The organism is Castellaniella ginsengisoli (genome assembly GCF_040955415.1).
Lineage (GTDB): Bacteria > Pseudomonadota > Gammaproteobacteria > Burkholderiales > Burkholderiaceae_B > Castellaniella > Castellaniella ginsengisoli.
In genome coordinates this window covers 2,186,693-2,414,804 of sequence record NZ_CP158257.1, presented here as the reverse complement: position 1 = coordinate 2,414,804, position 228,112 = coordinate 2,186,693, and the positions used below count along the sequence as shown (strand labels likewise).

Genomic DNA, 228,112 nt, shown 5'->3' with positions numbered 1-228,112 from the left:
GGCCAGGACGCGGGCAATGCCGGCCGTTTCCGCCGGCTCGTTGCGTACGGGCCGGTGCCGGCCATCGGAACCACGCCCCAGCCAGGCGGGCGGAATGTCGGGCGCATCGGTTTCCAGCACCAGGGCCGTGGCCGGCAATCGCGTCGCCAGACGGCGGATCTGCAGGGCGCGCTCGAAGGTCATGGCCCCGCCCATGCCCAGCGCGAAGCCCTGCGCGATGAACTGCTCCGCCTGCTGGAAGCTACCGTTGAAGGCATGGGCGATGCCGCCGACGGGCGCACGGCGGCGCAGGTGCTTGAGCAGCGTGTCCTGGGACCGGCGCACGTGCAGCAGCACCGGCAGGCCATGGCGCTGCGCCAGGTCGAGCTGGCGGGCGTAGAACCATTCCTGGCGGGCGCGCAATTCCGGCGTACTCGCGTCGGGCACGAAAAAATCCAGGCCGATCTCGCCGATCGCCACCAGCCTGGAATCGCCCTTTGCCGCCGTCAGCGCGGCATCCAGCGCGTCCAGATCCGCATCGTCGGACCGGCCGACGTACAACGGATGGATGCCCAGGGCATAGCAGGCGCCCGGTGTGGCATGCGCCAGATCCCGCACGACGGCGAAATTGGCGCGCATCACGGCCGGGATCACGAGACCCCGCACGCCCGCCCGGCGCGCCCGCTCAATCACGGCCGGCCGGTCGGCGTCGAATTCGGGAGCGTCCAGGTGGCAGTGGGTGTCGATCAGCATGGGTCCTCCGTTCGGACGTCCGCCAGGCGGTCGCTCGGCCGGGAAGCCGCCGCACGGCCGCAAGCGGCTGGATACGGCGCGTCAGCCCGCCTCTTGCGTGTCCTCGGCCAGCAATCCCGCCTGCATGTGAAAACGCCGGTGCGCCAGGGCGGCCAGGGCCGGATCATGGGTGACGATGACGAAGGCCGTGCCCAGATCCTGATTGATGCGCGTCAGCAGCGCAAACATGGCGTCGGCCGTATGGCGGTCCAGATTGCCGGTAGGCTCGTCGGCCAGCACGCAGACCGGGCGAGTGACCAGCGCCCGCGCCAGGGCCACCCGCTGGCGTTCGCCGCCCGACAACTGGCCTGGAAAATGTGCGGCGCGCGCCGCCAGGCCGACCTGGTCCAGCATCGCGGCCGCCCGCTCCCGTGCCTGCGCGCGGGCCATGCGGCGCACGATCAGCGGCATGGCCACATTGTCCAGCGCGGAGAATTCCGGCAGCAGATGATGAAACTGGTAGACGAAACCCAAAGTCTGGTTGCGCAAGCGGCTGCGGCGCCGCTCATCCAGGCCGGTGGCGGCCTGGCCGGCGATCCACAGCCGGCCCTCGTCCGGTTCCTCCAGCAGGCCCAGCAGGTGCAGCAGCGTGCTTTTGCCCGACCCCGAGGCCCCGACCACGGCGATCATCTCGTGGGGATAGACCGCCAGGTTGACGTCCCGCAGGACTTCGACCCGCCCGGCCCCCTCGTCGTAGGTCTTGGCCAGGTGTTCGGCGCGCAATACGGCTTCGGCGGCGGGATCAATCATGGCGCAGCACTCGGGCAGGTTGCAGGCGGGCCGCCCGCCAACTGGGATACAGCGTGGCCAGTAGAGACAAGACCAGAGATGTGGCGCCGATCACGGCGATATCGTCCAGCTCGGGATTGGACGGCAGCTCGCTGATGAAATAGATCTGCTGGGGCAGGAACTGGATGCCCAGCAGGTGCTCGATCCAGGGCACGATGACGTCGATGTTGTAGGCCACCAGCGTACCCAGCGCAACGCCTCCCAGCGTGCCCACCACGCCGATCAGTGCGCCCTGGATGAGAAAGATGCGCGCAATCTCGGCCGGCGTGGCGCCCAAAGTGCGCAAAATGGCGATATCCGAGCGCTTGTCCTTGACCGCCATCACCAGCGAGGACAGCAGATTGAACGCCGCCACCGCGACGATCAGGGTCAGGATCAGGAACATCATGCGCTTTTCCGTCTGCACGGCGGCGAACCAGGTGCGGTTGTTCTGGGTCCAGTCCATGGCCCGCACGCCCGCCGGCATCCGGTCCAGCAGGGAATGGGCCACCTGGGGCGCACGCTGCATGTCGGCGATGCGCAGACGCACACCGCTCACCCCGCTGTCGCGGAATACCCGGGCGGCGTCCTGCACGTCGATGAACACCAGCGAAGCGTCGTACTCGTAATAACCCGAGGAAAAAATCCCCGTGACCGTGAACTGCCGCATGCGCGGCGTGAAACCGGCCGGCGAGATCGAACCCTGGGGCGCCAGCAGCAACACCGTATCGCCTGCCATCAGCCCCAGGGATTGGGCGATCTGGCTGCCGATCACCATATGGAATGCGCCCGGCGTCAGGCTGTCGAGCGTGCCGGAGGCCATCTGATCCGCCAGGTCGGAGACCTCCGGCTCGATGGTCGGATCGATGCCTCTGACCTGGACGCCGCTCAAGCCCTGGCCGCGCGCCAGCATGCCCTGGGCCGCGACGAACGGCGCCGCCCCCCGGACCGCCGGATCCTGCCGGGCGGCATCGGCAAGATCGCGCCAATGCTCCAGCACCCGCTCGTGACCCGACCCCGGCACATAGAGTTCGATGTGCGGCAGCACCGACAACATGCGGTCGCGCACCTGAGTCTGAAAACCATTCATGACCGACAGGACAATGATCAGGGCGGCCACGCCCAGACCGATGCCCGCCATGGAACTGGCCGCCACGAAGGACACGAAGCGGTCGCCCCGGCGTCCGCCCCGCCCCGTCCGGGCCAGGCCCGCGTAGCGCGCCCCTATCCACCATTCATACGCCATGCGTATTGCCATCCTCGTCCGATTGATACCCTACAATTCCGCCATGCATATCGTGATTCCCGGGGCTTTGCCCGAACCCGAGGTGGCGGCCGAACTGGCGCCCCATGTCGCGCAACGCGCCCCCACCCTGGCCCGCTGGCTGAGTTTCGGCCCGCCCTTGCCGACCGATTGCCCCGCTGCGGACACCTGGTGCACGCCGCTGGAACACTGGCTGCTCAGCGCACGCGGATTCACGCCGGGGCAAGACGAGCATATTAGCGCAGGTCTGGGGCCGCTGCGCCTGCCCGTCGCGGACGACGAGCCCGTGTGGCTGGCCGAACTGATCCACATGGCCCCCTCGCGCGACGGCGCCGCCCTGCTGCCGGCCGACACTCTGGCAATCACCGCCGCGCAATCCGCCGCCCTGCTGGAGGCTGCCCGCGACCTGATCGAAGACAGCGGCATCACGTTGACGCCGGAAACCCCGAACACCTGCCGAGTACGCTGGCCCGAGCCCATCCGTTTGGCCTGCGCCAGCCCGGCGCTGGTCGCTGTCAGCGCCGTCAACGACTGGTGGCCACAAGCCCCGGCGGCGCGGCCCTGGCGGCGCCTGGTCAACGGGCTGCAAATGGCCTGGCACGAGCATCCGGTCAATCTGCAGCGCCAGCGCGATGGCCTGGCGCCGATCAACAGCCTGTGGCTGTACGGCGGTGCGCGCCGCAGCCAGTTGGGCCGTCCCCTGCCGGACGACCTGCGCATTGAAACCGCGCTCGCACCCTATGCCACTGCCCAGGATTGGGGCGGCTGGATCGAAGCGCTGACGGGCCTGGAACAGCGCTGTTTCGCGCCCCTGGCCAGCGCGGCGCCCACGCTGGTGTTGACCGGACGCGAACGCACCGTGGAACTGGCCGCGCGCGCCGGCTGGTTGCGGCGCCTGCGGCCGCTGGATTGGAGGCGCTGGTGGTGCGGCCGCTGATCCTGGCACGCACCGCCGATCCGGAACGGACCCGGGCCCTGGCGGCGGCCGGCGTGCATCCCCTGCTGGCCCGTCTGTGGGCCGCCCGCGGGCTCGAATGCCCCGCACCGACCGAATGGGCCGCACTGATTCCGCCGGACCGCCTCAGCCGCGTCGATCAGGCCGGCGCCCTGCTGGCCGACGCCATCCAGGCAGGAAAACGCCTGCTGATCGTGGCAGATTACGACTGCGACGGCGCCACGGCCTGCGCCGTGGCCGTGCGCGCCCTGAGGGCGATGGGCGCTCAGGTCGATTTCCTGGTCCCCAACCGATTCGAGACCGGCTACGGCTTGTCTCCGGCCGTGGTCGAACTTGCCTGCCGCCACCCCGCCGGCAAGCCGGACCTGCTGATCACCGTGGACAATGGCATCGCCAGCCTCGAAGGCGTCGCGGCGGCGCGCGCCGCCGGAATCGAAGTCATCGTCACCGATCACCACCTGCCCGGACCCGCCCTGCCCGAGGCCCTGGCCATCGTCAACCCGAATCAGGCCGGCTGCGGCTTTCCCTCCAAGCATCTGGCCGGCGTGGGCGTGATCTTCTACGTCATGCTGGCCCTGCGCGCCGCTTTGCGCTCGCGCGGCGCCTTGCCGCCCAAAGGCGGGCCTAAGCTCGAAACCTGCGCCGACCTGGTGGCCCTGGGCACGGTAGCCGACGTGGTGCGTCTGGATGCCAACAACCGGCTGCTGGTCGGCCAGGGGCTGCGGCGTATCCGCCAAGGCCGGATGCAGGCCGGGCTGGCCGCTCTGTTCGAGGTCGCGGGCCGCGATCCGGCGCGGGCCGGCACGAACGATCTGGGTTTTGCCCTGGGGCCGCGCATCAACGCCGCCGGCCGCATGGCCGACATGAGCCTGGGCATCCATTGCCTGCTGGAAGACGATCCGGACCGCGCTCTGGAATTGGCCCGGGCGCTGGATGAAATCAACCGCGAGCGCCGTGCGCGAGAAACCGTCATGCGCGACGAAGCCCTGACGCACCTGGACACGCATGCCCAGGCGGCCCGCGCCGCCAGCGTCTGCGTCTGGCAGCCTGGCTGGCACCCGGGGGTGATCGGCCTGGTGGCCTCGCGCCTCAAAGAAACCTACTGGCGTCCCGCCTTGGCTTTTGCGCCGGACGACGGTGACACCCTGCGCGGCTCGGGCCGTTCGATCCCGGAAATCCATCTGCGCGATGCGCTGGATCTGGTCAGCAAGCGGCTGCCAGGCGCCATCCTGCAATTCGGCGGCCACGCCATGGCCGCCGGCCTCACGCTCAAAACAGCCGCCTTCGACGATTTTTCCCGGCAGTTCGACGCCGCCGTACGCACTCTGGGCGGGCGCGAGTCTTTCGAGCCGCGCCTGGACACCGACGGCTCTCTGGAGACGGACTACTTGACCGTGGAGACCGCCAACCTGCTGGCCGGCCAGATCTGGGGGGCGGGGTTCCCGCCGCCGCTGTTCCAGGACCGTTTCCGCGTTCTGCATCAGCGCCCGCTGAAAGACAAGCACCTGAAGCTCTTCCTGGAACGCGACGGCCTGCGCCTGGACGCCATCTGGTTCAATCACGCAGACCCGCTGCCGGAGACCATCGAGGCCGTCTACCGGCTGGACTGCAACACCTGGGGCGGCCGCAGCAGCGTGCAGCTCTTGATCGAAGACGCCCGGGACGCGGCCTGAGCGCGGCCCCGCCAAAGCGTCCCTTCGTCCCGGCCACTCCGCCGGCGGGCGCTCAGCCCGGTGAAGGCGCCGGCCAGGCGGCCAACAGCAGGCCCGCCAGGGCCAGGCCGAAGGCCAATGCCTGCAGCGGACCGAAGGGCTCGCCCAGCATCCAGACCCCGACACAGGCCGATCCGACGGGCAGCAGCACGGTGAACACCCCCGCGCGCGAAGCCGGCACCCGGCGCAGGCCCGTCATCCACAACCAGATGGTCCAGCTCGATGCCAGCCCATAGAACAGCAGCACCCCCCATACGGCCCAGGACACCGCGCCAAAATCGAAGCGCCAGGCGGCCCACGCACCCGCAGGGAGCATCAGCACGAAACCCCACAGATTCATCAGGGCGCTGATGCGCCGCGACGACAGGACGGCCGTCAGACGCTTGCCGATCACGGCGTAGCAGGCTTCGCACAAGACCGCGCCGCCCAGCAGCGCATAACCCAGCGCATGATGCTCCGCGCCCGCCGCCGGGCCGCTTTCCGGCTCCGGATGCGTCCATGCCAGCAGAGCGACGCCGGCGATGGCGCAACCGATGGCGACCATGATCCTGGGGCGAATGGCCTCGCGCAGCACGAAGCGGCTGAGCACCGCGATCGCGGCTGGAATGGCGGACATCACCACCCCGGCGGCCACGGCGCCGCTGTAGCTCACACCCAACACCATGAAAACCGTGAACAGGAAGCTGCCAATAAAGGCCTCCAGGAACACCAGCCCGCGTACGCGCAAAGTGGGTGCGGGCTCGGCGGCCGGACGGCGCAACCAATGCAGCATGCCCGCGCCGCCGATGCCAAAGCGCAACCAACCCAGCAGAAAAACGGGGAACACGGCCGCCAGCGGCTTGCTCAAAGCCACACAGGCGCCGACGATGAACATGCTGGCCGCCAGGCTGCCGTAGGACGGCAGCAGCGATCCGCTTTCGCCGCGCGCAGTCATGGCCGCGGCTGCCGGGAAGACAGGACGATGCCGCCGATGATCAAGGCGAAGGCCAGCGCATGGAAAAGCCGGGGGCTTTCCCCCAGCAGCCCGAGCGACAACAGGGCGGCGATCAGCGGCGTCAGATTGTTGAAGAAGCCCGCCAGCGTCGGCCCGACGCGCTGCACTCCGGCGCCCCAGCAGCGGAAGGCAATGACCGCCGGGCCGACGGCGACGAAAACCACGGTCAGCGCCAAGGGCCAGCCCCAATCGATCCGCCAGTCCGTCAGGCGCCATTCGAGGGTGGCGAACACCCCCGACCAGATCACGCCATAGAGCACCTGCCCCAGCAGGAATCCGGCCCAATGCGAGCGCACCGGCGCATCGGCCGGCACCCGGGTCAGTTGCCAGCTATAGAAGGCCCAGATGATGGTGGCCAACACCATCAGCAGGTCTCCGGCCACGAAGCGCAACGCCAGCAACTGATCCCATCCGCCTTGGGACAGCACCACGGCCACCCCGGCAAGCGACAGCACGGAGCCCGCCACCTGGGCCGGCCGGATCGCCACGCCATGGAAGATCCGGCCCACGATCAGCATCCAGACAGGCATGCTGGCCGCCACCAGCGTGACGTTCACCGGCGTCGAAGTATGCAGGGCCAGGTATTGCAGCGAGTTGTACAGCCCCACCCCCAGCAAGCCCAGCACGGCATAGCGCCGCCACTCGCGCCAGACGGCGCTGCCGGCGCCCAGCACCCGGTAGCCCAGAGGCAAAAGCAGCAGCAACGCCAGTGTCCAGCGAAGGAAGTTGAGGGTCAGGGGCGGCACCATCTGGGCCACTGCCCGGCCCACGACGGCATTGCCTGCCCACAACATGGGCGGAATTAGCAGCAGGGCCACCGTGCCCGGGCTCAGACGTTCGTTCATGGATGCATTGGAAAGGGGGGTTCAGTGCAGATTCTAACCGCAGGAAACCGGCCCCCCGGCCCGGCGACAATGATTCAGCACTCAGATCGTTGACATCAAACACTTCAGGCACTATCATATAAGTGCTTGATAATCAGCGGTTTTCAATTCTGGCCCCTTTTTTGCCAGTCTACGCGGGTTCATCCCGCCGTCCCTTCGGGGGTCTTGCGCCCCTGCCTGGATTCTGATCGCCCCTGCGACCCCGCCCGCATGCCGCGCCACCAGGCGCATCGCACGCCCGCTGATCTTTTGTCCTACTCACCGGAGCACACCACAATGGCCAAAGAAGAACTGCTCGAAATGCACGGATCCGTGACGGAAGTCCTGCCGGATTCGCGCTTCCGCGTGACTCTGGACAACGGACACCCGGTCATCGCCTATACCGGCGGCAAGATGCGCAAGCACCACATCCGCATCCTGGCGGGCGACCAGGTCACCCTGGAAATGTCGCCCTATGACCTGACCAAGGGCCGCATTACCTTCCGCCACCTGAACCGCGGCCCCGGCGGCGGCGCCGCCCCGACCCCTCGTCGCCGCCACTGACCTTCCCTCATACGCCCGGCGCTCCGGCCGCCGCACCGCCCGCGGCGCCACGGATGCTCAGTGGCAATCCGGCACCGTCTGATCCAGATAGACCTCGAAGGCGATATCCCTGGCCTGCTGACGAGCCAGCTCGCGCAGCCGTTCCTGCGATGTGGCCCGGCGCACGGCGGCCTTGAGGGACGCAGGCAGATCGTCACGCAACAGGCGCGTCAGCTTCTGTGTCCGATAAGGCGCCAGTTGCGCCGAGAATTTCTTCCACTCGGGAAACGTCAGCAACTGCCTCAGGAAATCCTCGTCTTGCACAGCGGCGTCGCATTGACCGATCCTCAGCGCCAGCAGCGCGTCGGTCGCCGAGGCATAGATTTGCTCGATCGCGCCGAAGCGCGCGGCGAGTTCGCCCCCCGAGCGGCCGTCCGCACTCAGGCACACCGTCCGGCCGCTCAGGTCGGACCAGGCATGGATATCGGTATCGGTCCGCATGATCGCCATGGGAGCGGCCGACCAGCCCAGCGCGACGGCGCGCACGCCTGCCGGCAGCGAAGCGCTTTCCTCCGGCCAGACACCCACCCAGGCGTCCAGCGCATCTTCGGCAAGCTGTTGCGCGGCCTGCCCGGCCGCCACGGCCTGCAGCGGCGCGCCGCCCTCCCCCAGTTGTCCCGCCAGGACCTCGATACGGACCGGAGTGCGCACCTTGGCGCCCGGCGCCTGCGGCGCCGGCACCTCGGCCACGCCCAGGCGCCAGCCGTCGCCTGAAGCGGACGCCGGCGGACTTCCGGCGGACGCCCCCATGCCCGCGGCGGGGAACAGCGCCAGCGCGCCGGCCGCCAGCCCGGCCAGCACGCGGATCCTGAGAAATGAATGCGAAGAGTCCTTCATGGCTTTGCACGCCCCGACCGTCCGCCGGGCCTCACACGTATTGATAGCGCAGCACCTTGCGCTTGATGTTTTCCAGGAAAACCTGGTCGATCAATGTGGCCAGGATGGCGATGGTCAGAATATTGGCCATCACGCCCACCATGTCCGCCGTCTCGCCCGCGTAAGCCAGCGAACGGCCGAGCCCCTGTCCAAAACCGATCAGCATTTCGGCCGAAATCAAGGCGCGCCAGGCATTGCCGAAGGCCAGTTGGGCGCCGGTGATGAGCTCCGGCATGACGGCGGGCAGGTAGACGCGCCGCAGCATGTCCCAGGGATTGGCGCCCATGACGCGGGCCGCCGACACATGGGTCTGCAACACGCTTTCGGTCGCATTCATGACCGACAAGGCAGCCGGGAAGAACGCCGCCAGCGCAATCACCACAATGATGGGCACGTTGCCAAAGCCCATCAGGATCAGGAACAACGGCACCCAGGCGATCGAGGGAATCGATTGCAGCACGATGATCGCGGACTTCAGAACCTCGCGGAAAAACACCAGCAAGCCCCCGGCCAGCCCGAAGCCGATCCCGAACAGCAGAGCGAAGCCGTAGCCCACTCCCAGCCGCCCCATGCTGCCGGCCAGGATGGCGCGAAACTCGGCGGTCTGGACATCGTGCCATATGCGTTCCAGCACCTTGGGCACGCCCGGCATCAGGAAGTCGGGCAGCGTCCAGGCGGCCATCTGCCAGAACAGCAGAATGGCGGCAATGGCGATCAGCATGGCCAGCTTGCGGGCGGCGGGGGAAAGACGTCGTTTTTTGCTCATGGATTCCAGACACGGCATGGCCGGGCGCAAGCCCGGCCATCAGGATGATTTCAGGTCCGTTCACGCAATGCGGCGACCGCGATTCCACGTGAATAGGAACGGGGGGACGGGGCGACATTATCGCGCACCCGGCCGCCCGGCGCATCAGAGCTTGCGGGCCCGCTGCCAATCCAGATCGACGATCGACTTCACCTCGTAGGGCTTGCCATCCTCGGTTTTCAGCGCGCCGCGGGCCTGCATGATATCCGCGACTTCCTGCATGCGCGACAAATCCTCTGGCGTCAGCGCAGCATTGAAGGTCTGGGTCTTGATCGCCTGGCTGATGACCTGTTCGCGCGGCACTTCGCCGTGCTTCAAAGTCTTCAGGGTAGGCTCGGAGATGAAATAGCCCGCAATCAATTTGGCGGCCTCGTCAGGCTTGTTCTGGAGCAATTCGATGGCTTCCAACTGAGCATCCAGCGATTTCCAGACCAGTTCCTTCTTGTTTTTCAGGGTCTCGCCCGAAGTGATGGTCACCATGCAGGGGAACGGCCAGACCGCGCCGATCTCATAGATCTGCTTGACCGGCGCAATCAACTGGGCAATGCTGGCCTGGGGCTCGAACAGAAAAGCCGCATCCACGCGCTTACCGACCAGAGACTGCACGGCCACCTGGGGGCTCACACCCATGATCGTGACGTCCTCGGGCGCCAGGCCAGCGTCCTTCAGCACCACGCCGCGCAGCACCGTATCGGCCGTGCTGCCCTCTTTCTGCGAGGCGAGGGTATGGCCCTTCAAGTCAGCCACGTTCTCGATTCCCGTGTCTTCGCGCACCACCAGGGCATGGTAGCCACGCTGTGCGCCGCCGACGACTTTCAGGTCCGCGCCTCGTGAAGACCAGGACGCTGCGTTCGTGAAGCCCAGCACTCCGGTATCGAGCTGGCCGCCGACGATGGCCTTGATCAGGTCGGTGCCCGACTTGAATTCGACCAGTTGCACGTCCAGCCCCTGCTTCTCATAGAACTTGCCCTCGTAGGCGGCGATGGCCTGGGCGTCGTCCATGACGCGGATGTAGCCGACCTTGAAGGGTTCGGCGGCCTGCACCTGGGAGGCCAGCGTCAGCGCGGCGACCAGGGGAATCAGGAACCGGAAGCCTCCGCGCCGCGCCTGCGGCTTGCTGCCTCCCCGGGGGCCGGTTATTGCCTTGAAGCGATCGGGCGTCAAAAAATGGCTGAGTTTCATGCTGCGAGTTCCTCGGGAATGGACGATGAGTGTTCGGAGTCGCCGACGATGCCCAGCAAGGCCAGGATTTCCCGGCGCATCTCGGCGAAATTCGACAGATCGTGGGTCTTGCCGGTGTCGGACAAGTGGAATTCCTTCAGCACGCGCGAAGGCCGGGCGCTGAAGACCAGGATGCGGTCTGCCAGGAACAGCGCTTCGTCGACATCGTGGGTCACCAACAGGACCGTAGGCCGGGTTTCACGGATCAACGTGCGCAAGGCGTCCTGCAAGGTCATGCGGGTCAGCGCATCCAGCGCGCCGAAGGGTTCGTCGAGCAGCAGCACCTCGGGATGCGTGATGAAGGCGCGCGCCAAGGCGCAGCGCTGGCGCATGCCGCCCGAGACTTGGTGCGGAAAATAATCCTCGAAGCCCTTGAGCTGAACCTTGTCGAGCCACAGGCGCGCCTGGCGCTGGGCTTCGGGCCGGCCGATCTTTTGCAGCTCCAGGGCCATGGCCACGTTCTGGACCAGCGTCAGCCACGGATACAGCGCGTTTTCCTGGAACATCAGCATGCGGCTGGGATCGGGCTTGCGCACGGGCCTGCCATCGGCCAGCACCTGGCCGGACGTGGGCTTCTCCAGGCCCGCCGCCATGTGCAACAGGGTGGATTTGCCACAACCCGACGGCCCGACCAACGCCACCAGCTCGCCCGGCGCGATGTCGCGCTCGAAGCTTTCGACCACCCGCAGGTCACCGAAATGCTTTTCAACCTGCTTGAAGGAGAGATTCATAGACGAAAAACAACCAGAAAGAAAACGGCTTAATCATGTTCCGTACTTTAATGACCCCGCTTAATAAGGAACAACAATTTATTATCCATTTCTTTATTCTTTATTGGAATAAAGAAATGCTCTCGCAAGTGGATCGCGGACCAACCGCGGCGCTACGATAGGACATCGCATTCCAGAGGCCTCCATGACGCTTTCTTCCTTCCCGTCCCCGATCGCCCGGCTGCTGGCCGCCCATGCCGAAACCCGCCGGCATCTCGACGCGCTTGCCGACGCAGGCGCAGACGCATCGCCCGGCGCCGCGGCCTGGTTCGAAGGTCCGGCGCGCACCGCGTACGAGATCCTGGAAACCCGCTTGTTTCCCGCACTCATCGAATCCATGGCGGGTTCGGATGCGGTGTGCCTGAAAGGCCTGACGGGCGGCCTGGCTCGGGATCGCGCCGATCTGGAGCGGCGCTGGCGCCAGGCGGTGCGCCCTGCCGCGGCCGACCCGGCCGCCCGCGAGGCGCTGGCTGTCTGGATCGAGGACTACCGGGGCTGGCTGGCCTGCGCCGATGAAGAACTGCTGCCGATGGCGGCGCGGCTGCTGGATGATGCCGCCCTGGATGCTCTGGCGCCCGACTGCGCCCGCCTCGAAACCAGCGGATGAAGACGCCCCGGAAAGTCCGGAGCCGACACACGGGTGTCATAATCGATCGCGATAATCCCTGCGCAAGCCCGGGCCGCCTGGACCCGGCGTGCCAACCAAGGGGATTGCCTACATGCGGTTTGCGCCCACGCTGAAAACCCGATTCATTCTTTTCATGGCCGTGCTGGCGATATGCGCCGGCCTCGTCATGGGGGCCGTCGCCCACCTGCAACGAACCACCGATAGCCTGCGCGACGCGCAGGCCGCCCGCTACCAGGCCAGCCAGCTTGCCGGCTGGTACCGCACACAGGCCGCCGCCCTATCCCGGGACGCGGCCGCCTTCGTCGCCAGCGAACAGCCGGAATTCGAGCAGCGCTACCTGGGGCATCTGGCCGTGCTGGATGGCCGGGCGTCCGATGGCCAGGGCATCCAGGCCGATACCCTCGCCCGCTTCAGGCAGGCCGGTCTCGACAAGACCGAACTGGCCTTGTTCGAGGATGCCCACGCCCGGCTGCGGGCACTGGCCGCCACCCAACGCGAAGCCATCGGCACCGCCAAGGGCGAACTGGAAGATGGCCAGGGAGGCGTGCGCATCGCCCTTCCCAATGCCCTGCTCGCCAAGGCATTGATCTTCAACCAGCAATACAGCCAGGCGGAAGCGGACATCATTGCCTTGATCGACGCCTTCGACAGCCACCAGGCGCAACGCATGGCGGCGCGCGTCGGTCAGGCTTCAACCGACGGGCAACTGGCCGGGCGAATCGCCATCGGCGCGGTACTGGCGTTGCTGCTATGCAGCATGCTGGCGCTTCGCAGCCTGTACCGTTCAGTCAAGCGGCCCCTGGACCAGAGCGTCGCCCTGGCCGGCCATCTGGCGAACGGCGATCTCTCCATCCCCATCGAAGAAGGAGGCCGCGACGAGATGGGCCGCCTGATGCAGGCCTTGGAGGGCATACGCCAAGGGCTGAACCGCACGCTCAGCCGGGTCGCCGATCACTTCGCGCACGTCAACGCCGGCATGGATGTCCTGTCCTCGGGCCAGGAGATGGCGCTGGGCGACAGCCACGATCAATGCGCCATGGCCGGACAGATGTCTTCGGCCATGGACAGCCTGGACGACCTCGTCCGTTTGAATCACGAACGGGCGGCGGAAGCCCGGCGGCTGAGCGAACAGAGCGACGGCGAAGCCCGGAGCGGCGCCGAGACGGTGGACCGGCTGGCCCAAGCCATGGGGGATCTCGCGCGCGGCGGCGAACGCGTCGAGGAAGCCGCCCGGCAGATCGGCGAAATCGCCTTCCAGACCAACATCCTGGCCCTGAACGCCGCTGTCGAGGCCGCCCATGCGGGCGCGCACGGGCGCGGCTTTGCCATTGTCGCGGCCGAGGTCCGATCGCTTGCCTTGCGCTGCGATCAGGCCGCCGGACTGATCCAATCCACGATTGAGGCGTCCATCCGCTCCAGCCGCCAGGGGGCGGCTCTGGCCGCCGAGGCGCGTTCAGCCATGGACCGGGTGGTCCAGGCGACCGGGCGGAGCCGGCGGATCATGGACGAAGTCGCCGCCGCGACCGAGTCCCAGGCCCGGGCCATCCATGAAACCGCGCAGGCCGCGCGCCGCCTGGACACCATCGGCACGCGCGGGGTCCGCCAAGCGCAGGCGGCGGCGCGCGTGGTCGCCGAGCAGCGTGATCGCGTCGCCGATCTGCACCGGACCTTGACGCAATTCCGCCTGGGCTCCGTCGAGCGCCTGACAGCGGCGCATGATCACACCGCCCGGGAGGCGGCCGCCTGGCCGGACAGACACCGCATCGCCCCCCTGCCCCTGGGCCAGGGGACGCCGTCGAGCCTGGCCGCCTGAGCGCGGCAAGGGCCGGGCGCCTGCCGTGCCGGCGGCCTCAGGCAGCGCTTGCCCGCCCTCGCGCCAGGCGCCACAAGCGGCGCGCCATCGCCGCGAAAGTCAGCAGCCAGCCCAACAGAGCGGCATACAGGAACACCGGCGGCAGGAACCCAAGGAAATCGAAACCCATGGCATGGTTCATCTGCCAGGTGCAGGCCGCGTACATGCCCAACGGGAAGATCGCCCCCCAGTACAACGGATCGTAGCTGAACGGAAACCGCTGGAAGGCGTAGCGCCACACCCCCAGCAACAGCAGCATCGGAATCCACCAGGTCCCGGTGGCCCAATAGAATACGGTGAAGCCCTTCAGAAAGGGCAGCAGCGACACCAGGTACGGCGCCTGAGGCGCGTTCAAGATCAACAGGGAGCCGGCCAGCGTGGAGATCGCCATGGCGCCCATATTGATCCAGTACGGCGGGGACAGATCCCCTGGAGAAAAGGGAAAGAAGCTGTAGCGGTAAAAAATCAGCGACATCATCCAGATGTACAGCATCCCGCCCCAAAGCCACATCGAGAGCGCCACCAGATTGAGTTCCAGCCGGAAGGGCTGCCCGATGCGGGCCGCCAGCAGCGCGCTGGACACGGCCAGCGCCTGGGTCGCCACCACCGCCAGCAGCCAGGCGCCGCTGATGCTGCGGTCCAGCGGCGGCTTCGTCCTCTTGACCGTGAAGGCCGTGAAGATCGTGTAGGTCAGCCCGATCCACAGCACCACGGCCAGCATCCACAGCGCAAACCCCAGGGTCAGGTCGTCGCGCAGCAGAATGAACTGGCTCGACAGGATGCCGGTGGCCGCCACCAGCGTGAAATAGCCCGGTCCCCGGGCATGATCGATCATGTCGCCGAAGAAACGGCGGGGAAACCGCCAGGCGCGCATCAGATAGGCCAGCCACAGCACCGCGTACTGGACGATGTTCAAGGCGAACAGCCCGTGCGCCAGCAGCGGATGGCCCATCATGTCCGAGGCCAGCGACACGATGCCGGTCGCCATGACTAGGCCGAAATACGCCGGCGACAACCCGTGCAGGGCCGCATGCCACCAGGGCGGCATGGCATGCGCGGGCCGCAGATCCCGCGTGCCTGCGGGCGCGGGTACGCGGCGGTCCGGTTCCGGTGCTTGCATGGCGAGATTCTCCTTTCGATGAAGCGCCGCGCTTCGGCGCCCCTGCCCGGAGCGCGCTAAAATGGCGGATTGACCCGCATTTTAATGCGCGCGGCTTGCTGCGCGCTCGACACAGGACATCTCCATGGAAGCCGAACGCCAGAACCAGATCATTGCCCGCATCGACGACTACGCCGAGCGCCAGGATCTGCTTCGGAGGTATCTTTGACTACGATACCAAAGCCGAACGCCTGCTCGTTGTCAACGCCGAACTGGAAAACCCGGACGTCTGGAACGATCCGGCGCACGCCCAGGAGCTTGGCCGCGAAAAAAAATCCCTGGAAACCGTCGTCCACACCCTGGCCGACCTGAAACGAGGCCTGAACGACGCACGCGATCTGTTCGAGCTGGCCAGCGCCGACGATGACGACGCCACCCTGAGCGCCATCGAGGAAGACTGCGCCGCCCTGGGCGAACGCCTGGAGGCGCTCGAATTCCGCCGCATGTTCAACAATCCGGCCGATCCCTTGAACTGCTTCATCGACATCCAGGCCGGCGCCGGCGGTACCGAAGCCCAGGACTGGGCTTCCATGCTGCTGCGCCAATACCTGCACTATGCCGAGCGCAAGGATTTCAAGGCCGAAGTCCTCGAGGAATCCGAGGGCGAGGTCGCCGGCATCAAGTCGGCCACCATCAAGCTCGAGGGCGACTACGCCTACGGCCTGCTGCGCACCGAAACCGGCGTGCACCGCCTGGTGCGCAAGAGCCCATTCGACTCATCCAACGGCCGCCACACGTCCTTTGCCAGCGTTTTCGTCTACCCGGAAATCGACGACTCCTTCGAGGTCGACATCAATCCGGCCGACCTGCGCATCGACACCTACCGCGCCAGCGGCGCCGGCGGCCAGCACATCAACAAGACAGACTCCGCCGTGCGCATCACGCACCAGCCCACCGGCATCGTCGTGCAATGCCAGAACGACCGCTCTCAGCACCGCAACCGCGCCGAAGCCATGCAGATGCTGAAATCGCGCCTTTATGAACTGGAAATGCGCAATCGCATGGCCGAGCAGCAGAAACTGGAAGACGCCAAGAGCGACGTGGGCTGGGGCCACCAGATCCGTTCCTATGTGCTGGACCAAAGCCGCATCAAAGACCTGCGCACGGGTGTGGAAATCTCCAACACCCAGAAAGTCCTGGACGGCGACCTGGACCCTTTCATCACGGCCAGCCTCAAGCAGGGCGTCTAGGCTGCTTCGCGGGCGGGCCGGCTCCGGCCAGCCCGCAGCATGGCCCGGACGCCCTCGCCTTCCTTTCACCGATTGCACGACATGACTTCGCAGACAGACACCCAAGCCCCCGACGAGAACCGCCTGATCGCCGAGCGCCGCGCCAAACTCGAGGCGCTGCGCCAGGCGGGCCCTGCTTTTCCCAACGATTTCCGCCCCGACACGCATGCCGCCGATCTGCACCGCGACTGCGGCGCCCTGGACGAAGAGGCCCTGCAGTCCCTGGGCCGGCATGCGCGCGTGGCCGGGCGCATGATGCTCAAGCGCATCATGGGCAAGGCCAGCTTCGCCACGCTGCAAGACGCCAGCGGCCGCCTGCAGCTATACCTGGACCGCGGCGTGCTGGGCGACGAAGCCTATGCCGCCTTCAAGTCCTGGGATATCGGCGACATCGTCGGCGCTGAAGGCGAGGTCTTCAAGACACGCAAGGGCGAACTGTCCCTGCGCGTGCAATCCCTGCGCCTGCTGTCGAAATCCCTGCGTCCCCTGCCCGACAAGTTCCACGGCCTGGCCGACCAGGAACTGCGCTACCGCCAGCGCTACGTCGACCTGATCATGACCGAGGGCACGCGTGAAACGTTCCTGGCGCGCAGCCGCATCGTCACCGCAATCCGCCAGATCATGTCGGACGCCGACTTCCTCGAAGTCGAGACTCCGATGCTGCACCCCATTCCCGGCGGCGCGGCGGCCAAGCCCTTCATCACCCACCACAATGCGCTGGACATGGACATGTACCTGCGCATCGCGCCCGAACTCTACCTGAAGCGCCTGATCGTGGGCGGCTTCGAGCGGGTCTTCGAGATCAACCGCAATTTCCGCAACGAGGGCGTCAGCCCGCGCCACAACCCGGAATTCACGATGATGGAATTCTACGCGGCGTACACGGATTACCGCTGGCTGATGGACTACACCGAGACCTTGATCCGCGAGACCGCGCAACGCGTGTGCGGAACCGCCCACCTGAGCTACCAGGGCCAGGCCTTGAACCTCGATCAGGCGTTTGACCGCCTGACCATCACCGAGGCCATCCTCAAGTACGCCCCGGGCTACGCGCCCGCCCAGCTTCTGGACGCGGCCTGGCTGCGCGGCGAACTGCGCCGTCTGGGCGCGGACGTGGACGGCCCCCTCCTGGCTCACGCCGGACTGGGCGCGCTGCAATTGGCGCTCTTCGAGGAAACCGCCGAAGCCGAACTCTGGCATCCCACCTTCATCGTCGACTACCCCGTGGAAGTGTCGCCGCTGGCGAGAGCCTCGGACACCGAGGCCGGCATCACGGAACGCTTCGAGCTGTTCGCCTGCGGCCGCGAGATTGCGAACGGTTTTTCCGAACTGAACGATCCCGAAGACCAGGCCGCGCGCTTCCAGGCGCAGGTTGCCGCCAAAGACGCCGGCGACGAAGAGGCCATGTACTACGATGCGGACTACGTGCGCGCCCTGGAGTACGGCATGCCCCCCACGGGCGGCTGCGGCATCGGCATCGACCGCCTGGTCATGATGCTGACGGACAGCCCCAATATCCGCGACGTGATCCTGTTTCCCCACCTGCGGCGCGAGGACTGAGCCACAAACGGACGCTTCAGGCGAAACCCAGGGGCAGGTTGGGCGATCCCAGCACCCGGCTCCCGACGATCCGGCCGTCCGCGAACGCCAGGGCGGCCGCGACCGTCTCCGGATCGTCCAGCAGCCGGCGGTGCCCCAATCCCTGCGTCGTCAGCAGCCGGGCGCCAGGCCAGCAATGCGCGTAGTGCTCCCCCTCGCTCCAGGGGATCTCTTTGTCGTCCAGATCGTGCACGATCAGTGCGGGCTGTCCCAGTGCGGGCAAGCGGCGATGGATGTCCAGGGCCTCGATTTTCTGGCCCGTGCGGCGCAGCAGCCCATCGTAAAAGGCCGGGCGCAAGGATTCCCCCAGCCACAAGCGGCGCAGATGCCGGCCGACGGCCCCCGGCAGGTCCGCGGCAGGCGCGACCAGCACCATGCGGCGCGCCTGCCAGTGTTCATCCTGGGCCAAGACCAGCGCCGCACCGCCCAGGGAATGCCCGACCGCCAGGGCCGCCTGCCCATAGGCGGCGCCCACAGCGCGGATCGTCGCCACGAACTCAGGCAACGAGCAGTACACACCGGTGCTGCGGCCATGGCCCGGCTGGTCGAACGTCACCACGGCATATCCCCGCGCACACAAGGCGTCCACCCACGGGCGAAAACACAAACCATGGCTGGACCAGCCATGCGCCAGCAGCACGTAGGGTTGTGCGCCGGGATCCCCCCAGACGTAAGTGGCGACAGTTTCGCCCAGGACCTCCAGCCGACCCTGCCGCGCGGTGCCGTCCTCGGGCATGGTCCGCGCGCTGGGCGAAGGCGTGGCAAACAAGCGTGCGGCCCAATCGGCCGTGTACCTGGGCGCCAGCCTGGCGCCCAGCACCAGGCCTGTACGCAGCACTCCCAGGCGCAGCCGGGCAGAAACGGGATAGAAAGACATGGAATCGCCTCTTGTTCAGGGTCGGAATTCAGGGCTGCCAACTGCGCCAGAGGCGCTCGAACGCCTCTGCAGCATGGCGACGGGCTTCGTCATGGCCGAACAGGCCGCCGTCATGGTGCAAGGCCAACATCAGCGCATGGATTTCGAAAGCCAACTGGGATGCGTCCGTGTCGGCGCGCAGATCTCCGGCCCGCACCGCTTGCGCAATCGCTTTTTCCAGTTCACCGCGCCAGCCCGCCTGCTGGGCCTGCACGGCCTCGCGCAACGCGCCCTCGCGGCCATCGTATTCACTGGACGCGGACAACAGCACGCAGCCGCTCCGATAGCGCCGGACCCAGTCGAACCAGTTGGCCACGATGGCGCGCAGCCTCGGCAGGCCGCCGGGCTGCTCCAGCGCGGGCAGCAGCACCTTGGCGATGAAGCGTTTCCCGCCGGTTTTCAACACGGCCAGTTGCAGTTCCTCGCGTGAACCGAAATGCGCGAACACTCCGCTCTTGGACATGCCGACGCTGGCGGCCAACGTCCCGATGGACAAGGCTTCCAGCCCCCCGACGCAGGCAAGGGCATATGCGCTGTCGAGAATGTGTTCGCGCGTGGTGGCGCGTTTTCCAGGAAGGTGTGAAGAAGTCATGCCTCTAGAATAGCACGATCGTTCGTTCTATTCAAAGGACATTAAAAAACGCACGGGGACGGCATCGCGTCTCCGTGCGCCGGAGGAAAAGAAGGCTCAGACGGTAAACGATTCACCGCAACCGCAGGCGGCCTTCTCGTTGGGATTGTTGAAGCGGAAGCCCTCGTTCAGGCCTTCGCGCGCATAGTCGAGCTCCATGCCCTGCAAGTACGGCAGGCTGTCGGACGCCACGTAGACGCGTGCGCCGAACTGCTCGAAAACCTGGTCCTCGGCCACTGGATCGTCCACATACTCCAGGTGATAGGACATGCCCGAGCAACCCGAAGGCTTGACTCCCAGACGCAGGCCCAGTCCCTTGCCGCGTTTGGCCAGATGGCGCTGGATATGTTCAGCAGCCTGTTGTGTCAGCGTGATTCCCATGATGTGCCTCAGGAATGATGTTCGTCGGTGAAATTGGAGGTTTGCTTGGTCGCGTAATCGGCCACGGCCGCGCGGATGGCGTCCTGGGCCAGCAGCGCGCAGTGCAATTTGTCGGGCGCCAGATCCAGGGCCTGGACAATATCCTGGCTGTCGATGGCCATGGCCTGATCCAGGTCGCGTCCTTGCAGCCATTGAGTGGCCAGCGAGCCGGCTGCAATCGCCTCGCCGCTGCCGAAAGCCCGGAAGCAGGCAGCTTCTATGGTAGCGCCATTCAGCCGGATTTGCAGTTTCAGGATCTGACCGAGTTCGGGCGAGCCCACCAGCGCAGTCCCCACGCAGGGGTCGGCTGCGTCGAAAGAGCCGACGTTGCGCGGATGCAGGTAATGATCGAGGACCTGCGGCCCATACAGCGGCCCCGCCATCAGCAATGCTCCGCCCAGGCGCCCAGGGTGCCCTGCCGGCGCATTTCCCACAAAGGCGACAGCTCGCGCAGGCGCCCGATCTGGGCTCGCAGCAATCGCACGGCGCGATCCACCTGGTCCTGCGTCGTCATGCGCCCCAGCGTCAGGCGCAGCGAGCCGTGCGCCAGAGTATCGCTGCGCCCCAGGGCGCGCAGCACGTGGGAAGGCTCCAGGCTGGCCGAGGTGCAGGCCGAGCCTGAAGACACGGCCAGCTCCGGCACGGACATCAGCAGCGCTTCGCCTTCGACATGGGCCACGCTGAAATTCAAGGAATGCGCGACGCGCCGTTCCGGGTCGCCGTTGAGATAAAGGTCGGGCAGGTCGCGCAAGCCGTCCCAGAGACGGTCGCGCAGCGCCCGAATGCGCGGAATTTCGGTGCTCATCAATTCGCCCGCCAACGCAAAAGCCGCGCCCATGCCGACGATCTGGTGGGTCGGCAACGTGCCCGAGCGCAGGCCGCGCTCGTGGCCGCCGCCGTGAATCTGGGCCTCGAGGCGCACGCGCGGCTTGCGGCGCACGTACAGCGCGCCGACCCCCTTGGGGCCATAGGTCTTGTGCGCCGACAGGGACATCAGATCCACACCCAGTGCCTGGACGTCGATCGGCAGCTTGCCGGACGCCTGGGCCGCATCGGTATGAAACAGAATACCGCGCTCACGGCACAGCGCCGCCAGCGCCGCGATATCCTGGATGACCCCGATCTCGTTGTTGACCAGCATGATCGATACGAGAATGGTGTCGGGGCGCAGCACGGCGGCCAGCGCGTCGGGGCTGACCAGGCCGCGGGCATCCACGTCCAGCCAGGTGACTTCGAAGCCCTGGCGTTCGAGCTCCAGGCACGGATCCAGCACGGCCTTGTGCTCGGTGCGGACCGTGACGATATGCCGGCCCCGGCCGGCATGGAAATGCGCCACACCCTTGATGGCCAGGTTGTCGGATTCCGTCGCGCCGGAAGTCCAGATGAGTTCGCGCGGATCGGCATGGATCAATTCTGCCACCTGGGCCCGCGCATGCTCCACCGCCTCTTCGGCGTCCCAGCCCCAGGCATGGCTGCGCGAGGCGGGATTGCCGAAACGCTCGCTCAGCCAGGGCAACATGGCCTGGAGGACGCGTTCGTCAACCGGCGTGGTGGCGGAATAATCCAGGTAGATGGGGCGATGATCCGGTGACAGATCCTGTGGCATTGAAACTCCGGTAACTCAGGCCGATACGGGCTCCTGGACCGGGGTGCCGGCCGCGACCGGCGTGATCGGGATCGTCGGGCGGCCGTTGCGCATATGGCCGGATTCCTGCCATTCGCGCAAACGCTGCTGATCGACCAGATCCTGCAGCGAGACCGAGTCCAGGTATTCCAGCATTTTACGACTCAACGTCGCCCACAGGTCGTGGGTCATGCATTTGCCGCTGTGGCCGTTGCGGCCGATATCGCAATTTTCCTTGCCGCCACAGCTGGTGGCGTCCAGTGGCTCGTCCACGGCGAAGATCATGTCGGCCACGGAAATATCGCGGGCATGCCGGGCCAGCATGTAACCGCCTCCCGGCCCCCGCACGCTGTCGACCAGTTCGTGCCGGCGCAGCTTGCCGAACAACTGCTCCAGGTAGGACAGGGAAATGTTCTGGCGCGAGCTGATCGCGGCCAGCGTGACCGGGCCGCTATGGTGGCGCATGGCCAGGTCGATCATTGCTGTGACGGCGAAACGTCCCTTGGTCGTCAAACGCATGGTGAAGTCCTCTGTGGGTGCGGAGAATTTCCGGGTACGTCGGATACCCGACTATTTGAGTCAAGTGTACCCTTTTACCTGAGTAAAATACTCGGTTTTAGCCCGGGAACATTGGCAAAACTTGATGCTTGTCAATTCCGACTGTGGTCCAGGGGCATCCCCCCTGGATCCACCCCATGCGCGGGCGAAAAACCGAGGGCGCCCGCAGGCGCCCTCGGCAGGAAACGGCAAAGAATCGGTCAGGCCGCCTGGTACTGCAATGCGCGCTTGCGCACCAGTTCGAGGACGCCCTGGCAGGAGTCTTCGATGTAATCCAGAACCTTGTTGAAGCCTTCAGGGCCGCCGTAATACGGATCGGGCACCGTGGCTTCCTCGAATTCATTGGAAAACCGCATCAGCAGCATGAGCTTGTGCTGATAGACCTTGGGGCATTGCTGCTGCAATGCGGACAGGTTTTCCCAATCCATGGCCAGGATCAGGTCGGCGTCGCGGAAATCGTCGGCGCGAATCTGCCGGGCCACCAGCGCCGACAGATCGTAGCCGCGCTTGCGCGCGGCGGTCTGGGCGCGCGCGTCCGGGGCTTCCCCCACATGGAAATGATGGGTCGCGGCGGAATCAACGAGGATCGCGTCGGACAGGCCGGCCTCGTCGACAAGATGCTGGAATACACCCTGGGCGGTGGGAGAGCGGCAGATATTGCCCGTACAGACGAAAAGTACCTTATGCATGATAGGTGAAAGTGTGCGGGAAAACCCGGAAATTGGCAAGTATTTTCTGTGGAAAACCACAAAAAAACCTGACTTATGAAGCACTTCCAACGGCGCGCCGCAACAGATCCGGCGCCGCCCCGGATTTACCCCAGCAAGACGCGGGCCTTCAGGTCGCGCAGGGCATCCCGCACGGAGGCCGCCTGCTCGAATTCGAGGTTGCGGGCATGCTCGTTCATGCGCTGTTCCAGGCGGCGGATTTCCTTGGCCAGGGACTTTTCGTCGTGCAGGGCGGATTCGTCGTAGCCGGCATCGGCCGGCGCCGCCGTGGCCGGCAGGGCCACCCCGTCGATCAGGTCGCGGACCGCCTTGCTGACTCCCCGGGCGGTGATGCCGTGCTCGATATTGAAAGCCTGCTGCTTTTCCCGGCGGCGGGCGGTTTCATCCATGGCGCGGCGCATGGAATCCGTCACCCGGTCGGCGTACAGGATGGCGCGTCCGTTGAGATTGCGCGCCGCCCGCCCGATGGTCTGGATCAGGCTGCGCTCGGAACGCAGAAAGCCTTCCTTGTCGGCATCCAGGATTGCCACCAGGGAGACCTCGGGGATGTCCAGGCCTTCGCGCAGCAGGTTGATCCCGACCAGCACGTCGAAGGCCCCCAGGCGCAGATCGCGGATGATCTCGACCCGCTCCACCGTATCGATGTCGGAATGCAGGTAGCGCACCTTGAGGCCGTTTTCCCCCAAATACTCGGTCAGATCCTCGGCCATGCGCTTGGTCAGCGTGGTGACCAGCACCCGTTCGTGACGCGCGATGCGCTGCTTGGCCTCGCCCAGCAGATCATCGACCTGCGTGATGGCCGGCCTGAGTTCGACTTCGGGATCCACCAGCCCGGTGGGGCGCACCACCTGTTCGACCACCTGGTCGGCATGCTGCGCCTCGTAGGGCCCCGGCGTGGCCGACACGAACACGCACTGCGGCATGCGCGCCTCGAACTCCTCCAGGCGCAGGGGCCGGTTGTCCAGCGCCGAAGGCAGCCGGAAACCGAACTGGACCAGCGTATCCTTGCGGGACCGGTCTCCCCGGTACATGCCGCCCAACTGGCCGATCGTGACGTGGCTTTCATCGATGAACATCAGCGCGTTGGCCGGCAGGTAATCGATCAGCGTCGGGGGCGGCTCGCCCGGCAGCGCACCCGACAAGTGCCGGGAATAATTCTCGATGCCCTTGCAAAACCCCAGTTCCTGCAGCATTTCCAGGTCGAAGCGAGTGCGCTGCTCGAGCCGCTGCGCCTCGACAAGCCGGCCGGCAGCGGTCAATTCGGCCAGGCGCTCGCGCAATTCTTCCTTGATGGTTTCGATGGCGCGCAGCACGGTTTCGCGAGGCGTCACGTAGTGCGAACTGGGAAAGATCGTGAAGCGCACCAGGCTCTGAACCGGCTTGCCCGTCAGGGGATCGAACAGATCGAGGGATTCGATCTCGTCGTCGAACAATGTGATGCGCAGGGCGTGCTCCGCATGCTCGGCCGGGAAGACGTCGATGACCTCGCCGCGCGCCCGGAAAGCCCCCCGGGAGAATTCCATGTCGTTGCGCTCATATTGCATGGCGACCAGCCGCGCCAGGATTTCCTGGCGGCCGATCCGGTCGCCCGTGCGCAGCGTGAGCACCATGGCGTGATAATCGCCCGGATTGCCGATGCCGTAAATGCAGGACACCGTGCCCACGATGATGGTGTCGGGGCGCTCCAGCAGGCTCTTGGTCGCCGACAGGCGCATTTGTTCGATATGTTCATTGATGGACGAATCCTTCTCGATGAACAGATCGCGGGAGGGCACGTAGGCCTCGGGCTGGTAGTAATCGTAGTAGGACACGAAGTACTCCACCGCATTGCGGGGGAAGAACTCGCGCATTTCGGCATAGAGCTGGGCCGCCAGGGTCTTGTTGGGCGCCAGCACGATGGCCGGGCGCCCGGTGCGGGCGATCAGGTTGGCCATCGTGTACGTCTTGCCCGAGCCGGTCACCCCCAGCAACGTCTGGCACATCAGCCCGTCGTGCACGCCTTCTTCCAACGCCTCGATCGCGGCCGGCTGGTCTCCGGCGGGCGGATACGGCTGGTAAAGCTGGAACGGACTGTTTGAAAAATGCACGAAACCCGGTGAGTCCTCCACCAGGTCAGGGGTATTTGCGCCACTCGCCATGGTTCGCCTAGACACTATTCGGGTAAACCCCTTATTATCTCATCGTTGGCCTTCGCGACCAAGGGATCTCTAAAACCAAGTCCCCACGTCCGACGCGCCCCTTGCCGGGACGGCCGGCGGGACGGGCGGACCGGTTTACGGGATCTCCTCCCCCTTTTCCCTGTCCCTACGGTATCTCATGTCCTCCATCTTCGCTTCCGTCGAACTCGCTCCCCGCGATCCCATCCTGGGCTTGAACGAACAATTCAAGGCTGATTCCCGGTCCACCAAGGTCAACCTCGGCGTCGGTGTCTACTACGACGACGCCGGCCGCATTCCCCTGCTGAAAGCCGTCCGTCAGGCCGAAGCCCGTCTATTCGAAGAAGCCGCGCCGCGCAACTACCTGCCGATCGACGGCATCCCGGGCTACAACGACGGCGCGCGCACCCTGCTGTTGGGCGCCGGCTCGCCGCTGATCTCCGAACACCGCTCCCTCACGGTGCAGACCCTGGGCGGCACCGGCGCACTGAAGGTCGGCGCCGATTTCCTCAAGCAAATCCTGCCCGGCGCCCAGGTCGCCATCAGCAATCCGAGCTGGGCCAACCACCAGGCCTTGTTTTCCGCCGCCGGCTTCCCGGTCGTCGGCTACGACTACTACGACGCCGCCACGCACGGCCTGAATTTCGACGGCATGCTGGCCTCGCTGCGCGCCTTGCCCGCCGGCACCATCGTGGTGCTGCACGCCTGCTGCCATAATCCCACCGGCGTGGACCCCTCTTTTGAGCAATGGCAGGAAATCGCCCGCACGCTGCAGGCGGGGCGACTGGTGCCCTTCCTGGACATCGCCTACCAGGGCTTTGGCGATGGCATCGAAGAGGACGCCGCCGTGGTGCGCCTGTTCGCCGAACTGGGCGTGACCATGTTCATCAGCTCTTCGTTCTCCAAATCCTTCTCGCTGTACGGCGAACGCGTCGGCGCCCTGACGCTGGTGACCGGCGGCGACGAAGAAAGCACCCGTGTGCTCAGCCAGCTCAAGCGCGTCATCCGCACCAACTATTCCAATCCGCCCACCCATGGCGGCGCGCTGGTCTCGACCGTGCTCAACACACCCGAGCTGTATGCCCAATGGGCCGAAGAACTGGCCGACATGCGCGACCGCATTCGCACCATGCGCCATCAACTGGTCGAGAAAATCCAGGCCCAGGGCGTGGACCAGGACTTCAGCTTCGTCAAGGCCCAGCGCGGCATGTTCTCGTACTCGGGGCTGACCAAGGCCCAGGTCGATCGCCTGCGCGAAGACTTCGGCATCTACGCCGTTGGCAGCGGGCGCATCTGCGTGGCCGCGCTGAACAGCGGCAACATCGATTACGTCGCCCAATCCGTGGCCAGCGTGATCAAGGCCTGACCATCCCCTGCCCCGCGGCCGGGCTGATCGGCACACGACGGAGCCTCCAAAAGGCTCCGTCGGCCTTTCCGCCAGCGGCTCACGCTTGCGCCGTGCGCGCCCTTCCGTCACAATACAGGCTGTGTTTCCATCCAGTAGCGCGACATGGCCCTGAAACTCACCGCCCGACAGTCCCAGATCCTGGATATCATCCGGCTGGCCATCCAGCAGACGGGCCGTCCGCCCACCCGGGCCGAAATCGCCCGCGAACTGGGCTTTCGCTCGGCCAATGCCGCCGAAGACCACCTCCGCGCCCTCGAGCGCAAAGGCTACATCCGCCTGTCGGCCGCCACCTCGCGCGGCATCCAGCTCACCGGGCAGGCCCAGGCGACGGACACCGGCTCCGCCAGCCTGCCCACAGCCTCCGCACCCGCCGGCAGCCCACCGGCCCACACGCCCGGCCCCCTGCCCGGCGCCCCATCCTGGCTGACGCCGGCCGATAGCCACCTGGTGCCCCTGGTGGGGCGCGTCGCCGCCGGCAGCCCGGTCCTGGCGGCCGAGCACGTCGAGCGTGAAATCCCCCTGGCCGCGCACCTGTTCGAGTCCGCTCCGGATTACCTGCTGCGCGTACGCGGCAGCAGCATGCGCGACGCCGGCATCCTGGACGGCGATTTGCTGGCCGTGCGCAGCACGCCCCAGGCCAGGCACGGCCAGATCGTCGTCGCCCGGCTGGGCGACGACGTCACGGTCAAACGTCTGGATCATCAGGGCCGCCGTATCCGCCTGCTGCCCGAAAACCCCGATTTCCAGCCCATCGACGTCGGGCCGGGCGATGATTTCGCCATCGAAGGCATCGCCGTCGGCCTGATCCGCGCCACCGCGCTGCATTGATCCCGGGCCGGATGCAAAGCACCGCGTAGGCAAGCGCTTCCCCCTTTGCTCCCCGCCGGGGCGCGGCAGCGCCTTTCCGCCAAAAAAAACAGGGGCCCGCGTTCTCGCGAACACAGGTCCCCGCCGGAAAGGCCGGTGAAAGGTCAGTGCTTCATCACCCCGCCGCTGCCCGCCTCCGCAGGCTTGGCGGAAGCCACGGCCTCAGCCGCCAGCCGGGCGACTTCCTCGTCGGACAGCGGCACCGGCATGCTCTGCAAAGCGACTTCCAGCACCCGGTCGATCCAGCGCACCGGAATGATTTCCAGGTGGTTCTTCACGTTGTCCGGAATTTCGGCCAGATCCTTGACGTTGTCCTCCGGAATCATCACGGTCTTGATGCCGCCGCGATGCGCCGCCAGCAGCTTTTCCTTGAGGCCGCCAATTTCCAGGATCTCGCCGCGCAGCGTGATCTCGCCTGTCATGGCGACGTCCGCCCGCACCGGAATCCCGGTCAGCGCCGATACCATGGCGATGGCGATCGCAGCCCCGGCCGAAGGGCCGTCCTTGGGCGTGGCGCCTTCCGGGAAGTGGACGTGCAGATCACGTTTTTCGAAGGCCTGGTCGGCGATCCCCCATTTGCGGGCACGCGCGCGCACCACGGTCCGGGCGGCCTCGACCGATTCTTTCATCACATCACCCAGCGAACCGGTGCGCAGCACCACCCCCTTGCCCGGCATGTCGGCCGCCTCGATGGTCAGCAGGTCGCCGCCGACTTCCGTCCAGGCCAGGCCGGTCACCTGGCCGACCTTGTCCTCTTTCTCGGCCACGCCGAAATTGAAGCGGCGCACACCCAGGAAATCGCTCAGATTGCCGGCATCCACCGTGATCGATTCCCGGACACTGATCTTTTTCTGGCCTTGTTCAGGGGCATTGGTGCTGAGCAGGCGTTTGACGGCCTTGCGGCAGATCTTGGAGATTTCACGCTCCAGCGCGCGCACCCCGGCCTCGCGCGTGTAATACCGCACGATATCGCGGATGGCGTCTTCGGCAATGCTCAGCTCGCCTTCCTGCACCCCGTTGTTCTTCATCAGCTTGGGCAGCAGGTGGTCAAAGGCGATATGGACCTTTTCGTCTTCGGTGTAGCCCGACAGGCGGATCACCTCCATCCGATCCAGCAGGGCCGGCGGGATGTTCAGGGTATTGCTGGTCGCCACGAACATCACATCGGACAGGTCGAAGTCGACCTCGATGTAGTGGTCCTGGAAGGTGTGGTTCTGCTCGGGATCGAGCACCTCCAGCAGCGCCGAGGACGGGTCGCCCCGGAAATCCGCGCCCAGCTTGTCGATCTCGTCGAGCAGGAACAGCGGATTGCGCACACCGACCTTGGCCATGTTCTGTAGAATCTTGCCTGGCATGGAACCGATGTACGTGCGCCGGTGGCCGCGAATCTCGGCCTCGTCGCGCACACCGCCCAACGCCATGCGCACGAACTTGCGGTTGGTGGCGCGCGCCACGGACTGCCCCAGCGAAGTCTTGCCCACGCCCGGAGGCCCGACCAGGCACAGGATCGGCGCCTTGAGCTTGTCCACGCGCTGCTGCACGGCCAGGTACTCGACGATACGCTCTTTGACCTTTTCCAGGCCGTAGTGATCGGCGTCGAGGACTTCCTCGGCATTCTTCAGGGCGTTGTTGACGCGGCTCTTCTTGCGCCAGGGCAGGCTGAGCAGCGTGTCGATGTAGTTGCGCACCACCGTGGCCTCAGCCGACATGGGCGACATCAGCTTGAGCTTCTTGAGCTCGGCGTCGGCCTTCTTGCGGGCGTCCTTGGGCAAGTGGGCGGACGCGATCCGGCGCTCGAGCTCTTCGATGTCCGCGCCTTCCTCGCCCTCGCCCAGCTCTTTCTGGATGGCCTTGACCTGCTCGTTGAGATAGTAGTCGCGCTGGCTTTTTTCCATCTGCTTCTTGACGCGGCCGCGAATGCGCTTTTCGACCTGCAGGATCTCGATTTCGGATTCCAACTGGGCCAGCAGGGATTCGAGGCGGCGAGCGGCGCCGGGCATGTCGAGCAGCGATTGCTTTTGCTCGATTTTCAAGGGCAGGTGGGCCGCGATGGTGTCGGCCAGGCGGCCGGCATCCTCGATGCCGGACAGCGAGGTCAGGATCTCCTGCGGAATCTTCTTGTTCAGTTTGACGTATTGCTCGAACTGGGCCACGACGGCGCGGCGCAGGGCCTCGGCCTCGGCCAGATCGGACCGGTCTTCGTCGATGCCCGATACTTGCGCCGAGAAATGCGACTCGGCGTCGGACACCTCGTGGATGCGGGCACGCTGCAAGCCCTCGACCAGCACCTTGACGGTGCCATCGGGCAGCTTCAGCATTTGCAGGATATTGGCCGCGCAGCCGATCTCGTACAGATCTTCGGGCGTGGGCTCGTCTTTGCCGGCGGATTTCTGCGCCACCAGCATGACGCTGCTGCCGGCCTCCATGGCCAGTTCGAGCGCCTTGATGGAACGCGGCCGTCCCACGAACAGGGGGATGACCATGTGCGGAAAGACCACGACGTCGCGCAGCGGCAGCAGCGGCAATTCCACAGGTTCCTGGGTCAGAATCTGGCTAGCAGACATGGTTGATTCCTCAAACTATTGAATCTGAAAGAAAAAGGAAGCGCGGGCTTCCTTTTTCGTATAGTGCCTGCTGATGAATATGGTGCCGGACAGACGCTTTTCAAGAGCCGGCGGCACACCCCAAGTATACGGGAACCGGAAGGCCAGGGAACCCTTGGTATTCCCGTCCGCTGGACGGGGCGGCGCGGGATGCGCGCGTTCAGGCGGCCGCGGAGCGCAGGGGCTTTTCTTCGGCCTGGCGGTCGGGCCGGGGCCCCTTGACCAGCGTCGGCGTATCCCGCCCTTCGACCGCGTCCTTTTCGAGGATCACACGGTTGATGTCCCGGCGCGAAGGCAGTTCGTACATGGTTCCCAGCAGCGCCTGTTCCATGATGGAACGCAGGCCGCGGGCGCCGGTGCGGCGCTTGATCGCCCTGCGGGCGATCGCCGTGAGCGCTTCGGGCGTGACGTCGAGTTCGACGTCTTCCATCTCGAAGAGTTTCTGGAACTGCTTGACCACAGCGTTGCGCGGCTCGGTGAGGATACGCACCAGCGTATCCTCGGTGAGCTCTTCGAGCGTGGCGACTACCGGCAGGCGACCGACCAGCTCGGGAATCAGACCGAACTTGATCAGATCCTCGGGCTCGACTTCGGCGAACAGTTCGCCCACGCCCCGCTCGGAGCGCGCGCGCACCGTGGCGGCAAAACCGATGCCGGAGCGCTCGCTGCGATCGCGGATGATCTTCTCCAGCCCGTCGAAGGCGCCGCCCACGATGAACAGGATGTTGGTGGTGTCGACCTGGACGAAATCCTGGTTGGGATGCTTGCGCCCGCCTTGCGGCGGCACCGAGGCGACCGTGCCTTCGATGAGCTTGAGCAAGGCCTGCTGCACGCCCTCTCCCGAGACGTCGCGCGTAATGGACGGGTTGTCGGACTTGCGCGAAATCTTGTCGATCTCGTCGATGTAGACAATGGCGCGCTGGGCCTTGTCGACCTCGTAGTTGCAGTTCTGCAGCAGCTTCTGGATGATGTTCTCGACATCTTCGCCGACATAGCCGGCTTCCGTCAGGGTGGTGGCGTCAGCCATCACGAAGGGCACGTCCAGCATGCGCGCCAAAGTCTGCGCCAACAGGGTCTTGCCCGAGCCGGTCGGTCCGATCAGCAGGATATTGCTCTTGGACAGCTCGACGTCACCGTCCTTGGCGTCCTGGTAGCGGATGCGCTTGTAGTGGTTGTAGACCGCCACCGCCAGGTTGCGCTTGGGCGTTTCCTGGCCAATGACATAGCCGTCCAGAAAGGACTTGATTTCCTCCGGCGTGGGCAGCTCTTTGCGCACGGCGGCCCGCGCCGCGTCCTGGGACTCTTCGCGGATGATGTCGTTGCACAGGCCGATGCATTCATCGCAGATGAAGACGGAAGGCCCGGCGATGAGCTTGTGGACTTCGTGCTGACTTTTGTTGCAGAAGGAGCAATGCAACGCCTTGTCCTCGCTGGAACCCTTTTTCTCGGTCATGGCTATCCAATCACTTGGCTTCGTCGATACGCGAAACCAATACCTTGTCGATCAGTCCGTATTCGCGCGCATCGTCGGCGGACATGAAGTTGTCGCGTTCGGTATCCACGGCGATGCGTTCGATGTCCTGGCCGGTGCGTTCGGCCAGGATGTTGTTCAGGCGCTCGCGCAGGCTGAGGATTTCCTTGGCCTGGATCTGGATGTCCGAAGCCTGACCCTGGGCGCCGCCCGAGGGCTGGTGGATCATGATGCGCGAATTGGGCAATGCATAGCGCTTGCCCTTGGCGCCGGCGGCCAGCAGGAACGCGCCCATGCTGGCAGCCAGGCCGGTGCATAGCGTGGAGACCTCGGGCTTGACGAACTGCATGGTGTCGAAGATCGCCATCCCGGCGTATACCGAACCGCCCGGGGAATTGATGTACAGCGAGATATCCTTGTCAGGGTTCTCCGATTCCAGGAACAGCAATTGCGCCACGACCAGATTGGCGGACTGATCGTTGACGGGCCCCACGAAGAAGATCACCCGCTCGCGCAGCAGGCGCGAATAGATGTCGTAGGACCGCTCGCCGCGGCCGGACTGCTCGATCACGATGGGCACGTAGCCCAAACCGGTGGGGACGACCGAGTCCCCGCCGTACATCGACGCGTAGAAATCGGTGAACCTGGACATTTAGCGGGCACCCATCAAAGTATCGAAATCCACAGCTTCGTCGGTGACCTGAGCGCTGGCCAGGACATGCTCGACGAGGTTGTCTTCCAGGACCAGCGATTCGATCTCGGCGCGGCGCTGGCGGTCGGACAGATAATAGGCCACCACCTGGGCGGGCTGCTCGTAGCTCTTGGCGAATTCCTCGATGCGGGCACGGACCTGCTCGGGCTTGGCCTTGAGGTCGGCGGACTTGATGAGCTCGGCCACCAGCAAGCCCAGGCGCACGCGGCGTTCGGCCTCGGCGCGGAAAGTATCCTCGGGGATGGGGATGCTGTCCGCATTGGGCAGGCCGCGCTGTTTCAGTTCTTCGCGCGCAGCCGCCGTGCGGTTGGCGATTTCGTTGTCCACCAGCGCCTTGGGCAGGTCGAAGGTGCAGGCGCCCGCCAGAGCGTCCATCACGCTGGCCTTGGTGCGATTCTTGGCACGGGCCTGCGCCTCGCGCTCGACATTGGCGCGCACATCGGCCAGCAGGGCAGCGACGTCGCCTTCGGCCTGGCCCAGGGCGCGGGCAAAGTCGGCATCGACCTCGGGCAACTCGGGCTCGGCGACTTCCTTCACGGTAATCGTGAACTCAGCCTGCTTGCCGGCCACGGCGGGGCTGCCGTAGTCTTCGGGGAATGCCAGCGGGAAGACCTTGGTCTCACCGGCCTTCAAGCCGGTGGCGGCGGCCTCGAACTCGGGCAACATGCGGCCCTGGCCCAGCACGAAGGGGAAGTCCTGGGCGGTGCCGCCCTCGAAGGCCACGCCGTCGATGGTGCCGGCGAAATCCAGAGTGACGCGGTCGCCGCTCTGGGCGGCGCGCTCGGCGGCCGGCTTGAAGATCGTACGCTGGCGGCGCAGGATATCGATGGTCTGCTGCACCTCGGCCTCGCCCACTTCGATGGTGTTGCGGGTGATCTTCAAGGAGGACAGGTCCGGAAGTTCAATCTCGGGATAGACTTCGAACGTCGCGGAAAACGCCATTACGCCTTCCTCGCCGTCCTCGACCTTGGGCTCCAGGCTGGGAGAGCCGGCCACGCGCAGGTTGGCGTCCTCGATCACCTTGTCCAGGGACTTGCCGATCTGGGTGTTGATCACGTCATAGCGGACCGACGGGCCATGGCTGCGTTCGATGACAGACAGGGGCGCCTTGCCGGGACGAAAGCCCTGCACCTTCGCCGTGCGGGCGATGCGCTTGAGCTGTGCCTGGACTTCCTTTTCGATGTCGGCGACCGAGACGGTCAGATCAACGCGGCGCTCCAGGCCGGACAATTTTTCAACCACGGGCTGCATTCGGGACCTATTGAATGATTGACAGTAAACGGGGTATTTTAGCGGAAACTGGAATGCCCCGTGGCCGCCCGGGGATCCTGGATGAATCACGCTATAATGATCGGCTTGCCTGGCGAACGTGGCGGAATTGGTAGACGCACCAGATTTAGGTTCTGGCGCCGCAAGGCATGAGAGTTCAAGTCTCTCCGTTCGCACCACAGCGCCAAAACCTTCATTGTCCCCATCCCACGTTCCGTGGCTCATCCCGCCCCGCGCGCCCGCCGGATGGCTTGCAGGCGATCGCGCCAGGGTTTCGTCGAACACGCCGGCACCGCATCCACCGGCATGCGGCGGCGCCAATTCGGAAACTCCTGCACCGTACCGGGCAGGGAGATCGTGCGTGGTCGCCATGGCCGCCGCATGCTGCGGCCACTCCCGCGAGGGCAGGAACGACGCCGGGGATTCATCCGAAGCCGCGGCCCGATCCACCTCGGAGCGTTTCATGAACCAGAGCACATTCATGCCCAGGATGCCGTTGCGGCGCAGAGCCGCATCCAGGCCGGGCGGGATGGTGCCCAGGTTTTCGCCAACGATCAGGGCCTGCCGGCGCCAGGCCTCCAGTGCCGTCAGCGCCAGCAAATCGCGCGCCGGCATCCTCAGATAGGCTCCATCCGCAGCTTCCGCACCCTCGGGAATGACCCATATCCGCTCGAATCCCGCGACGTGATCGATCCGGAGGCCGCCGACGCGATCGAGGCCGGCACGCAACACGGCCAGGAACGGCTCCTGGGCGCCGGCCTGCAATGCATGCGGGGAGAATGCCGTCAAATGCCAGTTCTGGCCCAGCGGATTGTGCCTGTCCGGCGGCGCGCCGATCGACGCTCCCTTCAAAAAAAGCCCGGCCTGGCTCCATGCCTGGCTCCCGGCCGGACTGGCCCCCACGGCAAGATCCGCCATCAAGCCGATGCGCATGCCGGCGCGGCGCGCCGCACCATGGGCCAGGCCCAGGCTGGTTGCGGCCAGCCACTGGAGGAAACAATGCAAATCGACCTCGCGGGCATGCTTTGAGGCATAGGCCCGTACGTCGGACGAGCGGGCGTCCCGCCAGCGCGACTCCCACCGCGGCCAAGGCAACAGGCGCCCCCGGCGGTCCACAGCCACCGCTGCATCGGCCTGCAGGCACTCGAACACCGCATGCGCCTTCAGCGGCTCGCCTTGTTCGCCCAGGAAGCGCCGGTAATCATCCCGGATGCGGGCGTCCAGACGATGCAGCCCGTTGTGCAACTGGCGCACAAGCCGCATCCGCGCGGCGGACACCCGGGGCCAGTCGATCCGCCCCGGGGCCTCCAACGCGGCCCAGTCAATCGAAGGCAGGTTCCGCATGGCTGCGCGAACCGCCGTTTCACCCAACACATCGACAGGGGCCGCATACGCGGCATTCAGGAACAGGCGGTTCGAGGGACAGTAGGGACTGCACGCCGCCGGATCGGCGCTGAACATCGCATGGGCGGGACTGAGCATCAGGGCATCCGCACCCTCCTCGGCGAGCCGTTGCGCCAACCGCCGGACGGCGCCAAAGTCGCCGTGCCCCCAGGTGGACGTCAAGGGGTCTTTGCCGGCAGTGCGCAGACTGTAGATCTGGGCCATCGCACCCCACAACCGCTCGCCCGCCGCCCCCCATCGTCCGGCCAGGGAATCGGCTCCGTGCGGAGCGATGGCCAGCCGGATCAGCCTGCCGCGCTGCGGACGCAAGCAATAATATCCCGGGGGAAGCGGCACTCTCAGCCAGCCGTCAGAGTCACCGCAGGCCAGATGGAAATTCTGCGGGGGTACGCAACCCTCTTCGTGCTCCAGCAGGCAGGGGCCCGGCGGCAGGCCCGACAGGCGCAAGGGCTCGCCGGCGCGGCCGATCAGCAGTTTCGGCATACCCGGCCCCGCGCGACATTTCATCGCGGCGAGACTTGCGCGGATATTGGCCGCAGTCCCGCAGGGAAACCCCATCGAATCCAGCAGCACACGCAAGGTGTCCGGCGACACGCGGTGCGAAGCACCGTGAACATCGACCCAGCGTTCCTGCAGGCCCGCCCGCTCCGCCAAGAGGAACAGCTCCTCTCCGCCACCGGCGCCCCTCCGGCCGGCGGGCCGGGTCATCGCTGTCTTCCGATGCCGGCCGTCCAGCCTACCGGCCACGCCCTCATGCCGGGCCCCTCCGCGAGCCCCGCGCCGACAGCAACACCATGGAATGCGGCCGCACTTCGATCTGGCCCGCCACGGAGGTGGCCGGTTGATCTTCCGCACTGGTATCCAGTTCGCACGTCCAGTTCAGCACGGGTCCAGGGATGACGAAAGACTGGGGCTCGACGCAGGGATTCAGCAGCAGCAGCGTCATGTCCGCCGTCCCGTCTCCTGGCGACGCGCGGCGCAGGGCGAATGCGCGGCGCTCGCCTTCGCCCCAGCTTGCGGGTGAAATTGCCTGTCCGTCCGGTTCGAAAAAGCTCGCGCGCGCGATGTCCGGCAGGACCTCTTCCGCCAGGTCCAGATAGCGATTGGCGCGCAGGCTGGGATGAAGCCATCGCAATTCGACAAGCCGGCCGATGAAACGCACCAACGCCGCGTTTCGGGGGCGGCTCGCGCAGCCCCAGTCCAGCCACGACAACGGATTGTCCTGGCAATAGGCGTTATTGTTGCCCGACTGGCTATGGCCGAGTTCATCGCCTGCCCGCAGCATCGGCGTACCATCCGCAAAAAACAGACTGGCAAGCAGCGCGCGGCGGACCCGGTCGCGCAAGCGGACGATCGCCTCGTTGGCGGCGGGCCCCTCCTCGCCCCAGTTGGCGCTGAAATTCTCGGCGGCACCGTCCTGCCCGGCTTCTCCATTGGCATCGTTGTGGCGCTCGGCATAGCTCACCAGGTCAGTGAGCGTGAAGCCGTCGTGGGCCGTAATGAAATTGATGCTGCTCCAGGGGCGCCGGTGACGATGATCGAACAGGCCACGGGAACCGCACAGCGCATCCGCCATCCCCGGCCGCTGGCCCGCATCGCTGCGCCAGTAGCGCCGCACATTGTCCCGGAACACGCCGTTCCACTCCGAGAAACCGGGCGGATGCTGGCCCAGCCGATAACCGTCGGCCCCCAGATCCCAGGGTTCGGCGATCAGCTTGAGGGGCGCAAGGACCGGATCTTGCAGAATGGCATCGAAGAACCCCGCGCCCGGATCGAAGCCCGTGCCTTCGCGCCCCAACGTCGTGCACAAATCGAAGCGGAAGCCATCCACGCGGTACGAACCCGCCCATTCGCGCAAGGAATCGAGCACCATGCGCAGCACGGCCGGATGGGAAAGATTGACCGTGTTGCCGCAACCCGTCTCGTCGATATAGTGGCGCTCGTCGCCCGGCACGAGGCGGTAATAGCTGGCATTGTCGACCCCCCGCCACGAGAGCGTCGGCCCCCACTCATTGCCTTCGCAGGTGTGGTTGTAGACGACATCCAGCACGACTTGAATGCCCGCCGCATGCAGGCGCCGGATGGCCTGCCGCAGTTCATTGGGACCGTTCGGAACATATCTCGGCTCAGGCGCGAAATACGACAATGTGTCATAGCCCCAGTAATTGCTCAGGCCCCGCTCTTGCAGCGTCCGGTTTTGCAAAAATGCGTGAATGGGCAGCAGTTCGACCGCCGACACGCCAAGCCGATGCAAATGCTCCACGAAGCGGGGGTCGCCCAGCGCTGCCGCTGTCCCGCGCATGGGGGCGGGAAGATCTTCTCGCATCATGGAGACGCCACGCAGATGGACCTCATAGAGGATCGTGTCTGCCCAGGGCACGTCCGGCGATGTCGAATCACCCCAGGCATAGGGCTGCTGAGGGGATACGATGCATTTCGGCATCAAAGAAGCACTGTCGCGGCGATCCATGCTCAAATCGCCGCGCGCATGGCCGACACGATATCCAAACAGCGCGTCTCCCCAACGGACCGCGCCGTGCAACCGGCGCGCATAGGGATCGAGCAGCAACTTGTACGGGTTGAAACGATGGCCATGGACCGGGTCGTAGGGGCCATGCACTCGATAACCATACAACAGGCCAGGTTCCGCATCGGGCAGATAACCATGCCAGACTTCATCGGTGCATTCGGGCAATTGGACACGCCTCAGTTCCTTTCGTCCGCTGCCATCGAACAGGCATAGGTCGACACGGGCGGCATTGGCCGCAAAAAGAGCGAAGTTGACCCCGAGCCCGCCATAGTTCGCGCCCAGCGGATAGGGCCTCCCCGCCGACAGCGGAGCATGCATGGCGTCATTCATCGTCGAGACTCCCAGGCGCAAGCAGAAGCGTGGAGGCGCCCGGCAGATCCAGCGTGAGCGAGAAGGGCCGCCCGTGCGCAGGCTCCTGTCGCGCGGGAATGTTCCGCGGCGCCGCGGGGGTTCCGCCAGGGCCACCCGAATCCAGCAGCAGCCGCCACAATACGCCGCAGCTTGCCCCCACGACATAGCCAGGGTGCGGCACCGGCGTGAAATTGCAAACGGCCAGCACCGGCGCATGGCCCGGTGCGCAACGCTCAAAAGCGAACACGCTGTTTTCAGCGTCGTCGCCGACAGTCCATGAAAAGCCTGAGGCATCTGCATCGCTCGCATGCAAAGAGGCGCGCTCGCGATACAACTGATTCAGTCGGCCGACCAATCGCTGCACCCCCCGATGCGCCGGATGATCAAGAAGATCCCAATGCACGACGGCATCATGATTCCATTCCCGCCATTGAGCGATCTCGCCGCCCATGAACAAAAGTTTCTTCCCGGGATGGACCCACATGAAGGCCAGATAAGCGCGTAGCGCATCCAGTCTGCGATCCGGTTCGCCGCCCATTTTCGACGCCAGCGAACCCTTGCCGTGGACGACTTCATCATGCGAGAGCGGCAGGACGAAGCGCTCCGAGAATGCGTACTGCAGTCCGAATGCGAGATCGCCATGGTGGTAGCGGCGGTGGACAGGATCGCGGCGCATGTATTGCAAGGTGTCGTGCATCCATCCCATATTCCATTTGTAATCAAAGCCAAGCCCCCCCTCGCCCGCCGGCTTCGTGACGCCGGGCCAGGCCGTGGATTCTTCCGCAACCGTCATGGCGCCGTCGCCGCGGGCGCGCACGCTGCCGGTCAGTTCGCGCAGAAAGTCGATCGATTCCAGGTTTTCCCGCCCGCCGTAACGGTTGGGAATCCATTGACCCGGGGCACGGCTGTAGTCGCGATACAGCATCGAGGCGACGGCGTCCACGCGCAAACCGTCGACGTGGTATTCGTCGAGCCAATAATGGGCGCTTGCCAGCAGCATCGCCTTGACCTCGTTGCGTCCAAGGTTGTAGATGGCGCTATGCCAGTCGGGATGATGCCCTTCGCGGGGATCCGCATGCTCATAGAGCGGGGTTCCATCGAAATGCTCCAGGCCGTGCGCGTCTTCGGGAAAGTGCGAAGGCACCCAGTCCAGGATCACGCCGACTCCCGCCGCATGGCAACGTCCGACGAAATGCGCAAAGCCGCGTGGGGTGCCGTAGCGCGCGGCCGGCGCAAAAAGGCCGAGCGGCTGATAGCCCCATGAGCCGCCGAACGGGTGCTCCATGATCGGCAACAGTTCCACATGCGTGAAGCCAAGCGCCTGCGCATAGGCGGGCAAGCGCTCGCCCAACTGCTCCCACGGTTCTCCGTCTCCCTCCTGAAAGGCCCAGGATCCCGCATGGACCTCGTAAATGCTGATTGGCTGGCCGGGATGCTGGCGCGCCGCCCGGCCCGCGCACCAGTCCCGGTCCGACCACGCCAGAAGTGAAGCATCGTGAACCACCGAAGCTGTGCCGGGGGGACTCTCGGTGCGCCGGGCGAGCGGATCGGCCTTCCAGCGAAGCACGCCATCGGCGCCGAGAACGGCGAACTTATAGCGATCCCCCCCGCGGACGCCAGGCAAAAAGAATTCCCACACCCCCGCCATGTGGCGCAAGCGCATCGGATGACGCCGCGGATCCCAGGCATTGAAATCGCCCACCAGGGCGACGCTGCGCGCATTGGGCGCCCAGACGGCGCAGCGCAATCCTTGCACGCCATCGATTTCAGTCAGCGAAGGCGCGAGCGCAGCGACGGCCCGCCAGTCGCCATCGCCGTGCCGGGCAAGCAGGTCCTCCCCGATCAAGGGGCCGAATTCATGGAAACCCCCGTTCATGCTCCCCCCGAGGGCGAGGAGTGCGGCTCCAGCAGCGCCTTGGCAATGCGCACGAGCGCATTCAAGGGAATTGGCAGCCATTCTGGGCGGTGGGCAGCTTCGTAGCGCACTTCGTAGGCTGCTTTTTCCAATTGCGCGACCGCCAGCAGCATGGATTCCGTTTCATCGGCCAGCGCCAAAACGGAGGGGCGCGCATCACGATAGCCGGCCAGGAACGCCTCGCCGGCGCGCAAGCGGAAGGCCGACAACAGTGCTTCCGGTGACGCGGCCGCCGCTTCAGGCGAGTCCGGCCCGGGCGGCGTCCCCGCCGGCGCTTCGGACACCTTCGGAACCGCGCTGTCCCGCCGAGCGACCGCCGCAACATAATCGAAAGAACGCAGCATCCCGGCCAGATCCTTGTAGATCGTGGCGGCCTGTCGCCGCTGGTCGACGCCGTTGAGCGGTTCGCCTTCAAAATCGATCAGATAGGCATCGGCCTGCGACACCAGGATCTGCCCCAGATGCAGGTCGCCGTGCCCCCTCAATCGCATCACGCCTTGCGCGCGATGGGCGGCTTCGCGCACGCGGGATGCCAGCGCCGTTTCATGCTCGCGCAGGAATGCCATGGCCTCGCGCGAGGCCGCCCGGATAGGGCCGGTCAATCCCGAGCAGGCCTCCAGCGCGGCCGACAACTCTCACAGCGCGCGCTCGCCATCGGCCGCGATGTCGGCCGGGCTGCTTGCCGACGCCGGCGGCGGGCCGCCGTCTGCCGTCTCCAAAGGATCGACGAAGACCGCGTGCAGTTCGGCCAGCCTTCGCCCCATGCGTTGTGCGAGCGCCAGATAGCCCGACAGACTTTCTTCAAACGCACCCACGGGGTTCCCGGCCAACAACGCAGCGGCCAGATTGCGATGCAGGAACTCCACGGGCATGGGCGATGCCCATTGCCACAGGGCGCAGGCGGCCGGGGCCAACTTGTCGACCGGAGCTCGCAGCGCCGCAGGCACGTCGGCACCGCTGCATGGGCCTCCCGGCAGCAGGCCAGCCCAGTCGGACATCTCCACCGCCGCGCCGGGATCGCCTTCGGCGGACAATGCCAGCATGACCCCCCCTTTCCCCGGTTGGGCACGCACCATGGCGGTCATCCGGCCCGCGCAGCCGCCCATCGCCATGCAGGAGACCGGCGGCAGTCTGGTTTTGCTTCTCCACTCGGCAATGGGGCCCAGCATGTCATTCGCACCCAGCGGGGCATCCAGAATGATTCCGTCGCCGCTCACTGCGGCGGCGGCCAGCCAGCGGGTTTCCCCTCGTCGCCCCGCATACGCCAGAACCGGTGCGACCTCGCTCAACCGCGCACACTCCTGCGCGAGCCAATCCGACCGACCGTCCCACCATGCGAGGGATGAAACAGTCCAGTCGAAGCGCGCTTCGAGGCAACAGGCCAAATCCTGGGGCGCGAGGCCGGGCGTCCAGACGATGAGGGTCACGCCCGGAACCATCTCACGCAACGCGAAAACCAGATCCCTCCAGGTTTCAGCAGCCAAGTGCTGGGGCGCCTGAAAACAATAGCCGGCCACCCCGCATCTGCTCCAATCGCCCAGCCTCCGCGCCCATGCCTGCGTGAAGGAGCCGGGCGGAGCCCGCACGATCCGGCGGGTGAAGAGATCCACGCGCGGCGTCCGGGGATCGGTGTGGAGATCATGAGGATCGGCCCGCAACCAGGAAGAGGCTGCCGTATCCGGCGCCGCTCCTCTCGCCACACGGTCCAGCGACAACTCAAGATGACAGTCCAGGCCGCTGCCGGCCAGACGGCGGCATGCCGCGGCGATCTCGTCGCGCACCGGCGCCCCGGACCGGGCGCTCTGATCGGCATTCAGAGGCGCTGCGCTCTGGGACCCATCCCCGGTGAGCCACGGCGCCGGCGCCAGAACGCCGGTGGCGCCGGCGGCTTTCCATTGAGCGGCTTGGGCCACGGCATCCATCAGCGAACCGGCTCTGACCAGGCACGGCCAGCCCGCGCCGGGACCGCGCCGCATCGCGTTCTGCCGCACTCGACCTACCACGTATAGCGGTTGTCGGTTTCCCACGACGCGATTTCCTTGTCGGCCTCATCCCGGGCCATGCCATAGCGCTCCTGAATCCGCCCAACCAGTTGATCGCGCTTGCCGGCAACGACATCCAGGTCATCATCCGTCAGCTTGCCCCACTGCTCTTTGACCTTGCCCTTGTACTGGAGCCAGTTGCCCTTGATCGTATCGTTGTTCATGTGATTCTCCTTGAGCAGCGAACGCTGCAACATCCGGAGCAGAAAGGCCGCAAGTTCCGTGCCCGGCAACCGCGCACGGGAAGATTCATGTTCCATTCGCAACGCGGCAGAGGCATTGCTCTTTCCGTGCGGTCCGCGCGGCGGCATTCCGATCGAAAAATTCAACGCTCCCGATATTCCCGATATTCATGCAACCCCTGAAAACAGCAAGCGGCATGCCCATATTTCCGAGTGGATTTTTATTTGCATCCAAATGTACAAGGCGAATAATCACGACCTATGAAGACACCCCTTGAAAACAAATCCAAAATCAACCGACAGACTATTTCTTTGTTACCACAGATAATATTGGCAAGAAAACCGCGCATTAATTGATTTCAATATCGTGTTAGGGTGAAGGCGATTATCAACGGCACGGAGGCAGGATCATGGATACATTGAGATTGATCACCAGCCGCATGGCGCTCGCCGGGCTGCTGCTCAGCCTGGGCGCTTGCGGCGGGATGTCCCAGCAAGGCAAGAACACGGCGGCTGGAGCGGGGATTGGCGCGGTAGGCGGTGCCGTCCTGACCGGCGGCAGCGCCGCAGGCACCATCGGCGGGGCGGCCGTAGGCGGCATCGTGGGCCATGAGGCAAGCGAATAGGCGACACGGCCCGGCAATATGAGGCCATCACATGGAAACCCATAGCATTCAATCCTTCATTGATTCTGGAGATCGCCCATGCTTTATTACGCCATCGTTTTTCTGATCATTGCCCTGGTTGCGGGCGTCCTGGGATTTTTCGGTATTGCGGGGGCTGCGGCAAGCATCGCCAAGGTTCTGTTTTTTATTTTCCTCGTTCTTTTCGTGGCATCCCTCATATTCGGTCGCAGGCGGCCATGAAAGAGGATTCCGTTCCGGAACCTTTCTTGAATCTTCGGCCGTGAGATTCTGATGCAAGCACTCCGGTCCATCCCGGCAGGCGCTGCCGTTTTGTTTTCCGGCGCGGTCGCCGGGAGCCTGATCGCGCTGTATGGATACCTGGTTCCATTGACCGGGGTAACCGGCACTAAAGGCGCTCTTCTGGCCGTGATCGTGAGCGTGGTCATCGCCCTCATGGCAATCGCGTTGCCGCGATTGCGGCCCGGGGCGCTTCGTACCAGTTGGCTTGCCGTGCTGGTCTGCCTGCTGGCGGGCAATGCCTTTGCCGGCGTGCTGCTGCATGAGCCGTGGCTGGGAATCGCCATGACCGGGGGACTCCTCGGCCTGATATTCGACCGCGGGCGACCGGCCCGCACCGCGAGGCATTCTCCTCATGACGCATGAACGCTCGATCGCACCCTGGATGAATCCCCTTCTTTGCACGGCCGCCCTGGCAGCATGCGTCCTGGCCGTCCACGCCGCCAGCGCACAAACCCCGGGCGGCGCCAAGGCGACGGTTGCCGCGCCGGCGTCTTTGACCGCTGAAGCGCCAAACCGTGCCGGAGCCGAGTGGAACTCATTCCATGGCCAACTGGGCGCCCAAAAATACAGTCCCCTGGATCAGATCAACGTCGGCAACGTGGACAAACTGGAGAAAGCCTGGCAATTCCACACAGGCGACGTGTCCGATGGCTCGGGCGGCCTGCCGCCGACCGTCTGGTCCGCCACGCCCATATTCGCCAACAACACGCTCTACATCGGCACCCCCTTTTATCGGGTCTTCGCGCTGGACCCGGCCAGCGGCGAGGTGCGCTGGGAGTTCGACACGCATTCCACGCTCGAGGCCATGACGCAGCCGGCCTTGAAGACGCGCGGCGTCGCCTATTGGGAGGCGGAAGATCCGCAAGCAGGGCAGCCTTGCCAGAAAATCGTCTACATCGGCACCATGGATGCGCAGTTGTTCGCGCTGGACGCCGATACCGGCAGGAAATGCGAGGCTTTCGGCCGGCATGGCGTGGTGAATATCAACGAGCAGAACACCCTTCACGCCAAATATCCGTTGTCCCTGCTCCAACCGCCCACGGTGGCGGGCGACCACCTGATCCTGGGCTGGGCGGGCAGAGACTGGGCATACGCGCAAGCGCCGCCCGGCACCCTGTTTTCCCTCAACGCGCGCACCGGCGACCTGGAATGGACCTTCCATGCGCTGGACGCAGAGATGCGCAAGGTCAGCGGCACCGCGAACGTCTGGACCGCGGTCTCGGTCGATCCAAAGCTGGGGCTCGTCTACGTTCCCGTTTCGTCGCCCTCGCCGAATTACTGGGGAGGCTACTGGCCCGACGCAGTGCCTCTGGCGACCTCGACAACCGCCCTGGACCTGGAGACCGGCGAGGTCGTCTGGTCCCGCCAATGGGTCCATCACGATGTCTGGGACTACGACATCAACGCCGCGCCAACGCTGATGGACATCACCGTCGGCGGCAAAAAGATTCCGGCGCTGATGCAGTCCACCAAGCAGGGCTTCCTGTTCGTCGTCAACCGCAAAACCGGTGAAGACGTCTGGCCGATCGAAGAACGGCCGGTGCCGCAAGGCGACGGTTCGGTCAAGGGCGAGCACCTGTCTCCAACACAGCCGTTTCCGACCAGGCCCGCGCCCCTGCTCGAGCAGGCCCGCAAGCCCGAGGTCTGGCGGCTCGCCGATATCGCGGGCGCAGGCGAATGCACCCGCCTGTGGGAGCAGCTCGAATACCACGGCATGTATACGCCGCCCACCACCCGAGGCGAAGGCGCCCTGGCCTACCCCGACAGCGCAGGCGGCGTGCAGTGGGGAGGCGTGGCGTTCGACCCCGCCGGGCAGACGGCGGTCGTGAACGTCTCGCACATCGTGCAATACATCAAGCTCTTCGAACGCCAGGCCTACGACGAGGCAGACTCGGGCGCCGGCAACGAATCCGGCTTCGCCCCACAGCAAGGCGCCCCCTACGGCATGCGCCTGGAAGTCGCCACGAACTGGCTGGGCATGCCTTGCTGGCGGCCGCCCTACGGCGAACTGGTGGCATTGGACATGCATACGGGCAGCGTGAAATGGCGCCGCCCCGTCGGCGTTTCGCAGAAATATGGCTTTTTCATGCCGGAAAGCTGGGGCTCGCCCACCATCGGCGGGCCCGCCGTCACCGCTGGCGGTCTGGTGTTCATCGGAGCCTCGATGGACGCCAAGGTCCGCGCTTATTCACTGGAGACCGGAGAAGAGCTCTGGTCGGATCAGGCGCAGGCTCCCGTGGTGGCGAACCCCGCCGTCTACTCCTACAAAGGCCGCGAGTACGTCGCGTTCGTAGCCGGCGGCAACTCCATCATCAAGGAACAGGTCGGCGATCAGCTCGTGGTGTACGCGTTGCCGCGGGAATAGGCGTGTGGCATTGGGCTCCGCCCGTCAGAATGAGTTTTCCAGCAGACTCTGCCGTTCAAGGAGTTCCCGCAACCCATTGCGGCCCAAGGCGGTGCCGGCAAACTGGCAGGCTTCATCCAGGGGATAATCGCCCAGGCATTTTTCCATGAGCGGGCAATGGCGGAAGATGTCGGTAATCCAGTCGACGAACACGCGGACCTTGGGAGACAGGTGGCGGCTTTGCTGGTAGACGACTGAAATCGGCATGGGCGGCGGCGACCACGCCTCGAGGATCTCGACCAGTTTTCCGGCCTGCAAGTGCGGCTCCACCATGTACCGGGGCGGCTGAATCATGCCGAATCCCGCCAGGCCGGCCATGACGTAGGCATCGCTATCGTTTATCGACAGGACACCTTCGACGGCAATGTCCACGACCTCGTTGCCGACCTTGAAGCTCCAATCGATGTTGCGCCCCGTACGCGAAGAAAAATAATTGACCGCGCGGTGATTGCCCAGTTCTTCCAAAGTGTTCGGCTTTCCGTATCTCGCGATGTAGGAAGGCGCCGCGCAAGACACGCTTTTGAACACCCCGATCCGTTTGGCGATCAAGGAAGAGTCTTGCAACTCGCCGATCCGCAGTACGCAATCCACGGCTTCCTGAACCATGTCGACCGGCCGGTCGCTCAAACCGACGACCAGTTCGATGTCCGGATACCGCTCGTGGAAGTCGCACAGTTTCGGGATGAGCAGCAAGCGGCCCAGGGACGGGGGCGCGTCGATGCGCAGACGGCCGCGCGGCCCCCTGGAGCGATCCTGGAACAACGCCTCCGTCTCCTCGACTTCCGCAAGAATGCCGACACAGCGCTCATAGTAGGACGCTCCATCGGGCGTCAGGCTCAATCTGCGCGTGCTGCGATTCAGCAGCTTCACGCCCAGGTGCTCTTCCAGCTTCCGGATGGTCGTGCTGACCGTGGCCCTGGGCATGTTGAGGCTATCGGCCGCCTGAGTGAAGCTGTTGGCATCCACGACACGGGTAAAGACCTGCATGGCTTGAAGGCGGTCCATCTCGATTCTCCTGTGCGAGTCTGGATCAGACCGGCACGATTGTTCCCTGATAACGAACAGTGATGGCAAAAACTAGGTATTTATCCGTTTTTGCAAAGAAAGAATAATAGCGCACTGTTCAGAAGGAAATCCCACCATGTATATTTTTCGCAGACGGCACGCGGTCGTCATCGCCGCTTTGGTGCTCCTCGCATCCGGCTTTCTGCTGGTGCGCAAAAGCGCCGGCGGCCCGGCATCTTCCGCCTCCGCCAGCCAGCCGGCCACGCCGGTCGACATCGCAACCATCGAGCTGCGGCAGATCACGGACTGGCACGAATACTCGGGACGCCTCGAAGCCGTGGACCGCGTCGAGATCCGGCCGCTGGTATCCGGCACCTTGATCAAGGTGCATTTCGAGGACGGCGCGCTGGTGGATCGCGGCGACCCGCTCTTCACCATCGACCCTCGCCCCTACCAGGCCGCCGTGGACGAAGCGCAGGCAGGGCTGATCGCCGCCAAGGCAAAAGCCGCCTATACCAGCGCCGACCTGGCCCGCGGGCAGAAGCTGCTTGCCGGCAATGCCATCGCCCGCCGCGATTTCGAGGAAAAACGCAATGCCGCGCGAGAGGCCGCGGCCCATGTCGAGGCTGCGCGCGCGGCGTTGAAGACCGCACAACTGGATCTGGAGCATACCCGCATCGTCTCGCCGATATCCGGGCGCGTATCGCGCGCGGAGATCACCGAAGGCAACGTCGTCACCGCCAACGGCCCGCAACCCTTGACGACCGTCGTTTCCGTCGCGCAGATCTACGCGACCTTCGAAATGGACGAAGCCGCCTTCCTGCTGACAGCGGCCCAAGGAGAGGCAAACGCCTTTCAATCTGTCCAGGTTTCCATGGGGCTTGCCAATGAACAAGGCTACCCTCACCGGGGCCGCCTGGCCTCGCTGGACAATCAGCTCGACCCCCTGAGCGGAACCATGCGGGTCCGGGCCCTGTTCGACAACCCCGAGCGGCTGCTGCGGCCAGGCCTTTACGCCCGGATCCGGCTGGGTGCGGGCCGGCCTTACGGCGCCGTTCTGCTGGAAGAAAAGGCGATCGGCACCGATCAGGCCAAGCGCTTCGTCCTGCGTGTCGACCCGGCCAATAAGGTGCACTACCAGGAGGTCACGCTGGGCGCCAGCCGGAACGGATTGCGGGTCGTGGAAACCGGCTTGAAGGCCGGCGACAAGGTCGTGATCGGAGGCATCCAGCGCGTCCGGCCGGGCGACACCGTGACGCCGGTGGCTACCGGCGGCGATGCGGGCAGGCTGGCGGCTGGCGAAGCCGGCGCAAGCGCTGGATCGGCCTCCTCGACGCCTCACCAATCCTGAGCGAACTGATGAACATTTCCAAATTCTTCATTGATCGGCCGATCTTCGCGGGCGTACTGTCCGTGCTGATCCTGCTGGCGGGCCTGCTGTCCGTCTTCCGCCTGCCCATTTCCGAGTACCCGGAGGTGGTCCCGCCCTCCGTGGTCGTGCGCGCCCAATTTCCCGGCGCCAACCCCAAGGTGATCGCAGAAACCGTCGCCGCGCCCCTGGAAGAAGCGATCAACGGCGTCGAAAACATGCTGTACATGCAGTCTCAAGCCAACAGCGACGGCAATCTGGCCGTGACCGTCCACTTCCATCTCGGCACCGATCCCGACAAGGCGCAGCAACTGGTGCAAAACCGCGTCGCGCAGGCCTTGCCCCGACTGCCCGAAGACGTCCAGCGGCTGGGCATCACCACGATCAAGGCCTCTTCCGCGCTGACCATGGTCGTGCACCTGGTTTCCCCGGACGACCGCTACGACCTGACCTATCTGCGCAACTATGCCGTTCTCAACGTCAAGGATCGCCTGGCCCGCATCCCCGGCGTGGGCGAGGTCCAGATCTGGGGATCGGGCAACTACGCCATGCGCGTTTGGCTGAACCCGCAGCGCGCCGCCGAGCGCGGGCTGACCGCAGGCGATGTCGTCTCGGCGATCCGAGAACAGAACGTGCAGGTGGCCGCCGGCGTGATCGGAGCCGCGCCCAGCAGCCCCGATGCGGCCATGCAATTTTCAGTCAATGCGCAAGGCCGCCTGCAAACTGCGGAGGAATTCGGGGACATCGTTCTAAAGACTTCGGCCGACGGAGGCGTCACCCGGCTGCGCGATGTGGCCCGTATCGAACTGGGCGCCTCCGAATACGCGCTCAGGTCTCTGCTGGACAACAAGCCGGCCGTCGCCATGGCCATCATGCAGGCTCCAGGCGCCAACGCTCTTGAGGTGTCCGAGGCCGTGCGCCAGACCATGCAGGCGCTTTCCACGGATTTTCCCGCCTCGCTGGAAAGCCGCATTGTGTATGACCCCACGCAATTCGTCCGCGCCAGCATCCGGGCGGTCGTCATGACGCTGCTGGAGGCCATCGCCCTGGTGGTGATCGTCGTCATCGCCTTTCTGCAGACCTGGCGCGCCTCCATCATCCCGCTGCTCGCCGTGCCCGTCTCCATCGTCGGCACGTTCTCGCTGATGCTGGCCTTCGGCTATTCCATCAATGCCTTGTCGCTGTTCGGCCTGGTGCTGGCGATCGGCATCGTCGTGGACGATGCGATCGTCGTCGTGGAGAACGTCGAGCGCGGCATCGAAGACGGGCTGAGTCCGCGCCACGCCACCTATCGCGCCATGCGCGAGGTCAGCGGACCGATCATCGCGATCGCTCTGACGCTGGTCGCGGTCTTCGTTCCCCTGGCATTCATGACCGGGCTGAGCGGACAGTTCTTCAAGCAGTTCGCCATGACGATCGCCATTTCGACGGTGATCTCCGCCTTCAATTCCCTGACACTGTCTCCGGCTTTGGCCGCCCTGCTGCTCAAGCCTCACGGTGCAAAGCCGGACGCGCTCACCCGCGGCATGGAGCGGATCCTGGGCGGTTTCTTCCGTGCATTCAACCGCGCCTTCGGACGCGCCTCCGACGGCTATGCCCGGGGAGTGGGCGGCGTGCTGCGGCGCAAGGGCTCGACCCTGGGCGTCTATCTGGCCCTGCTGGCATTGACGGCGGGCATCGCCTATGTCGTTCCGGGCGGCTTCGTGCCAGGACAGGATAAACAGTATCTCGTCAGCTTCGCCCAGTTGCCCAGCGGCGCCTCGCTGGACCGCACGGACGAAGTCGTGCGCCGGATGACCGATCTGGCCCTGGCTCAGCCCGGCGTCGAAAGCGCCATCGCGTTCCCCGGTCTGTCGATCAACGGATTCACCAACAGCTCAAGCGCGGCCGTGGTGTTCATCAAGCTCGACGAATTCGCGCAGCGCCGGGACGAGGCGACTTCCGCCCACGCGATCGCTGCCGCCTTGAGCCAGCAATATTCCAGCATCCGGGATGCCTATATCGCCGTCTTTCCACCGCCTCCCGTGATGGGCCTGGGGACGGTCGGTGGTTTCAAACTGCAGATCGAAGACACGGCCGGCCTGGGCTACGACAAGCTCAACGAAGCAACCCGCGCCTTCCTCGCGGAAGCGGCGAAAGCGCCTGAACTGGGCCCCGCGTTCTCCAGCTACCAGATCAACGTCCCGCAACTGGATGTCGATCTGGACCGGGTCAAGGCCAAGCAACTGGGCGTGTCCGTCACGGATGTCTTCGAGACCATGCAAATCTATCTGGGCTCGCTCTATATCAACGACTTCAACCGCTTCGGGCGCGTCTATCAGGTCAAGGCGCAGGCCGATGCGTCCTTCCGGTCGAATCCCGACGATATCCTGCGGCTGAAGACGCGCAGCGACTCGGGCGCCATGGTGCCCCTGGGTTCCCTCGTGTCGCTCACCCCGACGTATGGCCCTGAAATGGTCGTGCGCTACAACGGCCATACGGCCGCCGACATCAACAGCGGGCCGGCGCCCGGCTATTCCTCGGACCAGGCTCAGGCGGCCGCCGAACGCATCGCCGCATCGACGCTGCCCAAAGGCATCAAGTTCGAATGGACGGATCTGACCTATCAGCAGATTCTGGCCGGCAATGCGGGCATCTGGGTCTTTCCGATCAGTGTCCTGCTGGTCTTCCTGGTGCTTGCCGCGCTCTATGAAAGCCTGACGCTGCCCCTGGCGGTGATCCTGATCGTGCCCATGAGCGTGCTGGCGGCGCTGGCGGGCGTCTGGCTGACGCGGGGAGACAACAACCTGTTCACCCAGATCGGCCTCATGGTGCTGGTGGGGCTGGCCTGCAAGAACGCGATCCTGATCGTCGAGTTCGCGCGCGATCTGGAAAAAGACGGCCTGTCTCCCGTCGCCGCCGCGCGGGAAGCCAGCCGCCTGCGGCTGCGCCCCATCCTGATGACCTCGATCGCATTCATCATGGGCATCGTGCCTCTGATCCTTTCTTCCGGCGCGGGCGCGGAAATGCGCCATGCCATGGGCATCGCGGTTTTCTTCGGCATGCTGGGCGTCACTCTGTTCGGTCTGTACCTGACCCCGGTCTTCTACGTACTGCTGCGCGGGTCCGGCCGGCGTCCCTCTTCCGTGCACGACGAGCCGGTGCATGCCCCCACCGGTCAACCGGCCACGACTCTCTCTCTGGAATCCCCGAAATGATTCAACGCCTTCCCCTCGCCGGCGCAGCCGGCCTGCTGGCGGTCCTGTTGAGCGGCTGCGCCGTCGGCCCCGAATACCAGCGGCCCGCCGTCGAGATCCCCGCGGCGTTCAAAGAAGCCCGACTGTCCACCGGCGAAACGCTCCAATGGAAAAAAGCCCAACCCGCGGACAGCCTTGCACGGGGACGCTGGTGGGCGGTCTTCCAGGATCCCATGCTGGATTCCCTGGAAGACCAGGCCATGCGCGCCAATCAGGACCTGAAGGCCGCGGCCGCCAGGGTCGAGCAGGCGCGCGCGCTGAAGAAAACCGCGCGCTCCGGACTGTATCCGGAACTGACCGCCGGCACCGGGCCCACCCGCCAGCGCACTTCGGACGCCAGCCCGGCGGGCGGCGCCACCGCCACGCTCTGGCGCGCGCAGACGGGCATTTCGTATGAAGCCGATCTGTTCGGGCGGGTCGCCTCTCATCTGGATGCGGCCAGCGCCGATGCCGAACGCGCCCAGGCCCTGTATCAATCGGTCATGCTCGCCTTGCAGGCGGATGTTGCCCAAGCCTATTTCACCCTCCGGCAATTGGATGCCGAATCGATGCTGTACCGCGATACGGTGTCGTTGCGACGCATGAGCCTGAACCTGCTTGAAACACGTTTTCAAATAGGCGATATCGACGAACTCGATGTGGCGCGGGCACGCGCCGAACTGGCCGCCGCCCGGTCACAGGCGCTGGACATCGCGCGGCAACGGGCGGTGGCTGAACACGGGCTGGCCCTGCTGCTGGGGCGCGCCCCTTCGGACTTCGCCCTGCCGGTCCAGGCGCTGCACACGATTTCGATCGACATTCCCGCCGGTCTGCCCTCCTCTTTGCTGGAGCGCAGGCCCGACATCGCCGCCGCGGAACGGGCCGTTGCGGCCGCAAACGCCCGGATCGGCGCGGCGAAGGCGGCTTTCTTTCCGCAGCTTGCCCTGACCGGCACATTCGGTTTCGAGTCCTCCGACCTGAGCGATCTGGTGCACTGGTCAAGCCGCAGCTTCATCCTGGGGCCGTTGGCGGGAACCATGCTCAGCCTGCCTTTGTTCGATGGCGGCCGGCGCCAGTCCAGGATGGATCAGGCGCAAGCGCGTTACGACGAAGACGTGGCGCTGTACCGCCAGAGCGTGCTGAACGCCTTCCGGGAAGTCGAGGACGGCCTCTCCACTTTGCGCCTGCTGGGCGAACAGACGAACGTCCAGGATACCGCCGTCGCTTCGGCGACCCGCGCAGCCGAACTTTCGAAGACCCAATACGACGCTGGCTCCATCAGCTACCTGGAAGTCATCGATGCCGACCGGGAAGTGCTGCGGCACCGGCACACTGCGGTGCAGTTGAACGGCCTGCGCGCCCATGCGGCCGTGCGGCTCATCCGGGCGATCGGCGGCGGCTGGGAGCTTTCCTGACCCCGCCGCGGCCCGCACCCGGCCGGGCGGTCGCACACGCTTCGCAACGGACGAGCGGCACGCTGTTAAAATTTCCGGCTCAATTTTTTCGAGCCGCTCATCATGCAGACCTCCCTCCAGAATCTGATCGAATCCGCCTGGGAAGACCGGGCCTCGCTGCGCCCCGGCCAGTTTCCCTCCGACCTGGCCGACGCGGTCGAGCAGACGATCCAGGGGCTGGATGACGGCACTTTGCGCGTGGCGGAAAAGATCGATGGCCAATGGCAGGTTCACCAGTGGGTCAAGAAAGCCGTGCTGCTGTCCTTCCGGCGGGCCGACAACCGCGTCATGGGCCAGGCGCCCCAGTTGTACTACGACAAAGTGCCATTGAAGTTTCAGGACTACAGCTCCGAGGATTTCCAGCGTGGCGGCTTTCGCGTGGTCCCGACCGCCACGGTGCGGCGCGGCGCCTACATCGCGCCCGACGCGGTGCTGATGCCCTCTTACGTCAACATCGGCGCGCGCGTGGGTGAAGGCTCGATGGTGGACACCTGGGCCACGGTAGGCTCGTGCGCGCAGATCGGCAGCCATGTCCACCTGTCGGGCGGCGTGGGCATCGGCGGCGTGCTGGAGCCCCTGCAGGCCGGCCCCACCATCATCGAAGACAACTGCTTCATCGGCGCGCGCTCCGAGATCGTCGAAGGCGTCGTCATCGAAGAAAATTCCGTACTGGCGATGGGGGTCTTCATCTCTCAGAGCACGCGCATCTATGACCGCGCCACCGGCGAGATTCATTACGGCCGCGTGCCGGCCGGATCCGTCGTCGTGCCGGGCTCATTGCCCGCCGCCGACGGCAGCCACAGCCTGGCCTGCGCCGTGATCGTCAAGCGCGTGGACGCCCGGACCCGCGCCAAGACCAGCATCAACGACCTGCTCCGGGCCTAGGGCCTGTCCACACGACTCAAGGAAACTCGAAGCATGGCAGATACCGACGTCCGCGCCCTGGCCCACGCACTGATCGCCCGCCCCTCCGTCACGCCAGACGACGCGGGCTGCCAGCACTTGATTGCCGAACGTCTGCGGCCGCTGGGATTTGCCTGCGAATCGCTGCCCAGCGGCCCGGTCAGCAATCTCTGGGCACGGCGCGGTACAGCGGCGCCCCTGCTGGTGTTTGCGGGTCACACGGACGTCGTCCCCACCGGGCCGGAAATCGAATGGCCCAGCCCCCCCTTCGTGCCCACGGAAACCGGCGGCATGCTGGTGGGCCGAGGCGCCGCCGACATGAAGACATCGATTGCCGCCTTCGTGGTCGCGGCCGAGGAATTCATCGCGGCCCATCCCGGCCATGCGGGCTCCATCGCTTTGCTGATCACCTCCGACGAGGAAGGCCCGGCGACCGACGGCACGGTTCACGTCTGCCGCACCCTGGAAGCGCGCGGCGAAACGCTCGATTACTGCATCGTCGGCGAGCCGACCTCGATGCACGCCCTGGGCGACACGATCAAGAACGGCCGCCGGGGTTCCATGTCGGCCCGGATCACGGTGCGCGGCATCCAGGGCCACGTCGCCTATCCCCACTTGGCGCGCAACCCGATCCACGAGCTGGCGCCCGCCCTGGCCGAATTGACTGCGATTCGCTGGGACGAGGGCAACGAATATTTCCCGCCCACCACCTTCCAGGTGTCGAACCTGCACGCGGGCACCGGCGCGGGAAACGTCATCCCCGGCGTCGCCGTGATCGACTGCAATTTCCGTTTCTCGACCGCCAGCACGCCGGAAGCGCTGCAGGTCCGGACAGCCGCCCTGCTCGACCGTCACGGTCTGAACTATGACATTGCCTGGACTCTCAGCGGCCTGCCTTTCCTGACCCCCCGGGGTACACTGTGCGGGGCCCTGCAGGCCGCCATCGCCGAGGAAACCGGCGTCCATGCGGAACTCTCCACGACAGGCGGCACCTCCGACGGGCGCTTCATTGCCCGGATCTGTCCGCAAGTCGTCGAGTTCGGCCCCTTGAACCAGACGATCCACCAGACGGGCGAGCACATCCCCCTGGACAGCCTGGCGCCCCTGAAGAACATCTACCGCCGCACGCTGGAAAAGCTGCTGGCCTGACCCGCCCCGGCCGCCGGCCACGCGCATGCGAGCAGCCGACCCTCTCTTTCTACGCACATCATGCCTTCACCCCACACCGAACTCCTGACCTTGCGCGATCTGTTGCGCTGGTCCATCAGCCGCTTTCACGCCGCCGGCCTGGTCTTCGGCCATGGCAGCGACAACGCCTGGGACGAGGCCGCCTACCTGCTGCTGCACGGCTTGCATCTGCCGCCCGACACGCTCGACCCCTTCCTGGATGCGCGCCTGCTGGAGCGCGAACGCCAGCGCTGCATGGATCTGATCCACGAGCGCATCAATACCCGCAAACCCGCCGCCTATCTCACGGGCGAGGCCTGGCTGCAAGGCGAACGCTTCCTGGTGGACGAGCGCGTCATCGTACCGCGCTCGCCGATTTCCGAACTGCTGGCCGAGGGCCTGGCGCCCTGGATCGACGATCCGGACGCGATCGGACACGTGCTGGACTTGTGCACCGGCTCGGGCTGCCTGGCGATCCTGGCGGCTCAGGCCTTCGCCCAGGCCGCGGTGGATGCCGTGGATGTTTCCGCCGATGCCCTGGCGGTGGCCCGCGCGAACATCGAACTGCACGGCCTGCAGGCACGTGTCCAGACGCTGCGCAGCGACCTGCTGGCCCAGGTGCCGCAAGAGCGCCGCTACGACTTGATCATCTGCAATCCTCCCTACGTCAACGAGCGCTCCATGCAGGCGCTGCCGCCCGAATACCGGCATGAGCCCCGGCTGGCGCTGGCCGGCGGCGCCGACGGCATGGACCTGGTGCGCCGCATCCTGACCGAAGCCCCCGGACTCATGGCGCCCGAAGGCCTGCTGGTGCTGGAAATCGGCCACGAACGCGCGCATTTCGAAGCCGCCTTCCCCGGTCTCGAACCCATCTGGCTGGATACGGCCGCGACCACCGACCAGATCCTGCTGCTGCGCCGCGCGCAGCTCGCCTCGTGATCCGCGCCGCCGGCCTGACCCTGCGGCGCGGCGTCAAGGTCCTGCTGGAAAACGCCGAATTCGTCGTCCACCCCGGCGAGCGCGTCGGCATCGTCGGCAAGAACGGCGCCGGCAAGTCTTCGCTGTTTTCCCTGCTGCAGGGGCAGATCGACCCGGATTCGGGCACGCTGGACATCCCGGCATCCTGGCGGTTGGCCAGCGTCGAGCAGATTCTGCATGACACCGACCGCCCCGCGCGCGAGTTCGTCATCGATGGCGACCGCTCTCTGCGTGCGCTGCAGGCCCGCCGCGCCGCCCTGAACCCCGACCAAGGCCAGGCCATCGCCGAATTGGAGGCCGCCCTGGTCGAGGCCGAGGCCTGGAGCGCTCCTTCGCGCGCCGAACAATTGCTGGCCGGCCTGGGCTTTGCTCCCGACGAGTGGGTCCGCCCGGTTGCCAGCTTTTCGGGCGGCTGGCAGATGCGCATCGCCCTGGCGCGCGCATTGATGGCTCCGTCCGACCTGCTGCTGCTCGACGAACCGACCAACCACCTGGACCTGGATGCCATGCTGTGGCTGGAACGCTGGCTGGGCGGCTATCCGGGCACGGTGCTGCTGATTTCCCACGACACTGAATTCCTGGACGCGGTCGCGCGCGCGATCCTCCATTTCGAACAGCAGTCCCTGGTGCGCTACAAAGGCGGCTACGAGTCCTTCCTGGAGCAGCGCGCCGAACGCCTGCGCCAGAACCGTCTGGCCATTCAACGCCAGACGCGCGAAGCGGCCCACCTGCAGTCCTTCATCGACCGGTTCAAGGCCAAGGCCACCAAGGCCAAGCAGGCCCAAAGCCGGGTCAAGGCCCTGGCGCGCATGCAGACTCTGGCGCCGCTGACCGTGGAATCGGGCATCGACATCCGCCTGCCCGAACCCGTGCAGACGCCCGATGTGCTGTTGACGCTGGAGAGCGCCGTCCTGGGTTACCCGGCGGACGGCGCCGGCGCGGCGCGCACGATCCTGGAAGACGTCGACTTGATGGTGCGCGGCGGCAGCCGCATCGGCATCCTGGGCGTCAACGGCGCCGGCAAGAGCACCCTGGTCAAGACCCTGGCGCGAGAATTGCTACCGCTGGCGGGCGGCTACCGGCCGGCCAAGGGCCTGGAGATCGGCTATTTCGCCCAGCAACAATTGGACGTGCTGGACCCCGGGCTGAGCCCGTTGCAGCACTTCGTCCGTATCGCACCAGACACGCGCGAGCAGGAACTGCGCAACATGCTGGGCCGCTTCGGCTTCGGCGGCGACATGGTCAGCCAGCCGGTGGCCCCCTTCTCTGGCGGCGAGAAGGCGCGTCTGGCCCTGGCCCTGATCGTCTGGCGCAAGCCCAACCTGCTGCTGCTCGACGAGCCCAGCAATCACCTGGACGTGGATACACGCGAAGCGCTGGCGCGCGCGCTGGCGGAATTCCCCGGCAGCGTCCTGCTGGTCTCGCACGACCGACACCTGCTGCGCACGACCGTGGACAGTTTCTGGATTGTCGCCGACGGCCGGATCGAACCATTCGACGGCGATCTGGAAGACTACCGCGACTGGCTGCAACAACGCCAGACGCAGCGCAACCAGTCCGCACGCGCGGCATCCGGCTGCGCGCCAGAAAAAGACCGCAAGACTCAACGCCGCGAACAAGCCCAGGCCCGGCAAGAACTGGCCGCCCGCCGCAAACCGCTGGAAGCGCGCCTGAAACGAGTCGAAGAAGCCATGGCCAAAGTGCAGGCCCGGCTGGCCGAACTCGATGCGCTGATGGCCAACCCGGATTTCTACACCGACGCCCACAAGGACGCCCGCCCCGGCCTCATGGCCGAACACGGGGAATTGAGCAAGGCCCTGCAGGGCCACGAGGAGGACTGGCTGGAGATCCAGTCCGGGATCGAAGCGCTGGAAGCGCCCTGAAGCGCCCCGCTTTTCGTCAAGCCGGCGCACGCCCCGTTTTGGGACAGGCTTCGAGCACTCCCGAAACGGGGCGCCCGCCGGGCGAGGCTCTTGCGCCGAGCCCTCCATATTCCAGGGCTGAATAATTTAATACTCTTATATTCGTTCGGCATGAGGACGCCGATCCTTAGAATGGACAGGTCTTATAACTTTCCGTTCAAAAGATCCGCCGCCATGAGCCGCCTTCCCATCCAATCCATTGAATCCGCTCCTGCCGAAGCCCAGGAACGTCTGCGCGCCGCCGCCCAGGCCAATGGCTTTCTGCCCAATCTGCTGGGCGTCCTGGCCAATGCGCCCACCGCCCTGGAAACCTATCAGGTCGTCGGCGCCATCAACGGCCGCAACAGCCTCACGCCCACCGAGCGGGAAGTCGTGCAAATCACGGCCGCCACCTACAACGGCTGCGGATTCTGCGTGGCCGGTCATACCAAGCTCGCCTACAAAAAACTTCAACTACCTCAGGAACTGGTCGAAGCCTTGCGCAGCACCCAGGCCCTGTCTGATCCCAAATTGAATGCGCTGGCCCAGTTCACCCTGCAGGTTCTGGAACATCGCGGCCAAGTGCCCGACCAGGCCCTGGCCGAACTGCGCGCGGCCGGCTACAACGACGCGCAAGCGCTGGATGTGGTGCTGGGCGTGAGCCTGGCCACGCTGTGCAACTACGCCAACAACCTCGCCCGCACTCCGATCAACCCGGAACTGCAGGCCTACGCCTGACCCTGGAGGCCCGCATGTCCACAGACCTGCTGCCTGCCGCCTATGGCGACGGGATCGATGCCCTGATCCAGGAGACCCTGGCGCCCCAGGCGGACGCCATCGACAAAGGTCTGTATCCGGGTGATTTCATGCGCGCGCTGGGCCGCCAGGGCGGCTTCGGCGCCGCCCTGGCGGCGGCTTCGGGCGGCCTGGGCCTGGATCTCGCGGCCCAGATCGACGTCATCGCCCGGGTCGGGCGCGCGTGCGGCTCCACCGCCTTCCTGACCTGGTGCCAGGCCGCCTGCGCCTGGTACCTGCGCCAGACCGGCAACGCCGCCGCGCGCGACCGCTATCTCGCCCCCATCGTCCGGGGCGAAATCCTGGCCGGCACCGGCATGTCCAACGCCGTCAAGCACCTCGCCGGCATCGAACGGATCAACTTGCGCGGCCGACGCGAAAACGACGGCTACCGGGTGAGCGGCGCCCTGCCCTGGGTCTCGAACCTGGGCCCGGACCATCTGGTCATCGTCGCCGCCGCCCTCGAAGAGGGCGGCTACGTCATGTTCGCGGTGCCGCCGGGCTCGCCCGCGCTGACATTGCGCGCCTGCCCCGCCTTCTCCGGCATGGAGGGCACCGGCACCTACAACGTGCGCCTGAAGGACGCCTGGGTGCCCCCCGAAGACGTGCTTGCCGCGCCCGATGAGTTCGAAGACTATATCTGCCGCATCAAGCCCGGCTTCCTGCTGATGCAGATCGGCATGGGCCTGGGCCTGGTCCAGGCCAGCCTGGAAACCATCCGTGCGACCAATCACCGCCTGAGCCACGTCAACACTTTCCTGGACGATCAGGAAGAGACGCTCGCCCGGGATCTCGAAGCCTTGCAGGCGGAAACCGTCCGCCTGGCCCGCCTGGACCGGAATGCACTGCCCCTGGACATCCTGAGGGCTCGCGCCCGGGCCTCCGAGCTCAGCCTGCGGGCCACGCAATCGGCCGCGCTGCATGCCGGGGCCGCCGGCTACCTGATGAGCCATCCCGCCCAGCGGCGCCTGCGCGAAGCCCTGTTCGTCGCCATCGTGACGCCGGCCCTGAAGCACCTGCGCAAGGAAATTCATGCGCTTGAGCAGCAGGCGGCCTGAGCGATGAGCCTTGCCACGGTGCTGGCCGACCCGGCCACCGAGTCCGCCGCCGAATCGGGCATCCTCAGTGCTGCGGGCGTGGCCCTGGGCTACGCCCAGCCGGGCGCCGTCCCCCACCGCATCCTGCAGGATTTTTCCTTGGAGCTGCAGGCCGGCGAAATCGTCGCCCTGCTGGGCCCCAGCGGCGTCGGCAAGTCTTCGCTGTTGCGGGTGCTGGCGGGCCTGCAGCAACCGCTGGACGGCCAGATCCGCCTGCGCGGCCGTCCCCTGAACGGGCCGGCGCCCGACGTCGGTTTCGTTTTCCAGGACCCCTGCCTGCTGCCCTGGCTGACCCTGGAGGAAAATGTGGCCTTCGGCCTGGATTTCCGTCATCAGCCCCGGCTGGAGGATGCCCTGCGCCGCCAGCGCGTACGCCAGGCCATCGCCGAGGTCGGCCTGACGCACGCGTTGACGCGCTACCCGGACGAGCTGTCGGGCGGCATGGCCCAGCGGGCCGCCCTGGCGCGCAGCCTGGCGCGCGCTCCTGAAATCCTGCTGCTCGACGAACCTTTCAGCGCCCTGGACGAAGTCACGCGCAGCGAGATGCAGACCTTGCTTCTGGAAATCAGCGCACGCCACCACGCCGCCGCAATCCTGGTCACCCACGACATCGACGAGGCCCTGCTGCTGGCCGACCGCATCCTGTTGCTGGGCGGCCAGCCGGGCCGCGTGATCGGCCAATGGCTGCCCGATCGCTCGCATCCGCGCGATGAAACCGATCCCCACCTGACCGCCCTGCGCGTCGATATCCTGCACGCCTTGCGCGCCGCCCGCCCTCCTAAATCCAATCTCGCAACATGACCCTGAAACTCATCGACTCCTGCTGCGGCCCCGCCGCCGGCACCTTGGCCGGCCGCCGGCAATTCCTGAAACTGTCCTCGCTGTTCACGATGGCCGGCGCCCTGCCTCTGCTGCAGGCGGGCCGCGCGGCGCGCGCCGCCGAACCCGACGCACCGGTGCGCATCGGCTACCTGCCGATCACCGATGCCACGCCGCTGCTGATCGCCCATCACAACGGCCTCTTCGAAAAACGCGGCCTGCGCGTCGAAAAACCGCGGCGCTTTCGCAGTTGGTCGCAGATCGTCGAGGCCTTTCTGAGCGGTCAGGTGAATGTCGTCCACCTGCTCATGCCCATGACCATCTGGTCGCGCTACGGCAGCCAGTCTCCGGCCAAGGTGGTCGCCTGGAACCACATGGAAGGCTCCTGCCTGACCGTGCAGCCCGACGTCGCCAGCCTGGCCGACCTGGGCGGCACCACAGTCGCCATTCCCTTCTGGTACTCGGTGCACAACATTGTTCTGCAAGCGCTGCTGCGCGAAGGCGGGCTGGAATCCATCAGCGAAGGCGAACCGACGAAGCAGCAGGTCAAGCTGGTGGTCATGTCCCCCGGCGACATGCTGCCGGCGCTGGGGACGAAGCGGATTTCCGGCTACATCGTGGCCGAGCCGTTCAACGCCAAGGCCGAGGAGCTGGGCGTGGGCAAAGTCTGGCGCTTTACCGGCGACGTCTGGCGCAACCACGCCTGCTGCGTCGTCACCATGCACGAACGGGATTTGCAGGAGCGCCCGGAATGGTCACAAAAGACCGTCGACGCCATCGTCGAGGCCCAGGCCTGGGTGCGCGGCCACCGCGAAGAAACCGTGAAGATCCTGGCGCGCGGCAACCCGGCCGACTATACCCCGCACGAATCCTCGACTCTGGCGCGGGTGCTGCTGGCCTCGCCCGAGCGGGATGCCGAATACGCCCGCAGCGGCGCGATCCTCCACACCGGCTGGAACGAGCAGCGCATCGACTTCCAGCCCTACCCATTCCCCAGCTACACGGAAAAACTGGTGGAGCTGCTCAAGGAAACCTTCGTGTTGGGCGAGAACGCCTTCCTGAAGGAACTGGACCCCGCCTTTGTCGCCCGCGACCTGGTCGACGACCGCTACGTGCGCAAAGCCATCGAAGCCCAGGGCGGCCTGGAAACCTTCGGCGTGACGGGCGGCTACACGCGCACGGAAACCTTCTCGGTCGCTTAGAACGGACCCCACGCCCATGAAGACACGCACCGCACCGCTACCCGCCCACAGACGCCTGGCCCTGAGCCTGGGCGGCCTGCTGGCCCTGCTGCTGCTCTGGGCCGCCGGCATCGGCATGATGGGCGAGGAAACGGCCATGGCCGCCCTGTTTTCGCCGCTGAAAGCCTTGCCCAGCCTGGCTCACCTGGTGCTGGACAACCAATTGACGGTACACACTCTGGTCAGTCTACGGCGCGTTGCCGTGGGCCTGTTCTGGGCGCTGGTGTTCGGCATCCCGCTGGGGCTGGCCATCGGGGCCTCGCAGAAGCTGGAACTCGCCACCAGCGGCGCCTTCCAGTTCCTGCGCATGGTGTCGCCCTTGTCCTGGATGCCGGTCGCCGTCATGCTGTTCGGCATTGGCGACGCGCCCATCTACTTCCTGCTCAGCTTCGCCGCCGTCTGGCCCATCATCCTCAACACCAGCGCCGGCGTGCGGCAGCTCGATCCGCGCTGGCTGATGCTGGCGCGCAGCCTGAGCGCCACGCGCCGGGAAATCCTCTGGAAAATCGTCATCCCCGGTTCCCTGGGCCACATGCTGACCGGTCTGCGCCTGGCCATCGGCATCGTCTGGATCATCCTGGTGCCCTGCGAGATGTTGGGCGTGAGTTCCGGCCTGGGTTACTTCATTCTGGACACCCGCGACCGGCTGGCCTATTCCGAACTGATGGCCGTGATCGTGCTCATCGGCGCCCTGGGTTTCCTGCTGGACGCCACCGCGCAGCGGCTGCACCGGCGCTGGGGACGGGGGCGATAGCCGCGCAGGCGCGGCTCAGTCCAGGACTTCCAGCTTCGCCACCCCCAGGGCCAGCGTCTTGGTGCCCGCATCGCGGAACTCGATTCGCGCCTGGGCCTCGGCGCCGCTGCCGCTGAGCGCCACGACGGTGCCTTCTCCGAAGCGCCCGTGGCGCACCCCCGAACCGATCCGGAAACACTGATCGCCCACCGTGACGCCGGAGGACTGCGTGCGCGCCGCGCGCGGCGCGAAACTGCTGCCGGCCTCGCCCTGCCAGCCGCCCAGGCCGCGCCGGAAGGCGCCGCTCCAGGGAGGCTGGGCGGCGGCCGGACGCTGGCGCGGCGTGATCCACTTGAGATGCTCTTCCGGGATTTCATCCAGGAAGCGGGAACGCATGCCGTAGCGCGTCTGGCCGTGCAGCATGCGGCTTTGCGCCAAGGTCAGGGTCAAGCGTTCGCGCGCGCGCGTGAGAGCGACGTACATGAGACGGCGCTCTTCTTCCAGGCCGCCCGCGTCCAGCAGGCTGTTTTCATGGGGAAACAAGCCTTCTTCGAGCCCGGTGATGAACACCGCGTCGAACTCCAGGCCCTTGGCCGCGTGCACGGTCATGAGCTGCACGGCATCCTCGCCGGCCTGCGCCTGGTTATCGCCGGCCTCCAGCGAGGCGTGGCTGAGGAAAGCGCCCAGGGGCGACATGACGGCGGGCGACGGCTCCGCCCCCATGTCAAAGGCCGCATCCGGGCCGGACGCCGCCTCGGCCGCCGCCGCGGCGGCAGGGACGCGGCCGGCGGGCAGGCCCTGGAAGCCTTCCTCGGCCACGAAGGCAGCGGCGGCATTGACCAGTTCCTGCAGGTTCTCAAGACGGTCCTGTCCTTCGCGGTCGGCCCGGTAGTGGGCTTCGAGGCCGCTGTGGTGCACGACGTGGCCGATCAGCTCGGGCAGATCCAGCGTACGGGCCGCCTCGGCCAGTTCGCGGATCAAGGTGGCAAAACGGGCCAGCACGGCGCCCGCCTTGCCCGGCACGAAGGCGACAGCGCCGGCCAGGCTGGAGTTCTGCTGCGCGGCGATGTCGGCCTGCTGCTCCAGGGTGCGCGCGCCGATCCCGCGCGTGGGAAAGTTCACCACCCGCATCCAGGACGTGTCGTCGTCCGGGTTGTCGATCAGGCGCAGATAGGCCAACACATGCTTGATCTCCTGGCGCTCGAAGAATCGCTGGCCGCCGTAGACCCGGTACGGCACCCGGGCGGAGAACAGGGCGTGCTCGATCGGGCGCGACTGGGCGTTGCTGCGGTACAGGATGGCGATCTCGCGGGCCGGGCGGCCCTCGCGAATCAGAGCGCGAATCTCGTCCACCAGCCACTGGGCCTCCAGCGCGTCGGACGCCTGCTCGACCACGCGCAGGGGTTCGCCCTCGCCCGCGTCGGTCCACAGGTTCTTGCCCAGGCGGCGCGTATTGTGCGCGATCAGCGCGTTGGCCGAATCCAGGATATGGCCGTGCGAACGGTAGTTCTGTTCCAGCCGGATGACGCGGCCCTGGGCGTGGCGCTGTTCGAAGTCGGCCATGTTGCCGACATTCGCTCCGCGAAAGGCATAGATGGACTGATCGTCGTCGCCCACTGCGAACACCGGCGTGTGCGCGCCCGCCAGCAGCATCAGCCAGCGGTACTGCAGGACATTGGTATCCTGGAATTCATCGACCAGGATCTGCTGGAACCGGCGCTGGTAGTGTTCGCGGATCGGCGCCTCGCGCTGCAGCAGCTCGTAGGCGCGCAGCAGCAGTTCGCCGAAATCGACCACGCCTTCTCGTTCGCATTGATCCTGATAGCGCTGGTACAGATCGGCCAGCCGCCGAGCATGGGCGTCGCGCGCATCCAGGTCGCCCGGGCGCAGGCCATCTTCCTTGGCGCCGTTGATCATGCGCTGCACATCGCGCGCGGGGAAGCGTTCGTCGTCGATGCCGGCGGCCTTCAGCATGCGCTTGATGGCTGACAACTGATCGGCGCTGTCCAGGATCTGGAAGGCCTGGGGCAACTGCGCCTCGCGGTGATGCGCGCGCAGCAACCTGTTGCACAAGCCATGGAACGTCCCGACCCACATGCCCCGGGTATTGATGGGCAGCAGCGCCGACAGCCGCGTCAGCATCTCGCGCGCGGCCTTGTTGGTGAACGTGACGGCCAGCAGCCCATGGGGACCGACTTGCCCCGTCTGGATCAGCCAGGCCATGCGCGTGGTCAGGACGCGGGTCTTGCCGCTGCCCGCGCCGGCCAGCACCAGGGCGTGCTCGGCCGGCAAAGTGACCGCGTCCCGCTGCTGCGGGTTCAATCCTTCGAGCATCCCGGCCCTCATGCGGCGTAGCGGCCCAGGCGCAAAGCGAATTGTTCAAGGCCATCGATGCCGCTGGCCTGGGCGCGCGCGCACCAGGCGCGCAGGTCGGCCAGCAACTGCTCGCTGCTGGCGCTGGAAGATTCCCACAGCGCCGTCAATTCCCGGCGCATCTGCACCAGGGTCGACAACGCGGGCGCCAGCGAGAGGGCGCGGTCCACCTGCGCCTGTTCGCGGGGCGCCAGTTGGGCGTCGTCGCGCACCAGCCATTTTCGGCAGCGTCGGAGCAGCAGGCGCTCGCCACGCCGATGGCGCAGCTTGAGGGCCTTCAGTTCGTGCGCCACGGCGGCCTTGACCACCCCCGAATAGCGGGCCAGAACCTCGTAGCGGTGCGCAATGATGCCCTGGAGCTGGTCCTGCCCCAGCACGTCAACGGACTCCGGCGCCCGGAGCCGCAGCCGGGGCGCAACCCTGCGCACCTTGGCCAGGCCCAGGAACTGCAGAATGCGGATATAGGCCCAGCCCAGGTCGAACTCATACCAGCGCGAGGAAAACTTCGCCGACGTGCCGTAGGCATGGTGGTTGTTGTGCAGTTCTTCTCCGCCGATCAGCAATCCCCAGGGCGCGACATTGGTGCTGTCGTCCGGGCAGGCGAAATTGCGGTAGCCCCAGGCATGGCCCAGCCCATTGACCACCCCGGCCGCCCAGAAAGGAATCCAGGCCATCTGCACCGCCCACACCGTCAGGCCCAGCACGCCGAACAGTGCCAGGTCGAGGATCAGCATCAGGCTCACGCCCAGCAGGTTGTAGCGGCCGTACAGGCGGCGTTCGATCCAGTCGTCGGGCGTGCCGTGACCATAACGCGCCAGGGTTTCGGCGTTGCGGGCCTCGTCGCGGTAGAGCTCCGCCCCGCGGAAAAAGACCTGGGCCAGGCCGAACACGGCGGGCGAATGGGGATCGCCTTCCCGTTCGCATTTGGCGTGATGCTTGCGATGAATGGCGACCCACTCGCGAGTCACCATGCCGGTAGTCAGCCACAGCCAGAAGCGGAAGAAATGCGCCACGGCAGGGTGCAGATCCACGCCACGGTGCGCCTGGCTGCGATGCAGGTACAGGGTCACCGCCGCGATGGTCACGTGGGTGAGCGCCAGCGTCACGCCGACCAGCGCCCAAGGGCCCAGATCCAGCACGCCGCCCTGAAGAAAGGAAAGCCAGGTGTTCATTGTGTCCGGGCCGCGCCCGCATGGTACTGAAAGGTGTTTTCAGTGTAGCCCACGCGGTTTCCCATGTCAGGAGGCAGGCGCCTGCGCGGCTTGTCCGGTTGCCGCCTGAACGGCTTTGGCGCGCTGCATCACGGCGGCAAAGAAACCGTCGGTGCCGTGCAGGTCGGGCCTCAGCCGCAAAAAAGGGCCATCCAGGGTCACCTCGATCCCCCGGTCGGCCAGCACCGCCCCCGCATCCAGCAGGCTGAACTCGGGGTGCGCCTCCAGGAAGGCCTGTACCTGCAGTTCGTTTTCTTCCGGCAGGATGCTGCAACTGGCATACACCAGCCGCCCGCCCGGCATCACGCAGGCCGCCGCATCGCGCAAGATCGCCGCCTGGGTTTCGCACAACTGGACCAGCGATTCCGGATGCTGGCGCCATTTCAGATCCGGATTGCGGCGCAGCGTGCCCAGGCCGCTGCACGGCGCATCCACCAGAACGCGATGGGCCTTGCCCCGCAGCCGCTTGACGCGCTGGTCGTTGCTTGGCGCAATGGCGACCGGCACGATGTTGGACAAACCGCTGCGGGCGAATCGCGGTTTGGCGCGCGCCAGGCGGGCCGCCGACACGTCGAAGGCATACAGGCGGCCGGTGGAGCGCATCAACGCCCCCAGCAGCAAGGTCTTGCCCCCCGCCCCAGCGCAATAATCAATGACCATCTCGCCGCGCCGAGGCGCCACCAGCGCCGCCAGCAACTGGCTGCCTTCATCCTGAACTTCGATCTCACCGCGTTCGAAAGCCCCCCAGCGATTGATGGGCGGACGCCCCTGGATCCGGATGCCCCAGGGGGAATACGGCGTCGCCTGCGCCGCCCAACGGGCCTCGGGGCCGGACGCCCAGGCGGCCAGCAGCGCATCGCGTTCCATTTTGAGCGGATTGATCCGCAGGTCCAGCGGAGCCGGCGCATTCAGCGCCCGCAGCAGGGACTCCGCATCCGGCAGGGCCGCCAGGCGCTCGTCCAGCCAATCCGGCACGCTGTGACGCACCGCCCGGGACAGGCCGTCGGTGGACAAGGACAAGACGTGATCCAGCCAGGCCCGCTCCTGCTCGTCCAGGCCGGTGTCCAGGGTCTCGCGCGGCCAGACGGACGTCAGGCCCAATACCGCGAGGCGGCGCGTGCCCGATCCCGCGCCGATTTCCGCAAACTGGCGGTAGCGTCTCAGATGGCGCAGCACATCGAACACCGCCTCGGCGATTTCCCCCCGGTCGCGCAGCCCGGCGTTGGTGTGGGCGCGAAACCAGTGCGACAGCACGGCATCGGCCGGATACTTCCATTGCAGGACTTCGCCCAGCACTTGCCGCACCTGCTCGATGCGCGCAGCCGCCATGACGTAGGGCCGCGCCGGCGGGTCGTTTCGCGCGGCCTGCGGGCGCCCCCCCGCACCCGCGCGGCGACCGCCCTCGGCCGCCGCGCGGTTGCGGGCTCGGCTGCGGTCTTTGTCCCGCGTGTCATTCCTGCTCATGGTGATCCTTTTGGAAAAGTACCGGGCCGGCCCAGGCGCGGTGGGAGACTTGCGCGACCTCGACGCGGCCGTCCGCCAGCAGCCGCACGCGGCCCTGCGCCAACCAGCGCAGCACCTGGGCGTAGATTTGATGTTCGACCGGCAGCAGCCGGGCCGCCAGGGTATCGGGCGTATCGTCGGCCAGGACGGGAATGGCGCCCTGGGCGATGATCGGCCCGTGGTCCAGAACCGGCGTGACGAAATGAACGGTGCAGCCGTGCCATTGCACGCCTTGGGCCAGCGCTTGCGCGTGGGTATGCAGGCCGGGAAAGGCGGGCAGCAGCGACGGATGGATATTGACGATGCGGCCGTCGAAATGGCGGACCAGGTCGGCGCCCAGCACCCGCATGAAGCCGGCCAGCAGAATGTAATCGGGCGCCAGGGCATCCAGCCGCTCGCGCAAGGCGGCGTCAAAGGCCTCGCGGCTGTCGAAGCCGCGGTGGGGCAGGACTTCGGCAGGCAGGCCGCGTGCCCGCGCCCAGTCCAGCCCCGCCGCGTCGGCGCGATTGGACAGCACGCTGCAGAGGTCGACAGGCAGTTTTTCGGCCGCGATGGTCTCGGCCAGCACCTGCATGTTCGAGCCGCGGCCCGAAATCAGGATGGCCACCCGGATCGGCCGGTCGGGGGAATGCGGCATGCGCAGGGTCTCCAGCAGGAAAAGCACGAGGATTGCTCAGCAATGATTCTGAGCACAAACGTAAAATTGTAAACTCTCGCCTGTGAATACCGAACTCCGCCTCTACCGCCACCTGCCCCGGCATGATTCGACGGCGCCCAGCGCCGTGACCATCGGCAATTTCGATGGGGTGCACCGGGGCCACCAGGCCATCCTCGCCCAGGTCCGGGACGCGGCAGCCGCGCTTGGGCTCGTCCCCACCGTGATGACCTTCACGCCCCATCCGCGCGCCTTTTTCGCACGCCGGGGCCAGCGCCCGGAACTGATCCCCACGCAGATCAGCAGCCTGCGGGACAAGGTCGCCCTGCTGGCCGAACACGGCATGCGCCAGATCGCGGTCCAGCGTTTCGACCAACACCTGGCCGACATGGGCGCCGAGGACTTCATCCGCCACTTGCTGGTGCGGGGCCTGAACACCCGCTGGCTGCTGGTCGGCGAGGATTTCCGCTATGGCCACAAGCGCAGCGGCGACATCGACCTGCTGCGCCGCATGGGCCACGCGCACGGCTTCGAAGTCCGGACGCTGGCCGACGTCGCCGATCACCAGGGCCAGCGGATTTCCAGCTCCGCGCTGCGCACCGCGCTGGCGGTGGGCAACCTGGCGCGCAGCAGCGAACTGCTGGGCGCCCCCTACCGCATCAGCGGCCACGTCATCCACGGCCGCAAACTGGGTCGCGACCTGGGTTTCCCGACCCTGAACCTGCGTGTGCCCGAGCCCTGCGCGGCCCGCTCCGGCATCTACGTGGTGCGAGTGCACGGCCTGGACGCGCAACCGCTGCCGGGCGTGGCCAGCCTGGGCGTGCGGCCCACCGTCACCCGAGACGGCACGCTGTTGCTGGAGACGCACATCCTGGATCGGCAGGTGGATGCCTACGGTAAACTGGTGTGCGTCGAATTCCTCGAGTTTCTGCGCGACGAGGAATACTTTCCCGACCTGACCACCCTGACCGCCGCCATCCGCCAGGATGCGCAAGGCGCTCGTGACTATTTTGCCTCCCATGGACTATAGAAACACCCTCAACCTGCCCGACTCACCCTTCCCCATGCGGGGCGACCTGCCCAAGCGCGAGCCGGGCTGGATTCAGGAATGGGAGGAAAAAGGTCTGTACAAGAGGCTGCGCGACGCCCGCCAGGGCGCGCCCCTGTTCATCCTGCACGATGGCCCGCCCTACGCCAACGGCAAGATCCACATCGGCCATGCGGTCAACAAGATCCTCAAGGACATGATCGTCAAAAGCCGCCAGCTCGAAGGGTTCGATGCGGTCTACGTGCCGGGCTGGGATTGCCACGGCCTGCCGATCGAGAACGCCATTGAAAAGCAGCACGGCCGCAACCTGCCGCGCGCCGAGATGCAGGCCAGGAGCCGCGCTTTCGCCACCGAGCAGATCGCGCAGCAGATGGTGGACTTCAAGCGCCTGGGCGTGCTGGGCGACTGGGACCATCCCTACAAGACCATGAACCACGCCAACGAGGCGCTGGAACTGCGCGCCCTGAAGAAGGTCATGGAGCGCGGCTTCGTCTACCGCGGCCTCAAGCCCGTGTACTGGTGCTTCGACTGCGCCTCGTCGCTGGCCGAATTCGAAATCGAGTACGCCGACAAGAAAAGCCAGACGCTGGACGTGATGTTCCCGGCCGCCGACCCCGGCAGGCTGGCTGCCGCCTTCGGCCTGGACGCGCTCGACAAGGAAGCCTTCATCGTCATCTGGACGACCACGGCCTGGACCATTCCCGCCAATCAGGCGCTCAACGTCAACCCGGAACTCGAATACAGCCTGGTCGATACCGGACGCGGCTTGCTCATCGTCGCCTCGGCGCTGGTCGAAAAGTGCCTCGACCGCTGGAAACTGCCCGGACGGGTCGTCGCCACGGCCCAGGGCAAAAAACTCGAACACATGCCCTTCAGGCACCCGTTGGCGCATGTGGACAAAGGCTACGACCGTCTCTCGCCCGTGTACCTGGCCGATTACGCCACCGCCGAGGACGGCACGGGGATCGTGCACTCGTCGCCCGCCTATGGCATGGACGACTTCAGCTCCTGCACCTCCAACGGCATGGCGTACGAGGACATCCTCAATCCCGTGCAGGGCCACGGCGTGTACGCGGACGATCTGCCCTTGTTCGGCGGCCAGCACATCTGGAAGGCCGTGCCCGCCATTCTCGATGCCTTGAAGGCTGCGGACCGCCTGGTGGACACCACCACCATCACTCACAGCTATCCCCATTGCTGGCGCCACAAGACGCCGGTGATCTACCGCGCCGCCGCCCAATGGTTCATCCGCATGGACGAAGGCGAAGGCGTGTTCACCGACCCGGCCCAGAAGCCCGGGAAGACGCTGCGCCAGATCGCGCTCGAAGCCATCGAGCAGACGCGCTTCTACCCCGAAAACGGCAAAGTCCGCCTGCGCGACATGATCGCGGGACGGCCCGACTGGTGCATTTCTCGCCAGCGCAGTTGGGGCGTGCCGATCCCGTTCTTCCTGCACGTGGATACGGGCGAACTGCACCCGCGCACGATGGAGATCATCGACCAGGCGGCCGACATGATCGAACAAGGGGGCGTGGAAGCCTGGAGCCGCGTCACGGCCGAGGATATCCTGGGCGCCGAGGACGCCCGGCGCTACACCAAGAGCACCGACATCCTGGAGGTCTGGTTCGACTCGGGATCCACCTTCTGGCACGTGATGCGCGGTTCGCATCCGGCCATGCACCACGACAGTGGCCCGGAGGCCGACCTCTACCTTGAGGGCCACGACCAACACCGCGGCTGGTTCCACAGCTCGCTGCTGCTGGCCTCCGCCATCTTCGGCCGCGCGCCCTACCGCGGGCTGCTCACCCACGGTTTCACCGTGGACGGCCAGGGCAAGAAGATGAGCAAGTCGCTGGGCAACACCGTCGCGCCGCAGGATGTGAGCAGCAAGATGGGCGCCGAGATCATCCGCCTGTGGGTGGCCTCGACCGACTATTCGGGCGACCTGGGCATCGACGACAAGATCCTGGCCCGCGTGGTGGACAGCTACCGCCGCATCCGCAACACCCTGCGCTTCCTGCTGGCCAACACCAGTGATTTCGATGCGGCGGCGGACGTCGTGGCCTACGAGGATCTGCTGGAGATCGACCGCTACGCCCTGGCGCGGGCGGCCCAGTTGCAAAAGGAAATCCTCGGCCATTACCAGGTCTATGAATTCCATCCCGTGGTCGCCAAGCTGCAGTTGTTCTGCTCCGAGGACCTGGGCGGCTTCTACCTCGACGTACTGAAAGACCGCCTCTACACCACGGCGCCCAAAAGCCTGGCGCGCCGCAGCGCCCAGACCGCGCTGCACCAGATCACGCACGCGTTGCTGCGCTGGATGGCCCCGTTCCTGTCGTTCACGGCCGAGGAAGCCTGGAAGATCATCGGCAATGGCGACAGCATCTTCCTCGAAACGTTCAGCAGCCTGCCCGAGGGCGACGAAGCGCTGCGGGCCAAATGGGCCCGCATCCGAGAAATCCGCGATCAGGTCAACAAGGACATCGAGACCGTGCGCACCGAAGGCAAGGTCGGCGCCTCCCTGCAGGCCGAAGTCACCGTCGCCGCCCAGGCGGAAGACCTGGCCCTGCTGCACTCGCTGGAGGATGACCTGAAGTTCGTTTTCATCACCTCGGCGGCCCAGGCCGTGGCAGGCGACGGCGCGCTGCAAATCACCGTACAGGCCACGCAGCACCCGAAATGCGGGCGCTGCTGGCACCACCGCGCCGACGTCGGCCGCGACCCGGCCCATCCGGAACTATGCGGCCGCTGCGTAGACAATCTACATGGCGATGGCGAGACCCGTGCCCATGCCTGACCCGGGCGCCGGGCCGGCCGGATCGTCCCTGCCACGCGCGGTGCGCCTGCGGGTGCTGGCAGGCTGGCTGGGCTGGGCTCTGGTCCTGATCCTGCTGGATCAAGCCACCAAGGTCTGGGTCATGGGCGCGCTGGGCTACGGCCAGCGCGTGCCCGTGCTGCCGGTCTTCGACCTCACGCTGCTGTACAACACCGGTGCGGCCTTCAGCTTCCTGGCCGATGGCGGCGGCGCCCAGCGCTGGGTGTTCACCGGCATCGCGGGGGTCGCCGCCCTCCTGATCCTGCGCTGGCTGTATACCCATGCCGCCGAACGCCTGCTGTGCGCGGCCCTGGCGTGCATCCTGGGCGGCGCTCTGGGCAATGCCCTCGATCGTCTGCTGCATGGCCACGTCGTGGATTTTCTGTTGTTCTACTGGCGCGGCTGGTATTTCCCCGCTTTCAATCTGGCCGACGTGGCCATCACGTGCGGGGCCGCGCTGCTGATTCTGGACGAAATCCTGCGCGCGCGCCGCGCGCGCTCTTCCTGAGGAGGCTCCCATGGATCTGTCGGGCAAACACATCATCCTGGGGCTGACAGGCGGCATCGCCTGCTATAAGTCGGCCGAGTTGCTGCGCCGCATGCAGGACGAAGGCGCCACGGTCGACGTGGTGATGACCGAGGCCGCCACCCGCTTCATCACGCCGGCCACGATGCAGGCCCTGTCCGGCCGCCCCGTCTGGGTGGACGCCTGGGATGCGCGCATGGACAACCGCATGGCGCACATCAATCTGACGCGCGGCGCCGACGCGGTCCTGGTGGCGCCGGCCAGCACCGATTTCCTGGCCCGCGCCGCCCTCGGCCTGGCCGACGATCTGTTGACCACGCTGTGCGTGGCGCGCGGCGCCGTGCCGCTGCTGGCCGCGCCAGCCATGAATCACGAAATGTGGACCCACCCGGCCACGCAACGCCACGCGGCCCAACTGCGCGCCGACGGCGTGACGCTGATCGGCCCCGATGCCGGCCCCCAAGCCTGCGGCGAAACCGGCTCGGGCCGCATGATGGAGCCCGACCGCATCCTGCGCGCCCTGATCGCCTTCTTCCAGCCCAAGACGCTGGCGGGCCGCCGCGTGCTGCTCACCGCCGGCCCCACCAGCGAAGTCATCGACCCCGTGCGCGTACTGACGAACCGCTCTTCCGGCCGCATGGGCTATGCCCTGGCCCGCGCCGCCGCGGAAGCCGGGGCCGACGTCACCCTGGTGTCCGGCCCCGTGGCGCTGCCCTGCCCGGACGGCGTCGAACGCATCGCCGTGCGCAACGCCGCCGACATGCGCGCCGCCGTGATGGCGCGGGCCGGCCAGGCCGACCTTTTCATCGCCGTGGCGGCTGTGGCCGATTGGGGCATCGCGAATCCTTCAAGCACCAAGCTCAAGAAACAGCCGGACGGCCAGCCGCCGCACCTGGACTTCGTCCAGAATCCCGATATCCTGGCCGAAGTGGCCGCCCTGCCCGGCGGCCCCTGGTGCGTGGGCTTCGCGGCCGAAACAGACCATCTCGCCGAACATGCCCAGGCCAAGCGCGCACGCAAAGGCATTCCCGCCATCGTCGGCAACCTGGCCCAGGACGCCATGGACGCCGAGGACACCGAGCTGGTGATCTTTGACGATACCGGGCACCACCCCCTGGCCCGGCAATCCAAGTTGCAGGCCGCGCGCCAACTGGTCGGCTGGATCGCCGCACGCCTTCCCCGCTGAAACACGCGGTGCGATCCGCCTTGAATCCGCACGGCGGGGCGCAGCCCGCCAGCGCCGCAACTCGACTTTGACCCCACGGAAACCGCTCACCATGCAACGACGTCTCATCCAGGCCCGCATCGTCAACCCCCTGCTGGGCAGCGAGGCCATTCCCCTGCCCGACTACGCGACCGGCGGCTCCGCCGCCCTGGACTTGCGTGCCTGCCTGGAAACCCCCCAGACCTTGGCGCCGGGGGCACGCGTGCCGGTGCCCACCGGCCTTGCGCTGAACATGATGGATCCCGGCCTGGTGGCCATCGTGGCCTCGCGTTCCGGCCTGTCGCTGAAGCACGGCATCCGCGTCGCCCAGGGTATCGGTGTGATCGACGCCGACTACCACGGAGAAATCAAAGTCCTGCTGACCAACGACAGCGAGACGCCGTACGACATTCAGCCAGGCGAGCGCATCGCGCAGTTGCTGTTCCAGCCCGTCGTGCAGATCGGCCTGCACATGGTCGATACCTTCGACACGACCACCGAACGTGGCGAAGGCGGCTTCGGCAGCACCGGCAGGCACTGATCTCTCGCCAGTCCGTCGCGCAGCGCCGGCGCCGCCGGTCGAATATCCGGCATCCTTTTCCATGGATCGCGGATCAATCGCCTGAATCAGGGTTTATACCAATCCCGGAACGGAAAGGGCCCGTTTTCTTTTTCATGCTTTCACAGAAGCAAAAAAGCCTCGGCCCAGCCGCTCCGCTGCCTGGCTTTTTCCCTTCAAACCCGGATGGATATATATCCATATATATCAACAACTTACAAAATTCACCCCACATCCTGGAGCGAGGGACCATTCAGGGTTTATCCTAGTTTCTGCAAAAAATATTATTAATATATTATGTTCCCAGTCCAAAATGACTGAATAAACCTCGAATTCCATGGATTCCATCTAGGCGATATCCCTGGTTGCACTCACGGAATTCAGATAGTTATACTTCGCCCGTCATTCAGGTTGCTCCTTTTCTTGGCCGAAAAGGTTTCACCTGCCTGGCAAGGTTAACCAAACTCCTCGCAGGGTCTTGCCGGCTTCTTCAGCGGCACGGCCCCAGAGGCCTCAAGCCCTCTTCCGCCGAGACAAGGGAATCCCCCAGGAAGAAGGCCGATTGCATCGCACACGCCACACGACCCATCACGCGATTGGATCCGTCACAAAGGAGAATCCAGACATGAGCAGGCTGACCAAACTTTCCACTCTCACCGCAGCGATCCTGTTGGCGACGGGCGCCGGCACGGCAATCGCCGCCGATCCGATCAAGATCGGCGTGCAGGCGCCCATCACCGGCGAATACGCCGCTGAAGGCCAAGGCATCGAAAATGGCGTCCGGCTGCTGGTCAAGCAGCAGAACGCGGCGGGCGGCCTGCTGGGCCGCCAGATCGAGGTGATCGTGTGCGACGACGAAGGCAAGGCCTCGCAGGCCGCCATCTGCGGCCGCAAGCTGGTCAACGACGGTGTGATCGCGGTGATCGGCACCTACACCAGCGGCGCCGCCCTGGCCGCCGCCCCGATCTATGCCGCCGCCAACGTCATCCAGACCTCCGACGGCACCAGCGACGAACTCACCCAGCGCGGCTGGAAGACCTTCTTCCGCAACGCGCCGCCCAACAGCGACGAGGCCGAATTCGTCGCCAACTACTTCGTCAAGGTCAAGAAATACCAGCGCATCGCGGTGTTGAGCGACCACTCCAGCTACGCAACCGGCCTGGCCAAGGCCACGGTGGACGCCATCAAGAAGGAAGGCGGCAACATCGTCGGCGAAGACTTCATCAACGCCGGCACGCAGGACTACAGCGCCGTGCTGACGAAACTGAAGTCCAAGAACCCCGACGTGCTGTTCTTCTCGGGCTACTACACCGATGGCGGCCTGATCCGCGCCCAGATGAAGCAGTTGGGCATGGATACCGTGTTCGTGGGCGGCGACGCCAACCAGAACGAGAACTTCGCCAAGATCGCCGGCGATGCCGCCGCGGGCGCCGTGATCGTCAACGTGCCGGCTCCGGAAAACCTGCCTTATCCGGCCGCCAAGAAGTTCCTGGCCGACTACACCAAGGAATTCGGCGCTCCCCCGCCCAGCATCTACACCCTGACCAACGCCGATGGCTTGCGGGCCGTCATGGCCGCCATCCAGGACACCCAATCCACGGATACCGCCAAGCTCATTCCCTGGCTGCACAACCTGAAGCAACCCTTCGGCGGCCTCACCGGCCCGTTTACCTGGGATGAAAAGGGCGAACGCATCGGCAGCCTGATGTCGGCCTTCGAGGTTCAGGCCAACGGCAGCTACAAGACCATCTACCCGCGCCAGCTCGACCCTCGTCAATAAGCCACGCCGGTATCCGGGGGGCGAATCGCCATGCGATCCCTCTCCCGGAGCGCCGGGAATGCTTTGCCTTTCAGCACTGAAGGCACGCCCTGAGCGTCCCGGCGCGACGCCCGCCATATGCCCGACCACCGCTGCGGGTCACGGCATCCAAGAACCACCACGGAAACCGATCGATGGACTTTATCCTCCAGCAATTCATCAACGGGGTCACGGTCGGCGGCATCTATGCCCTGATTGCCCTGGGCTACACGATGGTCTACGGGGTGCTCAAGCTGATCAACTTCGCCCATGGCGACCTCTGCATCCTGGGCGCCTTCATCGGCCTGACCACCCTGACCTCCGGCGCCTTCGGCGGCCTGTCCACGCCGGTCTTGCTGATCCTGGCATTCCTGATCACCATGATCGTGATCGCCGTGGCCGGAACCCTGCTCGACCAGTTCGCCTACAAACCCCTGCGCAAGGCGCCGCGCCTGTCGGCCGTGGTGTCGGCCCTGGGCGCCTCGATGCTGATCCAGAACGGCATCATGCTGGTCTGGGGCCCCAACGTCCAGGTCTTCCCCAACAACCTCCTGCCCAACATCACCTGGCAGATCGGCGGCGCCTATCTCAGTTTCGTCCAGTTGCTGATCATCGTCGGCGCCTTCGTGCTGATGGCGGCCCTGTATTTCTTCGTGCACCACACCCGCGTGGGCACCGCCATCCGCGCCACCGCCATCGATCAGGACGCCGCGCGCCTGATGGGGGTCAACGTCAACCGCGTGATCGCCATGGTCTTCATCATCGGGCCGGTCCTGGGCGCGGTGGGCGGCCTGTTCATCGGCCTGTACTACCGCCAGACCTATTTCACCATGGGCTGGTCCTACGGCCTGAGCGCCTTCATCGCGGCCATCATCGGCGGCATCGGCAATATTCCCGGCGCCATGCTGGGCGGCCTGGTGCTGGGTCTGTTCAATGCCTTCGCCGCCGGCTACATCTCCAGTTCCTGGCAGGACGCCATCACCTTCGCCCTGCTGATCGCCATCCTGCTGGTACGTCCCACGGGCCTGCTGGGCGAACGCGTCGCGGAAAAGGTGTAACCCATGGACAAACACATGAATCAAGCCACTCCGGCCGCCCAGGCCGGCCGGACCCGCGCCCTGCGCCTGGCCGGGATCGCACTCTGGCTCCTGGGCCTGCTGATCCCGCAGTTGCTGTCGCCCGCCTGGATCACCATCGGCGGCATCTTCGCCATCTATTCGATCGTTGCCCTGTCGCAAGACATCGTACTGGGCCGCGCCGGGATGTACGACATGGGCCATGCGGTCTACTTCGGCATCGGCGCCTACGTCAGCGCGATCCTGTCGCTGTCCTTCAACTGGCCCATCCTCTGGACCATCCCGGTGGCGATCGTGCTGGCGGCCGCGCTGGGCGCCATCCTGTCGGCGCCCATCGTCAAGCTGCGCGGCGACTATCTGCTGGTGGTCACCATCGGCTTCAACGCCATCTTCGTGCTGGCCATGCAGAACAATCTGTTCGGCCTGACCGGAGGCGCCGACGGGCTGTTCGGCATCAGCGGCCCCTCGCTCTTCGGCCACATGTTCGGCACGCAAAGCGATCTGTTCTATCTGAACTGGGTCGTACTGGCGGTGGTCCTGTGGCTGATGAACAATCTGGACCGCTCCTCGCTGGGGCGCACCTTCCGCTACATCAAGCACGATGAACTGGCGGCCACCACGCTGGGGGTCAACGCCCGCAACTACAAGGTCGCCGCTTTCGCGCTGTCGGCCGGGCTGGCCGGGCTGGCCGGCACCCTGTTTGCCATGCAGCTCTCCGCCGTCAGCCCGGGGTCGTTCCGCTTCACCGATTCGGTGGTGCTGTTCGCCATCGTGCTGGTCGGCGGCCAGGCCTCCGTGCCCGGCGTGCTGCTGGGTACCGCCATGATGTTCGTGGTGCCGCAGATCTTCACTGAATTCGCCCAATACCGCTATCTGGCCTTCGGCGTGGCGATGATCCTCGTCATGATCCTGCGTCCGCAAGGCATCTGGCCGGCTCGCAAGGGGGTCATATGAACACCGCAGTTTCCCAGCAACCCGACGCCGGCGTCCTGCTCGAACTCGACGGCATCGGCATCAGCTTCGGCGGCCTGCGCGCCGTCGACGATCTCAGCTTCAAGATCCGGCGCGGCGAAATCGTCGGCCTGATCGGCCCCAACGGCGCCGGCAAGACCACGGTGTTCAACATGATCACCGGGGTCTACCGGCCCACCGACGGCCGCATCCGCTGGCACGGCCGCGACATCACGGGCCTCGCGCCGCACCGCATTGCCGAGGCCGGGATCCGCCGTACGTTCCAGACCATCCGCCTGTTCCAGGACATGACGGTGCTGGAAAACGTCATCGCCGGCCAGCACCTGAAGATGCGCCAGTCCTGGTGGCAGGGCCTGTTGAACACGCCCGCCCAGCGCCGCGAAGAGCGCGAACTGGTCGAGCATGCCATGGAAGTGCTGCAAAAACTCGACCTGGCCGACGTCGCCCACGAGATCGCCACCTCCCTGCCCTATGGCGCCCAGCGCCGCGTCGAGATGGCGCGCACGCTGGTGGCCAAACCCGAGCTCATCATCCTGGACGAACCGGCCGCCGGCCTGAACGAACAGGAATCGGCCGGCCTGAACGACACCATCCGCGCCATCCGCGACGCAGGCATCACCGTGATCCTGGTGGAGCACGACATGAGCGTGGTGATGAACGTCACCGACAACATCGTCGTGATCAATTTCGGCAAGAAGATCGCCGAAGGCAAACCCGCCGAAATCCGCAGCAATCCGCTCGTCATCGAGGCCTACCTGGGCCAGGATGACGAAGAGGAAGACGACCCGCTGCTGAACGCCGTACATGACCAGGTGAACGCATGACCGCTCCACTGCTCCAGATCGAAGACCTGCACGTCAGCTATGGCCACATCCAGGCCCTCAAGGGCATTTCCCTGAGCGTCCGGGAAAAGGAAGTCGTGGCCATCCTGGGCGCCAACGGAGCCGGCAAGACGACGCTGATGCGCACTCTCAGCGGGCTGCTCACGCCCAAGTCGGGCAAGATCACCTTTGCCGGGCACGACACCACCCGCATGGGCGCCGACCGCATTGTGCGCCTGGGCATCGGCCAATCCCCCGAGGGCCGGCGCGTGTTCGGCACGCTTTCGGTGGCCGAGAACTTGCGCATGGGCGGCTTCACGCGCCCCATCGCCGAAATCGATGCCAGTTGCGAGCACGTCTACAAGATATTCCCGCGCCTGTACGAGCGCCGTGCGCAACTGGCCGGCACACTGTCAGGCGGCGAGCAGCAGATGCTGGCCATCGGCCGCGCCCTGGTGACCAAGCCGCGCCTGCTGCTGCTGGACGAACCCAGCCTGGGCCTGGCCCCGATCATCGTGCGCAACATCTTCCAAGTGCTGCGCGACGTGCGCGAAACCGGCGTCACCATTCTGATCGTGGAACAGAACGCCCGCATGGCGCTGAAGCTGGCCGACCGGGGCTACGTGCTGGAAGTCGGCAAACTGTCGCACGAAGGTTCCTCGCGCGAACTGCTGTCCTCGCCGGAAATCCAGGCGGCGTACCTGGGGCACTGAGCCGCCCGCTCTCGAATACCGCTTCACAGGTCGGCCCTTTTCAGGGCCGTTCTTCCCGGCCCTGCCGGACTGCGCGCCTGCCCAGGCGGCCGGGCCGGTGTTCGGGTTAAGCTATCGGACTTGTCCCGCACAAGCCTCTCCGTCCAACCACACAGGAAAATCCCATGACCCAAGCCTCCGCCCGCCACATTCTGGTCGATACCGAGGAGCAGTGCCTGAAGCTGAAGGCCGACATCGAAAGCGGTACCGATTTCGCCGCCGTCGCGCGCGAACACTCCAGTTGCCCGTCCAGCCGCGATGGCGGCAACCTGGGCACGTTCGGCCGCGGCCAGATGGTGCGCGAATTCGACGAGGTCGTCTTCAGCGCGCCGGTGGGTGTGGTCCAAGGGCCGGTCCGCACTCAGTTCGGCTACCATCTGGTGGAAGTCACGGATCGCCAGGACTAGACCGGCATCCATGGAAAAAGGGCTTCGATCAGAAGCCCTTTTTCTTTTCTGCCGCTTGTGGCGGCGTCTGCTCTATCTCGCGGCTTGCATGCCGCCGGAATCATCCGACCATCATCAGGCTGGCGTTACCGCCTGCGGCTGCGGTGTTGACGCACACCGAGACCTCGCGGACCAGCATTTCCAGGGGATAAGACTTGCCGGCGGCCAGTTCGTCGACACGGCGGGCCAGGATCGGCACGATCGGGCCCGGGCGGGCGGCCACAGCGCGGGCCAGCGCATACAGGCCATCGCTGTCGCCTTCATAGAGCACGGCCTGGAAGTCGGCCCCGGCGGCGGCATCCGCCGCGACCCAGCGCGCGGCCGCGGATGCCGGGCGCGCGGCGTGGAAAGCCCGGACCTCGGGATGGTCCACCCACAGTATTTCATTGCCCGTACGCTGGCAGGCGTCCAGTTGCGCCTGCGCGCCGGCGGCGCTGGCCGCGTGGCAAAGCACCGTGCCGCGCGGTTTCAGGTGGTACTGGTTGGTTTCTCCGGTGGGGCCGGGCAGCGTCAACGGGCGCGCACCCTTGCCCACCACGCCTTCAACCGGCAAGCCTCCCGGCGCATCCATCAGCAGGCGCTGCAGGTACAGGGGGCCGCCCGCTTTGGGGCCTGTGCCCGACAACCCCTCGCCGCCGAAAGGCTGCACGCCCACGGTCGCACCGACGATATTGCGATTGACGTAGATATTGCCCACGTGGATGCGTTCGGTGACATGACGCACCGTCTCGTCCAGGCGGGTATGAACGCCGAAAGTCAGGCCATAGCCCCGGCCGTTGATGGCGTCGATCACCGCATCGAGGTCCTGGCGCCGATAGCGCAACACGTGCAGGACGGGACCGAACACTTCGCGCTCCAGTTCGGCGAGGTCGGAGATCTCGATCAGCGTCGGCGCGACGAAGGTGCCATGGCGCGTCAGTTCCTCGTCCATCGGGTGCCGGTCGACGGGATGCCCCGCATCCCGCATGGCCTTGACGTGGCGTTCGATCACGGCCTGGGCCTCGGCATCGATCACCGGACCGATATCGGTGGACAAGAGCTCGGGACGCCCCACCCGCAATTCATTCATGGCGCCGCGCAGCATCGACAGCGTGCGGTCGGCGCAGTCTTCCTGAACGCACAGCACGCGCAACGCGGAGCAGCGCTGGCCCGCCGAATCGAAGGCCGAACTGAGCACATCGTAGACGACCTGCTCGGTCAGCGCCGAGGAATCCACGATCAGGGCGTTCTGCCCGCCGGTTTCCGCGATCAGCGGAACCGGATGGCCGGCACCGTCCAGACGGTCGGCCAGGGCGGCGGCGATCAGCCGCGCAACCTCGGTCGAACCGGTGAACATGACGCCACGCACCGCCGGGCTGGCGACCAGTGCGGCGCCCACGGTCTCGCCCCGGCCCGGCAACAGTTGCACCGCATCGGCCGGCACGCCGGCCCGGTGCAGCACGGAAACGCCATAGGCGGCGATCAGCGAGGTCTGCTCGGCCGGTTTGGCCAGCACGACATTGCCCGACGCCAGTGCCGCGGCGACCTGCCCGGTGAAGATGGCCAGGGGAAAATTCCAGGGACTGATGCACAGCACCGGCCCCAGCGGACGATGGCTGTCGTTGGAAAAGGATTCCTCGATGCGCACTGCGTAGTAGCGCAGGAAGTCCACGGCCTCGCGGACTTCGGCGATGGCGTTGGGAAAGGACTTGCCCGCCTCGCGCACGATCAGGCCGATGGCCAACTGCATTTCGTCTTCCATCAACTGCGCGGCATGCCGCAGGCACTGCGCCCGCTCGGCTGCAGGCGTGGCCTGCCAGATCGGCGCGGCGTATTCGGCCCGTCCCAGGGCGGCCTGGACGTCGGCCTCATCGGCCTCGACCACCTGGCCGACCACGTCACGGCGATCCGCCGGATTGCACACGGGCCGGGCCCGTTCGTCGCGCCATTCGCCCGGCGGCGCCGCGCGCCAAGTCTGGGTCGCCCCGTTCAACAGCGCAGCGGCCAGCGAGCCCAGCCGGTGTTCATTGCTGAGATCCAGGCCTGCCGAATTGGCGCGGTCTTCGTGGCCCCGGTACAAATCGCGCGGCAAGGGAATGCGGTCGTGCGGCGCCCCCAAGGGTTGGACGGCGCGGGCCTTGCGGACCGGATCGGCCACCAGGGCGTCGATGGGCAGGTCGCGGTCGCCGATCTGGTTCACGAAAGAGGTATTTGCGCCGTTCTCGAGCAACCGGCGCACCAGGTAGGCCAGCAGGGTTTCATGCGTGCCCACGGGAGCATAGACCCGGCAAGGCCGGTTGAGGCGGCCCTTGGCGACCGGGCCGACGACTTCTTCGTAGAGAGGCTCGCCCATGCCGTGCAGGCACTGGAATTCATATTGCCCGGGGTAGTAGTTCTCGCCCGCCATGTAGTAGATGGAGGCCAGCGTCTGGGCGTTGTGCGTGGCAAATTGGGGAAAGACGGCTTCGGGGGCGGACAGCAGCTTGCGCGCGCAGGCCAGATAGGAAACATCCGTGTGGATCTTGCGCGTGTAGACCGGGTAGCCTTCCAGGCCGTCGACCTGTGCGCGCTTGATCTCGGAATCCCAGTATGCTCCCTTGACCAGGCGAACCATCAGGCGATGCTTGCTGCGGCGGGCCAGGTCGATCACGAAATCGATCACGAAAGGCGCGCGCTTCTGATAGGCCTGAATGACGAAGCCGATGCCGTTCCAGCCTCGCAGGCGCTCGTCGAAGCACAAGGCCTCCAGCAGATCCAGGGACAGCTCCAGGCGATCGGCTTCTTCGGCGTCGATGTTCAGGCCGATGTCGTAGCGGCGCGCCAGCGCGGCAAGCGCGGCCATGCGCGGCAGCAGTTCGTCCATGACCCGGTCGCGCTGGGCGCGGGAATAGCGCGGGTGCAGGGCGGAAAGCTTGATGGAAATACCCGGGCCTTCATAGATGCCGCGCCCCTGGGACGCCTTGCCGATGGCGTGGATGGCCTGCTCGTAGGATTGGTAGTAGCGCTCGGCGTCCTCCGCCGTGGTGGCGGCCTCGCCCAGCATATCGTAAGAGTAGCGGAAGCCGATATCCTCGAATTTGCGGCTGTTGGCCAACGCGGAGGAAATCGTCTGGCCGGTGACGAATTGCTCGCCCATCAGGCGCATGGCCATATTGACGCCGCGCCTGATGAGCGGCTCGCCGCCCTTGCCGATCAGGCGCGTCAAGGCTTGAGACAGATTCTGCTCGCTGTTGACGCTGACGAGCTTGCCGGTGACCAGCAGGCCCCAGGTAGCGGCATTGACGAAAAGCGAGCGGGATTCACCCACATGCGCCCGCCAGTCGCCGCGGCTGATCTTGTCGCGGATCAGGGCATCGCGCGTGGCTTGATCGGGAATCCGCAACAGCGCCTCGGCCAGGCACATCAGGGCGACGCCTTCCTGGCTGGACAGCGAGAACTCCTGGATCAAGCCCTCCACCCCACCCCCCTTGCGCTTGTCGCGCAGGGTCTGGACCAGCCGCCGGGCCAAGGTTTCGACCTGCTCGGGCTGCTGCGACTCGGCCTGATCCACCAGCATGGCGACGCATTCCGGCTCCGGGCGCCGATAGGCCGCCGTGATGGCGGCGCGCAGCACGGACTGCGGCAGGACTTCCTGGGCGAATTCATGGAAGGGCGCCAGCGGCTCGGTATCGGCCGGCGCATCGGCGGCGGATTCGGTCTCGGAGCGCCGGTCGAGCTCAGCGGGCAACTGGCCGCGTTCGATGGCCTCGATGTAACTCAGCAGCGCCTGTTTGTGCAGCCAGTGCGGCGTGCAGCCCAGAGAATCCGCCAAGGCCCGCAAGCGCTCGCGCAGCGCTTCATCGACCTTCACACCCAAGGTTACCGTTGCCATGTTCGAGGTTTTCCACGTTGGTATCGCCAGCCGGAGGAGCCGACCTTGCATCAGGCGCCATACTAAAAGGTTGCACCTGAATTCGCCATTATGGTTAACCCGAAAAAGGTCAGGTGCAACCCGATTCTGCCACGCGGGGTTGCCCTTGTAAACCGTCCGGGGCGCTTGCAATGATCGCCGCCAGATGATCCAGCGCCAGGCGCTGGGCATCCACCAGCGCGGCCACGCCTTCGGCGGCGGGCAGCCGTACCGAGGCCCGGCACAGGCGAGTCCGGTCCGCTCCCGGCAGGCGATCCGTCCAATCCGCATCCAAGGCGACGAAGCGTCCCCACACCATGTCGAAACGCTCAATCCGCACTTCGATGCGGCGCACGGGCCGCTCTCCGGCATCCGTCAGGCGCCGCAGATCCGCCATGCCCAGCCGGCGGGCGACTCCGGAGGCCAACGCATCGCGGATCTGCCCGCCCAGGGGCGCGGCCCAGAGCGAATCATTGAGCACCTGCACCGCCGGATCGCGTGCCGGATCATGCACCACCAACTGGGGGCGCTCGGCCTCGGCCGGAATTCTCGTCACTGACAGCAGCAGCCCGCCCGCCGCCGCCACGCGCGCCACACCAGCCACCGGTTGCTGCGCAGCGGGCGCCGCCAGACTGTAATGCCGCGTCGGGGCCGGCGCCGCACACCCGGCCAGCAAGCCGGCCAGGCCCAGCAGGGGTATCCAGATAGAAATCGTCCGTTTCATGGCACCGCTCCGTTTCATGTCAGTGCAGTTCATCGGGTGCACGGCCGCGGATCAGGGCGTCGGGGCGTACCTGCAGCGTATCGGACAACAGGCGCAAGGCGCGCGCCGCACGATCCAGTTCGCTCAAAGTCTCCCGCACGCCGTCCAGCAAGGGGGAATCGGGCGCCAGAACCGTGCTGATGCGGTCCAGCGACTCGCTCACCGAGGACAAGGCCCGGGTCGCCTGGGGCGCCACCTGGCTGTCCAGCCGACGCAACAAGCGGTTCAAGGCCTCCAGGCTGCCGCCCAGATCGCGGCCGATCGCCTCGATCGGCACCTTGTCCAGCTTGGTGACGATACTGCCGATCTGCCCCTGCAGCCGGTCGAAATCCCCCTGGACCGTGGGAACCAGGAAACCTGCGTGACTGGAGAGATCGCCGGGGATCTCCAGCTTCTTCCCGGCTTCTCCTGGGAAGAAGTCCAGGGCCACGTATTGTTGGCCGGTCAACAGGCTCGCAGTCCGCAACTGGGCCCGCAGGCCGCGCTGGATCAAGGGCTGCAGCAGGGCCTCGCCCAAAGCGCCGCCCGATGCGCTGGCCAGTTGCCGGTAGGCTTCATTGAAGCGCATCGGATACAGTTGCGCACGCACCCGGGAATAGAAGCGCCGCCGCTCGCGGTCGAACTCGAGATCGATATCGACCACCTTGCCGATCGACATGCCGCGGAAATCAACATCGGCCCCCACGCGCAGGCCACGGACCGACTGATCGAAACGCAACTCGATCGGCACCGGATCGCCGTCCGGGTCGGCCAAGGCCGCATCGCGCGTGTCGAACAGGCGATACAGGCTGCCGGCGGCGGCCGGCGTGCGGTCCGCGACGCCGTCATAGGATGTGGATTCATCCGCCTGGGCAAACGCGATGCCGCCGTTCAGGATCGCCGCCAGGCCGCTGGTGCGCACCTGGAGGCCATCCGGCGACACCGAGACATCCACGCCGCTGTCGCTCCAGAAGCGCGTGTCCGGCGTTACGTAACGGTCGTAGGGGGATTCAACGAAGATGTGCAACAGGACGGACCGGCCATCAGGCGCCATGTCGTAGCTGACGACGCGGCCGACTTCGATGCGCCGGTAATGAATGCGCGAACCGACCCGCAGCGAGCCCAGCGAATCCGCCTGCAGTTCGAAACGAGTGCCCATCTGGCCACTGAGGATCTCCGGCGGATTGTCCAGGCCTTTAAAAACGCGCACCGGGCCGCCCTCGGGCGGTGTGGTCGGCGCATCCACGGTCAGATAGACGCCCGACAACAACGTGTCCAGCCCCGAAATCCCCGCGACACTGACCTGGGGGCTGACGATCCAGAATTTGGAATTCTCCTGGGTGATGTATTCCGAACCTTCGCGACGAAGCTGCACGTCCACCAGCACATGCCGGCGGTCCTCGGCCACGCGCACGTCCAGGACATCCCCCACTACGACGTCGCGATAGCGCAGTTTGGTCTGGCCGGCCTCGACGCCGGCCGCCGACGAAAAACTGATCGTGATGACCGGGCCGCTGCGGACCCAGACCGAAACCAGCAGGGACAGCCCCACCGCCAGGGCCAGCAAGGGCACCAGCCAGACCCAGGACCAGCGCAGAGAGCGGCCAGGACGGATGACGGGCGTCTCGGCGCCCCCGGTCGGAACGGGTGCTTGACGGGAAGAGGTGTCCTCAGGACTCATGAATCTCCTTTTGCGGCTGGGCGCTGCGCAATGCATCCCAGCCTCGTCGCGGATCATAGCGCATGGCCGCCAGCATCGTGAGCGCGACCACGGCGCCGAAGTTCAGCGCGGCCGGCCCGACGCTGATCTGCGACAGCCCCGGGAAATTGGCCATGGCCGCCATCAGGACGACGACGAAGACATCCAGCATGGACCACTGCCCGATGAATTCGACGGCGATGTACAGCCGCGTGCGCTGCCGCTGGACGCGAACGCCCATGGGCTGGTCGCGCAGTAGCAGGAAAGCCAGAGCCAGCAGTTTGGTCACAGGCACCAGGACGCTGGCGACGAAGACGATGACGGCCAGATCCCAGGAGCCATAGTTCCAGAGTTCGATCACGCCGCCCAGGATGGTGTGTTCGCTGCGGCCGAATACCGTACGCACTTCCATGATCGGCAAAGTATTGGCGGGAATATAGAAAAGGGCCGCCGCCAGCAGCAAGGCCCAGACTTGCGCCGCATCGCCATGACGCTCGGGGCCCAGCCCCGCGCCGCAGCGCAGGCAACGCCCGGAAGGCTGGGGCGCCTGGACGCAACCGCACGCATCGCACACCCGGCCCTGGCCGCTGGCGCCGGATACCGGCACCAGGCCGACGTCTTCCGCTCGCCGCCAGAGCGCGCGCGCATCCCAGCGCCCCAACCCGGTCAGCAGGTAGCACAAGGCAAAAAAACCGAACAGGCCGGGTTCGATCTGCAAGCGCGCCAAACCCGCGGTCTTGACGACCGACACCAGGATGGCCAGGATCAGCACCGTCGCCATGGACCAGGGCGCCAGCCGGCCCAGCAGGCGCAGCGCATGCCCCAGGTCGGGCGGCAGGCGCCGCGCCGAAATCGTCTGCATGACCCATAGCGTCAGGCAGATCTGCAGCAGCGGGAACCAGAAACCGGCCAGCCCGGCCATGACCGACACCCCATAGTAGCCGCGATCCCAGCACAGGCGCAGCGCCTCCCAGTAGGTCAGGCTCAGGCTCTGTCCCTGGATCGACAGGCTGACGATGGGAAACCATTGGGCAATGGCGAAGACGGCCAGGCACGCCCAGGCCAGCGCCACCCACTGGTCCGGGGTCAGCCAGCCCCGCCGGTACAGGATCGTGCCGCAGCAGCGGCATTCGGCCCGACCGCGCACGCCCGGATCAAGCCGGACGTGCAGCGTGTCGCAATGCGGGCAGGCGATCAGCGCCCTCAATCCACTAGCTCGGGCTCGGGTCGGGAAGGCTCCGGCACGGCCCCCGCATTCTCGTCGCCGTCCGGGAAGTTCAGCACGACCTGATCGCCGGCAAGCAGATCAACTTCGACCCGCCCGCCATGCACCAGGCGGCCGAACAGCAGCTCATCGGCCAGCGCCCTGCGGATGGTGTCCTGGATCAGGCGCTGCATGGGCCGCGCGCCCATGGCCGGATCGAAGCCGGCGCGCGCCAGGTAGTCGCGCAGCGCCTGGGTGAAGACCACATCGACGCGCTTGTCGTGGAGCTGGTCTTCCAACTGCATGAGGAACTTGTCGACGACCTGGAGGATGACTTCGCGCGGCAGCGGCGAAAAACCGATGATCGCATCCAGCCGGTTGCGGAATTCGGGCGTGAACTGGCGCTTGATCTCGGCCATCTCGTCACCCGAGCGCTGCGGTGCGGCAAAACCGATCGCATTGCGGTTCAGCGTGTCGGCGCCCGCATTGGTGGTCATCACAAGAATCACGTTGCGGAAATCGGCCTTGCGTCCGTTATTGTCCGTCAGCGTGCCGTGGTCCATGACCTGCAGCAGGATGTTGTAGACGTCCGGATGCGCTTTCTCGATCTCGTCGAGCAGCAGCACGCAATGCGGCTGCTTGGTGACGGCTTCGGTCAGCAGGCCGCCCTGATCGAAACCGACATAGCCCGGCGGCGCACCGATCAGGCGCGACACCGTGTGGCGTTCCATGTACTCGGACATATCGAAGCGCAACAGCTCGATCCCCAGGACAAAGGCCAACTGGCGGGCGACCTCGGTCTTGCCCACGCCCGTCGGCCCGGAAAACAGGAAGCAGCCGATCGGTTTGTCGGGGCGGCCCAGCCCCGAGCGCGCCATCTTGATCGAGGCGGCCAGCGCGGAAATCGCCTGGTCCTGACCGAACACCACGGCCTTCAGGTCGCGCTCCAGGGTGGCGAGCTTGTTGCGGTCATCCGTGGAGACGTTCTGCGGCGGAATGCGGGCAATGCGCGCGACGGTGGACTGGATCTCGGCCCGGCCGATGAGCTTCTTCTGGCGCGACTTGGGCAGCAGGCGCTGGGCGGCGCCGGCCTCGTCGATCACGTCGATGGCCTTGTCGGGCAGGAAGCGGTCGCTGATGTGGCGCGCGGCCAGCTCCGCCGCCGCCGTGATTGCCGCCCCCGAATAGCGCACCTGGTGGTGAGCCTCGAAGCGCGCCTTGAGGCCGCGCAGGATCTGGATGGTCTGCGCCACCGAAGGCTCGGGAATATCGATCTTCTGGAAGCGCCTCGCCAGGGCGTGATCTTTCTCGAAGACCCCCCGATATTCGGTGTAGGTGGTTGCCCCGATGCACTTCAGGTAGCCCGAAGACAGCGCGGGCTTGAGCAGGTTGGAGGCATCCAGCGTGCCGCCCGACGCGGAGCCCGCGCCGATCAGCGTGTGGATCTCGTCGATGAACAGCACCGCGTGGCGGTTGTCTTTCAGGGCCTTGAGCACCAGCTTCAGGCGCTGCTCGAAATCGCCCCGGTACTTGGTGCCGGCCAGCAACGCGCCCATGTCCAACGCGTACACCTGGGTTTCATGCAGGACCTCGGGCACGTCGCCCTGGGTGATGCGCCAGGCCAGGCCTTCAGCGATGGCCGTCTTGCCGACGCCGGCTTCGCCCACCAGCAGGGGGTTGTTCTTGCGCCGGCGGCACAGCACCTGGATGACCCGCTCGACTTCATCCTCGCGGCCGATCAGCGGATCGATGCGGCCCTTGAGCGCCTCGGCGTTGAGGTCGGTCGCGTAGGTTTCCAGAGGGGATTTCTGCTGCTCCGCCTTGGGATCGGCCGCTGGCGGCTCCAGGCGCGGATTGTCCGCCACGGGCGGCTCTTCGGAAACCTTGGTGATGCCGTGGGACAAATAATTGACCACGTCCAGCCGGGACACGCCCTGCTGCACCAGAAAATACACCGCATGTGAATCTTTTTCGCCATACATGGCGACCAGCACGTTGGCGCCAGTCACTGCGTTCTTGCTGGATCCGTTGGAGGACACGTGCATGATGGCGCGCTGGATAACGCGCTGGAAACCCAGCGTGGGCTGAGTATCGACATCGCCCTCGCCGGGAAAGACCGGCGTGTTCTCGACGATGAATTTGCGCAAATCCTGGCGCAGCAGCTCGATGTCCGCCGCGCACGCGCGCAGGACTTCGACGGCCGAGGCATTGTCCAGCAAGGACAGCAGCAGGTGCTCCACGGTGATGAATTCGTGTCGGGCGGCGCGGGCCTCGACGAACGCCATGTGCAGGCTGACTTCGAGCTCTTCGGAAATCACGCTTCCTCCATTGCATATCGGAGCGGATCAAGCAATCCGTTATGCCTATTCTATGACTAAAACCGTCCGCCGTTTGGCGCCCGGGGACTCGGGATCGTCCCTAGGGGCCCTGCGGGCGCGGAATCGGGTAGAGTGCTGGCTGACGCGTCAGAAAAATGGCACGGGTTCCATCAGGCATTGCAGCGGATGCTGGTCGGCGTGAGCCAGATGCAACACGGCATCGACCCGGGTGGCCGCCACGTCGCGCGTATAGATGCCGCAAATGCCACGGCCTTCGTGATGGACCTGCAGCATGATGCGCTCGGCCTCCTCGATGCTCTTGTGAAAGATCTGCTGCAGCACGAGCACCACGAAATCCATCGGCGTGTAGTCATCATTCAGCAGCACGACCTGATACATCGGCGGCGGCGCAAGACGCACCGGTACGGCCTCGCGCACCACCTGCTGCTGATTTCGAATCTCGGTCGACATGCTAATCAGAACCTAGTGGTTTCCATAGTTGACTGAATGATGAGGAATTCAGCATGATCGTCGTGTCCCGCAGGCCGCCCTCATGGATGGCCGGGTCCGTTCAAACCCCACACTATAGTCGAGAGGCAGTTTGCATGTCGGAATCCATCGAAAACACCGGAGAGTCACAAAAGTTGACAGGAACGGTCAAGTGGTTCAATGACGCCAAGGGCTTTGGCTTCATTACCCCCGACAATGGGGGCGAAGACCTTTTCGCACATTTTTCATCCATCCAGATGAACGGCTTCAAAACCCTGAAAGAGGGGCAAAAGGTCGTTTTCGATATCGCGCAAGGTCCGAAAGGCAAACAAGCCTTGAACATCACTGCCGCCTGAAATACGGGGGCTGGATGCTCTTTTCCATTTTAACGCGATGCGGGGCCCCGGGCGGGCTCCGTTTTTTTATCCTTGTGCTCGCGGCAGGCCTGCTGCTCGCGGGCCGCCCCGCCCCGGCCCAGCCTCCGCTGCCGATCGTCACGCTGAACGTCGGCGGCCATGTCGTGCGGGCCGAATACGCTGCAGAGCCCCGGACGCTGAGCGAAGGGTTGATGCACCGGACCGCGCTGGCGGCCGACGCCGGCATGCTGTTCGAACTGGGCGAGCCGGATATTCATTGCTTCTGGATGAAGAACACTCTCATTGCCCTGTCGATCGCATTCATCGACCGGGACGGGCGTATCGTCGGCATTCAAGACATGCAGCCGCGCAGCCTGGCCCCGCATTGCCCGGCGGCGCCCATCACCCAGGCTCTGGAAATGAACCAGGGCTGGTTCGCCCGGGCCGGCGTGCGCCCGGGCGACCGCGTGACGCGCTGAAAAAAAACGGCGGGCGCATCGCTGCGCATCCGCCGTTGGCGCGGGCGCAAGCCCGCCTCGACCAGGGTCAGGCCAGATTGGCCGCCGCAAAGTCCCAGTTCACCAGGTTCCAGAAATTTTCCAGATACTTGGGACGGGCATTGCGATAGTCGATGTAGTAGGCGTGTTCCCACACATCACAGGTCAGCAGCGCCTTGTCGTCGGTATTGACGGTGGTGCCGGCGTTGCTGGTGTTGACGATGTCCAGGCTGCCGTCGGGTTTCTTGACCAACCAAGTCCAGCCGGAGCCGAAGTTGCCGGCGGCGGACTGGGTGAAGGCGGCCTTGAAGGCATCGACACTGCCCCACTTGGCCTCGATGGCCTGGCGCAGCGCGCCGGCGGGCTCGCCGCCGCCCTTGGGCGACAGGCTGTTCCAGTAAAAGGTGTGGTTCCAGACCTGAGCCGCGTTGTTGAACACGCCGCCGCTGGATTTGCGGATCACGTCTTCCAGACTCAGGGAGGCCAGCTCGGTGCCTTCGATCGCCTTGTTGAGGTTCGTCACGTAAGCCTGATGGTGCTTGCCGTAGTGATATTCCAGCGTTTCCTGGGAAATATGAGGGGCCAGTGCATCCATCGCATAGGGCAGCGGCGGCAGGGTAAAAGCCATGACAGTTCCTTCAAAAAAAATCGGTTCGGGTCACCTCGGCCTGGGCGCGGCCCTGGCCGAACTCGATCTCGATGGGCTCATGAATCTTCAAGTCTAACGCATTTTTGACGATCATCCCGTCGCCCCGGCGGACCAGTGCATAGCCCCGCCCCAGCACCCGGTGAGGGTCCAGCGCGCCCATGGCCGCCAGGACCGTATCCAGCCGCCGGTGGCGGCGCTGCAGCAAGACGTTCATGCCTGCGGACAGGCGCCCCAGCGCGTCCGAAGAGCGCCGGCCCCGCTCCAGAAAAAGAGGCCCCAGACCCGCCTGCAGCCGCCGCGTGGCAAACTCCAGGCGCTGGCGCCGCATCTGCAGACGCTGAGTCGGGGACACGAGCTGGGCGCGGGCCCGGTCCAGCCGGATGTTTGCGTGCTCCAGGCGCCGCCGCTGGCCTCGCACCAGCAGGGTGCGCGCGGCCAGCAAGCGGCCCAAGACCTGGCTGCGGTCCTCGCAGCACAGCTCCGCCGCCGCCGTCGGCGTGGGGGCGCGCAGATCAGCCACGAAATCGGCAATGGTGAAATCGGTCTCGTGCCCCACCCCGCTGATGACCGGCACAGGACAGGCGGCAATCCGGCGCGCCAATGCCTCATCATTGAAACACCACAGATCCTCCAGGCTGCCGCCGCCGCGCACCAGCAGCAGCGTATCGACCTCGGCCCGCCCGGCGGCGCGGTCCAGCGCGGCGCACAACTGCGGCACGGCATCGCGCCCCTGCACCTGGGACGGATAGAGGACGACCCGCACATGCGGCGCCCGCCGCGCCATGACGGACAATACATCGCGCAAGGCTGCCGCCGACAACGAGGTCACGACCCCTACCACCCGGGGCAGCGCCGGGAGCGGACGCCGCCGGGCCGGATCGATCAGGCCCTCGGCCGTGAGCTGGTCGCGCAGGCGTAAAAAGGCCTCATGCAGGTCTCCCCGGCCCGCCCGGCGCAGGGACTCGACCTGCACCTGGTAGTCGCCCCGAGGCTCGTACAAGGAGACCTGGACGCGAAACTCATACCGGCCGCCGACCTCGGGGACGAATCCCACTGCCTGGGCACGGCCCCGGAACATGACGGCGCGCACGGCGGCGGCCTCGTCCTTGATGGAAAAGTACCAGTGCCCGGAAGCGGCCCGGGTGAAATTGGAGATCTCGCCGGCCACCCACAGGCGCGGCACGCCCTCTTCCAGCAGTTGCGCCACCCGCCGATTGAGCTGCGTGACGGTCAGGACCGCGTCGCCGCCCGAAAAACCGCCCTCGGCGGGTCTTGGAACAGAAAAATTCATCGAAACCTATCCACAGAAGGCCCTGTTTTGTCAAACCCGCCTATTTTCGGGCTCATCAGAAGGGCTCATCAAAGTTCACTTCAAAAAATTCACGCAAGTCTTTGATTTTTAATAGATTGGAAATTTTTTGGGTGGTGTGCAAAAAATAACCAATCTAGTATGAAGGGCCATGAAACATGCGCATCCGGACTCTTGTGCACAGAATTATCCACAGAAATTGTGGATACAGTCCGGAAAGCCGCGCCCTGATTCAAATTCAGGCCTTAGAATACGCATTTGCGCCGACTACCGGCCCCGCACCCAAGGATCAGGACTGTGCTGGACATCATTCACGCGGCCGGCTGGCCGATCTGGCTGCTCATCGCCACCTCGGTCATCACGCTGGCGATCATCATAGAACGATTCGTTGCCCTGCGCGCGCGCCAGGTCATGCCCTCGGGCCTGCCCGAGCAAGTGCTCGAGCTCATCCGCCGCCAGCAGGACGAGCCCGACACCATTCTGCGCCTGGCCCGCGGCAGTCCCATGGGCCGCATCCTCGCCGAGATCGCCGCCCACCGCCACCAGGACGACGCCTGGCGGCTGGCCGCCGTCGAAGCCGTCGGCCGCGACGTATCCTGGCGCCTGAACCGCTATCTGCCCGCCTTGGCCACGATCTCCGTGATCGCGCCGCTGCTGGGGCTGTTCGGCACGGTGGTCGGCATGATCGAAATCTTCGGCGCCTACGATCCCGCCGGCGGCGATCCGGCGCAACTGGCGCACGGGATCTCGATCGCTCTGTACAACACGGGCTTCGGCATTCTGATCGCCATCCCCGCGCTGGCCTTCCACCGCTACTTCCGCTCCCGCGTCGAGTATTTCCTGCACACGATGGAGCGCGAGGCCGAAATCCTGAACCGCGTGATCAGCCGCCGCGCCACGACATGAACTTCCAACACCGCCGCGCCCACGACGAACCCGAGATCAACCTGATCCCGCTGATCGACGTGCTGCTGGTGATCCTGATCTTCCTGGCGGCCTCGACCTCCTTCACCCGTCACCGCCAGTTGCAGGTCGCCCTGCCCCAGGCACAGGCCGAGGCGCCGGACGCCTCGCCCTTCCTGGAATTGGCCATCAGCCGCGACGGCCTGTACGCGCTCGATGGGCACTACATCGACGCGGCGGACGACACCGCTCTGGCCAGCAGCCTGCGCCAGGCGGCCGCGGGCAAGCCGGACATCGCCCTGCGCATCGACGCCGACGGCCAGGCCGCGCACGCGGCCGTGGTTCGCGCCCTGGAAGCCGCCCGCCTGGCGCAGATCGGCCGGGTCCACTTCCTGACTCAGGCCCGTCCGTGAGCGCACGCACCCAGGCGCACCGCCCGGAGAGAGTCTCGTGAACCGCCGGCTGGAAGACTGCATGCTGGCGGCCTGGAGCGGGCGCGGGGGCCTCAGCACGCTGTTGCTGCCCCTGTCCTGGCTCTACGGCAGGCTGTCGGCGCGGCGCCTGCGCGCCCAGGCCCGCGGCGCCTGGAAGGCTCCTGTGCCGGTCGTGATCATCGGCAACATCCTGGTCGGCGGCACCGGCAAGACCCCCGTGACGATCGCCATTTGCCAGGCGCTCAAGGCCCGCGGCTGGCGCCCCGGCATCGTCAGCCGAGGCTACGGCGTCGCCATCGGGCCGCAAGCGCGCCTGAGCGACGGCGGCGGCGATGCCTCGCGCCTGGGCGACGAACCCGCACTGATCCATGCCGCAACCGGCGCACCGCTCGCCGTGCACCCCCGGCGCGCCCTGGCGGCGGCGGCCCTGCTGGCGAGCCATCCGGAGGTGGACGTGCTGATCGCCGACGACGGCCTGCAGCACACCGCCCTGGCCCGTGATCTGGAAATCATCGTCCAGGACGGACGCGGCGTCGGCAACGGCCGGCTGCTGCCGGCGGGCCCCCTGCGCGAACCGCCCGCACGCCTGGCGCAGGCCGACTGGCTGCTGACGCACCTGGCGCACGGCGAAACAAGCCCTACGCCCCCGCCAGGCTGCGCGCCGGACGCGCGGCGGATGATCGTCATGCGCCTGCAACCTGAAAGCGCCACGCATCTGGCCAGCGGACGCACCTTGCCTTGGGCCGACTGGCGGGCCGAACAAGGCGCGGCATCCTGCAGCGCGGCGGCCGGCATCGGCCGTCCCGAACGTTTCTTCGCCATGCTGCGCGCGACGGGCGTCGTCCTGTCGCAAACCCTGCGCATCCCCGACCATCAGGCCATCCCGGCCGACGCCCTTCGAGCCCTGCCGCCGGGGCCGGTACTGATCACGCCCAAGGACGCCGTGAAATGCGTCCGGCCCCACGACCCCCGGCTGTGGGTCGTGCGGGCGACCCCGGTGTTCTCCAAACCCGGCTGGCTGGATGACCTCGACCGGGCGTTGCGCGCCGCCGCATCCGGCCGCACGGCCCCTCCGCCTCCCGGCCACCCGCCGGCGCCGGGAAACCGGCGCAATCAACCGGCATGAACCGCCCAGCCGCACAAGCGCGGCAACAGGCATTACACTCTACGTTTAATCCCCCTCCCGAATCCACGCCCGCCCTATGGAAACCCGCCTGCTGCAGATCCTCGTCTGCCCCGTGTGCAAGAGCGCGCTGCGCCATGACCGCGAACGCCAGGAACTGGTCTGCTCCGCCGACCGCCTGGCTTATCCTATCCGCGACGGCGTGCCCATCATGCTGTCCGCCGAGGCCCGCCCGCTGGACGCGGCATCCACGCCTGCGGCGTAACTCGCCGGGCCGCCCCACATGAGCTTCACCGTCGTCATCCCGGCGCGCGCCGCATCCACCCGCCTCCCGGGCAAGCCGCTGCTCGACCTGGGCGGTTTGCCGATGGTGGTGCGCACCGCGCGGCAAGCCGCCCGCTCGGCGGCCGACCGGGTTCTGATCGCCACCGACCATGCGGATATCGCCCGCGTCGCGGCCGGGCACGGCATCGAAGTCCTGATGACGCGTCCAGACCACCCCACCGGCACCGACCGCCTGGCCGAGGTCGCCGCGATGCTGGCGCTGGAAGACGACGCCGTCGTGGTCAACGTCCAGGGCGACGAGCCGCTGATCGACCCTGGCCTGATCGACGCCGTGGCGGTGCTGCTGGCGCAACATCCCGATGCCGCCATCGCCACCTGCGCGGCCCCCATCCGCGACGTCGATACGCTGTTCGATCCGAACGCCGTCAAGGTCGTGCTCGGCGCCAACCATCGCGCCCTGTATTTTTCCCGCGCCCCGATTCCCTGGGCCCGCGACGCCCTGGCCGACGGCGGCCGGCGCCTGGCTCCCGGCCTGCCCGCCTGGCTTCATATCGGCCTGTACGCCTACCGCGCCGGCTTTCTGCGGCAATTCCCCGAACTGCCGCCCGGCCGGCTCGAACGGGTGGAATCCCTGGAACAGCTACGCGCCCTGGAGCAGGGCTTTCCCATCCTGGTCCACGTCACCGAAGCCGTCCCGGCGCGCGGGGTGGACACGCCTGAAGATCTGGCCCGGGTGCGCACCTTGTTCGACGGAGACAGCCCGCCCCCTGTCCCGGCCTGACCCCTGCAGGACTTGCTGCATTGCGGCATAATCGGAAAAATTTCAAAAATAGTGATTGATCGGAGGACATCATGCGTTTGATTCTGCTCGGCCCCCCGGGGGCAGGAAAAGGCACCCAGGCGGCCTACATCACCGAAGCGTTCGGCATCCCGCAGATCTCGACCGGCGACATGCTGCGCGCGGCGGTCAAGGCACAGACTCCGCTTGGCCTGGAAGCCAAGAAAATCATGGACAGCGGCGGCCTGGTCTCCGACGACATCATCATCGGGCTGGTGCAAGACCGCCTCCAGCAACCCGATTGCAAGGCAGGCTATCTGTTCGACGGCTTCCCGCGCACCATTCCCCAGGCCGATGCCCTGAAACACGCCCACGTGCCGCTGGACTACGTGATCGAGATCGCGGTGCCCGAGGAGCACATCATCGAGCGCATGAGCGGCCGGCGCGTGCACGTGGCCAGCGGCCGCACCTATCACGTCAAGTTCAATCCGCCCAGGCGCGAGGGCCTCGACGACGAGACCGGCGAACCCCTGATCCTGCGCGACGACGACCGCGAGGAAACCGTCCGGCACCGCCTGTCGGTCTATCGCGATCAGACCCGCCCGCTGGTGGACTACTACTCCGGCTGGGCCGCCACCGGCGACATCGAGGCGCCACGCTACGCCCAGATTTCGGGCGTGGGCTCGGTCGACGAAATCCGCGATCGGATTCTAGGCATCCTGCGCGCGCACCACGCCGCCTGACCCCCCACCAGACACCGCCCCATCATGGATATCCACAAGCAAGTCATCCTCATCACCGGCGGCGCCTCGGGCCTGGGGGCGGGCACGGCCCGCGCCATGGCCGCCCAGGGCGCGCGGGTGGTCCTGGCCGATGTCCAGGACGAAGCCGGACAGTCCCTGGCCGCCGAGCTCGGCCAGACCTACGTCCACTGCGACGTCACCTCCGAGGCCGACGCCCAGGCAGCCGTCGATGCCGCTGTCGCGCAAGGCACGCTGCGGGGCCTGGTCAACTGCGCCGGCATCGCGCCGGCAGCGCGCATCGTCGGCAAGTCCGGCCCGCACGAATTGGCCCTTTTCCGCCGCGTGATCGACATCAATCTGGTGGGCTCCTTCAACATGGCCCGGCTGGCCGCCCAAGCCATGTCGGCCAACGAACCGCAGGCGACCGGCGAGCGCGGCGTGCTCATCAACACCGCCTCGGTCGCCGCTTACGACGGCCAGATCGGCCAGTCCGCCTACGCCGCGTCCAAGGCCGGGATCGTGGGCATGACGCTGGCGATCGCGCGCGACCTGTCGCGCCTGGGCATCCGCTGCATGACCATCGCTCCGGGCATCTTCGGCACGCCCATGCTGTTCGGCATGCCCCAGGAAGTCCAGGACGCGCTGGCCGCCAGCGTGCCCTTCCCTTCACGCTTGGGCCGACCCGAGGATTACGCCCGGCTGGTCCTCTCGATCTTCGAGAACGACATGCTCAACGGCGAAACGATCCGGCTGGACGGCGCCATCCGCATGGCGCCGAAATGATTCCCGCCTTGCGGCCTGCATACTTCCCCCCCAGGAACGGCCTCTCAACCGCATGAGTCTGCTGCGTTCGGCCGCCACCATCAGCGGCCTGACCCTGTTTTCCCGCGTCACCGGCATGCTGCGCGACGTGCTCATCGCGTCGGTCTATGGCGCCGGGCCGCTGACGGACGCGTTCTGGGTCGCTTTCCGCATCCCCAATCTGCTGCGCCGACTGTTTGCCGAAGGCGCTTTTTCCCAGGCTTTCGTTCCCATTCTGGGCGAAGTCCGCCAACGCGGCGACCATGAAACCCTGCGCCGGCTGCTGGACCGGGTGGCACTGCTCCTGTTCGCCGTCCTGTGCGGCGTGACGCTCGCCGGCATGCTGGGGGCCGCCTGGGTCGTCACCGCCATGGCCAGCGGCATGCGCCATGCCGCCCGCGCTCACGAATTCGGCGAAGCCGTGTGGATGACGCGGATCATGTTTCCCTACATCATCTGCATGTCGCTGGTGGCGTTCGCCTCGGGCGTGCTCAACACCTTCAGCCGTTTCACGGTGCCTGCTTTCACACCGGTCTTGCTGAATCTGTCCATGATCGGCGCCAGCCTGCTGCTGTCGGACCGCATGGCCGAGCCCATCCACGCCCTGGCGGTGGGCGTCATGATCGGCGGCCTCCTGCAACTGGCCGTGCAATGGATCGCCCTGGGCCGCCTGGGCCTGCTGCCGCGCTGGGGGCAAGGTCTTCGGGCCGCATGGCGGGATCCGATGGTGCGGCGCATCCTGCGGCAGATGCTGCCCGCCACACTGGGGGTGTCGGTCGCCCAGTTGTCCCTGCTCATCAACACCAACATTGCCACCTGGCTTGCGCCGGGCAGCGTCACCTGGCTGTCCTTTGCCGACCGGCTGATGGAGTTTCCCACCGCACTGCTGGGCGTGGCCCTGGGCACAGTGCTGCTGCCCAGCCTGTCGGCCGCCCACGCCCGCCAGGATCACTCCGCCTACAACGCCCTGCTGGACTGGGGGCTGCGCCTGGTGCTGTTGCTGGGCCTGCCGGCGGCGCTGGGCATGGCCCTGTTGTCCGACGGGCTGGTTGCCGTCCTGTTCAACTACGGCGCCTTTTCTCCCGCCGACGTGGCGCAGACACGGCTGGCGGTGATGGCCTACGCCGTCGGCCTGCTCGGCCTGCTGGCCATCAAGATCCTGGCGCCCGGCTTCTACGCCAAGCAGGACATTCGCACCCCCGTGCGCATCGCCATCGCGGTGCTGATGTTCACCCAATTGATGAATCTGGTCCTGGTGCCCTGGCTGGCCCATGCCGGGCTGGCCCTGTCCATCGGCCTGGGCGCCAGCGTCAACGCGCTGACCCTGGTCACCCTGCTGCGCCGCCGGGGGCTGTATACGCCCCGTCCCGGCTGGCCCCGATTCTGCCTGCGCCTGCTGCCGGCCCTGGCCGCCCTGGCCGCCGTACTGTCTGCAGCCAGCCATCACCTGGACTGGATCGCCCTCGGCGCCCATCCAGGCCTGCGCGCCGCCTGGCTGGCCGCCGTGCTGACCGCAGCCGTTCTGGCATATTTCAGCGCCTTGTTTTTATTCGGTTTTCGCCCGAAAGACTTTACACGCCGTCACGCATAGGCTAGAATCGCTGTCTTTGACGCAACCCCGCATACAAATACTTTTATGGCCAATTCCGCTCAAGCCCGCAAGCGCGCCCGCCAGGCTGTCGCTCTCAACAAACACAATGCCAGCATGCGTTCGATGCTGCGCACCGCCATCAAGCGCGTGCGCCAGGCCATCGAAGCGGGCGACCAGACCGCCGCCAACGAAGTCTTCCGCAAGGCCACCGCTGTCATCGACCGCGTCGCCGACAAGCAAATCATCCACAAGAACAAGGCTGCCCGCCACAAGAGCCGCCTGTCGGCCGCGATCAAGGCCCTCGCCTGATCCAGGCCCGGGGGCTTGCGTAAATAAAAAGGACGCTTCGGCGTCCTTTTTATTTTGTCTTCATCTTGGGACTGCCGCACCTCCCCCACCTCGCGGCCTGCATGCCGCTCGGATTCGCCAGGCACAGGGCAGTCCATTAGGACTGCCCTGTGTCCTGGCTCATCCCAGCCGGCCTAGCAGGAGGAATTCCATCAGCGCCTTCTGTACATGCAAACGGTTCTCGGCTTCGTCCCAGACCACGCTTTGCGCCCCGTCGATGACTTCGCCGGTGACTTCTTCGCCCCGGTGGGCCGGCAGGCAATGCATGAACAAGGCATCGGTGTTGGCCGCCGCCATCATGCGGGCATCCACGCACCAGTCGGCGAAGGCCAGGCGGCGGGCCTCGTTTTCGGATTCGTAGCCCATGCTGGTCCAGACGTCCGTCGTGACCAGGTCCGCCCCCTTGCAGGCCTCCAGAGGGTCTTCGAATTCGCGCAGGACGGCGGCGGGCTGGCTGCCCACGCGCAGGGGATCCAGGCGATAGCCGGCCGGCGCCGAGACATGCAAGGTAAAGCCCAGCAAATCGGCCGCCTGCAGCCAGGTATAGGACATATTATTGGCATCGCCGATCCAGGCGACCGTCTTGCCCCGGATCGGGCCGCGATGTTCGATGAAGGTCAGGATGTCAGCCAGGATCTGGCAGGGATGGAATTCGTTGGTCAGGCCGTTGATGACCGGCACCCGGGAATGGGCCGCGAAGCGCTCGATCCGTGTCTGCTCGAACGTACGGATCATCACCAGGTCGACCATGCGCGAGATCACGCGCGCAGTATCCTCGATGGGTTCGGCGCGGCCCAGTTGGGAGCCTTCGGTGGTCAGGTAGATGACCGAACCGCCCAACTGATACATGCCGGCCTCGAACGACACCCGAGTGCGGGTACTGGCTTTTTCAAACACCATGGCCAGGTTGCGGTCGTGCAGCGTGTGATGCGGCAGATAGCGTTTGAACTTGTCCTTGATGAGGCGCGCCCGGTCGATGACATAGAGGATCTCGTCCTCTGAAAAATCACGCAGTTGCAAAAAGTGACGCAAAGGCCCGGTCGGATAGGCGGCAGACATGTCAAACCCTGAGTAAAACAACCATATTACCGTGCGCCCGGGACGCGCGCAAAACGCCTCGCCACCCCTGATCGGATACAATGCGCGGCGAGGGGGATGTCACCCGTCCTTGATTCCGCACACTGCCCTGCCCGCTGCACGAACGTACCGCACGGCTCATCAGGACGCGTCCCGGCTTTGGAACCACCACATGAGCGATCCTGTCCAGCATTTGATCATCCATGGCAAGACCCTGGAAGGCGAGCGGTTTCGGCCCAGCGACTGGGCCGAGCGCCTGGCGGGGGTCCTGTCCCAGTTCAGGCCGACCGGCTCCCTTGCCAACCCCCTGTCGTACTCTCCTTACGCCATGCCGCGCAGACTCGATGGCCTGCCCTGCGTCATGATCGACCACCGCCTGCGCGTGCTCGAGCCTTTGGCGTGGAAATTCGCCTGCGACTTCGCGGAAAGCAACCGGCTGCAGACCACGGACACCGCCGAACGCACCGACGATACCCCGGCTGGCTCTTCGGCCGCCTGAGCCGCCTTCGATCCGGCGGGCCGCCGCGCGGCGCTGGCCGGGCCACTCCACGGCGCCGCTGCGTGCCGGCGCAACCCGTGCCAGAATGTGCGCATGACAACCCTCGACCTGTTCGGCGACCTCGACCCCGGACGGCGTACCCGCCTGGGGCCGCAGGCCTGGGTGTTGCGCGGCTTCGCCTTGCCCCACCTCGACGCACTGCTGCCGGCCCTGGCCGGCATCGAAGCCGTTTCGCCCTTCCGCCACATGCAGACGCCAGGCGGCTTCACCATGTCCGCCGCCTTGAGCAATTGCGGCGCGCTCGGTTGGACAAGCGACCGGCATGGCTACCGCTACAGCCCCGTGGATCCTGGCAGCGGCAGGGCCTGGCCGCCCATGCCCGAAGTATTTCTACGCTTGGCAAGCGAGGCGGCCAGGGCGGCGGGATTCGAGCACTACACGCCTGACGCCTGCCTCATCAACCGCTACCTGCCCGGCGCCCGGATGTCTCTGCACCAGGACAAGAATGAACGCGATTTCAATGCGCCCATCGTCTCCGTATCGCTGGGCATGAGCGCCATTTTCCTGTTCGGCGGCCACGCGCGCACCGACAAGGCCGCCCGGGTGCCGCTGCACCATGGGGACATCGCCGTCTGGGGCGGAGAGGACCGGCTGCGCTACCATGGCATCCTGCCGTTGAGCGGACCACCCCACCCGCAGCAAGGCTGCCAGCGCACCAACCTCACGTTCCGCAAGGCGGGCTGAAGGCGCGCGGCATGCTCCTCGGTTCCGAATGCGCATGCATCCGCATGCCGATCCTCTTTCATCGCAAGAAACGGAGTGCCGGCCACGACGATTCCGCCTAAGCTGACAGGCATCGCAACACCTCAGGACGACGCCATGAACGCCTTTCCTCCCGCCCCGGACACGCCTGAAACCGCTTCAAGCGCCCGCGATGCGGATCGGCAGTCCGTACGCGCCAGGGCGCCCCGTGCCGCTGCGGCACAAGCCCGCCACGCCGCCGTGACGGCGCAGGCCTGCCGCCTCATCGAAGCTTCCGACACCCCGCCGGCGCTGGGGACACTGGCCGCGCACGCCGGCATGAGCCCCTACCACTTTCACCGCGTTTTCAAAGCAGAAACAGGGTTGACGCCGAAAGCCTATGCCGCCGCCTTTCGCGCGCGCCGCCTGCGCGAAGCGCTGGCCACCGCCACCGGATCCGTCACGGACGCGATCTACCGCGCGGGTTTCAACGCCAGCAGCCGCTACTACGAAACCGCCGGGCAAGTGCTCGGCATGCGCGCCCGGGAGTATCGCGCCGGAGGCGCGGGCGCCGAAATTCGTTTTGCCGTCGGGCAATGCACGCTGGGCGCCATCCTGGTCGCGCAAAGCAGGATCGGCCTGTGCGCGATCCTGCTGGGCAACGATCCGGACCGCTTGGTCAGGGATCTGCAAGATCAATTCCCGCGGGCCGATCTGATCGGCGGCGACCCCGATTTCGAACGGCTGGTCGCGCGGGTGGTGGGTTTCGTCGAGGCGCCCGCCATCGGCCTGGACTTGCCGCTGGATGTGCGCGGCACCGCCTTTCAGCAACGTGTCTGGCAGGCGCTGCGCGGCATCCCGCCGGGCGAGACCGCCAGCTATGCCGAGATCGCCGCGCGCATCGGCGCACCCAAGGCGGCCCGCGCCGTGGCGCGGGCTTGCGCCACCAATCCCCTGGCCGTCGCCATCCCCTGCCACCGCGTCGTGCGGCGCGACGGCGGCCTATCGGGTTATCGCTGGGGCGTGGCGCGCAAACACGAACTCTTGCGACGCGAAGCGGCCGCAATATGAACAGGGCTCCGAAAGGAGCCCTGTTGCGCACCGCCATCCGGAAGCCTCCCGGCGGATCACTTCACCGGCGGGTCCTGCTTCAACTGGGGAATGTCCGATTGGCCGGTCTTGGTCAGCAGGCCCGTCTGGGTATAGGTGAACAGCTTGGCGCGCGTGTCCACGATGTCCAGGTTGCGCATCGTCAACTGGCCGATGCGGTCCAGCGGCGAGAACATGGACTCGCCCTTTTCCATCGTCAGGCGGTCGGGGTGGTAAGTGAGGTTGGGCGAGCGCGTATCCAGGATGGAATAATCGTTGCCCCGCCGCAGTTCCAGGGCGACCTCGCCGGTGATGGCGCGCGCCACCCAGCGCTGGGCGGTTTCGCGCAGCATGATGGCCTGGGGGTCGAACCAGCGGCCCTGGTACAGCAGGCGGCCCAGGCGCAGGCCGTTGATGCGGTACTGTTCGATCGTATCCTCGTTGTGGATGCCGGTCACCAGGCGTTCATAGGCGGCATGCAGCAGCGCCATGCCCGGGGCCTCGTAGATGCCGCGGCTCTTGGCTTCGATGATGCGGTTCTCGATCTGATCGCTCATGCCCAGGCCATGGCGCCCGCCGATGCGATTGGCCTCCAGCAACAGTTCGACCGGATCGGCGTATTCCACGCCGTTCAGGGCCACCGGCTGGCCCTGCTCGAAGCGCACCGTGACTTCCTCGGCCTTGACCTCGACCTCGGGTTTCCAGAACGCCACGCCCATGATGGGCTGGACGATGCGGATGCCGGAGTCCAGGTGCTCCAGATCCTTGGCCTCGTGCGTGGCCCCCAGCATGTTGGAGTCCGTGGAATAGGCTTTTTCCGCCGACATCTTGTAGTCGAAGCCGTTTTCCCGCATGTACTGGGACATCTCGGCGCGGCCGCCCAGTTCGTCGATGAACTGCTGATCCAGCCAGGGCTTGTAGATTTTCAGGTCAGGATTGGTCAGCAGGCCATAGCGGTAGAAGCGCTCGATATCATTGCCCTTGAAGGTGCTGCCGTCGCCCCAGATATGGACGTCGTCCTCGCGCATGGCCGACACCAGCATCGTGCCCGTCACGGCGCGGCCGATGGGCGTGGTGTTGAAGTACGTGACTCCGCCGGTGGCAATATGGAAAGCATTGCATTGCAGCGCGGCGATGCCCTCGGCCACCAATTGCGCCCTGCAATCCACCAGACGCGCGCCTTGGGCGCCGTAGCGCAAGGCCTTGCGGGGGATCTCGTCGTAGTCCGGCTCGTCGGGCTGCCCCAGATTGGCCGTATAGGCGAAGGGCAGCGCGCCCTTGTTCTTCATCCACAACAGCGCGGCGCTGGTGTCCAGCCCGCCCGAGAAGGCGATGCCGACCTTCTGCCCGATCGGCAGATTTTCAAGAATGGTTGTGCTCATGGGGGTCCGGAGAAGCCTGAAGAAGAAATCAATCCGGCATTATATCGTCCGCGGCGGCGCTTCCCGGCCCCCGCGCCCGGCGCACGCCGGGTGCCGCGCCCTCTTCTGCATGCGCCACCCGCACGGCGTCACCCCAAGGTCTCGTCGAGCCAGTCCAGGGCCACCGCCGCGGAATAGGCCAGATTGCCCACCTGGCAATGCGCATCGGCGCCTTCCACCGCGGTGAACAAGCGGGGCGTGCAAGCCCCTCCGACGGCATCCTGGAAGGCCTGCCATTGCCGCAAGGGCTCGGCACCCTCCCCATCGCCCACCAGGGCCAGCGACGGGCAACGGATGGCGGCCAGCGCCTGCGGCTCCAGCCTGAAATCCCGGATCCGGCTGTAGGTCTCGACGAACGTCGGCCGGCCGAAACGCAGCATCAGGTTGCGCGACATTGCGCGTTGCTGGGCGCTCATCACCGTATCGGGAATGTGCTCTAGATCGGCCACGCTGAAATCATCCGAGGCGGGCAGCGCGGCCGGATCCAGCCCGATGAAGGACGTCATGTAGGCGTGCAGGTCGATGATCGGTGAATTCGGGATGAGCGCCCGGATTCGCGGTTCGTACGCGGCGATGCGGGATGCAAAATAGCCGCCGAAACTGATTCCCATCAGCGCCACGCGGCGTGGATCCACGCCCGGTTGCGCCAGGATGTAGTCGACCGCCTGGCGCCCGGCCTGCTCGAAATCCGGCGCGAAGTGGCTGGAGGCATTGAAGCGCCAAGTATCCATCTGGCCCGGACCGGTGAACAGCATCAGGTCGTAGCCGCGCTCCAGTGCCGGGCGGCCATAGGCCAGGTAGGATTCCTCAAGCGTGCCGTCAAAGCCGCTGACGATCATCAGCACGCGGTCGCCCGCACCCCGCGCGCCGCGGATGTGGTAGGCGGGCAAACGCAAGCCCGCTTGCGAGAACCAAAGCTCCGCGCAGGGCGCCCGATCCCATTGCATGGCCTGCAGAAAAGCCTGGCGGCTCGCCAGGCCGTACTCCCGGTGGCGGGGGTCGTCCACGGGGCAATAGTATTCCGCCGCGCGATAACTGTTGCAGGCCACCAGATACTGATCCCGGGCACTGACCGCATGCCCTTTGGCGGCTCGCGCCGCGGCGTCTTCGCATTGGCGCCGGCCTGTTTCGGCAAAATCCTGGATCCATGCGGCCGGGTCGGCATCGCGGATCCGCGCCGCGGCCGCCAGGCATTCCCCGATCGAGGCGCCGCCGTAACGCGCCGAGCCCAGATGGCGCATGAGCTGGTGATCCATCTCAGGGTCGCCGAATCCCCGCACCCGCGTCTGCCCGCGCTCCAGCGCTTCGCCCATCGCCCCTCCCTTGCCGCACTGCCGGCCTGCCGTTCATTGGTCTTTTTGCCCGGGCCGCTTCCACGACGCCGGCGCCGGGCACCTCCATGCTACTGGAGCGCAATCCCGATGCCTACCCTCGCCCCAGAAGCAGCTTGGGTAAATGGACGGCTTTCGCTTGTGCCTGATTTTCTGTGCTAGAATGCACGTCTTTCGGGGACGTAGCTCAGCTGGGAGAGCGTCGCGTTCGCAATGCGAAGGTCGGGAGTTCGATCCTCCTCGTCTCCACCAAACACCACGCCTGACAGTTCTCTGTCGGGCGTTTTGTTTTGGTGGATCCCCGCGTGGCGTGGCGCTCTCGCGGTTGTGCGTATGCCATGGGCACCTGGTCACCACACCCATTTCTGACGGTTCGCCCCTCTTTCTCTCTCAGTTTCTCAGAAAAATATCGCGAACCTGTTGCCGGTAGCACAGGCAGAAGGCCCGCTGGATCAACAAGATAGGCGTGACAGAAATATCGCAGTTCATCTTATCCGGTGCATGAGCAAGCGATAAGATCAAGAACAACACGCCATCGGGAGGGGACCTGCCACGAATCTTCTTGTTGCTCCTGACGAGTACAATGCCGCGCTCCGTACTATCGCTGCTCATGCGGAGATCAGACTATAAGACCCATCAAGTTAGACGGCAGCACTACAGATTATTTTGAGTCTGTGCCACAAAGCCGATGAGTCCGTGGCCGACACAATGACCTATGCCATTGGTCAACTGGCAGACATTCTGGGCTCTACTGTCGCCTTACCTTGACAATTACAACAGTTACCCCCTCGGCAGCGGGGAATGACGAACAGCCACAGATGGTTGCCGAGAGTCCTCGACAAACCTATCCAGGTCATCACACAGCCGGAGTTGCTCATCAAGGGCTGCTTCGTAACATCTCACTTTAGATAAGGCCCGCTCGCCATTTGGTTTACCAAACGACCGCAGCAGCACTCTATATCTGTGAAGATTCACTCTGATCGCAGCATTCGCTGCGAGCAAGCCTTCTTGGCTGAAACCACCCGCATTCAACAACTTAAACGGGAAAATAGCGGCTCCCTCGGGGATTCTTCGAACCATTCGGTTGAACATTTCTGATACACATCGATCTGACTGGCTATCAAAGTACTCCAAGACTACGGGTGCAATTTCAACAAATGGCGTTGACCACTCCTCGTCCGCCTCATCGGAAAATATCGAAACTTTCCCTTCCCTGCTATACGCCTCTTGATATGCAGGCCCGATGACCTGTCGCTCCGTGTGATAAACCTCACCCCGAGTGATATATCCCCTGCACAGAACTCCCTTAGCCAAGAGCCTAAGGACGGATCCCCAACAGTAGTGAGTCAAATTTATCAGTCCTGCTGAAGATATCTCACTAGAAATGATCACGCAGTCGGATATCTGGGTCACCTGAAAATCCAAATCCTCACGAACTCGTGGGGCCGCAGGACAGCACGTTGGTCCGTAGCTGCCACGCATATACTGATCTACTGGTGGCCCAAGCTTCCCAGTCAAACGCAAGATATCGTCTAAGGACACGCCATCCCGGCACGAGGCTCTGTTGACCAAACTTTTAAAGCCAAGAATGTCAACGAACGCCACAAACTTATCCGAGAACTCTGACACTTCTCTCTCCTATGCCGTACTGACGTTTCGTGCACACGGCAGAGCGTACAACCCTTCCCTGTTGTTGACTTCCACCAGAACGTCGAACGCCCGACGAGCCAAAGCATGGTTCGGGTGTTTAAACAGATCGCCGGGTTTCGTGCTTGTGCTCCCTGCCGCCTGCATCACACGCTGACCCGGTACCGATTTCCCCTTCAATTGCCACAGCGCCTTGAAAATTGCCGCCTGCATCGGTGTCAGCCGGATCGGGGATCCCTGAATTTCAGGCGTAGTAACCCATCGAAAATCTTCCGAGAATGGCCCATAGACCGGCAAGGTGGGATCTACTGATGCCGCCAGATCCACAGAAAGAGACGTTGATGAACATTCGGGCTGGCCAATAGCCGATATCCCATCTCCATACAGAATAAAGCGCTCCTGTAATCGGAGCCACTGAACGCTGGCACCAAACGGGACTCCCTGGACGTCAGATGCAGTCGGCGTAATCAACTGCGTCGTGCCACACGCCACACGCACACGATCCAGCAGGCCTGGGACCTTCAAAATACGCATGATGTCTCTGGCCAGCACGACTGGGGCCTTGCGTATATCTCCGATGCGCCAGACCCCATCGGCCAACTGATCGATCCCGTCATGGCTCTGAATCTCGAGCGCCCGCCGCAACGAGCGCTGCATCCAGTCATCGTCGATCTGCCAGGCTTCGAAATCATCGGCCCCAACCTCCACTGGCCCACACTCTGGGCAGCGACCGATTCGACCATCGCCCATGCTCAGCACTTGGACGCGATGATTGCTGCAGTAGGGGCACAGCACCGTTCCGTCACCGGCAGCGACGCGTTTGACCGCCTTGCCCAGGGATTTGAGGGCCGCCCGATCTGCCTGCGACAACAGTCCAGATCGGACGGGAACTCCGCTCTCAAATAACCGGCAGGCGAGAAGCCACGCGGCATGAACCGACATTGCCGCGCCTTCAGTTCAGATCGTCACCTACGTCGTCATCCCCGTCCTGCCTGAATCACACCGGGTTTTCAGGAGGCTTCGATTCTTGAGAGAATGGAGCCATGAGCAAGAACAACAAGTTTTCCCCCGAAGTTCGTGAGCGCGCCGTACGGCTGGTCCAGGAGCATCGTGGCGAGTATCCATCGCAGTGGGTAGCAGTGCAGTCCATTGCGCCCAAGATCGGCTGCTCGGCATACACCCTGTTGAAGTGGGTTCAGATCCAGGAAGTGGAGGCCGGTACGCGGGCCGGCGTGCCGCAGGCAGAGCAAGAGCGCATCAAGGCTCTGGAACGTGAAGTCAAGGAATTGCGCCGGGCCAATGAAATTCTCAAGTCGGCCAGCGCTTTTTTCGCTCAGGCGGCGCTCGACCGCGAACTGAAGAAATAAACGCCTACATCGACCAGCATCGGGGCCTGTATGGGGTCGAGCCGATCTGCAAGGTGTTGCAGGTCGCCCCGTCAGCCTACCGGCGATATGCCGCCCGATGCCGGAATCCGGAACTGCGAAGCCTGCGAGCCAAGAGGGATGAACAACTCATGGTGAATATCCAGCGTGTGTGGGAACAGAACTTTCGGGTCTATGGAGCCCGCAAGGTCTGGAAGCAGTTGAATCGAGAAGGGGTGATGGTGGCGCGGTGCACCGTGGAGCGTCTGATGCGACACCTTGGCATCGAGGGGATCAGGCGCGGCAAACGGGTTCGCACCACGATCCCTGATAGCGCAGCTGCCTGTCCACGAGATCTGGTGAAGCGGCGCTTCGAGGCCGACCGGCCCAATCGACTGTGGGTCGCAGATTTCACCTACGTCTCAACCTGGCAGGGATGGTTATACGTGGCCTTTGTCATTGACGCCTATGCCAAGCGTATCGTCGGCTGGCGAGCCTCCAGCAGCATGACGACAGACTTTGTCTTGGATGCCCTGGAGCAGGCTGTCTATGACCGAAGACCGACGCAGTCCGATAGGCTCGTCCATCATTCCGATAGGGGATCCCAATACGTGTCCATCCGCTACTCCGACCGATTGAGCGAGGCCGGAATCAATCCATCAGTCGGCAGCACCGGAAGCGCCTATGACAATGCGCTGGCCGAAACGATCAACGGCCTCTACAAAACGGAAGTGATTCATCGGCGCGCGCCCTGGAAAACCAAGGCTGCCGTGGAATTGGCGACCCTGGAATGGGTCTCGTGGTTCAACCACCAACGCCTGCTCGAATCCATCGGCGACATTCCGCCCGCTGAGGCCGAAGCGCGATACTATCGGCAACTTGCAGCGCCGACTGTGGAACCTGTTTTACTTTAACCAAACAGCCTCCGCGATCCCCGGTGTGATTCACATCGCCGCCTTCTACTGGGGATAGCGCAGTACGAATTTCTCGGGAACTTGCTCTGAATTGACGTTACGATTCGACACGTCGCTTGTCGATCAAGTCCTCTCTTGACAAGTCCATCTTGCGAATACGCCTGACGCGAACCGGGGTGATTTGCACCAACCAGGAGTCGTTACGGCGGCTGCGTGATCGCTGGCGAGGCCAGATACGGTACAATCCTGGAGGAAGGCGGCACACGTCCATCTTGACCGGACCCATCACCACACCGCTGCTTTGCTGTGGAGGAGCTTCAACGGCTTCATACCCTTCCGGAATCGAACGTTGTCGTCGATTATGCCAATAATCAGGATTGCGTCGCGCCCATGCCTGTTGGGCTGCACGTTGATTTTCCCTATAATCAGTGTCGAACTGCAACTTGGCCCGCTGCCACAAGCGTTTGCGCGTTCGTTGGCACTCAGGGGCTGAACAATAAGCCTGGCCAGGGGCTTGGGGGCGGGGAGTGAAAATCCGGTTGCAGCCAGCACAATGCTTTGATATCACAGACTACGCTCCGCAAAAAATTCTGTAGAAGCCACATCATGCACCACGCTTACATTAAGAATATGCGGAGTCCGTATTGCGTTATGCAGAATTAGCGTTAGCAGCATTCTTCGGTGGCACCCTGCACTGGTGGTGGGGAGAGCGTCCCGAAGCTCTATGGGGAACGTCAATATCTACCGTCATAGATATGCTGGGATCGATTGCCACAACTGTTGGGGTCTTGCTGGCACTGTATCAGGCTAATAAAGCAAGGCAAGAACACCAGATTTCCAAATTATTACTAGAATGGGGTTATGCATCAGCCATTCAGTCATTAGTCCTTCAATCTAGGAAAATTGCAGAGGAGGTGCTCAAAAGGAAGCACTTTTTACCCGTTGTGGAAATCGAGCAGATAGACAGGGATTTCAAAAACCTTAGTGAGGTGGTTGCAGGACAGCCTGGTATAGCTATTCTCATCAACACTCGAGAAGTGTCTTGGATTTTCCAGGAGGCAATGAATAACGAGGCAGATGGTCCAGCTAAGTATATGGAAGCTGTCCTTGATGTTATCGAAACACATCAACCCGCATTAAGAGCTTGGCAGAAGAATATTAGGGATAAACTGGAGCAGTTAGGAGAGCCAGTGCCGGGAATAAACCGCTAGCCCCCTAGTCTCCGTTGATTCCAATTATTATGAAATAGCAAAGTTCGAGCGGCATAGATCCTGCACCACCACAGTATCCAAATCCGCCTGATTTTTCAGGCGGTTTTTTTTTCGTCCATCTTTTTTGACTGGTAGCAGATTTGGTAGCAAATCGTGCTTACCTTGCCGGCTTTCTTCGTGATGGCGAAGCCCACCGGCGCCTTTCACCAGAAGCCATCGCGCATCGGCATCCTGCGCCGAGCGCAGCCGTAGACCCAGGGTCGGCCGCTCATGTCCGGGACCTCCGGCGCAAGCCCTCTCCTGCGCCGCTCGGCAATGAACCAGCCGCGCGGCAGGCCCATGTCTTCCAGCAAATAATCATCCAGTTCGAGCAGATGCCACAGTTCCCGGCGGCTGATCGACCGGCTTCGCATGAGACGCCATGGCCGCAAGGCTGCCAACAGCCGGAACAACAGGCCGGAGCCGGCCGCCATGCGCCACTCATCTCTGAAATTGCTTTCCATCATCCGCATCCATAGATCCCATTGGCCAGGGCAAGCAACAGGTCGATGTCCAGCCAGGCCTTGAACACCCAGGCCAGCCCCCACACGCCCGCCGCCGCCGGCAGAAGACGTCCCCATGCGCGATATCCGGACGCCACCCTCATGACCGCACCACGCGCAAGTCCGGCGCATCCGATGCCGCCCAAGGGGCGTCGTCGATCAGGCAGTGCGCCACGGTGGCCACGACGCCGATGGCGATCGCCCCGACCCAGAGCAGTTCATAGGATTGCGTCCGGTCATAGACCCACGCGCCGAGCCACACGCCAAAGAAGCCGCCGACCTGATGACCGAGAAAAACAATGCCGAACAAGGTCGCGATATAACGCAGACCGAATAGCCGCAGCACCAGCTCATTGGTCATCGGTGCGGTTCCCAGCCACAGAAACCCCATCACGAGGGCAAAGGCATAGGTTCCGGCCGCCGTGACCGGCATCGACAGGAACAGCGCCATGGCCGCGACCCGGATCGCATACAGGCCCGCCAGCAGATGCTTGATGCGCCACAGCCCCACGGACCGGCTGCAGGCGTAGGTGCCAAAAATATTGGCCAGCGCGATCAGCGCCAGTGCCGTACCGGCCTGCTCCAGACTCAACCCCCGATCCAGCAGATAGGCCGGAAGATAAGCAGCAATGAAGGCCAGTTGGAAGCCACAGGCAAGAAATCCCAGATTCAACAGCCAGAAACCCCGATGACGCGCGGCATCCCGGATGGAGGCGCCCACCGGCCTGTTGTCCGGGATGCCCGCCGCCTTTTCCCGAGGGCGCGCACGCAGCAGCGCCGACAAAGGCAGGCTGGCCACGATCAGCAGGCCCAGGACCATCGCGGCATCCTGCCAGCCCACACGGACCAACAGATGCTGGACGAAAGGCACCAGGCAGAACTGGCCCAGGCCGCCGATGGCGCCCGCGACCGCCAACGCCCAACTGCGCCGCTGCGGCTCAAAAATGCGCGATAGCGCGCCATAGACGGTGCCAAAGGCGGTGCCCGACAAAGCGATGCCGATCAGCACGCCGTTGCCGGCCACAAACCCCGCAGGCCCCTGGGCCTGAGCCATCAGATACAGGCCCAGGCCATAGGCCAGGGTGCCGAACAGCAACACCCGGCCGGAGCCGAAGCGGTCGGCCACCAGGCCGGTGACGGGTTGCGCCAGCCCCCAAACGAGATTCTGCAAGGCCAGCGCCAGCCCGAATGTCTCCAAGGGCCAGCCATGGCTGGACGAGACCGGCTGCATGAACAACCCCTGCGTGTGCCTGACGCCCAGCGACAGCCCCATCAGGATGCCGCCCGCCATCACGATCAGCCAGCGGGAGAAAGGGGCCGGAAACAAATCGGTTTTCATCTATCGCTCCAGGAATCGAGTGTCCGCGCACACATCCGGCAGCCTTCAAGCCCGGGCCAGCATCGGATACAAGGAAACGAGCAACAACACGGCCATCACCCTGTTGAATCCGCGTTGCCGCGCCGGATCGTCGAGAAGCCGGCGGATCAGGCTGCCGCAGCCGGCCCACAAGCCGACGCAGGGCAGGTTGATGAGAGCGAACAGGGCGGAAATGACGAATATGCCCGGGAGATAACCCTGCTGCGGCGCATAAGCGCCGACAGCGGCGACGGCCATGGTCCAGGCCTTCGGGTTGATCCACTGGAAGGCGGCCGCCCCGAAAAAACCCAGCGGCCGACCCGCGTCGCAGCCGCCGTCGCCCCTCATGCCAGGCGATGCACCGGCGATCCTCCAGGCGAGGTAGATCAGATAGGCCGCCCCCAGGTAGCGCAGCCACTCGTACAGCTCTGGGAAGGCCCTGAACAAGGCGCCGAATCCCATGCCGATGCACAGCACCATCAGGAAAAAACCGCCCGTCACGCCCAGCATGTGCGGGACGGTCCGGCGGAATCCGAATGCCGCGCCGGAAGCCAGCAGCATGGTGTTGTTTGGCCCGGGCGTGATGGAAGAAATCAGCGCGAACAGCGAAAAGGCAAGCAGCAGGTCGGTGGGCGGCATGGGCGTTCCGGTCTGACAGGCAGTTCGGCCCCCCTGGGCCGTCCACACCATCTTCACGGATCGCGCTTGTGTATTGAATACACAGTCATTACTCATTTTTTGGATACACATTGGATAATGAAAGCGCTGAATTTGAATAAATCCACGAATCTGTATCTTTTTGCCCTGCCGGACTCGCCCTACAGTAATAGGCGATCCCTGGGACTTCATCGCTGGAACCACGCCCGACATGAGCCGTTACCTCACGCTTGCCGATACCTTGGGCAGCCGGATCGAACAAGGCTTGTACGCGGCCGGCAGCCGCCTGCCCTCGGTCCGGGCGCTCAGTACTGAACACGGCGTCAGCCTGACGACCGTCCAGCAGGCCTACCGCTGGCTGGAAATGGCCGGTCTGGCAGAGGCGCGCCCCCGCTCCGGGTGGTACGTGCCCGGCACCCGGCCCGCGCCGTCCCTGCCCAGGATGGGCAAGCCCACCCTGCGGCCGATCGACGTGTCGGACTGGGGGCAGGTCCAGGATCTGCTGGATCTGGAACGCGAAGGCAAAACCATCCAGTTGGGCCGGGGGATGCCGGACGTCGAAAGCCCCAGCCTGCGGCCCCTGCAGGCGGCCCTTGCCCGGGAGGGCCGCCGCGCTGGCATCGACAGCCTGCAGTACAACGACATGCAAGGCGTTCCCGCCCTGCGCGTGCAGTTGTCCCGGCTGGCCGTGGACGCGGGCTATCAGGTCGCCCCCGAGGCGCTGATCGTCACCTCCGGGTGCCAGGAAGCGCTGTCGTGCGCAGTCCGGGCCCTGTGCGAACCGGGCGATATCGTGGCCATCGCATCACCCAGCTATCACGGCATGATGCAGATCCTCAAGGAAGCCGGCGTCCAGGTCTTCGAGATTCCCTCGGACCCCGTCCAGGGCATCAGCCTGGAGGCCCTGGAACTCGCGCTGGAACGCTGGCCCGTCAAGGCCATCCAGGTGATTCCCAATGCCAGCAACCCCCTGGGCTACACCATGCCGGAACACCGCAGGCTGGGCCTGATCCGGCTGGCACGCCGCTACGACGTGCCCATCATCGAAGACGACATCTATGGCGATCTGGTCTATGGCTGGCCCAGGCCCCATGCCCTGAAGGCGCTCGACGAGGATGGCCAGGTCCTGCTGTGCAGTTCTTTTTCCAAGACGCTGGCGCCCGGACTGCGGGTGGGCTGGATCGCGCCGGGCCGCTACTTCGACAAAGTGCTGCGCATGAAATACACCAGTTCGGGGCCGACCGCGCCCTTGCCGCAGATTGCCGTCGCGGAGTTCCTGCGCAAGGGGCATTACCCGGCGCACTTGCGCAGGATGCGGCGCCAATACCAACGCCAGCGCGATGTCATGACCGAGTGGGTGCGGCGCTACTTTCCCGAAGGAACCCGCATCAGCCACCCGCAGGGCGGCTTCACGCTCTGGGTCGAACTGCCCGAATCCTTTGATTCCCATGCGCTCGATGCCATGCTGCGGGACAACGGCATCGTGATTGCGCATGGGAACATTTTCTCCGCCACGGGAAAATACAGGAATTGCATGCGCTTGAGCCATGCCTCGGTCTTCACTGCGCGTACGGAATGGGCGGTGCGCAAAATCGGCGAGGCCATCGGCGCGATGCTCGACACCCCTCGATGAAACGCGATATGCCTGAAGCCCTCTCTATCCCCGCCACCGACGGTTACCCGCTGGGAGGCTTCCTATGGCGCCGTCCGCAAGCCGCGGGCGCCCCCGCGCCCGTCGCCATCATCAACCCCGCCACCTCGGTGCGCTGCCGGTATTACGCGCGGTTCGCAGAGTACCTGCACGGCCATGGCTGGGATGTCCTGTCTTACGATTATCGCGGCATCGGCGAATCGCGCCGGGGCTCTCTGCGCCGCTTCCAGGCCGATTGGATCGACTGGGGAGAGCACGACTTCGAGGGCGTTCTAAGGTATGCGATGCAGCGCTTCCCGGGCCAGGACATCGATGTCGTCGGGCACTCCGTCGGCGGCTTCGTCATCGGGCTTGCGCCATCGGCGCATCGCGTGCGCAGGATTTTCACCATGGGCGCCCAGTACGCCTACTGGCGGGACTACCAGGCAGAGAAACGGCGCGGCATGTTCTTGAAATGGCACATCCTGATGCCGCTCCTGGCCCGGCTGCTGGGCCATGTGCCCGCCAAACGGCTGGGATGGATGGAAGATACGCCCAAGGGGGTGGCCCTGGACTGGGCGCGCATGACGCCGCGCTTCGAGGATTCCGTGCGCCGAGGCCGCTGCACGGAGACCGGCCAGCCGCAAGCGCCCCAACTGGCCCTCAATTTCCGAACGATCAGCGCCCCGATACTTGCGCTGGGAGCCGAGGACGACCCTTATGGGACCGAGGCGGCGCTGGACCGCCTGCTGCGCTACTACACCGCCAGCCGCCGCAGCCACCTGCGGCTTGCCCCGCAGGATGTCGGGCTGGACGCAATCGGCCACTTCGCATTCTTTCACGAACGCTTCCGCGACATTCTATGGCCCTATGCCCTGGAATGGCTGCGACACGCGGCCTTGCCCGAAAAACCCGCCGGGCGGTTGAAGATCATGCCGGCCGGCGATTGAATCGCGCAGGCCCCCCACCCGATTGCTGCGAACGCATGCCTCAAAAGGAACCAGACCATGAATGACCGACATCCCGGCGCCCCGCGGGCCAACACCTTGCTCATCACCGGCGCCGGGCGCGGCATTGGCGCGGCGACGGTCCTGGCCGCCGCGCGCCTGGGCCGCGACGTCGTCCTGAACTACGTCCGCGACGAACACGCGGCACAGTCCGTAGCGGCATCGGTCCGCGCCCTCGGACGCCGGGCCTTCATCATCCAGGCCGACGTCGGCCGCAGCGAAGACATCCGGCGGATGTTCGACTGGATCGACGCGGAGGTCGGGCCGCTTGATGGCCTGATCAACAATGCCGGCATCACGGGGCCGATCGGCTCCTTTACGGACACGACCGACAGCACCATCGAACACGTGTTCCGGGTCAACGTGCTGGGCGCGCTGCAATGCGCGCGTGAAGCCTTGGCGAATTTCCGACGCCATGGCGTGCCGGGCGTGATCGTCAATGTGTCTTCGGTCGCGGCCCGGACGGGAAGTCCTGGAGAATACGTGCATTACGCGGCGAGCAAGGCCGCGCTGGAGGCCTTCACCCTTGGCCTGGCCAAGGAAGTGGCCGCCGAGGGCATCCGGGTCTGCGGACTGGCTCCAGGCAGCACCCTGACGGAAATCCATGCCACCGCGGGCGAACCGGGCCGGCCCGCCCGCATCGCGCCCAAAATCCCCATGGGCCGCCTGGCGGAGCCGGCCGAAATCGCCGAAGCCATCGTCTGGTTGGCCTCCCCGGCGGCTTCGTACGTGACGGGGACGACGCTGGCCTGCGCTGGAGGCCTTTAATCGCCCCCGATCCGGTCACTGCGCTTTGAGAGGCCTGCACCATTCCCCGTCAGGCCCACTTTCCGGGGGCGTCTCGCCCCCGGATCGGGAAAGCGGCATCCAGAATCATTGATCCAGATTAAAAACCATTCAATCTTCCTGGTTATCACCGGGAAAATCCGCCTTCTTCCGCAGGGCCGACTTTACAATCGCTGACGCACTGAGCCATCGTCGGCGCCGCTCCCCGGCTGCCGGATTGACCGGAAGGCCTCCATGAAACAAAGCTCGCTCGATACCCTCCTGAACAGGCTTCGCCTCTGGCAAAAATTCGCCGTGCTGGCGCTGTTCGGCGTCGTACTGGTCGCCATCCCCTTCAGCCTGTACGTCAACGAATCCGGCAAGACCATCCGGGCAACCGAGCTGGAATCCAGCGGCCTGGAGCCCATGCGTCTCCTGATGAAAACCCTGCAACTGACGCAGCAGCATCGCGGCCTGTCCATGATCACACTCAACGGCGAAACATCCGCCGAAGTCCGGCGCTCGGCCCTGCAGGCCGAAACGGACCGCGCCTTCGAGGCGCTGGACACAGCGCTGACCAAGAGCGTCGAAACGCCCGCGCTGCTGGCCGCCTGGCAAGAAGTCCGTCAAGGCTGGAGCGCCCTCGCCGCCCAGGTCGCCCGAAAAAGCCTTGCGCCCGCCGACAGCTTCCAGGCCCACGTCGAACTGATCGCCCGCCTGCTTCGGGTGAAATCCCTGCTGCTGCAACACTACGGCTTGAGTTTCGACCCGCAGGCTCAAGGCTACTACCTGATCGATACGGCGCTGAACCAGGTGCCCATGCTGACGGAATTGTTCGGCCAGGCCCGCGGCTTCGGATCGGGCCTATTGACCCGCCATGAGGCGTCCGATGCCGAACGGCTGCGAATCACGGTACTGATCAATCGCGCCGAAGAGCACTACATCAGCCTGAACGACGCTCTGGAAAGTGCCATCCGGCAGTTCCCGGAGCTGGCCGCCAGCCTGGCCGAACCCGGCAAGAAAGCGCTCCGGGAAGCCCGCACGGCCATCGAACTGGCCCAGAAGGAAATCCTCCAGGCTGAAGCACTGCGATTCCCGAGCACTGATTTCTTTGCCCGCTACACGCAGGCGATCGACGCCCAGTACCAGCTTAATCAGGTCGCGCTGGCGCAGCTTGAATCCGTGCTGGACAACCGCGCCCGCAGTCTGTCGCGCACCCGCGTTCTGCTGGCCGGGGGCATCGTGCTGCTCAGCCTGCTGGCGGGCCTGGCGAATTACTTCATCACACGGGCGCTGCTGCGCCAGTTGGGCGGTGAGCCGGCCTACGCCACGGCGCTCCTGAACCGGATCGCCACGGGCGATCTGGCCGTGCCCATCGAACTGAAAGCCCAGGATCGTACCAGCCTGCTGTTCGCCCTGCGGGACATGCGCGACCGCCTGGCCGATATCGTCAGCCAGGTCCGTGCCGGCTCAAACGCCATCGCCTCGGCCTCGGCGCAGATCACCGCCGGCAACCTGGACCTGTCCTCGCGCACCGAGCAGCAGGCCAGCTCCCTGGCCGAGACCGCCGCCACCACCGAGCAGATCACCGCCACCGTACGCCAGAACGCCGACAACGCCCAGCAGGCCAACACCCTGGCCGCCTCGGCCGGCGGAACCGCCACCGACGGCGGCGCCATCGTCGCAGAACTGGTCTCCACCATGAGCGAGATCAACGCCAAGTCCCAGCAGGTCGCCGACATCATCGGCGTGATCGACAGCATCGCCTTCCAGACCAACATCCTGGCGCTGAACGCCGCCGTCGAGGCCGCCCGCGCAGGCGAACAGGGCCGCGGCTTCGCCGTGGTGGCCGCCGAAGTCCGGGCGCTGGCCCAGCGCTCGGCGGGCGCCGCCAAAGAGATCAAGGGCCTCATCGACGCCTCGGTGGAATCGACCGCCAAGGGCAACGAGCAGGCCGCGCGCGCCGGGGCCACGATGCAGGACATCGTTGACGGCATCCACCGCGTCACCGACATCATGGGCGAGATCAGCGCGGCCAGCCGCGAGCAAACCACCGGCATCGAGGAAATCAACATCGCCATCACGCAGATGGACGACGTCACCCGCCAGAACGCCAGCCTGGTCGAGGAATCGGCCGCCGCGGCCGGCAGCCTGCAGGAGCAGGCCGACACCCTGGTCGATCTGGTCGCTTTCTTCCGGCTCGACACGCCCGCCACGCCCGACACGCAGCGGCAGCCGGATTCTCCGCGAACGCCTCAGCCGCGCTTCCAGGCGCCCCGCCTGCTGACCGCCCGTTCCTGAGCCCCGCCGGCCCGCGCGTGCGCCGCCGTCCCTGTGTCCGGCTTGCGACACACGGGCGGCGGTATTCGCCGTCCGCCCGACTGAAGTCTTAACTTTCAGGCGCTTGTTTCGTAAAATTTCTTGTCAGTCTGCGGCTGCCACCGCAGGCGCTTCTTCCGCCCCCGGATCCACTCCGATCCGCGCACCGGTTGCGCCCATCCGCTCATGTTTCAAGCAGAACGCCTTTTCCGGCCTGTCCGGCCGGCGCCGTACGGCCCTCCCGGCGATCGCGCCGCGACGCCCCTTCCCCCGAGGACTGCGTCCGCCTTCCGCGCGAATCCGATCTCCCGGCACGATGCCCGGTTTTTCGCACCGGCCGATCCGCGCCCATGACCCCGGCCTCCGCACCCTTTTCCCTGCCTCGCCACCTGGCGGTCGGCATTCTCATCCTCGTCAGCGCGATCTTCGCCTCCAACCACATCGCCGCGCGCATCGCCTTCGATGACGGCGCAGGCGTCCTGCTGGGCATCCTCTGCCGGGCAGGCGCCAGCCTGCTGGCATTGTCGGGCATCGTGCTGTGGCGCCGGCAGAGCCTGGGCCTGCCGATGCGGCTGAGCGCCTGGCAGGCCCTGCTCGGCCTGTTGATCGCCCTGCAGAGCTTCTGCCTGTACTCCGCCGTGGCCCGCATTCCGGTCGCCCTGGCGCTGCTCATCAACAGCTTGTTCCCCCTGTTGTTCGCCCTGCTGACCTGGGCGCTCGGCGGCCCTCGTCCGAGCCGCCGGGCCAGTCTGCTGATGGGGTTGATTCTGGCGGGGCTGGCGCTGGTCCTGGATCTGCCCGGCCTGCTGGGCGGCGGCGTTTCCTTGAGCGCCCGCTGGGCAGCCGGTGTTCTGCTGGCCTTCGGCAGCGCCAGCTTCTTCGCCTGCGCCTTGTGGATCACCGAGCACCGGCTCGCCTCGCTGGCGGGCCCGGTGCGCAGCTTGTACACGATCTTGATCGTTTTTTGCGCCATGCTTGCCGCAGGCATGGCCGATGTCATGCCGGGCGGCATGCGCGTTCCGGACGGCTGGGCCGGCTGGGCCGCCCTGGCGGCCCTGTCGCTGTGCTACGCCACAGGATTCTGCACCCTGTTCATCCTCATGCCCCGGCTCGACATGCCGCGCAACGCCCCGGTCATGAACGCCGAACCCGTCGCCAGCCTGATCCTGGGCTGGCTGCTCCTGGACCAGGCCTTCAACGGCCGCCAATTGCTGGGCGGGCTGATCGTGCTGGCCTGCATTGTCATCCTGGCCTATTCGCGGCGCCGCTGACGCCCTCCTCTTTCACCCAGTCCCTCACATGCCCGCCCTTTCTTCAGCGCCCGGTTTTCCGCTCCCGCGCACGCGCCGCTGTCTGCTTGCGCCGATCCTGTGCCTGTTGGCACTGGCCCCGTCTTCAGCCGCCCGCGCCACCCTGCCGGCAGAGCCGCAGGCCGCGCCGAAAGCCACGCTACAACCCGCCACGCCCGCCCGCGCGGATTGCCCGGCAGGCAAGATTCTGAGCTTCGTGGCCCATCCCGATGACGACCTGCTGTTCATGAATCCCGACCAGGACGACGCCATCCGCGCGGGACGCTGCGTGCATACGGTCTATCTGACAGCCGGCGACCGGGGCGAGGGCCTGGGCTACACCTTGGCGCGCGAGCGCGGCATCATGGCCGCCTATGCCGATATGGCCGGCACGGCGGATGCCTGGAACACCGATGGACTGACCGTCGGGCGGCACACCCTGGTGCGCCACACCTTGCGCGCCCACCCGCGCGTGCGGCTCATCATGTTGCGCTTGCCCGATCCCTGGCTGGGCGACGGCTGGGGCAGCCTCACGCCCATGAGCCGGGTGGAATCCGTGCCCCACGCCCGCGTGCGATCCTATGCGCCTCATCCCAGCACCTATACGCGCGACGAACTGGTTCGCTTGCTGGCCGGACTGATCCGCCAGGAACGCCCCCAAGCCATCCGCCTGATGGATCCCTCGATCACCATTCCCTACCGGTCGCTGTGCTGGCGCTGTGCGGGGCATGACCATCCCGACCATATTGCGGGCGCCCGATTGGTCGAGGACGCCATGGCGCTCGCGCCGGGCGACTATTCCCGCACGCGTTATCTGAACTATCCCACCCAAGAGCGGCAAGCCAACCTGGACGCCGTCCAGACGGCTCGCAAAACAATGATATTCCTGCGCTACATGCGGGACGACACCCGGCTCTGCCCGCCCGGGGCCGATTGTTCGGCCCCGGGCGGGCCGGAAGCGCTCTGGGTAGGACGGCAGTATTATGCGCAACCCGCCGGGCAGGCGCTCCAGGCCCAGGCCGACCCCGGCGCCTCAAGCGGGCAACGCTAGCTGCCGCCGTCGGCGGGTTTCTCCATCCGTGCAGCCTGCTCCAGGACACGCTCATCGCGAGCGTCCAGGAGACCGGCGGCGCGCGCGCGCGCGATCAGATCCGGCCGCCGGGCCGCGGTCAACGCCAGGGATTGCTCCCGCCGCCAGATGGCGATTCGGGCATGGTGTCCGGACAATAGGGGTTCGGGCACCGCGTCGCCTCGCCAAGCCTCGGGGCGCGTATAGTGCGGACTGTCCAGCAGGCCGCTCAGGGCGGGATTGAAAGAGTCCTGCACGGCGGATTCGGCATCGTGCAGCACCCCGGGCAGCAGACGCACCACGCTGTCCATCAAGACCATGGCCCCCAGTTCGCCGCCCGACAAGACAAAATCCCCCAGTGACACCTCCTCGTCCACATAGCGGTCGATGAAGCGCTGGTCGATGCCCTCGTAGCGGCCGCAGATCAAAATGGCGCCCCGCTCCTGCGCCCAGCGCTGGGCGCGCGCCTGATCATGCGGACAACCCGCCGGCGACAACAGCACGACAGGCGCCGGCGCGCCCACCGCATCCGCCCCCGCCTTCAGGCGGGCGGCGCGGGCGGCCTCGACCGCCAAGGCCAGGGGTTCGGCCAGCATCACCATGCCCGGACCGCCTCCATAAGGACGATCATCCACCGTGCGATGCACATCAGACGTGAAATCGCGCGGGTTCCAGGTCTCCAGGGACCAGATCCCCCGGGCATGCGCCCGGCCGCTCACGCCCTGATCGCGCACGGCGGCGAACATCTCGGGAAACAGCGTGATCAGATCAAAGCGCATGGCACGACTCGGAAAAGAAGGACCGGAAGCAGCGCACGGCACGCAAGCGCGCTGCTGGATGCGCCGTGTCAGAAATCGGCGGGCCAGTCGCTGTCGATCCGGCGAGCCTCGAGATCGACATGCTGCACATGCGCCGCGACAAAGGGCACCAGGATGTGGCGCGGACGGTTGCGGGCGTCGACCAGCGCATGAAAAACGCCATCGGCGTCCGGCGCGCCCAGTGCAACCTGCAGCACGGCGTGGGCGCCGTTGTCCAGCACCTGGTCGACCCGCCCGAGGCACTGAGGACCGTCATCCCCGATGCCATGGAAATCACAGCCGATCAGGTCGATCCAATAATATTCGCCATCGCCCGCTGTGGGAAACGCCGCGCGTGGCACCCAGACGGTATGGCCCTGCAAGGATTCAGCCGCATTGCGGTCGTTCATCCCGTCGACCTGGGCGACCAGGAACCGCCCCGCCTGACGGCGGCAGGCACGAATCTTCAGGTTGCGCGGACGCACTGAAGCGCCTGTTCCCAGAACGGGCTCAGGCGCCTTGAACCACCAGACCGGCGCCCCCTTCAGCGCGTCCGCCTGGGGCGAATAAGGCTGTATTTTCAGCCAACCGCGCACGCCATGGGCCGAGACCACCCGGCCGACCTCGACCAGGTCGTCCGGCGGTACAGCATCCACGCACACGGCATCGGCCATCGTCGGCACGACGATCCGCGATCAGGCGGCGGAGGCGACCTTGGCGGAATAATCCTTTACCAGGCGGGCCACGGTGTCGGACAACTGGGCACCGTTGTCCACCCAATGCTGGACGCGATCCAGGGCCAGGCGCAGATTTTCCTGACCTTCACCGGCGACGGGATTGTAAAAACCCACGCGTTCGATGAAACGGCCATCGCGGCGATTACGCGAATCGGCAGCAACGACATTGTAGAAGGGACGCTTCTTCGAGCCGCCGCGGGCCAGACGAATCACAACCATTGATAATCCTTTGAAAATGCTGTGAAAAACGCAAAATTTTAGCATCAGTCAGGCCGTCTTCGCAATGGATGCGAATGAACAGCCTGCGAAAACCGTGAAAAACAACACATCAACGACGCCGGACGTAATGCACCCGAACATCATCGCCGCGCGTCTGCTGCGCCAGCAAAGCATTGCCGGTCTGCTGGCAGAACGCCTGAAAATCCCGATCCGCATGCGGGTCGGTGGTCAGCACGGCCAGCACCTGGCCGCTCTCCAATCCAGCCAAGGCTTTCTTGGTGCGCAGGATAGGCAAAGGGCAATTCAAGCCCCGGGCATCGATTTCCTGATCCGTACGCGGAATGTCTTCGCTCATATCGATTCCTGGCTCTGTGCCCGGGTTCATGCACCCAGCCGCTCGGCCAGCCAGGCCCGCACACCGGCCAGGGCGCCGTCCAGCGCAGCCACGTCGGAGCCTCCCCCCATGGCCATGTCCGGCCGGCCACCGCCCTTGCCGCCCACCTGAACGGCGACGGAGCCCACCAGGTCGCCGGCCTTGACGCGCGCCGTCAACTCGGGGCTGACACCCGCCACCAGGCTGATCTTATCATCGGCCACGGCGGCCAACAGGATGACCGCGCCCGGAAGCTTCGACTTGAGCTGATCGACCATGCCGCGCAAGGCCTTGGGATCCACACCCGCCAGCCGCGCGGCCAGCAGCTTCACGCCGGCGACGTCCACTGCCTGGCCGGCCAGGTCGGAGCCCGCGGCGGCGGCCAGTTTGTCTTGCAGGCGCCCGAGCTCACGCTCGATCTGGCGCGTTTGCTGCTGCAGCGCATGAATGCGGTCGGGCACCTCGGCGGGCTGGGTCTTGAGCAGCCCGGCCGCCTGGTCCAGCGTCTCGCGCGTCTGCTGCACCCAAGCCAAGGCGTTGCGCCCGGTCACCGCTTCGACGCGGCGGATGCCGGCGGCCACGCCGCCTTCGGAAACGATCTTGAACAAGCCGATATCGCCAGTGCGCGCCACATGCGTGCCGCCGCACAGTTCACGCGAGAACCCGATGTCGAGCACCCGCACCGTATCGCCGTACTTTTCGCCGAACAGCGCCATGGCTCCGCCGGCCACCGCTTCGTCGTAGGCCATGTGCTGCGTCCGCACCGCCTGGTTGGACAGGATCTCGTCGTTGACGATGCCTTCCACCCGCGCGATCTGCTCGGCCGTCATGGGCGCATCATGGGCGAAGTCGAAGCGGGTCTTGTCCGGATCAACCAGGGAACCGCGCTGCTGCACGTGCTCGCCCAGCACCTGACGCAAAGCCTTGTGCATCAGGTGGGTCGCCGAGTGATTGCGCATCGTGTCGGCACGGCGCCGCCCATCGACTTGGGAGTGCACGGCATCCCCCACCGACAGCGTTCCCTCGGCCAAGCGGCCGTGATGGCCAAAGACCGCGCTCTGGATCTTTTGCGTATCGGCAACCTGGAAGCGGGCCGAATCGCTGCGGATCTGGCCCGTATCGCCCACCTGCCCGCCGGATTCGGCATAGAACGGCGTGGCATCCAGCACGATCACGGCATCCTGCCCCCGGGTGATCGTGGCGACCGACGTGCCGTCCACATACAGGGCCGTCACCGTGCCCTGCCCCTCAAGATGCTCGTAGCCATCGAACCGGGTATCCACGCCATCGTAGCTGAGGTCGGCGCTCGCCTTGAACTTGCCGGCGGCACGCGCCTGTTCGCGCTGGTGCTCCATGGCCCGCTCGAAGCCTTCCAGGTCGACCGCAATGGCGCGTTCGCGGCAGATATCGGCCGTCAGATCCACCGGAAAACCATAGGTATCGTAAAGCGTGAACAGCGTCTGGCCATCCAGCGCCCGGCCAGCCGGCACAGTCGCCAGGGCCGATTCCAGGATGCGCATGCCGTTTTCCAGGGTTTCGCCGAAACGCTCTTCCTCTTGGCGCAGCACCTGCTCGACCCGGGCCTGCTGGGCGGCAAGCTCGGGATAGGCCTCGCCCATCTGCTCGACCAGATCGGCCACCAGCCGATGGAAGAACAGGCCTTTCTGGCCCAGCTTGTGCCCATGGCGCAGTGCGCGCCGGATGATGCGGCGCAATACGTAGCCGCGCCCCTCGTTGCCGGGAATGACTCCGTCCACCACGAGGAAGCCGCAGGCGCGGATATGGTCGGCGATGACCTTCAGGGAATTGTCGGCCAGGTCCGGGCAGCCGGTCTCGCGCGCGGCGGCGCGAATCAAGCTCTGGAACAAGTCGATCTCGTAATTGGAATGGACATGCTGCATCACGGCGGAAATACGTTCCAGCCCCATGCCGGTATCGACGCAAGGCTTGGGCAGCGGATGCATCACTCCCTGGGCATCGCGCTCGAACTGCATGAACACCAGGTTCCAGATCTCGATATAGCGGTCGCCGTCCTCTTCGGGCGATCCCGGAGGGCCGCCCCAGATGTCGGGGCCATGATCGTAGAAGATTTCGGAACAGGGGCCGCAGGGGCCGGTGTCGGCCATCTGCCAGAAATTGTCCGAGGCGTAGCGCGCGCCCTTGTTGTCGCCGATGCGGATGATGCGCTCGCGAGGAACCCCGATATCCTGCGCCCAGATGTCGTAGGCTTCGTCGTCTTCCTGATAGACAGTGACCCAGAGCTTTTCCTTGGGCAGACCGTAGACTTCGGTCAGCAGCGTCCAGGCATACGTGATGGCATCGCGCTTGAAATAATCGCCAAAGCTGAAATTGCCCAGCATCTCGAAGAATGTATGGTGCCGGGCGGTGTAGCCGACATTCTCCAGATCATTATGCTTGCCCCCGGCGCGCACGCAGCGCTGCGCAGTGGTCGCCCGATGATAGGGCCGCGTGTCCTTGCCGGTGAAGACGTCCTTGAACTGGACCATGCCGGCGTTGGTGAACAGCAGCGTCGGATCATTGCCCGGCACCAGCGGCGAGGACGGAACGATCTGGTGTCCCTTGGATTCGAAAAAGGACAGGAATTTCTGACGGATCTCGGAGGTTTTCATTCGTTTGGCCGCGAAGGGGGAAAGCCGGGAACGCGCTGCGCGAGCGCGCGGGAAATCCAATCGGAACTTCCCGAGCCGAGCATTATAGATGCAATGGCTTGCCCTCCGCGCGGCGCTCCGCCGTCCGGGGCGCGCCTAAAGCGCCTCGATGGCCGGATAGAACTCGCGATTCTCGCGCAGCATGCGATCGTGCACATTCTTCAGCACGGTATTGGCCTCGGCGCGAAAACCCTCGGGATTGCGCGTCAGCATCGTGGCATTGGCCCAGCGGCGGGCGAAATTGATGAAGGCATTGGCGATGCCTTTCATGTCGTTCTGGTAATCCGCGCTCATGCGCGCCATACGCTCATTGCCACTTTGCTCCAGCGAGGGATACAGGATGCGGTCTTCGATCGCCAGGTGTTGAATCACCACCTGAGCGAGCGTTTTCAGTTCATGGGCGATATCCACCGCATGATCCGAGACCCCTTGATGGGACAACCGGCGCAGCAAACTGATGCCGCTGAGGATTTCGACGTGCTGGTGTTTGAAACGATCGATATTCATGAAGAGATTCCCTCGCCATTGTGGTTCGGCAGTTTGTGCCGCATAAGATGTATTTTAAATAAATCTTATAAGCGACGCAAGGCGGCCGCAGGCCCGCGGGCCCGCCCTACAGCAGATGTTCGTAGTCGTCGGAGTCGGCGTCGGGTTCCCAGGAATGGCTGGACAGCCAGGCCCGGATGCGCGCCACGGCCTGGGACCGCAACTGGGACACCCGGCCTTCCGTGACCTCCAGGACGGCGGCAATTTCCTTTTGGTTCAAATCCTGCTCGAACTGCAGCGACAGCAGCAGTTGCTCGCGCTCCGGCAGATTGCGGATCGCCTCGATCAACGCGGCGCGCAGGCCTTCGCGCATCAACCAGTCCAGGGGGCTGCCGGCCGCCCCTCCCACCGAGGCATCCAGCGCGCCCTCGCCATCGTGATCTTCCCGATGCTGCGCCAAGTCTTCGTACATCAGCACCTGAACGCCGCGCGCTTCTTCGAGCAGCGTCTGGTATTGCGCCAGGCTCAGGCCCATTTCCTCGGCGATTTCAGTCTCGGTTGCCGGACGCAGCAGGCGATGACGCAAGACCTGGATGGCCTCCTCGATGCTGCGCGCCTTGGCGCGTACGCTGCGTGGCAGCCAATCCTGGCTGCGCAGCTCATCGAGCATGGCGCCGCGGATCCGCGTGACCGCGTAGGTCTCGAACTGGGCATCGGCCTGCTGCTGGTAGCGCCTCACCGCGTCGAGAAGCCCCATCATGCCGGCCTGCATGAGGTCATCGAGTTCGACGCTGGCCGGCAGCCTGCCGATCAACGCCAGAGCCTGCCGGCGCACCAGCGGCGCGTGGCGAGCGATCAACTGGTCCTCGGAAAGAGGCATCGCACAATCCGTGAAACACGTCATAAAATGCAAGTATGCCCTAGGAATGCCGCGGATGTTTTTCCAAGGTACGCGGCTTTTCCCCGTGATTTCCCGCTCGACCCCCCCTCGGGGATGCGGCGGCCCGCCCTTCCAGAGAAAGAATCCTAAAGTTTTTCCGAATTCCGCCGTTATGCCTGAGTGAAAAACCAGGTTGCGTCCGATCCGGGAGTCAAACCCCGGGCGCTTCCTGGCCAGAACAAGCCATCCGGACAGGAGCACGCATGATTCATCCCATTGGAAACCAACTGGCATCCTCAAGCCTGGGTCTGGCGGCTCCCGTATCCGAACGCCCGGCCGCCCAGCCAGAGCCGGCCGTCCAGGTCACGCCCGCCGACGACGCCCAATCGGGCCGCTTCAAGAAGCAGGCCGATGCGCGCGAACTCGGCGGGCAGCAGATCATCGAGCCGCCCAAGTCTTCCCTGGAAAAAGCGCTTGAGTCGGTCAACAACAGCCTCAAGGCCTGGTCCACCGGCATGCGCTTCGAGATGGACGAGGACGCCCAACGGCTGGTCGTCTCGATCGTCGACAGCGAAACCGGCGACGTCTTGCGCACGATCCCGTCCGAAGCCGTCCTGCGGGTCGCAAAAATGATCGTCCAGCTTCAAGGCTCCGGGGTGGATACCCAGGCCTGACCCTCTGAACAGAAACGAAATTCAACCCTATGAATCGCCTTTGCCGCCGCAGAAACGGGGCATAATTGGCTGAACGGAGAACCACATCATGGCATCAATTTCTTCTCTTGGTCTGTCCGGCCTGCCCCTCACGGACTTGCTCGACAAGCTGCGCAATAACGAAAGCCAGGTCCTGAACACCATCAAGAGCAGGCAGACGGCGGCGGAAACCAAACTGTCCGCCTACAGCAAACTGAAGTCCTCCGTCGAGGCCTTCCAGAAGGCCGCCCAGGCCGTCGGCAAAGCGGACGCCTTCGGCGCAATCGCCGTGAAGTCCGGTTCGGATGCTTTTTCCGCGACCGCCGACAGCTCGGCCATTCCGGGCCAGTATTCCATCCAGGTCGACAAACTCGCCTCGGCCCAGACCCTGGTCTATGCCGGGCAGGCCGACCGCACGACCGACATCGGCACCGGCGGCACCCTGAAGATCACCGTCAACGGCACCGAACACTCTCTCGACCTGACGGACAAAGGCACGTCCCTGAACGACCTGGTGTCCGCCATCAATGCCGATCCCGACATCGGCGTCAACGCCACCATCGTCAACGACGGCACGCCCGGCAGCCAGTACCGCCTGTTGCTCACCAGCCGCGAAACCGGCACGCAAAATGCTGTCACCAACATCACGGTCGACGGCAATGCCGAACTGGATGCCTTCCTGGGCTACGCCGGGGGCGGCTCCACGGCGGGTGTCACCGTCCAGGATGCCTCCGATGCCGAGCTCACCATCAATGGCATCGCCGTCACCAGCCAGAGCAACACGATCGAAAATGTGATCGACGGCGTCAAACTGACGTTGAACCAGACCACCACCAGCGCCGCCAGCCTGAGCCTCACCCGCGACGACAGCGTCGCCAAAAAAGCCGTCGAGGATTTCGTCAAGGCGTACAACAGTCTGCTGGACACGGTCGGGACACTGACAAAATACACTGTCGGCGCCGACAACCCATCCAGCCCCCTGACGGGCGACTCGCTTGCCCGTTCTGTGCAGACCCGTATGCGCGACGCCTTGTCAGGCGCCATCGATTCCGTCAATGGCACCACGCTGTCCAAAATCGGCATCACGACCGACCCCAAGACCGGCAAGCTGAACATCGACGACACCAAACTCACCAAGGCGCTGTCCGAAGACCTCGAGAATGTGAAATCCCTGTTCACAGGCACCACCGGTGTCGGTGCCCGCGTGGATCAGACCGCAGAAACCTTCACCCGTTCCGGCGGCCTGTTCAGCACCGCCACTGACGGACTGAACAAGACCATCTCCGACATCAAAAAGCAATACGACGCGACCGCCGACCGCATCGATCAGCGCATGGAAACCTATCGCGCCCAGTTCACCCAACTGGATAGCATGGTCAGCCAGATGAACTCGCTCAGCAGCTATCTGTCGCAACAGCTCAGCGCGCTCAGCAGCAAGAGCAGCAAATAACCCGCCATGACTTACGCACCCCGCTCCCGCACCGCCCGCGCCACCGGCTCCTATGCCAACATCGGGCTCGAGACCGAAGTGCTCGGCGCCTCGCCCGAGCGCCTGATCTCCTTGCTGTTCCGGGGTGCGCTCACCGCCATCGCCCAGGCACGACATCACCTTCAAAACGGCAATATCGCGGAACGCGGCAAGGCACTGTCCAAAGCCATCGACATCGTGGATTCCGGCCTGAAGGCGGGCGTGGACACCGAACGCGGCGGCGAGGTCGCCCGCCTGCTGATCGCTTCCTACGAACTCATCATCCGCGACCTGATGCAGGCCAACCTGCACAGCGACGAAGCCAAGCTCGATACGGCCGAAAAAATGCTGATCGACCTGGCCGGCGCCTGGCATACGGCCGTCGATCCGCAATTCAGCGATCCGCCCCCCAGCCACTGACCGGAATTCAGTCCCTTGAGCACGTCGCACGCCACCATCCTCGAGCATTACCGGGAAATCGCCGACCTGTCGGGCCAGATGCTGATCAAGGCCGAAGCACAGGAATGGGATGAACTGGTGGCGCTTGGCGCCCGCTATCAACTGGCGGTCGAACGGCTGAAGGCGCTCGACCCGCTCGACGATGACCAGAAAAATGCCCGGCGAGAACTGCTCACGCGCATTCTCGACGACGACGCCCGGATCCGCCAGTTGATTGCACCGGAGCTCGAACGCCTGAGCCATCTGCTGGGCACATTCAAGCGCCAGCGCACCGTCCTGCAAGCCTATTTCAGTACGGTCCGCCCCCACTAGGGCGGCTCCGGAAACCTCGCCGCCATGAGTATCGGTGCCCCCTCCAACCTCGGCACGCTGCTGATCCAGCGCCTGGATGCCGTGCTGGGCACCACACTGGGCCAACAGGCCAATCTCGTCTCCGGCGCCGGCCCTCAGGCCGTACCCCAGCCGGCGAACCCCGAGAATCCCACCGCGCTGCAGAATCAGGCCCAGCGCCATCCCCGCGAAGCGGTCGACCAGGCCAACCAGCAAGGCCGCCAGCAGGCCGCCGTAGGCAAGGCCGTGCGCGACATGCGGCTGGACAATCTGCTGGGCAGGGGCACGACCTTCCATGGCACCACCCAATCCGCTCCGACCACGCTCGGCTACGCCGCCCGCATCATTCTCGCCCTGCTGAACCAGTTTCCCCAGGATGGCCAAGCGGTGCGCGGGCAATCGCCCCTATTGTCCAACGCCGCCGGCGGCCGGGCTGCGACCGGCGGCAATCTGGCCGGGCTGCCGGGCGGCGCACCAGGCGGCGCGGGCGCCCCGGCGGCCGGCGCTTCGTCCGCCCAGACGGGCGGAGTCGCCCAGACCTGGGCCCAGCTCGCCACATCGCTCGGTCAGCCGGGCGCCCTGGCCGCGCGCTTCGCCCAGGCCTTGTCGCATTCCGTGCAGACCAGCGGCCTGTTCTACGAAGCCCACCTCGCGCAACTGGCCGCAGGCAAGGCCAAACCGCACGACCTGCGGCAGGAGCCGCAGGGGCGCATCCCCGCCCGGCCCGCCCTTCCCGGAAGCGCCGCCCAGAATCTCTCTCAAAACATCCAGCAGGCCCTGAACGCCCAGCAGTCCCTGCCCCCTCCCGGCGGCGCACCGGCGGGAAGCGCCGGCGCGGATGCCGCCCAGGCTCAAGCGGCAACAGGCCAGGCCCATGCCGCGCCTGCGCCAGGCATCGACCCCCAGGCCCAACTGCTGGTCCGCCAGCAACTCGAAGTCCTGGCCAACCAGGCCTTTCTCTGGCAAGGCGAGGCCTGGCCGGGCGCCGACATGGAATGGGAAATCCACCGTCGGGCCCAGGACGACGATGAAGCGCGCGATTTCGAAGGCGATCATTGGGCCACCCGCCTGACCCTGCACCTGCCCACCCTGGGCGAGGTCCAGGCGCGCTTGAGCCTGTCGGGCGATCAACTGGTCATGCGGCTGACGGCGCCCGAATCGGCCGAACGGCTGGGGCAGTCCATCGAACCGTTGCGCGCCCGGCTGCTGGCCCAGGGCCTGCAGGCCAGCCAACTTTCCGTCCAGGCCCGGGACAGCGACCCGGATGCCTCTTTGCCGGATGCACGGGACCATGAAATCTCCGCCTCCTGATCCCAACCGCCCCAGCGCAGTCGCCGTCACCTACGACCCGGCGGACTCCGCCCCCCGGGTCGTGGCCAAAGGTTACGGCACGCTGGCGGAAACCATTGTGCGCACGGCGCGCGAGCACAACCTGTACGTCCATGAATCCCCCGAGCTGGTCGGCTTGCTGATGCAGGTGGACCTGGATGCCCACATCCCTCCCCGGCTCTATGTCGCCATCGCCGAGCTGCTGGCCTGGCTGTACGCTCTGGATACCGAGGGAGACGTGGTGCGGCGGGAGCCCGCCCCCGCCGTCCGCACGGCCGCCGATCCCGGCTCGATCCCGCCGGCCGAAAGCGTCCGGCCACCGGACGCCTGAGCCTTTTTTGCCACCTCAATGAAAAAGAGCCCTGATGATTCAGGGCTCCTCGCGCCGCAGCAAGCGGCTGACCGGCTCTTCGGGCAACCCTCGGGCGCCCGGCGTTCGGATCAAATGGCCATATTGGCGATTTCCTTGTAGGCATCCACCAGGCGGTTGCGAACCTGCACCGTGGCCTGGAACGCCAGGCCGGCTTTTTGCAGATCGATCATCACGTTACTGAGAGAGATATCGGGATCGCCCATTTCGAAGGCCTTGGCCTGGGCATTGGCGGCATTCTGCGCATCGGACACGCGATTCAGGGAGCGGGCCAGCTCGGCCGCGAACCCGCTGCGATTTTCGGTGGAGACGGCCGGCTGCGCCGACAGCCCCTGGGATTCGCGCGCCACGGCGCGCATCTGGGCCAGCAGGTTTTCGACGCTGGCGAGGGCCTGGGAAGTCATCATAAGGCGGCTCTGAATGGAAGACGGAAACACCGGCTGCCCGTGACACGGCGAGCCGACGATGTACTATACGGCCGGCCTGCCGCCGACAAGCGCCGCAATAGCGGGGATAAGAGCGGGCACTTCCCCGGTTTGCCCGATGAACGCGGATCCGAGGGGCGGATCATCCTAACTAAGCCCCAAAAACGGGGTTTTTCAGGGCTTGCCGGAATGCCAATCGCCGCCATAATGGCCGCCAATATCCCATTATTCTGCCGTAACAGCATGCACATCATCCAGACCATCGGTTTCTGGCCCGGGCGCGCCCTGGCGGCCCTTTCCGCATCTTCCATCCGATGAATCCCATTACCGACTGGATGAACCGCAACCCAGCCCTGGCGCGGTTGGCGGCCCTGCCCCGGCCGGTGTTGCTGGGCCTGGGCGCCGCGATCCTGGCCCTGCTCGTCGTTGCCGCCCTGTGGATGCGCGAACCCGAATACCGCGCGCTGTTCTCCAACGTGGAAGCGCGTGACGGCGGCGCCATCGTCTCCGTCCTCAACCAGCGCAACGTTCCCTACAAATTCGCGGACAACGGCGCCACCATCCTGGTGCCCGCCGATCAGGTCTACACGCTGCGCCTGCAACTGGCCGAGCAGGGCCTGCCGCGCGGCGGCAGCGTCGGCTTCGAACTGCTGGACGAACCGAAATTCGGCGCCAGCCAGTTCTCCGAGCAAATCACCTACCAACGCGCCCTCGAAGGCGAGCTTGCCCGCTCGATCGAGGCCATGCAGCCCGTCAAGTCCGCCCGCGTACACCTCGCCATCCCACGCCAGTCCCTGTTCGTGCGCGACCGGGAAGCCCCCACCGCCTCGGTGCTCCTGACGCTCTATCCGTCCCGCAGCCTCAGCGAGGCGCAGGTCTCGGCCATCGCCTGGCTGGTGTCCTCCAGCGTGCCCAAGCTCAACGCCGAGTCGGTCTCCATCGTCGACCAGGATGGCCGCCTGCTGTCCTCTCCGGGCGGCGAGGCCGGCATGGACAGCAACCGGCGCAATTTCATCAACGACATCGAACAGCGCACGGCCCAGCGCATCCTGACCCTGCTCAACCCCATCGTCGGGCCGGGCAATGTACGCGCCCAGGTCAGCGCCACCGTGGATTTCTCCCAACGCGAACAGACCTCCGAGGTCTACCGCCCCAACGAAACGCCCGGCACGGCCGCCATCCGCAGCAAGCAGACCAGCGATTCGGCGCAAAACGGCCTGCAACCCCCCGCCGGCGTGCCCGGCGCGCTGTCCAACGAACCCCCGGCCAATGCGACCGCGCCGATCCAGACGGCGCCTGCCGCGCCGCCCGGCCAGGGCGCGCCCGGCACGGCGGCGCCAGCCGGCGGCCCCGCGGCGATCAACGGCATTTCCGCCGCCGGCACGGCCCGCACGGGATCCATGCGCAACGACGCCACGATCAATTACGAAGTCGACCGCACCATCAGCCACGTCAAGCACGAACTGGGCTCGCTGCAGCGGCTGTCCGTGGCCGTGGTCGTCAACTATCGCGACAAAGACGGCGAACCGACCCCGCTGGAACCCGACGAGATCGACAATATCAACGCGCTGGTCAAGCAGGCCATGGGTTACTCGGCCGACCGCGGCGATACGCTCAGCGTGGTCAACAGCGCCTTCACCGACCAGGAACCCCGCTTCAAGCCCTGGGAAAATCCGGAATACCGCGGCTTCGCGCTGCAGATCCTGAAGGTGCTCCTGGTCCTGGCCGTGCTGTTCTTCCTCTGGCGTTCGGTCGTGCGGCCGATCGTCCAGGGCTTTGCCAACGCCCAGGTCGAGCGCGCCAAGAACGAGGCCCACCTGGAAACCATGCGCGAACAGCGCCGCCAGGAAGAGCTGCGCGCCTCGGAAATGAACCGCTACGAGGAAAACCTGGACACCGCCCGCAGCCTGGCCGAGCGCGATCCGCGCGCCGTCGCCATGGTGCTGCGTTCATGGATGGATCCCAAGAATGCCAAATCCTGACAACGACCTGACCCGCTGCGCCATCCTGATGATGTCCCTGGGCGAGGACGCGGCAGCCGAAGTCTTCAAATACCTGTCTTCGCGCGAAGTCCAGCAGATCGGCTCGGCCATGGCCAACCTCAAGCAAGTCACACGGGCCGACGTCGACCAGGTTCTTGAAGACTTCCGCCGCGAGGCAGATCAATTCATGGCCGTGACCCTGGGTTCGGACGACTACATCCGCTCGGTCCTGACCAAGGCGCTGGGCACCGACCGCGCCGCCGGCCTGATCGAAGATATCCTCGAAGCCGGCGAAGGGACGGGCTCGGGCATCGACGCCCTGAACTGGCTGGAACCTGTCAACGTGGCCGAACTGATCGCCGACGAACATCCGCAGATCATCGCCACCATCCTGGTTCACCTGGAACGCGACCGCGCTTCGGCCATTCTGGCGCTGCTCAACGAGCGCATCCGCAACGACGTGATGATGCGCATCGCCACCTTCGGCGGCGTGCAGCCGTCCGCATTGCACGAACTCACCGAGGTGCTCAACGAAGTCCTGTCGGGCCAGGGCGCCAAGCGCTCGAAGATGGGCGGGGTGCGCACTGCGGCCGAAATCCTGAACTTCATGAACACGGCCGAAGAAGAAGCCGTGGTCAGCAGCCTGCGCGAGATCGACGCCGACCTGGCGCAGCGCATCATCGACGAGATGTTCGTGTTCGACAACCTGGTCGACGTCGAGGATGCCGCCATCCAGCTCATCCTCAAGGAAATCGACACCGCTTCGCTGACCATCGCCCTGAAGGGCGCCAGCGAAGAGCTCTGCGCCAAGTTCTTCAAGAACATGTCCAACCGCGCGGCTGAAATCCTGCGCGACGACCTCGAAGCCCAGGGGCCGGTGCGCATGTCGCGCGTCGAGACCGAACAGAAGGCCATCCTGATGGTGGCGCGCAAGCTCGCCGACGCCGGCCAGATCAACTTGTCGATGGGCAACGACGAATATGTCTGACAAATCCGGGCCTTCCATCGATCTGGCGACGCGAGCCCGCTGGCAGCGCTGGGAAATGGAATCCCTGGAAGCGCTCAGGCCGTCTCCCGGCCGCCGCGCCAGCGACCGCGATCCCCGCTATCAAGCCGAACTCCAGCGGCGGCGCGCCCAGGCGCTGGCCGAAGGGCGCGAAGAAGGTTTCGCCCAGGGCCGCACGGAAGGCTTCGCCCAGGGCCACGGCGAGGGGCTTTCCCAAGGTTTGGCCGAAGGCCGGGAGCAAGGCCATGCCCAAGGCCTGGAACAGGGCCGGGCCGAGGGCCACGCCCAGGGTTTTGCCCAGGGCCTCGACGAAGGCGCCGCCCTGGCCCGCGAACAGGCCGCCCGGCTGGATGCCCTCGTCCAGGCCAGCGCCGGTGCGCTCGAGCGGATCGAACAGGAAGTGGGCCAGTCCGTCATCCAGTTGGCCATCCGCATTGCCGAACAAGTCTTGCGCACCCACATCCGCGACTACCCCAACCATATCCTGGACCTGGTCCGCGAAGTCATGCAGGCCCGCCCCGAGCAAGGCGCCGCGCTGCAACTGCGGCTGCATCCCGACGACCTCGAACTGGTGCAGGCTTTTCTGCAGCAGACTCCGGAGCCGGCCCGCTACCGCCTGAGCGGCGACGCAGGCATTGCCCGCGGGGGCTGCATTGCGGAAACCGCCCTCGGCTCGGTGGACGCCACGCTGGAAACCCGCTGGCGGCGCATCATCGCCGCGCTGGGCCAGCCGGACGACCGGCCATGACCCCGGACGAGACCGCGACACGCTCTCCGGGCGCGCGCTGGCGGGCTCAACTGGCCTCGTGTGAACAACGGGTCGCGGCCCGCCAACCGCTCAGCCGACAGGGGCGCGTCACCCGCGCCACCGGCCTGGTCCTCGAAGCCACCGGTCTGCAACTGCCCGTGGGCGCCGCCTGCAAGGTTCAGATATCGCCCGATCAGGACCGCTGGGCCGACGCCGAGGTCGTGGGCTTCCATGCCGACACTCTCTACCTGATGCCGCAAAGCGACATCTCCGGCCTGCCGCCGGGCGCCCGCATCGTGCCTGCCGAAACCTTGCTGCTGGATCCGGTTCCGCTGCCCGAGGACCCCGACGCCCAGGCCGACACGCAGGCTTCCATCGTGACGGATCAGGTGCGGCATCTGCCGGTCGGCGACGCCTTGCTGGGCCGCGTCCTGGACGGCGCCGGCCGGCCGCTGGACGGCAAGCCCTTGCCGCCCGACCTGGGCATGGCGCCCCTGACGGCCCTGCAGATCAATCCTCTCACGCGCGCCCCCGTGGACACGGTGCTCGACGTGGGCGTGCGCGCCATCAACGGCTTGCTCACCGTCGGCCGCGGCCAGCGCATGGGCCTGTTCGCCGGCTCGGGGGTCGGCAAGAGCGTGCTGCTGGGCATGATGGCCCGCTACACCCAGGCCGACGTGATCGTGGTCGGGCTGATCGGCGAGCGGGGCCGCGAGGTCAAGGAGTTCATCGAACTGAACCTGGGTGCCGACGGCCTGGCCCGGTCCGTAGTCGTGGCGGCCCCGGCCGACGTCTCGCCGCTGCTGCGCCTGCAGGGCGCCGTCTATGCCACCCGGCTGGCGGAGTTCTTCCGCGACCAGGGCAAGCATGTGCTGCTCATCATGGATTCCCTGACGCGCTATGCGATGGCCCAGCGCGAGATCGCCCTGGCCATCGGCGAACCGCCGGCCACCAAGGGCTATCCGCCGTCCGTGTTCGCCAAGCTGCCGACCCTGGTCGAGCGCGCAGGCAACGGCGCTCCCCAGGGCGACCGACCGGCGGGGTCCATCACCGCGTTCTACACCGTGCTGACGGAAGGCGATGATCAACAGGACCCGATCGCCGACTCGGCGCGCGCCATCCTGGACGGGCATATCGTGCTGTCGCGCAGCCTGGCTGAATCCGGCCATTACCCGGCCATCGACATCGAGGCATCGATCTCCCGGGTCATGTCCGCCATCGTGCCCGACAGCCAATTCCGCCACGTGCATCAGTTCAAGCGCATGATGTCCCGATACCAGCGCAACCGCGACCTGATCGCCGTGGGCGCCTATACTGCGGGAAACGACCCGGAAATCGACCAGGCCATCGAACGCCACCCCTGGCTGGAGAGCTACCTGCAACAGGGCATCGACGTGCGGGTGGACTACTCCACTGCCGTGGCGGCGCTGGCCGGCGTACTGGGCCAGGAGACCGGCCATGAGCCCTGAGACACCACTGGACGTACTGATCGACCTCACCCAGGACAAGCTCGACGAAGCCGGGCGCAATCTGGCGGAGCTGAGCACCCGGCGCCGCGAGGCTCAAGGCCAGTTGAACACCCTGGACGACTACCGCGCCGACTACACGCGCAGGCTTCAGAACACCACGGAGCAAGGCGTAACGGCCTCGAATTACCATAACTTTAGGCAGTTTATTGCCACATTGGACGAGGCCATTTCCCAGCAAAATATGATCATCGCCCAGATCGACGTGCGCCTCGAGGCCGGACGCAAGCAGTGGCACGATGAAAAGCGCCGCCTGAACTCCTACGAAACCCTCAAGGCGCGCCAGGTCCGCCAGTTGCAGTACCGCGAGCAACGCCGCGAGCAACGCGCCAGCGACGAGTTCTCGGCCGGCTTATACCGACGCACCCGACAGCCGCATTGAATCCGCACACGCCATGAACATGCCCGTCCTTCCTGTCACCAGTTCCAGTCCGCCGCCCGCCGCCGACGCTTCGGCGCGCGGCGCGGACGCTGCCGCCTCGACGGACGCCCCGGCCTTCTCGAACGTACTGTCCCGGCAACGGGAGGGCGCCGCTCACCCGCCCGAAACCCAGTCCGCCGAAACCCGTCGCCCGGCGGGCAAGGCCGGCGAGCGCGCCCCTACGGATCCTGCCGGCCAGCATGATCCGCTCGGTCCGGATGAAACCCTGTCGCTGATCCTGGACAGCGCCGCCCTGCCCCTGATGCAGGCCGCCGCGGCCACCCTTGAAAATCGTACCGCCGACGCCGGCGCGACCACCCGCCCGGCGGGTGCCGCCGAGGCGCATGCCCTGCGCATGCCGGCCGACATCAGGGCCGAACCGGCCACCGATACCCGCGGCGGCGCCCGCGATGGCCGGCAGGCCGATCCGGCCGCGGACGCTGGCAGCCGCCTGCGCGCACCCGGCATCGAAGCAGCCGCCCTCCTGCCCGCCGCACGCGCGCGCGCAGCGGCGGACGAACCGGCGCCGGCCCCCATCCGGGACGCCAGCCGTGCCCGCATCGCGGCAACGCAGCCCCACATCCAGCCGGCCAATCAGGCATTCGACGCGCAGGCCGCAGGCCGCCAGGCTGCCGACCCCGCGGTCCAGGTTTCCTTCTCCGCCTCAGGCGCCGATGCAACCCAGCTCGCGGCACCGAACGTCGCTCAGGCCTCGGCCGCCGCGCCGGCCGCCGCCTCACTGTTGCCGGCCGGAACGCCCGCACCGGCTGCCGCGCCCGTCGTCGCCGTGCCTACCCCGCTGTCCAACCCCCAGTGGCCCCAGGATTTCAGCCGTCAGGTCCTCCAACTGACCCAAAGCCTCGCCGGTGCGGGCCACACCGTGCAGATGCATGTCAATCCGCCGGAACTCGGGCCGATCCACATCACCCTGCACGTCGGCGACTCCATCACCCAGGCTTCATTCGTCTCGCCGCATGCCAGCGTGCGCCAGGCCCTGGAAAACGCGCTTCCCCATCTGGAACAGCAACTGGCCCAGGCGGGCCTGTCGCTGGGCCAGGCGGATGTCGGCGACCAGCAGCCCGGCCAGCAGGCCCAGGGCCAGGGGTCTTCCGCCCGCAACGGCGAATCCACCTTCAGCCTGGACGGCCAGCTTGGCGATGCCGCTTCCCTGCCGACCGCCTCCCCAACCCCCAGGACCATCGCACGTCCCGACGCCCTGGTGGATACTTTTGCGTAAACTCTTTCGTTTTCCTGGGCAGGACCCGCATGACAATGCTTCATTTTGCCCTTCAGTCATCGTGACGCATTAACCCGGAACCATGCTCAGGCTACTCAAATTCATCCTCCTGCTCGTCATCATCATCGGCGCCACGGTCGGCGCCACGATGTGGTTCACCAGCCGGGACAGCGCTCCCGCGGCGGCTGCAGCGCCCGGGCAGGTGTCCCAGGCGCCCGTCCAGGCGCCCGTCGTTCCCGCGCCGATCTTCGCCGAACTCGATCCCTTCACGGTCACGCTGTACGGCGAACTGCGCAACCGGATTCTCTATACGGCGATCACGCTGCGCCTGGGCGACGAGGCTTCCCGCAAGCAGGTCACGGACTACATGCCTGAAGTCCGCGACCGCATCCTCAAAGTTCTTTCGGCGCAGCAACTGCCGGTCATCCAAACGCCCGAGGGCCGTCAGGCACTGGGCGACAGCCTGAAAACCGCGCTGACCCGTCCCTTCGTGACACAACTGCCCGGCCCGCAGGTCGTCGACGTACTCTTCACAGCTTTCGTGGTGCAGTAATGGTCTACCAGAGCATGCTCTCCCAGGACGAAGTCGATGCGCTGATCGCAGGCGTCACCGGCGAGGAGTCCTCGGGCCAGCAGGCCCCGGCCGAAGCCCAGGACGGCGTCCGCTCCTACGACCTCGGGTCGCCCGACCGCGTCGTGCGGCACCGGATGCAGACCCTGGAGCTGATCAACGAACGCTTCGCCCGGCGGCTGCGCTCGATGTTTTTCGGCTTCATGCGCCGCAATGCCGACATCACCGTCAATGCGATCAAAATCCAGAAATACTCGGATTTCGAACGCAATCTGCCCGTGCCCAGCAATCTGAACATGGTGGCGCTCAAGCCCCTGCGCGGCACGGGCCTGTTCACCTACGATCCGAATCTGGTCTTCCTGGTGATCGACAGCCTGTTCGGCGGCCACGGGCGCTACAACACCCGCATCGAAGGCCGCGATTTCACCAATACCGAGCAGCGCATCATCCGCCGCCTGATGGGCCTGACACTGGACTGCTACCGCGAGTCCTGGGAATCCGTCTACCCGCTGGAGCTCGAATACCTGCGCTCCGAGATGCACACCAAATTCGCCAGCATCAGCACGGGCAACGACATCGTGGTGGTGGCTTCCTTCAACATCGAACTCGGCGCCTCCGGGGGCAAGCTCAACATCTGCCTGCCCTATTCCATGCTCGAGCCCATCCGCGACCTGCTGACGCGGCCGCTCCAGCAGGCCGCATCCGACGCGATCGATCAGCGCTGGACTCAACAGCTCTCGCGTGAAGTCCGCAGCGCCGAGGTCGAACTCGCGGTGGAATTCGCCCGGGTCGACACCTCCATCGCCGAACTCCTGCATCTTGCCGTCGGCGACGTGCTGCCGGTGGACATCCGTCCCACCGTCACGGCCCGCGTGGGCGGCGTCCCCGTACTGGAATGCGGCTACGGCACTTTCAACGGCCGCTATGCCCTGCGCGTGCGCAAGGTTCTCGCCTCGCCCGACGACTCCGACAAACTGCTAGCCCGCACGAAAAAATGAGCGACATCAAAGACGACACCCAGGACCCGAATCTGCCGGGCCAAGCATCCGACGGCTCCGTGGAAGACGACTGGGCCGCCGCCATGGCCGAACAGCAATCCGCACACGACCAGCCCACCCAGGCCAGCGGCCTGGGCGCGGAGGACGACTGGGCCGCCGCCCTGGCCGAGCAGACTGCCGCCACCTCAACGCCGGCGGCCCAGCCTGCCGCGGCCCAGGTGTTCCAGCCCTTGTCCGGCCAGTCCGCCGATGGCGAAAGCGATATCGACATGATCATGGACATCCCCGTCCAGCTCTCGGTCGAACTGGGCCGCACGCGCCTGACGATCAAGAACATCCTGCAGTTGGGACAGGGTTCGGTCGTCGAACTCGACGGCCTGGCCGGCGAGCCCATGGACATCTACGTCAACGGCTATCTGATCGCCCAGGGCGAGGTCGTGGTCGTGGATGAAAAATACGGCATCCGCGTCACCGATATCATCACGCCATCGGACCGTATCGCGCGGCTGAACAACCGCCGCTGATCCGCCATGGACCAGGACCAGATCCTGCGCGTCGTCCTCGCCCTGCTGTTCATCCTGGGCCTGCTGCTGATGCTGGCCTGGGTGGCCCGCCGCGGCGGCTGGCTGCCGGGACGGGCCCAGTCCGCACGCCTGCGCGTGCTCGGCACGCTCAGCCTCGGGGCGCGCAGTTCGATCGCACTGGTTCAAGTCGAAAACACCCGCCTGGTACTGGGCGTGACCGCCCAGCAGATCACCTTGCTGCATACCCTGCCTGATAGCCCCGGTGCGGGCGATGCCGCATCCGGGGACTTTGCCGAGACGCTCGGCAAAACCCTTTCGGGATCCTGATGCGCCGCCCGACCCCGCACGCCGCGCGACGATCGGCGCCCTGGCTGCTGGCCGGCCTGGCGCTGATCCTGGCCTGGCCCGCCAGCACGCTGGCGCAAGCCACCCTGCCCGCACTGACCGCCACCCCCGGCCCCAACGGTTCGGAAACCTGGTCGCTCAGCATCCAGACACTGGTCATGCTGACCATGCTGTCGTTCCTGCCCGCGGCGCTTTTGATGATGACGGGCTTTACCCGCATCATCATCGTGCTGGGCCTGTTGCGCAACGCGTTGGGCACGGGCGTCTCGCCGCCCAATTCGATCCTGGTGGGCCTGGCGCTGTTCCTGACCTTTTTCACGATGTCGCCGGTCTTCGACCAGATCTACGACCAGGCCTACCAGCCGCTGTCGCGCGACGAAATCACTTTCGAGCAAGCGCTTGACCGGGGCAGCCAGCCGCTCAAGACCTTCATGCTGCGCCAGACCCGGGAATCGGACCTGGCCCTGTTCGCCGACATGGCGGGCATCGGCCCGCTGGAAGACCAGACGGCCGTGCCCCTGCGCATCCTGGTGCCCGCCTTCGTGACGAGCGAGCTCAAGACAGCCTTCCAGATCGGGTTCACGATCTTCATTCCTTTTCTGATCATCGACCTGGTGGTGGCCAGCCTGCTGATGGCACTGGGGATGATGATGGTGCCGCCGGTGACGATTTCGTTGCCGTTCAAGCTGATGCTGTTCGTGCTGGCCGATGGCTGGCACCTGCTGCTGGGCTCGCTGGCCCGCAGCTTCTATCAATAAGGAGGCCCGCATGACTCCAGAAGCCGTCATGTCCATGACCTACCAGGCGCTGCGCGTGGCCCTGATCATGGCGGGCCCGCTGTTGCTGACGACGCTGGCCGTGGGCCTGATCATCAGCATCTTCCAGGCGGCCACCCAGATCAATGAAATGACGCTGTCATTCATTCCCAAGCTGCTGGCCGTGGGCGCGACGCTGGTGCTGCTCGGCCCCCTGCTGATCAGCACCATGGTGGACTACATCCGCACCTTGCTCGACTCCATCCCGGGCCTGGCCGCGTAGGGCCCGGCCGCGCAAGGCCATGATTCACTTCCAGATCGACCAGCTCTACGACTGGATCAACGGCCTGCTGTGGCCTTTGTTCCGCATCGCCGGCCTGGTGGCTCTGGCGCCCGTGCTGGGGGAATCCTCCATCCCCGTCCGGGTGAAGATCGGCTTGTCCATTGTCATCACTCTGGTCGCCGCGCCGCTGGCGGGCCCGATGCCGGACATCGCGCCCGCCTCCTGGAGCGGCCTGCTGATCGCCGCGCAACAGGTGCTGATCGGCATGGCCCTGGGCCTGTGCATGCGGCTGGTCTTTACCGCCGCGATGATGGCGGGGGAATTCGTCGGGCTGCCGATGGGCCTGGCCTTCGCCTCGTTCTTCGACCCCGCCACCGGCGCCAACACGGCGGTGCTCTCGCGCCTGATCAATCTGGTCGCGATGCTGGTCTTCCTGGCGGTCAACGGCCACTTGCTGATGCTCGACGGCCTGATCCGCACCTTCGACCTGCTGCCTGTGGGAGCGCCGCTGATGACCGATGGCTGGGGCGCGCTGCTGGACTGGAGCGCGCAGATCTGGATTTCAGGCATCCTGCTGGCCTTGCCGCTGATTGTCGTGCTGCTGACGATCAACCTTTCGCTGGGCATCCTGAACCGCACGGCGCAACAACTGTCGGTGTTTGCCGTCGGTTTTCCGATCTCCCTGACGACGGGCCTGATCCTGCTGGCCATCGTGATTCCCCAGAGCGGAGACTTCCTGACCGGCCTGTTCGAAGGGGGCTATCAAGCCATGGCACGCATCGCCCGCAGCCTGGCGGGCTTGTAGCGTCGGGCGGCACGCGAGCCTCGCCCGCCGCCGTCCCCGCCATTGCTTAGTGCGACTTCTGCACCGGGTAGGTCACCCCGGGGATGACCCGGGTACCGGCCGGCAGCAATGGATTGGCCGCAGGCGGCGGGGGCTTGCTTGCAGCCGGTTTCCGGACCGGGTTTGTCTGCCTGGAAGGGGCCGCCTTGCCGGAAATCGACGCCGCCGGCGCAGCCGACGGCGGAATGGCCAAAGAAGCCGGTTCAATCTCCGGGACGGCCGGCACCGGGACCGTATCGGTGTCCGGCGATTGCGGAACCGTCGGCGCCGCCGTGGCCTGCGCAGGCACAGCCGCCGTCTGCCGGGCCGCCCGGTCGCGCTCGGCCTGCGCCGCGCGGTCGGCTTCTTCCGCGGTTCGAGGCCGCCGATTCAGCGGCAGATTGACGGAATCTTCCATGTGCTGGAATGTGCCGTCCGGGCCGAAGCGCAACCAGGCTTCCTGGCGGAAATAGACGGCATCCGTGGCAATCGTGCCTTTGTAGGCCCAGCGGGCCAATGTGGAACCGCCCTGCCGCCAGACATCCACCGGCGGTGCGCCCAGATAGCCGGACGCCTGATCCAGCGTGGTGCGACCCACGACGATCTGGTTCAAGCCGGCGGTATTGAAGGTGGTCCCGCTGGTTGTGCAGGCCGACAGCAATGCGACCGAGGCCGCCAGCACGGAGCGGCGCAGCCGGCGTGCACAAAGAAACGTCATGCTCAAAATTCCTCCCATTCGTCCTCGCCCGCCGCCTGGCGCGCAGAGGCCGCCGGTTGTGCGGCCGGCAGCCGCAGTGCCGCCCGGTCATGCCGGGGGGCGGCCGGCTCGGGCGCCGGAGCAGCAGGCGCCGGCTTGGCTGCCGGGTCCGCTGCCAGCGCCGGCGCGTTCGCAGCGGGCGCCCCGGCCGGCTGCGGTTCGTGATCGTGTCCGGCGGCGGCATCGTCCACCTGGAATACCGCCAGCGCCTGGCTGACCTCTTCCGCCAGGGATTCCAGAGACCCGGCCGATTCCGCCGCCTGCTGCACCAGCAAGGCATTTTGCTGTGTCACGGAGTCCATCTGCGCCACGGCCAGATTGATTTGGTCGATGCCCGAGGACTGCTCGATGGTGGCCGCGGTGATTTCGCTCATGATGTCGGACACGCGGGTGACCGCCTCGACGATTTCCCGCATGGTCTCGCCCGCCCGTTGCACCTGGGACGAACCCGCGCCGACCCGGTGGACGGAATCCTCGATCAAGGCCTTGATTTCCTTGGCGGCGCCTGCCGAGCGCTGGGCCAGTGCCCGGACTTCCCCGGCGACCACCGCAAAACCGCGGCCCTGTTCGCCGGCGCGGGCCGCCTCGACGGCGGCGTTCAGCGCCAGGATATTGGTCTGGAAGGCGATGCTGTCGATCACCCCCACGATATCCGAGATCTTCTGCGAACTGCCGGAAATGCCCTCCATGGTGGCGACGACCTCGCCCACCACCTCGCCGCCGCGCGAGGCCACCTGGGACGCGGTCTGCGCCAACTGATTGGCCTGCTGGGCATTGTCGGCATTCTGCTTGACCGTGCTGGCCAGCTCTTCCATGCTGGCCGCCGTCTGCTGCAGGGCCGCCGCCTGCTCGTCCGTGCGGCTGCTCAAGTCCAGGTTGCCCGCCGCAATGCGCTGGGCGCCGTCGGCCATCTGCCCCATCCGCCCCCGGACGCCGGAAATCATGGATTCCAGGCTGTCGCGCATCGCCTTCAGGCCGCGCAGCAGGGAGCCGATCTCGTCATGGGAGCGCGGCACGATGGACACGCGCAGATCGCCACTCGCGATCCGCTGCAGATGGCGCCCCACGGCCTGCAAAGGCCGCAACACCGTGCGGATCAAGGTCCGGTAGGCCAGCAGCGCCAGCACCACGGCGACGGCCAGCAGCGCCAGCATGCCGATATTGGCCCAATGGAACAGTTGAACCAGTTCGGCGCGCGAAGCCGCGCTGCGATCCTGGATGAACTTGTCGAACTGGCCGAATACCCGGTCCATGCCGCGCGCCGCGCTGCGCAGGCGACCGCGCTTCAGGGCCTCGAACCCCCTGGCATCCTGCTTGGCCGCGAAATCACGCAGATTTTCGACCTGGGTCCAGTAGTCGTTGAACGTCGCGTCCAGCATATGCTGGAGGTTTTCTCCTGTGGAGCCTGCCAGGGCGCCCGAGGCCTGCAGGGCCGCCATGCCCTCGCGCGAGCGCTGCAGGAGTTTGTCGGCCTGGTCCAGTTCCCAGAGACGCTGTTTTTCATTGGCAATGCCCAGTGCGCCGTCAACCTGGGTGGCGGCCTGTTGGGCGTAGATATACGCGTTCTTGACCTCGGAGTTGGCCTGAACGCCGATGGCCGACAATTGTCCCACCGTGCGCTGGCTTTCACGCTGGACGAACCAGGCGCTGCCCACCGCCGCAAAAGTCAGCAGGGACAACAACACCACGACCAGCGTAAGCCGGGCGCGCAAGGACAATGTCACGGAAATCTTCTTCATGTCGCCTCTACCATTTATAGGCCTCCCTAGCATGCCATGGCAGTGCCGGGATGCTTCCAAAGAAAATAGGGCCTTGTAGGCCCTATTCGTCGGGATTGCTCTCCCCCTCGGTCGGGGGGGTGGAGCGAGCCGGAATTGCCGAAGCAATCACGGTAAGCCGAATACCCGCCGGGGCGACCCCCGACGGAATCACGAATTGCGGTTGAACAAGCTCAGGCTCTGGATGGTCTGGAACGCGAGGCCCGCGCCCTCCAGCGCCATCTTGCGCAGGCTCAGTTGAGTCGAAGCTTCGTAATAATCCAGGTCTTCGATATTGGACAAGGCTTTGGCATAGCCCAGATTGCGCTGGCTGCCGGTATTTTCCAGGGCGGTCAGCTCGTTCATGCGCGCACCCACCGACGCGCGCACCGTCAGTACGTTGTCGTACAGCGTAGCCAGCTTCTGAGATGCCGTGTTGAGCATATTGCTCAGACCGGCCAGCGAGACGCTGTCACCCTGAGAGGGTTGCTCCAGCACATCGGCCAAATCCCCCAGCGCCTGAAACAGGTTGACGCTGGTCGAATGCTGCAGCGGTTCGACCGTGAAGAGATCCCCGTTGTCGGGTTCGCCCCTGATCTCCACGGTGGTGCCCACCCCCAAATCCAATGTTTTCTGGCTCGGGGTCCAATTGTGCGTTGTGGTCACCGCCGGCGTACCACCCACAAGATCCGTCGCCGTGACCGTATAAGTTGCCGGACTGGTGGTGGTATCGAATGCGATGCTGAATGAATACCGGGCGTCGGCATTACCCAGCGTATTGTCGACAATTGCGGCCTCACCCAGCACAGCCGTGCCGGTCTTGCCTCCTGCTGAATCCGCATTGGCCGGATCAGCCACCGACAGGTAGGCACGCGTGCCCGGCTGCGCACGTTCAAAGACATCGGCCCCCACATCACCGCCCGCAATCCGGCGGGTCTGGTCGGCCTGGATCAGGCGTTGCAACCCGTCGCCCATGTAGACCCCACTGTCGTCATAGGGCTTCACATCCCCCCGGGAGCCCGAAAAAAGGTATTGCCCATTGCCGTCGGTACTGTTGGCAATGCCCAAGGCCGTCATCTGGGCCTGACGCAACACACCAGCCAGCGTACCGCGATCCGCATCCGACATCGTCCCGTTGCCCGCTTCGACCAGCCGGGTGCGCACGTCCTGCAGCAGCAGGGTCAGGGAATTGAGCGCGTCTTCCTCGGTGCCCAGGTTCTGGTTGGCCACGGCCCGGTTGTCGGCATAGCGGGCGTTCAGCGCCTGCGATTGCGACAAGTTGATCGCCTGCGAGGCGCCCAGGGGGTCGTCGGCCGGGGTGACCATCTTCTGGCCCGTGCCGATCTGCTGGTACAGGTGCAGCAAGTCGGACTGCTGGGTGTTGATGGTCTTCAGGCCGGTCTGAAAAACGAGGCTGGAACTGATACGCATGATGAATTCCTGAAACGTTCGCGACTTAGTTGCGCAGGGCAAGCAGCGTGTCGAACAGCGTCGAAGCCGTATCGATCAGGCGCGCGGCGGCGCGGTACTGTTCCTGATACTGCTGCAGGCTGATGTACTCCTCGTCCAGGTTGACGCCGGAGACGGCCTGCTGGGCGGAAAAATTCTGGGCGATCAGGGTTTCCTGGGCCTTTTGCGCCGTGGTGTTCTGCTGGGTCTTGACCGCCACGCTGTTGACCAGTTGGGAGTAGGCCTCGTTCATGCTCATGGAGCCGTTGGCCAGCACCTTCTTGGAGCGCAGCGCCGCCAGCTCCAGGGCGTTGTCGCCATTGGCGGTGCCCGCGCCCGGCGCCGCAGCGGCGACCTTGGCCGGATCGGTGATCGCCACGGTCATGGCGGCCGCCGCCTCGCGCGTGGGCTGGATCAGCCAGCTATCGCCGGCGGCCGGCGCCATCCCCGCCGTATCGATCTCCACGCCGTCAAAGCTCAGGGTCGTGCCGGCGACCGTGGGCGTGAGCGACGTGCCCTCGGGCACCCGCGTCACGGTGTAGTTCGTGCCGTCGTACTCGACCCGGTAGTCTTGATTGGTGATCTGGGACAGACCGCCCGCCGCATACGCGGCCGCGGGGGTGCCGGCGCCCGCGCTGTTGGTCTCGTGACCGATGACCTTGGGCGTGCCGACCGTGAAGAAATCGACGCCCGGCGTGCCGGACAGATCCACACCCAGCTTGTGCTGGTCGTTGATGGCGACGGAAATCCCCAGGGCGATCCGGCCGAGGTCGTTCTGGGCGGCATCCAGCGCCCCGGAACGGAAGGCCAGCAGGCCGCCCAGCTTGCCGCCGGTGATCCGCGTATCGTCCATCTCGATGGGGATCGTGTTGCCCGAGGCATCCTTGGTGGTGTAATTCACCGCCAACCGGCCCGGATCGGCCTTGGAGGGATGGGCTTCCAGGTAATAGACGGAATCCCCGCCGAGCACGGTCTGGCCGTTGCCGATCGTCAGGCTGACGCGGTCGTCCTGCTCGTAGGCCTTGACGTCCACCAGTTGCCCAAGCTCGGCCACCAGCTGGTCGCGCTGATCCAGCAGGTCGTTGGGCGGCTGATCCGGGTTGGTGGCCTTGGCCGTGGTGATCTGGCGGTTCAGATCCTGGATGCGATCCAGATAGCTGTTGATCTGGGTGACGGTGGTGTCGATCTGGGTATTGACGTTATTGCGCTGGCTGTCCAGGAACGCATTGGCGTCGCGCAACTGGGCGGCCAGGCTGTTGGCCTGGCCGATCAGCTCCTGGCGGGCGGCCACGTCGGCGGGCGCCGAGGCCACCGCATCGAGACTATCGAAAAATTTCTGGATGCCTGGGGAAATGCCCACCGTGCGGTCGGCCACCAGATTGTTGATCTGGCTGATCTGATCGCCATAGGTCTTGAGGGAGGCGCCGCGCGTCAGGGAACTGGTGAGCTGGTTCTGCAGGAAATTATCGTAGGAACGCTGCACGCTGACGGCTTGCACGCCACGGCCGATCCAGCCGGCCGAGGTCGGCGTGGCCCCCGCCGTTTGCGACAGGACGGTCTGGCGGTTGTAGCCCGCGGTCGCGGCATTGTTGATGTTGTGCCCCGCCGTCTGCAGGCGGTTTTGCGCGACCAGAAGGCCCGCTTTGCCGAGATTCGCCAGATTCATATGCTGCAATCCTATCGGTTGCGGCCGCGCCGGATGGGCGCAAGCCGGAATTCTTCTCTGATCATAACGGCAGGCGCACCCGGAAATTTAGGGCGCGCGCAGGGGCGGCTGCCGCTCAACGGGCGTTGAAATACCCCATGATGGAGATCAGCTTGTCCGCATAGCCCGGATCGGTCGCATAACCGGCCTCCTGGATACGCCGGGCGGCGACTTCCGCCGAGGGCGCGTGGGCGACCTTGCCGTAGCGTTCGCTGTTGCCGATCAGTTCGGCATAATCCTGGAAAGACTCCGCATAAGACCCGTAGGCGCGAAACGGCTGCATCAGTTTGCGCGCCACGCCGTCATCGTACTCGGTCGTCATGACATGGACCACCTCGCCGTGCCAGGCGCTTCCGGCCTTGATCCCGAACAGGTTATGGCTGCTGCGGCCATCGGGGCGCAGGATCTCGCGTTCGCCCCAACCGGATTCCAGCGCCGCCTGGCTGAGGATCAGCTTGGCCGGCACGCCGCTGCGCCGGGCCGCCAACTCCGCCGCCGCACCCATGCGATCCACGAAAGCCCGGATGTGTTCCGGGGCGCCCTGGATGGCGCCGCCGATCCGGTCGCCCGCCCCGCCGCGCGCCAGCCGGTCGATCAGGCCGCCGATCGCATCCGCCACCTCGCGACGGCCTTCGCCGATTCGTGACTGCAGGCCCGGCAGACGCGAGCGCGCGGCCTCGGGGGGATTCGCCAAAGGATCCAGCGGCTGCGTCAGCACCCCGCCTCGCATCTGGGCCAGCAGGGCGTCCGCCAGCCCCAGGCCAGGGTTTGCCATCGCCAGCGCCGCCTGCTCGTCGCTGAGGCTCTGGGCCATGCGCGTTGCCTGGGAATCGAACAGCGAAGGCATCTGCGCCGACTGCTGGCGGGCCTGCTTGAGCATCATCTGGATGAAGATCGCCTCGAACTGGCGGGCGATCTCGCGCTGCGAGTCCTGGGCGGCCTCGCCCCCGGCCCGCACACCGCGCTTGAGCGTGTTCAGGCTGCTGAAGTCCAGCGCCGAAGGCAGGGCATCGGTACTGGGCAACGGGGTGTGCGAGACGAAACTCATGGCCGGCCTCAGATCACGTCCAGATCGGCGCGCAGCGCGCCGGCGCTTTTCAGGTTTTGCAGGATCGACAGCAGATCCTGCGGCGTCGCGCCCAAGGCGTTCAGGGCGCGCACCACATCGGCCAGGTTGGCGCTGGTGGTGACGCGCTGGATCGCGCCGCCCTCGCTGCGCATCTCGATCTGCGTATTCTGCGTCACGACCGTCTCGCCGCCGCCAAAGGGCGTGGTCGGCTGGCTGACCTGCTGCTGCGGGCTGATGGTGACCGACAGATTGCCGTAGGCGATGGCGGCCTCGTCGATGGTGACGGTGCGGTTCATCACCACCGATCCCGTCCGGGCGTTGATGACCACCCGGGCGCGGGCGGGCGGCAGGCTGACCTGCAGGTTTTCCACCTGGGACAGGAACGCAAGCTGGGCCTTGGGATCGGTCGGCGCCCGCAGCTCGATGGTGCGGCCATTGAGAGCGGTCGCCGTCTGCGCGCCGAACTTGCGGTTGAGCGCCGACACAACGTTCTGGGCGATGCCGAAATCGCTGCTGTTGAGCTCCAGGCGGACGGCCCCGTTCTGGGCGTAGGTGGTCGGGACGCCACGCTCGACGATGGCGCCGTCCGGAATGATGCCACCGTTCAACTGGTTGACCTGGACACTGGCGCCCCCTTGGGATGCGCCGGCGCCGCCCACCAGCAGATTGCCCTGAGCCAGGGCATAGACCTGGCCATTGGCGCCCTTCAGCGGCGTCATCAGCAGCGTGCCGCCGCGCAGGCTCTTGGCATTGCCCATGGACGACACCACCACGTCCAGACTCTGGCCTGGCTGGGCGAAAGCGGGCAGGCGCGCCGTCACCATGACGGCGGCGACGTTCTTGACCTGCATATTGGTGCCCTGGGGCACGGTCACGCCCAACTGGGACAGCATATTGGTCAGGCTCTGTTGGGTGAAAGGCGTCTGGCGCACTTGGTCGCCGCTGCCGTCCAGACCCACCACCAGGCCATAGCCGATCAACTGGTTTTCCCGCACGCCGGTAAAGGACGCCAGATCCTTGATGCGTTCGGCCGCGGCCCCCAGGGGAAACAACACGCCCAGGCACAGGGCCAGCACGCCGGCGGCCAGGCGGCGCATGAGAAAAGAAGTCGGAATCAACGGTGCGGCCATGGCGTCAGAACGGAGCGATATTGAGGAAGAAGCGCTGCAGCCAGCCCATGGTCTGGACTTCGTCCATCACGCCCTTGCTGCGGTATTCGATGCGGGCGTCGGCCACCTGGGTCGAGGCCACCGTGCCGTTGCCGGTGATCGAGCGCGGATCCACCACCCCGGAGAAGCGCACGTACTCGCTGCCCCGGTTGATGGCGATCTGTTTTTCCCCGGCGATCTGCAGATTGCCGTTGGGCAGCACACCGATCACGGTGGTCGTCAGCGTGCCGGTGAACAGGTTGTTGGCACTGCTGGACCCCGTGCCCTTGGATTGATTGCCGCTCGTGGCGTCGAAATTCTGCTTCGCCCCCAGATCCGTCGGCAGGAAAGCGGGGCTGGCGCCGATCCCCATGGAGGCGCTGCCGCTGCGATCGGTCGTGGTGTTGACGTTCTTGGCCGCGTTGGTCTTTTCCTGGATCACGATCGTGACGATGTCGCCCACGTTGCGCGGCCGGCGGTCCTCGAACAAAGGATAGTTGCCGTAGGCGGTGGGCTGGTAGATGGACCCATTGGCCTGCGCCATCGGCATCTCCGGCGGCGGCGGAGGCGCGCTCAGCGGCCCCGTGACGATCGGCTCGGGCGGCACCAGCGCGCACCCGGACAGCACCAGCGTCAGCGTCGCCGCCCACGCGCCTGCCAAACGACGCAATCCCTTCATGGACATCCTGATTACAACTGGGTCAAACGGGCAAGCATCTGGTCGGACGTCTGCACCGCCTTGCTGTTCATTTCAAAGGCGCGCTGGGTGGTGATCATGTTCACCAGTTCTTCGGCCACATTGACGTTGGACGTCTCGACATAGTTCTGCAGCAGGACGCCCGCGCCATCCAGGCCAGGCTGCAGCAGGTTGGCCGGCCCCGAGGCATCCGTCTCGGCGTACAGGTTTTCACCCATGCTCTGCAGGCCAGTCGGGTTGATGAAGGTCGCCAATTGCAATTGGCCGACCTCGACATTGGTGCCGGTCGCCCCCGGCTGCGTCACGGACACCGTGCCGTCGCGCGCGATCGTGATGGACAGGGCATTGTCGGGGATATTGATGCCGGGCTGGATGGGATAGCCGCCCGCCGTCACCAGCATGCCGTTCTGGTCGCGCTGGATGCTGCCGTCGCGCGTGTAGGCGAACGACCCGTCGGGCATTTCCACCTGCAGAAAGCCGTTGCCCTGGATGGCGACGTCCAGCGTATTGCCGGTTTCCTTCACATTGCCCTGCGTGTGGATGCGCTCGGTGGCCACCACGCGCGCGCCAGTGCCGATCTGCAGGCCCGACGGCAACTGGTTGGCCGCGCCGACGGTGGCGCCGGGCTGGCGCAAGGTCTGGGACAGCAGATCCTCGAACACGGCGCGGCTGCGCTTGAAGCCCGTCGTGTTGACGTTGGCCAGGTTGTTGGAAATCACGTCCATGCTGGTCTGCTGGGTTTCCAGACCGGTCTTGGCGATCCACAGGGAACGTATCATGTCACTGGGTCCTGTTCAGGGGCGCCGGGCTCAGCCCGCCGCCGAAAGAATCGAATTGCCGCGTTCTTCGTTGGTGCTGGCATTCTTGATGACCTGCATCTGCTGCTCGAACTGACGGGCGTTGGAAATCATGGCCACCATCATGGCGGCCGGATTGACGTTGCTTTTTTCGATGAAGCCGGGGGCGATCTTCACGGCCTCGTCCGGCTGGACGGGCTGGCCGCCGGCCATGCGGAACAGGCCATCGTCGCCGCGCACCAACTGGTCCGTGGGCGGGTTGACCAGCTTCAGTTGCGCCAGCAACTGGATGTCGCGCGGGTTGTCGCCCGCACCCAGGGCGCTGATCTGGCCGTCCGTGGCGAACGTGATGCTGCCGCGTTCGGGAACCTCGATGGGCTGGCCGTCGGCCGACAGCACCGGCAACCCGGTGTGCGTGACCAGTTGGTTTTCCTGGTTGACGGCGAATTCACCCGCGCGGGTATAGGCTTCGCCCTGGGGCGTCTGCACAGCGAACCAGCCGTCTCCGGCAATGGCCGCATCCAGGGCATGCCCGGTCTCGGCCATGATGCCCTGGCGAAAATGGCTGCCCGGGGTGGAGGCCACGGTGCTGACGCGGGTGGGCAGTTCGCCCGCCTGGGGCACCACCGGCACGGACCGGTAGATCGCCATCTGCTCGCGGAACCCGGTCGTGGCCACGTTGGCCATGTTGTTGGAGATGACCGACTGCTGTTCCAGGATGCGGGCGGCGCCGTTGGAGGCCGTGTAGAGGATGCGATCCATGCCGGGCTATCCGCTTAGCGCATGGTGATCAAGGTCTGCAGGATCTGGTCCTGCGTCTTGATCGTCTGGGCGTTGGCCTGGTAGGTGCGCTGGGCGATGATCATGTTGACCAGTTCCTGGGACATATCCACGTTGGATTCTTCCACCGCCTGGCCCTTGATGACGGCCAGGCCGTTGCTGCCCGGCGTGCCGAAGATCGGCTGGCCGGAATTGGCGGTCTCGGCCCAGGCGTTGCCGCCCACCGGCTGCAGGCCCTGCAGGTTGGAGAAATCGGCCAGAGCCAGCGTGCCCATGACCTGCTTTTCGCCGTTGGTGTAGTTGGCGATCAGCTCGCCGTTCGAGCCGATGGACATGCTGGCGTATTCGCCGGTGGCGAAGCCGTTCTGCACGAAGTCCTGGGAATAGCTGCCGCCGAACTGGGTGGAGCCGTCATAACTCACCACGATGTTCACCGGAGCGGCCGGGGACGTGCCCCCACCCGGCGTGAATGTGATCGCGGTGGGCGAACCTCCCACGAGCCGGCCGGCGCTGTCGAAAGACAAGGTCGCCGTATTCGCCGGCGGCACGGGAGGCACGCCGTCAACCACGTAATTGACTTCCCAAATACTGTTGCCACCAACCGGCTCGCGCTTGGTGTAGTACTGCTCGACGCGGTGTTCGTTCCCCAGAGAGTCATAGACGGTCAGCGGAACCATCTTCGAGAAGGAGTCGGAATTGGAGGGATCGAAGACAACTGCAGGCTGCGCAGGCACATAGGCCACATTACTTCCGGTCGAGGGAATCGCGACGTCCGGCACTCCCCCTGCAACATTAACCGCTACCGCAGGAGTCCCTGTTGTATACGCGCCGTCCGCCGGTATCGCTGCCGTCGTTCCTGCCGCATCGCTGTACCAATCATTAGTCGCAGGCCGATAGTAATACGTCGTATCGACGCCCCCTTGCGTCAGTACAACCCTTGCCAAAATTTCAGAAGTGGGGGGCACCACATCCGCATTCGCATCCAGGTTGACCTTGTTGGCCAGCGTGCTGGTCGCCTGGGGCGCGATGTTGCCCACCGGCACGGTCATGCCGATCAGGTTGGTGCCGCCCGGGGCGTAGCCCATGAGCTGCTGGCCCTGGGCGTTGACGATGCGGTGGTCCTTGTCGGCCAGGAACTGGCCGTTGCGGGTGTAGAGCATGGCGCCGTTGGGCTGGGTCACCACGAACATGCCCTTGGCGCCGTCGATGGCCATGTCGAACTGGTTGCCCGACGTGGACACGATCCCGGTGGTGAACCGCTGGTTGATGGACGCGACCTGCACGCCCAGGCCGACACGCGAACTGGCGTAGACGTCGGCGAAGGTGGCCGAGCCGGCCTTGAACCCGACGGTGCCGGAGTTGGCGATGTTGTTGCCGATGACGTCCAGGTTTTGCGAGGCGGCGTTCAATCCGCTGAGACCTTGTCCGAAACCCATGGTTGACCTCTTTTCAGTGCGTGGTGCGTTGATTCGTGGAAACGACGGCGCATCCCGCGCCCGCCGTCTGGATTACATGACTTGCCGGATATCCAGCAGGGAAATCTTTTGCCCCAGGGCCAGGTTCAGCTTCAGGCCCTCGGAAGTATAGGCAATGCTGTTGATGTGGCCTGCGGTCAGCGCTTCGGCCGAGACCGGCTTGCCATCGGCATCGGAAGCCGCTACCTGGACGGTGTAGGCGCCGTCCGGCGCCGGGGCGCCCGCCGCATCCAGGCCGTCCCAGCTCAGCGGGTAGATGCCGGCGCCCTGGGCCTCGTATTCGTATTCGCGCACGACCTTGCCGGTGGAATCCAGGATCGAAACCTTGGTCTTGGCCGCATCGGACATCAGGTCGATCCCGAAGGCCGTGGCGGTCTTGGCACCGGTATCCGGATTGCTACCCAAGGAGATTTTTTCGCCCGGATAGAGGACATCCTTGCCGATCAGGCCCGCCGCCTGAAGCGATTGGGACATATCCATCTGGCCGGACAGCGCCAGCAGCGTATTGTTCAGGCCCTGGATGCCATTGACCATGGACAATTGCGCAATCTGCGAGGTGACCTCGGCGTTGTCCATGGGATTCAGGGGGTCCTGATTCTGCAGTTGCGTGACCAGCAGCGTGAGGAACCGGTCCTGGGTGTCGCCCATCAGGTTCTTGGTCTGCGCATTGGCCAGCGCGGAGGCGGCGTTCGAACCGTAGACGTCGTTAACGGTGGACATGAGAGGACTCCTTTATTGACCCAGGGTGAGGGTCTTGGCCATCAGCGTCTTGGCCGTGTTGATGACTTCGACGTTGGCCTGATACGAACGCGAGGCGGAAATCATGTTGACGGTCTCGGCGACGACATCGACATTGGGCAGGGTGACGTAGCCCTGGGCATCGGCCAGGGGGTTGCCGGGGTCGTACTGGATGCGCGGGGGGGCGTTGCTCTCGAGGACCGAAGCGACCTGCACACCGCCGACCGCCTCCGAACGGGCGGAGGGCGTCATCTGGAACACCACCTGGCGCGCCTTGTAGGGTTGGCCGTCGGGGCCGACGGCGCTGTCGGCGTTGGCGATATTGCTGGCTGACACGTTCATGCGCTGCGACTGGGCCGACAGCGCCGAACCGGCAATCTGGAAGATACTGAAAGTGGACATGGCGGTTTCCGTGGCGCGGCCGGTTATTGCTGGATCGCAGCCAGCAAGGACTTGATGCGCCCGTTGAGGACCTGGAGATCCGCCTGGTAGCGCATGGTGTTGTCTGCAAACTGCACGCGTTCGGTGTTCATTTCGACCGTGTTGCCATCGAGGCTGGGCTGGGTCGGCACGCGGTACAGTTCTCGGGCGGGTCCGTTGGTATGGGCCTGGGCGGGAATATGGCGCGCCGAGGTCAGCGTCAGTGAGGTATCCGGCAGGCGCGGCAGGCCGCCTTCGCCCATGGCCTCGCGCAAGGTGGCGTTGAAATCGATGTCGCGCGCCTTGTAGTGGGGCGTGTCGGCATTGGCGATGTTGGACGCCAGGATTTCCTGCCGCTGCTGGCGCAGGGCCAGCGCTTTCTGGTAGAACTCGAAGTCCTTGCCGATTCGATCGATCATGGCTTTATACGGAAACGGATGAACAGGGTGCGCTGCCACCGTTGCACCAAATGATCCCCCGACCATTCGCGGCTTTTTCGCACGCCACCATAGTACGGTCCGCACCAGGGGGATAAACGCCAAAACAAAGCAGGGTTTGAAGCCCTATTCGGCTGATGCGCCCCCGACAAACGGCAGCGCCGGGCGGCCTCGCGGGGACGGCATCCCCTACAATAAGGGCCATGCGCGCATCCCGATTCCTGCCGTTCCTGCTGCTGGCCGCCGCCCTGCCGGGGCTGGCGCACGCCCAGACCGCACGTCCCGCCCTGCAGGATCCGGCCGCCGTCGTCGCCCAGGTCGAGGGCCTGCTGCAAGAGCGGGCCGCCTCCTGGCCAGGCCGCGCGGTCATCACCGTAGAGCCTCCCCGCATCGTGAACCAACAGGCCTGCGAACGCATGGAGGTCTTTCTGGCCGGATCGGGCCTGCAATCGCGCACCCCGGTCGGGGTGCGCTGCCTGGCGCCGCAGCCCTGGACGCTCTACGTCCAGGCCAGCATCCGGATCCTGGGGCCCTATTTCGTCGCCAACCGCCTGATCCGGCGCGGCGAGGTCCTGAGCCTGGACGATCTCGACACGCGCGAGGGCGACCTCCTGCGCAACCGGCGGCTGCTCGGCGATCCGGCCCATATCGTCGGCTGGATCGCCACACGCCGCATCCGCGCCGGCGGCGCGATCGAATCCAGCGCGCTGCGCGACCCGAACGCCATCGAACGGGGCCAGCAGGTCCGCACCATTGCACGCGGCGTCGGCTTTGTCGCCACCAGCGAAGGCCAGGCACTGGAATCCGGCAGCCCCGGCGCACAGATCCAGGTGCGCACTCCCGGGGGGCAGATCATCACCGGCACGGTGATCGACGCCCACACGGTCCAGGTTATGATGTAAGGGCGGAGCGCCGTCCGCCTGACACCTTGCCGGAAAAGCGGCCCTAAAGAATCCACCCGGCCTGCCGTTACGAGGGAGGCACCAATGATCCTTCCCACCCACCCGGAGACGAGTCTTGAAAGTTAATTCCACTTCGTCCAATCCCCTGCTGAACGGGGTGACCGGGGGAACGCGCAGCGAAACGGCCTCCCATGCCGCCTCCGGCTCTGCCGCAAGCGGGCGCACGGCGGTCGACCTCAGCCCGGCCGCCCGTCATCTGGCTGCCCTGAATGGCAGCGGCGACGACATCCAGGCCGAACGCGTCCAGCAAATTCGCGATGCGCTGGCCTCCGGCGAATTGAAGATCGATCCCAGCCGCATCGCCGACGGTCTGCTGGCCAGTGTCCGCGATCTGCTCAAATGAGCCTCCCGGCAGACGATCTGCTGCAGTGCGTGCAGGCTCAATCGGCCCTGTTGGATGAGTTCATCCAGTCTCTGGAGGCCGAGTCCGCCGCGTTGCTGGATGCCCCCACGAATCTTGCCCTGGCCGAACAGGCCCAACGCAAGAACGACTACGCCAAGCGTCTGAAGCACCTGGACCAAAACCGCATCCGCATCCTGGGCGAGCTGGGCCAGACCGACGATGCGGACGGCATCGATGCCGTCTGCGCCGTTCATCCCGAATTGCGCGCGGCATTCGATGCGCTGTTCGAACGGGCCGACCGGGCCAGCCGGCTGAACCGGGACAACGGCCAGATTCTGCGCACGTTCATGGAACACAACCAGCGCGCGCTCGACACCCTGCATTCCCTGGTCAACCAGGATCTGTACGACGCGCGCGGCCGCCTGCCCCGCCGCAGCTAGGCCGAGAGCAATTCCTTCAAGGCAAACAGCTTGAGCAATCCCGCATGGGCATGGCGCGGCGAAAGCCGGTCGGCGCCCAGCATGCGCGCAGCCGCCCGGGCCGCCGGCGCCAGCGCCGGATCCTGCGCAAGGCGCCAGGCCGCCAGCCCCATCTGGGCCGTGAACACGGCGCGGTCCACCAAAGGCTCGCGTCCCGCATCCGCCAGCAACGGCACCGCCTGACGCCAGGCCGCCTGGCATTCCTGGCGCAAGACCAGGGCGCGGGCCATCCGGACCGGGTCGGGATCCACCGCCATGCCGGCGACGGCGAACCAGGCCTTGAGCAAACGCCCGTCCCGCGCATCGACCGCCCTCAGACTGAAGATCCTCACCGGCAAGTCGGGCTCGCCCCGGACACGCAATTCGGCCCGCCCCGTCGTAGCCCACCAGGCCGGCTGTGCGTCTTCCAGGCTCGCAGCCGACAGCAAAGGCCAGAACGCCTGCGCATCCAGCGGCCGATACATCAGGGGCTGGACGGCGGCCGACAGCACGCAAGGCTCGTCGTCCAGATAGACCCGGGCGCGGGGACTGCTGACGGCCAGCCACTGGCATTCATTGGCGCTGAGGGTGCGCATCAAGGCCTGGCTGCCGCCGTCGAACACATGCAGAACCGGTGCGGGCGCATCCCGCCCCTCGGCCTCGATTTGCGACAGCAGCGCGTCGGCGGCCGAGGGGGCCGACAGCCGGGCGCCGGACGGCGTATGCCAGCCATCGGCCAATCCGGCTTGCTGGGCGGCCGCGGCCAAGGGCCTGCCTTGACCATCGAACCAGGCGGCGCCCAGCCAGGCGCCGCGCCGCCCCTGCCAATCCAGAGACTGGCGTGCATGCGCGACCAGGGCAGGCTGAGTGTCGCCGAGGCTGCCATGGGCGACCCGCCGCAGGTGCTCGATGGCCTCGGCGGCCGAAGGCAGCGCGCCCGCCGCCCGGCTGCGCCACAGATCATAGGCCTCGGACAGCACCGAATCCTCATCCTGCAGCGTCACGGCGGTTTGCAATTGATCCAGGCTCAAGACATCGCCGCGCGACGAGCCGGTCAGCAGTTGCGGCAGCAGAATCTGCTGGCGGCGGCGTTCGGCGGCCGCATCGGGGCTGTCGGCCGGCTGCGTCATGGACAGCAGCGCCGCCAGATCGGCCTCGGAAGGCGCATACAGCGTGCGATTGGCCTGCGCCGGAGCCAACGCTCGGTCGGTCAGTTCGGCGGCCGACAGGAACAGCAGGTTTTCCGGAACTTTCTGGCCGTTGGAGACGTAATGGATCGGCAATTTGTAGCGAATCGCGGTATCCAGCGCGGCCCCCAGGCGCGAGGCCTCGTCGATCTTGGAAATAATGCAGCCACGCAAGGGCGTGCCCCCATCGCCGGCATAAGAGCGGGCGACCTCGTCCAGCGTATCGCCATGGCTGACGGCATTGAGCACCAGCAGGCGCTCGACGGCGCGGCCTGCGCTCGCCAGCAAGGCGGCTTGTTCATGGATGTAGCGGTCGCGCTGGCTGATGCCGACATTGTCGATCAGCAGGGTCTGGTCCGGGCGCACGGTCTGCATGACGCGGCGCATCTCGTGGACGTCCTGCACGACATGCACGGGCACTCGCAGCATCTGCCCATAAATCTTGAGCTGTTCGTGCGCGCCGATCCGGTAGGTGTCGGTGGTGACCAGGACCAGGCTGCCCGGCCCGCTGCGGCGCACGCAACGGGCGGCCAGCTTGGCCACCGTGGTGGTCTTGCCCACGCCTGTGGGGCCGACCAGGGCCAGCGCCAGGCCAGGCTGCCAAAGCGCATCCTCGGAGGGCAGCACCGGCAAGTGGCTGACCAGCTCATTGCGCGCCCACTGGAAGGCCGCCCGGTGGGCGAGCTGTTCGGGCATGCGTTTGAGCATGGCGCGCAGCAACGCCGTGCTGAAACCGAAGCGCAACAGGCTCTGGAACAACGTGACCGCCTGAGGGGAACGGCGCAGTTGGCTGCCCCACAGCAATTCATCGATGCGGGTTTCCAAAGAGCCCTTGAGTTCGCCGATGACGCCCATCAGATCGGCTTCGGGCAGGCCCGGATGAGGCCCCGCGGCGGCGGGCGGCGCAGGCCGTGGCGCTGCGGACGGCGCCGGGCGCGCGGGCGCTGCGGCGGGCCCGTCTTCCGGCAGAGAGGTCTGGTCGGTGGCGAGGATCTCTACCCCGCCATTGACCCGCTTGTTGGAGATGATCAGCGCGTCGGGGCCCAACGCGAGGCGTACCTGGCGCATGGCCTCGCGGTTCGTGGCACCGAAAAAACGACTGATGTTCACGCAGCACTCCCGCCGACAACCGCAGTGACCCGAATGATACGCTCTTCAGGGATTTCGGCGCTGGAGAGCACGGCCATGTGCGGCAAATGGTGGCGCAGGAAACGCGACAGCGAAGCCCTCAGGACCGGCGGCACGACCAGCACGGGGGCTTCTCCCCGGTCTTCCTGCCCCTGGACGATGCGCTCGACGTCGCCGAGCAGGTTCTCCGCCAGGCCGGGCTCCAGGGCGCCATTGCCGCCCAGGGCCTGCGTCAGCACGCGCTCCAGGCGCGAGTCCAGGCCGATGACGCGCAATTCAGTTTCGCCCGCGAACCAGTGCTGGACGATGGCCCGGCTCAGCGCCACCCGAACCTGCGCCAGCAATTCGTCCTGACTCGGCCCGGTGCCCGCCGGATTGAGGGCGGCCAGCCGCGGCGCATGCTCCGTGATGGTTTCGAGGATGCTGCGCATGTCGCGGATGGGCACGTCTTCGTCGAGCAGGCTGCGCAGCAGGTTCTGCAACTGCGGCAGGCTGAGGGTCTTGGGCACCAGATCCTCGACCAGTTTGGGCACGTCGCGGGCGATGTGGTCGAGCAGTTGTTGGGTTTCCTGGCGACCGAGCAGGCGCGAGCCGTACCGGTGCATCAGGTGATTCAAGTGCGTGGCGACCACCGTCGCGGTATCGACCACGGTGTACCCGGCGATCTGGGCCTGCTCGCGCAAGGACGAATCGATCCAGAACGCCGGCAGGCCGAAAGCCGGATCTTTGGTCGGCGTGCCCTGGATCGTTTCCGTCACCCCGCCCGGATCGATCGCCAGCCATTGCCCGACCTGGGCCACGCCACGGCCGACCTCGACGCCAAACAGCAGGATGCGGTAATCGGTGGGTTTGATTTCGAGATTGTCGCGAATGTGCACGACCGGCGGCAGAAAGCCCATTTCCTGGGCGAACTTCTTGCGCAGGCTGCGGATGCGGTGCAGCAGTTCGCCGTTCTGCTGGTGATCGACCAGCGAAATCAGACGGTAGCCGACTTCAAGGCCAAGCGGATCCACAGGCGCCACATCGTCCCAACTGGCTTCGGCGGCGGCGGCCACCGCGGCCGCCTGCTCCTGTCCCGGATCGGCGGCGGACGCCAGGAGTTCCTGGCGCTGGCGCTGAAGCACCAGCCATCCCCCCCCGGCGATGAGGGCCGCCAGCATCAGAAAGGCCACGTGCGGCATGTTGGGGATCAGACCCATCAGCGTCAGGATCCCGGCGGTGATGAACATCACGTTGGGGTTCGAGAACAACTGCCCCATCATCTGCTGGCCGACGTCCTGATCGTCGGCCACGCGCGAGACCACCACGCCGGCCGCCGTGGAAATCACCAGAGCGGGGATCTGCGCCACCAGGCCGTCGCCGATGGTCAGCAGGGTGTAGACGGCACCCGCATCGGAAGCCGACATGCCGTGTTGCGCCATGCCGACGATCAGGCCGCCGACGATGTTGATCACCAGGATCAACAGGCCGGCCACGGCGTCTCCGCGCACGAACTTGCTGGCGCCGTCCATGGCGCCGTAGAACTCGGCCTCCTGGGACACTTCGGCGCGCCGCTTGCGGGCTTCGTCCTCGCCGATCAGGCCGGCGTTCAGGTCAGCGTCGATGGCCATCTGCTTGCCGGGCATGGCGTCCAGGGTAAAGCGTGCGCCGACTTCGGCGATGCGGCCCGCACCCTTGGTGATGACGGTGAAGTTGATGATCACCAGAATGATGAACACCACGATCCCGACCGCGAAATTGCCGCCCACCAGGAAGTGGCCGAAGGCCTCGATGACCTGGCCGGCGGCATCCGGCCCCTTGTGGCCGTGCAGCAGCACCACCCGGGTGGAGGCGACGTTCAGCGACAGGCGCAGCAGGGTGGCAAACAGCAGCACGGAAGGAAAGGCGGCGAAATCCAGCGGCTTGCGCGTGAACATGGCCACCAGCAGAATCATCACCGACAAGGAGATGTTGAAAGAAAACAACAAATCCAGGATGAAGGGCGGCAACGGCAGGATCATCATGGCCAAGACCATGAGGATCAGCACGGGCCCGGCCATCAGACGGGCATGCCCGGAGCCGTGGGTCTTGAGAAAATCCAGAAAATTGTTCATGAGGCGAGGGCGGGAGCCGGGTCAGGGCCGTGTTGCGGATCGAGTTCGGGGGGCACGCGCAGGTCCTGTGGCGCCTGCGGCAGTGTACCCGAGCCTGGTTGCCAGTTGCGCACCTGATAGACCCAGGCCAGGACTTCCGCCACAGCGGCGTACAGGGCGGCGGGGATTTCCCGATCGATCTCGACGTGATGGTACAGCGCACGCGCCAGCGGCGGAGCCTCGAGCAACGCGACGCCGTGCTGGGCGGCCAGCTCGCGTATCTGGGCGGCGATCAGACGCGTTCCCTTGGCCACGACCACCGGCGCCCCGCCCTGCCCCTCCTGGTAGCGCAGCGCCACGGCGTAATGGGTCGGGTTGGTGACGACCACGTCGGCCTCGGGCACGGCGCTCATCATGCGCCGCCGCGCCATGGTGCGCTGCTGCTGGCGGATGCGGCCCTTGACGTGGGGATCGCCATCGCTGTCCTTGTGTTCCTGCTTGACGTCGTCCTTGGACATGCGCAATTGCTTGGCATGGTTCCAGAGCTGCCAGGGCACGTCGATCAGCACGATGATGATCAGCGACGAAGCGATCAGCAGGCAGCACAAGGCCACCAGATCCAGCCCGCGCGCCAGGGCCTCGGTGGGCGCCATGTGGGACAGGCCCAGCATGTCGCCGCGGTGGGCCCAGATGACCTTGACGCCGACGAAGCCGATCAGCCCCGCCTTGGCCAAGGTCTTGAGCAATTCGATCAGGGTCTGCATGGCAAACAGGCGCTTGATCCCGGACAAGGGATTGAGCCGGTCGAGCTTGGGCTCCAGCGCCTTGGACGACAGCAGAAACCCCCCCAGCGCCACCGAGGAGAAGATGCCGATCAGCAGCAGCAGCGCCATGAACGGCAGCACGATCAGCAAGCCATGCCAGGCGGAGTCGCCCGCCACATTGAGCATGACCTGCGTGTCTCGCGCGATGCGGGTGTCGAACCACAAACCGTTCAAGAGGATGCCGCGCAGGGTGCGGAACACCGCCTCGCCCCCCAGCCACAGGGCGCCGATGCCCCCCATGAGCGCCATGAAGGTGCCCAGCTCGCGCGAACGCGCAACCTGCCCTTCCTCGCGCGCCTTCTGAAGGCGCCGTGGAGTGGCTGGTTCTGTTTTTTCGAGATCGCTATCCTGGGCCATGCGGTCGATCGTTCGACGACAGTGCAAACAGCCTGGATTGTAGTGTCCAGGTTGTCGGGGCGAAGCACGGATAAAAGCGTATTAGGCGCGGCAATTCAAGGGCTTGCAAGCTGGGCGGCGGCGGGCACCTCGGCCGGGGGGGACACGGCTTGTTCGAACTGCAGATAATCCAGGCCGATCCGCACGGCCCCCCAGCGCGCGCCGTCCAGATCCACGGGCACGGAGACGTCGGTGATGATTTCCCCGGTGTCGCGCATGTAGGTCTGGCACAGCACACCGCCGCGATTGGCGATGGCCCCCCGGCTGATCGCATCATCGAACAGGCGCTTGTCGCGCACATGCAGGGTGTCGTGCGCGATGTCTCCGGTGGGTTGGCCGGCATAGCGGCGATTGTGCGTCGGCGCATAGCCGTTCATGTCCACCAGGATCGCATAATAGCCGTGCGGCACCTGATCCAGCACCGCATCGAGAATGCCCTGCAGGGTTTGATCGATGGCCCGGTCGTACGCCACGTGGTAGCGCGGGGGCTGGCTGCCCGGAATCTGGCGGTAGGCTTTGTCGAACACATCGAGGCCGTCGGCGCGCGCCTGGCGCAGCAGCCCGGCACAACGGTTGCGCAACTGCTCAAGGCACGCCGCGAGGTCGTCGAAGGGCGTGGCGCCGGTGCGCCACGCCGCAAGCATTTCCTGCAGGCTTTCAGTCTGGGTGCGCACGCCGTGCACCTGCTCGCGCATGGACTGCATGCGTTGACGCAGGATCGCGCTGTGGTCGGCGATGAGGCCGATGGATTGGCTCATGTCCTGGTTGGTCTGGTTGACCTGGGCGACATGATCGGCCACGCCATCCAGTTGAGCGCCCACGCGGCCCAGCTCGCGCACCAGGCCATCGAATTGCCCGGCGAAGTCGTCCACAAGGCGATCGGAGACGCGCATATCGGCATGGATGGACTGGCTCTGCTGCTCGGTATCGGACACCAGGCCGAGGATTTCCCCGGTCTGCTGCACGATCTCGCCGGTGGCGGCATTGACGCGTTCGGCCAGCTTGCCGACCTCGCTGGCGACCACCGCAAAGCCCCGGCCGGCCTCGCCGGCGCGTGCCGCTTCCACCCCTGCATTCAGGGCCAGCAGATGAGTCTGGAGAGCGATGTCCTTGATCAGCCGGCTGGTGTCCTCGACCGAACGGGCCCTGCGGCTGAGCTGGGTGATGACTTCGGCAAAGGACTCCATCTGGGTCGCAACCCGGGTCACCCGTTTTTGCAGGTCGGCCAACTGATCCTGCGTGGCGCGCAGGCCGCCCAACTGCTCTCGGAACACCCCGGCGGCGCCCGCCACGATATCGTTGGTCTGTTGCGAAAGGCCGGCGATCTGGGTGCCCTGGGCGGAGAGGCTTTCGGCTTCACGGGCCTGCGCGTCGGCCATGGTTTCGCAAGCCTGGGTGTGCGCCTGCAGACGGGCGGCATTGATGGCAATACGAATGCTGGACTGGCGCATGACGACAAAGCGCTCGCGCAGGGCTCCGAGGAAGCGGCCAATGGGCAAGGCCAGCGGGCTGAGGGTCCAGGCCCGGTCGTTCAAGGTGGCCCGACCGCAGCGCAACTGCCGGATCAGGCGCCCCAGCCCCAAGGTCCTTCCACGCATCTTGGACATAGTGCCTCCTTGTGAAGAAGAAGCCGATACCGGCTGCGAACCTGCGGAGCAGCCTCTTCGCCCGGCCTGCTCATACTGGGTTTCAATTCTTACCTGGAACTTACATTTCCTTCCGATGGCGCGCTATCCAGGGAAAACCCCTGTCAGAAACCCAGGCTGGCCAGCAGGTCGTCGACCTGATCCTGATTGGTGACCACGTCGGCTTTGCCTGCGGCATTGACCACCGGGCCGTTGAGCAGGTTTTTCGTCTCTTCGCGTTTTTCCTGGGGGACGTTGTCGATCAGCACCTGGACCAGTTCGGTTTCGATGGCGCCGATCACGCCCAGCATCTTCATGATCACCTGGCCGGTCAGATCCTGGAAGTCCTGGGCCATGATGATTTCCATCACGTTGTTCTGCGAGGCTTGCGTCTTTTCGGGGACGTCTTTCAGGAAGGCCCGGGTGTCATCGACCAGCGCGCGGGCCTGGTCCAGTTCGACCGGATGGTCGAACCAATCCTGCCAGCGGGCATCCAGGGATTTGGCGTCGCGCTGCATCGAATCCTGCCAAGGCTGGATCTGCTCGGCCGCGTTGAGCACCCGGTTGGCGGCCTGCTCGGTCATCTGGGCCACGTAATGCAAGCGGTCGCGCGCGTCGGGAATGGCGTGGGCGGCGTCCTTGATGGCCTGATCCAGGCCCAGCTCGCGCATGCTCGCGCGCAGGGTGCGGGTCAACTGCGCGATGCGGTGGATGAGGTCCACGGAGGGTTCCACGAAATCCTGCTGCCCGGAAGTTTGATCCGTCGTCATGATGCGCCTCCGGTCAGAGTTTTTCGAAGATTTTGTTCAGCTTTTCTTCCAGGGTAGCTGCTGTGAAAGGTTTGACCACATAGCCATTGGCGCCGGCCTGCGCCGCCGCAATGATGTTTTCCTTCTTGGCTTCGGCGGTGACCATCAGCACGGGCAGGCTGGACAGATTGGGGTCGGCGCGGATGTTCTGCAGCATGGTCAGCCCGTCCATGTTGGGCATGTTCCAGTCGGACACCACGAACTCGAAACCGCCGTTGCGGAGTTTTTCCAGCGCCTGGGCGCCATCTTCAGCTTCGTCGACGTTCTCGAACCCCAAATCCTTGAGCAGGTTCTTGACAATCCTGCGCATGGTGGGGAAGTCGTCAACGACCAGGATTTTTATCGTTTTCTGTACCACGGATCACTCTCCAATCAATAAAAAAGCAGGGTGTTCGGGCACCCGGTGCTCCTGTTCAAATCCTTCAAACCCGGTGCCCGAAAGAACCCGCGCTTTTCAGGATGCGTTCGCTGAGATCGTCCAGCGCGACGGCCTCTTCGGCGGCGCCGATCAGCAGGGCCTCGCGCGGCATGCCGAAGACGATGCAACTGGCTTCGTCCTGGGCGAATGTGCGCGCGCCCGCCTGGCGCATGGCCAGCAACCCCTGGGCACCGTCCTTGCCCATGCCGGTCAGGATGACGCCGATGGCGTTCTTGCCCGCGACCTGGGCGGCCGAATGGAACAGCACATCCACGGAGGGCCGATGGCGGTTCACGGGGTCGCTGTATTCGAGCTTGACCACATAGTTGGCTCCGGAGCGGGCAAGCTTCATGTGGGCCACGCCGCCCGGCGCCAGATACACATGACCGGGCAGAACCCGCTGGCCATCCTCGGCCTCGTGGACCTGCACGGCGCACAGGCTGTCCAGACGCTGCACGAAGGACTTGGTGAAGCCAGCGGGCATGTGCTGGGTGATCATGATGGCCGGGCTGTTGGCAGGCAAGGGCTCAAGCACGTGGCGGATCGCCTCGGTCCCCCCCGTGGAGGAACCTATCATGACCAATTTCTCGGTGGTGGAGAACGTGCCCGACAGGCGCGGGCGGGCAGCCTCGCCGCCAGGCTGGGCCGCGCGCGGCCGCAACCGGGCATGCGCGGCGGCGCGGATCTTGTCGGCAATCATGTCGCCGTAATCCAGCAAACCGTCGCGCAGGCCAAGCTTGGGCTTGGTCACGAAATCGACCGCGCCGAGTTCCAGCGCCCGGATGGTGACTTCGGAGTTGCGCTCGGTCAGCGAGGACACCATCACCACCGGCATGGGCCTCAGGCGCATCAGACGCTCGAGGAAATCCAGGCCGTCCATGCGAGGCATTTCGACGTCCAGGGTCAGCACGTCGGGATTGTGCTGCTTGATGAGCTCGCGCGCGATGAGCGGATCGGGCGCGGTCGCCACGACTTCCAGATCGGGGTGGGCGTTGATGATTTCCGTCATCAGACTGCGCACCAGGGCGGAATCATCGACGCACAGCACGCGGATTTTCTTGTTGACAGCCATTTTCTACAGTTTCCCGCGGATCACGCGACGGAATAGACCGTTTGCCCCTGAAGGCGCAGGGACTTGGTCAGATAAGTGAAGTTTTCCGAATGGCCAGCAAACATCAGGCCGCCCGGCTTGAGCAAAGGGACGAAGCGTTCCAGTATCCGCGTCTGGGTCGGCTTGTCGAAATAGATCATGGTGTTGCGGCAGAAGATCGCATCGAATTTCTGGTTGATCGGCCAGTTGGGCGACACCAGATTGAGCTCCTCGAATGTCACCAGATTGCGGATCATGGGCTTGACCATGGCCATGCCGGCCTGGCGCCCCGCCCCGCGCAGGAAATAGCGCCGCAGGAACTCGGGCGGTACGGGCTTGATGCGGTCCAGGGTATACACACCCTTGCGCGCCTGGGCCAGGGCCTGGGTATCGATATCCGTGGCCAGCACCGACAGGCCGGTATCGGATTGGCCACAGGCATCATGCAGCGTCATGGCCAGCGTGTAGGGTTCCTCGCCGGTGGACGACGCACAGCACCAGACGGAGATCGGCTTGCGGCGGGTGCGCACGAAATCGGCCAGGATGCGGAAATGGTGCTGCTCGCGAAAAAATGCCGTGTGGTTGATCGTGAAGGCGCTGATGAAGCGATCCCACTCGTCGGACTGGGGATTTTGCTCCAGGTGATCCAGATAACCGCGCACCGATGCGGAGCCCGCATGATGGGCCCGCAGGCTCAGGGTGCGGGCGGCCATGTCCCTTTTATGGTCGCCCAGGATGATTCCCGCCCGCCGGTGCAGGATTTGAGTCGCTCGCGACAGATCCGCCGCATCGGCCTTGGGCAAGGCAGGCTGCGTGAAAAAAGAGGCGGAAGGCGCATCATGAATCATGGCGGATGTCGAGGAGAAGGGACCGGGGTCAGGCCTGTTCCAGCGCCAGAGCCGGTTGCCCGGCGCGCGGAGTATAGCCCAATTGCCCGCCTTGAACATCGATCACGGCGCCGCTTTCCTGGAGGCGGAAGGCGGCGACGGCCATGCTGAGCTGCTCGGCCTGGTCCTGAAGGGATCCGGCCGCGCTGGCCGCTTCCTGGACCAGGGCGGCGTTCTGCTGCACCACGTTGTCCATGTCGTTGACGGCGGCGTTGATCTGATTGATGCCCTCAGCCTGCTCGCGGGAAGCCGACGAGATCTCGCTCATGATGGCCGTGACGCCCTGTACCGACTGGACGATTTCGTTCATGATCCGCCCGGCATCCTGAACGCGGCTGGAGCCTTCGCGCACCCGCACGACGGAATCGTCGATCAGGCCCTTGATTTCTTTGGCGGCTTGCGCACTGCGCTGAGCCAAGGACCGGACCTCGCCGGCCACGACAGCGAACCCCTTGCCTTGCTCGCCGGCGCGCGCGGCCTCGACCGCCGCGTTCAATGCCAGGATATTGGTCTGGAAGGCGATGCCATCGATCACGCTGACGATCTCGGCAATCTTGCCCGAGCTTTGGGTGATGCCGTCCATGGTCTCGGCCACACTGTTGACGGCGGCCCCGCCGCGCTGGGCCACGCCCGCCGCCGTCTTGGCAAGTGCATCGGCCTGGGCGGCGTTGTCGGAATTCTGGCGCACCGTGCTGGCGAGTTCCTCCATGCTGGCGGCCGTCTGCTGCAACGAGGCCGCCTGTTGCTCGGTGCGGCTACTCAGGTCGGTATTGCCGGCGAAAATCTCCTGGGACCCAAGACGGATCTCGCCCACGCCATTGCGCACGGTGGCCACCATGCGCACCAGGCTTTCCTGCATGCGCTGCATCGCAAGGTACAGAACACCGATCTCGTTGCGCGAGGGCACCTGGATGGTTTCGGTGAGATCGCCGGCTGCGATCCGGTCGAAATGCCGCCCGGCCTGGCGCAACGGCCGCAGCACCACGCGCTGCAAAAAAAGGTAGGCCGCGATGGCGAACAGCAGCGCCACCCCCATGGATACGCTCACGATGAGGATCACCAGGCGCAGATGGGAGGCCTCCTCGGCCAGGGACTGGCGCGTGTGCGCGTGCTGGCCCTGCTTGAGCGCCTCGGCGGCCTGCTCGAACCGGCTCTCGGCCGGGGCGACATTCTCGGACTGCAGTTTTTCATACTGCTCGATCTGACCGGCCTTGAGTTGCTCCAGGACGGGCGGCAATTCCTTGTCCAGCAGTTGGGTATAGGCCTGGACGATCTGCTCGACCTGCTGCGCCTGCTGGGGCTGGGTCAGGTGCGCCTGGGCGGCGACGCGAAAGCGCTCGAAGACCTCATGCGCCTGGGCCAGGCTGGTCTCCGCCTGGGCGATCTTCGCCTTGGTGCTGTCGCTGAGCGCTCCCGTGCCGCCCGACTGGCCTTCCGACGCCCATTCGGCCAGGATGGCGCTGTTGGCCAGGTCGCTGTTGATGACAATGCTGCTCAAGGTCCGGCCCATCAGCACCTGAACCTCGCGATAGCGGCTGACAGCCTCATCGAACAGGCTGATGGCTTCATCGTCGGCGGCGATTTCCCGCAGCGCATCGTTGTTCATCTTCAGGGAGAGCACACCCAGCAGCGCTCCCGAGATCAGCATGAAAAAGAAAAAGACCAGCACCAGGATTAGACTGGTGCGGACCTTGAGCGCGCCGATAAGCGATTTTCTGCCTGTTTGCATACGTTCAATAACCAGGTGTATGAGGCTGCTGCCGGAGGGTTGAAACTGGACGCGGCCCGCTCAAGCGACTGCGTCCTCGACCAGCGACATTTCTTCGCTGGTCATGAGTTTTTCGATATCCACCAGAATCAGCATGCGCTCACCCACGGTGCCGATGCCGGTCAAGTGCTCGGTGGAGAATGCGGAGCCGAACTGCGGAGCCGCACTGATCTGCGAAGGCTGCAGGATCAACACATCGGATACGCCGTCGACCACCACGCCCACAACCCGGGAACGGACGTTGAGGATCACCACCACGGTCTGAGAGGTGTATTCCACATTGTCCATGTTGAATTTCAGGCGCAGGTCGACGATCGGCACGATCACGCCGCGCAGATTGGTGACGCCCTTGATGAAGGACGGCACATTGGCGATCCGGGTGACGGTCTGGCTATCGTAGCCCCGGATTTCCTGCACTTTTAGAATGTCGATCCCATATTCCTGATTGGCCAGAGTGAAAACCAGGAATTCCTTGCCCTGGGACTCGCCCTGTTCCTGCTGGGGGTTGGCTTGGCTCATGATGGCTCCGAGAGTGGGAATTGAGGGTCAGGCGGCCGCGCCCGCCCGCAACGAAGAAGTGCGCCGCAGGGCGAACACATCGACGATCAGGGCTACGCTGCCATCGCCTAGAATCGTGGCGGCCGAGATGCCCGGCACTTTGCGGTAGTTGGTTTCGAGATTTTTCACCACGACCTGATGCTGGCCGAGCAGGTGATCCACCATCAGGGCAAAGCGTTGGTCCTCGGCCTGGAGGATGACGGCGATGGCGCGGGTCAGATCGGTCTCGGCCTGGCCCACATTGAAGACCTCGTGCAGCGCGACGATCGGCAGATACTCGCCCCGCACATGCAGGACCTGCTCGGTCTCGGAAATGCGGTGGATCTGATCCTCTGTGGCCTGCATGGATTCGGTGACGTGGGACAGCGGCAAGATGAACGTCTCTTCGCCGACTTTCACCGACATGCCGTCCAGGATGGCCAGCGTCAAAGGCAACACGATGCGGGTGGTGGTGCCTTCGCCCTTGCGCGAAGACAGTTGCACATGCCCGCCCATGGCTTGGATATTGCGCCGCACCACGTCCATGCCGACACCGCGCCCTGAAATGTCGGTGACTTTGTCGGCCGTGGAGAAGCCCGGGGCGAAGATCAACTGCCAGAGTTCGTCGTCCGGAGTGGCCTCCGAGACCGGGAAGCCCGAGGCAATGGCTTTTTTCAGGATCCGCTCGCGGTTCAGGCCGGCGCCGTCGTCGATCACGTCGATGATGATCTGCCCGCCATTGTGCTGGGCCGACAGGATCAGCGTGCCCTCTGGATCCTTGCCCTGGGCAATGCGGGCATCCGGCGTTTCCAGCCCATGATCCAGACTGTTGCGCACCAGGTGGGTCAGCGGATCGATGATGCGCTCGATCAGGCTCTTGTCGAGCTCGGTCGCCTGGCCCTTGGTGACCAGCCGGATGCGCTTGCCCAATTTGGTGGCGTTTTCCCGGACCACGCGGGGGAAGCGGCTGAAGACGTAATCCATGGGCATCATGCGAATGGACATCACGGCCTCCTGGAGGTCGCGGGCATTGCGGTCCAGTTGCTCGATCCCGTTGAGCAGGCGGTCGTGCAGCACCGGATCCAGCGTCTGGGACGTCTGCAGCAACATGGCCTGCGTGATGACGAGTTCGCCCACCAGGTTGATGATCTGGTCGACTTTTTCGACCCCCACGCGGATGGTGCCGCTTTCTTTGGGCTTGGCCGCCTTGGGACTGCCGCCGGGCTTGCCGGCGGTTTCCGCAACGGTTTCCCGCGCGCTGGCCGGTTCCGGCGCATCCTGGACGGGCGCAGGGGCCTCGACAGCCAAAGCGGGCCCAGGCACGGCGGAAGCCTCGGCAGCCGGGGCGGGCGCGGACGCGGCGCCCGGCACGGCTTCGTGCGTCACGGAGACTTGATCCGCATTGACGATGAAGCAGCACACCGCTTCGAGGTCGGCCGCCGGGGTGGTGGTCCGCAACCACAGCGACAGGTCGCCGCCGCTCTGGTCCCGATGCAGGATCTGGCCCATGAGCGCCATCTCGTTGATCAGAGATTCGACGTCTTTTTCCTGGATGCGATTGATCCTGACCCGCACGGGCAGCTCGCCCGACGCGGCGGCAGGCGCAGGCGCCGCCGCGGGGACAGGCGCGGGAGGAGCCGCAGAGGGGGCCGCGGGCGTGGCGGCAGGCGCCCCGGCGCCTTGCTCGTGTTCGAGGGCAAGTTGGCGCAACTGGGCGCAGATGCGCTCGTAGACCTGCTGATCAGGCTTCCCCGAACCGCGATAGGCGGCGACTTGGTCGGTCAACACGTCCTTGGTCTCCAGAAAGAGGTCGATCATGTCCTGGCGCAGGGGCATTTCCCCGTGACGGATCAGGTCCAGGAGGTTTTCCAGCAAATGGGTGGTCTTGGCCAGCTCTTCAAAGCAGCCGAAGGTGCCCGCCCCGCCTTTGATGGAGTGCGCGGCCCGGAAGATGCCGTTGAGCACGTCCGGATCCGGCTGCTCCAGATCGAGGTTGAGCAACTGCTGCTCCATATTGGTGAGCAGCTCGTCGGCCTCGTCGAAGAACGTGTCGAAAAATTCACTCAGGTCCACGCCTGCACTCATGATCGATCCTCACCCTTGATTGCCGGACGCGCCGGCCGGGGAAGCTACCGGCGCATCTGTGGATTGCCCCGCTGGGGGAGATACGGCGGGGGCGCCCTGTCCCGGGGCGGCGCCCGCATCCGGTGCGGAAACGGCCGGTGCCGGCTGGATCGCCGGCGTGTCGACGGAACCGGCCCCGGAAGCCGGCACGGAACCGGTCTGGGGCGAAGGACCGCTCCCGCCCTCGCCCCCCCTGGAGTCGGAGGCGGGATTCCGGAGCTGCTCGAGCCGCTCGCGGATTTTCATGCCTTCCTGGCCGGCGGCGTTCTGTTCATCGATACGGCGCTCGGCGCGACGGTTCAGCACCAGAATGCTGATCCGGCGATTGACGGCTGCCATGGGGTCGTCTTGAACCAGGTCGACGGTGTCGCCCAGCCCGAGAATGCGTTTGATCTTGTTTTCGATCAGGCCGCCGGCGACCAGCTCGCGGCGCGCCGCATTGGCCCGGTCGGCCGAGAGTTCCCAGTTGCTGTAATTGCGATCCCCGGTCGCGTAGCGCATCGCATCGGTATGGCCGGAGATCGTGATCGAATTGGGCAACTGGCTGATCAAGGGAGCGAGTTCCCGAAGGATGTCGCGCATGTAAGACTGCACGACTGCACTGCCCGTGGCGAACATCGGCCGGTTCTGCTGATCCAGAATCTGGATCCGCAAGCCGTCGGGCGTCATGTCCAGCAACAACTGAGGCCGGAACTGCCGCAGCACGGGGTTATGCTCGATCAGGTTATCAAGCTGTTCTTTCAGGTTTTCCAAGTTTTCCTGGTCGGCCTGATCGGCCCGGGCCTCCGCATCGGAATCGAGACTGGACGAAGGCAGGGGATTCGGGTTGGGGATCACGCTGGGATCGCCGCCAGGAATCTTGGACCGGGTATTGTCCATTTTTTCGCCGCCCGCGATTGCCGTCATCAACGGCATGCGGAAGTATTCGGCGATGGATTGAAGGTCTTTCTTCGGGATCAGCAGCAGCAGCCACATCACTAGGAAGAACGCCATCATCGCGGTCATGAAGTCCGCATAGGCGATCTTCCAACTGCCGCCATGATGCGATTCGCCGTAGGCCCGCTTGCGGCGAACGACGACGCGGCCGGTATCGTGCTTGGCCATGCCCCCTGCCCCCCGCGTCAGCGGCTCGCCGCCTGATTCTTCGCTTGCCGCACGTGGGCTTCAAGCTCGGAGAAGGAGGGACGAACGGAAGAGAACAGGACCTTGCGGCCGAACTCCACGGCCAGCGGAGGGGGGTAGCCGTTCATGCTGGCCAGCAAAGTGACCTTGATGCATTCGAGCACCTTGATCGAAGCCACGGATTGGCGCTCGACCGCCGAGGCAAACGGATAGCAGAAACCGTAGGCCAGCAGGATGCCCAGAAAGGTGCCCACCATCGCCTTGGAAATGAGATCGGCCAGGATGGCCGGCGGCTGATCGACCGCCGCCAGCGCTTTGACCACCCCCAGCACTGCGGCCACGATACCGAAGGCGGGCAAGCCGTCGGCCACGGCGCGCACGGCATTGACCGGCGTATGGTGCTCGTTGTGCAGCGCTTCGATCTCCTGGTCCATCAAAGTCTCGATCTCGAAGGAGTTCATGTTGCCGCTGATCATGATGCGCAGGTAGTCCGTCAGGAACTCCATCAGCTTGGCGTCTTTCTGAACCTGGGGGTACTGCGTGAAGATGGCGCTGGCCTTGGGATCTTCGATATCGGACTCGATGGACATCAGTCCATCGCGCCGGGCTTTGTTGAGCAGGACGTACAGCAACGCCAGCAATTCCATATAGAGCGGCTTGCCGTAGGGGCTGCGCTTGATGGCCTTGGGCACGGCTTCGAACAGCAGCTTGATCGAGGCGCTGTTGCTGCCGGCGATATAGGCGCCGATCGCCGCGCCGCCGATGAGCGTGAACTCGAAAGGCTGATACAGGGCGCCCAAATGGCCGCCCATTGCGACGTAACTGGCAAAGACCCCCGCCCCTACGATCAGGTATCCCAGGATGATAAACACGTGCGCACGCCTCGAGAATCAGAATATCGCCATCATCCCCTGTTTTCCTGCATTCAAAAGCATGGTTAAACAGGTCTTTTTGTCCACAAATCCAGAATCAGGCCGGCTGGCGCGCCGCGGACCGGCGGCGCGCACGGGTCTTGCCCGCCCGGGGAGGCGGCTTGCAGATGGCGCAGATGAATCCCGATTCCGGATCGTGCGCGTGCGCGACGAACAAGCCCTGGCATTGCTGGCAGCCGGACAACTGGACCAGTCCGCTCTCGAAAAAGCGCACCAGCATCCAGGCGCGCGTGAAGCTGAGCACCGGTTCGTCGACGACTTCGCCGGGCCGCAGGCCCACCGAGGATTGCTCCAGGTACAGGCGATAGGCCTCCACCAGCGCCTGCGATTTCTTCGCCGGGGTGAAGGTATCCATGTAGCGATAGATGTTGTAGAACAGGCTGGAGTGGATGTTCGGCAGCCAGGTCATGAACCAGTCCACCGAAAACGGCAGCATGCCTTTGGGGGGCGAAGCGCCCTTGACCTCGCGGTACAGGCGCGCCAGCCGATCGTAGCTGAGGGACGTCTCGGCCTGCAGCACCTGCAGACGGGCGCCCAGACGGATCATGTCCGTGGCAAGCAGGATGTCGTCGGCCTCTCGGGAAACACTCTTGCTGGACATGGGGCTAAGCGGAAACGGTTTCCTGCCGAGCCATGAGGATGGTGGAATGCGCCTGCTGCAGCACGCCGCCCAGGACTTCGTGCGTCAGGGAGTTGAGCAACTGGGCGTCATTCAGGCGGAAGGCGCACAGCACGGAATTGGAACTGGCCAACCGGACGATCTGGGCCGGCGACAGATTGAGAATGATTTCCGCAACATCGGCATCGAATCCCAGCCGGAACATGCCAGCGGACAAGTTCTCGCGCAACAGGCGCTGAGCCAGCATCAGATAGGACAGATTGACTTCGCGGATGTCGTTCAACAGCGTGGAATCGAAAGTAGACATGGGATCCCTTTTTAGCTATCGCAGGATTCCGCAAGCGGAAGCCGGCTTTGTCATAGGCACGCCGATGGCAGCGCCTACATTTGAATCAATTGTCACAAATGATTCGTCACATCGATTAAATCCAGACATCAAAAATACATTTCCATGCACATTTGACATGAACGGTAGGAGTATAGCCTTAAGTGCCCCCAATTTTGACGCTACTTATTCTTTATCAAAAGAAATTTATGTTTTCAAATGTAAATTACTTGAGGGAAAACCATGAGTGCGCACTGGCTTTCCCTAATAGAAAGTTGCGCGGCCACAACGCGATGGGGCCCTGGCGCACGCGCGAAGATCAGGCCGGCACGCGGCGGTATTGCTCAGCCAGACTCAGGAAAGCGGCTGGATCGCCGTCTGAGCCGGTTTCCTCGGCCAGGATGCGGGCAACGGCGGGGGCGGCCTGAATGGCTTTCTCTGCATGCAGAAAAAGCATCCGGTGACGCCGGGCCAGCACGTCTTCGACGGTGCGGGCATATTCGCAGCGGGCGGCATGGCGGACCATGGCTTCGGTCAGGCCCAGTCCCAGTGCGCGGCCGGCGCCCGGCAACGCCTGGACGGCGGCGGCCTCGGTGCCATAAGCGTGCAGGCCCGGCGGCTCCGTCAGTCGCGTCGCGGGCGCTCCCGGCGGCGGGGCGCCCAGCAGAGAGAATCCGGCCGTGCGGCATGGCGGCAGGGCCGGCACCAGCCCGGAATCCTGGCAATGGCGCAGGACGTCCTCGGCCATGGAGCGATAGGTGGTCCACTTGCCGCCTGTCACCGTCACCAGTCCCGAAGGGCTGACCTGCACGGTATGCTCACGGCTGATGGCCTTGGTGCCGCCCTCTTCCTCGTGCGCGGGCCGCACCAGAGGCCGCAGGCCGACCCAGATGCTGAGCACGTCTTCGGCGCGGGGCGCGCGCGCCAGCACATGGGCCGACTCATTCAGGATGAACTTGACTTCCTCAGGCAGCGCCAGAGGCTCTCGGGCTACGGAATCGCGCGGCGTATCGGTGGTCCCCAGGATCAGGTGCCCCAGCCAAGGCACGGCGAACAGCACCCGGCCGTCGCGGGTGCGCGGCACCAGCAGCGCCTCGGCGGCAGGCATGAAGGACCGGTCAACCACCAGGTGCACCCCCTGGCTGGGCGCCACCATGGGGGTGGTGGCCTGGCCACGCGCGGCGTCGTCCAGGCGGCGCAGATCGTCGACCCAGACGCCGGTGGCGTTGATGACGCACCGGGCGCGGACCGTCCCTTCGCGCCCGCCCGCATCCAGGGTATCGCGCCAGCGCACGCCGCTCACGCGCCCGCTGTGGTGCAGCACATCGACGACGGGACAATAATTGAGCAGCAAGGCGCCCAGGGCGGCGGCCGTACGCGCCAAGGTGAGCGCCAGGCGCGCATCATCGAATTGGCCGTCCCAGTATTTGACGCCACCATACAGGCCGGCGGGATTGACGCCCGGCAATTGGGCCCGCGTACGGGCGCGGCCCAGCCATTCGGTGCGGCCCAGGCTGGCGGAGCCGGCCAGGGCATCGTAGATCTTCAGGCCGGCGCCATAGAACGGCACTTGCCATGGCCGGTAGGCGGGCATGACGAAAGCCAGGGGCTGGGCCAGGTGCGGGGCATTGTTCAGCAGCGCCCGGCGCTCATGCAGGGCCTCGCGCACCAGGCCGATATCGCCCTGCGCCAGATAGCGGACTCCGCCGTGCACGAGCTTGGTCGCGCGCGATGAAGTGCCGCCTGCGAAATCATGGGACTCCAGCAGCAGGACCGACAGGCCCCGCAGCCGGGCGTCCAGCGCGACGCCCAGGCCGCTGGCGCCGCCGCCGATGACGATCAGATCCACCTCGGACAAGGCCTCGAGGTCGTGCAGCAATTGGTTCCGATCCGTCGTGGCGGGCGGCAGCTCAGCAATCTGGGACATCGTGTCACACTCCGGTCAACGGACGCGGCCTTCCTTCCAGGCCTGCAGAAGAGAATCGTAGGAAACGGTCTCCGGCTTCGGATTCTCATTGGCGAGCTTCTTCCACGGCGCGTGGTCGTCGCTGAGCCATTTGGCCGGATCGCTCTTCTCATTGAGCTTGGGGGCGCAGCGCTTCATGCCGGCGCGCTCCAGGCGGGCCATGACCTTTTCCATCTCATTGGCCAGGTTGTCCATCGCCTGCTGCGGCGTCTTCTCCCCGGCGATCGCCTGGGACACGTTGCGCCACCACAACTGGGCCAGTTTCGGATAATCCGGCACGTTGGTGCCGGTCGGCGTCCACGCCACCCGCGCCGGGCTGCGATAGAACTCGATCAGGCCGCCGTACTTGTCGGCGTTCTGAGTGAAGTAATCGCTGTGGATGTCGCTGTCGCGGATGAAGGTCAAGCCCTCGATGGATTTCTTCAGCGAGGTCGTCTTGGACGTCACGAACTGGGCATACAGCCAGGCAGCGGCGACCTTGTTCGGATCGTGATCCTTGAAGAAGGTCCAGGAACCCACGTCCTGGTAGCCGTTCTGCATGCCATCCTTCCAGTAGGGGCCATGCGGGGCCGGCGCCATACGCCACTTGGGCGTGCCGTCCTCGTTGACCACCGGCAAGCCGGGCTTGGTCATATCGGCCGTGAACGCGGTGTACCAGAAGATCTGCTGGGCAATCTCGCCCTGGGCCGGCACGGGGCCGGATTCGGAGAAGGTCATGCCCAGCGCCACCTTGGGCGCGTATTGCTTCATCCAGTCGATGTACTTGGTCAGGGCGTAGACGGCGGCCGGCGAATTGGTCGCGCCGCCACGCGCCACGGAGGCGCCCACCGGGGTGCACTTGTCGTCGGCCACGCGGATGCCCCACTCGTCCACCGGCAGGCCATTGGGCGTGCCCTTGTCGGCCGAACCCGCCATCGACAGCCAGGCATCGGTGAAGCGCCAGCCCAGGGACGGATCCTTCTTGCCGTAGTCCATGTGGCCATAGATGGGCTTGCCGTCCAGGGTCTTGATGTCCTCGGAAAAGAATTTGGCGATGTCCTCGTAGGCGGTCCAGGTGACCGGCACGCCCAGTTCGTAGCCGTATTTGGCCTTGAATTTTTCCTTCAGGTCGGGGCGATTGAACAGGTCGTAGCGGAACCAGTACAGATTGGCGAATTGCTGGTCGGGCAGTTGGTACATCTTGCCGTCCGGCGCCGTGGTGAAGGACGTGCCGATGAAGTCCTTCAGGTCCAGGCCCGGATTGGTGTATTCCTTGCCCTCGCCTTCCATATAGTCGGTCAACGACAGGACCACGCCGTAACGGTAGTGCATGCCGATCAGGTCGGAGTCGGAAATCCAGCCGTCATAGATGGACTTGCCCGACAGCATCGAGGTCTGCAGCTTCTCGACCACGTCGCCTTCCTGGATCAGGTCGTGGTTGACCTTGATCCCGGTGATTTCCCCGAAGGCCTTGGCCAGGACCTTGGCCTCGTATTCATGGGTGGTGATGGTCTCGGAGACCACATTGATTTCATTGACGCCCTGTGCCTTGAGCTTGGCGGCGGCGTCGATGAACCATTGCATCTCGGCCATCTGCTGATCCTTGCTCAGCGTGGATGGCTGGAACTCGTTGTCGACCCATTTCTGGGCCTCGGCCGGGCCGGCCCAGGCGGCCGGCCCCCCCAGCGCGCAAGCGACGGCCAGCGCCAAGGCGGTATGGCGGAATCTCATCATGTTCTCCTCTGTGTGCTCCCCTGCCCTCTCTGCCAGCGCCCCCCGGGGAAATAGGCGGCGCAGGAAATCTGTCGGAACCGGACCCGTTCCGCCCGGACTCACCCCTTGCGCATGATCACCGCCAGGACGCCCACGGACAGGACGAAACTGATCCAGACGGAGGGTTCCTCGTCCAGCGCGAACCAGTCCATCAAGCTTTCGCCCAGCCCCAGAAAGGCCAGGTTGAGATAGGCGGCCACCAGCAGGCCGATGAACAGGCGGTCGCCGCGCGTGGTCGCCATGGGCAGAAAGCCCTTGCGCAAGACCGTGGGCGAGCGGATTTCCCAGACTGTCATGACGGCCAGCATCAGAACGATGCAAATGAAGAACACGGCGGTGGGCGTGGTCCAGACCATCCAATCGAACATGGCGATCTCCTCGATCAATGTGAACAGGCCTAGACCCGGCCCATCGCGAAGCCCTTCGCGATGTAGTGGCGCACGAACCAGATGACGATGGCCCCCGGCACGATGGTGAGCGTGCCGGCTGCGGCGAGCGTGGCCCAGTCCATGCCCGAAGCCGAGACCGTGCGGGTCATGATGGCGACGATGGGCTTGGCGTCCACACTGGTCAGGGTGCGCGCCAGCAGCAGCTCCACCCAACTGAACATGAAGCAGAAGAAAGCCGCCACCCCCACGCCGGACTTGATCAGCGGCAGGAATATCGTCAGGAAGAAGCGCGGAAAGCTGTAGCCATCTATATAAGCGGTTTCATCGATTTCACGGGGAATGCCGCTCATGAAGCCCTCCAGGATCCAGACTGCCAGCGGCACGTTGAACAACAAGTGCGCCAGGGCCACGGCCCAGTGCGTGTCCATCAGCCCCAGGGTGGTGTAGAGCTGGAAGAACGGCAGCAGGAACACGGCGGGCGGCGTCATGCGGTTGGTCAGCAGCCAGAAGAACACATGCTTGTCGCCCAGGAAGGAATAGCGCGAGAAAGCATAGGCCGCGGGGAGCGCCACGGCGATCGCCATCATCATGTTCAGGCAGACATAGATCAGGCTGTTGACATAGCCCATGTACCACGAGGGATCCGTCAGGATGAGCCGGTAGTTGTCCAGCGTGAATTCACGGGGAAACAGGGAAAACTCGGCCAGGATGCCCTGGTTGGTCTTGAAACTCATGACCACCATCCAATAGATGGGGACCAGGGCGAACAGCAGGTACAGGATCAGGAAGACGGTGCGCTTGCGCGGCAGGAATGAACGGTCAGTCATGGGCGGCTCCCGAATCCCGGGTGCCGACGCGCAGCATCCAGTTGTACAGGACGAAACAGAACATCAGGATGATGAGGAAGTAGATCAGCGAAAAAGCGGCGGCGGGCCCCATGTCGAACTGGCCGATGGCTTTCTGCGTCAGGTACTGGCTGAGGAAGGTCGTGGAATTGCCCGGCCCGCCCCCGGTCAGCACGAAGGGTTCGGTATAGATCATGAAGCTGTCCATGAAGCGCAGCAGCACGGCGATCATCAGCACGCCCCGCATCTTGGGCAACTGGATGTAGCGGAACACGGCCCATTTGCTGGCGCCGTCGATGCTGGCGGCCTGGTAGTAGGCTTCGGGGATGGATTGCAGGCCGGCATAGGCGAGCAACGCCACCAGGGGCGTCCAGTGCCAGACATCCATCAGCAGTACGGTAAGCCAGGCATGCACGGGATTGCCGACGTAGCTGTAATCCACGCCCAGGGCGGCGAGCGTCCAGCCGAACAGGCCGATATCGGTACGGCCGAAGATCTGCCAGATCGTGCCGACCACGTTCCAGGGAATCAGCAGGGACAGGGAGACGATCACCAGCACGGCCGAAGCCCGCCAGCTACGCGCGGGCATGGACAGCGCCAGCATCACTCCCAGCGGGATCTCGATGGCCAGCACGGCGCCGGAGAACATGAGCTGTCTCCAGAGCGCGGCGTGCAGGTCTTCGTCGCGCATGATGCTGGCGAACCACTCTGTGCCGACGAAAACGGCGTTGTCCGGCGAAATGATGTCCTGGACGGAGTAATTGACGACGGTCATCAGCGGGATGATCGCCGAGAACGCCACGCAAAGGATCACCGGCAGGATCAGCCACCAGGCCTTCTGATTGACGGGTTTGACGGTACTCATATGATTTCCTTGGGCTACGACCCCTCTGCCTCGCGGCCGGCATGCCGCCCGGATTCGCCAGGCACGGATCAGGCTGCGGGGGCCGGTCTGTGCGCGGGCCCCTCCACGAGTTCTTCGTTGCGGTAATAACGGGTATGGGGGCCGACCAGGGCCAGGTGCACGACCGCGCCCGGCGCAGGAGGCACGGCGTCGACCGGCAGATGGGCCTTGATTTCCAGGGCGCCGATGCGGGCGCTGAGCAACTGGCTGGTGCCCACATGGCGCACATGGGTCACCGTGGCCGGCACGGTGCCTGCGCCGCCTTCGGACGAGAGGCTCAGGTATTCGGGGCGGATGCCCAGGGTCAGCGGCCCCGCCGGCAACGCAGCGGATGCCGGCCTGCCGAGACTGAGCCCATCCAGCCAGAGCCCGCCGTCGGCACGCCCCTCGACCGGCAGCAGGTTCATGCCGGGCGAGCCGATGAAGTGCCCCACGAAGGTATGGCGCGGACGCTCGAACAGGTCTTCGGGGGTGCCCTGCTGAACCACGCGGCCGCGTGCCATCACCAGCACCTGATCGGCGAAAGTCATGGCCTCGACCTGGTCGTGCGTGACGTAGATCAGCGTCAGGCCCAGTTCGTGGTGGATCTGCTTGAGCTTGCGGCGCAGTTCCCATTTCAGGTGCGGGTCGATGACCGTGAGCGGTTCATCGAACAATACGGCCGACACGTCCGGCCGCACCAGCCCGCGCCCCAGGGAGATTTTCTGCTTGGCGTCGGCCGCCAGATTGGCCGCCCGCTGATCGAGCTGCGCGGAGAGCTCGAGCATCTCGGCGATGCGCCCGACGCGCTCGCGGATCTGGGCGGCCGGCACCTTGCGGTTGCGCAAGGGAAATGCCAGGTTCTCGCCCACCGTCATGGTGTCGTAGATGACGGGGAACTGGAACACCTGGGCGATGTTGCGTTCCTGCGGCGTGGCGCGGGTGCAATCCACGCCATCGAAGCGGATGACGCCGTGCGATGCGGTCACCAGCCCCGAAATGATGTTGAGCATGGTGGTCTTGCCGCAGCCGGACGGACCCAGCAAGGCATAGGCTCCGCCGTCCTCGAAGGTGATATCCAAAGGCAGCAGCGCATAGTCGGCGTCGGAGCGGACGGTGCGCGCATAGCTGTGGGCCAGTTGGAGTTCGATGCGCGCCATTTCAGGCCTCCCGCGCCTGGGGCGCACGCAGCAAGGATTCATCCGGACCGAATACATAGGCCCGGCGGCTGGAAAAATGCAGCGTCACGGCGTCTCCCAGACTGTGGTGCTGGACGCCCCGCACCTGGGCCACCAGATTGCCGGCCGGCGTCTCGGCATGGACATACGTGGCGGAGCCGGAGATTTCGGCGAGCTGGACCCGCCCGGGAATCCGGCAGTCTCCGCCCTGGTCGATGAGCGACAGATCGGCCGCGCGCAAGCCAACGGTCACGTCGCCATCGGGCACGTCCGGCCCCGCCGGCAGGCTCACGCCCGCCAGCGATGACAGGCTGAGGGCGGTACGGCCGGCGCGGCCGGCCAGGAAATTCATGGGCGGATCGCTGAAAGCGCGCGCCACCCGGATCGATGCGGGACGCTGGAACACGTCCAGCGTGGGGCCGTACTGCAGCAGTTCGCCCTGATCCAGCACGGCCGTATAGCCGCCGAGCAGCAAGGCCTCGCCGGGTTCGGTCGTGGCATAGATGACGGTGGAGCGGCCTTGGTCGAACAGAGCGCCGAGTTCTTCGCGAAGCTCTTCGCGAAGCTTGTAGTCGAGATTGACGAGAGGCTCGTCCAGCAGCATCAAGGGGGCATCCTTGGCGAGTGCGCGCGCCAGGGCGACCCGTTGCTGCTGGCCGCCGGACAGTTCGGACGGCAGGCGGCCCAGGAATTCCTCGATGTGCAAGGCACGCGCAATCTCGCGCACGCGAGGCATGACGTCGGCCTCGCCGCGCAGCTTCAACGGCGAAGCGATGTTGGCGGCGACCGTCATGGACGGGTAATTGATGAACTGCTGATACACCATGGCGACGTTGCGGCGGCGCACGGGCAGGCCGGTGACGTCCACGTCGTCGACCAGGATCCGCCCCGAGGTGGGCGCATCCAGGCCGGCCATCAGCCGCATCAGACTGGTCTTGCCGGCGCGGGTCACCCCGAGCAGGACCGTGACGGCGGATTCCCGCGGCGCCAGATCCAGAGGGTGGAGCCAGGTTTCGGCGCCGACTTTCTTGCCGACGCCAGCCAGCTTGAGTTGCATGAGCCCTTACTCCAGAAGTTCCTTTTTGTGAATTATTGTTCGTTTTAACTCTTTTTACTGTCCATATAAACCCTAAGATTTTTTCCTTTCCTTTCGCTGTACAGTGTGTCCGTCATGACGAAGGCCGATTCCATGCACCCCAATCCACGCCAGCTCAAGCTGCTCAACCGCCTGCAGAGCGCGGGTTCCTGCAGCCTGGAAACCCTGGCCAACGATCTGGACGTCACGGTTCAGACCGTCCGCCGCGACGTCCAGCGCCTCGCCGAGGCCAGCCTGCTGATCCGCTTCCACGGCGGGGTCCGGCTGCCCAATTCGACCATCGAGAACATCGCCTATCGCCAGCGCGCCCAGTTGCACGCCGCCGAAAAGGAGCGCATCGCCCAGGCGATCGCCCGGGAGATTCCCAACGACTGTTCGCTGCTGATCAATATCGGCACCACCACCGAAGCCATCGCGCGCGCCCTGGCGGGCCACACAGGGCTGCGCATCATCACCAACAATGTCAACGTGGCCTATACCCTGGGCCGGCAACCTGGCTGCGAGGTCATTCTGGCGGGCGGCAGCGTCCGCCCCCGGGACCTGGGCATCGTGGGGGAAGCCACGGTGGAATTCATCCGCCAGTTCCGCGCCGACATCGCCCTGATGGGCATTTCGGGCATCGAGGCCGACGGCACCCTGCGCGACTACGATTTCCGGGAAGTGAAGGTGTCCCAGGCCATCATGCAATCGGCCCGGGAAGTCTGGATGGCCGCCGATACCAGCAAGTTCCACCGGCCCGCCATGGTCCGGCTGGGAGAACTGTCCCAGATTGGCCGTCTGTTCACCAATGCCCGCCCGCCGGAACCCTTTCCCGGCCTGCTCAAGGCCGCCGGCGTGGACTGCGTCATCGCACCCTGAGGACCCCCATGACTTACCTGCTCGCCCTGGACCAGGGAACTTCCAGCACCCGCAGCATCGTCTTCGACCGCCACGGCCGCATCGTGGGTCTGGCGCAGCGGGAATTCACCCAGCACTATCCCCAGCCCGGCTGGGTCGAGCATGATCCGCTGGAAATCTGGCAGACGCAGCGCGATACGATGAGCGAAGCGATCCACCGGGCGGGCATCGCCGCGCGCGACGTGCGCGCCATCGGCATCACCAACCAGCGCGAAACCACCGTCGTCTGGGACCGGCGCACAGGAGAGCCCATCCATCCGGCGATCGTCTGGCAGGATCGCCGGGCCGAGCCGACGTGCGTCGAACTGCGCACGCAGGGGCTGGAACCTGAAATCCTGAAGCGCACCGGCCTGCGCATCGACGCCTACTTTTCCGCCACCAAGCTGAAGTGGATCCTGGACCACGTCCCCGAGGCGCGCGCCAAGGCGCGGGCCGGCGACCTGCTGTTCGGCACCGTCGACAGTTGGCTGATCTGGAAACTCACCGGAGGCCGGCATCACCGGACCGACGTCAGCAATGCGGCGCGCACCATGCTGATGGACGTGCACCGCAACGCCTGGGACCCGGAACTGATGGCCTGGCTGGACGTGCCGGCCCGCATGATGCCGGACATCCTGCCCTCTTCCGCCGACTTCGGTGCAACCGACCCGGACCTGCTGGGCCATGCCGTGCCGATCTGCGGCGTGGCCGGCGACCAGCAGAGCGCGCTGTTCGGCCAGGCCTGCTTTCGGCCCGGCATGGCCAAGAACACCTACGGCACGGGCTGCTTCATGCTGATGCATACGGGCGACCGCTTCCAGGTCTCGGGCAATGGCTTGGTGACGACCAGCGCCGCGCAGCCCGACGACCGCCTGGCCTACGCGCTGGAAGGCAGCGTGTTCGTCGGCGGCGCCGTGGTCCAGTGGCTGCGCGACGGCCTGCGCGCCTTCGTGCGCAGCAGCGACATCGAAGAACTGTCGCGCAGCGTGCCGGATTCGGGCGGTGTCATGTTCGTGCCGGCCTTCACCGGCCTGGGCGCCCCCTGGTGGGACCCCGAGGCGCGCGGCACCATCACCGGCCTGACGCGCGGCACCACCATGGCCCACATCGCCCGCGCGGCCCTGGAAAGCATCGCCTACCAGAGCGCCGCCCTGCTGCAGGCCATGAGCCGCGACGCCCAGGCGGCCGGCGCGGCGCCGCTGCAGGAATTGCGTGTGGACGGGGGCGCCTGCGTCAACGACCTGCTGATGCAGTTCCAGGCGGACCTGCTGGGCATCCCGGTGCTGCGTCCCACCATGGTCGAAACCACGGCGCTGGGCGCGGCCTTTCTGGCCGGGCTGCAGGCGGGTGTCTATGCCGACCTGCAGGAACTGGAATCGCTGTGGCGCGTCGAGCGCCGCTTCGAGCCGGCCATGCCGCGCGACGAGGCCGCCGCCCGCATGGCTGCATGGGATCATGCCATCCGCCAGGCTTGCGCACGCTGAACCGGATCGCCCCCAATCCCTATAAAATGGGGTGTTGCGCTCCTGCCCGGCCGGGCAAGCGCCCGGCGGCCGCCCGGCCACTACAAGCACAGGACACCCATGCTGAAGAAACTCATCCTGGTCGTGGCGATTTTCCTCGTCATCCTGCTCGCCCTGAGCTTCGGGGAGACCGTCTTTCGCGAGGTCTTCGCCTGGATTTCTTCCCTGACGGGCGTGCTGATCCGCAACTTCGGCGACCTGTATTTCGCGGCGATGGGATATCTGCGCGCCCATACCGGCAAGGTGGTGCTGGCGCTCGTCCTGACGGTCCCCGCCAGCCTCTGGATTCTGCGCTCGCGCGGCGAATCCCTGGGCCGCCCGGCCGGCCAGCGCAAGATCGCCATCGTGCTTGCCCTCTTCCTGGGATGGCTGGGCGCACACCGCTTTTACCTGGGCCAGATCGGCTGGGGCCTGGGGCTGCTGATTCTCTGCTGGATTTTCATGCCCCTGGCTGTCGTGCTGGGCCTGATCGATGCAATCCGCTATCTGTTCATGGACGACGACACTTTCGCGACAACCCAGTTGTCCTAAGCCCTCGCGCCAGGCCATGCCGCCCCCTCGTCCCGCCGTTTACCGCCTGCTGGCCGCGCCTGTCGAGGCCGGGCCGCTGGCCGACGAGACCCTGTTGGCCCCCGCCATCCGGGAGCCCGTCGCCTGCCTCTGGGAAAGCGCCCCCGGACTGGTCGTGCCGCGCACCTACGCGGCCCGACCGGGATTCGCGGCCATCCAGGCACAGTTCGCCGCCCGGGGCTGCCCGATCCACGTCCGGCAATCGGGCGGCGGCGTGGTTCCCCAGGGGCCGGGCATTCTGAACCTGAGCCTGGCGCAGGTATTCGCCGGCCGCCCGCTCGACCATTCCGAAGCCTTCTATCAGCAGCTCTGCACGTGGATCCGCCTGGCCCTGGCCGCCTTCGGCATCGAAACCCGGGCCCAGGCCGTCGAAGGCTCGTTCTGCGATGGCCGGTACAATCTGGCCATTCCCGACCCCGCACGCAAGATTGCCGGCACCGCCCAGGTCTGGCGGCGTATTCCGGGCCATGCGCCTGACCGCCACGTAGGGCTGGCCCACGCCCTCATCCTGGCGCAGGGCGACCCTGGCGAGTGGACGGCGCGCGCCAACGCGCTGGAAACCGCATTAGGATCACCCCGCCGCTACCACAGGGACCGGATCGCGACACTGGAAAGCCAATTGCCGATCACGGAACGCCCCGGCTTCATGGCGGCCTTGCGGGGGCGGCTGCAGGAAGCCCTGCGGACCTTGCCGCCGTTACCGATCACCACACCGGCCCGACCGAGAGAACCATGAGCCCCCCACCCCTCGAAAACAAGACCGCCCGACTGACGGTGCTGATCGATCCGAACAAGAAGAAAGCCTTCGAGCAGCTTTGCGCCTCCCAGGACTTGACTCCCTCGCAGGTGGTGCGGCAAATGATCCGGGAATACCTGAGCAGGAACCATGTGGACTGGAAGCCCAGCAAGCCGCGCCCCAAACCCTGACTGACGCCGCGCGAAGACCGGCGGCTATGACGAGGCCGCGTTCGAATGCGGGCGCCCCGCCGCATCCAATGCCGCCGCGAGATCGGGCTGGAAGTCGCCCGCGCCCAGCCGGGACAAGATCCCCATGCGGTTCAGCTTGCCGCGGATCCTGGCATCGGCACCGCACAGGATGACGCGCCCGCCGCGGGCCCGTACGGCCGCGATTTCGTCGTCGAGCGCCTGCAGCGCAGTGGCGTCGGCAAACGGCACCCGATCCAGGGACAGGATCAGCACATCGGCGTCCTGGCTTCGGAATGCCGCGCGCAGGGATTCGACCGCCGCAAAGAACAAAGGCCCCCGGACCTGCAGCGCACGCATGCGGGATTCCGGCCCGCCCGGCAAAGCCGCACCGGGCAGCGCCATCGGCGCCACATCGACGCTGGACGCCATGCGATGCAAGAAATGCAGAATGGACAGGACAATACCGATATTGACCGCGACGACGAGATCGGCGAAGACTGTCAGCAGCAGCGTCAGGCACAAGATGACGGCATCCGCGCGCGGCGCATGCCGGATCAGGCGCACCACGCGGTGCGTTTCGCTCATGTTCCAGGCGACGACGAACAGGATCGAGGCCAGGGTGGCCAAAGGAATGTTGCGCGCCAGCGGCGCGAACGCCAGCAGGACCAGAACCAGCACCAGGGCATGGACCACGCCGGCCAGCGGCGCCGTGCCGCCGCTGCGGATATTGGTGGCCGTGCGCGCGATGGCGCCGGTTGCCGCAATCCCGCCGAACAGGGGGGCGATCACGTTGGCCAGGCCCTGGCCGAAAAGCTCGGCGTTGGAGTCGTGCCGGGTGCCGGCCATACTGTCGGCGACGACGGCCGATAGCAGCGATTCGATCGCTCCCAGCAGGGCGATGGCGAACGCCGGGCCGATCAACGGCAGGATCCTGTCCAGCCCACCCCCGGGCCAGTGAGGCAGCGGCAGCCCGCGCGGCAAATCGCCGAAGGTGCTGCCGATCGTGGCCAGTTGCGGAAACTGGAGCAGCCCCTGCAGGACCGTCGCCACGATCAAGGCCAGCAGCGGGCCCGGCACCCACCGCAACGTGGGCACCCAGCGGGGCAGCAGCACCAGCGCCAGCGAGCCCAGGCCTACGGCAGTGGTCACCGGATCGAGGCGCGGCAGATTCATCAACAGGAACCAGAGCTTTTCATGGAAAAAATGCCCCGGCACCGGGGGCAGGCCGAAAAAGGCCTGCCACTGCCCGACCCAGATAATGATGCCGATGCCGGCCGTAAAGCCCAGGATCACCGGCAGGGGAATGTAGCGGATCACGCCGCCGAGGCGGGCCAGGCCGAAGGCGCACAGCATCAGGCCCGCCATCAGGGTGGCCAGTTGCAGGCCCACCACCCCGTGTTCGGCCACGATGCCCGACAGGATGACGATGAACGCGCCCGTGGGGCCGGCGATCTGCACCCGGCTGCCGCCAAACAGCGACACCACCACCCCCGCCACGATGGCGGTGTACAGGCCTTGCTCCGGCTTGACGCCGGAAGCAATCGCAAAAGCCATGGCCAGCGGCAAGGCGACCACACCGACGATCACGCCGGCCACGATATTGCCCGCCCAATGCCGGGGGGCCCACAGTCCAGCCTTCCAGGCGTCCCGTGCAGCAAACATCATTTTCTTTCGATCGCTCCGCACGACCGCATCCGATGTCTGCTCCGCCCATGCGGCACGCGGTCTTGGTCAATGAACATCACATTATAATCCTATGAGGATGTCGGGACGGTCTTGTGGGCAGCCGAGCGATGCTGCAATGCAACGCGCTAAAATGCCGGCTGCTCAATCTTCCCTTCCGGATTTCAAGTGAGAAAAATCGTCCGCGCCAAGCTGCATGGCATCCGCGTCACCGGGGCCGACCTGGATTACCACGGCTCCATCACCCTGGACCCCGACCACTGCGAAGCCGCCGGCATCCTGCCCATGGAATTCGTGGACATCTGGAACAAGAACTCCGGCGCCCGCATCAGCACCTACGTGATCTACGGCGAGCGCGGCTCGCGCTGCTGCATCCTGAACGGCGCTGCGGCACGCACCTGCCAACGTGGCGACGAAGTCATTATCGCCAATTCGGAATACATCCAGGAAGCCGAACTGGAGCACATCAAGCCGGTGGTGCTGACTTTTCACCCCGACAATCGCGTGCGCGAGCATCTGGGCTATTCCGTCGGGCGCGACGCCCAGGGCCGCCTGAGCTTCGAGATCGTACAGTTCGACTGAGCTACAATCGAACCCGATTCGCCTTTTACCGAGCCTCGCTAGGGGTGCCGCCACGGCGGCTGAGACAGTCCCTTCGAACCTGATTGAGATCATCCTCGCGCAGGAAAGCAGCTCGCCACGGCAGTGGTCCGTCCGCCGTTCGCGTCTGCTTTCCGCCTTTTCCGACAGGCACGCCATGCAGACAACCCCCTCTCCCGCCTCTACCGCCCCCGAACGCGTGTTCGGCTGGGGCGACCACGCCGCCCTGTGGTTCAGCCTGGGCGTCGGCCTTCTGGTCATGCAGGTCGGCGCCTACCTGGTGCCGGCGCTGGGCACGCGCGACGCCCTGGCGGCCGTCATCGTCGGATCGATCCTGGGCGCCGGCCTGCTGGCCTGGGTCGCGCGCCTGGGCTGCGACAGCGGCCTGTCCAGCGCCGGCCTGATCCATGCCGCCTACGGCCGCGGCTTCGCCCGGCTGCCCGTGCTGCTCAACATCGTGCAACTGCTCGGCTGGGCGACCTTCGAACTGGTCGTGATGCGCGACGGCACCGCCGCCATCGCGCGCCAGGCGCTGGGACTGGACATGGGGCTGGCGCTGCCCACCCTGTTCTGGGGGCTGGTCGTCCTGGCCCTGCTGCGCGGCTCCATGATCACGCTGGTGCGGCGCATCGTCAGCCGCATCGGCCTGCCCCTGGTGATCCTGTCGCTGATCTGGCTGACCGTCCAGTTCGCCCTCAAACTGGATGCCGACGGGCTGCACGCCCTGTGGCGGCGGACCGGCGACGGCAGCATGAACGCCTTCCAGGCGCTGGACCTGGTGATCGCCATGCCGGTCTCCTGGCTGCCGCTGGTCGCGGACTATGCCCGGCATGGCCGCAGCGGCCGTGGCGCCCTGGGCGGCACCTGGCTGGGCTATGCGATCGCCAACATCTGGTGCTACGCCCTGGGCGTGCTGGTGATCACCGTCACCGGCCCGGACCTGGACATGGTCGCCGCCCTGCTCCTGGCCCAAGGCGGCCTGGTGGCCCTGGGGCTGATCCTGATCGACGAACTGGACAACACCTACGGCGACCTGTATTCGGGCTCCGTCTCCGCTCACAGCCTGTGGCAGGGCGCGAGCCTGAAGACCTGGGGCACGGTCCTGGCCGCAGTGTCCATCGGGCTGGCGATGGTGCTGCCCATGCATACGCTGGAGCCCTTCCTGCTGACGCTCAGTTCGGTGTTCGTACCGCTGTTCGGCACCATCCTGGGGCGCCTGGGGACGCAGCCCGCCCGCCTGGCCGATGCGCCCCGCGCATTGCACGTCGCTCCGGCGCTGACCTGGGTGCTGGGAATCGCGGTCTATCACATCCTGGCGCAATGGGCGCCGCACTACGGCAGCGCCCTGCCGACGCTCTTGCTGACCTTCGCCCTGGGCGCGCTCGGCGCACGCGCCGGCCTGCGGACCGCGCCGGCCGCCTGAGCGGGCAATGCGGCCGCCCCGGGTTCCCCCGGCCGTCCGGCACCCGTATCATGAAGGCTTCCAAGAACCTCATTCGGGAGACGAAGCCATGAGCAATCTCTTCATGCAGGCGGCCATCGAGGAAGCGCGCCGGGGGCTGGCCGAAGGCGGCATCCCCATCGGCTCGGTGATCGCCTACCGGGGCGAGATCATCGGCCGGGGCCACAACCAGCGCGTGCAAAAAGGCAGTGCGATCCTGCACGGCGAGATGGACGCGCTCGAAAACGCCGGCCGCCAGACGGCAGACGTCTATCGCGAATCCGTACTCTACACCACCCTCTCTCCCTGCGCCATGTGCAGCGGCACGATCCTGCTGTATGGCATCCCCCGCGTGGTCATCGGCGAAAACCAGTCTTTCATGGGCGAGGAGGAATTGCTCATCTCGCGCGGCGTCGAGGTCGAGGTCCTGCAGGACCCGGAATGCCTGGACATGATGCGCCGCTTCATCGCCGAGCAGCCGCATCTCTGGAACGAAGACATCGGGGTCTGAAAAAAAAGCCCGCCTCTTCCGAGGCGGGCCGGGTCGGGGGCCCGTTTCGGGCGCCCCTTTGCAAGCTGAAGCGGCTTACGTCCGCTGCGCGGCCAGGCCGGCGTCGGAGGCCGGCGCGGTCTTGCCGTCGAACAGCGAGGTCACGACCTGCCACATCACGCCCAGGCCGCCGACGATGAACACCACGTCGCCGAAGGTCCGGACCCAGCGCAGGGTCTGCAGGATGTCCTGCTGCATGAACGTCTCGCCGCGCGCCCACCAGGTACCCACGCTGTAGCTGGCATGGAACTGCATCAGGCCGATCGGCAGCAGGCTCAGGGAGATCATCATCACCAGGCCGATGTTCATGCACCAGAATGCCGTCTTCATGAGACTTTCATTGAACTGCATGTTGGGGCGCAGATAACGCAGCACGAACAGGGTGAAGCCCAGGGCCAGGAAACCGTACACGCCGAACAGGGCCGCGTGCGCATGCACCGCCGTGGTGTTCAGGCCCTGGATGTAGTAGAGCGCGATCGGCGGATTGACCATGAAGCCGAACACACCGGCGCCGAGCATGTTCCAGAACGCCACGGCGACGAAGAACTTCAGCGGCCACTTCAGGTTTTCCATCCACGGCGCACGTTCCTTCAGACGCCAGTTTTCCCAGGCCTCATAGCCCAGCACGACCAGCGGCACGACTTCCAGCGCGCTGAACGAGGCGGCGATCGCCATGATCGGAGTGGTGGTGCCCGAGAAGTACATGTGGTGCAGGGTGCCCGGGGTGCCGCCCAGCATGAACAGCACGGCCGAGCTCAGGCTGGCGATCGTGGCGCCGCGCTTGGACACCAGACCCATGGTCGAGAAGATGAAAGCCAGCGCCGTGGTGGCGAACACCTCGAAGAAGCCTTCGACCCAAAGGTGGACCACCCACCAGCGCCAGTACTCCATGACGGAGATATGGGTCTTCTCGCCGTAGGCCAGGCCCGCGCCGTAGAACAAGCCGATGCAGATCACCGAGGCGCTGAACAAGGCCAGCAGGTTTTTGTCGCCCTTTTGCTTGAACGCCGGCACGATGCCGCGCAGCATCAGGAACAGCCAGAACACGATGCCCAGGAACTTGCCGATCTGCCACAAGCGGCCCAGTTCGACGTATTCATACCCTTGGTGACCGAGCCAGAAATTCCATTCGGCGGGAATCAGGTGGGCGATGGCGGCGAAGTTGCCGGTAAAGGACCCCACGACCACCAGGATCAACGCCCAGAACAGGACGTCCACACCGAGCTTCTGGTGCTTCGGATCCTTGCCGCCGTTCAGGATCGGCACCACGAACAGGCCGACGGCAAGAAAGCCCGTGGCGATCCAGAACAGCGCCGCCTGGATGTGCCAGGTGCGCACCAGCGAATACGGCAGCCATTCGGATACGTTGATGCCGTAGAAAGTCTGGCCCTCGACCGTGTAGTGCGCGGTGAAGCCGCCGATGAAAATCTGCGACACGAACAGGGCCACGACCAGGAACAGGTACTTGCCCAGGGCGCGTTGCGAAGCCGTCAGGGGAATCTGCAGCACCGGATCGCGCGCCGGCACGGGGCCGTCGTCCTCGTGTTCCTTGTGGGTGAAAGCCCAGCCCCACACCAGCAGGCCCACCCCCGCGATCAGGATGATCACGCTCATGATGGACCAGATGATGTTTTCCGCCGTCGGCACGTTGTCAATCAGCGGCTCATGCGGCCAGTTGTTGGTGTAGGTCGCTTCGGTGCCCGGCCGTTCGGTCGCAGCGGCCCAGGCGGTCCAGAAAAAGAAGTCCGCCAGACGGGCGCGGGCTTCGGCAGACGGCAGCGTGCCTTCCTTCATGGCGAAGCTCTTGCGCGACCCCTGCAGGGCGGGATCGTCTCCGAACAGCTTGTCATAGTAGGCAGCCGTCTCGGCGATGGCCTGAGCGCGCCGGTCGGACACCAGCACGGCGCCGGTTGCGGCATCGTAGGTGTTCTTGCGGTATTCCGTCTTCAGGCGGCGTTGCAGCACGGCCTGGGCGTCCTCGTCCAGTTGGGCGAAGTTCATCCCATACTGGTCCTGCGCAGCCAGATCCAGCCAGGCGGACAGTTCGCGGTGCAGCCAGTCCGCGGTCCAGTCCGGCGCCTGGTAGGCGCCGTGCCCCCAGATGGAACCGACGGTCATCCCGCCCGCCGACTGCCAGGCGCTCTGGCCGTCCAGGATCTGAGTCTCGGTCATCAGGACCCGGCCATCGGCCGTGGACACCTGGGCCGGAATGGGCGGCGCCTGGTTGTAGACTTCCTTGCCCATCCACCCAAGGACGCCGAACGCCACCACAAGAACGCCGATCAGCGTCCACCATAACTTCTTGTACTCACCCATTCTGCGCTCCTTCTGCAGCCGCGAGAGGTTCCGGATACGGCGCCGTCAGGCGCCACGTGTTTGCTTCACCCTCAACCAAGCAACAAGCGTGCCAACTCTTTTACCTAGGGAAACTACTGACATAGATCAAAAACGGTATTTTTTACCCTTTTAAACAGGGTGAAAAATACCTTTAGATGGTATAAACAACCCTATGGAAACCACCTTGCTGGACGATCTGTCCGCCGACCTGCCCGATGGCGTACGCCTGCAACGCGCCGCCACGGCCATCCGCGCGGCCTTTGCCTGCGACGCCGTCGGGCTGTTGATGCTGGACGCGGCGGACACTCTGCACCTGGTCGCAGCCGCCGGCCTGGCCCATGAGGCCCTGGGCCGGCGCTTCATCGTCGCCCAGCATCCGCGTTTCGCCACGATCCTGTCGCGCCGCGAACCGACCTGGTTCGACCCCGAAAGCGTGCTGCCGGACCCCTACGACGGTTTGCTGGACGACCGCAAGGGCTCACCGCTGCCCGTGCACGACTGCATGGGCATGACGCTCTACCGCGACGACCGCCCCTGGGGGATCATGACGCTGGATGCGCTGGCCACCGGCACTTTCGACGAAAAAGCCCGCGCGCGGCTGCTGCGGCTGGGCTTGATCCTGCAGGCGGCCGTCCGCGTCACCGACCTGGAGCGCGAGAACCGCCAGTTGCGCCAACTGGGCAGTTCCCAGCAGGGGCTGGAGCACATCGGTGAAGTCACCGAAATCCTGGGGCACAGTGAAGCCATCCAGTCGCTGCTGCATGAGATCGATCTGGTGGCCGACTCGGACCTGCCCATCCTGTTGCTGGGCGAGACCGGCGTCGGCAAGGATTTGTTTGCCCGCCGCCTTCACCGGCACTCGCGCCGCAGCGAGCGGCCCATGATCCAGGTGAATTGCGCGGCGCTGCCCGAGTCCCTGGCGGAGAGCGAGCTGTTCGGCCACGTGAAGGGCGCCTTCTCGGGGGCGACGACCGACCGGCCCGGGCGCTTCGAAGCCGCACAGGGCGGCACGCTTTTCCTGGACGAGGTGGGGGAACTGCCGCTCAGCCTGCAGGCCAAGCTGCTGCGCGTGCTGCAGAACGGCGAAATCCAGAGGCTGGGCACCGACCAGGTCATCAAGACCGATGTCCGCATCATCGCCGCCACCAACCGCGACTTGAAAGCCAACACCCAGGCGGGACTGTTTCGTACCGACCTGTATCACCGGCTCTCGGTCTATCCCATTCCGATTCCGCCGCTGCGCGAGCGCGACCGCGACGTCCTGATCCTGGCCGGGCATTTCCTGGAATTCAGCCGCGCCCGCCTGGGTTTGCGCGGCGTGCGCCTGTCCTATGAAGCCGAACGCGCCCTGCGCCAATACCCCTGGCCCGGAAACGTCCGCGAACTGGAGCACGTCATCAGCCGCGCCGCCTTGAAGATGCTCAGCCGGGGCGCATCGCGCGACCAGGTGCTGACTATCGGGCCGGAACTGCTGGACCTCGACATCACTCCGCCCGAACCCGCGACGGAAGCCAAGACTCAAGCGCAGACCCAAACCGGCGATGCCGCCGCGCCACCGCCCGAAGCCCGGCCTGCGGACGCCATCCCGCCGCTGCGCGACAGCGTCGAGGCCTGCCAGCGCCGCGCCATCGGCGAAGCACTGACCGCGGCCGGCGGCAACTGGGCGCAGGCCGCCCGCACGCTAGAGCTGGATCCCAGTAATCTGCACAAACTCGCCCGCCGCCTGGGCCTGAAGCAAGAACCAGGCGCCCTGCGCTGAATCGCCCGCCCGGGCCGCCGCCCGCCGCGCGCACCGGAACTATTCCGTATCCGGACGCCTCCAACTACAATCCTCACGCTTGACCCGGCTCGCCGGGCACCCCACCCTCCCTCAAGGAACCGCCTCCCATGCAATGGCAAGACGCCCTGATCGAAAGCGGCCTGTGGCTGGCCAAGGCCTATGCCCTCACCCTGCTGTTCGGCGCCGCAACCGTCTGGGGCCTGATGCGCTTTACGCACTGGGGACGGCAATTCCGGCGGCTGAGCGCAGGCTACTTTTCTCCGCGCCGCAGTTGGAAACCGTTGGCCGGCGTCGCGCTCATCCTGTTGCTGACGCTCGCGGCCGTGCGCCTGGACGTGCTGTTTTCCAATTGGTACAACACCATGTACAGCGCGCTGCAGGAGTTGGACGAACCCGGCTTCTGGGCGGCGATGCTGCTGTTCTCGCTGCTGGCCGCCATCCACGTGATCCGTTCCCTGTTCGATTTCTACGTCCAGCAGGCTTTCATCGTGCACTGGCGCGAATGGCTCAATGAACAACTGCTGAGCCGCTGGATGCAGGGCCAGGCCTATTACCGCTCGCAGTCGCTCAGCCACCTGGCCGACAACCCCGACCAGCGGATCCAGCAGGACATCACCAATTTCGCCCAGAGCTCCATGACCCTGGCCGTGGGCCTGATCAATGCGCTCGTGTCCACCATCGCCTTCACGGTGATCCTGTGGAATTTGTCGGGCCCCATGACCGTGCTGGGCTACGAAATCCCCCGGGCCATGGTGTTTCTGGTCTTCATCTACGTCTTCCTGGCCACCCTGCTGGCCATCTGGATCGGCAAGCCGCTCATCCGGCTGAACTTCCTCAATGAAAAACTGAACGCCGACTACCGCTACGCCCTGGTGCGCGTGCGCGAATACGCGGAAAGCATCGCCTTCTATCGCGGCGAGCGCGTCGAAGGCAGGACGCTGCGCAACGGATTCGCCCAGGTCATCGGCAACGCCTGGGACATCATCCACCGGTCTTTGAAATTTCTGGGATTCAACTTCGTCGTGACCCAGACGGCCGTGGTCTTTCCCTTCATCCTCCAGTCCGCGCGCTTCTTCTCCAAGCAGATCAGCCTGGGCGATCTGATCCAAACGGCCCAGGCCTTCGGCCGCCTGCAGGACAATCTGTCCTTCTTCCGCAATGTCTACGACAGCTTCGCCACTTATCGTGCCACGCTGGAACGTCTGGCGGGATTCGACGACGCCATCGACGCGGCGCGAGCCATGGAACTGCCGCGCACCCACCAGGATGGCAGCCGCCTGGCGCTGCTGGGGCTGAACGTGAACCGCCCGGACGGCCAGACGCTGATCCGTGACCTGAACCTGGAAGTCGCCCCCGGCCAGCCGCTGCTGGTACGCGGCCCCTCGGGCGCGGGCAAGACCACGCTGCTGCGCACGATCGCCGGCATCTGGCCGCACGGCTCGGGCGAGATCATCCGTCCGGACGTGTCCGCCCTGTTCCTGGCCCAGAAGCCCTACCTGCCGCTGGGCACCCTGCGCCAGGCCCTGCACTACCCGCAACCCGCCGACAACGTCCCGCCCGGGCAGGACGAAGCCATCCTGGACCGCGTGCAATTGGGCCACCTGCGCGACCGGCTCGACACCGAGGATGACTGGAGCCGCATCCTGTCGCTGGGGGAACAGCAGCGCCTGGCCTTCGGCCGCCTGCTGATCGCCCGCCCCCAGGCCGCATTCCTGGACGAGGCGACGTCCGCCATGGACGAAGGCCTGGAGGATGCCATGTATCGCCTGCTGCGCGAACAACTGCCGGATGCACGCGTCATCAGCGTGGGCCATCGCAGCACGCTGCGCCGGCACCATGGCGCCGAGTTGTCGTTGCAAGGCGAAAGCGGCGGCTGGACCCTGAACCCGATCGAATAAAGCCACACCGGAGCCCCACCCCATGAACTACTACTTCCCCATCAAGCACCTGCACGTCACGGCCGTCACCCTGAGCATCGTCCTGTTTCTCATCCGGGCCTACTGGTCCGTCACCGGATCAGCCCTGCTGCAGCACCGCCTGGTCCGCATCCTGCCGCACGTGGTCGATACCGTGCTGCTGGTCTGCGGCGTCATCCTGGCGGCCATGATCGGTCCCGAGCAGCCCTGGATCCTGAGCAAGATCGTCCTGCTGATCGCCTACATCGGCGTCGGCTCGTACGCCATCAAGCGCGGCCGCACGCCCCGCTCGCGGCTGATTGCGGCCGTGATCGCCGTGGCAATCTTCGCCTACATCGTAGGCGTGGCCCTGAGCAAGAGCCCCCTGTCCTGGTTCAGTTGAAGACAGGGTCATACAGAAACCCATCAGAAATTCCGGGCTTTCGCGGTCGTGATATAAATAAAGCTGATATTTATCGGACCACCGACCGCCATGCTCGGCCTCAGCATCCGCCAGATCGAAGTCTTTGTTGCGGTCGCGACGGCCGGAGGCGTGCGCCAAGCGGCAGACCGGCTGCACCTGACCCAGCCCGCCGTCAGCATGGCCTTGGGCGAACTCGAGCGCCAACTGGGCGCCCCCCTGTTCGACCGCGAGCGGGGCCGCCTGCGCCTCAATGCCCAGGGGGCTGAGCAACTGCCTCTCGCCCGCGAAATTCTGGAGCGCCTGGGCGACATGCAACGCCGCCACCCCGACGCCTGCGGCACCCTGGAAGGCGAACTGCGCATCGGCGCCAGCAACACGGTCGGCAACTACCTGGTTGGCGAACTCCTGGGCCCGATCGCCGCCCGGCATCCCCTGGTGGCCCTGCGCCTCACCGTCGACAACACCCGGGACATCACGCGCCTGCTTCTCGATCACGCCGTGGACATCGCGTGCGTGGAAGGCCCGGTGCATCATGCCCAACTGGAGACTCTGCCCTGGCGCAACGACGCGCTGGTCGTCTGCGCCGCGCCCGCGCACCCGCTGGCGCGGCGCGCGCGTCTGCAGCCCCGGGATTTCGCCGATGCCCGCTGGATTCTGCGCGAACGAGGCTCGGCCACCCGCAGCCTGACCGAACAAGCCATGAGCGCGCTGCCTCCGGGGCGTATTCTGCTGGAATTGGGACAGATCGAAGCCATCAAGCAGGCCGTGATCGCCGGCCTGGGCATCGCCTGCCTGCCCTATGCCGCCACCCTGGACGCCGTGGCGACGGGCCGGCTGCGCGTTTTGCGCACCCCGTTCCTGCGGCTGGACCGGCGTCTGTCCATCGTCCTGCACCGAAGCCGCTATCGCGGCGCCCTGATCGAGGCATTCCTGCAATCCCTGGAGGTCAAACCCCATGCCCAAGACTGAAATTCATCCGTCGGCCGCCGCCCGGGCCTATGAGGCACGCGCTCTGGTGTTGCAAGGCGGCGGCGCACTGGGCGCCTACCAGGCCGGCGTCTACGAGGGCCTGAACGAGGCGGGCATCGAACTGACCGACCTGGCCGGGATCTCCATCGGCGCGCTGAACGCCGCCATCATCGCCGGCAACCCGGCCGAGCGGCGCGTGGAACGGCTCCATGCCTTCTGGAACACCATCTGCCAACCCTACATCGGGCCCGCGGCCAATCCCATGGTCGAACACAGCCTGTTCCAGATCAACGATCTGGCGCGCCAGTTTCTCGGCGCGGTGCATGCCGGAAGCGCGTTGATGGTCGGCCAGAAAGGCTTCTTCCGGCCACGCTTTCCGCCGGCGGCCCTGGCGGCGGCCCTGGACCCGGCCAGCGTCGGCCATTACGACACCCGCCCGCTGAAAGACACGCTGGAGTCTCTCTGCGACTTCGACCGCATCAACGACAGCGGGCTGCATGTCTCGGTCGGCGCCGTCAATGTGCGTACTGGAAACTTCGTCTATTTCGACAACCGCCGCACCCGCCTGCAACCCGAGCATTTCATGGCTTCGGGTGCCCTGCCCCCGGCCTTCCCCGCCATCGAAATCGATGGCGAGTACTACTGGGACGGTGGCCTGGTCTCCAACACCCCCCTGTCCCGGGTGCTGGAGCAGAATCTGGCCCGCGACACCCTGGTGTTCCAGGTGGATCTGTGGTCGGCGCGCGGGCCGGTGCCGCGCAGCCTGAGCGAAGTCGGCGACCGCATCCAGGATATCCGCTATTCCAGCCGTACCCGGATGGTGACCGATCAAATGCAGACCTACCGCAAAATGCAGCGCCTGCTGCGCGAAGTTCTGGACCGGGTGCCGGCCAAGCAGCGCACCGGCGACGCGGCCTGCCGGCAAGCCGCCGAACTGGCCTGCGGCAAGCGCAGCAACATCATCCACCTGATCTATCGCGACAAGCCCTACGAGCAGCACTTCCGCGACTACCAGTTCGGCCTGGCGACGATGCGGGAACACTGGGCCACGGGACTGCAGGACATCCGCAACACGCTGGCCCATCCCCGGTATCTGACGATGCCCGACAACGTGGCCGGCTTCGTCACCCACGACGTGCATCGCGACGAGATCGAAGAAGGCATGAAATAAGAAGCACATTCGCCCGCCAGGCGCGGCGGGCCTTCAATCGCGAGCACGCGGCCGGTATCCCAGCACGAGGGCCGAGACGGCCACCAGGATCGTGCCCGCCACCTGAAGCGCGGTAATCGGTTCGCCCAGGAACAGCCAGGCCAGAAACAGGATCGACACCGGCCCCAACAGCCCGAGTTGCGCCGTCAGCGGCGCGCCGATGCGCGCCACCGACCACATGATCATGAACGTCGGCAGCACCGTGTTCAGCGTGGCGTGGATCAGGGACAGACCGTAAACCGGCAGACTCTGGTCGAGGCCGGACAGGCCCTTGACCGTGAAGAAATGCACCATCGTCACCCCCGCCGAGACTGTCATTGCATAGGCGGTCAGCCGGGTGGCCGTGACCCGCTCGATCAGTTCCCCCGAGCCGATCAGGTACATGGCATAGGAAAACGCGGCGCCCAGCACGCAGGCGGATCCCAGAATCACATCATCGCCCGTGAGCGACAGGTCGGCCCAGAACACCAGGGCGACCCCGCCGTAGGCCAGCGCCATGGCGAGCCACTGGCGCGGGGCAATGGGTCTGCGCAGAAACCAGGCGGAAAACAGCAGCACGAAGGTCGGCGACAAGAACAGGATCAAACGCTCCAGCCCGGCGGAAATATACTGCAGCCCCAGAAAATCGAGAAAGCTGGATAAATAGTAGCCGATGACCCCCAGCACCGCGATGCGCAAGCCGTCCCGCCGGCCCAGCCGCACCAGCCGCCCCTGCCGCGCGCGGGCCATCTGAATCCAGGCAATGCAGGCAAAGAACGGCAAGGCCAGCAGCATGCGAAAGCCGATCACATCCAGCGCATCCACCCCGTGCAGGTACAACAGCTTGGCGACGATGGCCTTGGCCGAAAACAGGACGGCACCCAGGCCCGCCAGCACAAAACCGGTCCAGAACATGCTGCGCGAAGGAGGCGTCACCTATTTGCCTAGTCAGTTATTGCTCTGATAAAATTTTAGCATGCAAGAGACCCGGCCCAGCGGCCCCCCCTCCCCCGAACCAGAGACCGACTTCAGGTACTACGGCCGTACAATCAACGACCTGAGTCCCGAACGCAACATCGGCCTGCTCATCAAGCACGTGCATAATCTGCTGCACCGGGTCATCGACTTGCAAGCCTGTCCCCTGGGCCTGACGGCCAACCAGTGGCGGCCCTTGCTGCTGATCCTGCACAGGGGCATCGACACCCCGGCCGAACTGGCGCGAACCCTCGATGTGGACACAGGCGCTACCACGCGCATGCTGGACCGCCTGGAATCCAAAGGGTTCGTGCGGCGCGAACGCGTGCCCGAAGATCGGCGCGTCGTGAAAATCGTGCCGACGGATGCCGGACGCGCCGTCGCCGCCCAGATTTTACCGGCCATCGCCGAAACGCTGAACATCCATCTGAACGGCTTCTCCGAGGACGAGATCCATCTGCTGATCGCCCTGCTCAAACGCATGATCGACAACGGCGAACAGTTCCTGCAGCAAGCCGCGGACAGCGCTAAAACCCCCTGATTTTTCCGAGCCTTTCCAACATCGATGCCTTGCGCCATATAACTGCCTAGTCAGATACAGACCCCATCAACAATGTTCAGCTTTTTGTCAGCATGAAACCGTTCATCCCCCTGCTGCTCGCTTTTTCCCTCTCTGCCTGCGCCCCCATGGATCCGGGGCAGCCCGTCACTCGGGCGCTTGATGCACAGGCCCTGTCGCTGTCATCCGACACCGTCATCGCCTGGCCCGGCGATCACTGGTGGACGCGCTATCAGGATGGGCAGCTCGACCATCTGATCGACCAGGCCCTGCAATCGAATCCTTCTCTTGAAGCCGCCGCCGCCCGTGTGCGCATGGCCCAAGCCGCCGCGCGCGGTGCGCGCGCCCTCCAATGGCCGCAGGCCGGCGCCAACTACCACTTCACGCGACAGCGCTATACCGAAAATTACATCTACCCGCCGCCCTTGGGCGGCTCGTACGAGACCGACACCGGGTTGGGGATACAACTGAATTTCAATCCGGATCTCTGGGGCCGCCAGCGCGCCTTGGCCAGCGCCGCCGGGCAACGCGCCGCCGCCGCCGAGGCCTCCCGCCAACAGGCCCGGGTCCTGCTGGTTTCGGCGGTCGCCCAGGCCTACTTCCAACTACAGAACGCCCGCGCCCAAGCCGAAGCCATCGGCCACATCGTCGGCAAGCTGCAAGAGGCCCTGAATATCACCCGCGGCCGCTATGAGAACGGCCTGGGAACCCAGGTGGACGTGGATCAGGCCGATTCGGCGGTGTCCGCCGCCCGGGTGCAGCTCAACCAGGCACGCAACAACGCTCAGCTTCTGCGCAACCAGTTGGCCGCCCTGATGGGGCGGTCGCCCGAGCAACTGCCGGCCCTCGCCGCGCGCCCGGGCGCCGCGCTGCCGCCGGGCGTGCCCGAGCGCCTGCCCATGGCCCTGCTGGGCCGGCGCGCCGACATCACCGCCGCCCGCCTGCAGGCCGAGGCGGCAGGCGCCGAAGTCTCCGCCGCCAAGGCCGATTTCCTGCCCAATATCGATCTCTCGGCCACTTTCGGCTACTTGTCGCAGGGCATGGACAAACTGATCCGCAGCAGCAGCGAGAACTACAGCGCCGGCCCCGTGATCACCCTGCCGATTTTCAATGCCGGCGGGCTGAACGCTCGGCTCGAGGGCCGCCGTGCCGAGCGAGACGAGGCCATCGCCCGCTACAACGAAACTGTCCTGGGCGCTCTGCGTGAAGTGGCCGACGCACGTGACTCGATCAAATCGTTGCATGAACAGATCCGCCACCAGGAAGCCAGCATGAAGGCCATCACCTCGGCCTACGACGTCGCACTGGGCCGCTACAAGGCCGGCCTGGGCAATTTTGTGCAGGTGCTGCTGGCGCAAAGCGAAGCCCTGAATCAGACCGTGAAAACCACCGACCTGCATGCCCGCGCCTATCTTCTGGATGTTCAGTTGGCGACCGCCCTGGGCGGCGGCTACGCCCAGGACGGCGGCGCGCCCGGCGCCACCGCGGACCCGACCCAACCGTGAACTTTCTTCTGATCACATCATGACCTCCGATCACATCATGACCGCAACCAGTCCCAGCACTTCCCCCGCCCGCGCCCGCCTGATGCTCTGGGCCACGGGCCTCTTCGTTCTTGCCGCCCTGCTTTACGGCGCGTGGTGGCTGCTCTTTGCCGCTCACCATGAATCCACGGACGACGCCTACGTCCACGGCAATCTGGTGCAGATCAGCGCGCAGATTCCCGGCACGGTCATCGCCATCGGCGCTGAAGAAACCCAGACCGTGACACAGGGCGACCGGCTCGTGACCCTGGACGGCAGCGACACGGACATCGCCCTGGCCCAGGCCCAGGCCGCCCTGGCCCAGGCCGTGCGCCATACCCGAACCCTCTTCGTTCAGAACGACGCCCTGGCGGCCGATGTCGCCGTCGGCGAGGCCAACGTCGCCCAGGCGAAAACGCTGCTCAGCAAGGCGCACAACGATCTGCAACGGCGCAACGCCCTGCGCGGCACCGGCGGCGTCAGCGGCGAAGAACTGCTGCACGCTCAGGTCGCCGTGAAATCCGCCGAGGCCGTTCTGGCCCAGGCGCGCGCCGGCCTGGCGGCTTCGCGCGCCAAACTGGCCACCAATCAGGCCCTGACGCGCAACAGCACAGTCTCGACCCACCCCGACGTGCTGCAGGCCGCCGATCAAGTGCGCCAGGCCTGGCTCGCCAGCGAGCGCACCCGCATCCTGGCCCCGGTAGGCGGCATGGTCGCCCAGCGCTCCGTCCAGTTGGGGCAACGCATCCAGCCGGGCGCGCCGCTGATGACGGTCGTGCCGCTGGACAGCCTGTGGGTGGAAGCCAATTTCAAGGAAAACCAGCTCGACGCCATGCGGCCAGGCCAGAAAGCCACGCTGATTTCCGACCTGTACGGCCGCAAGATCACCTACCACGGCACGGTGGCCGGCATCGCCGCCGGAAGCGGCAGCGCCTTCGCCCTGCTGCCGGCACAGAATGCCAGCGGCAACTGGATCAAAGTCATCCAGCGGGTGCCTGTGCGCATCCGGCTGGATCCGCAGGAACTCCAGGCGCACCCCCTGCGCGTAGGGTTGTCGATGACGGTCGAAGTCGATTTGTCCTCCACGCCCGAGCAGGCGGGCCAGGACGCACAGGGCCAGAGCGGCGAGGCATCCGCAGTCGCCCTGAGCACCCCGGTCTACGACCATGACACGGCCGGGATCGATGCCCGCATCCGTCGGATCATCCAGGACAACATCGACTCATGAGCACCATGACCGCTTCCCCGGAAGACGATACCGGCAAGGCGCCTGAAGCGCCCACGGCACCGGCCCAGCCGCCCTCCGGGGGCTATCCCCCTCTGGAAGGCAGCGCCCGAGTTTTCGGCACGATCGCCCTCTCGGCCGCCGTGTTCATGAACGTGCTGGATTCCTCCATCGCCAACGTCTCCATCCCGACCATCGCCGGCGATCTGGGCGTGAGCGCGACCCAAGGCACCTGGGTCATCACGTCGTTCGCCGTGGCCAATGCCATCACCGTGCCGCTCACCGGCTGGCTGACGCAGCGCTTCGGCCAAGTGCGCCTGTTCGTCATGTCGGTGTTGCTGTTCGTCCTCAGCTCCTGGCTGTGCGGCTTCGCCTGGTCGTTGGAATCGCTGGTGTTCTTCCGTGTCGTCCAGGGCGCCGTGGCGGGCCCGATGATCCCGCTGTCGCAATCCCTGATGCTGGCCAGCTACCCGAGGGCCAAAGCCGGCATGGCCCTGGCGCTCTGGTCCATGACCATTCTGGTCGGTCCCATCGCCGGGCCGCTGCTGGGCGGCTGGATCTCGGACAACTACGCCTGGTCCTGGATTTTCTATATTAATGTGCCGGTCGGCCTGCTCGCCGGCTGGGCCTCATGGCAGGTCTACAAGACGCGGGAATCGCGCCGCATCCGCTTGCCCATCGATCGCATGGGCCTGTTCCTGCTGATCGTCTGGGTCGGCGCCCTGCAACTGATACTGGACAAAGGCAAAGAACTGGAATGGTTCGCCAGCCCGATGATCTGCGTGCTGGCCGTGGTCTCGGTCGTGACGTTCGTCTATTTCGTGATCTGGGAGCTCACCGCCGCGCATCCGGTCGTGGACCTGACCCTGTTTGCGCAGCGCAACTTCACCGCCGGAACCCTCGCCCTGTCGGTCGCCTACGGCGTATTCTTCGGTACAGTCGTGCTGCTGCCCCTGTGGCTGCAGAACACCATGGGGTACACGGCCACCTGGGCGGGCGTGGCCTCGGCCCCGGTGGGCATCCTGGCCATCATTCTGTCGCCGGTGGTGGGCAAGCTGCTGGCACGCCATGACCCCCGCCCGATCGCCACCCTCGCTTTCCTGATCTTCGCTCTGATCAGCTACATGCGCGCGCAGTTCAACACCAGCGTGGATTTGTACACGGTGATGCTGCCCACGTTCATCCAGGGGGCGGCCATGGCGACCTTCTTCATTCCGCTGACGACGCTTTCCCTGTCCGGCCTGAATCCGGAGCGGATCCCCGCCGCCGCCGGTTTGTCGAACTTCTTCCGCCTGGTCTGCGGCGCCTTCGGCACCTCGATCACCACCACGATCTGGGACAACCGCGCCTCGCTGCACCACAGCCGCCTGACGGAAGTCGCGCACCCCGGCGAGCCGGCCTTCGATCACCTCATGGGCGGCCTCCAGAGCCTAGGGGTGGATCCGCAACGCGGCGCAGGCATGCTGGACGGCGTGATCAACCAACAGGCCTATACCATGTCGGCCACCGACATCTTCTATGCTTCGGCGCTGATCTTCCTGGTCCTGATCGGCCTGATCTGGCTGGCCCGGCCGAAATCCGCAGCCCATGGCGGATCGGGGGCCGCAGCGGGAGCGCATTGAACATGGCGCGCAGGCCTCAACGTTTTGCGCATCCGCAAAAAATTATGCTATAGTTTCGCTTCTTCGCAGTTCCCCGATAGCTCAGTCGGTAGAGCGACGGACTGTTAATCCGCAGGTCCCAGGTTCGAGCCCTGGTCGGGGAGCCAAGAAATTCAAGGCCTTAGGTGCAAACCTAAGGCCTTTTCATTTGCCCGGTCGTTCGAGCAGCGATCGCCTGTCTCGCAGGAATCCCGCCGCCAAAGCCATGAACAAGAGTCCGTGGACTGCGAACACCGTTACATTATTGTTTCAATTTAACCTCTCATGCAGGAATAAAGGTCAATTAGCGCCCCAATAGAAGAATTTCACTACCGTTAAGTTTCATTAGCATGGCTTCCTTACGCTTAACTTAAAGATAGAGGCGGTCCAATGCGCTTGAACCTTCCCATCACGAACCAAGAGCACCCTTTCCCCAGCGGCGCCACCCTGGTTTCGGTCACGGACAAGAAAGGGCGAATCCTCTATTGCAACGAGGGATTCATCAAAGTCAGCGGCTTCGAACCCGAAGAACTGCTGGGCCAACCCCATAACATCATCCGCCATCCCGATGTGCCGGAGGAGGCCTTTCGCGACCTATGGGACACCATCCGGCAGGGGAAAATGTGGTCCGCCACTCTGAAAAACCGGCGCAAGGATGGTTCTCATTATTGGGTCACCGCCAATGTCACGCCCTTGCTCGATAACGGCATCCCGGTAAGCTATATGTCGGTGCGAACAGAGGCCTCGCGCGAGCAGATCGACATCGCGCAAGCCTTGTTTGAACGCATGCGGCAGGAACGGGAGAGCGGCCGCCCCGTCACCACATTCCGTCAGGGCCAAGTCATCACGAGGTCTTTGTGGGGGCGGCTCAAAAAATCTGCGTCCCGCCTCGATCTGTCCGCGTCCTTGGCCCTATTGATGTGTGTGCAGGGCCTGACGACAGGACTTGCGATGTGGTTCGCAGGGACCGGCTCGGTGCCATCCTGGGCGGGCATTCTGGTGTCGACGACGGTGTTGGGAATCATCGCCCTCATGATGCGGTCGCGGATGGTCTCGCCCGTGAAGACGCTGATCGAGGCCACGAACCAGATCGCCGCCTGCGACCTGACCCAAACAGTCGCAAGCACACGCAGCGATCTGCATGGACAACTACAAAGGGCGCTGGGGCAGGTCAGCGTCAATCTGAAATCGGTCGTTCGAGATGCCCGGGACCAGAACGCTCAGACCGTCACGATGGTCAACAGAATGTCCGCCGGCATCGCCGAACTGGCTCACCGCACGGAGAGCCAGGCGGAGAATCTTGCGCAAACCGCAACTGCCCTGGAACAGATCACCACCGTTGCACGCACAACCACCGAGGCGGCCGCGGATGCATCGAACACATCCGCCAAGGCAGTGACAACAACCGACAAGGGCGCGCGGTCGCTTGATGAACTGAGAAACACAATGGAATCCATTCACCAGGCCTCGGATCGCATCGGCGACATCACCAAAACGATCGACGGCATTGCATTCCAAACAAATATCCTGTCGTTGAATGCTGCGATCGAGGCCGCCAGGGCGGGAACGGCAGGCAAAGGGTTCGCAGTCGTCGCGTCGGAAGTCCGGGCGCTCGCCCAGCGGACCGCCCGCGCCGCCGCCGAAATTACAGCGCTGATCGCGGATACTCGACTCCGGATCAAGGACGGTCATGAAAAGACCGAATCGACGCTCGAAATCATGCAGGAAACAGTGTGCAGAATCCGAGATGTTCACCGTGAGATGCAAACGATTGAAGAGGCCATGTCCGAACAGCTCACCGGCATTTCACAGATCAGCGCAGCAGTGCACGAAATCGATAAGAACACCCAGGAGAACGCTCGCTTTTCCAACGCCATGGCAGCCACCGTTCATGAGATTCAAGCCGTCGCTCAGCGAGCCATCGAAACCGTCGGCGTATTTCGAATAGACAACAGCCCGAGACGAACCGGGGAAGCCCTGGAGTGACAAAGAAAGGGGAAGTGGCTGGAATTTCGCGGCCAATGAGCCACCCATTTCCTGGCGGCACGGGACTTTAACTCGCCAGGAGCCTCACCGCCCCCGCCACCGGTCCATCTGCCGCCGGTCGCGCTTGGTGGGGCGCCCTTCCTCGAAATCACGAGCGGGTTCGGGCGCCAGGCGGCGCATTTCGGCCGCCTGTTCGCGCGCCGCCACACTCTCGGGGGTTTCCTCGTACAACAGAGCGGCCTTGGCCGCAGGCCCGCGCACCAGGCTGAGCGCACGCACCCGGACCTGCAGCGGCGGCTGGCCTGGACGGCGCACTTCGATCCGATCATCCACGGCAATCTCGCGGGCCGGCTTGGCCGGCTGGCCGCCGGCCAGCACCCGCCCGGCATGGATCTCCTGAGTCGCCAGACTGCGGGTCTTGAAGAAACGGGCGACCCACAGCCACTTGTCCAGTCTCATCTTGTCCATCGCACTTCCCTTTCGTCCGTCAGGCGGCCGGGACGCGCGCCGCCCCGGCTTGTCCATCGCCCGCAGCAGGGATTATCGTCGATCCCATGGCAAAACCCCTCTATACCATCGGCCATTCGAACCACCGCCTGGACGAGTTCATCGCTTTGCTAGCCCGAACCGGCATCACGTGCCTGGCCGACATCCGCACCGTGCCCCGCTCCCGGTCCAACCCGCAATTCAACCGGGATACCCTGCCCGAAGTCCTGGCGGCGCACGGCATCGCGTACGTCCATATGGCCGACCTGGGCGGTCGGCGAGGTCAATCGAAAACCGTGCCGGCCGCCGCCAACGGCTACTGGGAAAACGACAGTTTCCATCACTACGCCGACTACGCCCTGGGCGAAACTTTCCGCCAGGCGCTGGAGGCGCTGATCGAACGGGGCCAGGCGCAGCCCACCGCCATGATGTGCGCCGAAGCGGTCTGGTGGCGCTGCCACCGGCGCATCGTCTCCGACCACCTGATCGCCCGAAACATCCCCGTGCTCCACATCATGGGCGCCGGACGGCTGACACCGGCCAGCCTCACACCGGGCGCGCAGGTCCGCGGCGATGGCTCGGTCGTCTACCCAGAACCCGGGGTCTGAATCCGGGGCGTTTTCCGCTTTCCATCCTGCCCGGCATGGACTTCCGATACACTGGTTTCCTTTTCCACGACCCGCTTCCCTCGCCAATCCGCCGCATGCATCCGCACCGCCACGCCCTGCATAACGAATTGCACGCCCGCCCCTCGATGTACTTCGAGGCGCCCGCCCAGGTGTTCCACCTGGCTTTCCTGGACGAACACGAGGCGGCGGAAACCATCGTCCGCTCGCTGTGCGACCGCCATGTCGCACTGGCCGACCCCTCTCTGCCCCAGGGCGAGTTTCCCGTGGGCGGCGCGCGGCTGAAATGGGAACGGCACACCGAATTCCTGACGCTGACCCTGGTGATGCCCGGCTCCCAAGCCACACCCTGGGCCGCCTTGCCGCCCGTACTGGCCGAGATTGCCGAAACCCACAGCGCCCTGCTGATCAATGCCGATCAAGTCTGCATCGAATCGGAAGCCAGTTGGCGCGGGTCGATCGACGACTACGGGTTCAAGGACCCCGTCGGCTCCAGCCTGGATGACGGCAAAGCCACCGTCTGGAGCGATCTTCGCCTGAACGGCAACGGGCTGAACCGCATGCTGGTGCTCAACCGCCAGTTCGACGGCCGGCGCCTGGGCCGCATGGTGCGCCGCCTGCTCGAAGTGGAAACCTACCGCCTGATGGCGTCGCTGACTCTGCCCGTCGCCCGCGCCTTGAGCACAGAGCTGCGGCAGTACGAACAAGAACTGGTCGCCTTGTCCGACGCCAACACCCGCGCGGAACCCCAGGACATCAAAGCGCTGCTGGAGCGCATCACCCGCCTGTCGGCCCTGATCACCCAGACTGGCGCCCGCACGCGATTGCGTTTCAGCGCCACCGAGGCCTACGCCCAACTGGTCTTCGAGCGCATCGCCGAATTGCACGAAAGCCGCACCGGCGATTGCCAGCAACTGGGCACCTTCATCGCCCAGCGTTTCCGCCCGACGGTGCGCTACTGCGCCTCGACCGACCAGCGTCTGGGCCGCATCGGCAGCGCCGTATCCCATCTGAGCAATCTGTTGCAGGCCCGCGTCCAGGTCGAGATGGAGGAGCAGAACAGCCAGATCCTGCAGAACCTGAGTACCCGCGCCGACACGCAGATCAAAATCCAGAAGGCGGTGGAAGGCCTGTCCATCATCGCCATCAGCTATTATCTATTCAGCCTGTTCAAGCTGGTGTATCAAGGCGTGCTCACACTGGGATTCGAGCTGTCGCCCCGCACGGCCCTGCTGGCCGGCACGCCGATCGCGGCGCTGATCATCGGCGCGATCGCCTACCGCATCCGCAACGCCCGGCGTCATTGACGCCCTCCACCACACTGTCCGACCATGCCCACTCTGCACTTCCGCAGCTTTCTCCTGCTGCTGACCGCCGTCTCGATCGCTTTCATCAGCATTCTGCTGCCCTTCTACGCGGCGATCTTCTGGGGAGGCGTGCTGGCGGTGATCTTCAATCCGCTGCACCGGCGCCTGCTGCGCCTGCTGGGCGGGCGAAGCCCCAATCTTGCTGCCTTCCTGACACTGCTGTGCATCACTCTGATCGTGATCCTGCCGATGCTGTTCATTACCGCGGCCCTCGCCAACGAGGTCGCCGGGCTGTATTCCCGCATCAATTCCGGCCAGATGAACCTGGGCGGCTACTACGAGCAGATCGTCGGCGCCCTGCCGCCTTCGGTACACGGCTGGCTTGATTCCTTCGGGCTGGGCGACCTGCTCAGCATCCGCGAAAAGCTCTCGGCCGGCGCGCTGCAGGCCAGCCAGTTCATGGCCAAGCAGGCGGTCAGCGTCGGCCAGAATACCTTCCAGTTCGTGGTCGGCCTGGGCATCATGCTGTATCTGCTGTTCTTTCTGCTGCGCGACGGCCCCGCCATCGTGCCCAAGCTCAAACGCCTGATCCCGCTGGAAGACTCGCACCGTCACGGCCTGTTCCAGAAATTCGCCACCGTGGTGCGCGCCACGGTCAAGGGCAACATCGTCATCGCCGCCGCCCAGGGGCTGCTGGGAGGGCTGATGTTCGCCTTTCTGGGCATTCAGGGATCGCTGTTCTGGGGGGTGATCATGGCCTTCCTGTCCCTGCTGCCGGCGGTGGGCGCCTCGCTGATCTGGGTGCCGGTCGCCGTCTACTTCCTGGTGACCGGCGCCCTGTGGCAAGGCGTCGTCCTGATTCTGTTCGGCGTGCTGGTCATCGGGCTGCTCGACAATCTGCTGCGTCCCATCCTGGTGGGCAAGGACACCAAGCTGCCCGACTATGTGGTGCTGATTTCCACTCTGGGCGGCTTGTCGGTGTTCGGCCTGAACGGTTTTGTCATCGGGCCGCTGTTCGCCGCGCTGTGCATGGCCTGCTGGGACCTGTTCCCCGATGCGGTCGCCCAGCACCAGCTCGGGCTGCAACAGGAAGCACGGCGATCCATGAACAAACCGGATTCGGGCGCCTGAATCCGTTTCGCCAACGCAGGCCGCCGATGCGCGGGCCGGCCGCCCGCGGCATCAAGCCCACAGGATGGCCAAATTGACCGCCAGCGCGGCGGCCCACACGATCGATCTCACCGTCCCGCGCCCCAGCACATACGCCAGGACATACACCACCCGCAAGGCCACCCAGGCGCCCATCAATCCCGCCAGCCCGTGCTGCTGCGCTCCGGCGTACAAGGCATACAACACCGCCGCGTAGAAAAAGGGCAGGCCCTCGAACAGATTGGCCTGTGCGGCATTGGCCCGCGCCCGCCAGCCTTGCTGGGCAGCCAGCCAAGGACGCGGATCGTTGTTGTCGAACCGCCGGCCGCCGGCCTTGGCCGCCAGCGCGGCCCCATACGGCAGCACGGCCGCCGCCACCATCAACCCCTGGACCCAACTCATCCCGACCTCGCTCGAACAGAGACTCAATTCTCATATTATGACGGCGCCCGGACCTCGCGGGGCGCCCTTTCGCCGGAAGCGCAGCCTTCCAATTCATAAAAAATTTCATGTACAATGGCTGGCTTTGGTGGTGGGCAAGAATTTGTCTGATCGCCAGATCGGCGGAATGCCTGCGCATCCGTCGTCGCCGGCTTAGCTCAGTTGGTAGAGCAGCTCATTCGTAATGAGAAGGTCGGGGGTTCGACTCCTCTAGCCGGCACCAGATTCAAGAAAAGGCCTGTCCCGACTCGACAGGCCTTTTTGTTTTTGATCGCCGCGCACCGGCCGTCCCCTCGCAATCCGCTAACATGGACGTCATCGTCCACCTGCGGGCCGCCCAGGCATGCCGACCGAAACTTTCGTCCCCGTGATCGAATCCCTGCTGGATACCGATCTGTACAAATTCACGATGTGGCAGGCCATGCTGCACCGTCATCCGGCCGCGCAGGCCGAATACCGCTTCATCTGCCGCGAACGCCCGGAGCGCCCGCTTGCCGCGCTGGCGCCAGAGATCGAACGGCAGCTCGACCATCTCTGCACGCTGCGCTTCCAGCCGGAAGAACTCGAGTATCTGCGCGGACTGCGCTACATCAAGGCCGACTTCGTCGATTTCCTCTCGCTGTTCCACTTTCAGCGCCGCTTCATCCGGGTTTCGACCCAAGGCGACGCGCTGGAGATCATCGCGCATGGCCCGCAAGTCCACGTCATGGCCTTCGAAGTCTTCGTGCTGGCCATCGTCAACGAACTGTATTTCCGCTGTCAGCAAAGCCCGGACGTGCTGACCGAAGGCCGCCGCCGGTTGCAGGGCAAGATCGCCCTGCTGCGGGATTTCAGCCGCGAGCCGGCCCGGCGTTTTCCTCTGCAGATTTCGGATTTCGGCTCGCGCCGGCGATTTTCCCGCGCCTGGCAGGCAGAGGTCGTGGAGACCCTTCACCAGGCTGCGCCGCAGACGATCACCGGCACGTCGAACGTCGCTCTGGCGCGCGCCCTGGGATTGGTGCCCGTGGGGACCATGGCCCACGAATACCTGCAGTCCTATCAGGCTTTCGGCAAGGTCCGGTTGCGCGATTTCCAGCGCGCGGCGCTGGAGGACTGGGTCCAGGAATATCGGGGCGACCTGGGCATCGCCTTGACCGATGTGGTGGGCATGGACGCCTTCCTGGCGGATTTCGATCTGTATTTCGCCAAGCTGTTCGATGGGCTGCGCCATGATTCCGGCGATCCGGTCGCCTGGGGCGAACGGGCCATCGCCCACTACCAGTCGCTGCGCATCGACCCGGCGGGCAAGCGTTTCGTCTTTTCGGACGGGTTGGACCTGCCGCGTGCGCTGGCCCTGTACCGGCACTTTGCCGACCGGGTGCAGCCGGCCTTCGGCATCGGCACCAACCTGACCAACGACCTGGGGCTCAAGCCGCTGAACATCGTCATGAAGCTGTTCCGGTGCAACGGCATGTCGACGGCCAAACTGCCCGACAGCCCGGGCAAGGTTCATTGCACCGACGAGACTTTCCTGGCTTATCTGCGCCAGGTGTTCGGGCGCGTCGAAACGCAGCCCGGGCGCTGAAACGGCTGCCGGCCGGGCCGTTGCCCAGGGCCGGCCCGGAACGAACTACGCCGTACCGCCGACGGTCAGGCCGTCGATGCGCAGGGTCGGCATGCCGACGCCGACAGGCACGCTCTGGCCTTCCTTGCCGCAGGTGCCCACACCCGAATCCAGGGCCAGGTCGTTGCCGATCATGCCGATGCGGCCCATGGCCTCGGGACCGCTGCCGATCAGCGTCGCTCCCTTGACGGGATGAGTGACGCGGCCGTTTTCGATCAGATAGGCTTCGGATGCCGAAAACACGAACTTGCCGCTGGTGATGTCTACCTGGCCGCCGCCGAAATTGACGGCGTACAGCCCGCGATCCACCGAGGCGATGATGTCCTTGGGGTCGTCGCGGCCGGCCAGCATGTAGGTATTGGTCATGCGCGGCATGGGCAGGTGCGCGTAGGACTCGCGCCGGCCGTTGCCGGTGGGCGCCTGCTTCATCAGGCGGGCATTCATGGAATCCTGCATGTAGCCTCGCAGGATGCCGTCCTCGATCAGGACGTTGCGCTGAGTGGGATGGCCTTCATCGTCCACATTCAAGGAACCGCGCCGATCCGCCAGCGTGCCGTCGTCCACCACCGTGACGCCGCGCGAAGCGACGCGCTCGCCGATGCGGCCCGAAAACACGCTGGACCCCTTGCGGTTGAAGTCGCCTTCCAGACCATGGCCGACCGCCTCGTGCAGCAGGATGCCGGGCCAGCCCGAGCCCAGCACCACCGTCATCTGGCCAGCCGGCGCGGGGCGCGCTTCGAGATTGACCCGGGCCTCATGCACCGCACGCTCGACATAGCCGCGCAGCACCTCGTCGGTGAAATACGCCAGGCCAGTACGTCCGCCCCCGCCGCCGTGGCCCATTTCCCGCCGGCCCTTGCGTTCGGCAATAACCGTCAGGGACAGGCGCACCAGGGGGCGCACGTCGGCCACCAGCCGGCCGTCGCTGCCGGCGACCAGGATGACGTCGTATTCGGCGGCCAGCCCGGCCATGACCTGAATGATTTCCGGATCGGCGGCGCGCGCCATGCGCTCGATGCGTTCGAGCAGGGCGACCTTGTCGGGGGCCGACAGCGAATCCACCGGATTGACGGCCGCGTACAGGCGATGCGGTGTTTCGATCCCGCCGTCGACGCGGCGCCGGCCGGCGCCCTGGCGCGCAATCGTGCGCACCGCCCGGGCCGAGGACATCAAGGCGTCGGGCGACAAGCTGTCGGAATAGGCGAAAGCGGTCTTTTCGCCGCTGACGGCCCGCACGCCCACCCCCTGGTCGATGGAAAAGCTGCCGGTCTTGACGATCCCCTCTTCGAGGCTCCAGCCTTCGGAGCAGCTATATTGGAAATACAGATCGGAATAATCGACACGATGACTGTGGATATCGGACAGCGCGCGCGCCAGATGGGACTCATCCAGCCCCCACGGCTCCAGCAACAACGTCCGGGCGGTATTCAGGGCATCCAGGCCCGGTTCAACAAGTTTCATCTGACACCATTCATCAATCAATCGTCGCGCGCGGCCGCATGCCTCTTCTTACAGGACCCGATGGCGCAGCGCAGGCAAGGACTCCCGAACCGCTGCCAGACGGCTTGCATCCAGCATCCCGGCGGCGACGCCGGGGCCTTCGGGCAGGCAATCCAGGATATCGCCCCAGGGATCGATCAGCATCGAGTGCCCCCAGGTGCGCCGGCCGTTTTCATGCAGGCCGCCCTGAGCGCTGGCCAGCACATAACACTGGTTCTCGATGGCCCGCGCACGCAACAGGACTTCCCAGTGTACCGAACCCGTGGTCCAGGTAAAAGCGGCCGGCAGCACCATCAGGCGCACATCGCCTTGAGCCCGGAAGAACTCGGGAAACCGCAAGTCGTAGCAGATCCCCAAGGCCGTACGCCCAAAAGGCATCTCGAAAACCTGGGGCGGCTCGTCTCCGGGCCGGATGGCCCGGGATTCATCATAGGATTCCTGGCCGCGCTGGAAACTGAATAAATGAATCTTGTCGTACCGGGCGCGGACATGGCCCTGGGGATCGTAAACCAGACAGGCGTTATAAACGCGCTGCGCGTCCGGACAGCGCAAAGGCAGCGTACCGCCTACCAGCCAGATGCCGTGACGCTTTGCCTGATCCGAAAGAAACGATTGGATCGGACCATCGCCCGGTGTTTCAGCCAGGGGCACTTTATCTTTGTCATGCCGCCCCATGAAACAAAAATATTCAGGCAGCGCCACCAACCCGGCACCGCCGCAGGTGGCTTTTTCAATACCCCGCGCCGCCTGCTCGAGATTATCCGCGACCTCCATCCCGGATACCATCTGCACCGCCGCCACCCGCATCGTCCGGCTCTCTCCGCTCATGCATGCTCCTGATTACCCAAAGTCTCTGAATCAAGCCGCGGCATTTTCACCCGGCCGGCTTTCGAAACCTTCTGTTGAATGCGCGCCATCGTCACATATGGAAATAGCCAATATTGCGCATATTTCATGGAATGAGTTTAAAATGGCCCGCCGGTGTTCGAATATTAAGACGTTTGAATCCAGCCATCATATCGACTAAACCCGACGACTGAACCCGAACGGAGCCCTGAATGTCTCGTACCAGCTATAACACTGAAAAAACCCGCCTTGAAAAAGAAATGGCCAAGCTCCAGAAAAAAATCCAGACGCTGCAAGCCAAAGAACGCAAACCCAAGATCGCCGAGATCGTGCGTTCAATGCGCCAATACGATATCAGCCCTGAAGAAATCGCCGCCGCCTTCAACCGCAAGCCGGCCGGCCGTGCATCCGGCGCCGCGCCGCGCAAGACGGGCACCGCCACCAAACGTGTGATTGCGCCTAAATACCGGCACCCCGAAACCCACGCCACCTGGACGGGCCGCGGCAAAGCCCCGCGCTGGATCACCGAGGCGGAAGCCGCCGGCACCCCGCGCGAAACGTTCCTGATTGCCGCCGAATCCGCCTGAGCGGGTTCACTCCACAGGATACCGCACCTCGACCACCTGGCCGTTCCGGCCAGGGAATCGGTCGAACAGGGCGCGCGCCAGATACGGCATGGCTGCGCCCAACCGATCCTCGGCGCTGGACGCCACCGCCGTGGCGCGATAGACCTCGCGCCCCTGCTGCGTCCGGTCGTCAATCCGCACGGACAGCGTCAGGCGATACACGTCCACCGCAACGGTTTGAACTGCGGGCCCCATCCCCCAGGCCCAGTGAGGACGATGAAAGCCGGCATACGGGCCGTAAAAACCAGGATACAGATAAGGATCGACGAATTCCTGGCGCCATTCGCGCTCGCGGGAACTGCCGTATTCCATATGCACCGCAAAACGGGCCTGTTCCGCAGACGAAGCCTCGACCAGCCCGGTCGGCCCCAACGCGGCACGCACCGTATCGGCATAGGTCTGGAATTGCAGATTATTGCGCTGTGCCTCGCTGGCTTCGATCCGGTAGGTCGCACCCTGGGTATGATCGGGCCATTGCTGATAGCGTGTGACCTGCGCGGAAAATACCGAGGCGCATCCTCCCAGCATCAATCCCAGACATAATCCGGCAACCCGCCGGGCCCATCTCCGCCCCATCGCCATACCGCCGCCCTTCATGCCGCGCTCCGTCCTGATCTGAAGAACCCTTGCCCGGGCTCATCCTTCAATCATAGGCGCAGCCGCAGGCCGCGAACAGCCGGCCGTTGCACTCCGATACAGCCCCGCCACGGGCGGACGCGGCTGCGGGCCGACTACAATGGAGACAGACGACACGCTTTTCGGATACAGACCCATGCGCACGGATACCGCCCCCACGATCTATCGTCAGGACTACGCTCCCTATCCCTACCGGTTGCCGCAGGTCCGGCTGGAATTCGATCTGGCGGCGGAATCCACCCGGGTGCGCTCCGAGCTGCGTTTTGAACTCGCCCCCGGTTCGGCCCCGGGCACGCCGCTGGTGCTGCAGGGCGAAGACCTGGAACTGGTCGAAGTCCGTCTCGACGGCCGGCCGCTGGATGCCGGTGAATACCAGCTCGCCGACGACACGCTCAGCCTGATTCCGCCGGGCCATGGCAAGCCGTTCACCATCGGCATCGTCAGCCTGTGCCGCCCGGCGGAGAACACCACGCTGATGGGCTTGTACGTGTCGGGCGACAAACTCTTCACCCAGTGCGAGGCCCAGGGCTTTCGCCGCATCACCTGGTTTCCGGACCGGCCCGATGTGATGGCCCGCTTCGAAGTGCTGCTGCGCGCCGACCCGGCCGCCTACCCGCTGCTGCTGTCCAACGGCAACCTGATCGAGCAGGCCGCCCTGCCCGACGGCCGCCATCAGGCCCTGTGGCGTGATCCTCATCCCAAGCCCAGCTATCTGTTCGCCCTGGTCGCCGGCGATTTCGACTGCATCGAGCGCACCGAGACCACCCGCAGCGGCCGCGAAGTGCTGTTGCAGGTCTACAGCGACAAGGGGTACCGCGAACAGACCCGCTGGGCGCTGGATTGCCTGGCGCGTGCCCTGCACTGGGACGAACGGCGCTTCGGCCTGGAACTGGACCTGGACCGTTTCATGGTGGTGGCCGCACGCGACTTCAACATGGGCGCGATGGAAAACAAGGGCCTGAACATCTTCAACGCCGCCTATGTTCTGGCCGACCCCGATACCGCCACGGATGCCGCCTATCGCGGCATCGAAGCCGTGATCGGCCATGAATACTTCCACAACTGGACAGGCAACCGCGTGACCTGCCGCGATTGGTTCCAGTTGTCCCTGAAGGAAGGCCTGACGGTCTTTCGCGACCAGGAATTTTCCGCCGACATGCTGGCCGAGGGCCTGCCGCCCGCCGAAGCCGCCAGCGCCCGGGCCGTCAAACGCATCGACGACGTGCATACCTTGCGGCTGGCCCAATTTCCCGAGGATGCCGGCCCCATGGCCCATCCCATCCGGCCCGACAGTTACCAGGAAATCGGCAATTTCTACACCGCCACGATCTACGAAAAGGGGGCCGAAGTCATCCGCATGCAGCACACGCTGCTGGGAGAAGCCGGCTTTCGCGCCGGCATGGACGAGTACTTCCGCCGCCACGACGGCCAGGCGGTGACCTGCGACGCCTTCGTCGACGCCATGGAATCCGTCTACGCGCAGCAGAAGCCGGGGCAGGATTTTTCCGTCTTCCGGCGCTGGTACGCCCAGGCCGGCACGCCGCGCGTACGGGTCAGTTCGCACTACGATCCCGCAGCCCGCACGTGCCACATCACGCTCCAGCAGCAGTGCGCCCCGGCGGGCCTGGAGGCCCGCCGGACTCCACCCGTCGAAAAACCGCCCCTGCACATTCCTGTGGCGATCGGCCTGATCGATGCGGACGGACAGCCCATGCCCATCCGCCAGGAAAACGGCACGCGCGACACCCTCATTCTGGAACTGCGCCAAGCCAGCCAGACCTGGACTCTGACGGATATCCCGCGCGCTCCCATCCTGTCTTTGCTGCGCGGTTTTTCCGCCCCCGTCATCCTGGAAACCGACCGCACGGCCAACGACCTGGCGCTCCTGGCGCGCCACGACCCGGACCCCTTCGCCCGCTGGGATGCGGTCCAGGAAACCGCCCATCGCCATCTGCAGGATTGCATGCGGGCCGAACGCGATGGCGCGCAGCCGCCGGCGCTGGATACGCTGCTCGCGATCTGGCGAGCCGCCCTGGACGACCAGGCCTTGTCGCCCGCCTACCGGACGCGGCTGCTGGCCCTGCCCGCCGTACGCGAAGTCATCGACCGCAGCGAGCCCATGGATCCCCAGGCGGCCGTATCGGCCTGGACCCGTACCCGGCAGGCGCTGGGGGCGCGGCTCGCCCAGGACTGGCGCGCCATTTACGACAGCCTGGTCGACGAGGGCGGCCCCTACTCACCGGACCCGGTTTCTTCCGGCCGCCGCGCACTGCGCAATCTGGCACTGGACAATCTTCTGGCCGGCAAAGCGCCGGGTGCGGTCGATCGGGCTTTGGCGCAATTCCGCCAGGCCCTCAACATGACCGAAAGCCTGGGCGCGCTCACCGCTCTGCTGCAGCACGCCCCCCAGGATGCCGCCGGCCCGCTGGCCGACTTCCATGCCCGCTGGCACGGCGATCCCCTGGTGCTGGACCGCTGGTTCGGCGCGCAAGCCAGCGCACCGGGATGCACGGTGGCGGGCGTGCGCGCCCTGATGGCGCTGCCGGACTTCTCGCTGCGCAACCCCAACCGCGCTCGTGCCGTCGTCTTCCGCTTCTGCCTGGACAACCCGGGCAATCTGCACACGCCGGAAGGCTACGACTTCTGGGCCGAGCAAGTGCTGGCGCTCGATGCGCTGAACCCGGAAATCGCGGCGCGGCTGGCGCGCGCCTTCGACAACTGGGCCCGCCACGAGCCCACCGCCCGTGCCGGCATGCAGGCCGCCCTGCAACGCGTGCTGGCCGCACCCAGCCTTTCACGCAACGTCCGAGAGATCGTCTCCAAGGCACTGGGATGAGCCCGGACATAGGGCAGTCCAAGTGGACTGCACAATGCCGGGCGAATCCGAGCGGCATGCAGGCCGCGAGGTGGATGCACACGGACATGGGGCAGTCCAAATGGACTGCACAATGCCGGGCGAATCCGAGCGGCATGCAGGCCGCGAGGTGGATGCACACGGACATGGGGCAGTCCAAATGGACTGCACAATGCCGGGCGAATCCGAGCGGCATGCAGGCCGCGAGGTATCCGCGAAGTATTTGACCGATTCCATTTTTTCCAAGGAATGACCTTGAAATACAAGACCTTGACCCAATACCTGGTCGAACAGCAGCGTGAGCACAAGGCTGTGTCGGCCGAAGTCCGCCTGCTGATCGAGACCGTGTCGCGCGCCTGCAAGGCGATCAGCCACGCCGTGAGCAAGGGAGCGCTGGGCGGCGTGCTCGGCAGCCTGGGCACGGAAAACGTCCAGGGCGAGGTGCAGAAAAAACTCGACGTCCTGTCCAACGAGATTCTGCTCGAGGCCAATGAATGGGGCGGCAACCTGGCGGCCATGGCCTCCGAGGAAATGCAGACCATCCACCGCATCCCCAACCACTATCCCAAGGGCCAGAACCTGCTGCTGTTCGATCCCCTGGACGGCTCTTCGAACATCGACGTCAACGTGTCGATCGGGACGATCTTTTCCGTGCTGCAAGCGCCCCCCGAGGCCGCGGGCCGGGAGATCGCCGAAGCGGACTTCCTGCAGCCCGGCACCCGGCAGGTCGCCGCCGGCTACGCCATCTACGGCCCCCAGACCATGCTGGTGCTGACAGTGGGCGCGGGCGTCATGGGCTTCACGCTGGACCGCGAAATGGGTTCCTGGCTGTTGACTCACGAAAACATCCGCCTGCCCGAGCAGACTGCGGAATTCGCCATCAACATGTCCAACATGCGGCACTGGGAAGCGCCGGTGCGCCGCTACATCGACGAATGCCTGCAGGGCGAGACCGGCCCCCTGGGCAAGAACTACAACATGCGCTGGATCGCATCGATGGTCGCCGACGTGCACCGCATCCTGACACGCGGCGGGGTATTCATGTATCCGCGCGACGCGCGCGCCTCTGGCCGCAAGGGCAAGCTGCGCCTGATGTACGAAGCCAACCCCATGAGTTTCCTGGTCGAACAGGCCGGAGGCCGCGCCATCGACGGCGGCGGCCGCATCCTGGACATCCAGCCCGACGCCTTGCACCAGCGCATCGGCGTGATCCTGGGTTCGCGCGAGGAAGTCGAACGTCTGCAGCGCTACCACCAGGAAGCCTGATATCCGGCCGTCTTTTCAATCCAGGGTCAGGATGGTCGCGCCGGTCGTGCCGCGCGCATTCAGCGCCTCGTGCGCCTGCGCGGCATCGGCCAGGGAAAAGCGCTGGCCGATGACGATGTTCAGCTTGCCGGCCGCCACCAGATCGAACAGCTCGTCAGCGGCCGCCTGCATGGCCTGGGCGGTGGCCACATGGGTTGCGAGCGTCGGCCGGGTGACGAACAGCGAACCCTTGGCCGCCAATATCCCCAGGTTTACCCCCTCGACGGGGCCAGACGCGTTGCCGAAGCTGACCATCAGGCCGCGCGGCTGCAGGCAATCCAACGAGATTTCCCAGGTGCTCTTGCCCACGCCATCGTAAACCACCGGAACCTTGCGGCCTCCGGTCAGTTCTTTGACCCGGGCGACGATGTCTTCCCGTGAGGAATCGATGACCTCCCAGGCGCCGTGGCGGCGCGCCAGGGCGGCCTTTTCGGGCGTGGAGGCGGTGCCGATCAGGCGCACGCCCAGCGACCTCGCCCACTGACAGGCGATCAGGCCGACGCCGCCGGCGGCGGCATGGAACAGGATGGTTTCATTGCCCTGCAGGCGGTACGTCTGGCGAAACAAGTACTGCACCGTCAGCCCCTTGAGCATCAGTGCGGCGGCCTGATCGAAACCGACGCCGTCGGGAATCCGCACGACCCGGTCGGCCGGCACATTGCGCAGGTCGGCATAGGCGCCAATCGGACTTTGCCCGTAGGCCACGCGATCGCCCGCGCGCACATGCCGCACTTCGGCGCCCGCCGCCTCGACCACCCCCGAGGCCTCGAAGCCCAGGCCGTGCGGCAACGGATGCGCATACAGCCCCGTGCGACAATAGATATCGATGAAATTCAGGCCGACCGCCTTCTGGCGGATGCGGACCTCATTGGGCGCGGGAGGCGGGACCTCGATTTCCTCCAGGCGCATGCGCTCGGGTCCGCCATGCTCATGGATACGGACCACCCGGGCCTTTTCAACTTTTCCCATGATGTTCACCTCCGGCCCCGCCGGGCCTCCGATCGTTTCAATCCGGATCAGACTAGCATGAATTCCCGCCAGGCCACGACAGCCATCCACGTTACTGCCGTCCTGTTCGGGCTGACCGGCATCTTCGGCGAACTGATCCAGGCCGGCGCAGTGCTGATCACGGCGGGCCGAGCCCTGTTCGCCGCCGCAACCTTGCTGCTGTTCATGAGCCGCGCCGGGCACCGTCCCGTGCGGCCCGGTCGCCGCTCCGTGCCGGTACTGCTGGCGGCCGGGGTCCTGCTGACCGTTCATTGGACGACTTTCTTCGTCGCCGTGAAGGTCGGCGGCATCGCCATCGCCACACTGGGCTTTGCCAGTTTCCCCGCCTTCATCACCCTGTTCGAGGGATTCCTGTTCCACGAACGCACGCGGGCTTCCGAATGGGCCGTGGTCGCGCTGGTGACGGCGGGCCTGGCGCTGGTCACGCCGTCCTTCGACTTCAGCGACCAGGCCACCGTCGGTCTGGGCTGGGCGGTACTCTCGGGCCTGTCCTTCGCCCTGTTCACTCTGGCCAACCGCCAAGCCGTCAGCCTGATCCCGGCCCGCGAGCTGGCCTGCTGGGAAAACGGCATTGTCGCCCTGCTGACCTTGCCCTGGTGCCTGACGGAATTCATGTCGCTGCGGACGCTCGACTGGGTTTGGCTGTTCATGCTGGGCGTGTTCTGCACGGCACTGTCCCACGCGCTGCTGGTTGCCAGCCTGACCAGGCTGAAGGCCCGCACCGCCGGCATCGTGATCGCCCTGGAGCCGGTCTACGCCATTCTGTTCGCAGCCCTCCTGTTCGCACAGTACCCCACGGCGCGCGCGCTGGCGGGCGGCGCCCTCATCGTCGGGGCGATCACCTGGTCCGGCCTGCGCCAGGCGTCTGCAGACTGATTCTGCCCAAGGCGCTAAAATCTAGGGTTCATTGAACGCATCTCATCGGACTCGACACACCAATCATGGCCGGACACAGCAAATGGGCAAACATCCAGCACCGCAAAGGGCGCCAAGACGCCAAGCGCGGCAAGCTCTGGACGAAGATCATCCGTGAAATCACCGTGGCCGCCCGCGCCGGCGGCCCCGACCCCGATGCCAATCCCGCACTGCGCCTCGCCTGGGACAAAGCCACAGCCGCCAATATGCCCAAGGACAACATCCTGCGGGCCATCCAGCGCGGGGCCGGCACCGACGACAGCGCCAACTACGAGGAAATCCGCTACGAAGGCTACGGCATCGGCGGCGCGGCCCTGATCATCGATTGCATGACCGACAACCGCCAGCGCACGGTGTCCGAAGTTCGCCACACGCTCAGCAAGCATGGCGGCAACCTGGGACAGGACGGTTGCGTGGCCTTCATGTTCAAGCATTGCGGCCAGTTCATCTTTGCCCCCGGCACCTCTGAAGAGCACGTCATGGAAGTCGCCCTGGAAAACGGCGCCGACGACGTCCAGTCCGACGAAGAAGAGGTGATCGAGGTCACCTGCGAACCCGGCGACTACACCGCCCTGAAGCAAGCGTTCGACGCGGCCGGGCTGCAGGCTGAAATCCACGGCGTGGTCATGAAGGCCCTGTCCAAAGTCGAACTCGCCGGCGAGGACGCCGAGCGCATGCAGAAAATCATCGACCTCCTGGAAGATCTGGACGACGTTCAAGAGGTCTACACCACTGCCGTCCTGGACGAGGCCGAATGAAGCTGCTCGTGATCGGCGCCGGCGGGCGCGAACATGCCCTGGCCTGGCGCCTGGCGCAATCGCCCCGGGTGCACAAGGTCTATGTGGCGCCGGGCAACGGCGGCACGGCCCGGACACCGGCTCTGGAAAATCTGCCACTGCAGGATGCCGGCGACCTGATCGAATTCGCCCGCGGCGAAAAGATCGCCTTTACCGTCGTCGGCCCCGAGGCGCCGCTGGCCGCCGGGATCGTGGACGCCTTCCGCGCCGCCGGGCTGCGCATCTTCGGCCCCACGCAGGCCGCCGCCCAGCTCGAAAGCTCGAAGGACTACGCCAAGGCCTTCATGGTGCGCCATCGCATCCCGACCGCCGCCTACGGCACCTTCACCGATGCCGATGCGGCCCGCGCCTACATCCGCGCCCAGGGGGCGCCCATCGTCGTCAAGGCCGATGGCCTGGCCGCCGGCAAAGGCGTGGTCGTGGCGCAAAACCTGGACGAAGCGCTGGGCGCCATCGATCACATGCTGGGCGAAAATGGCGCTTTCGGCGCGGCCGGCGCCCGCGTGGTGATCGAGGAGTTCCTCGAGGGCGAAGAAGCCAGCTTCATCGTCATGTGCGACGGTCAGCACATCTTGCCGCTGGCCACCAGCCAGGATCACAAACGCCTGCTCGACGGCGACACCGGCCCCAACACCGGCGGCATGGGCGCCTACTCGCCCGCGCCCATCGTCACCCCGGCCCTGCACAACCGCATCATGCGCGAAATCATCCAGCCCGCCATCCAGGGCATGGCGCGCGACGGCATTCCCTACACCGGTTTTCTGTACGCGGGCCTGATGATCGGCCCCGGGCCCGATGCCACCCGCAGCCTGAAGGTCCTGGAATTCAACTGCCGGCTGGGCGATCCCGAAACGCAGCCCATCATGCTGCGCGTCAAGAGCGATTTCTCCGAAACCCTGGAGCATGCCCTGGACGGCACGCTGGACCAGGCCGAGATCGACTGGGACCGGCGCACCGCCGTCGGCGTGGTGCTGGCTGCCGCCGGCTACCCGGATGCGCCGCGCAAGGGCGACCCGATCACGGCGCTGGCCCCGGATACCGCGGATTGCGTCACATTCCACGCCGGCACCACGGCGGACTGCGGCGCGCTGCGCACCAGCGGCGGACGCGTGCTGTGCGTCACGGCCCTGGCCGACTCCATCCGCCGCGCTCAACAGGCCGCCTACGACGCCGTCAACCAGACCCAGTTCGACGGCCGCCAGTTCCGCCGCGACATCGGCTGGCGCGCGCTGGCGGCCGGCAATCGGCACGATGCCTAGCCGCAAACAGGCCTTGGTCATGCAGGTTCCCGTCTCCCTGGTCCACGACACCTTCACCGCCCTCCAGGACCATATCGTGCGTGCCCTGGAGGATCTCGAGGGCGCCGCCTTCGGTCGCGACCCCTGGACGCGCCCGGAGGGCGGCGGCGGTCTGGCCCGCTACTGCGAAAACGGCACGGTATTCGAACGGGCCGGCGTACTGTTCAGCCACGTGCGCGGCGACGCGTTGCCGCCCTCGGCCAGCGCCCACCGGCCCGAACTGGCCGGACGCGGCTGGGAGGCCATGGGCGTGTCGATGGTGCTGCATCCGCGCAACCCGCACGTGCCGACCACGCACATGAACGTGCGCCTGTTCGTCGCCCACGCCCCGAAAAGCGGCGAAACCGACGTTTTCTGGTTCGGCGGCGGCCTGGACCTCACCCCCTACTACCCGGTGGAAGCCGATGCGCGCCATTTCCATCAAGTCTGCCACGATGCGGTCGCTCCCTTCGGAGACGACAAATACCCTCGCTACAAAGCCTGGTGCGACGACTACTTCCTGTTGCGCCACCGGGGCGAGACACGCGGCGTCGGCGGCCTGTTCTTCGACGATCTGAACGCGCCGGATTTCGACACCTGCTTCGCCCTGACCCGCGCGGTGGGAGACTGCTTCATCCCGGCCTACGTCCCCATTGTCCAGGCCCGGCGCGACACGCCCTACGGCGAACGCGAACGCGCCTTCCAGGCCTACCGGCGCGGGCGCTACGTGGAATTCAACCTGGTCTACGATCGAGGCACGCTGTTCGGCCTGCAATCGGGCGGACGCACCGAATCCATCCTGCTGTCCATGCCGCCCGTGGCCCAATGGCGCTACGACTGGACGCCCTCCCCCGGATCGCCCGAAGCGGCGCTGGCCGACTATCTGCGGCCGCGCACATGGCTGTGATGCCCGAGGTCGGCCTGCTGGGCGGCAGCTTCGATCCGGTCCACCGGGCCCA

211 protein-coding genes, 4 tRNA genes, 1 pseudogene, 1 riboswitch and 1 other annotated feature (2 of these 218 cut by a window edge) are annotated in these 228,112 nt (G+C 65.5%); of the genes and pseudogenes, 115 read left to right on the top strand and 101 right to left on the bottom strand.

Translation table 11 applies throughout. From position 1 onward, the window contains the following. From ABRZ00_RS11415 to ABRZ00_RS11405, 3 genes are all read right to left on the bottom strand, one after another. Window positions 1-732, bottom strand: the 5' portion of a protein-coding gene (locus ABRZ00_RS11415; RefSeq protein ID WP_368641955.1) for a TatD family hydrolase. The gene continues 105 nt to the left of window position 1, outside the view; the window shows 732 of its 837 coding nt (coding positions 1-732); it begins with the start codon at window positions 730-732; its stop codon lies off the left edge, out of view. A gap of 81 nt (window positions 733-813) precedes the next feature. Continuing rightward, entirely contained in the window at window positions 814-1,521 is a 708-nt protein-coding gene (locus ABRZ00_RS11410) for an ABC transporter ATP-binding protein (protein ID WP_343839387.1), read from the bottom strand. Beyond that, window positions 1,514-2,785, bottom strand: a complete 1,272-nt coding sequence (locus ABRZ00_RS11405; protein ID WP_343839384.1) for a lipoprotein-releasing ABC transporter permease subunit — start codon at window positions 2,783-2,785, stop codon at window positions 1,514-1,516. The genes ABRZ00_RS11410 and ABRZ00_RS11405 overlap by 8 nt, the downstream gene beginning before the upstream one ends. A 43-nt stretch (window positions 2,786-2,828) precedes the next feature. Here ABRZ00_RS11405 and ABRZ00_RS11400 point away from each other — a divergent pair, with 43 nt between their 5' ends. Then, the gene (locus ABRZ00_RS11400) at window positions 2,829-3,740 is read left to right on the top strand and encodes a hypothetical protein (RefSeq protein WP_368641956.1); all 912 of its coding nucleotides are present in this window, start codon (window positions 2,829-2,831) and stop codon (window positions 3,738-3,740) included. Beyond that, window positions 3,725-5,431, top strand: a complete 1,707-nt coding sequence (gene recJ, locus ABRZ00_RS11395; protein WP_368641957.1) for a single-stranded-DNA-specific exonuclease RecJ — start codon at window positions 3,725-3,727, stop codon at window positions 5,429-5,431. The genes ABRZ00_RS11400 and recJ overlap by 16 nt, the downstream gene beginning before the upstream one ends. 52 nt (window positions 5,432-5,483) lie before the next feature. Here the strand turns inward: recJ and ABRZ00_RS11390 are convergent, their stop codons facing one another. Further along, window positions 5,484-6,404 carry a DMT family transporter gene (locus ABRZ00_RS11390; protein WP_368639179.1) on the bottom strand — a complete coding sequence of 307 codons (921 nt, stop codon included), beginning with the start codon at window positions 6,402-6,404 and terminating at the stop codon, window positions 5,484-5,486. Next, entirely contained in the window at window positions 6,401-7,309 is a 909-nt protein-coding gene (locus ABRZ00_RS11385) for a DMT family transporter (RefSeq protein ID WP_343839372.1), read from the bottom strand. Before ABRZ00_RS11385 ends, ABRZ00_RS11390 begins: the two co-directional genes overlap by 4 nt. 315 nt (window positions 7,310-7,624) lie before the next feature. Between ABRZ00_RS11385 and infA the strand changes: the two genes are divergently transcribed. Further along, window positions 7,625-7,891, top strand: coding sequence for a translation initiation factor IF-1 (gene infA, locus ABRZ00_RS11380; protein ID WP_343839369.1), 267 nt, complete (start codon window positions 7,625-7,627; stop codon window positions 7,889-7,891). Between the two features lie 57 nt (window positions 7,892-7,948). Here infA and ABRZ00_RS11375 read toward each other — a convergent pair whose 3' ends face one another. The 4 genes from ABRZ00_RS11375 to ABRZ00_RS11360 all read right to left on the bottom strand — a co-directional run bounded on the left by ABRZ00_RS11375 (window position 7,949) and on the right by ABRZ00_RS11360 (window position 11,563). Further along, the gene (locus tag ABRZ00_RS11375) at window positions 7,949-8,767 is read right to left on the bottom strand and encodes a transporter substrate-binding domain-containing protein (protein WP_368641958.1); all 819 of its coding nucleotides are present in this window, start codon (window positions 8,765-8,767) and stop codon (window positions 7,949-7,951) included. A 31-nt stretch (window positions 8,768-8,798) separates the two neighbouring features. Beyond that, a complete protein-coding gene (locus ABRZ00_RS11370) occupies window positions 8,799-9,572 on the bottom strand; it encodes an ABC transporter permease (RefSeq protein WP_368641959.1) in 774 nt (257 codons plus the stop codon). Between the two features lie 144 nt (window positions 9,573-9,716). Further along, window positions 9,717-10,793: an ABC transporter substrate-binding protein gene (locus tag ABRZ00_RS11365; protein ID WP_368641960.1), complete on the bottom strand. Its 1,077-nt coding sequence runs from the start codon at window positions 10,791-10,793 to the stop codon at window positions 9,717-9,719. After that, window positions 10,790-11,563: an ABC transporter ATP-binding protein gene (locus ABRZ00_RS11360; RefSeq protein WP_368641961.1), complete on the bottom strand. Its 774-nt coding sequence runs from the start codon at window positions 11,561-11,563 to the stop codon at window positions 10,790-10,792. The genes ABRZ00_RS11365 and ABRZ00_RS11360 overlap by 4 nt, the downstream gene beginning before the upstream one ends. Before the next feature lie 184 nt (window positions 11,564-11,747). Here ABRZ00_RS11360 and ABRZ00_RS11355 point away from each other — a divergent pair, with 184 nt between their 5' ends. Together ABRZ00_RS11355 and ABRZ00_RS11350 are read left to right on the top strand one after the other, a co-directional pair. After that, window positions 11,748-12,209, top strand: coding sequence for a hemerythrin domain-containing protein (locus ABRZ00_RS11355; protein ID WP_368641962.1), 462 nt, complete (start codon window positions 11,748-11,750; stop codon window positions 12,207-12,209). 112 nt (window positions 12,210-12,321) lie between these two features. After that, entirely contained in the window at window positions 12,322-14,043 is a 1,722-nt protein-coding gene (locus ABRZ00_RS11350; protein WP_368641963.1) for a methyl-accepting chemotaxis protein, read from the top strand. 37 nt (window positions 14,044-14,080) lie between these two features. Here the strand turns inward: ABRZ00_RS11350 and ABRZ00_RS11345 are convergent, their stop codons facing one another. Then, complete coding sequence (locus tag ABRZ00_RS11345; protein WP_368642849.1) at window positions 14,081-15,130, bottom strand: tellurite resistance/C4-dicarboxylate transporter family protein; 1,050 nt, start codon at window positions 15,128-15,130, stop codon at window positions 14,081-14,083. A 196-nt stretch (window positions 15,131-15,326) separates the two neighbouring features. Here ABRZ00_RS11345 and prfB point away from each other — a divergent pair. Both prfB and lysS read left to right on the top strand, forming a co-directional pair. After that, a protein-coding gene (prfB, locus tag ABRZ00_RS11340; RefSeq protein ID WP_368641964.1) for a peptide chain release factor 2 occupies window positions 15,327-16,431 on the top strand; the annotation gives its coding sequence in 2 pieces (ribosomal slippage) (window positions 15,327-15,407 and window positions 15,409-16,431; 1,104 coding nt in all). Window positions 16,432-16,512: 81 nt separating this feature from the next. Then, complete coding sequence (lysS, locus tag ABRZ00_RS11335) at window positions 16,513-18,030, top strand: lysine--tRNA ligase (protein ID WP_368641965.1); 1,518 nt, start codon at window positions 16,513-16,515, stop codon at window positions 18,028-18,030. Between the two features lie 16 nt (window positions 18,031-18,046). Here lysS and ABRZ00_RS11330 read toward each other — a convergent pair whose 3' ends face one another. The 8 genes from ABRZ00_RS11330 to uvrB form a co-directional block, all read right to left on the bottom strand. Then, window positions 18,047-18,946 (bottom strand): alpha/beta fold hydrolase, encoded by a 900-nt coding sequence (locus ABRZ00_RS11330; RefSeq protein ID WP_368641966.1) that lies wholly within the window; start codon window positions 18,944-18,946, stop codon window positions 18,047-18,049. A 28-nt stretch (window positions 18,947-18,974) separates the two neighbouring features. Beyond that, window positions 18,975-19,577: a TetR/AcrR family transcriptional regulator gene (locus tag ABRZ00_RS11325; RefSeq protein WP_343839337.1), complete on the bottom strand. Its 603-nt coding sequence runs from the start codon at window positions 19,575-19,577 to the stop codon at window positions 18,975-18,977. 96 nt (window positions 19,578-19,673) lie between these two features. Next, entirely contained in the window at window positions 19,674-19,997 is a 324-nt protein-coding gene (iscA, locus tag ABRZ00_RS11320; protein ID WP_368641967.1) for an iron-sulfur cluster assembly protein IscA, read from the bottom strand. An 8-nt stretch (window positions 19,998-20,005) separates the two neighbouring features. Next, the gene (locus tag ABRZ00_RS11315; RefSeq protein WP_368641968.1) at window positions 20,006-20,419 is read right to left on the bottom strand and encodes an iron-sulfur cluster assembly scaffold protein; all 414 of its coding nucleotides are present in this window, start codon (window positions 20,417-20,419) and stop codon (window positions 20,006-20,008) included. Further along, window positions 20,419-21,642 carry an IscS subfamily cysteine desulfurase gene (locus tag ABRZ00_RS11310; RefSeq protein WP_368641969.1) on the bottom strand — a complete coding sequence of 408 codons (1,224 nt, stop codon included), beginning with the start codon at window positions 21,640-21,642 and terminating at the stop codon, window positions 20,419-20,421. The genes ABRZ00_RS11315 and ABRZ00_RS11310 overlap by 1 nt, the downstream gene beginning before the upstream one ends. A gap of 15 nt (window positions 21,643-21,657) precedes the next feature. Continuing rightward, window positions 21,658-22,179 (bottom strand): Fe-S cluster assembly transcriptional regulator IscR, encoded by a 522-nt coding sequence (gene iscR / locus ABRZ00_RS11305; protein ID WP_343839327.1) that lies wholly within the window; start codon window positions 22,177-22,179, stop codon window positions 21,658-21,660. Window positions 22,180-22,418: 239 nt separating this feature from the next. Then, the gene (locus ABRZ00_RS11300) at window positions 22,419-22,910 is read right to left on the bottom strand and encodes a low molecular weight protein-tyrosine-phosphatase (protein ID WP_343839533.1); all 492 of its coding nucleotides are present in this window, start codon (window positions 22,908-22,910) and stop codon (window positions 22,419-22,421) included. A gap of 122 nt (window positions 22,911-23,032) precedes the next feature. Continuing rightward, window positions 23,033-25,084 (bottom strand): excinuclease ABC subunit UvrB, encoded by a 2,052-nt coding sequence (gene uvrB, locus ABRZ00_RS11295; protein WP_368641970.1) that lies wholly within the window; start codon window positions 25,082-25,084, stop codon window positions 23,033-23,035. 178 nt (window positions 25,085-25,262) lie between these two features. Here uvrB and ABRZ00_RS11290 point away from each other — a divergent pair, with 178 nt between their 5' ends. Both ABRZ00_RS11290 and lexA read left to right on the top strand, forming a co-directional pair. Next, complete coding sequence (locus tag ABRZ00_RS11290; RefSeq protein WP_368641971.1) at window positions 25,263-26,468, top strand: aromatic amino acid transaminase; 1,206 nt, start codon at window positions 25,263-25,265, stop codon at window positions 26,466-26,468. Window positions 26,469-26,612: 144 nt separating this feature from the next. After that, window positions 26,613-27,338 carry a transcriptional repressor LexA gene (lexA, locus tag ABRZ00_RS11285; protein WP_368641972.1) on the top strand — a complete coding sequence of 242 codons (726 nt, stop codon included), beginning with the start codon at window positions 26,613-26,615 and terminating at the stop codon, window positions 27,336-27,338. Window positions 27,339-27,481: 143 nt separating this feature from the next. Here lexA and lon read toward each other — a convergent pair whose 3' ends face one another. From lon to tig, 4 genes are all read right to left on the bottom strand, one after another. Beyond that, a complete protein-coding gene (gene lon, locus ABRZ00_RS11280; RefSeq protein ID WP_343839318.1) occupies window positions 27,482-29,941 on the bottom strand; it encodes an endopeptidase La in 2,460 nt (819 codons plus the stop codon). A 199-nt stretch (window positions 29,942-30,140) separates the two neighbouring features. After that, window positions 30,141-31,433 carry an ATP-dependent Clp protease ATP-binding subunit ClpX gene (gene clpX, locus ABRZ00_RS11275; protein WP_343839316.1) on the bottom strand — a complete coding sequence of 431 codons (1,293 nt, stop codon included), beginning with the start codon at window positions 31,431-31,433 and terminating at the stop codon, window positions 30,141-30,143. A 10-nt stretch (window positions 31,434-31,443) separates the two neighbouring features. Next, window positions 31,444-32,103, bottom strand: coding sequence for an ATP-dependent Clp endopeptidase proteolytic subunit ClpP (gene clpP, locus ABRZ00_RS11270; protein ID WP_368641973.1), 660 nt, complete (start codon window positions 32,101-32,103; stop codon window positions 31,444-31,446). Then, window positions 32,104-33,414, bottom strand: a complete 1,311-nt coding sequence (tig, locus tag ABRZ00_RS11265) for a trigger factor (protein ID WP_368641974.1) — start codon at window positions 33,412-33,414, stop codon at window positions 32,104-32,106. Between the two features lie 112 nt (window positions 33,415-33,526). On the opposite strand from tig, the gene ABRZ00_RS11260 reads away from it, so the two are divergent. After that, window positions 33,527-33,611: transfer RNA gene (locus ABRZ00_RS11260), tRNA-Leu, on the top strand. Window positions 33,612-33,837: 226 nt separating this feature from the next. Here ABRZ00_RS11260 and malQ read toward each other — a convergent pair. The 6 genes and pseudogenes from malQ to ABRZ00_RS11230 all read right to left on the bottom strand — a co-directional run. Then, window positions 33,838-35,319: pseudogene (malQ, locus tag ABRZ00_RS11255) on the bottom strand (4-alpha-glucanotransferase); the annotation flags it as partial. Window positions 35,320-35,587: 268 nt separating this feature from the next. Then, window positions 35,588-37,696: a glycogen debranching protein GlgX gene (glgX, locus tag ABRZ00_RS11250; protein ID WP_368641975.1), complete on the bottom strand. Its 2,109-nt coding sequence runs from the start codon at window positions 37,694-37,696 to the stop codon at window positions 35,588-35,590. Beyond that, window positions 37,689-39,674 (bottom strand): 1,4-alpha-glucan branching protein GlgB, encoded by a 1,986-nt coding sequence (glgB, locus tag ABRZ00_RS11245; RefSeq protein WP_368647697.1) that lies wholly within the window; start codon window positions 39,672-39,674, stop codon window positions 37,689-37,691. Before glgB ends, glgX begins: the two co-directional genes overlap by 8 nt. After that, window positions 39,590-40,198 (bottom strand): hypothetical protein, encoded by a 609-nt coding sequence (locus ABRZ00_RS11240; protein WP_368644273.1) that lies wholly within the window; start codon window positions 40,196-40,198, stop codon window positions 39,590-39,592. Before ABRZ00_RS11240 ends, glgB begins: the two co-directional genes overlap by 85 nt. 69 nt (window positions 40,199-40,267) lie before the next feature. Beyond that, window positions 40,268-41,554: a hypothetical protein gene (locus ABRZ00_RS11235; RefSeq protein ID WP_368644272.1), complete on the bottom strand. Its 1,287-nt coding sequence runs from the start codon at window positions 41,552-41,554 to the stop codon at window positions 40,268-40,270. Window positions 41,555-41,628: 74 nt separating this feature from the next. Next, entirely contained in the window at window positions 41,629-41,838 is a 210-nt protein-coding gene (locus ABRZ00_RS11230) for a CsbD family protein (RefSeq protein ID WP_368641977.1), read from the bottom strand. Window positions 41,839-41,848: 10 nt separating this feature from the next. Here ABRZ00_RS11230 and ABRZ00_RS11225 point away from each other — a divergent pair, with 10 nt between their 5' ends. From ABRZ00_RS11225 to ABRZ00_RS11205, 5 genes are all read left to right on the top strand, one after another. Next, complete coding sequence (locus tag ABRZ00_RS11225) at window positions 41,849-42,121, top strand: hypothetical protein (RefSeq protein ID WP_368641978.1); 273 nt, start codon at window positions 41,849-41,851, stop codon at window positions 42,119-42,121. 145 nt (window positions 42,122-42,266) lie between these two features. Then, window positions 42,267-42,482, top strand: a complete 216-nt coding sequence (locus ABRZ00_RS11220) for a prenyltransferase (protein ID WP_368639198.1) — start codon at window positions 42,267-42,269, stop codon at window positions 42,480-42,482. 78 nt (window positions 42,483-42,560) lie between these two features. Beyond that, on the top strand, window positions 42,561-42,722 hold the full coding sequence (locus tag ABRZ00_RS11215; RefSeq protein ID WP_368639199.1) for a DUF1328 domain-containing protein: 162 nt from the start codon (window positions 42,561-42,563) through the stop codon (window positions 42,720-42,722). A gap of 51 nt (window positions 42,723-42,773) precedes the next feature. Next, a complete protein-coding gene (locus ABRZ00_RS11210; RefSeq protein ID WP_368641979.1) occupies window positions 42,774-43,145 on the top strand; it encodes a hypothetical protein in 372 nt (123 codons plus the stop codon). Continuing rightward, entirely contained in the window at window positions 43,135-45,147 is a 2,013-nt protein-coding gene (locus ABRZ00_RS11205) for a pyrroloquinoline quinone-dependent dehydrogenase (RefSeq protein ID WP_368641980.1), read from the top strand. Before ABRZ00_RS11210 ends, ABRZ00_RS11205 begins: the two co-directional genes overlap by 11 nt. A gap of 24 nt (window positions 45,148-45,171) precedes the next feature. On the opposite strand, the gene ABRZ00_RS11200 is transcribed toward ABRZ00_RS11205, so the two are convergent. Beyond that, a complete protein-coding gene (locus ABRZ00_RS11200; protein WP_368641981.1) occupies window positions 45,172-46,191 on the bottom strand; it encodes a LysR substrate-binding domain-containing protein in 1,020 nt (339 codons plus the stop codon). A 136-nt stretch (window positions 46,192-46,327) separates the two neighbouring features. On the opposite strand from ABRZ00_RS11200, the gene ABRZ00_RS11195 reads away from it, so the two are divergent. The 12 genes from ABRZ00_RS11195 (at window position 46,328) to ABRZ00_RS11140 (ending at window position 61,884) form a co-directional block, all read left to right on the top strand. Further along, complete coding sequence (locus tag ABRZ00_RS11195; RefSeq protein ID WP_368641982.1) at window positions 46,328-47,542, top strand: efflux RND transporter periplasmic adaptor subunit; 1,215 nt, start codon at window positions 46,328-46,330, stop codon at window positions 47,540-47,542. Window positions 47,543-47,550: 8 nt separating this feature from the next. Then, window positions 47,551-50,757, top strand: coding sequence for an efflux RND transporter permease subunit (locus tag ABRZ00_RS11190; RefSeq protein WP_368641983.1), 3,207 nt, complete (start codon window positions 47,551-47,553; stop codon window positions 50,755-50,757). Continuing rightward, window positions 50,754-52,190, top strand: coding sequence for an efflux transporter outer membrane subunit (locus ABRZ00_RS11185; protein WP_368641984.1), 1,437 nt, complete (start codon window positions 50,754-50,756; stop codon window positions 52,188-52,190). Before ABRZ00_RS11190 ends, ABRZ00_RS11185 begins: the two co-directional genes overlap by 4 nt. 102 nt (window positions 52,191-52,292) lie before the next feature. Further along, the gene (gene dapD / locus ABRZ00_RS11180; RefSeq protein ID WP_368641985.1) at window positions 52,293-53,114 is read left to right on the top strand and encodes a 2,3,4,5-tetrahydropyridine-2,6-dicarboxylate N-succinyltransferase; all 822 of its coding nucleotides are present in this window, start codon (window positions 52,293-52,295) and stop codon (window positions 53,112-53,114) included. A 33-nt stretch (window positions 53,115-53,147) separates the two neighbouring features. Continuing rightward, window positions 53,148-54,281 carry a succinyl-diaminopimelate desuccinylase gene (gene dapE / locus ABRZ00_RS11175; protein ID WP_368641986.1) on the top strand — a complete coding sequence of 378 codons (1,134 nt, stop codon included), beginning with the start codon at window positions 53,148-53,150 and terminating at the stop codon, window positions 54,279-54,281. A 60-nt stretch (window positions 54,282-54,341) separates the two neighbouring features. Continuing rightward, window positions 54,342-55,238: a 50S ribosomal protein L3 N(5)-glutamine methyltransferase gene (gene prmB, locus ABRZ00_RS11170; RefSeq protein ID WP_368641987.1), complete on the top strand. Its 897-nt coding sequence runs from the start codon at window positions 54,342-54,344 to the stop codon at window positions 55,236-55,238. Next, window positions 55,235-57,160, top strand: coding sequence for an ATP-binding cassette domain-containing protein (locus ABRZ00_RS11165; RefSeq protein ID WP_368641988.1), 1,926 nt, complete (start codon window positions 55,235-55,237; stop codon window positions 57,158-57,160). The genes prmB and ABRZ00_RS11165 overlap by 4 nt, the downstream gene beginning before the upstream one ends. 213 nt (window positions 57,161-57,373) lie before the next feature. Further along, the gene (locus ABRZ00_RS11160) at window positions 57,374-57,916 is read left to right on the top strand and encodes a carboxymuconolactone decarboxylase family protein (protein WP_343839288.1); all 543 of its coding nucleotides are present in this window, start codon (window positions 57,374-57,376) and stop codon (window positions 57,914-57,916) included. A gap of 14 nt (window positions 57,917-57,930) precedes the next feature. Beyond that, window positions 57,931-59,031, top strand: coding sequence for an acyl-CoA dehydrogenase family protein (locus ABRZ00_RS11155; protein ID WP_368641989.1), 1,101 nt, complete (start codon window positions 57,931-57,933; stop codon window positions 59,029-59,031). 3 nt (window positions 59,032-59,034) lie between these two features. Further along, window positions 59,035-59,871 (top strand): ABC transporter ATP-binding protein, encoded by an 837-nt coding sequence (locus ABRZ00_RS11150; protein WP_368641990.1) that lies wholly within the window; start codon window positions 59,035-59,037, stop codon window positions 59,869-59,871. After that, on the top strand, window positions 59,868-61,091 hold the full coding sequence (locus ABRZ00_RS11145; protein WP_343839280.1) for an ABC transporter substrate-binding protein: 1,224 nt from the start codon (window positions 59,868-59,870) through the stop codon (window positions 61,089-61,091). Before ABRZ00_RS11150 ends, ABRZ00_RS11145 begins: the two co-directional genes overlap by 4 nt. A gap of 16 nt (window positions 61,092-61,107) precedes the next feature. Continuing rightward, a complete protein-coding gene (locus tag ABRZ00_RS11140) occupies window positions 61,108-61,884 on the top strand; it encodes an ABC transporter permease (RefSeq protein ID WP_368639210.1) in 777 nt (258 codons plus the stop codon). A gap of 15 nt (window positions 61,885-61,899) precedes the next feature. On the opposite strand, the gene ABRZ00_RS11135 is transcribed toward ABRZ00_RS11140, so the two are convergent. From ABRZ00_RS11135 to purN, 4 genes are all read right to left on the bottom strand, one after another. Continuing rightward, the gene (locus tag ABRZ00_RS11135; RefSeq protein ID WP_368641991.1) at window positions 61,900-64,197 is read right to left on the bottom strand and encodes a UvrD-helicase domain-containing protein; all 2,298 of its coding nucleotides are present in this window, start codon (window positions 64,195-64,197) and stop codon (window positions 61,900-61,902) included. Between the two features lie 8 nt (window positions 64,198-64,205). Beyond that, window positions 64,206-65,408 carry an acyl-CoA desaturase gene (locus ABRZ00_RS11130; RefSeq protein ID WP_368641992.1) on the bottom strand — a complete coding sequence of 401 codons (1,203 nt, stop codon included), beginning with the start codon at window positions 65,406-65,408 and terminating at the stop codon, window positions 64,206-64,208. A 66-nt stretch (window positions 65,409-65,474) separates the two neighbouring features. After that, window positions 65,475-66,911, bottom strand: a complete 1,437-nt coding sequence (locus tag ABRZ00_RS11125) for an RsmB/NOP family class I SAM-dependent RNA methyltransferase (RefSeq protein WP_368641993.1) — start codon at window positions 66,909-66,911, stop codon at window positions 65,475-65,477. Then, window positions 66,898-67,587, bottom strand: a complete 690-nt coding sequence (gene purN, locus ABRZ00_RS11120) for a phosphoribosylglycinamide formyltransferase (RefSeq protein ID WP_368642851.1) — start codon at window positions 67,585-67,587, stop codon at window positions 66,898-66,900. The genes ABRZ00_RS11125 and purN overlap by 14 nt, the downstream gene beginning before the upstream one ends. An 82-nt stretch (window positions 67,588-67,669) precedes the next feature. Between purN and ABRZ00_RS11115 the strand changes: the two genes are divergently transcribed. From ABRZ00_RS11115 to ABRZ00_RS11065, 11 genes are all read left to right on the top strand, one after another. Further along, window positions 67,670-68,635, top strand: coding sequence for a bifunctional riboflavin kinase/FAD synthetase (locus tag ABRZ00_RS11115; protein WP_368641994.1), 966 nt, complete (start codon window positions 67,670-67,672; stop codon window positions 68,633-68,635). Next, the gene (ileS, locus tag ABRZ00_RS11110; protein WP_368642852.1) at window positions 68,625-71,450 is read left to right on the top strand and encodes an isoleucine--tRNA ligase; all 2,826 of its coding nucleotides are present in this window, start codon (window positions 68,625-68,627) and stop codon (window positions 71,448-71,450) included. The genes ABRZ00_RS11115 and ileS overlap by 11 nt, the downstream gene beginning before the upstream one ends. Then, window positions 71,443-71,976: a signal peptidase II gene (gene lspA, locus ABRZ00_RS11105; protein ID WP_368642853.1), complete on the top strand. Its 534-nt coding sequence runs from the start codon at window positions 71,443-71,445 to the stop codon at window positions 71,974-71,976. The genes ileS and lspA overlap by 8 nt, the downstream gene beginning before the upstream one ends. Before the next feature lie 10 nt (window positions 71,977-71,986). Then, window positions 71,987-73,180 (top strand): bifunctional phosphopantothenoylcysteine decarboxylase/phosphopantothenate--cysteine ligase CoaBC, encoded by a 1,194-nt coding sequence (gene coaBC, locus ABRZ00_RS11100; protein WP_368641995.1) that lies wholly within the window; start codon window positions 71,987-71,989, stop codon window positions 73,178-73,180. A 91-nt stretch (window positions 73,181-73,271) separates the two neighbouring features. Further along, window positions 73,272-73,739 (top strand): dUTP diphosphatase, encoded by a 468-nt coding sequence (gene dut, locus ABRZ00_RS11095; protein ID WP_343839261.1) that lies wholly within the window; start codon window positions 73,272-73,274, stop codon window positions 73,737-73,739. 643 nt (window positions 73,740-74,382) lie between these two features. Further along, window positions 74,383-75,537 (top strand): branched-chain amino acid ABC transporter substrate-binding protein, encoded by a 1,155-nt coding sequence (locus ABRZ00_RS11090; RefSeq protein ID WP_343839259.1) that lies wholly within the window; start codon window positions 74,383-74,385, stop codon window positions 75,535-75,537. 173 nt (window positions 75,538-75,710) lie between these two features. Further along, a complete protein-coding gene (locus tag ABRZ00_RS11085) occupies window positions 75,711-76,613 on the top strand; it encodes a branched-chain amino acid ABC transporter permease (protein ID WP_343839257.1) in 903 nt (300 codons plus the stop codon). A gap of 15 nt (window positions 76,614-76,628) precedes the next feature. Continuing rightward, on the top strand, window positions 76,629-77,585 hold the full coding sequence (locus tag ABRZ00_RS11080) for a branched-chain amino acid ABC transporter permease (RefSeq protein ID WP_343839255.1): 957 nt from the start codon (window positions 76,629-76,631) through the stop codon (window positions 77,583-77,585). Next, window positions 77,582-78,427: an ABC transporter ATP-binding protein gene (locus ABRZ00_RS11075; protein ID WP_343839253.1), complete on the top strand. Its 846-nt coding sequence runs from the start codon at window positions 77,582-77,584 to the stop codon at window positions 78,425-78,427. Before ABRZ00_RS11080 ends, ABRZ00_RS11075 begins: the two co-directional genes overlap by 4 nt. An 8-nt stretch (window positions 78,428-78,435) precedes the next feature. Beyond that, the gene (locus ABRZ00_RS11070) at window positions 78,436-79,137 is read left to right on the top strand and encodes an ABC transporter ATP-binding protein (RefSeq protein WP_343839526.1); all 702 of its coding nucleotides are present in this window, start codon (window positions 78,436-78,438) and stop codon (window positions 79,135-79,137) included. A gap of 164 nt (window positions 79,138-79,301) precedes the next feature. Beyond that, complete coding sequence (locus tag ABRZ00_RS11065; RefSeq protein WP_343839250.1) at window positions 79,302-79,583, top strand: peptidylprolyl isomerase; 282 nt, start codon at window positions 79,302-79,304, stop codon at window positions 79,581-79,583. 100 nt (window positions 79,584-79,683) lie between these two features. On the opposite strand, the gene putA is transcribed toward ABRZ00_RS11065, so the two are convergent. The 6 genes from putA to clpS form a co-directional block, all read right to left on the bottom strand. Further along, window positions 79,684-83,472, bottom strand: coding sequence for a trifunctional transcriptional regulator/proline dehydrogenase/L-glutamate gamma-semialdehyde dehydrogenase (gene putA, locus ABRZ00_RS11060; RefSeq protein WP_368641997.1), 3,789 nt, complete (start codon window positions 83,470-83,472; stop codon window positions 79,684-79,686). A 109-nt stretch (window positions 83,473-83,581) separates the two neighbouring features. Then, complete coding sequence (locus ABRZ00_RS11055) at window positions 83,582-84,214, bottom strand: PqiC family protein (RefSeq protein ID WP_343839243.1); 633 nt, start codon at window positions 84,212-84,214, stop codon at window positions 83,582-83,584. 19 nt (window positions 84,215-84,233) lie between these two features. Further along, window positions 84,234-85,913, bottom strand: a complete 1,680-nt coding sequence (locus ABRZ00_RS11050) for an intermembrane transport protein PqiB (protein WP_368641998.1) — start codon at window positions 85,911-85,913, stop codon at window positions 84,234-84,236. After that, on the bottom strand, window positions 85,903-87,138 hold the full coding sequence (locus ABRZ00_RS11045) for a paraquat-inducible protein A (protein ID WP_368641999.1): 1,236 nt from the start codon (window positions 87,136-87,138) through the stop codon (window positions 85,903-85,905). The genes ABRZ00_RS11050 and ABRZ00_RS11045 overlap by 11 nt, the downstream gene beginning before the upstream one ends. Then, window positions 87,135-89,453 (bottom strand): ATP-dependent Clp protease ATP-binding subunit ClpA, encoded by a 2,319-nt coding sequence (gene clpA, locus ABRZ00_RS11040; RefSeq protein WP_343839238.1) that lies wholly within the window; start codon window positions 89,451-89,453, stop codon window positions 87,135-87,137. Before clpA ends, ABRZ00_RS11045 begins: the two co-directional genes overlap by 4 nt. A gap of 147 nt (window positions 89,454-89,600) precedes the next feature. Then, complete coding sequence (gene clpS, locus ABRZ00_RS11035; RefSeq protein WP_343839236.1) at window positions 89,601-89,924, bottom strand: ATP-dependent Clp protease adapter ClpS; 324 nt, start codon at window positions 89,922-89,924, stop codon at window positions 89,601-89,603. Between the two features lie 134 nt (window positions 89,925-90,058). Here clpS and ABRZ00_RS11030 point away from each other — a divergent pair, with 134 nt between their 5' ends. Both ABRZ00_RS11030 and ABRZ00_RS11025 read left to right on the top strand, forming a co-directional pair. After that, window positions 90,059-90,298, top strand: a complete 240-nt coding sequence (locus ABRZ00_RS11030) for a cold-shock protein (RefSeq protein WP_043683009.1) — start codon at window positions 90,059-90,061, stop codon at window positions 90,296-90,298. Window positions 90,299-90,372: 74 nt separating this feature from the next. Further along, window positions 90,373-90,777, top strand: coding sequence for a DUF192 domain-containing protein (locus ABRZ00_RS11025; protein ID WP_368642000.1), 405 nt, complete (start codon window positions 90,373-90,375; stop codon window positions 90,775-90,777). 67 nt (window positions 90,778-90,844) lie between these two features. On the opposite strand, the gene sodB is transcribed toward ABRZ00_RS11025, so the two are convergent. Together sodB and xseA are read right to left on the bottom strand one after the other, a co-directional pair. Then, window positions 90,845-91,423, bottom strand: a complete 579-nt coding sequence (gene sodB / locus ABRZ00_RS11020) for a superoxide dismutase [Fe] (protein ID WP_368642001.1) — start codon at window positions 91,421-91,423, stop codon at window positions 90,845-90,847. 10 nt (window positions 91,424-91,433) lie between these two features. After that, complete coding sequence (gene xseA / locus ABRZ00_RS11015) at window positions 91,434-92,735, bottom strand: exodeoxyribonuclease VII large subunit (RefSeq protein WP_368642002.1); 1,302 nt, start codon at window positions 92,733-92,735, stop codon at window positions 91,434-91,436. Window positions 92,736-93,050: 315 nt separating this feature from the next. Here xseA and ABRZ00_RS11010 point away from each other — a divergent pair, with 315 nt between their 5' ends. The 9 genes from ABRZ00_RS11010 (at window position 93,051) to rpsT (ending at window position 99,720) form a co-directional block, all read left to right on the top strand. Continuing rightward, entirely contained in the window at window positions 93,051-93,659 is a 609-nt protein-coding gene (locus ABRZ00_RS11010; protein WP_343839228.1) for a MotA/TolQ/ExbB proton channel family protein, read from the top strand. Beyond that, window positions 93,656-94,069 carry a biopolymer transporter ExbD gene (locus tag ABRZ00_RS11005; RefSeq protein ID WP_343839226.1) on the top strand — a complete coding sequence of 138 codons (414 nt, stop codon included), beginning with the start codon at window positions 93,656-93,658 and terminating at the stop codon, window positions 94,067-94,069. Before ABRZ00_RS11010 ends, ABRZ00_RS11005 begins: the two co-directional genes overlap by 4 nt. A 37-nt stretch (window positions 94,070-94,106) precedes the next feature. Next, on the top strand, window positions 94,107-95,216 hold the full coding sequence (lpxK, locus tag ABRZ00_RS11000) for a tetraacyldisaccharide 4'-kinase (RefSeq protein WP_343839223.1): 1,110 nt from the start codon (window positions 94,107-94,109) through the stop codon (window positions 95,214-95,216). Between the two features lie 76 nt (window positions 95,217-95,292). Continuing rightward, the gene (locus ABRZ00_RS10995; protein WP_343839221.1) at window positions 95,293-95,478 is read left to right on the top strand and encodes a Trm112 family protein; all 186 of its coding nucleotides are present in this window, start codon (window positions 95,293-95,295) and stop codon (window positions 95,476-95,478) included. Between the two features lie 18 nt (window positions 95,479-95,496). After that, window positions 95,497-96,279 carry a 3-deoxy-manno-octulosonate cytidylyltransferase gene (kdsB, locus tag ABRZ00_RS10990; RefSeq protein ID WP_343839219.1) on the top strand — a complete coding sequence of 261 codons (783 nt, stop codon included), beginning with the start codon at window positions 95,497-95,499 and terminating at the stop codon, window positions 96,277-96,279. 71 nt (window positions 96,280-96,350) lie between these two features. After that, complete coding sequence (gene adk / locus ABRZ00_RS10985) at window positions 96,351-97,019, top strand: adenylate kinase (protein WP_343839217.1); 669 nt, start codon at window positions 96,351-96,353, stop codon at window positions 97,017-97,019. A gap of 24 nt (window positions 97,020-97,043) precedes the next feature. Further along, the gene (locus ABRZ00_RS10980) at window positions 97,044-97,802 is read left to right on the top strand and encodes a 3-hydroxyacyl-CoA dehydrogenase (protein ID WP_368642003.1); all 759 of its coding nucleotides are present in this window, start codon (window positions 97,044-97,046) and stop codon (window positions 97,800-97,802) included. A gap of 52 nt (window positions 97,803-97,854) precedes the next feature. Next, window positions 97,855-99,411, top strand: coding sequence for a murein biosynthesis integral membrane protein MurJ (murJ, locus tag ABRZ00_RS10975; protein ID WP_343839213.1), 1,557 nt, complete (start codon window positions 97,855-97,857; stop codon window positions 99,409-99,411). A gap of 45 nt (window positions 99,412-99,456) precedes the next feature. After that, complete coding sequence (gene rpsT, locus ABRZ00_RS10970; RefSeq protein WP_343839211.1) at window positions 99,457-99,720, top strand: 30S ribosomal protein S20; 264 nt, start codon at window positions 99,457-99,459, stop codon at window positions 99,718-99,720. Window positions 99,721-99,879: 159 nt separating this feature from the next. On the opposite strand, the gene argF is transcribed toward rpsT, so the two are convergent. Further along, the gene (gene argF / locus ABRZ00_RS10965; protein ID WP_343839209.1) at window positions 99,880-100,818 is read right to left on the bottom strand and encodes an ornithine carbamoyltransferase; all 939 of its coding nucleotides are present in this window, start codon (window positions 100,816-100,818) and stop codon (window positions 99,880-99,882) included. Between the two features lie 190 nt (window positions 100,819-101,008). Between argF and ABRZ00_RS10960 the strand changes: the two genes are divergently transcribed. The 3 genes from ABRZ00_RS10960 to ada all read left to right on the top strand — a co-directional run bounded on the left by ABRZ00_RS10960 (window position 101,009) and on the right by ada (window position 103,147). Next, the gene (locus tag ABRZ00_RS10960; RefSeq protein ID WP_343839207.1) at window positions 101,009-101,335 is read left to right on the top strand and encodes a DUF3579 domain-containing protein; all 327 of its coding nucleotides are present in this window, start codon (window positions 101,009-101,011) and stop codon (window positions 101,333-101,335) included. 93 nt (window positions 101,336-101,428) lie between these two features. Beyond that, window positions 101,429-102,079: a DNA oxidative demethylase AlkB gene (gene alkB / locus ABRZ00_RS10955; protein ID WP_343839205.1), complete on the top strand. Its 651-nt coding sequence runs from the start codon at window positions 101,429-101,431 to the stop codon at window positions 102,077-102,079. A gap of 135 nt (window positions 102,080-102,214) precedes the next feature. Next, window positions 102,215-103,147, top strand: a complete 933-nt coding sequence (gene ada / locus ABRZ00_RS10950; RefSeq protein WP_343839203.1) for a bifunctional DNA-binding transcriptional regulator/O6-methylguanine-DNA methyltransferase Ada — start codon at window positions 102,215-102,217, stop codon at window positions 103,145-103,147. A gap of 56 nt (window positions 103,148-103,203) precedes the next feature. On the opposite strand, the gene argG is transcribed toward ada, so the two are convergent. Together argG and ABRZ00_RS10940 are read right to left on the bottom strand one after the other, a co-directional pair. Then, on the bottom strand, window positions 103,204-104,547 hold the full coding sequence (gene argG, locus ABRZ00_RS10945; protein WP_343839201.1) for an argininosuccinate synthase: 1,344 nt from the start codon (window positions 104,545-104,547) through the stop codon (window positions 103,204-103,206). A 128-nt stretch (window positions 104,548-104,675) separates the two neighbouring features. Then, a complete protein-coding gene (locus ABRZ00_RS10940) occupies window positions 104,676-105,899 on the bottom strand; it encodes a prolyl oligopeptidase family serine peptidase (protein ID WP_343839199.1) in 1,224 nt (407 codons plus the stop codon). A gap of 194 nt (window positions 105,900-106,093) precedes the next feature. Between ABRZ00_RS10940 and ABRZ00_RS10935 the strand changes: the two genes are divergently transcribed. Further along, window positions 106,094-106,169, top strand: a tRNA-Ala gene (locus tag ABRZ00_RS10935). 1,386 nt (window positions 106,170-107,555) lie between these two features. Here the strand turns inward: ABRZ00_RS10935 and ABRZ00_RS10930 are convergent. Next, the gene (locus tag ABRZ00_RS10930; protein ID WP_368644271.1) at window positions 107,556-108,434 is read right to left on the bottom strand and encodes a hypothetical protein; all 879 of its coding nucleotides are present in this window, start codon (window positions 108,432-108,434) and stop codon (window positions 107,556-107,558) included. A 173-nt stretch (window positions 108,435-108,607) separates the two neighbouring features. Between ABRZ00_RS10930 and ABRZ00_RS10925 the strand changes: the two genes are divergently transcribed. After that, window positions 108,608-109,842, top strand: a protein-coding gene (locus ABRZ00_RS10925; RefSeq protein WP_343839197.1) for an IS3 family transposase whose coding sequence is annotated in 2 segments (ribosomal slippage) — window positions 108,608-108,887 and window positions 108,887-109,842 — 1,236 coding nt in all. Because the reading frame shifts where the segments join, the coding sequence is not laid out codon by codon here. Next, window positions 108,886-109,002 (top strand) — a sequence feature (AL1L pseudoknot). (Overlaps the previous gene by 117 nt.) Before the next feature lie 644 nt (window positions 109,843-110,486). Then, a complete protein-coding gene (locus ABRZ00_RS10920) occupies window positions 110,487-111,053 on the top strand; it encodes a hypothetical protein (RefSeq protein ID WP_368642010.1) in 567 nt (188 codons plus the stop codon). A 203-nt stretch (window positions 111,054-111,256) separates the two neighbouring features. Here ABRZ00_RS10920 and ABRZ00_RS10915 read toward each other — a convergent pair whose 3' ends face one another. Genes ABRZ00_RS10915 through ABRZ00_RS10900 form a run of 4 tightly spaced genes read right to left on the bottom strand, consistent with a single transcriptional unit; the run spans window position 111,257 to window position 113,822 of the window. Beyond that, entirely contained in the window at window positions 111,257-111,526 is a 270-nt protein-coding gene (locus ABRZ00_RS10915) for a hypothetical protein (RefSeq protein WP_368647696.1), read from the bottom strand. 29 nt (window positions 111,527-111,555) lie between these two features. Continuing rightward, window positions 111,556-111,699, bottom strand: coding sequence for a hypothetical protein (locus ABRZ00_RS10910; protein WP_368639240.1), 144 nt, complete (start codon window positions 111,697-111,699; stop codon window positions 111,556-111,558). Then, a complete protein-coding gene (locus ABRZ00_RS10905) occupies window positions 111,696-112,934 on the bottom strand; it encodes an MFS transporter (protein WP_368642012.1) in 1,239 nt (412 codons plus the stop codon). The genes ABRZ00_RS10910 and ABRZ00_RS10905 overlap by 4 nt, the downstream gene beginning before the upstream one ends. A gap of 45 nt (window positions 112,935-112,979) precedes the next feature. Next, window positions 112,980-113,822, bottom strand: coding sequence for a LysE family translocator (locus ABRZ00_RS10900; RefSeq protein ID WP_368642013.1), 843 nt, complete (start codon window positions 113,820-113,822; stop codon window positions 112,980-112,982). Between ABRZ00_RS10900 and ABRZ00_RS10895 the strand changes: the two genes are divergently transcribed. The 6 genes from ABRZ00_RS10895 to ABRZ00_RS10870 all read left to right on the top strand — a co-directional run bounded on the left by ABRZ00_RS10895 (window position 113,821) and on the right by ABRZ00_RS10870 (window position 121,670). After that, window positions 113,821-115,242: a PLP-dependent aminotransferase family protein gene (locus tag ABRZ00_RS10895; RefSeq protein WP_368642014.1), complete on the top strand. Its 1,422-nt coding sequence runs from the start codon at window positions 113,821-113,823 to the stop codon at window positions 115,240-115,242. The two genes, ABRZ00_RS10900 and ABRZ00_RS10895, sit on opposite strands and share 2 nt — an antisense overlap. Window positions 115,243-115,250: 8 nt before the next feature. Next, a complete protein-coding gene (locus ABRZ00_RS10890) occupies window positions 115,251-116,189 on the top strand; it encodes an alpha/beta fold hydrolase (RefSeq protein ID WP_368642015.1) in 939 nt (312 codons plus the stop codon). Between the two features lie 57 nt (window positions 116,190-116,246). Further along, window positions 116,247-117,014 carry an SDR family NAD(P)-dependent oxidoreductase gene (locus ABRZ00_RS10885; RefSeq protein ID WP_368642016.1) on the top strand — a complete coding sequence of 256 codons (768 nt, stop codon included), beginning with the start codon at window positions 116,247-116,249 and terminating at the stop codon, window positions 117,012-117,014. 252 nt (window positions 117,015-117,266) lie between these two features. After that, on the top strand, window positions 117,267-119,312 hold the full coding sequence (locus ABRZ00_RS10880; protein WP_368642017.1) for a methyl-accepting chemotaxis protein: 2,046 nt from the start codon (window positions 117,267-117,269) through the stop codon (window positions 119,310-119,312). Between the two features lie 368 nt (window positions 119,313-119,680). Beyond that, window positions 119,681-120,601: an EamA family transporter gene (locus ABRZ00_RS10875; RefSeq protein ID WP_368642018.1), complete on the top strand. Its 921-nt coding sequence runs from the start codon at window positions 119,681-119,683 to the stop codon at window positions 120,599-120,601. Window positions 120,602-120,629: 28 nt separating this feature from the next. After that, window positions 120,630-121,670 carry a PIG-L family deacetylase gene (locus tag ABRZ00_RS10870; protein WP_368642019.1) on the top strand — a complete coding sequence of 347 codons (1,041 nt, stop codon included), beginning with the start codon at window positions 120,630-120,632 and terminating at the stop codon, window positions 121,668-121,670. Here ABRZ00_RS10870 and trmD read toward each other — a convergent pair. From trmD to ABRZ00_RS10835, 7 genes are all read right to left on the bottom strand, one after another. Beyond that, window positions 121,667-122,467: a tRNA (guanosine(37)-N1)-methyltransferase TrmD gene (gene trmD, locus ABRZ00_RS10865; protein ID WP_368642020.1), complete on the bottom strand. Its 801-nt coding sequence runs from the start codon at window positions 122,465-122,467 to the stop codon at window positions 121,667-121,669. The two genes, ABRZ00_RS10870 and trmD, sit on opposite strands and share 4 nt — an antisense overlap. 68 nt (window positions 122,468-122,535) lie before the next feature. Beyond that, a complete protein-coding gene (rimM, locus tag ABRZ00_RS10860; RefSeq protein WP_368642854.1) occupies window positions 122,536-123,159 on the bottom strand; it encodes a ribosome maturation factor RimM in 624 nt (207 codons plus the stop codon). A 21-nt stretch (window positions 123,160-123,180) separates the two neighbouring features. Beyond that, complete coding sequence (gene rpsP / locus ABRZ00_RS10855; protein WP_343839167.1) at window positions 123,181-123,441, bottom strand: 30S ribosomal protein S16; 261 nt, start codon at window positions 123,439-123,441, stop codon at window positions 123,181-123,183. Window positions 123,442-123,550: 109 nt separating this feature from the next. Next, window positions 123,551-123,796: a sulfurtransferase TusA family protein gene (locus ABRZ00_RS10850; protein WP_343839165.1), complete on the bottom strand. Its 246-nt coding sequence runs from the start codon at window positions 123,794-123,796 to the stop codon at window positions 123,551-123,553. Between the two features lie 26 nt (window positions 123,797-123,822). Beyond that, complete coding sequence (alaS, locus tag ABRZ00_RS10845) at window positions 123,823-126,444, bottom strand: alanine--tRNA ligase (RefSeq protein WP_368642021.1); 2,622 nt, start codon at window positions 126,442-126,444, stop codon at window positions 123,823-123,825. A gap of 135 nt (window positions 126,445-126,579) precedes the next feature. Further along, a complete protein-coding gene (locus tag ABRZ00_RS10840; protein WP_343839162.1) occupies window positions 126,580-126,990 on the bottom strand; it encodes a hemerythrin domain-containing protein in 411 nt (136 codons plus the stop codon). Between the two features lie 106 nt (window positions 126,991-127,096). After that, window positions 127,097-127,849, bottom strand: coding sequence for an RNA polymerase sigma factor FliA (locus ABRZ00_RS10835; RefSeq protein WP_368639252.1), 753 nt, complete (start codon window positions 127,847-127,849; stop codon window positions 127,097-127,099). Between the two features lie 263 nt (window positions 127,850-128,112). On the opposite strand from ABRZ00_RS10835, the gene ABRZ00_RS10830 reads away from it, so the two are divergent. From ABRZ00_RS10830 to ABRZ00_RS10805, 6 genes are all read left to right on the top strand, one after another. Then, complete coding sequence (locus ABRZ00_RS10830; protein ID WP_343839158.1) at window positions 128,113-128,523, top strand: flagellar protein FlaG; 411 nt, start codon at window positions 128,113-128,115, stop codon at window positions 128,521-128,523. 88 nt (window positions 128,524-128,611) lie between these two features. Continuing rightward, the gene (fliD, locus tag ABRZ00_RS10825) at window positions 128,612-129,991 is read left to right on the top strand and encodes a flagellar filament capping protein FliD (RefSeq protein ID WP_368642022.1); all 1,380 of its coding nucleotides are present in this window, start codon (window positions 128,612-128,614) and stop codon (window positions 129,989-129,991) included. Window positions 129,992-129,997: 6 nt separating this feature from the next. Further along, window positions 129,998-130,429, top strand: a complete 432-nt coding sequence (gene fliS / locus ABRZ00_RS10820) for a flagellar export chaperone FliS (RefSeq protein ID WP_343839154.1) — start codon at window positions 129,998-130,000, stop codon at window positions 130,427-130,429. Between the two features lie 15 nt (window positions 130,430-130,444). Next, window positions 130,445-130,780: a flagellar protein FliT gene (locus ABRZ00_RS10815; RefSeq protein WP_343839152.1), complete on the top strand. Its 336-nt coding sequence runs from the start codon at window positions 130,445-130,447 to the stop codon at window positions 130,778-130,780. Between the two features lie 24 nt (window positions 130,781-130,804). Further along, the gene (locus ABRZ00_RS10810) at window positions 130,805-132,109 is read left to right on the top strand and encodes a flagellar hook-length control protein FliK (RefSeq protein WP_343839150.1); all 1,305 of its coding nucleotides are present in this window, start codon (window positions 130,805-130,807) and stop codon (window positions 132,107-132,109) included. After that, complete coding sequence (locus tag ABRZ00_RS10805; RefSeq protein WP_343839148.1) at window positions 132,090-132,458, top strand: EscU/YscU/HrcU family type III secretion system export apparatus switch protein; 369 nt, start codon at window positions 132,090-132,092, stop codon at window positions 132,456-132,458. The genes ABRZ00_RS10810 and ABRZ00_RS10805 overlap by 20 nt, the downstream gene beginning before the upstream one ends. A 110-nt stretch (window positions 132,459-132,568) precedes the next feature. On the opposite strand, the gene fliE is transcribed toward ABRZ00_RS10805, so the two are convergent. Further along, the gene (gene fliE / locus ABRZ00_RS10800) at window positions 132,569-132,901 is read right to left on the bottom strand and encodes a flagellar hook-basal body complex protein FliE (protein WP_343839522.1); all 333 of its coding nucleotides are present in this window, start codon (window positions 132,899-132,901) and stop codon (window positions 132,569-132,571) included. A 335-nt stretch (window positions 132,902-133,236) separates the two neighbouring features. On the opposite strand from fliE, the gene fliF reads away from it, so the two are divergent. The 13 genes from fliF to fliR all read left to right on the top strand — a co-directional run bounded on the left by fliF (window position 133,237) and on the right by fliR (window position 144,123). Then, a complete protein-coding gene (gene fliF / locus ABRZ00_RS10795) occupies window positions 133,237-134,904 on the top strand; it encodes a flagellar basal-body MS-ring/collar protein FliF (RefSeq protein ID WP_368647695.1) in 1,668 nt (555 codons plus the stop codon). Further along, complete coding sequence (fliG, locus tag ABRZ00_RS10790) at window positions 134,891-135,892, top strand: flagellar motor switch protein FliG (protein WP_343839144.1); 1,002 nt, start codon at window positions 134,891-134,893, stop codon at window positions 135,890-135,892. The genes fliF and fliG overlap by 14 nt, the downstream gene beginning before the upstream one ends. After that, entirely contained in the window at window positions 135,885-136,658 is a 774-nt protein-coding gene (locus ABRZ00_RS10785) for a flagellar assembly protein FliH (RefSeq protein ID WP_368642023.1), read from the top strand. Before fliG ends, ABRZ00_RS10785 begins: the two co-directional genes overlap by 8 nt. Further along, window positions 136,655-138,127: a flagellar protein export ATPase FliI gene (gene fliI / locus ABRZ00_RS10780; protein WP_368642024.1), complete on the top strand. Its 1,473-nt coding sequence runs from the start codon at window positions 136,655-136,657 to the stop codon at window positions 138,125-138,127. Before ABRZ00_RS10785 ends, fliI begins: the two co-directional genes overlap by 4 nt. Further along, window positions 138,117-138,566 carry a flagellar export protein FliJ gene (gene fliJ / locus ABRZ00_RS10775; RefSeq protein WP_368642025.1) on the top strand — a complete coding sequence of 150 codons (450 nt, stop codon included), beginning with the start codon at window positions 138,117-138,119 and terminating at the stop codon, window positions 138,564-138,566. The genes fliI and fliJ overlap by 11 nt, the downstream gene beginning before the upstream one ends. 19 nt (window positions 138,567-138,585) lie before the next feature. Continuing rightward, entirely contained in the window at window positions 138,586-139,842 is a 1,257-nt protein-coding gene (locus ABRZ00_RS10770; RefSeq protein WP_368642026.1) for a flagellar hook-length control protein FliK, read from the top strand. An 82-nt stretch (window positions 139,843-139,924) separates the two neighbouring features. Then, on the top strand, window positions 139,925-140,395 hold the full coding sequence (locus tag ABRZ00_RS10765; protein ID WP_368642027.1) for a flagellar basal body-associated FliL family protein: 471 nt from the start codon (window positions 139,925-139,927) through the stop codon (window positions 140,393-140,395). Then, window positions 140,395-141,411 carry a flagellar motor switch protein FliM gene (fliM, locus tag ABRZ00_RS10760; protein WP_343839132.1) on the top strand — a complete coding sequence of 339 codons (1,017 nt, stop codon included), beginning with the start codon at window positions 140,395-140,397 and terminating at the stop codon, window positions 141,409-141,411. The genes ABRZ00_RS10765 and fliM overlap by 1 nt, the downstream gene beginning before the upstream one ends. Before the next feature lie 83 nt (window positions 141,412-141,494). Further along, window positions 141,495-141,935, top strand: coding sequence for a flagellar motor switch protein FliN (fliN, locus tag ABRZ00_RS10755; protein ID WP_343839520.1), 441 nt, complete (start codon window positions 141,495-141,497; stop codon window positions 141,933-141,935). Between the two features lie 6 nt (window positions 141,936-141,941). Further along, window positions 141,942-142,262 (top strand): flagellar biosynthetic protein FliO, encoded by a 321-nt coding sequence (gene fliO, locus ABRZ00_RS10750; RefSeq protein WP_343839130.1) that lies wholly within the window; start codon window positions 141,942-141,944, stop codon window positions 142,260-142,262. Then, on the top strand, window positions 142,262-143,038 hold the full coding sequence (fliP, locus tag ABRZ00_RS10745) for a flagellar type III secretion system pore protein FliP (protein ID WP_343839128.1): 777 nt from the start codon (window positions 142,262-142,264) through the stop codon (window positions 143,036-143,038). Before fliO ends, fliP begins: the two co-directional genes overlap by 1 nt. A gap of 10 nt (window positions 143,039-143,048) precedes the next feature. Continuing rightward, on the top strand, window positions 143,049-143,318 hold the full coding sequence (fliQ, locus tag ABRZ00_RS10740) for a flagellar biosynthesis protein FliQ (RefSeq protein WP_343839126.1): 270 nt from the start codon (window positions 143,049-143,051) through the stop codon (window positions 143,316-143,318). Window positions 143,319-143,337: 19 nt separating this feature from the next. Next, window positions 143,338-144,123 carry a flagellar biosynthetic protein FliR gene (fliR, locus tag ABRZ00_RS10735; RefSeq protein ID WP_368639262.1) on the top strand — a complete coding sequence of 262 codons (786 nt, stop codon included), beginning with the start codon at window positions 143,338-143,340 and terminating at the stop codon, window positions 144,121-144,123. 46 nt (window positions 144,124-144,169) lie between these two features. On the opposite strand, the gene ABRZ00_RS10730 is transcribed toward fliR, so the two are convergent. From ABRZ00_RS10730 to flgB, 13 genes are all read right to left on the bottom strand, one after another. Beyond that, window positions 144,170-144,859 (bottom strand): hypothetical protein, encoded by a 690-nt coding sequence (locus ABRZ00_RS10730; RefSeq protein WP_368642028.1) that lies wholly within the window; start codon window positions 144,857-144,859, stop codon window positions 144,170-144,172. 2 nt (window positions 144,860-144,861) lie between these two features. After that, a complete protein-coding gene (locus tag ABRZ00_RS10725; RefSeq protein ID WP_368647694.1) occupies window positions 144,862-146,637 on the bottom strand; it encodes a methyl-accepting chemotaxis protein in 1,776 nt (591 codons plus the stop codon). Window positions 146,638-146,826: 189 nt separating this feature from the next. Beyond that, a complete protein-coding gene (gene flgL / locus ABRZ00_RS10720) occupies window positions 146,827-148,086 on the bottom strand; it encodes a flagellar hook-associated protein FlgL (RefSeq protein ID WP_368642030.1) in 1,260 nt (419 codons plus the stop codon). A gap of 25 nt (window positions 148,087-148,111) precedes the next feature. Next, window positions 148,112-149,770, bottom strand: a complete 1,659-nt coding sequence (gene flgK, locus ABRZ00_RS10715) for a flagellar hook-associated protein FlgK (RefSeq protein ID WP_368639266.1) — start codon at window positions 149,768-149,770, stop codon at window positions 148,112-148,114. A gap of 115 nt (window positions 149,771-149,885) precedes the next feature. Next, window positions 149,886-150,857: a flagellar assembly peptidoglycan hydrolase FlgJ gene (flgJ, locus tag ABRZ00_RS10710; protein ID WP_368642031.1), complete on the bottom strand. Its 972-nt coding sequence runs from the start codon at window positions 150,855-150,857 to the stop codon at window positions 149,886-149,888. A gap of 8 nt (window positions 150,858-150,865) precedes the next feature. Next, on the bottom strand, window positions 150,866-152,008 hold the full coding sequence (locus ABRZ00_RS10705) for a flagellar basal body P-ring protein FlgI (protein ID WP_368642032.1): 1,143 nt from the start codon (window positions 152,006-152,008) through the stop codon (window positions 150,866-150,868). A 4-nt stretch (window positions 152,009-152,012) separates the two neighbouring features. Next, entirely contained in the window at window positions 152,013-152,711 is a 699-nt protein-coding gene (locus ABRZ00_RS10700; RefSeq protein WP_368642033.1) for a flagellar basal body L-ring protein FlgH, read from the bottom strand. 5 nt (window positions 152,712-152,716) lie between these two features. Beyond that, on the bottom strand, window positions 152,717-153,502 hold the full coding sequence (gene flgG / locus ABRZ00_RS10695; protein ID WP_343839108.1) for a flagellar basal-body rod protein FlgG: 786 nt from the start codon (window positions 153,500-153,502) through the stop codon (window positions 152,717-152,719). Between the two features lie 30 nt (window positions 153,503-153,532). Continuing rightward, window positions 153,533-154,282, bottom strand: coding sequence for a flagellar basal-body rod protein FlgF (gene flgF / locus ABRZ00_RS10690; protein WP_368642034.1), 750 nt, complete (start codon window positions 154,280-154,282; stop codon window positions 153,533-153,535). 14 nt (window positions 154,283-154,296) lie between these two features. After that, on the bottom strand, window positions 154,297-155,736 hold the full coding sequence (locus ABRZ00_RS10685) for a flagellar hook-basal body complex protein (RefSeq protein ID WP_368642035.1): 1,440 nt from the start codon (window positions 155,734-155,736) through the stop codon (window positions 154,297-154,299). Window positions 155,737-155,808: 72 nt separating this feature from the next. Further along, window positions 155,809-156,495, bottom strand: coding sequence for a flagellar hook capping FlgD N-terminal domain-containing protein (locus ABRZ00_RS10680; protein ID WP_368639270.1), 687 nt, complete (start codon window positions 156,493-156,495; stop codon window positions 155,809-155,811). 12 nt (window positions 156,496-156,507) lie between these two features. Further along, window positions 156,508-156,915 carry a flagellar basal body rod protein FlgC gene (gene flgC, locus ABRZ00_RS10675; RefSeq protein WP_343839100.1) on the bottom strand — a complete coding sequence of 136 codons (408 nt, stop codon included), beginning with the start codon at window positions 156,913-156,915 and terminating at the stop codon, window positions 156,508-156,510. 23 nt (window positions 156,916-156,938) lie between these two features. Further along, on the bottom strand, window positions 156,939-157,352 hold the full coding sequence (gene flgB, locus ABRZ00_RS10670) for a flagellar basal body rod protein FlgB (protein WP_343839098.1): 414 nt from the start codon (window positions 157,350-157,352) through the stop codon (window positions 156,939-156,941). Window positions 157,353-157,573: 221 nt separating this feature from the next. On the opposite strand from flgB, the gene flgA reads away from it, so the two are divergent. The 3 genes from flgA to ABRZ00_RS10655 all read left to right on the top strand — a co-directional run bounded on the left by flgA (window position 157,574) and on the right by ABRZ00_RS10655 (window position 159,115). Next, window positions 157,574-158,272, top strand: coding sequence for a flagellar basal body P-ring formation chaperone FlgA (flgA, locus tag ABRZ00_RS10665; protein WP_368642036.1), 699 nt, complete (start codon window positions 157,574-157,576; stop codon window positions 158,270-158,272). Between the two features lie 115 nt (window positions 158,273-158,387). Further along, window positions 158,388-158,675 (top strand): flagellar biosynthesis anti-sigma factor FlgM, encoded by a 288-nt coding sequence (gene flgM, locus ABRZ00_RS10660; protein ID WP_368639273.1) that lies wholly within the window; start codon window positions 158,388-158,390, stop codon window positions 158,673-158,675. Continuing rightward, entirely contained in the window at window positions 158,672-159,115 is a 444-nt protein-coding gene (locus ABRZ00_RS10655; protein WP_368642037.1) for a flagella synthesis protein FlgN, read from the top strand. Before flgM ends, ABRZ00_RS10655 begins: the two co-directional genes overlap by 4 nt. On the opposite strand, the gene flhF is transcribed toward ABRZ00_RS10655, so the two are convergent. From flhF to ABRZ00_RS10545, 22 genes are all read right to left on the bottom strand, one after another. Beyond that, window positions 159,112-161,430, bottom strand: coding sequence for a flagellar biosynthesis protein FlhF (flhF, locus tag ABRZ00_RS10650; RefSeq protein ID WP_368642038.1), 2,319 nt, complete (start codon window positions 161,428-161,430; stop codon window positions 159,112-159,114). The genes ABRZ00_RS10655 and flhF overlap by 4 nt on opposite strands. Then, window positions 161,427-163,541, bottom strand: a complete 2,115-nt coding sequence (gene flhA, locus ABRZ00_RS10645) for a flagellar biosynthesis protein FlhA (protein ID WP_368642039.1) — start codon at window positions 163,539-163,541, stop codon at window positions 161,427-161,429. The genes flhF and flhA overlap by 4 nt, the downstream gene beginning before the upstream one ends. Further along, window positions 163,538-164,701: a flagellar biosynthesis protein FlhB gene (gene flhB, locus ABRZ00_RS10640; protein ID WP_343839086.1), complete on the bottom strand. Its 1,164-nt coding sequence runs from the start codon at window positions 164,699-164,701 to the stop codon at window positions 163,538-163,540. The genes flhA and flhB overlap by 4 nt, the downstream gene beginning before the upstream one ends. Window positions 164,702-164,796: 95 nt before the next feature. Next, window positions 164,797-166,347: a methyl-accepting chemotaxis protein gene (locus ABRZ00_RS10635; protein ID WP_368642040.1), complete on the bottom strand. Its 1,551-nt coding sequence runs from the start codon at window positions 166,345-166,347 to the stop codon at window positions 164,797-164,799. A gap of 143 nt (window positions 166,348-166,490) precedes the next feature. Beyond that, the gene (gene cheZ, locus ABRZ00_RS10630) at window positions 166,491-167,135 is read right to left on the bottom strand and encodes a protein phosphatase CheZ (protein WP_368642041.1); all 645 of its coding nucleotides are present in this window, start codon (window positions 167,133-167,135) and stop codon (window positions 166,491-166,493) included. Between the two features lie 13 nt (window positions 167,136-167,148). Then, window positions 167,149-167,532, bottom strand: coding sequence for a chemotaxis response regulator CheY (gene cheY / locus ABRZ00_RS10625; RefSeq protein ID WP_343839080.1), 384 nt, complete (start codon window positions 167,530-167,532; stop codon window positions 167,149-167,151). A gap of 64 nt (window positions 167,533-167,596) precedes the next feature. After that, window positions 167,597-168,664, bottom strand: coding sequence for a chemotaxis response regulator protein-glutamate methylesterase (locus tag ABRZ00_RS10620; protein ID WP_343839078.1), 1,068 nt, complete (start codon window positions 168,662-168,664; stop codon window positions 167,597-167,599). A gap of 20 nt (window positions 168,665-168,684) precedes the next feature. Next, window positions 168,685-169,530 (bottom strand): CheR family methyltransferase, encoded by an 846-nt coding sequence (locus tag ABRZ00_RS10615; protein WP_368642042.1) that lies wholly within the window; start codon window positions 169,528-169,530, stop codon window positions 168,685-168,687. Window positions 169,531-169,558: 28 nt separating this feature from the next. Beyond that, window positions 169,559-171,298, bottom strand: coding sequence for a methyl-accepting chemotaxis protein (locus ABRZ00_RS10610; protein ID WP_368642043.1), 1,740 nt, complete (start codon window positions 171,296-171,298; stop codon window positions 169,559-169,561). A 60-nt stretch (window positions 171,299-171,358) separates the two neighbouring features. Beyond that, on the bottom strand, window positions 171,359-171,856 hold the full coding sequence (locus ABRZ00_RS10605; RefSeq protein ID WP_343839072.1) for a chemotaxis protein CheW: 498 nt from the start codon (window positions 171,854-171,856) through the stop codon (window positions 171,359-171,361). A gap of 27 nt (window positions 171,857-171,883) precedes the next feature. Beyond that, entirely contained in the window at window positions 171,884-173,959 is a 2,076-nt protein-coding gene (gene cheA / locus ABRZ00_RS10600) for a chemotaxis protein CheA (RefSeq protein ID WP_368642044.1), read from the bottom strand. 9 nt (window positions 173,960-173,968) lie between these two features. Next, complete coding sequence (motB, locus tag ABRZ00_RS10595; RefSeq protein ID WP_368642045.1) at window positions 173,969-175,102, bottom strand: flagellar motor protein MotB; 1,134 nt, start codon at window positions 175,100-175,102, stop codon at window positions 173,969-173,971. 17 nt (window positions 175,103-175,119) lie between these two features. Further along, a complete protein-coding gene (gene motA / locus ABRZ00_RS10590; protein WP_368639283.1) occupies window positions 175,120-175,992 on the bottom strand; it encodes a flagellar motor stator protein MotA in 873 nt (290 codons plus the stop codon). 97 nt (window positions 175,993-176,089) lie between these two features. Then, a complete protein-coding gene (flhC, locus tag ABRZ00_RS10585; protein WP_368642046.1) occupies window positions 176,090-176,653 on the bottom strand; it encodes a flagellar transcriptional regulator FlhC in 564 nt (187 codons plus the stop codon). 4 nt (window positions 176,654-176,657) lie between these two features. After that, complete coding sequence (flhD, locus tag ABRZ00_RS10580; protein WP_343839062.1) at window positions 176,658-176,978, bottom strand: flagellar transcriptional regulator FlhD; 321 nt, start codon at window positions 176,976-176,978, stop codon at window positions 176,658-176,660. Window positions 176,979-177,315: 337 nt separating this feature from the next. Beyond that, complete coding sequence (locus tag ABRZ00_RS10575; RefSeq protein WP_368642047.1) at window positions 177,316-178,923, bottom strand: FAD-dependent oxidoreductase; 1,608 nt, start codon at window positions 178,921-178,923, stop codon at window positions 177,316-177,318. Window positions 178,924-178,938: 15 nt separating this feature from the next. After that, a complete protein-coding gene (locus tag ABRZ00_RS10570) occupies window positions 178,939-180,672 on the bottom strand; it encodes an ABC transporter substrate-binding protein (protein ID WP_343839517.1) in 1,734 nt (577 codons plus the stop codon). Window positions 180,673-180,773: 101 nt separating this feature from the next. After that, window positions 180,774-181,082: a DUF2160 domain-containing protein gene (locus ABRZ00_RS10565; RefSeq protein WP_368639285.1), complete on the bottom strand. Its 309-nt coding sequence runs from the start codon at window positions 181,080-181,082 to the stop codon at window positions 180,774-180,776. A 29-nt stretch (window positions 181,083-181,111) separates the two neighbouring features. Next, complete coding sequence (locus tag ABRZ00_RS10560) at window positions 181,112-181,930, bottom strand: carbohydrate ABC transporter permease (RefSeq protein WP_343839056.1); 819 nt, start codon at window positions 181,928-181,930, stop codon at window positions 181,112-181,114. After that, window positions 181,923-182,813: a sugar ABC transporter permease gene (locus ABRZ00_RS10555; protein WP_343839055.1), complete on the bottom strand. Its 891-nt coding sequence runs from the start codon at window positions 182,811-182,813 to the stop codon at window positions 181,923-181,925. Before ABRZ00_RS10555 ends, ABRZ00_RS10560 begins: the two co-directional genes overlap by 8 nt. A 68-nt stretch (window positions 182,814-182,881) precedes the next feature. Next, window positions 182,882-183,991 (bottom strand): ABC transporter ATP-binding protein, encoded by a 1,110-nt coding sequence (locus tag ABRZ00_RS10550; RefSeq protein WP_343839054.1) that lies wholly within the window; start codon window positions 183,989-183,991, stop codon window positions 182,882-182,884. 1 nt (window position 183,992) lies between these two features. After that, entirely contained in the window at window positions 183,993-185,066 is a 1,074-nt protein-coding gene (locus ABRZ00_RS10545; protein WP_343839053.1) for an ABC transporter ATP-binding protein, read from the bottom strand. Between the two features lie 132 nt (window positions 185,067-185,198). Between ABRZ00_RS10545 and ABRZ00_RS10540 the strand changes: the two genes are divergently transcribed. The 5 genes from ABRZ00_RS10540 to ABRZ00_RS10520 all read left to right on the top strand — a co-directional run bounded on the left by ABRZ00_RS10540 (window position 185,199) and on the right by ABRZ00_RS10520 (window position 189,001). After that, window positions 185,199-185,963: a DeoR/GlpR family DNA-binding transcription regulator gene (locus tag ABRZ00_RS10540; RefSeq protein WP_343839514.1), complete on the top strand. Its 765-nt coding sequence runs from the start codon at window positions 185,199-185,201 to the stop codon at window positions 185,961-185,963. An 8-nt stretch (window positions 185,964-185,971) separates the two neighbouring features. Then, window positions 185,972-187,465 carry a glycerol kinase GlpK gene (gene glpK / locus ABRZ00_RS10535; RefSeq protein ID WP_368642048.1) on the top strand — a complete coding sequence of 498 codons (1,494 nt, stop codon included), beginning with the start codon at window positions 185,972-185,974 and terminating at the stop codon, window positions 187,463-187,465. A 99-nt stretch (window positions 187,466-187,564) separates the two neighbouring features. Further along, a complete protein-coding gene (locus ABRZ00_RS10530) occupies window positions 187,565-188,035 on the top strand; it encodes a TM2 domain-containing protein (RefSeq protein WP_368642049.1) in 471 nt (156 codons plus the stop codon). Window positions 188,036-188,051: 16 nt separating this feature from the next. Further along, a complete protein-coding gene (locus ABRZ00_RS10525; protein WP_368642050.1) occupies window positions 188,052-188,810 on the top strand; it encodes a lipoate--protein ligase family protein in 759 nt (252 codons plus the stop codon). Then, a complete protein-coding gene (locus ABRZ00_RS10520) occupies window positions 188,807-189,001 on the top strand; it encodes a ribbon-helix-helix protein, CopG family (protein WP_343839049.1) in 195 nt (64 codons plus the stop codon). The genes ABRZ00_RS10525 and ABRZ00_RS10520 overlap by 4 nt, the downstream gene beginning before the upstream one ends. A gap of 24 nt (window positions 189,002-189,025) precedes the next feature. Here the strand turns inward: ABRZ00_RS10520 and ABRZ00_RS10515 are convergent, their stop codons facing one another. Continuing rightward, entirely contained in the window at window positions 189,026-190,663 is a 1,638-nt protein-coding gene (locus tag ABRZ00_RS10515) for a SulP family inorganic anion transporter (RefSeq protein ID WP_368642855.1), read from the bottom strand. A 189-nt stretch (window positions 190,664-190,852) separates the two neighbouring features. On the opposite strand from ABRZ00_RS10515, the gene panD reads away from it, so the two are divergent. From panD to ABRZ00_RS10500, 3 genes are all read left to right on the top strand, one after another. Continuing rightward, window positions 190,853-191,266, top strand: a complete 414-nt coding sequence (panD, locus tag ABRZ00_RS10510; protein WP_368642051.1) for an aspartate 1-decarboxylase — start codon at window positions 190,853-190,855, stop codon at window positions 191,264-191,266. 30 nt (window positions 191,267-191,296) lie between these two features. Next, a riboswitch (TPP riboswitch) is annotated at window positions 191,297-191,389 on the top strand. A gap of 52 nt (window positions 191,390-191,441) precedes the next feature. After that, window positions 191,442-192,707 (top strand): cytosine permease, encoded by a 1,266-nt coding sequence (locus ABRZ00_RS10505; RefSeq protein ID WP_368642052.1) that lies wholly within the window; start codon window positions 191,442-191,444, stop codon window positions 192,705-192,707. A gap of 88 nt (window positions 192,708-192,795) precedes the next feature. Beyond that, a complete protein-coding gene (locus tag ABRZ00_RS10500) occupies window positions 192,796-193,236 on the top strand; it encodes a nucleoside deaminase (protein WP_343839044.1) in 441 nt (146 codons plus the stop codon). A gap of 75 nt (window positions 193,237-193,311) precedes the next feature. On the opposite strand, the gene ABRZ00_RS10495 is transcribed toward ABRZ00_RS10500, so the two are convergent. Further along, on the bottom strand, window positions 193,312-195,591 hold the full coding sequence (locus ABRZ00_RS10495) for a nitric-oxide reductase large subunit (protein WP_343839042.1): 2,280 nt from the start codon (window positions 195,589-195,591) through the stop codon (window positions 193,312-193,314). Between the two features lie 193 nt (window positions 195,592-195,784). Here ABRZ00_RS10495 and norR point away from each other — a divergent pair, with 193 nt between their 5' ends. The 5 genes from norR to ABRZ00_RS10470 all read left to right on the top strand — a co-directional run bounded on the left by norR (window position 195,785) and on the right by ABRZ00_RS10470 (window position 201,851). Beyond that, window positions 195,785-197,371 (top strand): nitric oxide reductase transcriptional regulator NorR, encoded by a 1,587-nt coding sequence (gene norR, locus ABRZ00_RS10490; RefSeq protein ID WP_368642053.1) that lies wholly within the window; start codon window positions 195,785-195,787, stop codon window positions 197,369-197,371. A 128-nt stretch (window positions 197,372-197,499) separates the two neighbouring features. Beyond that, window positions 197,500-199,290: an ABC transporter ATP-binding protein/permease gene (locus ABRZ00_RS10485; protein ID WP_368642054.1), complete on the top strand. Its 1,791-nt coding sequence runs from the start codon at window positions 197,500-197,502 to the stop codon at window positions 199,288-199,290. 22 nt (window positions 199,291-199,312) lie between these two features. After that, window positions 199,313-199,690, top strand: coding sequence for a SirB2 family protein (locus tag ABRZ00_RS10480; RefSeq protein ID WP_343839036.1), 378 nt, complete (start codon window positions 199,313-199,315; stop codon window positions 199,688-199,690). Window positions 199,691-199,780: 90 nt separating this feature from the next. Further along, window positions 199,781-200,680: a LysR substrate-binding domain-containing protein gene (locus tag ABRZ00_RS10475; RefSeq protein ID WP_343839034.1), complete on the top strand. Its 900-nt coding sequence runs from the start codon at window positions 199,781-199,783 to the stop codon at window positions 200,678-200,680. After that, complete coding sequence (locus ABRZ00_RS10470; protein WP_368642055.1) at window positions 200,667-201,851, top strand: patatin-like phospholipase family protein; 1,185 nt, start codon at window positions 200,667-200,669, stop codon at window positions 201,849-201,851. Before ABRZ00_RS10475 ends, ABRZ00_RS10470 begins: the two co-directional genes overlap by 14 nt. A 33-nt stretch (window positions 201,852-201,884) precedes the next feature. Here ABRZ00_RS10470 and ABRZ00_RS10465 read toward each other — a convergent pair whose 3' ends face one another. Further along, window positions 201,885-202,805 (bottom strand): DMT family transporter, encoded by a 921-nt coding sequence (locus tag ABRZ00_RS10465; RefSeq protein ID WP_368642056.1) that lies wholly within the window; start codon window positions 202,803-202,805, stop codon window positions 201,885-201,887. A 40-nt stretch (window positions 202,806-202,845) separates the two neighbouring features. Here ABRZ00_RS10465 and ABRZ00_RS10460 point away from each other — a divergent pair, with 40 nt between their 5' ends. The 6 genes from ABRZ00_RS10460 to ABRZ00_RS10435 all read left to right on the top strand — a co-directional run bounded on the left by ABRZ00_RS10460 (window position 202,846) and on the right by ABRZ00_RS10435 (window position 209,777). After that, entirely contained in the window at window positions 202,846-203,385 is a 540-nt protein-coding gene (locus tag ABRZ00_RS10460) for a MarR family winged helix-turn-helix transcriptional regulator (protein ID WP_368642057.1), read from the top strand. Between the two features lie 92 nt (window positions 203,386-203,477). Beyond that, window positions 203,478-204,908 (top strand): efflux transporter outer membrane subunit, encoded by a 1,431-nt coding sequence (locus ABRZ00_RS10455; protein WP_368644269.1) that lies wholly within the window; start codon window positions 203,478-203,480, stop codon window positions 204,906-204,908. 37 nt (window positions 204,909-204,945) lie between these two features. Beyond that, window positions 204,946-206,154, top strand: a complete 1,209-nt coding sequence (locus ABRZ00_RS10450) for an HlyD family efflux transporter periplasmic adaptor subunit (RefSeq protein ID WP_343839508.1) — start codon at window positions 204,946-204,948, stop codon at window positions 206,152-206,154. A 5-nt stretch (window positions 206,155-206,159) separates the two neighbouring features. Next, on the top strand, window positions 206,160-207,773 hold the full coding sequence (locus tag ABRZ00_RS10445; protein ID WP_368642748.1) for a DHA2 family efflux MFS transporter permease subunit: 1,614 nt from the start codon (window positions 206,160-206,162) through the stop codon (window positions 207,771-207,773). Between the two features lie 70 nt (window positions 207,774-207,843). After that, window positions 207,844-207,919 (top strand) — tRNA-Asn (locus ABRZ00_RS10440). Between the two features lie 268 nt (window positions 207,920-208,187). Beyond that, on the top strand, window positions 208,188-209,777 hold the full coding sequence (locus tag ABRZ00_RS10435) for a methyl-accepting chemotaxis protein (RefSeq protein WP_343839014.1): 1,590 nt from the start codon (window positions 208,188-208,190) through the stop codon (window positions 209,775-209,777). A gap of 84 nt (window positions 209,778-209,861) precedes the next feature. Here ABRZ00_RS10435 and ABRZ00_RS10430 read toward each other — a convergent pair whose 3' ends face one another. Then, window positions 209,862-210,245 (bottom strand): RNA-binding S4 domain-containing protein, encoded by a 384-nt coding sequence (locus ABRZ00_RS10430; protein ID WP_368642059.1) that lies wholly within the window; start codon window positions 210,243-210,245, stop codon window positions 209,862-209,864. Window positions 210,246-210,331: 86 nt separating this feature from the next. On the opposite strand from ABRZ00_RS10430, the gene ABRZ00_RS10425 reads away from it, so the two are divergent. The 3 genes from ABRZ00_RS10425 (at window position 210,332) to ABRZ00_RS10415 (ending at window position 213,327) form a co-directional block, all read left to right on the top strand. Beyond that, window positions 210,332-210,871, top strand: coding sequence for a DUF488 family protein (locus ABRZ00_RS10425; RefSeq protein ID WP_368647693.1), 540 nt, complete (start codon window positions 210,332-210,334; stop codon window positions 210,869-210,871). Window positions 210,872-210,966: 95 nt separating this feature from the next. Next, entirely contained in the window at window positions 210,967-212,196 is a 1,230-nt protein-coding gene (locus tag ABRZ00_RS10420) for a DUF3422 domain-containing protein (protein WP_368642061.1), read from the top strand. A 24-nt stretch (window positions 212,197-212,220) separates the two neighbouring features. Then, the gene (locus ABRZ00_RS10415; RefSeq protein WP_368644266.1) at window positions 212,221-213,327 is read left to right on the top strand and encodes an AI-2E family transporter; all 1,107 of its coding nucleotides are present in this window, start codon (window positions 212,221-212,223) and stop codon (window positions 213,325-213,327) included. 51 nt (window positions 213,328-213,378) lie between these two features. On the opposite strand, the gene ABRZ00_RS10410 is transcribed toward ABRZ00_RS10415, so the two are convergent. Then, the gene (locus tag ABRZ00_RS10410; RefSeq protein WP_368642063.1) at window positions 213,379-213,747 is read right to left on the bottom strand and encodes an MAPEG family protein; all 369 of its coding nucleotides are present in this window, start codon (window positions 213,745-213,747) and stop codon (window positions 213,379-213,381) included. Between the two features lie 186 nt (window positions 213,748-213,933). Here ABRZ00_RS10410 and ABRZ00_RS10405 point away from each other — a divergent pair. Together ABRZ00_RS10405 and pncB are read left to right on the top strand one after the other, a co-directional pair. Then, a tRNA-Thr gene (locus ABRZ00_RS10405) sits at window positions 213,934-214,009 on the top strand. A gap of 120 nt (window positions 214,010-214,129) precedes the next feature. Then, entirely contained in the window at window positions 214,130-215,350 is a 1,221-nt protein-coding gene (pncB, locus tag ABRZ00_RS10400; RefSeq protein ID WP_368642064.1) for a nicotinate phosphoribosyltransferase, read from the top strand. A gap of 45 nt (window positions 215,351-215,395) precedes the next feature. Here pncB and tldD read toward each other — a convergent pair whose 3' ends face one another. Both tldD and ABRZ00_RS10390 read right to left on the bottom strand, forming a co-directional pair. Further along, window positions 215,396-216,850: a metalloprotease TldD gene (tldD, locus tag ABRZ00_RS10395; RefSeq protein ID WP_343839000.1), complete on the bottom strand. Its 1,455-nt coding sequence runs from the start codon at window positions 216,848-216,850 to the stop codon at window positions 215,396-215,398. Between the two features lie 48 nt (window positions 216,851-216,898). Then, window positions 216,899-217,717 carry a carbon-nitrogen hydrolase family protein gene (locus tag ABRZ00_RS10390; RefSeq protein ID WP_368647692.1) on the bottom strand — a complete coding sequence of 273 codons (819 nt, stop codon included), beginning with the start codon at window positions 217,715-217,717 and terminating at the stop codon, window positions 216,899-216,901. A gap of 230 nt (window positions 217,718-217,947) precedes the next feature. Here ABRZ00_RS10390 and ABRZ00_RS10385 point away from each other — a divergent pair, with 230 nt between their 5' ends. After that, window positions 217,948-218,322, top strand: coding sequence for an H-NS family nucleoid-associated regulatory protein (locus ABRZ00_RS10385; RefSeq protein WP_368647691.1), 375 nt, complete (start codon window positions 217,948-217,950; stop codon window positions 218,320-218,322). A 6-nt stretch (window positions 218,323-218,328) separates the two neighbouring features. Here the strand turns inward: ABRZ00_RS10385 and ABRZ00_RS10380 are convergent, their stop codons facing one another. Further along, entirely contained in the window at window positions 218,329-218,889 is a 561-nt protein-coding gene (locus tag ABRZ00_RS10380; RefSeq protein ID WP_368642067.1) for a DUF4136 domain-containing protein, read from the bottom strand. Between the two features lie 244 nt (window positions 218,890-219,133). On the opposite strand from ABRZ00_RS10380, the gene pepN reads away from it, so the two are divergent. Further along, complete coding sequence (pepN, locus tag ABRZ00_RS10375) at window positions 219,134-221,833, top strand: aminopeptidase N (RefSeq protein ID WP_368647690.1); 2,700 nt, start codon at window positions 219,134-219,136, stop codon at window positions 221,831-221,833. A 273-nt stretch (window positions 221,834-222,106) separates the two neighbouring features. After that, on the top strand, window positions 222,107-223,117 hold the full coding sequence (locus ABRZ00_RS10370; protein WP_343838990.1) for a class 1 fructose-bisphosphatase: 1,011 nt from the start codon (window positions 222,107-222,109) through the stop codon (window positions 223,115-223,117). A 15-nt stretch (window positions 223,118-223,132) separates the two neighbouring features. Here ABRZ00_RS10370 and ABRZ00_RS10365 read toward each other — a convergent pair whose 3' ends face one another. Beyond that, entirely contained in the window at window positions 223,133-224,128 is a 996-nt protein-coding gene (locus ABRZ00_RS10365; RefSeq protein ID WP_368647900.1) for a quinone oxidoreductase, read from the bottom strand. A gap of 54 nt (window positions 224,129-224,182) precedes the next feature. Between ABRZ00_RS10365 and ABRZ00_RS10360 the strand changes: the two genes are divergently transcribed. The 5 genes from ABRZ00_RS10360 to nadD all read left to right on the top strand — a co-directional run. Beyond that, window positions 224,183-225,040 (top strand): DMT family transporter, encoded by an 858-nt coding sequence (locus tag ABRZ00_RS10360; RefSeq protein WP_368642069.1) that lies wholly within the window; start codon window positions 224,183-224,185, stop codon window positions 225,038-225,040. Window positions 225,041-225,105: 65 nt separating this feature from the next. After that, entirely contained in the window at window positions 225,106-225,837 is a 732-nt protein-coding gene (locus ABRZ00_RS10355) for a YebC/PmpR family DNA-binding transcriptional regulator (RefSeq protein ID WP_368639307.1), read from the top strand. Continuing rightward, on the top strand, window positions 225,834-227,135 hold the full coding sequence (purD, locus tag ABRZ00_RS10350; protein ID WP_368642070.1) for a phosphoribosylamine--glycine ligase: 1,302 nt from the start codon (window positions 225,834-225,836) through the stop codon (window positions 227,133-227,135). The genes ABRZ00_RS10355 and purD overlap by 4 nt, the downstream gene beginning before the upstream one ends. 19 nt (window positions 227,136-227,154) lie before the next feature. Further along, window positions 227,155-228,060: an oxygen-dependent coproporphyrinogen oxidase gene (gene hemF, locus ABRZ00_RS10345; protein WP_368642071.1), complete on the top strand. Its 906-nt coding sequence runs from the start codon at window positions 227,155-227,157 to the stop codon at window positions 228,058-228,060. Then, window positions 228,051-228,112: the beginning of a nicotinate (nicotinamide) nucleotide adenylyltransferase gene (gene nadD, locus ABRZ00_RS10340; RefSeq protein ID WP_368642072.1), read on the top strand. 544 nt of this gene lie beyond the right edge of the window; 62 of the gene's 606 nt are visible here — the first part of the coding sequence; its start codon is at window positions 228,051-228,053; its stop codon lies beyond the right edge, outside the window. The genes hemF and nadD overlap by 10 nt, the downstream gene beginning before the upstream one ends.

Bases quoted from the DNA above. Each gene is read 5' to 3' on its own strand.
- ABRZ00_RS11410 (WP_343839387.1), bottom strand. From the start codon at position 1,521: ATGATTGATCCCGCCGCCGAAGCCGTATTGCGCGCCGAACACCTGGCC.
- ABRZ00_RS11405 (WP_343839384.1), bottom strand. From the start codon at position 2,785: ATGGCGTATGAATGGTGGATAGGGGCGCGCTACGCGGGCCTGGCCCGG.
- ABRZ00_RS11400 (WP_368641956.1), top strand. From the start codon at position 2,829: ATGCATATCGTGATTCCCGGGGCTTTGCCCGAACCCGAGGTGGCGGCC.
- ABRZ00_RS11390 (WP_368639179.1), bottom strand. From the start codon at position 6,404: ATGACTGCGCGCGGCGAAAGCGGATCGCTGCTGCCGTCCTACGGCAGC.
- ABRZ00_RS11385 (WP_343839372.1), bottom strand. From the start codon at position 7,309: ATGAACGAACGTCTGAGCCCGGGCACGGTGGCCCTGCTGCTAATTCCG.
- infA (WP_343839369.1), top strand. From the start codon at position 7,625: ATGGCCAAAGAAGAACTGCTCGAAATGCACGGATCCGTGACGGAAGTC.
- ABRZ00_RS11375 (WP_368641958.1), bottom strand. From the start codon at position 8,767: ATGAAGGACTCTTCGCATTCATTTCTCAGGATCCGCGTGCTGGCCGGG.
- ABRZ00_RS11370 (WP_368641959.1), bottom strand. From the start codon at position 9,572: ATGAGCAAAAAACGACGTCTTTCCCCCGCCGCCCGCAAGCTGGCCATG.
- ABRZ00_RS11365 (WP_368641960.1), bottom strand. From the start codon at position 10,793: ATGAAACTCAGCCATTTTTTGACGCCCGATCGCTTCAAGGCAATAACC.
- ABRZ00_RS11360 (WP_368641961.1), bottom strand. From the start codon at position 11,563: ATGAATCTCTCCTTCAAGCAGGTTGAAAAGCATTTCGGTGACCTGCGG.
- ABRZ00_RS11355 (WP_368641962.1), top strand. From the start codon at position 11,748: ATGACGCTTTCTTCCTTCCCGTCCCCGATCGCCCGGCTGCTGGCCGCC.
- ABRZ00_RS11350 (WP_368641963.1), top strand. From the start codon at position 12,322: ATGCGGTTTGCGCCCACGCTGAAAACCCGATTCATTCTTTTCATGGCC.
- ABRZ00_RS11345 (WP_368642849.1), bottom strand. From the start codon at position 15,130: ATGCCGCCCTGGTGGCATGCGGCCCTGCACGGGTTGTCGCCGGCGTAT.
- lysS (WP_368641965.1), top strand. From the start codon at position 16,513: ATGACTTCGCAGACAGACACCCAAGCCCCCGACGAGAACCGCCTGATC.
- ABRZ00_RS11330 (WP_368641966.1), bottom strand. From the start codon at position 18,946: ATGTCTTTCTATCCCGTTTCTGCCCGGCTGCGCCTGGGAGTGCTGCGT.
- ABRZ00_RS11325 (WP_343839337.1), bottom strand. From the start codon at position 19,577: ATGACTTCTTCACACCTTCCTGGAAAACGCGCCACCACGCGCGAACAC.
- iscA (WP_368641967.1), bottom strand. From the start codon at position 19,997: ATGGGAATCACGCTGACACAACAGGCTGCTGAACATATCCAGCGCCAT.
- ABRZ00_RS11315 (WP_368641968.1), bottom strand. From the start codon at position 20,419: ATGGCGGGGCCGCTGTATGGGCCGCAGGTCCTCGATCATTACCTGCAT.
- ABRZ00_RS11310 (WP_368641969.1), bottom strand. From the start codon at position 21,642: ATGCCACAGGATCTGTCACCGGATCATCGCCCCATCTACCTGGATTAT.
- iscR (WP_343839327.1), bottom strand. From the start codon at position 22,179: ATGCGTTTGACGACCAAGGGACGTTTCGCCGTCACAGCAATGATCGAC.
- uvrB (WP_368641970.1), bottom strand. From the start codon at position 25,084: ATGGCGAGTGGCGCAAATACCCCTGACCTGGTGGAGGACTCACCGGGT.
- ABRZ00_RS11290 (WP_368641971.1), top strand. From the start codon at position 25,263: ATGTCCTCCATCTTCGCTTCCGTCGAACTCGCTCCCCGCGATCCCATC.
- lexA (WP_368641972.1), top strand. From the start codon at position 26,613: ATGGCCCTGAAACTCACCGCCCGACAGTCCCAGATCCTGGATATCATC.
- lon (WP_343839318.1), bottom strand. From the start codon at position 29,941: ATGTCTGCTAGCCAGATTCTGACCCAGGAACCTGTGGAATTGCCGCTG.
- clpX (WP_343839316.1), bottom strand. From the start codon at position 31,433: ATGACCGAGAAAAAGGGTTCCAGCGAGGACAAGGCGTTGCATTGCTCC.
- clpP (WP_368641973.1), bottom strand. From the start codon at position 32,103: ATGTCCAGGTTCACCGATTTCTACGCGTCGATGTACGGCGGGGACTCG.
- tig (WP_368641974.1), bottom strand. From the start codon at position 33,414: ATGCAGCCCGTGGTTGAAAAATTGTCCGGCCTGGAGCGCCGCGTTGAT.
- glgX (WP_368641975.1), bottom strand. From the start codon at position 37,696: ATGAATGACGCCATGCATGCTCCGCTGTCGGCGGGGAGGCCCTATCCG.
- glgB (WP_368647697.1), bottom strand. From the start codon at position 39,674: ATGGCTGCCAATTCCCTTGAATGCGCTCGTGCGCATTGCCAAGGCGCT.
- ABRZ00_RS11240 (WP_368644273.1), bottom strand. From the start codon at position 40,198: ATGGCATTCCTGCGCGAGCATGAAACGGCGCTGGCATCCCGCGTGCGC.
- ABRZ00_RS11235 (WP_368644272.1), bottom strand. From the start codon at position 41,554: ATGGATGCCGTGGCCCAAGCCGCTCAATGGAAAGCCGCCGGCGCCACC.
- ABRZ00_RS11230 (WP_368641977.1), bottom strand. From the start codon at position 41,838: ATGAACAACGATACGATCAAGGGCAACTGGCTCCAGTACAAGGGCAAG.
- ABRZ00_RS11220 (WP_368639198.1), top strand. From the start codon at position 42,267: ATGGATACATTGAGATTGATCACCAGCCGCATGGCGCTCGCCGGGCTG.
- ABRZ00_RS11215 (WP_368639199.1), top strand. From the start codon at position 42,561: ATGCTTTATTACGCCATCGTTTTTCTGATCATTGCCCTGGTTGCGGGC.
- ABRZ00_RS11210 (WP_368641979.1), top strand. From the start codon at position 42,774: ATGCAAGCACTCCGGTCCATCCCGGCAGGCGCTGCCGTTTTGTTTTCC.
- ABRZ00_RS11205 (WP_368641980.1), top strand. From the start codon at position 43,135: ATGACGCATGAACGCTCGATCGCACCCTGGATGAATCCCCTTCTTTGC.
- ABRZ00_RS11200 (WP_368641981.1), bottom strand. From the start codon at position 46,191: ATGGACCGCCTTCAAGCCATGCAGGTCTTTACCCGTGTCGTGGATGCC.
- ABRZ00_RS11195 (WP_368641982.1), top strand. From the start codon at position 46,328: ATGTATATTTTTCGCAGACGGCACGCGGTCGTCATCGCCGCTTTGGTG.
- ABRZ00_RS11190 (WP_368641983.1), top strand. From the start codon at position 47,551: ATGAACATTTCCAAATTCTTCATTGATCGGCCGATCTTCGCGGGCGTA.
- ABRZ00_RS11185 (WP_368641984.1), top strand. From the start codon at position 50,754: ATGATTCAACGCCTTCCCCTCGCCGGCGCAGCCGGCCTGCTGGCGGTC.
- dapD (WP_368641985.1), top strand. From the start codon at position 52,293: ATGCAGACCTCCCTCCAGAATCTGATCGAATCCGCCTGGGAAGACCGG.
- dapE (WP_368641986.1), top strand. From the start codon at position 53,148: ATGGCAGATACCGACGTCCGCGCCCTGGCCCACGCACTGATCGCCCGC.
- prmB (WP_368641987.1), top strand. From the start codon at position 54,342: ATGCCTTCACCCCACACCGAACTCCTGACCTTGCGCGATCTGTTGCGC.
- ABRZ00_RS11160 (WP_343839288.1), top strand. From the start codon at position 57,374: ATGAGCCGCCTTCCCATCCAATCCATTGAATCCGCTCCTGCCGAAGCC.
- ABRZ00_RS11155 (WP_368641989.1), top strand. From the start codon at position 57,931: ATGTCCACAGACCTGCTGCCTGCCGCCTATGGCGACGGGATCGATGCC.
- ABRZ00_RS11150 (WP_368641990.1), top strand. From the start codon at position 59,035: ATGAGCCTTGCCACGGTGCTGGCCGACCCGGCCACCGAGTCCGCCGCC.
- ABRZ00_RS11145 (WP_343839280.1), top strand. From the start codon at position 59,868: ATGACCCTGAAACTCATCGACTCCTGCTGCGGCCCCGCCGCCGGCACC.
- ABRZ00_RS11140 (WP_368639210.1), top strand. From the start codon at position 61,108: ATGAAGACACGCACCGCACCGCTACCCGCCCACAGACGCCTGGCCCTG.
- ABRZ00_RS11135 (WP_368641991.1), bottom strand. From the start codon at position 64,197: ATGCTCGAAGGATTGAACCCGCAGCAGCGGGACGCGGTCACTTTGCCG.
- ABRZ00_RS11130 (WP_368641992.1), bottom strand. From the start codon at position 65,408: ATGAACACCTGGCTTTCCTTTCTTCAGGGCGGCGTGCTGGATCTGGGC.
- ABRZ00_RS11125 (WP_368641993.1), bottom strand. From the start codon at position 66,911: ATGAGCAGGAATGACACGCGGGACAAAGACCGCAGCCGAGCCCGCAAC.
- purN (WP_368642851.1), bottom strand. From the start codon at position 67,587: ATGCCGCATTCCCCCGACCGGCCGATCCGGGTGGCCATCCTGATTTCG.
- ileS (WP_368642852.1), top strand. From the start codon at position 68,625: ATGGACTATAGAAACACCCTCAACCTGCCCGACTCACCCTTCCCCATG.
- lspA (WP_368642853.1), top strand. From the start codon at position 71,443: ATGCCTGACCCGGGCGCCGGGCCGGCCGGATCGTCCCTGCCACGCGCG.
- coaBC (WP_368641995.1), top strand. From the start codon at position 71,987: ATGGATCTGTCGGGCAAACACATCATCCTGGGGCTGACAGGCGGCATC.
- dut (WP_343839261.1), top strand. From the start codon at position 73,272: ATGCAACGACGTCTCATCCAGGCCCGCATCGTCAACCCCCTGCTGGGC.
- ABRZ00_RS11090 (WP_343839259.1), top strand. From the start codon at position 74,383: ATGAGCAGGCTGACCAAACTTTCCACTCTCACCGCAGCGATCCTGTTG.
- ABRZ00_RS11085 (WP_343839257.1), top strand. From the start codon at position 75,711: ATGGACTTTATCCTCCAGCAATTCATCAACGGGGTCACGGTCGGCGGC.
- ABRZ00_RS11080 (WP_343839255.1), top strand. From the start codon at position 76,629: ATGAATCAAGCCACTCCGGCCGCCCAGGCCGGCCGGACCCGCGCCCTG.
- ABRZ00_RS11075 (WP_343839253.1), top strand. From the start codon at position 77,582: ATGAACACCGCAGTTTCCCAGCAACCCGACGCCGGCGTCCTGCTCGAA.
- ABRZ00_RS11065 (WP_343839250.1), top strand. From the start codon at position 79,302: ATGACCCAAGCCTCCGCCCGCCACATTCTGGTCGATACCGAGGAGCAG.
- putA (WP_368641997.1), bottom strand. From the start codon at position 83,472: ATGGCAACGGTAACCTTGGGTGTGAAGGTCGATGAAGCGCTGCGCGAG.
- ABRZ00_RS11055 (WP_343839243.1), bottom strand. From the start codon at position 84,214: ATGAAACGGACGATTTCTATCTGGATACCCCTGCTGGGCCTGGCCGGC.
- ABRZ00_RS11050 (WP_368641998.1), bottom strand. From the start codon at position 85,913: ATGAGTCCTGAGGACACCTCTTCCCGTCAAGCACCCGTTCCGACCGGG.
- clpS (WP_343839236.1), bottom strand. From the start codon at position 89,924: ATGTCGACCGAGATTCGAAATCAGCAGCAGGTGGTGCGCGAGGCCGTA.
- ABRZ00_RS11030 (WP_043683009.1), top strand. From the start codon at position 90,059: ATGTCGGAATCCATCGAAAACACCGGAGAGTCACAAAAGTTGACAGGA.
- sodB (WP_368642001.1), bottom strand. From the start codon at position 91,423: ATGGCTTTTACCCTGCCGCCGCTGCCCTATGCGATGGATGCACTGGCC.
- xseA (WP_368642002.1), bottom strand. From the start codon at position 92,735: ATGAATTTTTCTGTTCCAAGACCCGCCGAGGGCGGTTTTTCGGGCGGC.
- ABRZ00_RS11005 (WP_343839226.1), top strand. From the start codon at position 93,656: ATGAACTTCCAACACCGCCGCGCCCACGACGAACCCGAGATCAACCTG.
- ABRZ00_RS10995 (WP_343839221.1), top strand. From the start codon at position 95,293: ATGGAAACCCGCCTGCTGCAGATCCTCGTCTGCCCCGTGTGCAAGAGC.
- kdsB (WP_343839219.1), top strand. From the start codon at position 95,497: ATGAGCTTCACCGTCGTCATCCCGGCGCGCGCCGCATCCACCCGCCTC.
- adk (WP_343839217.1), top strand. From the start codon at position 96,351: ATGCGTTTGATTCTGCTCGGCCCCCCGGGGGCAGGAAAAGGCACCCAG.
- ABRZ00_RS10980 (WP_368642003.1), top strand. From the start codon at position 97,044: ATGGATATCCACAAGCAAGTCATCCTCATCACCGGCGGCGCCTCGGGC.
- murJ (WP_343839213.1), top strand. From the start codon at position 97,855: ATGAGTCTGCTGCGTTCGGCCGCCACCATCAGCGGCCTGACCCTGTTT.
- rpsT (WP_343839211.1), top strand. From the start codon at position 99,457: ATGGCCAATTCCGCTCAAGCCCGCAAGCGCGCCCGCCAGGCTGTCGCT.
- argF (WP_343839209.1), bottom strand. From the start codon at position 100,818: ATGTCTGCCGCCTATCCGACCGGGCCTTTGCGTCACTTTTTGCAACTG.
- ABRZ00_RS10960 (WP_343839207.1), top strand. From the start codon at position 101,009: ATGAGCGATCCTGTCCAGCATTTGATCATCCATGGCAAGACCCTGGAA.
- alkB (WP_343839205.1), top strand. From the start codon at position 101,429: ATGACAACCCTCGACCTGTTCGGCGACCTCGACCCCGGACGGCGTACC.
- ada (WP_343839203.1), top strand. From the start codon at position 102,215: ATGAACGCCTTTCCTCCCGCCCCGGACACGCCTGAAACCGCTTCAAGC.
- argG (WP_343839201.1), bottom strand. From the start codon at position 104,547: ATGAGCACAACCATTCTTGAAAATCTGCCGATCGGGCAGAAGGTCGGC.
- ABRZ00_RS10940 (WP_343839199.1), bottom strand. From the start codon at position 105,899: ATGGGCGAAGCGCTGGAGCGCGGGCAGACGCGGGTGCGGGGATTCGGC.
- ABRZ00_RS10915 (WP_368647696.1), bottom strand. From the start codon at position 111,526: ATGGCGGCCGGCTCCGGCCTGTTGTTCCGGCTGTTGGCAGCCTTGCGG.
- ABRZ00_RS10910 (WP_368639240.1), bottom strand. From the start codon at position 111,699: ATGAGGGTGGCGTCCGGATATCGCGCATGGGGACGTCTTCTGCCGGCG.
- ABRZ00_RS10905 (WP_368642012.1), bottom strand. From the start codon at position 112,934: ATGAAAACCGATTTGTTTCCGGCCCCTTTCTCCCGCTGGCTGATCGTG.
- ABRZ00_RS10895 (WP_368642014.1), top strand. From the start codon at position 113,821: ATGAGCCGTTACCTCACGCTTGCCGATACCTTGGGCAGCCGGATCGAA.
- ABRZ00_RS10900 (WP_368642013.1), bottom strand. From the start codon at position 113,822: ATGTCGGGCGTGGTTCCAGCGATGAAGTCCCAGGGATCGCCTATTACT.
- ABRZ00_RS10890 (WP_368642015.1), top strand. From the start codon at position 115,251: ATGCCTGAAGCCCTCTCTATCCCCGCCACCGACGGTTACCCGCTGGGA.
- ABRZ00_RS10885 (WP_368642016.1), top strand. From the start codon at position 116,247: ATGAATGACCGACATCCCGGCGCCCCGCGGGCCAACACCTTGCTCATC.
- ABRZ00_RS10880 (WP_368642017.1), top strand. From the start codon at position 117,267: ATGAAACAAAGCTCGCTCGATACCCTCCTGAACAGGCTTCGCCTCTGG.
- ABRZ00_RS10875 (WP_368642018.1), top strand. From the start codon at position 119,681: ATGACCCCGGCCTCCGCACCCTTTTCCCTGCCTCGCCACCTGGCGGTC.
- ABRZ00_RS10870 (WP_368642019.1), top strand. From the start codon at position 120,630: ATGCCCGCCCTTTCTTCAGCGCCCGGTTTTCCGCTCCCGCGCACGCGC.
- trmD (WP_368642020.1), bottom strand. From the start codon at position 122,467: ATGCGCTTTGATCTGATCACGCTGTTTCCCGAGATGTTCGCCGCCGTG.
- rimM (WP_368642854.1), bottom strand. From the start codon at position 123,159: ATGGCCGATGCCGTGTGCGTGGATGCTGTACCGCCGGACGACCTGGTC.
- rpsP (WP_343839167.1), bottom strand. From the start codon at position 123,441: ATGGTTGTGATTCGTCTGGCCCGCGGCGGCTCGAAGAAGCGTCCCTTC.
- ABRZ00_RS10850 (WP_343839165.1), bottom strand. From the start codon at position 123,796: ATGAGCGAAGACATTCCGCGTACGGATCAGGAAATCGATGCCCGGGGC.
- alaS (WP_368642021.1), bottom strand. From the start codon at position 126,444: ATGAAAACCTCCGAGATCCGTCAGAAATTCCTGTCCTTTTTCGAATCC.
- ABRZ00_RS10840 (WP_343839162.1), bottom strand. From the start codon at position 126,990: ATGAATATCGATCGTTTCAAACACCAGCACGTCGAAATCCTCAGCGGC.
- ABRZ00_RS10835 (WP_368639252.1), bottom strand. From the start codon at position 127,849: ATGCCTCTTTCCGAGGACCAGTTGATCGCTCGCCACGCGCCGCTGGTG.
- ABRZ00_RS10830 (WP_343839158.1), top strand. From the start codon at position 128,113: ATGATTCATCCCATTGGAAACCAACTGGCATCCTCAAGCCTGGGTCTG.
- fliD (WP_368642022.1), top strand. From the start codon at position 128,612: ATGGCATCAATTTCTTCTCTTGGTCTGTCCGGCCTGCCCCTCACGGAC.
- fliS (WP_343839154.1), top strand. From the start codon at position 129,998: ATGACTTACGCACCCCGCTCCCGCACCGCCCGCGCCACCGGCTCCTAT.
- ABRZ00_RS10810 (WP_343839150.1), top strand. From the start codon at position 130,805: ATGAGTATCGGTGCCCCCTCCAACCTCGGCACGCTGCTGATCCAGCGC.
- ABRZ00_RS10805 (WP_343839148.1), top strand. From the start codon at position 132,090: ATGAAATCTCCGCCTCCTGATCCCAACCGCCCCAGCGCAGTCGCCGTC.
- fliE (WP_343839522.1), bottom strand. From the start codon at position 132,901: ATGACTTCCCAGGCCCTCGCCAGCGTCGAAAACCTGCTGGCCCAGATG.
- fliF (WP_368647695.1), top strand. From the start codon at position 133,237: ATGAATCCCATTACCGACTGGATGAACCGCAACCCAGCCCTGGCGCGG.
- fliG (WP_343839144.1), top strand. From the start codon at position 134,891: ATGCCAAATCCTGACAACGACCTGACCCGCTGCGCCATCCTGATGATG.
- ABRZ00_RS10785 (WP_368642023.1), top strand. From the start codon at position 135,885: ATGTCTGACAAATCCGGGCCTTCCATCGATCTGGCGACGCGAGCCCGC.
- fliI (WP_368642024.1), top strand. From the start codon at position 136,655: ATGACCCCGGACGAGACCGCGACACGCTCTCCGGGCGCGCGCTGGCGG.
- fliJ (WP_368642025.1), top strand. From the start codon at position 138,117: ATGAGCCCTGAGACACCACTGGACGTACTGATCGACCTCACCCAGGAC.
- ABRZ00_RS10770 (WP_368642026.1), top strand. From the start codon at position 138,586: ATGCCCGTCCTTCCTGTCACCAGTTCCAGTCCGCCGCCCGCCGCCGAC.
- ABRZ00_RS10765 (WP_368642027.1), top strand. From the start codon at position 139,925: ATGCTCAGGCTACTCAAATTCATCCTCCTGCTCGTCATCATCATCGGC.
- fliM (WP_343839132.1), top strand. From the start codon at position 140,395: ATGGTCTACCAGAGCATGCTCTCCCAGGACGAAGTCGATGCGCTGATC.
- fliN (WP_343839520.1), top strand. From the start codon at position 141,495: ATGGCCGAACAGCAATCCGCACACGACCAGCCCACCCAGGCCAGCGGC.
- fliO (WP_343839130.1), top strand. From the start codon at position 141,942: ATGGACCAGGACCAGATCCTGCGCGTCGTCCTCGCCCTGCTGTTCATC.
- fliP (WP_343839128.1), top strand. From the start codon at position 142,262: ATGCGCCGCCCGACCCCGCACGCCGCGCGACGATCGGCGCCCTGGCTG.
- fliQ (WP_343839126.1), top strand. From the start codon at position 143,049: ATGACTCCAGAAGCCGTCATGTCCATGACCTACCAGGCGCTGCGCGTG.
- fliR (WP_368639262.1), top strand. From the start codon at position 143,338: ATGATTCACTTCCAGATCGACCAGCTCTACGACTGGATCAACGGCCTG.
- ABRZ00_RS10730 (WP_368642028.1), bottom strand. From the start codon at position 144,859: ATGACGTTTCTTTGTGCACGCCGGCTGCGCCGCTCCGTGCTGGCGGCC.
- ABRZ00_RS10725 (WP_368647694.1), bottom strand. From the start codon at position 146,637: ATGAAGAAGATTTCCGTGACATTGTCCTTGCGCGCCCGGCTTACGCTG.
- flgL (WP_368642030.1), bottom strand. From the start codon at position 148,086: ATGCGTATCAGTTCCAGCCTCGTTTTTCAGACCGGCCTGAAGACCATC.
- flgK (WP_368639266.1), bottom strand. From the start codon at position 149,770: ATGAATCTGGCGAATCTCGGCAAAGCGGGCCTTCTGGTCGCGCAAAAC.
- flgJ (WP_368642031.1), bottom strand. From the start codon at position 150,857: ATGAGTTTCGTCTCGCACACCCCGTTGCCCAGTACCGATGCCCTGCCT.
- ABRZ00_RS10705 (WP_368642032.1), bottom strand. From the start codon at position 152,008: ATGGCCGCACCGTTGATTCCGACTTCTTTTCTCATGCGCCGCCTGGCC.
- ABRZ00_RS10700 (WP_368642033.1), bottom strand. From the start codon at position 152,711: ATGTCCATGAAGGGATTGCGTCGTTTGGCAGGCGCGTGGGCGGCGACG.
- flgG (WP_343839108.1), bottom strand. From the start codon at position 153,502: ATGATACGTTCCCTGTGGATCGCCAAGACCGGTCTGGAAACCCAGCAG.
- flgF (WP_368642034.1), bottom strand. From the start codon at position 154,282: ATGGATCGCATCCTCTACACGGCCTCCAACGGCGCCGCCCGCATCCTG.
- ABRZ00_RS10685 (WP_368642035.1), bottom strand. From the start codon at position 155,736: ATGGGTTTCGGACAAGGTCTCAGCGGATTGAACGCCGCCTCGCAAAAC.
- ABRZ00_RS10680 (WP_368639270.1), bottom strand. From the start codon at position 156,495: ATGTCCACCGTTAACGACGTCTACGGTTCGAACGCCGCCTCCGCGCTG.
- flgC (WP_343839100.1), bottom strand. From the start codon at position 156,915: ATGTCCACTTTCAGTATCTTCCAGATTGCCGGTTCGGCGCTGTCGGCC.
- flgB (WP_343839098.1), bottom strand. From the start codon at position 157,352: ATGATCGATCGAATCGGCAAGGACTTCGAGTTCTACCAGAAAGCGCTG.
- flgA (WP_368642036.1), top strand. From the start codon at position 157,574: ATGCGCGCATCCCGATTCCTGCCGTTCCTGCTGCTGGCCGCCGCCCTG.
- ABRZ00_RS10655 (WP_368642037.1), top strand. From the start codon at position 158,672: ATGAGCCTCCCGGCAGACGATCTGCTGCAGTGCGTGCAGGCTCAATCG.
- flhA (WP_368642039.1), bottom strand. From the start codon at position 163,541: ATGAACAATTTTCTGGATTTTCTCAAGACCCACGGCTCCGGGCATGCC.
- flhB (WP_343839086.1), bottom strand. From the start codon at position 164,701: ATGGCCCAGGATAGCGATCTCGAAAAAACAGAACCAGCCACTCCACGG.
- ABRZ00_RS10635 (WP_368642040.1), bottom strand. From the start codon at position 166,347: ATGTCCAAGATGCGTGGAAGGACCTTGGGGCTGGGGCGCCTGATCCGG.
- cheZ (WP_368642041.1), bottom strand. From the start codon at position 167,135: ATGACGACGGATCAAACTTCCGGGCAGCAGGATTTCGTGGAACCCTCC.
- ABRZ00_RS10620 (WP_343839078.1), bottom strand. From the start codon at position 168,664: ATGGCTGTCAACAAGAAAATCCGCGTGCTGTGCGTCGATGATTCCGCC.
- ABRZ00_RS10615 (WP_368642042.1), bottom strand. From the start codon at position 169,530: ATGATTCATGATGCGCCTTCCGCCTCTTTTTTCACGCAGCCTGCCTTG.
- ABRZ00_RS10610 (WP_368642043.1), bottom strand. From the start codon at position 171,298: ATGCAAACAGGCAGAAAATCGCTTATCGGCGCGCTCAAGGTCCGCACC.
- ABRZ00_RS10605 (WP_343839072.1), bottom strand. From the start codon at position 171,856: ATGAGCCAAGCCAACCCCCAGCAGGAACAGGGCGAGTCCCAGGGCAAG.
- cheA (WP_368642044.1), bottom strand. From the start codon at position 173,959: ATGAGTGCAGGCGTGGACCTGAGTGAATTTTTCGACACGTTCTTCGAC.
- motB (WP_368642045.1), bottom strand. From the start codon at position 175,102: ATGGCCAAGCACGATACCGGCCGCGTCGTCGTTCGCCGCAAGCGGGCC.
- flhC (WP_368642046.1), bottom strand. From the start codon at position 176,653: ATGTCCAGCAAGAGTGTTTCCCGAGAGGCCGACGACATCCTGCTTGCC.
- flhD (WP_343839062.1), bottom strand. From the start codon at position 176,978: ATGTCTACTTTCGATTCCACGCTGTTGAACGACATCCGCGAAGTCAAT.
- ABRZ00_RS10575 (WP_368642047.1), bottom strand. From the start codon at position 178,923: ATGTCCCAGATTGCTGAGCTGCCGCCCGCCACGACGGATCGGAACCAA.
- ABRZ00_RS10570 (WP_343839517.1), bottom strand. From the start codon at position 180,672: ATGAGATTCCGCCATACCGCCTTGGCGCTGGCCGTCGCTTGCGCGCTG.
- ABRZ00_RS10565 (WP_368639285.1), bottom strand. From the start codon at position 181,082: ATGTTCGATTGGATGGTCTGGACCACGCCCACCGCCGTGTTCTTCATT.
- ABRZ00_RS10560 (WP_343839056.1), bottom strand. From the start codon at position 181,930: ATGACTGACCGTTCATTCCTGCCGCGCAAGCGCACCGTCTTCCTGATC.
- ABRZ00_RS10555 (WP_343839055.1), bottom strand. From the start codon at position 182,813: ATGAGTACCGTCAAACCCGTCAATCAGAAGGCCTGGTGGCTGATCCTG.
- ABRZ00_RS10550 (WP_343839054.1), bottom strand. From the start codon at position 183,991: ATGGCGCGCATCGAACTCCAACTGGCCCACAGCTATGCGCGCACCGTC.
- ABRZ00_RS10545 (WP_343839053.1), bottom strand. From the start codon at position 185,066: ATGCAACTCAAGCTGGCTGGCGTCGGCAAGAAAGTCGGCGCCGAAACC.
- ABRZ00_RS10540 (WP_343839514.1), top strand. From the start codon at position 185,199: ATGCACCCCAATCCACGCCAGCTCAAGCTGCTCAACCGCCTGCAGAGC.
- glpK (WP_368642048.1), top strand. From the start codon at position 185,972: ATGACTTACCTGCTCGCCCTGGACCAGGGAACTTCCAGCACCCGCAGC.
- ABRZ00_RS10530 (WP_368642049.1), top strand. From the start codon at position 187,565: ATGCTGAAGAAACTCATCCTGGTCGTGGCGATTTTCCTCGTCATCCTG.
- ABRZ00_RS10525 (WP_368642050.1), top strand. From the start codon at position 188,052: ATGCCGCCCCCTCGTCCCGCCGTTTACCGCCTGCTGGCCGCGCCTGTC.
- ABRZ00_RS10520 (WP_343839049.1), top strand. From the start codon at position 188,807: ATGAGCCCCCCACCCCTCGAAAACAAGACCGCCCGACTGACGGTGCTG.
- ABRZ00_RS10515 (WP_368642855.1), bottom strand. From the start codon at position 190,663: ATGTTTGCTGCACGGGACGCCTGGAAGGCTGGACTGTGGGCCCCCCGG.
- ABRZ00_RS10505 (WP_368642052.1), top strand. From the start codon at position 191,442: ATGCAGACAACCCCCTCTCCCGCCTCTACCGCCCCCGAACGCGTGTTC.
- ABRZ00_RS10500 (WP_343839044.1), top strand. From the start codon at position 192,796: ATGAGCAATCTCTTCATGCAGGCGGCCATCGAGGAAGCGCGCCGGGGG.
- ABRZ00_RS10495 (WP_343839042.1), bottom strand. From the start codon at position 195,591: ATGGGTGAGTACAAGAAGTTATGGTGGACGCTGATCGGCGTTCTTGTG.
- norR (WP_368642053.1), top strand. From the start codon at position 195,785: ATGGAAACCACCTTGCTGGACGATCTGTCCGCCGACCTGCCCGATGGC.
- ABRZ00_RS10485 (WP_368642054.1), top strand. From the start codon at position 197,500: ATGCAATGGCAAGACGCCCTGATCGAAAGCGGCCTGTGGCTGGCCAAG.
- ABRZ00_RS10480 (WP_343839036.1), top strand. From the start codon at position 199,313: ATGAACTACTACTTCCCCATCAAGCACCTGCACGTCACGGCCGTCACC.
- ABRZ00_RS10475 (WP_343839034.1), top strand. From the start codon at position 199,781: ATGCTCGGCCTCAGCATCCGCCAGATCGAAGTCTTTGTTGCGGTCGCG.
- ABRZ00_RS10470 (WP_368642055.1), top strand. From the start codon at position 200,667: ATGCCCAAGACTGAAATTCATCCGTCGGCCGCCGCCCGGGCCTATGAG.
- ABRZ00_RS10460 (WP_368642057.1), top strand. From the start codon at position 202,846: ATGCAAGAGACCCGGCCCAGCGGCCCCCCCTCCCCCGAACCAGAGACC.
- ABRZ00_RS10455 (WP_368644269.1), top strand. From the start codon at position 203,478: ATGAAACCGTTCATCCCCCTGCTGCTCGCTTTTTCCCTCTCTGCCTGC.
- ABRZ00_RS10450 (WP_343839508.1), top strand. From the start codon at position 204,946: ATGACCGCAACCAGTCCCAGCACTTCCCCCGCCCGCGCCCGCCTGATG.
- ABRZ00_RS10445 (WP_368642748.1), top strand. From the start codon at position 206,160: ATGACCGCTTCCCCGGAAGACGATACCGGCAAGGCGCCTGAAGCGCCC.
- ABRZ00_RS10430 (WP_368642059.1), bottom strand. From the start codon at position 210,245: ATGGACAAGATGAGACTGGACAAGTGGCTGTGGGTCGCCCGTTTCTTC.
- ABRZ00_RS10425 (WP_368647693.1), top strand. From the start codon at position 210,332: ATGGCAAAACCCCTCTATACCATCGGCCATTCGAACCACCGCCTGGAC.
- ABRZ00_RS10420 (WP_368642061.1), top strand. From the start codon at position 210,967: ATGCATCCGCACCGCCACGCCCTGCATAACGAATTGCACGCCCGCCCC.
- ABRZ00_RS10415 (WP_368644266.1), top strand. From the start codon at position 212,221: ATGCCCACTCTGCACTTCCGCAGCTTTCTCCTGCTGCTGACCGCCGTC.
- ABRZ00_RS10410 (WP_368642063.1), bottom strand. From the start codon at position 213,747: ATGAGTTGGGTCCAGGGGTTGATGGTGGCGGCGGCCGTGCTGCCGTAT.
- pncB (WP_368642064.1), top strand. From the start codon at position 214,130: ATGCCGACCGAAACTTTCGTCCCCGTGATCGAATCCCTGCTGGATACC.
- tldD (WP_343839000.1), bottom strand. From the start codon at position 216,850: ATGAAACTTGTTGAACCGGGCCTGGATGCCCTGAATACCGCCCGGACG.
- ABRZ00_RS10390 (WP_368647692.1), bottom strand. From the start codon at position 217,717: ATGAGCGGAGAGAGCCGGACGATGCGGGTGGCGGCGGTGCAGATGGTA.
- ABRZ00_RS10385 (WP_368647691.1), top strand. From the start codon at position 217,948: ATGTCTCGTACCAGCTATAACACTGAAAAAACCCGCCTTGAAAAAGAA.
- ABRZ00_RS10380 (WP_368642067.1), bottom strand. From the start codon at position 218,889: ATGCTGGGAGGATGCGCCTCGGTATTTTCCGCGCAGGTCACACGCTAT.
- pepN (WP_368647690.1), top strand. From the start codon at position 219,134: ATGCGCACGGATACCGCCCCCACGATCTATCGTCAGGACTACGCTCCC.
- ABRZ00_RS10360 (WP_368642069.1), top strand. From the start codon at position 224,183: ATGAATTCCCGCCAGGCCACGACAGCCATCCACGTTACTGCCGTCCTG.
- ABRZ00_RS10355 (WP_368639307.1), top strand. From the start codon at position 225,106: ATGGCCGGACACAGCAAATGGGCAAACATCCAGCACCGCAAAGGGCGC.
- purD (WP_368642070.1), top strand. From the start codon at position 225,834: ATGAAGCTGCTCGTGATCGGCGCCGGCGGGCGCGAACATGCCCTGGCC.
- hemF (WP_368642071.1), top strand. From the start codon at position 227,155: ATGCAGGTTCCCGTCTCCCTGGTCCACGACACCTTCACCGCCCTCCAG.